The sequence below is a fragment of the Caldicoprobacter guelmensis genome (genome assembly GCF_016908415.1).
Lineage (GTDB): Bacteria > Bacillota > Clostridia > Caldicoprobacterales > Caldicoprobacteraceae > Caldicoprobacter > Caldicoprobacter guelmensis.
In genome coordinates, this window is the sequence record NZ_JAFBDW010000005.1 from 57,672 (window position 1) to 284,721 (window position 227,050).

Consider the following 227,050-nt stretch of genomic DNA (forward strand, 5'->3'; position numbering starts at 1 on the left):
TGTTCACAACCCGGAACAGACAAAATATGTGTGGTATGCTGAAGTAGACGCTGAGAAGACAACAATTTATGCAAATTTTCATGGTGCTAATCCCAATGAGGAATTTGTTGAAATCAATGTACGCAGGTCTTGTTTCTATCCCACCGAAACAGGTATAGATTATATAACTGTTAAGGGTTTCGAGATGGCACATGCAGCCACGCCATGGGCACCCCCCACAGCTGACCAACCGGGTCTAATTGGCCCAAATTGGAGTAAGGGTTGGATAATTGAAGACAATATTATCCATGATGCCAAATGCAGCGCTATCAGCATCGGCAAAGAAGGCACAACGGGGCACCTCTACCGTTCCATCCGAAAGGACAAACCCGGGTATCAATACCAGTTGGAAGCTGTTTTCAGCGCTGAACGCAGTGGCTGGTCCAAAGAAAAGATAGGGTCACATATTATCCGAAATAATGTGATTTACGACTGCGGTCAAAATGCAATTGTGGGCCACTTAGGATGTGTGTTCAGCAAGATCTATAATAATCATATTTATAACATCGGTATAAAACGTGAATTTTATGGTCATGAAATTGCAGGCATAAAGCTGCACGCTGCTATTGATGTGCAGATTTACCATAACCGCATTCATAATTGCTCTTTAGGGTTATGGTTGGATTGGGAAGCCCAGGGGACAAGGGTGAGCAAAAACCTGTTTTATCACAACAACAGGGATTTGTTTGTAGAGGTAAGCCATGGGCCTTACGTGGTGGATAATAATATATTGGCTTCTGAATATGCTATTGATAATATGTCCCAGGGCGGTGCTTATATAAACAATTTAATCGCCGGAAAGATGGTTCATCGTAAAGTGTTAAATCGTTCTACACAGTATCATCTTCCGCATAGCACAAAGGTTGCAGGTTTTGCATTTGTCTACGGTGGGGACGATCGTTTTTATAACAATATATTCATTGGGAAAGAAGGGTTAGAAAATGTAGGCACTTCCCATTATAACGGTTATACCACTTCTTTAGAAGAGTATATAGAAAAGGTCCACGAAAGACACGGCGATGTTGAAGTATTTCAAATGGTTGAACAGCCGGTTTATATCAACAAAAATGCATACTTCAATGGGGCTGAGCCTTTTGAAAGGGAAAAAGAGAAGTTAGTTGATAGAGACTTTGATCCAAAGCTCAGCATCATCGATAAAGGAGAAGAGGTCTATCTTTCCTGCCAGCTGCCTGACAGCTTTGAGGACATTGCAGGGGAGATTCACTCAACAAAGACGTTGGAGAGAGTACGTATTGTTGATGCTGAGTTTGAAAATCCCGATGGAAGTGAATTAATTCTAGATACCGATTTTCTAGATAACAGGAGATGTGAAAATAGTCCAATAGGTCCTATTACACTTTTGAAAAAAGGCAATAATTATATCAGAGTCTGGTAAATTCCTTAAGCAGAGAAGCCTTATACCCTGGTTTACGGGTATAAGGCTTTTTTGACAAATGGGATAGATTCACCCAAGCCAGATGGTTAAATCTTGTCAGACTAGTCCTTTATCTCCAGTTAATATTTAAATCTTGGAAGAGTTAAATATATTTTGAGTAACCTGTTTATTTGTGTTTCAAGATGGTATAATATAATAAACAAAAAAGTATTAAAATACGGTCTGTCAACTCATTTGCAGCCGTATGAAGGGGGAGCCAATAATGAAATATAAGGTCATTGCAGATAGTGGCTGCGACACAAAACAGGCCTATGGTGAGAAACTCAACATCAATATTGTACCGCTTACAATATCTCTTGGTGATAAGGTATATACAGATGATGACTCTCTGGATTTGGATAGCATGTTAAATGTCATGAACGAAAGTCAAACTGCTCCTAAGACTTCCTGTCCTTCCCCCGGAGACTTCATGCAAGCTTTTGAAGGAGAGGAAGAGCACGTGTTTGTTGTAACCCTATCTTCAAAGCTCAGCGGCGCTTTTGCCAGCGCTGTTATGGCTAAGGAGATGTTCTTAGAACAAAAGAAAAAATTTATACACGTATTTGATTCCATGAGCGCTTCGGTGGGTGAAACCCTTGTGAGCATCAAGATTCACAAGCTGGTAGAACAAGGATTGGGCGAATTAGAGATTGTCAAAGCTGTCAACAAGTATATAAAAGAGATGAAGACCTTTTTTTTGATCGACTCGCTGGATAACCTAATCAAAGCCGGAAGGATAAACAAGCTGGTGGGCAGAGTTGCTTCGACGCTTAACATAAAACCCATAATGGGTGGACATCAAGGCGAAATCACGTTGATTGAGAATAACAGAGGCTACCGCAAAGCGTTTAACCGGTTAATTGAAATTATAGGGGAAATAGGACAAAATATTGAGGAGAAGACGTTGGGAATAGCCCACTGTAATTGCCTAAAGAGAGCTCAAGAATTCCGAGATGAGGTCCTGAAAAGGTATAACTTCAAAGACGTAATAATCGTCAGAATGAATGGTTTAAGCTCGGTGTATGCTAACGAAGGGGGCATTGTGATTGCTTTTTAATGTTAACGTCTTTTATTCTTTTATATTTATAGCATTTATAGCATAGAAATAAGGTACTGCAGATGTAAAATCTGCAGTACCTAGTATTATCTATAAGATCAAGTTAAACTTTTATTACTCGTGATGCTGTGCATCTTCTTTTGTTTTGTGGACGGTACCGCGTGGATGTTCAGGAGGTGCATATATAGAGTACAATTTTAGCGGTATGTGTCCAGTATTTATTACGTTATGCCATTTACCAGCAGGAATTAACACTGCATAGCCAGCGCATACCCTTCGCCTATAATTAAGGTTATTTCTGTCATCTCCCATCAAGACCAGACCTTGCCCCTGTTCGATGCGTATAAATTGGTCAACATCGGGATGCATTTCCAGGCCTATATCTTCTCCTGGATTGATTTTCATCAGAGTAAGTTGCAGATATTTCCCCGTCCATAAAGCCAGACGGAAGTTGTCATTTTGCAATGTGGCGTGTTGAATATTAACTACAAACGGTTCGCTGCCATAGTCTTTTAAGGGGATGTATTCTTCCCCAAAGTCTGGTGTATATGCTGACCGGTCCATCCAAAAATAATAATCGTAGTTAGGATATATGGGCCTGTCATTATAGCAAGGTGGATAAGGATAATAGCGATGGGAACACATGGCGCTCTCTCTCCTTTCGATGATTTGAATATCATGTTTTGTTTGTTGGTGATGGGCAAAAATTCACGGTTAAATTCCTTAAAGCTTTGACATTTCTTTATATATATAATATGTTATATATCTTCTAAAGGTGTTTAATTCAATAATGTGTAAAATTTTGGGTATTATGCAGTTTTCAAAAATACGTTTTTGAACCAAATTATGATATAATTTGATCAAGTGCAAATGCTAACTATAAATTTGGCAAAAAGGGGGATTTTTCATGAATACATATGAACATCGCAAAGGAAAAGCTGTTGTAAAGATTGTAGCACCTGACGGTGCGCCTTTAAGGATGAAAGAGGTGGTGATAAGGCAGACAAAACACAAATTCCTGTTTGGCTGTGCCGAATTTGCTGTTGTCCCATTGGCAAATGACCAGCTAGAAGGCGAACAAAAAGAAAAGGCTTTGTGGGTTTTTGAAAAGTTTTTGGACCTTTTTAATTTTGCCACACTGCCATTTTACTGGGGAAGATTTGAACCTGTTAGGGGGAACCCAGATACTGTTCGTTTGAAAAAAGCGGCACAGTGGCTTAAGGAGCGAGGGTGTGTTTCAAAAGGACATCCTCTTTGCTGGCACACCGTTACTGCCCCATGGCTGCTTGAAATGACCAATACCGAAATTTTAAGTGCCCAACTTGCCAGGATCCGAAGAGAAGTAAATGATTTTGCCGGGCTTATAGATATGTGGGATGTAATCAATGAAGTAGTAATAATGCCGGTATTTGACAAGTATGACAACGGCATAACCAGGATATGCAAAGAAATGGGCAGAATACCCCTGGTCAGAGAAGTCTTCAAAGCTGCCAGAGAGGCCAATCCCCGGGGAATCTTTTTAATAAATGATTTCAACGTCTCTGAGGCTTATGCCATATTGATAGAAGGGCTACTGGAAGCAGGGGTTACTATAGATGCAATAGGGATACAGTCCCATATGCACCAGGGGTATTGGGGAGTTGAAAAGACGCTGGAAGTGCTGGAAAGGTTTTCCCAATTCAATTTGCCCATACATTTTACTGAAACTACTTTGGTTTCAGGGCATCTCATGCCATCTCACATAGAGGATTTAAATAACTATAAAGTGCAAGAATGGCCCAGCACGCCTGAAGGAGAGGAACGGCAAGCAAGGGAAGCGGTGCTACACTATAAAACTCTATTTGCTTGGCCCAATGTTGAGGCTATTACCTGGTGGAATTTCCTGGATGGAGGGTGGCTGAATGCTCCTGCCGGATTTATAACCAAAGATGGGAGAATAAAGCCCATATATCATGAACTATATAAACTCATCAAGGGTGAATGGTGGACGGGGGAGCAGCGATTGGTTACTGATGAGGATGGAACAGTTATTGTTGATGGATATTTAGGTGAATATGAAATGAGCTGTGCGGGGCAAACAGCATCATTCGCTCTAGATAAAAGTAGCGAGATAGAGATTCAGCTGTCTTAATATGTAAAAAATACAGAACAAGCAAAAGGGAGGGGTATCCAAAGCCCTCTCTTTTTTATTTTATGCATCCTCTCGAAAAGCCCCAAAGCTTCATTTTGGTTTGATTGCAGATTGGATCTTGGAACATCAACCCCTAATTATTCTGCAGAGTTACACTTAAAAATCAATCGTTGTGCCCTTGTCACTCAGCTACTTTTCGAAAATGTTCTTTATTACGGCAGCAGAAGCGTCATGGTTCCTGCTACAATCAGTATCAGCCCGACAAAAGATTTTGTGTTTAGTTTTTCTTTTAAGAAAAAGTAGGAAAATGCCACGGTAATTATGATGCTCAGCTTATCTATGGGTACCACGATGCTGGCCTGTCCATCTTGGAGTGCCTTAAAGTAACACAGCCATGAAAGTCCGGTGGTTATGCCTGAAAGGCATAAGAATATCCAGCTTTTTTTATTGATGGTTTTAATTTCCCTATACCTGCCGGTCATGAACACGATCAACCATGCCATTATCAACACCACTGCCGTACGGATGGCCGTTCCCAGATTGGACTCAACGCCCACGATGCCAATCTTGGCAAGTATGGCTGTAAGGCTGGCAAATAAGGCCGACAACAGAGCGTATACCAGCCATGTGTTGCTGTAAGAGGTGGTTTGCTCACGGAGTGTGTCCTTTTTATACACCATTAAATATGTACCCAAGGCTATTGCTACCATTCCAATGGATTTGGATAGGGTAACGGGTTCTCTCAATATTATGATGGCCAGTATCATGGTGAGCACCGTACTGAATTTGTCTATAGGGGTGACCTTATTGACATCTCCTAGCTGCAAGGCTTTAAAATAGCACAGCCAGGATGCCCCGGTTGCCAGTCCGGATAGGATGAGGAAAAGCAGGGATTTTTGATCGATTGCATATGTAGTTTCCCATGACCCCACAATGAACACCATCAGCCATGAAAACAGCAGTATTATGATGGTTCTTATAGCGGTGGCCAGCATGGAATCAACTTTTTTGACGCCTATTTTGGCTAAAATGGCCGTTACGCCGGCAAATAAAGCCGAACCGAATGCCAATATTATCCACATGATTTTTCAACCTTTCTTAGCTGTTGAGTGTGTACAGCCTTTATATGAAACATTATATCATATTCTAGGTAACACATCATTATTATTGAATAAAACAGTTTAAGATAAGCTTGAAATGAGTAAATAGCGTGTTTTTCCAAAAAATTACTCTGTTAAGAAGAAATCTATAATTAAATCAAGAAAAGAAATACAATTGGAAAATTCAGCTGTAATTATCGCTTTTGCACCTCATATCAGCTTTTAATTCAAGTAAAGCGCTATGTTTTATACCACTTAATTATTGTTTAATTTTTTGAAATGGTGGTAACTATCTAAAGTAAGCATATTTAAATGAAGGAAGGGGTTATCGGTGAAAGGTAGAAAGATAGCTATAGTTGGAGGAGTGGCAGGTGGGGCAAGCGCAGCGGCGCGCCTTCGCAGACTTGACGAGGATGCCCACATAATAATATTTGAAAGGGGCGAATACATCTCGTATGCCAACTGTGGTCTGCCGTATTATGTGGGCGGGGTTATAAAGAATAAGGATGCATTATTGGTGCAGACCCCCGATAGGATGGCAAAGAGGTTTAACATAGATGTTCGCACAAACAGCGAGGTAGAGGATATAGACCTTGATAGGAAAGAACTTACTGTGCTAAACAGGGTTAGCGGTGAGCGCTATCGTGAGAGCTTTGATAAGCTCATACTGGCTCCGGGTGCCGAGCCGACAAAACCACCCATCCCGGGTATCGATAAAGCCAACGTGTTTACAGTAAGGGATATACCTAGAATCTATGCATTGAAGGATTATATTGATAAAGAAAAACCCGAGAGTGCTGTGGTGATCGGTGGAGGGTTTATAGGCCTTGAGATGGCCGAGAACTTAAAACGAAACGGCTTGAAGGTTTGGCTGGTTGAGCTGCTCAATCAGGTCATGCCGCCGCTTGACTACGATATGGCTGTCTATTTGCACAGGCATCTTAGAGAGCACTCTGTGGAATTGTGCCTGGGCGATGGAGTGGCTTCGTTTGACAGGGATCAAAGGCGCACAATCGTGAATCTAAGGAGCGGCAGGCAGCTTAAAGCAGATATGGTGGTACTGGCTGTGGGCATAAAGCCTGAGGTTGACCTTGCCAGGAAAGCCGGCCTCGAGATCGGTGAGACGGGGGGCATAAAGGTGAACCGGCATTTGCAGACATCGCATCCTGATGTCTATGCTATAGGGGATGCCGTTGAAGTTGTGGACCTTGTAACCCAAAGGCCTGCGCTCATCCCCCTGGCTGGTCCGGCCAATAAACAGGGGCGCATCGTTGCCAACCACATATGCGGCATACATGATACCTATAAGGCCACCCAGGGCACTGCTGTAATAAAGGTGTTTGATATGGTGGCGGCATGCACCGGCGCCAATGAAAAGACTCTTCAAAAGTGCGGCATTCCTTACTTAAGGTCATATACCCATTCTGGTTCTCACGCCAGCTATTATCCGGGCGCCACCACCATGGCCATAAAGCTTTTGTTTAGCCCTGGTGATGGGAGGATATTGGGAGCTCAGATTGTGGGCTATGAAGGTGTGGACAAACGCATAGATGTGCTGGCCACTGCTATCCGTGCCGGCATGACGGTGTACGACCTGCAGGAACTGGAATTGGCTTATGCTCCCCCCTTCTCATCGGCTAAAGACCCGGTCAACATGGCAGGCTATGTGGCGTCCAACATACTTCAGGGGCTGCATCCCGTAATCCATTGGGATGACCTCGATAAACTGGATCCGCAGCATACCGTCCTGCTTGATGTTCGTACCCCTGCTGAATGTAAAAGCATTGGGACCATACCCGGAGCCATCAACATACCGGTGGACTCGTTGAGGGAGCGCATAGATGAAATCCCCAGGGACAAAACCATTGTGATATACTGCCAGATCGGTTTAAGAGGGTATATAGCAGCCAGGATACTCATGCAACGAGGATTTACCAGGGTATTTAACTTAAGCGGTGGTTATACCACATACAGCATGGCAAAGCAGGGTTAGAGGTGCTCAAATGTAAGCATGTGTATAAGCAAAATTCAGTTATGCAAGCTGTTCTCCTGTTGTGTAATTGGTATCTGATTATTGTAAATAAAGATAAATATGCAAGGTGGATTGATGTCAAAAATAGAGCCCTTCTTTTCCGGAAGAAGGGCTCTATTTTTCCATAAACTGACACTTCTTAAAAACCCCATATCAATTGACAAATTAGGCTCATTGCACTATAATTGAGCTGATAATTGTTAAAAAAATAACAAATGGGGTTGTGGGTATGGAGTATATAAACTTCAAAAAGGCCAACTGCAAGAACTGCTACAAATGCGTGAGGGTATGTCCTATAAAGGCTATTCGTGTGAGGGACGAGCAGGCGGGCATAATGGAGAACTCCTGCATACTTTGCGGCAAATGTTTGAAAGCCTGCCCGCAAAATGCAAAGAGCATAAGGAACGACATTGACAGGGTTAAGTCCATCATAAAGGGTTCAAAGAGAGTGGTTGTAAGCCTTGCCCCTTCGTTTATAGGGGCATTTGACTTTGATATCCCCGGCCAAATCGTTGGGGCTTTAAAGGCCCTGGGCTTTAGTGAAGTGCAGGAGACAGCCATAGGTGCTGTGTATGTATCCCGGGTATATGGGGAACTCATGCGGGAAGGGCGCATGGATAACATCATAAGCAGCGCGTGCCCTACGGTAAATGAGCTTATTGAAAAGTATTACCCCGAGGCCATACCTTACCTTGCGCCGGTGGTGTCGCCTATGATTGCCCACGGCAGGCTGATTAAGGAAACCCTGGGCTGGGACACAAAAGTGGTGTTTATTGGGCCGTGCATTTCAAAGAAGATGGAGGCCGAAGACTTCAGGCATGAAGGGGTAATAGATGCGGTGCTCACCTTTGATGAGCTGAAAAGATGGCTTGAACGGGAGAACATATGCTTGAGGGAGCAGGAGGCCCTTGGATTTGACGGCGGCAGCCCCGGCATTGCCAGGTATTATCCCGTGCCTACCGGTATTATAAAAAGCGTAAAGCAGGCCGAAGAGGGTTTGTCATACCATACGGCAAATGTCGATGGGATAGATGAGTGCATTGAGGTGCTGGAAGCGTTAAAGGCAGGGCAGCTAAAAGGCTATTTTATCGAGATGAATGCCTGTGAAGGGGGTTGCCTGAGAGGGCCGGCTATGCCTGAGCCTGTAAACCTTTATTTGAAACAGATGCAAAAGGTTAAGGAGTACGCGGATAGATATCGTGGGGTAGAGGAGGACATACAAAAACATAAGGTGAGCTTGTCGCTTAAGAAGGTATTTGTAGACCGCCGAGTAGACAGTCCGCTTCCGGATGAAAAGACTATAAGGGAGATATTGAGCAGCATTGGCAAGCCTACTCCTGAGTATGACCTCAATTGCGGGGCGTGCGGTTATCCATCCTGCCGTGACAAGGCCATTGCGGTGTATCAGGGCAAGGCAGAGCTTTATATGTGCCTGCCTTACATGCGGGAGAGGGCTGAATCGCTGGCCAACGTCATACTGGAGGCAACGCCCAACATAATAATCGCAGTGAACAGCGATATGGAGATACAGGAGTTTAACCGTGCCGCTGAGAGGGTGTTTCAGATGCCGAGGGAAGTGGCCATAGGCAAGAAATTGTATGATATTATCGATACTTCCGATTTTGAAAGGGTGTGGGAGACCCGCGAAAGCATTCTTAACAAGAAGGTGGAGTACAGGGAATACGGCGTAGTAACCGAACAGGACATAATATTTTTAAAGGACCAGCAGCTTGTCATGGCCATAATGCGGGATATTACAAATGAAGAGAGACAGGCCAGGCAGATGTACAAGCTCAAGGTCGAGACGGTGGAGATGGCTCAAAAGGTCATAGATAAACAGATGATGGTGGTACAGCAAATCGCCAGCCTCCTTGGAGAGACAACAGCCGAGACCAAGGTTACGCTTACCAAGCTGAAGGACATGATTCTCTACGACAGGGAGGATAAGCGATGAGCTTTTTCATAGATGTGGCATACGAGAGCCTAAACAAATACGGCGAAGAGCTATGCGGTGACAAGGTGGAAGTGGTAAGGGGAGACGATTGCGTAGTCGTGGTCATGGCCGATGGGCTGGGCAGCGGCGTTAAGGCCAATATCCTTGCAACCCTTACAACGAAGATAATCGGTACCATGCTGGAGAGGGGGGCTGACATTGACCAGGCTGTGGAGACCATAGCCCATACCCTTCCGGTGTGCAGCGTGAGGAATCTGGCATATTCCACCTTCAGCATACTGCAGGTGTTTAGAAACGGGGAGGCGCGTTTGTTTGAATTCGATAACCCACCAGTATTTTTTTTGAGGGAAGGGAATATTATCAGCGTGCCTTATGCTTGTCGCACAATAAACGGCAGGACCATAAAGGAGAGCTGTTTTAAAGTGCAGCTGGGGGACACCTTTGTGATGGTCAGCGATGGGGTAATCCATGCGGGCGTTGGAGCTACCTTAAATTTCGGCTGGAAGTGGGATAACGTGGCTGAGTACCTGGAACGGAATGTAAAAAAGGAGTCAACGGCCAAAGCCATCGCTACCTTGCTTATAACGGTTTGTGACAGCCTATACATGGGGAAGCCGGGGGATGACACCACCGTCGTGGCTGTGAGTATTCAGCCCGTCAAGGAAGTCAGCCTTTTTGCCGGTCCTCCCATATCTAGGTCGGACGATGAAAAGGCGGTGGAAGAGTTCATGAAGGGTGGTGGTGTTAAGGTGGTGTGCGGCGGTACAACAGCACAGATAATCAGCCGTGTGCTGGGAAGGGAAATAAAAACTTCGTTGGAGTACCACGATCCGTCGGTGCCACCAACGGCAAAGATGGAAGGCATAGACCTGGTGACCGAAGGGGTGTTGACGCTGTCCAAGGCTATTGAACTGATACGGCGTTATTCCTCTGACAATGTGAGGTACAAGGACCTCAAATTTTTGAAAGGGCAGGATGGTGCAGCCAGGCTGGCCCATATATATAGAAGAATGTACGCATTTGAGGTTGTTTATTGGGAGGGCCATGAATCCTGCCCATCAAAACCCCAATTTTCCAGTTAACCTCAGCATAAAATTCAAGCTGCTAGAGGAGCTGGCAGAGCTCATGAGCAGCCTTGGCAAAACGGTGGAAAGGTATTATTACTAAACATTGAATACTCTCGAAAAGTAGCTAAGCGACATAGGCACAACGATTGATTTTGCAGGGCAACCTTGCTGAATAATTGGGGGGTGAAGTCCCAAAATCGAACTTACAAACAAGCTAAAATAAAGCTCTCAGACTTTTCGAGAGCGTACACCATTGGAAAGAAGGGGGAACGTCTATGTCTAAATCCGATACTCCTGAAAGGGCTGGGTTAGAGTCCTATCAGTTGATAGATAAATGCTTTGAGATATGCACCAGGATGCTGCCTTTTTTGAGAAGCGAACTTAAAGATGAGGATGACTGCAAAAGGATAGTGTCTATATTGTATGTGCTGACGGGCTTTAACGCAGTGGAGCTCAAATGCCAAAACGGTATTGAAGCGTTTGCCGGCGAGGAAGAGGTAGCGGTTAAATATGATACCGGGAAAGATGAGGCTGAAAATTGTATAGAGGTGCCAGTTAAGAAAGGCAATACGCTGCTTGCGTGCTTGAAGTTTTATAGAAAAAAAGGCGATGTCATAACTGATGAGGATGAGGCAATTGCCAGGGGGGTGGGGTCGGTGATCTCGGCCCAGCTGGAGCAAAACAGCAAGGACTATAATGCCAGGTTGCGGGCCAAGGCTGAGCTTAAGGCCCTTCAGGCTCAGATCAATCCCCATTTTCTGTTCAACGCCCTAAACACCATTGCGGCCATGTGCAGGACCGAGCCGCTGGAAGCAAGGAGGCTGCTCATTCATCTTTCCAGGCATTTCAGGGCTATTATACAGACCTCGCCCGACCTTATAGAGATTCACAAGGAGCTGGAGAACGTCAAAAGCTATCTTGAAATCGAAAAGGCCAGGCACGGAGATCGTATAAGGGTTGAATGGGATATACAGCCCAATGTATCCTTTTTGATACCCCCGTTTACCATACAGCCCATTGTAGAAAACGCCATAAAGCACGGTCTGGCCGGGAAAAAGGACGGAGTAATAGTTATCTCCGTTAAAAGTGCTGACAGCTGCTACCAGATATGCATAAAGGATAACGGGTGTGGCATGGAACCCGAGGTGGTAAAAAACCTTATCACCAATACGGACGATGATAAACGCATAGGGATATCCAACGTCAACAGGCGTCTTAAGGAGATTTACGGCGAAGACCACGGGATGGTCATTCATTCCGAGCCGGGTAAGGGCACTGAAGTGATTATCATAGTGCCTATTAGGGAAAGGAGACAGGCCGATGTCATTAAGGGTCGTTATAGTAGATGACGAGAAATACGCTCTTCAGGAATTGAAATACCTGCTTAATCAGTACAGCGATTTTGAGATATGCGGTGAAGCTGACTCAGGAGAGGAATGTTTGAAGCTGGTGGATGAGCAGATTCCCGATGTGGTATTTTTAGACATTCATTTAAATGATAAAAACGGGGTTGACATTGCCCGAGAGATAAGGAAGAAGCACAAGGATATCCATATAGTCTTTGCGACAGCTTACGATAATTATGCTGTCAATGCCTTTAACCTGGATGCGGTGGATTATATATTGAAGCCTTTTGAGGATGAGAGGATTGCCGAAACGGTAAAGCGGCTTAAAAGCAGGGTAAAGCCGCGCCTTGCACCCGGTGTAATTACCGTGTGGAAGAATGACAGGATGGTGGTGCTGGACCACAGGGACATAGTGTATTGCTGCACGTCGGGGAACAGGACCGAAGTTAAGTCCTTAAAAGGGGAATTCACAAGCAATTTGACCCTGGCCAGCCTTGAGCAGAAGCTGCAGCAGTATTCTTTTTTAAGGACCCACAAGAGTTATCTGGTGAATCTAGAACACGTCAAGGAGATCGTGCCGTGGTTTAATTACACCTATGTGTTGGTGATGAGGGGTTACGAGAAGGACGAAGTGCCGGTGAGCAGGTCATATATGAAAAAGTTCAAAAGCGTTATGGGGATAGAGTGAATAATATAAGAGAAGGGCCACCACATGCAAGGTGGCCCTTCATATATGTTAAAAAGTAACAGGGGAGCCATAGAATGCGCATTCCAGTATCTTCTTCAAATCCTCGGGCGTTGCCTGCCTTGGATTGGATGACGTACATGGGTCCTGCGCTGCGTTTTTGGCTATGAACTCTACTTTGGAAGTGAACAGCTCTTCGGTTACGCCATGGTCCTTCAAGGTGGGTGCTATCCCTATCTTAGAATTGAGGTCATTTATGCTGGATATAAGTGAGTCTACCAGCTGCTTGTCGGTTTGGCCGGGTAGCCCCAGTCTTCTGGCAATCTCCGCATATTCCTTCATGCAGACTTTGGAGTTGTATTTTATGACGTAAGGTAGAAGTATGGCGTTGCAGCATCCATGGGGTATCTCAAACTGCGCACCTATCTTATGCGCCAGGCTGTGAGTTATGCCAAGCAGGGCGTTGCTGAATGCCATTCCGGCGATGCACTGGGCAACGTGCATGCGTTCCCTGGCTTCTCTATCGCCGCTGTAAGAGTCAACCAGGCTTTCAAATATGGTGACTATGGCCTCCATGGCCAGCGGGTCGGAAAACATTGACCTGTTGGATGCCACGTAGGCCTCTATGGCATGAGTCAATGCATCCATACCTGTGTGGGCTACCAGCGTCTTGGGCATGGTCATGGGTATATCAAAATCCAGTATGGCAATATCAGGAGTGATCTCAAAGTCTGCCAGCGGGTATTTGATTTTAGTTGAATAATCGGTGATGACCGAGAAAGCCGTCACCTCTGTGGCCGTTCCGCTGGTTGAAGGAATGGCTACAAATATGGCCTTTTTCCTGAGCTTTGGCATGGAAAAGGGCTTCTTTATGTCTTCAAAGGTCAATTCGGGATATTCATAAAATACCCACATGGCCTTAGCGGCATCAATGGGCGAACCACCGCCAATAGCCACTATGACATCAGGTTGAAATTCCTGCATGGCTTTAGCCCCTGCCATGACCGTTTCCACAGAAGGGTCTGGTTCTACCCCCTCAAATACCCTGGTCTCCAGCCCGGCTTCCTCCAGTATGTTTTGCAGCTTGTTTAGGAAACCGTATTTTTGCATGGATGAACCACCTGTAACGATCATTGCTCTGTGGTATCCCTTAAGGTTTTTAAGCTCCTCCATTGCACCTCTGCCAAAGTATATATCTCTGGGCAGCGTAAATCGTGCCATAGGTTTCCAGCTCCTTTCCAAATCAAATAATGTTTTCGTACCCATTATAATATTGATAAATAGTTAACAAAAGAGAAGGACGGCGAATCGATGTATTTGGGGGTTAAGTTGCATTGAAAGACTGCTGAGATGCAATTTTAGCATTCAATAGGTTTTTAGCATTCAATAGGTTTTATGATGGCAAAATGAGATAACTCATGGTGTCATTTGTGCAGGTCAAGGCCCATTATGTGTAACATAAAGCTTTTTTATTGCACACTCTATTTAAAATTAGTACCATTTTGCCGAGATTGATAATAAATTAACAATATTTAGGCATATTGTGCTGCAAATGTCTGTTTGAAGGGAGGATTGCAATGAACGCTGCAATTGATTATGAAAAGGTTGATGGGATTTTGGAGAGATGCGGCAACAAGAAATCTTCACTTATTGCTGTGCTGCAGGAAATACAAAGAGAATATCATTATCTACCTGAGGAAGTGCTGGGTTATGTTGCCGATAAGATGGGAGTAAGCCGTGCCCGAATATTCGGAGTAGCCACATTTTACGAGAATTTTTCTCTGGAGCCAAAGGGAAAGTTTGTGATTAAGATATGTGACGGTACGGCCTGTCATGTCAAAAAGTCCATACCCATATTGAATGCGCTTAGGAAAGAGCTTGGTTTGAGCGAGAATAAGCGTACTACCGATGACATGATGTTTACCGTTGAGACGGTTTCGTGTTTGGGAGCATGTGGACTAGCCCCGGTCATTACCATCAACGATAAGGTGTTTCCAAAGATGACACCAGAAGAAGCTGTGAGGATTTTGAAGGATATAAAGGAGGCGAACCGACTTGAAGATTAAGGATGTACAACATCTAAAGGAATGCGCACGCCTTTTTTCGGAACGTTTAAGCAGGCAAAAAATAAGGGTGCTGGTATGTGCCGGAACAGGCTGTGTTGCGGGAGGATCGATTGAGGTATATGAGAGATTGAGGAAAATGGTTGAGGACATAGGCTTGTATGTTGATGTAAGGCTAGAGGAGGAAAAGGAAGGGATAGGCGTTAAGAAAAGCGGATGTCATGGGTTTTGCGAAATGGGACCGCTTGTGAGAATAGAACCATATAATTTCCTGTATGTAAAGGTAAAGCTTGAAGACTGCCAGGAGATTTTGGAGACCACTCTCCTAAAAGGGCAACCTATAGAGAGGCTTATGTACAAACAGGATGGCAGGGTTTATCCAACGCAGGAAGAAATCCCTTTCTACAGGAAACAGATGCGTATTGTGCTTGAAAACTGCGGCCACATAGATGCCGAGTCCATAGAAGAATATATTGCAAAAGGTGGATACCATGCTTTGGCCTATGTGATGGAACACATGAGCCCTCAAGATGTGTGCAAGGAGATAAGTGAATCCAATTTGAGGGGGCGAGGAGGCGGCGGGTTTCCAACCGGTAAGAAGTGGTTACAGGTGCTGGCACAAGACAGCCCCGTGAAATACGTGGTGTGCAATGGGGATGAAGGGGATCCCGGCGCATTTATGGACAGGAGCATTATGGAAGGAGACCCCCACCGCGTGATTGAGGGAATGATTATAGCAGGTTATGCTACCGGTGCCTGCGAAGGGTATATCTACGTCAGGGCGGAATACCCCCTGGCAGTGAAGCGCCTCAAGAAGGCCATAGAACAGGCTCGTGAATACGGGCTGCTGGGCTGCAACATACTCGGATCCGGGTTTAATTTTGACATTCACATAAATCAAGGTGCGGGTGCATTCGTGTGCGGAGAAGGGAGTGCTTTGATTGCCTCGATACACGGCGATAGGGGTATGCCTAGGGTAAAGCCGCCCCGCACCACCGAGGTGGGGCTGTGGGGTAAGCCCACTGTACTCAACAACGTAGAAACTTTTGCCAATGTGCCTTTGATAATACTAAAAGGGAGTGAGTGGTTTAGGTCCATTGGGCCAGAGAGCAGCCCAGGGACGAAGGCCTTTGCTTTGACGGGCAATGTAAACAATACCGGCCTTATCGAAGTACCCATGGGAACCACGCTCAGAGAAGTCATTTTTGATATCGGTGGAGGAATAAAGGGAGATAAAGCCTTTAAGGCGGTACAGATTGGGGGACCATCAGGCGGCTGCCTTACCGAGCAGCACCTTGACCTTCCGCTGGACTTTGATTCTTTAAAGAAAGTGGGAGCCATGATAGGCTCTGGCGGGCTTGTGGTGATGGACCAGGATACGTGTATGGTAGAGGTGGCCAGGTTTTTTATGAATTTTACTCAAAATGAATCCTGTGGCAAGTGTGTTCCGTGCAGAGAAGGGACGAAGAGGATGCTTGAGATACTGGAAAGGATAGTGGCGGGAAAAGGGACGGTTTATGACCTTGAGCTTTTGGAAGAACTGGCTGATATGATAAGCAATACTTCTCTGTGCGGCCTTGGTAAGACGGCGGCCTATCCGGTTATGAGCACCTTGAAATATTTCAGGGACGAATACCTAAAACACGTTGTCGATAAGAAGTGTCCCACAGGCACATGTGCCGCTTTGAGGGTATTTACCATAAAAGAAGAGCTGTGCAAGGGTTGCAGCAAATGTGCAAGAACGTGCCCCGTGGGAGCTATTGAGGGCAAGGTAAAGCAGCCTTTTAGGATAGACAAGGAAAAGTGCATAAAATGTGGTGCTTGTAAAGAGATCTGCCCGTTTAATGCGATAGAGGAGGTGTGATAGAACATGGCAGGGACAATGGTTATAGATGGACAAAGGGTCCAATTTGACAAAGAAAAGAATATCCTGGACGTTATAAGAAAAGCCGGGATTGACCTGCCTACTTTCTGCTACTATTCAGAGCTCAGTATTTATGGAGCGTGCAGGATGTGCATGGTAGAGGATGAGCGGGGAAGGCCCATGGCTGCGTGTTCAACTCCCCCCAAAGACGGCATGGTCATAAAGACCAATACCCCCAAGCTTCAAAAATACAGAAGGATGGTGCTGGAACTCATACTATCAAGCCATGACAGGGACTGTACGCTTTGTGAGAAGAACGGGAAGTGCAAGCTTCAGGAGCTGGCTGCCAGGTTTAACATTAGGAATATGCGGTTTGAGCCTTCGTGCAAACAGCTGCCAGTTGATGAAAGCAGCACATCCATTGTGAGAAACCCGAACAAGTGCATAATGTGTGGAGACTGCGTTAGGATGTGCGAAGAGGTCCAGGGCATCGGCGTGCTGGGGTTTGCCTACAGGGGTTCCAAAATCAAAGTGACCACTGCCTTTGAAAAACCCATCGCCGATGTAGAGTGCGTGAGCTGTGGACAGTGTGCTGCTGTATGTCCCACCGGAGCCATTGTAGTAAAAAATGAGACGTATAAGGTGTGGAGCGTGCTGAACGATAAAACCAAAAGGGTGGTGGCACAGATTGCACCTGCGGTGAGGGTTGCGCTGGGAGAGGAATTTGGGCTGGCACCGGGTGCAATAGTGACCGGCAAGATAGTTGCTGCCTTAAGGAAGCTGGGGTTTGATGAGGTGTATGATACGGGTCTGGCGGCTGACTTGACAGTAATGGAAGAAAGCAGGGAATTTATTGATAGGCTGGGCAAAAAAGAAGACCTGCCGCTTTTCACGTCATGCTGCCCTGCCTGGGTGAAATTTGCTGAAAACAGATATCCCCAGCTTTTGAAAAATATATCTACCTGTAAGTCGCCACAGCAGATTTTTGGCTCCCTTATCAAGGAACATTACAGCAAAATTGACCGGGCTGAAGGCAAAGAGACCGTAGTGGTATCCATCATGCCGTGTACTGCCAAAAAGTATGAGGCGACAAGGCCTGAATATACAAACAATGGAGTGCCCGACGTGGATGTGGTGATTACCACGCAGGAGCTGGCTCTTATGATAAGGCAGGCGGGGATTGTATTTGGTGAGCTTGAGCCTGAGTCGCTTGACATGCCCTTTGGTCTTTCCAGCGGTTCCGGGGTCATCTTTGGAGTGACTGGGGGCGTAGCTGAGGCGGTAATAAGGCGCTGTCTAAAACAGAAAAGCCCCGGCGTGCTGAAAGACATATCTTTCTCCGGCATCAGAGGGATGGATGGCATCAAAGAAGCAGCAGTGGACATTGATGGGCAAAAGGTAAATGTGGCCGTAGTGAATGGGTTAAGGAATGTTGATAAACTTGTAAAATCAATTTTGTCGGGCGAGAAGAAATATGATTTTGTTGAGGTCATGGCTTGCCCTGGTGGCTGTATAGGCGGAGCCGGCCGACCCATACCCCAAAGCGCCAAGGTAAAGACACATAGAGCCAAAGGCTTATACGATGTGGACAGAGCTGCTCAAATAAAGCGTTCAGAAGAAAATCCCATTGTAATGGCGCTATATAGCGGCCTTTTGAGCGATAAAAGGCATCTGATGCACAGATGCTTGGATAAATAAACATAGCCAATTAACAGGGGGGATTAATATGAAGACAATTTATGTATGTGTAGGCAGCGCATGCCACTTGAAGGGGTCCTACAACATAATAGACGGGTTACAAAAGCTCATAAATGATAACAGGCTTACCGACCGCGTGCTCATAAAGGCTGCTTTCTGTCTGGGGGAGTGTACCAAAGGCGTGTGTGTCAGAATAGATGATGGGCCCGTGCTGTCGGTAAACCAAGAAAATTTGACCGAGTTCTTCAACGAACATGTTATAGGGAAATAAATGCTGTTGTCAACTTGCATTACTAATTCTGATGAAGGTCTAATTTACGCTGCTTAAAGGTTAAAGTTGCCGACGGGAAACGAAAAAGATAATCTTTAAACTAATCTAAGCAAACATCCTTAAGGAATGCGATGGTGTAATCCCCACTTAATTTATTGAGGGGAGGATGTCGCATAAATTGAATATGCAGCAAAATTTTATCTAATAAGGATAAGAATGCCAGGGGCTTTTTCTCTGGCGTTTCTTTTTCTAAAGATTCAAGTATCAAAAATAACTTCATTTATTGTAATTAAAATGGTAAAATGAATATGGCCAAGGAATGCGAATAAATTATGCCAGATGGACTTATTTCAATGTTTGTTTATGTAAGATTGAATATTCTCGAAGAATAGCGCTCGGATTTTTCGAGAGCGTGCAGGATAAGAAAAGGGGGATGTGACTTGTTTTTGATGCACAAGATAGAGGCCAGTGATAAGCAGGATTTTTATAAGCAGCTTAATGCTTATCTTGAAGGGATGCTAAAAGAAGAGGGATACTGGCTTTCGGCACTGTCCAATGCTGCTGCACTTTTGTATAACCTGCTTCCCGATATCAACTGGGCAGGATTTTATCTATACAGGGGTGGGGAGCTGGTGCTGGGCCCCTTCCAGGGGAAGCCGGCTTGCACAAGGATTGCTTTGGGGAAAGGCGTCTGCGGTACGGCCGCTGCTACCAGGCAGATTCAGCTGGTGGAGGATGTGAACCTCTACCCCGGGCATATCGTATGCGATCCGGCATCGCAATCGGAGATAGTGGTGCCCATCATAAAGGATGATCACCTTATTGGGGTCTTGGATATAGACAGCCCGTATAAGGCTAGGTTTGATGAGCAAGACGCAGAGGGCTTACAGTCATTTGTTACAGCTTTAAACCAATATGTTGATTGGCCATGTGAATTTTAAATGATAATTTAAAAGGGTTTGGGAGGAGATTACAGTGAGAGTAAAATATCTTGGAACAGCTGCTGCAGAGGGATGGCCAGGGCTATTCTGTGCCTGCCAGTCATGCAAAGAGGCCAGAAAAAGGGGAGGCAAAAATATTCGCACGCGTTCCAGCGCTCTTATCAACGACGGCTTGATGGTGGATTTTCCACCTGATACATACTATCATATTATCAATTTTGGGCTTGACCTTAGCCAGTTGAAGCATTTGGTCATAACCCATTCCCATCAGGACCACTTTTATACCGACGATTTGGAGCTTAGAAGATCGGTTTTTGCTCACCTTGAGGAAGGAAATATCATGAATATATATGGAAACAGGGCTGTGGTTTCTATTATGAACGAGATACTCCAAACCATACCTGCATTAAATGAATATTTGAGTATCCATTATGTGCCGCCGTTTGAGACATTTGAAGCAGGGGATATAAAAGTGACGCCTCTTTTGGCGCTGCATGCCCGAAGTGAGGATTGTTATATTTATATATTTGAAGACGGGGACGGGAAGCGTATGCTGTACGGCAATGACACCGGAATATTCCCGGAGGAAACATGGGAATATATAAAAGGACTTTATTTTAACTTGGTGAGCCTGGACTGTACTGTGGGACCAGGTAAGGATGGGAACAATCATATGGGTTTGCCTGACAATATAGAAGTTAAAAAAAGATTGTTTGAGTTGGGGTGCGCTGATGAAGCGACTAAGTTTGTGATAACACATTTTTCGCATAACGGTGGCTTGCTGCATGATGAATTAGTGGAGCTTGCTAAGCCTTATGGATTTGAGGTGGCTTATGATGGCTTTGAGGTGGTTGTTTAGGAATTATATTATCTATGCGCGAGAGGTGGGTGTGTGTGAATATACTGGTAACTTTGAATGCTGCTTATGTTCCGCCGCTTAAGGTTATGTTGAGGTCGCTGTTTGACAACTGCTCGGAAAAGGTAGAAGTTTATTTGATGCACTCCGATATTGAAAAACCGGAACTTATGCAGCTTTCTGCATTTGTGGAAATGCATGGGCACAAGCTGTATTCCATGACAGTCGACAAAAATATATTTGCAGATGCACCTGTCAATTTTTACTATCCACCTGAGATGTACTATCGCCTTATCGCGCATACCGTGCTACCTGAGCATGTTGACAGGATATTGTACCTGGACCCTGATATACTCGTGCTAAATCCTATTGAATCGCTTTATTATACCGATCTAGATGGCTATTACTTTGCCGCTGCGGCGCATTCCAAACCGGTAATAGATTATATAAATAGGCTTCGCTTAAGAACTGAATCAAATAAATATTACAATTCGGGCGTTCTGCTTATTAATGTGGAGTTGATGAGGAAGGAAGTAGATGCTCAGCAAATATTGGATTATATACAGAAACATGCGTATGAGCTTATATTACCTGACCAGGACGTGTTAAACGGCCTTTTTTGGAATAAAATCAAACCGCTTGATGAATATCTGTATAACTATGATGCAAGGCGTTACCGCACATATTTAATCGCTACAAAAGGGCGTGTTAATCTGGACTTTGTCATACACAATACGGTGATACTGCATTTCTGTGGTAGACAAAAGCCATGGCATCCAAATTACAGGCATCACTTTGGTATTCTTTATAAACATTATCAAAAATTGGTGCAAAGAATGGAAAATCTTAAAGAGTATGAGGTGGTGGCTGAAGCCATCAAGTAAGGGGAGCAAAAACACGCTTCCCTTTTTATTTCAAATTCACTTGCCGTTTGTCAATTGAAATTATTGAATAGATTTAAAAATTGGTTTTAAAACAAAATTTTCAGGGTATATATTTATCATCAAATGTAAATTTCGAGGATGAAAAGGAGGAGGGGTATGAGGAACCAGGTGGCTTTTTACCGTTGTGAAATTTGTGGAAATATGGTTGAGCTTATTAAAAGAGGCGGTGGAGAACTGGTATGCTGTGGGCAGCCTATGACAGAGCTTAAGGCCAACACAGTCGATGCTTCTATTGAAAAGCACGTGCCATCGGTGACGCGCAAGGACGGCAAGCTGCATATTCAGGTGGGGTCGGTTCTCCATCCTATGGTACCAGAACACTATATTGAGTGGATAGCTGTGGTCAGCGATGCGAGCATGCAGAGAATTGTGCTCCAACCTGGGCAGGAACCCAAAGCGGAAGTGGTTGATTCAGGTGGAGAAATAGACGTTTATGGATATTGCAATCTTCACGGTCTCTGGAAAACAGAGGTAAGATGAAGTTGCAAATACCTAATGAAATGAATTTTTTAGTTGTTTTACAATTGAAATTTAAGGAGGAGGATGTGCAAATGAAATCGCTTAAGGGTACTAAAACTGCTGAGAATTTATTGAAGGCGTTTGCGGGTGAGTCACAGGCAAGAAACAGGTATACGTACTATGCTTCTGTAGCTAAGAAAGAAGGGTATATCCAGATAGCCAATGTATTCTTAGAGACGGCAGATCATGAGAAGGAGCACGCAAAGAGGTTCTTTAAATTCTTGAATGAAAGCTTCAATGGTGAGGTGGTAGAAATAACCTCCGCTTCATATCCTGTTGCGCTAGGTGATACCAAAGCTAATTTACTAGCTGCTGCTAATGGCGAACATGAGGAGTGGGCAGACCTGTATCCCGAGTTTGCCAGGGTTGCCGAGGAGGAAGGTTTTCCCGAGATTGCGGAGGTGTTCAGGAGGGTCAGCGTAAGCGAACAAAATCACGAAAAAAGATACAGAAAATTGCTTGAAAATATAGAAAGTGATAAAGTTTTTAAGAAGGATAGGGTTATTTTGTGGAAGTGCAGCAATTGTGGATACATACATGAAGGCACAAGTGCTCCGGCACAATGCCCTGCCTGTGCCCATCCCCAAGGGTTCTTTGAGGTATTTGTGGAACCCTATTGATAACAACGAGCATGCAAGAAAGCGAAAGGACGAGAGAATTATCTCTCGTCCTTTTTATTTTGAGTGCAAGATTGCTTTTTATGTAGGGTATAAAGGTGATAATTATGAGAAAACATGGCAATAATATAAAAGCAATGTTATAAAAGCCAATTTTTATGGAGGGAGATATATGAGGCTAAGGAGGTTAAGTCTTTGGGATACACGTCATAACGATGGAGAGTATTTTGACATATTACAGGCAGTTAACCAGGCACATGCTGAATGGATAAATGCGCAAAATTATTTCAATAGCGTTAGTGAGCCCGAACTAGTAGATTATGCCATATACAATATGGAAGCCGCTAGAAAAAAATATATATATATGCTTAAGCAAGCCAAATTAAAAGGTGTGGAGGGTGTGCAGAGTTTGCAGTATTTCAATGATTAGAGGAATTGTGCCTCGGCTAATTTATTATAACGGAATTTCAGCGGAGAGTTGGTGGTTACGCGGCTATACAAGGCCTGAGCTATATGGATTTGTTGGAATATAGGGGCGAGTTATAGAGGAGGCGGGTGGGACTGTATACAGGTCGGCTCAACTGTAGGGAAAAGTAGCGACCGATTTGTCATATGAATTGAGGTAGCATCATATTATAAAGTGTCGGTAATTTGAGTTAACTCTTGCTTGTGTATTAAATTTATCAGGATGTGATTGGTATGCCGGGGACGATCCCATGGAGTGTAATACTGGCTTATGCTGCTGGCCTGTTGCTTTTGTATATCGTGGGGTGGTTCTTACTGGTGCCCCTAAAAATTATACTCAGATTGATATACAATGCCATCATTGGCGGCATTATATTGTGGCTTTTAAATCTGGTAGGGGGGTTAATTGGCCTTACGATAGCCATAAATCCTGTTACTGCTTTAATCGTTGGCTTTTTAGGCATTCCGGGTATTATCTTGATTTTGGTTTTGCAATTCATCTTACTTTAATTTGCAGCAATTTTCCCTCTTTCATAGACACTTAGGTGTTTAAAAGAGCGACATTTCGTGGTACAATTATATTGAGCCATAGTGAGACCTCCCTGTATGTTTGGTGATTTTGGATATCTATATCATACAGGATTTCTCACTATGGTTCTACTATTTTTTAGGTGTTGCATTTAATTTTACAACGAACCTCTCTTGTTTTATTTCCATCATTTATTGACAGTAAAAAGCCCATCTGTTATAATTAATCTGATAAGTGTTATACGCGCACGAAGCATTTAGGATAGCGGATTTTTCAAAACTGTTATAGTTGCATCTTAGCATCTGTTATAATACAATTTTATTTTTACCGCTTGTATTAGTACAGATGCTGTAAATTTAAGGAATTTATTTATGCACTGCAAAATGAAAGGAGGAAGTTTTTACATGGGTAGGATGATAGAGATCCGCTGGCACGGCAGGGGTGGACAAGGTGCCAAGACAGCATCTCTCTTGCTGGCTGAAGCTGCTTTTGACACGGGCAAGTACGTCCAAGGTTTTCCAGAGTATGGTCCGGAGCGAATGGGAGCGCCCATTACCGCCTATAACCGCATCAGCGATGAACCGATTACTATACACTCCAACATTTATGAGCCTGATTATGTTATAGTGGTGGACGAGACTTTGGTTGCCACGGTGGATGTGACGGCTGGCCTTAAGAAAGATGGCGCCATTGTGATAAACTCCGCTAAAGATCCCGAGGAGTTCAGGCCATTACTTAAGGGCTTTGAAGGCAAGATTTACACCATCGATGCGAGAAAGATATCGGTGGAAGAGCTGGGGCGTTATTTCCCCAATGTTCCCATGCTAGGTGCCATTGCAAAAATTACCAGGTTTATGGATGAGGATGCCTTTATTGAAGCTATGGAAAGGTCCTTCCATCACAAGTTTGCTACCAAACCACATGTTATAGAAGGAAACATGAGGGCTCTCAAGCGTGCTATGCAGGAGGTGAAAGGGCTATGACAAAGGAACGCAAGATGAATATAAGAGAAGACATGTCATGGAGAGACATGCCGCAGGGTGGACATATCATAGATGCTGGTAATGCAGAGGACTTCAAAACCGGAGACTGGCGTTCTATGAGGCCGGTGTGGCTGCAGGACAAGTGCAAGCAGTGCTTGCTGTGCTGGCCGGTATGCCCCGATATGGCTATCCCGGTAGAAGAAGGTAAGAGAAAGGACTTTGACTTTGACCACTGCAAAGGCTGTGGAATTTGTGTAGAGGTATGTCCTTTTAAAGCCATAGATTTTGTGGAAGAAGAGTAAGGGAGGGGAATGTGGAATGGCAATCAAGGATAAGTTGAGCGGTAATGAAGCTATAGCTGTGGCTATGCGACAGATTGATCCCGATGTGGTAGCGGCATTTCCTATCACGCCATCGACCGAAGTACCGCAATATTTTTCACAATTTGTTGCCAATGGACAGGTACACACAGAGTTTGTAGCTGTTGAGTCTGAGCACAGTGCCATGAGCGCATGTATAGGTGCTGAAGCAGCTGGTGCTAGGACCATGACGGCCACGTCTTCCCAGGGTTTAGCATTGATGTGGGAGATGCTTTATATTGCTGCTTCAATGCGTTTGCCCATCGTTATGGCGGTCATTAATCGAGCTCTGTCTGGCCCCATCAATATCCACAATGACCACAGCGATAGCATGGGTGCTAGAGATTCGGGCTGGATTCAGCTGTATTGTGAGAACAATCAGGAGGCTTACGATAACCTGATACAGGCTATTCGCATTGCCGAGCATAAGGATGTTCAGCTGCCTGTGATGGTGTGTTATGACGGTTTCATTACCAGCCATGCTGTGGAGAATATAGAACTTCTTGAGGACGAAAAGGTAAAAGAGTTTGTCGGGGAGTATAAACCGCAATACTCTTTGCTTGATAAAGACCATCCTATTTCTATGGGGCCCCTTGATATGCCTGCATACTACTTTGAACACAAGCGCGCACAGGCAGAAGCTATGAAGAATGCAAAGAGGGTGATCCTGGAGGTTGCACAAGAATTTGAGAAGCTGACTGGGAGGAAGTATGGATATTTTGAAGAATACAAGATGGAAGATGCTGAAGTAGGTATTGTCATAATGAACTCTACAGCCGGTACTGCCAAGTTTGTGGTGAATGAGCTGCGCAAACAGGGCATTAAGGCCGGTTTGATCAAGTTAAGAGTGTTCCGTCCATTTCCCTTTGAAGAGCTGGGTAAAGCTCTGTCGCATTTGAAAGCTGTGGCCATTATGGACAAGGCTGATAGCTTCTCAACAGCAGGTGGCCCGTTGTTTACAGAGGTAAGAAGTGCCATGTTTGATTACGCAAGGGATACCAAGGCTGTAAGCTATATATACGGTCTGGGAGGCCGCGATGTACGTCCCGATGAGATCATGAAGGTATACCAAGACTTGTTGGAGATCGCAAGGACCGGACAGGTAAAATCGACTTTCAACTACCTGGGCGTAAGAGAATAGGAGGTGTGCAAGGTGGCATACAATCTGAAGACTTTGACGGAAAAAGAGGAACGCTTTACCGGGGGCCACAGGATGTGTGCAGGTTGTGGTGCTCCTATCGTGGTGAGGACTGTACTCCGGGCCTTGAAGCCCGAGGACCATGCGGTTATTGGAGTGGCTACAGGTTGCCTTGAAGTTTCAACCTGCTTGTATCCTTATACCGCCTGGAAGGATTCGTTTATCCACAGCGCGTTTGAGAACGCTGCTGCCACTGTTTCAGGAGCTGAGGCGGCATATCGTGCGCTATCTAAAGTTGGCAAGGTCAAGGGTACTACCAAGTTCATTGCGTTTGGTGGAGATGGTGGCACTTATGATATAGGTTTCCAGGCTCTTTCTGGAGCCATGGAAAGAGGCCATGATATGGTGTATGTCTGCTATGACAACGAGGCTTACATGAATACTGGAATACAGAGGTCTTCGTCCACACCCAAGTATGCTGATACTACCACTTCACCTGCTGGAAGCGAGTTGCCCGGTAAGGTTCAATTTAAGAAGGATTTGACCATGATCATGGCTGCCCACAACATTCCCTATGTGGCGCAAACTGCTCCTTTTAGAAACCTGAAGGACCTTTATGAGAAGGCTGAGAAAGCCATATATACTCCGGGGCCGGCATTTTTAAATGTATTGGCGCCCTGCCCGCGTGGATGGAGATATGATACTCCAAAGCTTATGGAGATTGTGAGGTTGGCTATAGAGACCTGTGTATGGCCTCTTTATGAGGTGATTGAAGGCAAATTTATACTCAACTATAAGCCCAAGAATAAGCTGCCTGTAGTAGAATATCTGAAGCCGCAGGGCAGGTTCCGTCACCTGTTCACCAAGGAAAACGAAGGATTGATCGATGAGATCCAGAAAGAGGTAGACAGGAGATGGAACAGATTGCTTGAGCTGTGTGGAGAAGCATAAAGGGTTAAAAATAAAAAAGCACGTATGGGGTTTGCTCTCATGCGTGCTTTTTTTATTTTGATTTTGCTGTAAAAGCTCTATTTAATTCAGTAAAGTTTTCAGCAGCTGATTTTTGAGCTCGTTTTTACATCAAATTCCGTCTTAAGAGGTAAAATGGGATTTTTACATTGGAGTCATTTTTTTATTTCTAAAATTTAAGGGTTAGCATTTAAGCTAATTCATAGTAGCGGCCCAGGCTTTGGCCTATTGAGTCCTTTATTATCTCATATGCTGTGCAGGCTTCTATTTGTCTGTGATATTGCTTAATCAGTCCATATAGCAATGATTCTTCTTTAGAAGCTATTATTTCATATATCGCATCCAAATGAATAGGTCTATTTACCAGTGGCTGGAGGTTGGGGCAGTCGGATGAAATTTTTATTTCTACAGTATTCATATCTTGCTGCTGGGCCTCAACTTCTACTGTTCTATTACACAATGCGCATTTGGAGGCGTATTTACACATTTGAAAAACCCCCTTTCTCAGAAATGCCGGACTTTTGAACTTGATTTTCCGTATATTCTGTACTATTATTATACCATGAATACAAGGAGAGAAAAACACATTTTTTATTTAATAATTGTAAATTTTTTGACAGATGCAATTAATAATGATATAAATTTCACATTAAATTGTTATATTTTTAGCGTAAGCGTAAAAGCTTGGAGTATGGGATTGACGCATTTATCTGTTTGTGAGTTGATATCTATTATGAATGTTTGATGGTTTATAAAGTTGAAGTTGTATATAAGGTTATATTATAATGGGAAAAGGATAAATGATTCACAAAAAACATAGAATTTTTCTGTAAAATTGACATAATCAAAACAAAGGGGCTTTTGATTTATGGATGCTGTTGATGCCGAGAAACTGTGGGCACAGCTGATACGGGCTGTAGAGACGTGCCAAAAATGTGACCTGTGTAAAACCCGGACGAATGTGGTGCCGGGAGAAGGAAACCGGAATGCCGATTTGATGTTCATCGGTGAAGGGCCAGGGCGTGACGAAGATTTGACCGGGAGGCCGTTTGTGGGCAAAGCGGGGCAGCTGCTCGATAAGATGATAGCAGCCATTGGACTCAAGAGGGAAGAGGTATATATAGCCAACATTGTAAAATGCCGTCCGCCGGGTAACCGGGTGCCGCGCGAAATCGAGGCTGAGAGCTGCCTGCCTTATCTCAGAAGGCAGGTTTACCTTGTGCGTCCGCGGATAATAGTGTGTCTAGGTGCTACAGCAATGCGTTATGTAATAGACAAGAACGCTTCTATAACATCGATACGGGGTCAGTGGTTTGAGAGGAAGGGCTATTGGTTGATGGCCACGTATCATCCGGCGGCGCTGCTCCGGGATCCTGCTAAAAAATATGATGCGTGGGAGGATTTTAAAAAAATAAGGGATAAATTGCACGAATTAGGGTTAAAGCCATAGCAAAAAATATTATTTAAACTACAATAATGCCTTCTATAAAAGGGAGATGTAAAAGTGCCGGTAAATAGAGAAGCTAGTCGTAAAGCTAAGCAGCTCCAGAAATTGAGACGGGAGAGCATTTCTTTTTTTAAGGAGATATACAGAGAAAATGAGAAGATTTTGGTATTTGGCGAGGGGAACCCCGACGCATCGCTGGTGTTGGTGGGTGAGGCACCCGGGCACCAGGAGGTAGTGCAGCAAAGGCCTTTTGTGGGGCAGGCTGGCCAAAACCTGAACGAATTTTTGGGGATATTGGGCATAAAGCGGGAGGACATCTACATCACCAATGCTGTCAAGTTTAGGCCAACCAGGGTCGACCCGACGACCGGTCGAGTATCCAATCGCCCTCCAAACAAGGAGGAAATAGAGCTTTGTAGAAGCCTGCTTTACAAGGAGCTCAGCATCATACACCCTGTTCTGGTGGTGAGCCTAGGTAACATTCCCCTTAAGGTGCTGGCCGATGACAATAAAATTGCCATAGGTCAGGTACACGGTACCCCTATCGATATAGCGGTAGGTGAAGAGGGATTAAAGATGACCCTGTTCCCACTGTATCATCCGGCCAGCATAATATACCGCCCGCAGTTGAAAGAGGTATACCTTGAAGATGTAGAAAGGTTGAAACGTTATTTGCAGGATATAGGAGTATTATAGTGGTAAAATGTTAGGATATACCTTGATTTGTATGATGCATAGAAATTGCTTTAACAAGGCGTTAAGTCATATTAAAATAAGTTTGTAAAAAGACAAGTGCATTATTAAACATAATTGATGGAGAGGATGAATAAGTGATGGAACAAAAGAAGAGGATTTTTAGCGGCGTACAGCCGTCGGGCAATCTCACCCTTGGCAATTATTTGGGAGCGATTAAGAATTGGGTGTCGCTTCAGGAAGAGTATGACTGTTTTTACTGCATAGTTGACCTCCATGCTTTGACGGTGCGGCAGGACCCTGAGGAGCTCCGGCGCAGGAGCTTGTCCCTGTTTGCGCTTTATATGGCCTGCGGGCTGGATGTGGAAAAAAACACCCTGTTCGTTCAGTCGCATGTGAGCGCACATGCGGAACTGGCGTGGATTTTGAACTGTTATACCTATATGGGTGAGCTGAGCCGAATGACCCAGTTTAAGGAGAAGTCCAGGAAACACAAGGACAACATCAATGCGGGATTGTTCACCTATCCGGTACTCATGGCGGCCGATATACTGCTGTATCAGACCCACCTTGTTCCGGTAGGTGAGGACCAAAAACAGCACTTGGAGCTGACCAGGGATATCGCTCAAAGGTTTAACAGCCTTTATGGTGACGTGTTTGTCGTGCCCGAAGTTTATATCCCCAAGGTAGCTGCTAGGGTGATGAGTCTCCAGGACCCCACCAAGAAGATGTCCAAATCCGATGAAAACCCCAATGCCTATATCTCCTTGCTGGATGAGCCAGATGTGGTCATGAAGAAGTTTAAGAGAGCCGTCACCGACTCGGGAAGGGAAATAAAATATGACGAGGAAAACAAGCCAGGGATAAGCAATCTGATGAACATATATGCCGCCATTACCGGTAAGACCTATGAGGAGATTGAACAGGAATTTGAAGGCAAGGGTTATGGGGACTTCAAAAAAGCCGTGGGTGAGTGCGTGGTTGAAGCATTGAAGCCAATTCAGCAGCGTTACTATGAGCTTATGAAGGATGAGGAGTATCTGGTAAAACTGATGAAGCAAGGCGCTCAAAGGGCAGCAAGCGTAGCTTCCCAGACCCTCAAAAAGGTGTATGAGCGGGTAGGCCTGATTGTATGATTTTTAGCACATGGAAGGATCTCTCGAAAAGGGGCAGCTGTTGTGGAAAACATGGATATTCTGAAGGCAGAGCTTATAGAGCGGGGAAGGCACCTGGGATTTCCTGTTATAGGCATTACCGATGTACGGCCGTTTGACCTGTGGTGCCAGGCGGTTGAAGTACGGAAAGCGAAGGACAGCGAAGTAGAAGGAATTGTAAGCAGGCTTACTCCTTCTCCCAAGGATTTAATGCCAGACGCCAAAGCCATTGTGGTGGCCGTTCATCCTTATCTACCCTACCCGGAGAAGTTTCCTGAAGGGGTGGCCAGGTATTCTGCACATTATGTGGAGTATCCAAGGGGCAGGAAAGCCGTTGAGGAGCTGGCCGGGGTCATTACTCAAAGGGGTTACAAGGTAATGGTTGAGCCGCCCTTGCCGGCCAAGGCGGCGGCTTATAGAGCGGGAGTGGGAACCTTCGGAAAAAATGGCCTGATATATGTAGGGGAATACGGCTCCTGGGTTACCCTTCATCTCATTTTGACCGATGCGCCTCTGCCCTGTGACAGTCAGCCTCAAGCTCTCTCATTGTGCGGAAAGTGCGAGAGGTGCATACATGCCTGTCCTACCTATGCCATTGCCGATGATGGCGCTGTTTTGCCGGGACGCTGTTTAAGGGCCTATATGTTAACTTCAGAATTTGTGCCGGTGGGCATAAGGGAGAAGCTGGGTACCAGGTTACTGGGATGCGATGTATGCCAGATGGTATGTCCCAGGAACAGCAATGTAACCCGCCAAGCTCGTTTTCCAAAAGGTGATCATTTACGGCCGTTTGACGTTTATGCATTGATAGAGGCATTGGTTGAAAACGATCGTAAAGCGATAGAGGCCGTGGCATCTTTGATAGGACGCAATTATGCCAGGCCTCAGCGATTGTTATCCAGCGCCATCATTGCGGCAGGCAATTTTGGCCAGCAGAAATTTATTCCGTTGCTGATTAGAACTTTGAAACATCCTCATCCGCCCATCCGTGCGTATAGTGCATGGGCGTTGGGCAAAATAGGCGGCAGAGAGAGCATGAACGCTTTAGCCGATGCGTTGGAAGATGAAACCGATAAACGCGTTGTACAGGAGATCAAAAGAGCACAGCAGATAGCTGGGTTGAGTGAGTGCAGAAGCGATGCTTGACGATTGAACTGGTGAGAAAAAACAGTATGAATGCATTCAAATGGGGGAAGAGTATATTAGAGATAGAGAAGAAAATGCTGGTGTGGTTCAAAATTGGTGCCTTATGTAGATATGGTGTTTGTGGGGTTATATGGTGGCATAAAAAGTGTGAAAGGAGGGTGTAAGGATGGCTTTTATCGACGAGCTGGCCAAAAGGCTGGGTGAGGTTGTCAAAAAAGTTGGCGAAAAGTCGGAAGAGCTGGTAGAGATGGGCAAGCTCAATTATGAGATCTTCAAAGAGGAGGATACCATAAAGAGGCTGTATAGGGAAATTGGGCAGGCGGTATACGAGGCTTACAAACAGGAGAATAACTCTTTGGATGCCATCTATCGCTTGTGCCAGGAGATTGACGAACACAGGGAGAAGATTGAGGGGTTAAGGAAACGGGTAGAGAATATCAAAAAAGAAAAGCAGAGAGAAGGAGTTCAAGCAGAAAAGCAGCCTGAGGCTCAACATGCCCCTCAAACCGGTCAATGGAGTAATGCTCAATCTGGCGATGTTCAAGGGACAAAGCAGGATGCCGGCGGAGAAACAAAGCAGAATGATGGCGGAGAAATGATACAGGGGAACAACGAGAAGAACCTGCAGGAGGGAATTTGAGCGTGCCAGATGTGTGTGAAATTTATAAATGAGGTTGAGAAAAGTATGGCCTTTGCAAAGTGAAATGAGCTTTGTTTGCTGATTTGTAATGGTCTTGTAAAGGGGGGAGAGCAGAGGTGTCTATCAACATTTTCAATGACCTGGAGGCCATTAAGTTGGCCATTGCCATTGAGGAGAGAGGTGAGGGGTTTTATCGCCAATCGGCCTCTAAAGTGAGCGATAGTGCAGCCAAGGTTTTGCTGGAAAGATTGGCAGAGGACGAGAAGGAACACAAAACAGTATTTGAAGGTTTGTACCAGGAGTTTTTGAAAAACAAGGATAAATTTGACGATAAATATCTGTACGACCAAGATGTGACTGCCTATTTTAATGCCCTTGCTCACAGCTTGATTTTCCCAAATGAAGAAGACCAGGCGAGGGTGATGGGTCAGCTGCAAAGCCTGGAAGATGTCATAAGGTGTGGTATTCAGGCTGAAAAGGACTCAATCCTTTTGTATACCCAGATGATCATCTCTTCGAAATTGCCTGAAGCCAAGGATGCTTTTCGCAAGCTGCTTAAGGAAGAAAAGAGGCATCTCGTTGACCTTCAAGCCTATATGAACCGTGCATGAAATGCCGTTGAATTTTAATTGCCTGGCATTTATTAGGCTTGGAATGCCGGGTTTTTGTTTTGGTGTGGCCTAATGTATGGTGAAGATGGTTTGCTGAAAATATATGGCAAATTATAAAAACTACTATAAATGGGTAAATTTTCTGGCAATTAATTACCATACTTGATTTATGGAGCGTGTCATCCCATCATTTTGTATTCTGCAAAGCTTTATATCTATCAGAAATACCGAATGGAAATTTACTGGAAGCATTTTTGCTTATTTATAATAAGATATAACCGGTAAAAAACATATCACCTGTTTAAGGATACTGATCCATTTTTTCCAAAATATGTATAGGCAAGAAAAGTGGCTGGTAAATTTGCTGTGAAATGAGTAGTCAGTGATGGGTGTGTGCCACCTCTTGTAAGAATTATAGGTGGTTGGTAGTTCACTTGATACCGATAGGAGGGCAATAGGATGTGTGTAAGGTTCTTGCTTGAAGCCGATATTGAACAGTTGGTGCGCAACTATAGAGCTGAAGAGGTTGATGAGAAGGCGAAAAGCTACAGCAAAGGAGACTTCTACCCAGCACAAAGTGCTCTGGTTGTGCTGGAACCAAAAAACAGGGTCATAACCCTGGCAAGATGGGGCTTTGATTATAGCTCGAAGAAAAAGGTTGTAGTCAATGCTCGGGCAGAGACTATTCTGGACAGGCCAATGTTTAAGGATGCCGCACGGTACGCCAGGTGTATAGTGCCCGCCAATTTGTTTTATGAGTGGAAGGATGAGGAGATAGGAAAAAAGGTGAGATATAAAATAGGGTTGCAGGATGGCAATATAATGTCTTTAGGTGGGCTTTACAAGCTGTCTTTTGACAAGGGCCTGGGACCGCAGCTTGACTTTGTCATCATAACTACCGATGCCGAAGAGGGTGTCAGGGAAGTGCATCCGCGAATGCCTTTAATCATTAAAGAAGAATGGGTGGACATGTGGCTGAGTAAAGATACCCCTGTAGAGCTTGTGGAGGAAATATTGAGAGCGAAAACAGGGGCTAAATTTGCGGTTGAAAGGTGTGAAGATGCGACAAATAACAAGATTAAAGGAAACGTGTATAGTGAGCAGATGAGCATGTTTTGAGGAAGGTATTTTTTAATTATACAAATTTTTATAGTCACATGACCAATCTCTGTAACGAAATCACTTCCTCCTCAGTGAGTTCCCTCCATTCCCCTGGTTTTAGATTCTCGTCAAGGATGAGGCTGCCCATAGCTACTCTTTTGAGATAGGCTACATGTTTGCCCAGTGCCTTAAACATCCTTTTTATCTGGTGATATTTTCCTTCAGTCAAGTAAATATACACTTCGGATACATCAGCGGCACGGATAATTTCAAGCCTTGCAGGAAGGGTTCTATATCCATCTTCAAGAGTGATGCCTTCTTCAAAAGCCCGGGCATCATCTTCGCTAACAAATCCTTCTATTTGTGCATAATATTTTTTTACAACCCCCTTTTTTGGCGATAAAAGTTTATGGGCAAGTTCCCCGTCGTTTGTTATGAGCAGAAGGCCTTCGGTGTCCTTATCCAGCCTCCCCACCGGGAAGGGATTCAGGGCTGTCACTTCTGACGGCAAAAGGTCAATGACCGTCCTTTCTAAGGGGTCATATGTGGAGGTTATAACTCCTCTTGGTTTGTTCATCATAATATAGATGGCCTCTTTGTAGTTTATCTTCTCATTGCCCATAAAAATTTCATCACAGGAGGTATCTACAATCATTCCAGTATCCCTTACTGATTTGCCGTTTACCGTAATGATTCCTTTCTTGATCAGCTTTTTTACCTGTTTCCGAGTACCGATCCCTGAGTGGGCCAAAAGCTTGTCCAACCTTATTTTAGCCATTGCTGTCGCCTCCTTGTTTTAGTGTGGGCACCGTATAATTATACCACAAAACTATATGCTACAGTTTAGTTATAATTTTGCGCAAAAAAATGGTTGCTCAATTCCCTTAAGGGGAGGGCTTGTAGGGAGTTGTTTCGTTGTCAACTATACACAAACAATGACATCGGAACGCCCATTGATGAGGTCACTTTGGAGAATAAAAGGTGAGTAATTCTCAAGGCTATGGGGGTCAATAGGCCGGACAATGAATGCGTTTCTGCCGTAGTTTTAACCGAGTTTTGTCAGGTTTTTAATAACGGTTTGCTCACAGCTGCGTTTTTGCAGGATGTAAAGGTGCTACTTTTTGGTGTATTTTTTATACTATATTAGTAAGTATTTGCTGTTTAATACAGTGCCTTACAGTGGCAATAAGAGGATTATTTAACATATTATGTAAGATGTCACTTTAAATTTTTAAGGCTTTTCTGTTTATTCCACAGAAGGGAAGGTGATTACCCATATCTATTAGAGACTATATGAAAAGTGCTGATTTAAAATTCAACGGACAACTTAAACCGAGGACTGTCACCAACGGCATTGTACTGCATCACGCCGCAGCTCAAAGAGCTACGCCACAGCAGATACACGAATGGCATCTTCAGAGAGGATGGCTGGGTGCAGGGTATAACGTTTACGTGCGTAAGGACGGCTCGGTGTGGGAGTTGCGGCCGCTGTGGGCTGTAGGGGCGCATGCTGAAGGGGTGAATTTTGAGAGCATAGGCGTGTGTGCCGAGGGTATGTATCATCCCTCGGACAGTCAGCTGTATGACAGGGAGATGCCCCAGAAGCAGTTTGACGCTTTGGTTAAGGTTGTGAAGGATCTGATGGAGGAATACCCTTCTATTAAGTGGATCAAGGGTCATAACCAGGTAGAGGGGGCTGCCACTGCCTGTCCCGGGAGCTTTTTCCCATTACAGGAAATCGTTATGTCTGCAACCAATAACTCTAATATTGAGGAGGTAGATGTCATGAAGAAAGGAGATAGAGGGCCGGCGGTTGAAAGGCTGCAGAGGCTTCTAATAGAGTTGGGCTATCAGTTACCCAAATATGGAGTAGACGGAGTTTTCGGTGCCGAGACCGAGGCTGCTGTGAATGCTTTCAAGAAGTCGGCCGGCTTGCCGCAGAATGGGATCGTGGATGTTACCACCGTGATAGCTATGGCAGAGAAGCTACTACAGAGTAAAAAATCCTTGGAACAGGAAAATGCTGATTTGCAAAGCAAGATACAATCCCTTGAGAAAGAGCTTAAAAAAACGCTTGAATCTACCAATGCCGCTTTGGAAAGATGTAGAAAAGAATGTGATGAAAGGAACAAAAAATTTGTTGAATTTTTCAGGCTGTTAAACCAGCTGATGAAAGAAGTAGGGGAATAGAGCGGAGCTTAGAAGTATTAACATTTGTTTATCATGTTGGCTCCTCAAAGGGAACGTTCTCTATAAAAAATGGGCACAAAGCAAAAAACTCCTTTACAAAAGCAGCTGAAATTATCTGAGAAGATGTGGTAAAATGTTGTTATAAGATAAAGGAGGGCCGCATGGTGGGGGTCAAACTTTTGCATTTAGCCGATGTCCATCTGGATACGCCTTTTCAGGTCAGGACAAAGGATATGCGTATGTTTTTGCGTCAGGCAATTCGTCAAGCTTTCCAAAAGGCCGTGGATTTAGCTATATCCAAAAACGTACACGCCGTCCTCATCGCAGGGGACCTGTTTGATAACCAGACTTTGAGTTTTTCTACAGAAAAGTTTATGGTAGAGCAGATGAAAAGGCTTTATGAAGCTCAAATACCGGTGTTTTATGCTCCGGGCAACCATGACCCGGCGGGTGTGATGTACCGAAGAAGCTTGATTGAATGGTCCGACAATGTGAAGGTGTTCAATACCAAGCAGCCTGAAACTTGCCCTGTCTATGACAGAGAAGGACGGCTTGTGGCCTGGGTCACGGGAGCAGGCCATGAAGGCCCCAGGGAAAAGGATAACATCATCAAGGATTTTCCGCGGGCTGGGGATGCTGATATACCCCATATAGGGCTTGCGCATGTCTGGGTTACCGGTGCAAGGGGTGAGGGGGAGCACGACAGGTACGCTCCCTGTACTCTTGAGGATATAATAGACAAGTGTTATACCTACTGGGCGCTGGGGCACATTCATACCAGAGTTCATCTGGCTGAGAAGCCGCTGGTGATATACCCCGGTAATCTAGTGGGGCGACACCATGGTGAAGAGGGTTTAAAGGGAGCCTATTTGGTGGAGATAGATGAACCAGGTCGAGTTAAGGCTGAATTTTATCCTGTGGCGCCGGTGCGCTGGGCCACGTTTAAAGTGAATAATCTCTCTCAAGCGAGAACCCTGGCCGAATTGCAGGAACATATATATAAAGCGGTGGTAAATCAGCTTGAAAATGAGAAGCAAAGTGGGGGGATGCATGATGTCATAGCCAGAGTGTTGCTGGAGGGACCGTGCCTGCTGTATAGCCAGCTCCGCCTTCAGGAGATTGGGTGTACCCATGAAGAAAATATCCAGGTGCTGGAAGAGTATTTATATAATGCCCTGGGGTTTAGATATGTGGAAGTGGTTCCTGATGGGCTTACTCGCCCTGTAGTGCCCGCATCTTACAGAGGGCAGCCCCATGTACTAGGCGTTGCCCTGGATATCCTACAGGAAGCCAAAACCGATCCGCAGGTTTTGCTTAAGTTAAAGCCTGACATACTAGCCGGCTGTCCTGCGATGGACACCGGTGACGTCATTGCTTATCTTCATGAGTTGCTTGAAGGGCTGGATTATGAGGTGACGGCTCGGCTGATGGAGGAGATGGTATGAGGTTTCAAAAGTTAAAGGCGCAGGCCTTTGGCTGCTTAAAAGATTGGGAAAGCCCGCCCCTCAAGCCGGGCCTTATACTGGTGTTTGGACGAAATGAATCGGGCAAAAGCACGCTTTTTAACCTTATAACCACGCTGTTTTACGGCTGGTATCCGGCAAACAGGGAGGCAAATCCCTATATTCCGTGGGGAGAGGCAGAGGCTGTCTGCGAAGGCGAGCTTCTCATAGAAGAAGGGGAAGTAGTTACCGTCAGCCGCAGGTTGAGGAATACTCCTATAGGAATGTTGATTCAGGCAGATAGGGTGATCGAGCTCAGAAACAGAACGCTGCCGTATGTAGAGGTCTTGCCGCGAGAGGTTTTTAGGGAAGTTTACGCTGTTGAACTAAACGATTTGAAATTTCCTCAGCAGAGGGCATGGGAGACTATGCAGCAGTTGCTGCTAGGTGGGCAGTTTGGCTCTTTCCTCAGACCGATAAGCCAAGTGGCCGAGGAGTTGGAAGAAGAGGCCAACCGCCTTTGGCGTCCTGACAGAAGGGGTAAGCCACGGGCTAGGGAAATAGGGGAACGGCTGAGGGAGCTCAGAACCTTACGTGAAGAGGCTAGAATAAGGGAAGAACGGCTGCGCCAGGCGCAGATGGAGCTGGCTGAGCGCCAGCGCATGCTGGAAGAGAACATAACCAAAAAATCTCGGCTGATAGCATATATAGATCGCTGCGAACGGCTAAATCCCGTGAGAAAGAAGCTCAAGAGGATACAGGAACTTAAGGAGATGTCGGCTTATGCGGCCAATTATGATGACCTGCCGGAGGACCCGGGCGGACGCTTAAAAAATATTGAAGCGCAGCTGGAGGAGTTGAGGTTTCAAAGGACCAGGCTGGAAGGGAAAAGGCTCCAGTTGGAAGGAGTGATACAGGCCTTTACTGAACGGGACCAGGTACTGCTGGGTCGTGCCGCGGAGATCAAGCTGCTTATCAAGTCGTATGACCGTATAAGGGCGGATCAGGAGGAGCTTAAGAATTTAGAGTTTGATATAAAGAGCAAGGGCGAACAGCTCAAACAGCATGCCTCTGAGGTGTTGGTAGGTGGTTGGAGGCCGGAGCTTGCAAAAGCGTTAGGCGCTGTTGATACGGCTGTATTGAAAGTAGCAATAGATTCATTCAGGCAGGCGCAGGAGCGTTATCAGGAACAGATAAACAGGGTTGAGGCTTTGAAGGTAAGCGCAAGGCAAAGACGAAGTGCCGGGTTTGTACCATGGTTTTCTGGAGCGTTTTCCATGTTGGGAATGCTGGGGTTCACACTGGCCAATGCGGTGGAAGCAAAATTTTTATCTGCACTTGTGATGGTGACAGGGGTAATTTTGCTGCTGACATGGTGGCTTTTTGGCAGAAGGTCTATTGAACACCCTGAGCTTAAACTTGAGGAAAAGCGCCTTCAGCAGCTATATGAGGAAGTAGAAGAGGCGCGTGCTCGTATTAAGATGCTGCTAAGCGGTGTACCGGTTGTACCCCAGAGGCTTGAATCCCCCGATAGCACCCTGCTGCTAGATATAAGCAGATTAAAGGAGCTGTTACAAGATATAAAGGAGAGCTTGGGTAGAAAGGATGTAATCGTTGAGCGGATAATCCAGACAGAGCGCAGGGCATTGAAATTGCTTGGGGAATGTGGGCTGGATGAAAACTGGGTTGGTAACAACTTTGAATCGTTTTATGATAACCGGAACAATGACGGTCATTCCGGCGCCGGCGTTTTATCGAACAACCACGACAAGGGTTCTAGTGCAGGAGCTTTTACGGGCGTGTATAACGACGCAATGCACGGAGGGTACCGTGAGGTTATTAACAGTGCAAGGCAGAGGGATGCGCTCGGAATGATAGACCTTCTTCAGGTCATGCTGCAGGAAGCCGAAAGGCGCTATCAGGATGCACAAAATGCAAAGGGACAGCTGGAGGACTTGAAACTGGAATTATCCAAGGTCGATGGGACGATAGCACAGCTTGAAAGAGAGAAGAGTTACATACTGTTACGCTTAAATGAACTGCCTGGCAAGGATATAGATGCCAAGATTGAAGGGCTTATGAAGGCCAGGATACTGGCACGCCAGGCTGATAGTATACTGGAGGACTTAAGAAGGGATTATCCTGACTTAGAGGACATAGAGAGGGAGGTCATGGAACTCACTCAAAAAGATGAAGAGCGGGCATTTGACGATGATACGTTGGCGCGGGCGAAGGCTGAGCGGGACCAGATAGAACAGGAGCTCAATGTTCTTAATAATGAGATAGGTACATTGAAAAAGGAGATTGAGATTGCGATGGGGCAGGGGAATATGGATGAGATAGAAGGCGAGATTGCCCTGCTCGAAGCGGAACTCAAAAGAATAGCCCGGCAGAGAGATAGGCTCCTTCTTATGAGGAACGTGATACTGGAGGCTGAAAAGCGATTTAGAGAGGAGCACCAGCCTGATGTTTTAAAGAAAGCTGGCAGGTATCTTTCGGCTATCACCGATGGAAGGTATACACATTTGTTTACAAAAGAGGGCCAGCAGGCTACCCTGCTTGTCAAATGCGTTGATATCGATGAGCTGATAGAGGTAAAAGAGGGATTTTTGAGCCGGGGCACTCTTGAGCAGGTATACCTTTCGCTACGCTTGGCTTTTATGGAACATTTAGATCCGGTAGGAAATTCCATGCCGGCCTTTCTCGACGAGGTATTTGTCAACTGGGATGGTTTCCGCCTGGACAATGGTTTCGCCTTGTTAAAAGAGCTGGCAGAGAAGCGCCAGGTTTTTATCTTTACCTGTCACGATTGGTTAGTGGAAAGGTTGACAGATAAGCTGGATGCTCAGGTAGTGGAACTGGGGATGTAAGGGAGCAAGTAAGTGGGTGCCGTAAAGCGGTTTTACCTTGGGCTGTTAAACTTATAGATGCTTTGGTTCATCGGTTTTTTGTTATAACTATAAATGAGCAAATTTTCTGGTAATTAATTACCATACTTGATTTATGGAGTGTGTCATCCCATCATTTTGTATTCTGGAAAGCTTTATATCTCTCAGAAATACCGAATGGAAATTTACTGGAAGCATTTTTGCTCATTTATAATTATAAAAAAATCTGTAAGAATTCAGCCTGTTACGGGAAACCGCTGTTTAAGGAGAAAGTTAGCGGGTATTATTTAAACAGTAATTGAAAAAAAGATGTTTTGGTAATCGAATAAGGGCGTCTTAAAAACGGATGTTTATGTAAGCAGTGTTTTAAAGAATGTCTAAGTGGTGTACGTGGTAGTATAATAAAAATTAAGTTTACATAAAATACAGGGGGTGTATCTTATGGATTTTTTGCAGCTTGCAAAAAGCAGGTATTCATGCCGCAGCTACAAAAACGTGCCGGTGGAAAAGGAGAAGCTGGAAAAGATACTTGAAGCAGGCAGGGTAGCCCCTTCAGCTTGTAACCTGCAGCCTTTCTACTTTGTCGTGGTCACAGACGAGGAGCTTAAGGAAAAGGTGGCCGCGACTTATGGGGGGAAATGGCTTAAGGAAGCGCCGGTAATTGTTGTGGCCTGTGGTGACCACAGCAGGTCATGGAAGAGGAGCGACGGCAAGGACCATTGCGATATCGACGTGGCCATCGCGGTGGACCACATGACGCTGGCGGCAGCCGAACTGGGGTTGGGCACATGCTGGATTTGTGCATTTAATGCTGCGAAGTGTCGCGAGGTTTTAAATCTTCCTGCCCACATTGAGCCGGTGGTTCTTTTGCCGATAGGCTATCCTGCCGATAAAGGGAATCCGGATAGGCATGGGTTGCAGCGCAAGAGCCTTGATGCCATAGTGTGCTGGAATGGTTTTAAGGGAGCCTGATGGGAATAGGCCCCCATGTTTTTTCCACCCCTTGAAAACGGTAACATCAGATACCGAATTTTGCATCCATATGTCATACAATGGATATGTAAAATGGAATGAGGGGTGGATAAGATGGCAAAGGCTGTGCAGGTCTTTTCTCAATGGGTGTTTGTGGTCTTATTTTTTATGCTCGTTGATTTGGGAAGGATTCATCTATGGATGGGCATATTTATTTTGAGTGTGATTTTGACGCCATTTTTAGGAAGGTTTTACTGCGGATGGCTGTGCCCAATAAACACTGTTATGAACATTGTGACGCGGATTAAGCAGAGGTTTCATATTAAGGATTTAGCTGTGCCTGAATCCCTGAGAAAGCCGGTTTACCGCTATTTGGTTCTTTTTACTTTTTTTCTCTTGTTTACATTTGTGATGGTAAGCGGAAAAAAGCTTCCTGTTTTGCCGGGATTGCTGACTGTGGGAGTGCTCCTCACCTTATTTTTCACTGAAAAATTGTGGCACAGATATTTATGTCCGTATGGCACCATTTTGAGCATGATGGGTAAGTTGTCAAGAAGAGGCTATCAGGTCATTGAGCAGGCTTGCATATCCTGTGGTATATGCAGCAGGGTATGTCCGGCCGATGCTGTTAGGGAAACATCACCTTTATCCTCGGGGGGTGGCGATGAAACCAAGAATTTTTCAATAGGGGACAAGAATTTACACAAAAAAACATACGGCATAAATAAAAAAGAATGTCTTTTGTGTGGTATATGCGCTGATAGGTGTCCTAAAAACGCTATCGTATATCGATAAACTGCTACGTCTGGGTAGGTAGCATATAATATTGGGTAAGTGACATATAAGGAAGGAAGTGATTTTATGATAGAGAAAAAATTTGTGTTTCAACAGGTGGATGATAAGGTTATAGAAAAGATAGTGGACGATGAGAATGTGAATATAAACCATATGATACTTAAAAAGGGTGATGCCCTGCCACAACACTATTCCAATTCAAATGTGTATATGATTGTGGTAAGGGGGAACATCACGGTGCAGCTGGATGCTCAAGAACCACATGTTTATCCTGCCGGAACCATATTGAATATTCCTTATAACACTAAGATGAATGTGTACAACCAGCATGATGAGGTATTGGAATTCTTTGTGGTGAAAGCGCCCAGTCCAAGGTTTTATGGCAAGTGATAGGAGAAATTTTGCTTGATGGGGGATTGGATTATCTTGACAAAAAGTTATCATTGTTGAGAAAAAACATTGTTCGACAATATTTTTAAACGGGCGAGAGGCGAGTTGGAACAAGAAAATATGTCAATAAATTATATTGAAGGGAGAGGAGTATATGAAAGCATTTGTGGATAAAGACGCATGCATAGGGTGCGGACTGTGTACAGACGTGTGCCCCGATGTCTTCAGCATGGGGAACGACGGATTTGCAGTGGCCATAGAGGGAGATATCCCCGATGATGCTGAAGGGTGCGCAAAGGATGCTCAGGAACAGTGCCCGACCGGAGCTATCAGATTGGAATAAAAAAGTACTTTTATCATTTTGACAAGAGTGTCAATTAATACCAATTTTTACAAGAGAAGTTAGCATGGTGTTTAATAATGGTCATAAGGCAGAGTAACGGCTGTAGCGTGAGAAATTTTAGTTGCTACAGCCTTTTTTATTGTGATTACCAACTTATAATTGGGATTTTTTGCATACAAAGAAGGATTTTAAAAAGGCATGGAGAAATAATTTAATAAACCTGATTCCTGTTGATATATTTTGTGTGCATCATGTAAAGTTTAAAAATTCAATTAATATATAGTTTGACAAAAGATATACCTTTCACACTACGATAATGACATATAGCTTTTGTGGACAAGATTAAGATATAAGCGAAGGGGCAGAGAGAAGTGAGGATAAAACTTACCTTTGATGCTGATCAAAAAGTAATTATACCCGTTCAGTACAACTACCTTGTACAGGCTATGATTTACGGTAATATTTCACGCGAGCTTTCGGATTTCCTCCATGACCAGGGTTTTATAATAGACGGCAGGCAGTTTAAGCTGTTTACTTTTTCGCGACTCATAGGTCGTTTTAAGATGAAAGGCAGCAAAATAGAGTTTACACCTCCCGTAAATCTTATCGTGGCTTCGCCGGTTGAGAGGTTCTTGCGCGAGCTGGCAGAGGGCATGCTGAGAAACGATAATCTCACTTTGTACGGGCAAAGGCTGATGCTGAGCAGCGTAGCGGTGTACAATGGTTATGAAGATGTGGACTTTGATGAAGAGGTAACTATAAAGATGCTGTCGCCGGTTGTGGCTTACAGCACCGTTAAAAAAGGCAGCGGCTCGCGAACCGTCTATTTTTCGCCATGGGATGAGTGGTTTTCTGAACTTATCAGGATAAACCTTGAGCGGAAGTATCAGCTTATATACGGCCAAAAGCTGGAGGACAGCGATATAAGGATAGAGCCTCTAGGTCCCAAAGATGACCGATACTGCAAGGTACTGCAGTACAAGGATACCGTGATAAAAGGGTGGAATGGCATATACAGGCTAAGGGGTGATAGAAGGCTCATCAAAGTGGCGTATGAGGCAGGATTGGGCAGCAAGAATTCCCAGGGTTTTGGGTGTTTTGATGTTATAAAGGGGTTGAGAAAATAAAAATTTTTGTGCAAATTTAACAAAGTTTATGCCAAAAATTTTATAGGACAAAAATAGTGTCTGATTAGGTGGTATAATAAGAGTAAGGGGTCAGGGAAGGGGGATTATTTAGCAGCTAAAATTTAAATTGTTGTTGTTTATAGGTAAAAACTATTTATAGGTGATTTGCCTATTTTGTCAAGAACGCTCTCGAAAAGTAATTGTGAAGCATACAGAGAGACCTGGAAATTTAGATGGAAATGTTATAGGACATTGAGAGGTGAAACTGAAAAGCTAAACTTTGAAACATACATAAGTAAAGCTCTTAGACTTTAAGGGCGTACAATCAAACAAAAAGGGGGGAGTAAGTTGTGCTGGTAGCTGTCAAGGAGATAGGGCAGCTTAGGATCAAGCAAGAAAAACTGGATCCTTTAGAAGTGCTGGTAGAAGACCCTGATTCAAATGGCAGTTATAAAAAAGTGATAGCCATTGTTTTGGAGCAAAAATCAGATGGAGCATGGGATTTCAAAGAAGTAGGGCCTGAAGAGTATGACAAATCAAAGGTTATGAGGTACCTATATAAAAGCGGTGCTGCCAATGGGGCAGATTTTACACCTACAGCGAGGGTAAGTGGTAAGCCTGGCGTGACGTTTGATAACAAGATAATAGGCTGGTTTGATATTCTTGAAGAAAGAGATTTACCCATATCAAAAGAGGAAAGGGAGTTTTTGAATCAAATCAAAGAAGCGTTGAGTAAAAACGCCGATTATCTAAAAAACGAAATCATTCGAATAAGGGAAGAGACCCCAAATAAAATAGGTATAGTGGTAACGCTTAAGTTTAGGCAAAAGTCCGAAGAAAAGTATGTAGGTGATTTCCCCGTTTTTAAGCAACTGCTTTTATATCAGGTTGATGAGAAGAATCAAAGGTGTGCAGCCAAAAACAAAGTTTGTTCTATATGCGGTGAGAAAAAGGATTTGGTGATAGGGAACCTTGATACATATGCATTTTACACTCTAGATAAAATCGGCTATATAACTAGCGGTTTTAAAGAAAAAGACGCGTGGAAGAATTTCCCTGTGTGCAGGGAGTGTAAGTTTGCGCTGGACGAAGGTAAAAAGTATATCGAAAATCATTTGACTTTTAAGTTTTGTGGAATAAAATACAATCTCATCCCTAAATTTATCATGGGGGCTGAAATGATTCCTGAAGAAGTTCTTGATATATTTGCTAATACCTCTAAATTGGTTTCGCTTAAGCAGGAAGCTATAGACAGGATTACAACCGACGAAGACGATATTTTATACTATTTGAAAGACATTAAAGATGTTATAGCTCTTAACTTCCTCTTTATTAATAAAACGAATGCTGCTGAAAGGATCCTTTTATTGATAGAAGACGTATTCCCATCTCGCATCCGAAGAATATTCGATGCAAAATACAAAACCGATGCAGTTTTTTCAAACACTTTTACATTTGGCTCCATAAGAAGTTTCTTTGCCAAATCCGATCCCAATAAGAGAGAGTATGACCTAGATGGATATTTCCTTGACATAGTGGACAGGGTGTTTAAGGGCAGGCCAGTTAGCTATCATTTCTTGCTGAAGTTCATCATGAAAAAAGTAAGGCATGAGTTTATAAATGACGGTTATTTTTATCAGGCCGTTAAAGATGGCTTGATGACAATATACTTCTTGCAGACGTTAGGATTAATAGAAATGGAGGAGGAGGTTATGGAAGAAAGGGTTTTTGACGGGCTATTTGCAAAATATGGACCGGCATTTGAGACACCTCTTAAAAGGGGCTTGTTTCTCATGGGAGCCCTTACTGAGCTGCTGCTGCGGAAGCAGTACAAAGAAAGAGGTGCAAAGCCGTTTATGAAAAACTTAAAGAGCTTGAAGATGAATGAGAGTGACTTTAAGGGACTCCTGCCTAAAATACAAAACAAGCTGGAAGAATACAATGCTTTTGATAAAGGAAAAAGGATTTTAGCAAGGGAAGCAGCTAATTATTTATTGTTAGCTCAAGACAAGTGGCAAATGCCGGTCGATGAGCTCAACTTCTATTTTGCAGCGGGTATGAACATGGTGGATGAAGTGGCTAGAATAATTTATCCTGATGAAAAGCCTGAAGAAATTCAAATTCAAGAATAAAACCATATGAATGAGGAGGTATGTAAGATGTCTACTATAAAACTCACATTTCGCATGTTAAAAAATGGAATTTATCTTTTTCGTGTAAATGTCAGGACTAAAACCCAACCATTCTAGCATCTTCAATATCTTTGGTGAAGTATCATTTGGCAAATATAGATCACCATTGAAATATATAACCAACACTGTCTCCAATACTTCAAGTATAGTCCTAACCGAGGGCCGAGTCGATTTTTGACCATTAGGCTGAATATAAAACTCTCCCCTCTCCCTCAATGCCTTCCTTACTCTGTACTCTAAATAACTCGCTATCAGCAAAACAAGTATAAAGACATACCCCAGCGCTTCTACTCGCTCAGGTTTCTTTAAATATACTGGCCCTAAATACACTGGACTTTTTAAAAACTTAAATGCCTGCTCTATTGAACTTTGCCCTTTATATTCCGCCAGTATCCTCCATCCAGGATATTTCTCTCTATCCATAACTGAAGTAATGAGAACAAATGTCGATTCCATAAATAAGTCTTTCTCACATGCCATGTCGTCCCTCTCACCTATAGTATGTTTTACATAATAACTCACCGTCTCCTCATACCTATCTTCCGTGCCAGGCCTCCCTTTTCTACTATATTTACGGCTAACCTTCTCTTCTATATAAGCCTCTACATTGTAATGCATTGACTTAACTTTCTCCATAAAAGCCACACTCTCCCGCATTGCATCTTCAATACATGCAAATGCCCTCTTCCCTATACTCTTAGCCTCCTTCTCAAGTTCCCTCTTCTCTTTCTCCCACCGCCTCTGCAATGTCTTTATCTTCTGCTCCCTCAACGAATTTGTATGTACTAATACAAATCGATATGGTTTCCCATCTATAGCCTCCACAAATTCATAAATCCTGTATTCTGCTGCATCTTTACGTGAAGACTCACTTAATACCCCTACTTCTTCCCAATTTACCCCCTGCCATGCCTTCTCTTTCCACTCCGAAACACACGAAAAATTCTCAGGTAAACGTGATATAAACTTTATTCCCTCCAGCTGCCTTAATGATTCATATGAAGATACAGTCGCTGAATCCCCTACAAATATAATATCTCTATATTGTTGCCCCTCAAAAAATACCTTCATCTCCTTTATTGCCTCTGGGTTCCATTCACGATCTGATTTGTTGCCAGATAAAAGCTGACCCATTACAGGAAGTCCACTCTGCTGTACTGCTGCCCCTATCTTGAATTGCTTAAGGTCAGGCCTATTATCTTTGCTGTAACCATAGCAGATTATAAAGTCGTTATTCTCATCCCCTTCATACAACCCTTCTACAGAAATAGATGTTGTATCCAAATGTAGGCTCTCTATAGTCAAATTATGGGCCTTTAACATGTTAAGACATATACGGCTGACAAGCTCTTTCATGTTTACTGTATGCAGTTTGTCTAAAGCACGAGCAAATGCATCATCGTTTAATTGTTCTACTGTAATACCGCTATCCTCTAACATGAATCCAAGCTTTTGTTTCCTCCAATACTCTTCAATTTTCCATAGAGGCTGTCTCCTATGCATTATAGTTACTACCAATACTTCTATTAAGAATCCTGGCGAAACCTTGGAATTATCGACTTTCCATTCTACCATATCATTGACAGTCTCTGCTATTTTTGCAATACGGCACATCTCAAACAATACTGGTATGCTAGAGGCATTGTATGCCACAATGTTCTTAACATCATTTATATCCATTCACAATCACCCCTGCATCTTTCTACAGGGGATATATATTCGACAAAAAATTCAAAAATCCTTTTGGTAATAAATGTAATTAAATTGTTAGTTTTTTACATGCGGAGACTCGGATAAAAAACAGGTCTGAAATACTTTTCCTTTATGATGTGACGGATGCCAATCCCAACGGTGATCCGGTGGATGAAAACAAGCCCAGGATCGATGAGGAGACAGGGGTCAATATAGTGACAGATGTGAGGCTAAAGAGGACTGTGAGGGATTACCTGCATGACTTTAAGGGTTTGGATGTATTCATACTTGAAATACGAGATTCGGACGGCAATTTAAAAACTAAAGAGGAAAGAATAGCTGATTTTAAAGATAATGCTGATATTGTGAAAAAATGCATTGATGTAAGGCTTTTCGGAGCTACCATTGCGGTTAGGGATAAGACCTTAACGTTGACAGGGCCTGTACAGTTCAAGTTCGGCAGGTCATTGCACAGAGTCAATATGATGTATGTAAAGGGTACTACTGTAATGCCTTCGCAGCAGGACAAAAAGCAGGGGACATTTACAGAGAAGTATATACTCCCTTATTCCTTGATAGCATTCTACGGCATTGTGAATGAAAATGCGGCAGCAACCCAGGGGATTGACCTGACAGAGCAGGATATCATGTATTTGTTAGAGGGGCTGTGGAATGGGACCAAGAACCTTATATCTACTTCAAAAGCTGGGCAGATGCCAAGATTGCTGCTACAAGTTGTATATAAGGAAAAGAATTTCCATTTAGGGGAATTGGATAAGAGGATAAAATTTGTGAGCGACAAAAACGATGAGGAGATCCGAGACATAAAAGATGGAAAGCTGGATATCACTGAGCTGGTAAATGCTCTAAAGGCTCACAAGGATGCCATTGAAAAGATCAATTATAAGGTGGATGAGCGTGTGATTTTGGTGTCAGATGAGGTAGAGGTATCAATAAAGGAGGCTTTGGCCGGTTTTAATTTAAGCGAACTTCCGTTTTAAGGGGTATGGGATATGAAAGTGTTGGTATTTGACGTATTTGGCGATTTTGGACATTTTAAGAAATTTTATACTACTTCATCGCCTCTTACCTTTTCTTTCCCTCCCCCACCTACCGTAAAGGGAATGTTAGGTGCAATAATAGGGGCGGATAAAAGCGAATATTTAAATGTATTTTCATCTAACAACTGTAAAATTGCTATAAGGATTCTCTTGCCGGTAAAAAAGATTAGAATGGGAATGAATCATATTAACACCAAGGGCAACTACTGGATTCCCGTTAAAAAGAAGAACCATGAAGCTCGCACTCAGATTAGGACCGAGTTTTTGAAAAACCCGGCTTATAGAATATACGTATATCACAATGATAGAAGCATTTTTGATAAATTATCAGAATATGTTATGATGCACAAGACGGTTTATACCCTTTCCATGGGTTTAAGCGAGCTTTTGGCCGATTTTAAATACGTGGGGGTATGGGAAGCAGAGGAACATCACATGGGAGAGTGTGAAATTGTCTCTGTAATACCAATGAATGTAGTGAGAGAGTATGGAATACGTTTTGAAGAAGGTAAGAGGTATTTTAAAGAAAAAATGGCTGTTGATATGAAGCAGGACCGCATAGTAGAGCGTTATGAAGACGTATTGTTTGAAGCCCAGGGCAAATCGATTTGTGCACAGACAAAGGTATACTGGGAGGTTGAAAATGGAGAACGCATTGTATTCTTCTGAGCTTTATTCTCATGAGGACAAGGTTTTGGAAGAGCACCTGATAAATGTAGCAGATATAGCTGTACAAAATTTATATAGTGCACCCGACCATATTTTTAAACATTATAGCAAAGACATATTATTGAGGTTAGTTAAAGTTTGTGCCCTATGCCACGATATTGGCAAAGCAACTTTGTATTTCCAGGAGTATTTATTTGCTTCAGGGAGTATTAAAAATAAGCTTAAGGGGAAAGAAGAAACCCATCATGGATTGTTATCTGCGATAGCAGCATATTTTGCTGCTAAAGCAGAGTTTCAAGGTGATACATTTAAAAGCGATGAAGGCATCTTTTTGCCCTTCATCGCTTTTTTGGCTGTTCGTCGCCACCATGGTAACTTTATGGATGTGATGAATGAGGCAATATTGAGCGAAAGAGAAAAAAGCGTTTTGTTAAGACAGGTGGAGAGCATAGATGATTTGAAATTGGCCGTTGTCAATAAAAGTCTCCGTCAAGCGGGATTAAAGGTGGATATAACTGTTGTAAGATTGAAAGAATGGGTTATCTCTTTTCCGGATGAACTGCGGCGTTTGAGGATGGGACTGCGTAAGCTAGAAAAGGCTCGGGATATTGAACCGTATATACTGACTAATTTTGTGTTTTCCCTGTTGATAGATGCTGATAAAAGTGAGGTTACTATAGGAAAAAATGTTGAGCGGCCAAATGTTGATTTGGGAGAATATGTTGTGGATGAGTACAAAACCACTATGGAGATAAAGGATAGTTGGTTAAATAGCTTAAGACAACAAGCATATCATGAGGTCTTGTCTGCTCCGGTGGATTTAAATGCCAAAATCATGTCAATAAATCTTCCCACAGGTCTGGGTAAGACTTTGACATCTCTGGCTTTTGCTTTTAAGCTAAGGAGACAAATTCAGTCAACAAAAGGGTATACCCCACGCATTATATATTCGCTTCCGTTTCTTAGCATCATTGAGCAAAATGCAGAGATAATTGAAAGGGTATTAGCTGTCAATGGGTTTGATGTTGATAATAGCTTATTGTTAAAACATCATCATTTAGCAGAGGTACGCTATAGAAAAGAACAGCAAGAATTCGAAATTGATGACGCTGAGATATTGATAGAGGGATGGAATTCTGAGATAGTGGTCACCACTTTTGTTCAGCTTTTTCACACTTTGCTGTCAAATAAAAATCATGACCTGCGTAAATTTCACCGTTTAAGCGGCAGTATAATCATACTAGATGAAGTGCAGTCTATCCCTACGCGTTATTGGTTGCTTATCGGAGAACTTTTTAAAAAGTTAATCCAGGAACTTGATACTTATGTAATATTTGTAACTGCTACTGAACCTTTAATTTTTTCCAGGAATGATATAAGCTGTTTGGTAAACAGGGAGTTTTATTTTAACAGCATGGATAGGGTGACTATCGTACCAAGGTTAGAGGAGAGTTTAACGCTGGAGGAATTTGTGGAAAGAATTGAATTGCAAAATGATAAAAGCTATTTGTTTATTTTAAATACAATCAACTCGGCAAAAACCTTATACGAGCTTTTAAAAGAAAAAACAGGGGAAGAAATAGCGTATTTGTCGACTCACGTGGTGCCTTATGAAAGGCTTGAACGCATAAAACTCATGAAGGCTGGGAAGGTAAGGCTTGCAGTTACTACGCAGGTGGTGGAGGCAGGTGTGGATATCGATTTTGACGTAGTATATAGAGATTTAGCCCCTCTCGATTCAATAAACCAGGCAGCGGGCCGCTGTAACCGGAATGGCATGAGAAAAGGAGAAGTTATAGTGGTTTCGCTTAAAGATGAAAGAAGGTCATACGCTTCTTATGTTTACGATTCTGTGCTTTTAGATATAACTAGAAAGATACTGCAGGGGAGAGATTTTGTGGCTGAAAGGGACTTTTTAAACATAATTGAAGAATATTACGTTCAAGTACAAGCCAAAAAATCTAATGACCTGTCGAGAGAACTTTTAGAAGCTGTTTACAAGATGAAGTATGAAAGTGTGGATGGTACTAGATGTATAGCGGATTTTAAGCTGATTGAAGAGGATTACCCCAAGGTTGACGTATTTGTTGAATTGAATGAAGAAGCAAAGCAAATTTGGCAGAGATATATACAGATAAAGGAAATAAAAGACTTGTTTGAAAGGAGATTGCACTTTAGCCGCATTAAAGCAGATTTTTATAAGTATACCGTATCGGTACCGCAAAAAATGCAAAACATTCCACCGGCAGTTAAAGATTTTTTGTATGTTTCTAACAATACATTGAATGAATATTACGACAAAAATACCGGTTTTATAACTAAAGGAGTGACTGCAATATGGTAGCCATAACAGGTACTTTGGTACAGAGTTACAATATATGTAAAAGGCAGACATGGCTTATGGCTCATCAAATAGTGCCGGATCAGGACCATCCGTATATAGAGATAGGGCGATTGCTTGACGAAGAAACGTATAGCCGGGACAAGAAGAAAATCAGCTTTGAGAATGTCGTAATTGATATAATAAGGTCAGATGAAGGGGACATAGTGGTGGGAGAGGTAAAAAAGAGCTCTAAAGCACAGGAAAGTGCAAGATTACAGCTTGCCTTTTATCTGTATAAGCTAAAACAGAATGGCATTGATGCCAAGGGGCTATTGTTGTTTCCCGAGGAGAGAAGAAGGATGCCTGTAGAACTTGATTCTGATTTAGAACAGGAATTAGAACACATATTCAAAGGGATAAATCTTGTAGTGTCAATGAGTGTACCACCGCCTCCACAGAAAATAGGTTATTGTAAAAATTGCGGGTATAGAGAATTTTGCTGGGCGTAAAGAGGGTGATTAACATTGAAGAAAGCGATTTATATATTTTCAAGTGGAGAGTTAAAAAGAAAGGACAATACCATATACTTTGAAAATGAAGAAGGGCAGAAATTTATACCTGTTGAGAACACAAGTGAAATCTATATATTTGGTGAGGTGGATGTAAACAAGAGGTTTCTTGAGTTTTTAGCGCAGGCTGAAATAATAATGCACTTTTTCAATCATTATGGGTATTATGTAGGGACATTTTATCCCAGGGAACATTTGAATTCAGGATATATGATATTGAAGCAGGTGGAACACTATCTTGATTTTGAGAAGAGGTTTAATATAGCCTCGGAGTTTGTAAGCGGTGCATCCAAAAATATGAGGCAAGTACTGAAATACTATATAAACAGGGGCAAAGATTTAGGAGCGGTAGAGGAAAATATAAAGGCTCTAGAAGAAAGAGTCGGGAACTGCAAGGATATTGATGAACTTATGGCCATTGAAGGCAATATAAGAGAACATTATTATAAAGCGTTTGATTTAATTCTGGGTAAAGCTGACTTTGCTTTTGAACAGCGTACAAAAAGACCCCCTAAAAATTATTTGAATACTTTAATCAGCTTTGGTAATTCGTTATTGTATACTATTGTATTAAGCGAGATTTATAAAACTCACCTCGATCCCCGCATTGGTTTTTTGCATACTACTAATTTTAGAAGATTTACCCTCAATTTAGATATAGCTGAAATATTTAAGCCGATAATTGTAGATAGAGTGATTTTTACGGTTGTAGGTAAAAATATGATTACCAAAGATGATTTTGAGAAAGGTATGGAAGGATTGATTTTAAAGGAGAAAGCACAAAAGGTATTTGTAGAAGAGATGGAAAATAAATTAAAGACCACTTTTAATCACAGACATCTTGGACGGAATGTATCCTACAGGCGCCTGATAAGGTTGGAATTGTATAAACTGGAAAAACATTTAATAGGAGAGGAAGAGTACAAGGCTTTTGTCATGTATTGGTAAGTGGATAACCATTTGAAGATTAATCTTTAAGCGACTTTTTAACCGTAAAAGTGGGTCCTGCTGTAATTGAGGTAAGACAGGGTTTTAATGAGAAACTGCTGTTTCATGTAGTAAAGGTGTTGAGCAAACTTTTAGAAGAATTGAAGGTTTTTAGCAGCTAGTGTCGAATATAGTAAGTGTTGTGAAGAATACATCAACTGTTGTGATTACAATTGAAGAACACAATAGAGAAAGGAAGTCCCTACCTTAAATAAGGTGGGGATTGTTTTTACGTGCACCCGGCATGGGCGATAACTAGGCGGTGAAAGTCCGCTGTGGGCTTGGTAGTGGGAACCACTAGTCGAACCGCAAGGGTGTCCATCGTGAGGTGGAATCTGAAGTAAGCGGAAGGCAAAATCTCGGTCTGAGGGATACGAACCAGATAAGAGGCTGAATTGGGGCGGACGAGTTTGCATAACAAAACGAAGTCCAACATTACTGAACCCCATACAGTAAATCTGGCAGATATACGAGATGAAAGTTATCGTTCTTACCCGGGGAGGTCTCAAGGATATGTCGTGGGAAATGACAACCCATGCAGTGATGTATGGCTGAGCCTTGAGAAGTCAGCAGGGGCCATAGTACTTATCCGAGATAGGAGATAAGGAGGGGCTGAACGTTAGGAGGTTTTGGAAGTCTAATGTACTCGGACGATATGCGAAGACTGCAGACAACCTCGAAAGGGGGCTATCCACTGGAGGAGGAGATGGAATCTCAGGGGACAGTGGAAGCGCATAGTGTATCGACGGCGTCAGGAGATGGAAGAAACGATGTGTAGTAGTACATCAATTCTAACGAACCGCCGTATACCGGACGGTACGTACGGTGGTGTGAGAGGACGGTAGGTGAAATAATCACCTACCTCCTACTCGATTGTGACATTCTGATAATTGCCAGTTTACAGTTGCTAACTTTGTCAGTTAAAATATTAAAAAAGTCTGAAATTAAGTGATTTTTCTTTGCTTGATTGTACAGTTTGTACCCACAAAATTATGTTTTTGTCAATGGGGGAATTATTTTACGCTTACGGGATATCCTTGAGTAAAGTAGCTGAATGGAGGCCAGGATGTTTTTAATACTGGTTTATGACGTAGGGGAAAAAAGAGTAAGCAAGGTACTTAAGATTTGTAGGAAATATTTGAATTGGGTACAAAATTCAGTATTAGAAGGAGAGATATCAGAAGCAAATTTCAAAAAGTTGAAGCTGGAGCTTAAAAAAGTAATAAATGAAGAGGAAGACTCGGTCATTTTCTATATATTGAGGACAACAAAATACTCAGAACGTGAAAGCATGGGCGTAAAAAAAGGCGGCGATGATATTTTTATATAATTTATGCGTAAAAATTGTCGTCGACCTTCAATAGTGCAAAAACCCTTGGAGATCGACGACAATTTTTTATTCCTTTTTTACCCGGAAACCTTTATTTTTTTAGCAAAGAGTGCTATAATCATTTCAAACGAAATATAATAGGTTTGTGTTTACAAAAAATAACAAATGCTATTGCAGAAGCAACCTAACGGGTTTTTAGCCTACCTATAAGGGATTGAAACCTTTTGCGTCCAATGCTGCAACACCGCCACTATTTTGTTTTTAGCCTACCTATAAGGGATTGAAACCGGTTAGCTTTTATATCTTCTTCTTTCAACATTCCTGTTTTTAGCCTACCTATAAGGGATTGAAACTCGTATTTGGGATACCGCTTATCCTTGCCACTTAAGCGTTTTTAGCCTACCTATAAGGGATTGAAACCAACAAAGTCCTTGCCACCGTTGACCGGTATTGCAAGTTTTTAGCCTACCTATAAGGGATTGAAACAAAAATGTGCAAAAAAGAGGGAGCTTGGAAAGAAGTGTTTTTAGCCTACCTATAAGGGATTGAAACATTTGCCTACTCCGCCAGCAGCCTTTTGGCTGTCTTTGCGTTTTTAGCCTACCTATAAGGGATTGAAACAAGTCGTCGCCGGGATTGACGGTTTCCTCAAGCGTCAGTTTTTAGCCTACCTATAAGGGATTGAAACTAAAGTAGTATTTCTCAAAGCCGTTCAAAAGCTTGAAGTTTTTAGCCTACCTATAAGGGATTGAAACAAATTCAGAAATATGTTGTATATTGGTATAATAAAGAGTTTTTAGCCTACCTATAAGGGATTGAAACCTGTACGAAAAAGTCTCTACGGGCCCTGATAACAGGTTTTTAGCCTACCTATAAGGGATTGAAACTACCATTTTGTTTAAGCCAGTTAACCAGCTTGTCATCGGTTTTTAGCCTACCTATAAGGGATTGAAACTCTGTTACTTTAAACCGCTCCCTCTTTTCCTCAGGCAGTTTTTAGCCTACCTATAAGGGATTGAAACTTATACCACCTAATGGAATGGCTGATTTAAAAGAAAAAGTTTTTAGCCTACCTATAAGGGATTGAAACGGTGGATAGGCAAAAGAGCAATATGGCCTGCATTGAAGTTTTTAGCCTACCTATAAGGGATTGAAACAGCCACTCCAGCAATGCTTTCTTGGGTACCCTTATTGGTTTTTAGCCTACCTATAAGGGATTGAAACTCGTACAAAGGGCCTATCTCCAGTTCCAACAATTGAGTTTTTAGCCTACCTATAAGGGATTGAAACGAGCAACCCCTTAGGGCATGTGCACCTTGCCACATGTTTTTAGCCTACCTATAAGGGATTGAAACATTAAAGGTGGTTGGCGACAGCAAGCGTGGCGAATATCGTTTTTAGCCTACCTATAAGGGATTGAAACTTGAATTGTGGGCTAAAGCCCAGACAATAAAAACTGGTTTTTAGCCTACCTATAAGGGATTGAAACATATTACATTGGCACAGACTACAGGAAACGGCAACTGTTTTTAGCCTACCTATAAGGGATTGAAACGCAGATTAGGCAGAAGCATTTTAAACGGCATAAAGAGTTTTTAGCCTACCTATAAGGGATTGAAACAATGTAAGACAAACAACGGTAGCAGATAAGTATGAAGTTTTTAGCCTACCTATAAGGGATTGAAACCCTTGTCCCGCATCTCTTTGTACGCCTGTTTTTCTTTGTTTTTAGCCTACCTATAAGGGATTGAAACCATCCAGAGCGCCGCAATAGAGCTTATCACTAATACGTTTTTAGCCTACCTATAAGGGATTGAAACCTTCTGGTTTTTCTCTTGAACGAGCAGGCGGCGTTGTAGGTTTTTAGCCTACCTATAAGGGATTGAAACAAGCCAATTCAAATTGCTTATAATATTCGTCATAAAGTTTTTAGCCTACCTATAAGGGATTGAAACTGCATAAAGTGCCTTCACTCCTTTGCCGCCTTTTCTGGTTTTTAGCCTACCTATAAGGGATTGAAACTAATGCTAACACGAATCCTAAACGGCACGATTACTGAGTTTTTAGCCTACCTATAAGGGATTGAAACAATGCTGCTTATAGTACCACGTTGTTTTTGCTTTTTGTTTTTAGCCTACCTATAAGGGATTGAAACCTTGACCTGTATCTTATACACTCCAGCCCTCACTCTAGTTTTTAGCCTACCTATAAGGGATTGAAACAAACAACTTGGACAAACAGCATTAAAATACCTATAGGTTTTTAGCCTACCTATAAGGGATTGAAACATTTCGATTTTATCGAATACCATGCCGAGACTAACCAGTTTTTAGCCTACCTATAAGGGATTGAAACACTGCGATTTTGGTAAGCTCCTGGCGCAGTGTTTCAGGTTTTTAGCCTACCTATAAGGGATTGAAACCCAAATTCGGAGAGAAGTGGAGCAAGAGAAGCAGGAGTTTTTAGCCTACCTATAAGGGATTGAAACCCAGAGACGAAATAGAGTTTTTAGGGCACAAAATTTGTTTTTAGCCTACCTATAAGGGATTGAAACAATACTGCAGCACTTGTCTCCGACAATGTGTATAACTGTTTTTAGCCTACCTATAAGGGATTGAAACCCACGTTGGTTTTACGCTCAATCTCGGTTACGTAGAGTTTTTAGCCTACCTATAAGGGATTGAAACGTGCGAATGAAGTATTACCCACCTTAAAAGCTGTAGGGTTTTTAGCCTACCTATAAGGGATTGAAACCTTTTAAAGGCTTATCCTGTCCTTGCTGTTGTGCTTTCGTTTTTAGCCTACCTATAAGGGATTGAAACCGGTGATAACTTATTCCACAGCTCCACAAGCCAATTCGTTTTTAGCCTACCTATAAGGGATTGAAACTAATAAGCTGATTCCTGTACATAGCTACTGCTCTTGGTTTTTAGCCTACCTATAAGGGATTGAAACTATATCTTGTATTGTCCATCCGAATTCTTTCGCCAGGTTTTTAGCCTACCTATAAGGGATTGAAACTTTAACGTATAGTATTACGCTTCCTTCTACATCTTCAGTTTTTAGCCTACCTATAAGGGATTGAAACATTGGATTGTGGTTGCCTTTCACGCAACATTGTTGCGTTTTTAGCCTACCTATAAGGGATTGAAACTTGCTTTCTACGTTGGCAAAAACTGTCGGAGTATTTAGTTTTTAGCCTACCTATAAGGGATTGAAACTTGGCTCAAATCCGGAATTCCCATATCAGAAACGGACGGTTTTTAGCCTACCTATAAGGGATTGAAACAGTTGATTCTGGAAGGAGATGAAATTTTTGCTCTTAGTTTTTAGCCTACCTATAAGGGATTGAAACCCTACAGCTTTTAAGGTGGGTAATACTTCATTCGCACGTTTTTAGCCTACCTATAAGGGATTGAAACCGGAAATGACGTAGATGATGCTGTAAGAGAAAGAGGAAGTTTTTAGCCTACCTATAAGGGATTGAAACTCGAACAGTATTTGGGTGAAGATGCGTTCACATACAGTTTTTAGCCTACCTATAAGGGATTGAAACTTGTATACTGCTTTTGGCAAGATTGGGCTTATTTTGCGTTTTTAGCCTACCTATAAGGGATTGAAACAACTCTGGGAACGTCCTGCCATCCAGCCAGTCGGCAAGTTTTTAGCCTACCTATAAGGGATTGAAACTATAGTTCATACATTTGCACCGCCTTTGCGCTCATTGTTTTTAGCCTACCTATAAGGGATTGAAACAATCTTGTACTTGAATAATAACCTTGAGCAGGTTGGGTTTTTAGCCTACCTATAAGGGATTGAAACCTAAATGGCAAGAAGAAGAGGAAACCAGGGACGGTCGGTTTTTAGCCTACCTATAAGGGATTGAAACTGCTGTCCCGAATGGTTAATGCTCTGCCGGAAAATCGTTTTTAGCCTACCTATAAGGGATTGAAACGCCTGCGTTGAGTTTTGTGCTTCCACAACTATCTCGTTTTTAGCCTACCTATAAGGGATTGAAACCAAAGAAGATGGAGCGATATGTAGCCGAGCAAGCACGTTTTTAGCCTACCTATAAGGGATTGAAACAATACTAGCATTTTTTGTCATCCTCCATACCAATAATGTTTTTAGCCTACCTATAAGGGATTGAAACCAAAACTTTGCCCCCCATTTGCGTCTGAAATTGTGTTCGTTTTTAGCCTACCTATAAGGGATTGAAACATAGTAGGGCGAACTGACCACTTGTCCGGCTTTTTGTTTTTAGCCTACCTATAAGGGATTGAAACCCATCGAACATAAGTCCCTCAGCGTTCTCTAGCTGTGTTTTTAGCCTACCTATAAGGGATTGAAACCGGTCCTGAAGTGGGTTGGTGAGGATGCTAGTTATGAGTTTTTAGCCTACCTATAAGGGATTGAAACCGGCAGGAACGTTGCAAGGCGTAAACGTCATAGGCGGTTTTTAGCCTACCTATAAGGGATTGAAACCTGCCAAGTATGGTACCGCCCTTGCAGACACAACGGCGTTTTTAGCCTACCTATAAGGGATTGAAACTTTACATTCGGTAAACGTATCTTCTGGTAGGTCAGGTTTTTAGCCTACCTATAAGGGATTGAAACCTTTTGTAAAAGCTGCTACATATTGCACAATGGCCTGTTTTTAGCCTACCTATAAGGGATTGAAACCCATATACGGCGCCTGCAACTAGTGTCGTAAAATCCTTGTTTTTAGCCTACCTATAAGGGATTGAAACTGAGTTCGACTATGCCAGCCACAATGGGCGTAAGTAGTTTTTAGCCTACCTATAAGGGATTGAAACATGTTCATCAATCACTTCCTCCTCCCTTCTTTTGCAGTTTTTAGCCTACCTATAAGGGATTGAAACTTACAACCGCTTTGATAGCGCAAGGCGCTGTTGGAACCGTTTTTAGCCTACCTATAAGGGATTGAAACACCATATAGATGAGCTTGTTGAACTTGACCCATTCCAGTTTTTAGCCTACCTATAAGGGATTGAAACAAATATCGAATAATCGGTTGCAAGTATTTGATAACCAGTTTTTAGCCTACCTATAAGGGATTGAAACTGGTAAATGTGATGTTTGTGGCTATATAGACGAATATGTTTTTAGCCTACCTATAAGGGATTGAAACACATTCTGAGCTGTGTGAATACTGAATCCCTGCGCTGTTTTTAGCCTACCTATAAGGGATTGAAACACAATTCGTCCTTTGATAGTCCTACCGCCCTCTTTTAGTTTTTAGCCTACCTATAAGGGATTGAAACTCGCAAAAGAATTTGCTGGGCAACCATGGGAAACGAGTTTTTAGCCTACCTATAAGGGATTGAAACTTGGCTTCGGCGGCCAGGACGGCATCCGGCGATACAGTTTTTAGCCTACCTATAAGGGATTGAAACCCAGATTGTATGATAAAAACGGTGTCGAATTAAGCGGTTTTTAGCCTACCTATAAGGGATTGAAACACGATAATCCCGCCGATCTTACGTATTGCTCATTGGGTTTTTAGCCTACCTATAAGGGATTGAAACCTTGGGCTGATACCCCACAACCTGCAAGCCTTTCGTTGTTTTTAGCCTACCTATAAGGGATTGAAACATCTTTGCTGCCGTTATCGCCGCATCTGCTATTTTAGTTTTTAGCCTACCTATAAGGGATTGAAACAACCTCAAAGGATGGATGGGAGGAAGCTTCATAAGTTGTTTTTAGCCTACCTATAAGGGATTGAAACATTTTACTCTTCGTTATCTGATAATCGAACGGTGGGTTTTTAGCCTACCTATAAGGGATTGAAACTATACCGCAAAGTAAATATTTGTCTGACCAGGCTATCCGGTTTTTAGCCTACCTATAAGGGATTGAAACATGTGGTAGTTTCGTATAGCCTGGCTCCAGTACAAGGTTTTTAGCCTACCTATAAGGGATTGAAACGCTCTTTAGCTTTTTGTATGCGTATCTCTGCTGTTCGTTTTTAGCCTACCTATAAGGGATTGAAACTTGAAGCGGTGGGCATAGTGAGAACGTACGGGATGGTTTTTAGCCTACCTATAAGGGATTGAAACATTATGAAAGCACATGGCGCATACTGGACGATCTGCGTTTTTAGCCTACCTATAAGGGATTGAAACAAACGAGGGATAATAAGGTAAGGAGGGATGATAGGAGTTTTTAGCCTACCTATAAGGGATTGAAACTACGAATAATGCAATATGTAGCTGACCGGAAAACCGGGTTTTTAGCCTACCTATAAGGGATTGAAACCTTCTAAATCATAAGCGGTTGAAGTTATTCCTCCTGGTTTTTAGCCTACCTATAAGGGATTGAAACTATAGGCTCTCACCACAATGGAGCGAATCATGCCAAGTTTTTAGCCTACCTATAAGGGATTGAAACCGTTTAATATTGGAGCATTGGTTACGCTCGTTTGATAGTTTTTAGCCTACCTATAAGGGATTGAAACGGATAAGGAGAACCACTTGATGTTGCATGTGCAAAGAGTTTTTAGCCTACCTATAAGGGATTGAAACATACTAATACCCAAACTAACTATGTCATTTGCCAGAAAGTTTTTAGCCTACCTATAAGGGATTGAAACCACCATCACCAGTGTAGGTAGTAGCTCCGTCTTTTAGTTTTTAGCCTACCTATAAGGGATTGAAACATGGGGTAGCAGTTGCTACCCCTCAAACTTTTAAAGGTTTTTAGCCTACCTATAAGGGATTGAAACCCGATAGATACTCTTTCAACAGGCGTCGGCTGGTTAGTTTTTAGCCTACCTATAAGGGATTGAAACAATAATGCATATTGTTGCTAATATCTTCGACCATCTTAGTTTTTAGCCTACCTATAAGGGATTGAAACCCCGCAACAGCATCGCATACAAGCAGGACGGCACGCAGTTTTTAGCCTACCTATAAGGGATTGAAACCGACAACAGGATGTATCGTGCGCATATGGTCTAACTGTTTTTAGCCTACCTATAAGGGATTGAAACTTTTACAATTCGTGGTAATGGCAGTACAATGGCTTTAGTTTTTAGCCTACCTATAAGGGATTGAAACACTTTTTTGTAGGCTTGTGGGATGGGATAACTTCAGGTTTTTAGCCTACCTATAAGGGATTGAAACATAGCACCGTTAGCGATTTTAGCGTTTGTGATAGCGGTTTTTAGCCTACCTATAAGGGATTGAAACTGCTTGCGTTTAAACTCACAATTTTTGCATCTGTGAGTTTTTAGCCTACCTATAAGGGATTGAAACATGCGTATTATTTGCAAAGCGATTCCCTCCTTTACTCAGTTTTTAGCCTACCTATAAGGGATTGAAACATTCGGGGACAAAAAATACAATAGAAGGTTTTACCGAGTTTTTAGCCTACCTATAAGGGATTGAAACCCCCGCATCTCAAGAATACGGTTTCCTCACGAAAAAGTTTTTAGCCTACCTATAAGGGATTGAAACACTAGTATGCCCTTCGCTACGTCTCCAGGGCTTACAGTTTTTAGCCTACCTATAAGGGATTGAAACTTGCTGCCTTTATGGGCGGTTTTGCACGGTTCAACAGGTTTTTAGCCTACCTATAAGGGATTGAAACTCTTATCGCCCGTAATTGCACCAGCCACAATGTGTTGTTTTTAGCCTACCTATAAGGGATTGAAACCTGTGATGTTAGCCGCTTTAAGGTTTATAACCTCAAGTTTTTAGCCTACCTATAAGGGATTGAAACTACCTACGGCTGGGGTGCTGAATAAAGGCAGCTGGTCGTTTTTAGCCTACCTATAAGGGATTGAAACCTTTAAAAGTTTGAGGGGTAGCAACTGCTACCCCATGTTTTTAGCCTACCTATAAGGGATTGAAACATAACTTTTAGTTGCTCCTCTGCTGTCTTTTTAATTGTTTTTAGCCTACCTATAAGGGATTGAAACAAGGTTGCGATATATTCCATCAGCCCATCACCTCTCTGTTTTTAGCCTACCTATAAGGGATTGAAACAAGGTGTACTTAACTGGATCATTGGCGGAATGAACAAAGTTTTTAGCCTACCTATAAGGGATTGAAACTTGACGGCACACGTGCAGCCGAAACCCTGACCATACGTTTTTAGCCTACCTATAAGGGATTGAAACAGTTTTGCGCTAGACACATGTTGCTGAATCCCTGCATCGTTTTTAGCCTACCTATAAGGGATTGAAACGGAACACCTGGAATGGCATAGTAAGCACGATTTCTTCGTTTTTAGCCTACCTATAAGGGATTGAAACTAAAAGCACAGCGTCAAGCTGGCAAGACGCTTATACGTTTTTAGCCTACCTATAAGGGATTGAAACCTTTTACGTATAAGCTCATTGCTACTGGTGAAGATGGTTTTTAGCCTACCTATAAGGGATTGAAACCTGCTAAATCCTGTATCCTTGCAGTATCTACAACAAGTTTTTAGCCTACCTATAAGGGATTGAAACTTTGCACGCTGTTGATTTTCGGCAGTTACACCAAACCGTTTTTAGCCTACCTATAAGGGATTGAAACATTGTGTCCTCGGGCCTGCCTCGATAAATGCTTCCGGTTTTTAGCCTACCTATAAGGGATTGAAACTACTTACGCCCATTGTGGCTGGCATAGTCGAACTCAGTTTTTAGCCTACCTATAAGGGATTGAAACATATGCCAAACATGGACGGTCGTAACTGATGCTTCACTGTTTTTAGCCTACCTATAAGGGATTGAAACTCGATGCAGGCAAGAAAGTTGTTATATTTGTAAGATTGTTTTTAGCCTACCTATAAGGGATTGAAACAATGTATGCGATAAGCGTTGGGCTTGTTGGTGCTAGTTTTTAGCCTACCTATAAGGGATTGAAACTCTTTGCGTTGGTTATTGCACCGTCTTGGATTTTTGGTTTTTAGCCTACCTATAAGGGATTGAAACTCTTCTTTGTGAGTGTTCCAGTCGTTCTAAACTCCTGCGCGTTTTTAGCCTACCTATAAGGGATTGAAACAAAGTGGATTCTGGTGGCAAAACATATCTGGAGGTTGTTTTTAGCCTACCTATAAGGGATTGAAACACAATTCGTCCTTTGATAGTCCTACCGCCCTCTTTTAGTTTTTAGCCTACCTATAAGGGATTGAAACTCGCAAAAGAATTTGCTGGGCAACCATGGGAAACGAGTTTTTAGCCTACCTATAAGGGATTGAAACTTGGCTTCGGCGGCCAGGACGGCATCCGGCGATACAGTTTTTAGCCTACCTATAAGGGATTGAAACCATCCAGAGCGCCCCATATGTCTACCCCATTGGGGGCGTTAATCCAGTTTTTAGCCTACCTATAAGGGATTGAAACTTGGTCGGTCTTTTTCTTTCTGCCGTATTTTTTCTTGTGTTTTTAGCCTACCTATAAGGGATTGAAACACACTTTCATCCCTCTCACCTCCTTACGCAGTCTCGGGTTTTTAGCCTACCTATAAGGGATTGAAACTGGTCAAGAATGATTCCGTCTTTGCCAGCTAAACGATGTTTTTAGCCTACCTATAAGGGATTGAAACACATTGTTGGCAAAATAACGGCAAGCCAATTGCAGGGTTTTTAGCCTACCTATAAGGGATTGAAACTGTAATACCCCTTTGTTTGGGGTGAGTATTCTTTATGTTTTTAGCCTACCTATAAGGGATTGAAACCGTTAATAGTGCTTAAACTGTTTGGCGAATTCTAAAGTTTTTAGCCTACCTATAAGGGATTGAAACATGCCACGTTGATAAAGCTAAACGCCTCCCTATAATGGTTTTTAGCCTACCTATAAGGGATTGAAACCATAGGGAGGTTGATTAGGTATGGACGATATCAAACTGTTTTTAGCCTACCTATAAGGGATTGAAACCACTTGATGTGGAAGGTTTCTTCTCTTATTGCTTAAGTTTTTAGCCTACCTATAAGGGATTGAAACCTATCATCATCTACTGGGATACCGTAAAAATACACGCCGTTTTTAGCCTACCTATAAGGGATTGAAACCGCAAATCATTTTGCGATTGTAAGTAATTTATCAATGTTTTTAGCCTACCTATAAGGGATTGAAACGTAGATGAATATTCCGATATAACAACTGTATTGCAAGGTTTTTAGCCTACCTATAAGGGATTGAAACTGTCTGTTTGTGCCACTTCGGTGAGTTCAACGCCGTTTGTTTTTAGCCTACCTATAAGGGATTGAAACGTTGCCTGTTCCCGGCGGATACTGTACCTGCAATAAGTTTTTAGCCTACCTATAAGGGATTGAAACCAGCTGCGAATGTTGCAGCTGTGGCAGGACTGTGCTGGTTTTTAGCCTACCTATAAGGGATTGAAACGGCTCGCCGCAGAAGATACAGACTTGTTTTTCCTGAGGTTTTTAGCCTACCTATAAGGGATTGAAACTCGCTTGCAGCACCCAGTACCTTGACAACGGATACATCGTTTTTAGCCTACCTATAAGGGATTGAAACTGGATAACACGCTCGTCCTCGATGCGCTCGGCGCAGTTTTTAGCCTACCTATAAGGGATTGAAACTTTTCTCAAGGAACGTCTGCCCGTTACCACTTTCCCCGGTTTTTAGCCTACCTATAAGGGATTGAAACCGAAGTTTGTTATCTAGTGCTTGGGGCAGCATAACCGTTTTTAGCCTACCTATAAGGGATTGAAACGCATATATGAGAAAACAACAATTGGTATGCGCAAAGGTTTTTAGCCTACCTATAAGGGATTGAAACCCGTCTTGAGGAAGGAGGTGAAAAAAGTAAAGGAAGGTTTTTAGCCTACCTATAAGGGATTGAAACTCGATGCGGAACTCGTCGCCGCATTCGGCACATGCGGGTTTTTAGCCTACCTATAAGGGATTGAAACTTAGAAAAGTGTGCGAGGGCCTGGTGGAAGGCCGCGTTTTTAGCCTACCTATAAGGGATTGAAACACTTTCTTCGCCATGGCCTCAGCATTAGTTTTATTGGTTTTTAGCCTACCTATAAGGGATTGAAACCCTGCTTTAAGAATACCAAATCCTCAATCGGTTCAGTTTTTAGCCTACCTATAAGGGATTGAAACCTCGTTTTTTCACTATTAGTTGGATTGATAAAATTAGTTTTTAGCCTACCTATAAGGGATTGAAACAAACAGTCGAAGTAGAGAAGTGGATTGAGAGTAAAAGTTTTTAGCCTACCTATAAGGGATTGAAACCCGGATATGGCCCACACATCGGAAGCTCCGCAAGAGTTTTTAGCCTACCTATAAGGGATTGAAACATCTTTCCCATGTTTCATTCTCCTTTCTTTTTTTGCGTTTTTAGCCTACCTATAAGGGATTGAAACCAGAAAGCGGGATCCGGATGGCAGTGTGAGGTTTGTAAGTTTTTAGCCTACCTATAAGGGATTGAAACCAAATTTCTCAATTGGGATAAATGGCAAACAGTACAAGTTTTTAGCCTACCTATAAGGGATTGAAACGAATAATACATACACATCTCTCCTTTCTTTTTTGAAAAGTTTTTAGCCTACCTATAAGGGATTGAAACCGACACAATGCCGAAACATCGCCACGCCAGACCAAACAGTTTTTAGCCTACCTATAAGGGATTGAAACTACCGCTTAAAGGAAGGATTTTCTAGCATGCAATTTGTTTTTAGCCTACCTATAAGGGATTGAAACTTCTAAACTCCTGCGCTTGCTCAGTCTTGCCTACAGGTTTTTAGCCTACCTATAAGGGATTGAAACGTCCTACTTTGTCTCTTAAGTCGACCTCTACTTCTAAGTTTTTAGCCTACCTATAAGGGATTGAAACAAAGAAGGAGACGGCGATGAGACTTCAACAACACCTTGTTTTTAGCCTACCTATAAGGGATTGAAACTCTCCCAGTTGTATCCTTTCGAATTTTTCTCTAGCTGTTTTTAGCCTACCTATAAGGGATTGAAACTCCGTTTCCCGCAAGAGGGGAAACGGATTAACAAAAAAGTTTTTAGCCTACCTATAAGGGATTGAAACAGACGTGGCGAATGTCTTGGCCTGCGATGGTCGGATAGTTTTTAGCCTACCTATAAGGGATTGAAACAATATGCGACGGGTCGGGCAACTTGCCATCAATTTCGGTTTTTAGCCTACCTATAAGGGATTGAAACACTGAAGGGAAACAGCAGGAAAAAAGCAAAAAAGAGGGTTTTTAGCCTACCTATAAGGGATTGAAACTCTGCCCTCTCACCTCCTTCTTCTCCGTTCTCTCCCCGTTTTTAGCCTACCTATAAGGGATTGAAACACAACCTTCTCGGGTCGAGGATAACGCAACAGAGTATGTTTTTAGCCTACCTATAAGGGATTGAAACACCTGTTGTAATTCTTTATCTCGCCTTCATATACTTCGTTTTTAGCCTACCTATAAGGGATTGAAACAGGTCTAAACAGCTTGAAAGCGAATTGCAACAGGCTAAGTTTTTAGCCTACCTATAAGGAATTGAAACTATAGACAACAAAAAATAAAAAAAGGTGGTGGACATAGTTTTTAGCCTACCTATAAGGGATTGAAACATACATAATAGGAGGTTGATTGTATGCTTCAAAAAGAGTTTTTAGCCTACCTATAAGGGATTGAAACTATAAGATAGTTTTTGATGGTGTGACGTATAATGCTCAGTTTTTAGCCTACCTATAAGGGATTGAAACTTCGGTTTTCTTCTATATGTGTAAAAGCGCTTATATCGTTTTTAGCCTACCTATAAGGGATTGAAACTCGTTAAGCATATACACTAATTTGTTGGTTTCGGGGGTTTTTAGCCTACCTATAAGGGATTGAAACTATAATCAAACAAAATAAAATGGAGGGGATAGAAATGGTTTTTAGCCTACCTATAAGGGATTGAAACTGGCAATAAAAAAATCCTGCGCTGGTAATGCAGAAAAGTTTTTAGCCTACCTATAAGGGATTGAAACAGTTCTTCTATTTCCACTACTCTAGGCTTAGCAACACGTTTTTAGCCTACCTATAAGGGATTGAAACTATCTAATTGGGAACGTGGCGAGAATCGTCCAGACGGTTTTTAGCCTACCTATAAGGGATTGAAACAACGAAAGAAAAACAAATAAGGAGAGGATAGGATGGTTTTTAGCCTACCTATAAGGGATTGAAACATATGCTGATGAGGGGTTTGTATTCCGACATATCTAGTTTTTAGCCTACCTATAAGGGATTGAAACGCACATTGCGGAAACACCGTGCACTGATTTATCTTAAGTTTTTAGCCTACCTATAAGGGATTGAAACTATATGCACTCTCTGACTGTCCCCGCTGTAGTAATCAGTTTTTAGCCTACCTATAAGGGATTGAAACCTAAAGACAACATGAGTGCAGGAACAGGAGAAGCAAGTTTTTAGCCTACCTATAAGGGATTGAAACTACAACACCCTGGACAGGATCGCTGGCTGTGTCTTGTTTTTAGCCTACCTATAAGGGATTGAAACTACCACTCATCATCACGTCTCGGATCAGCACGCCATGTTTTTAGCCTACCTATAAGGGATTGAAACCAAAGATAGCAGGACCAAACAACGGGCGTGTACTTGTGTTTTTAGCCTACCTATAAGGGATTGAAACACATACTCTTCAATAATATACATATTACCAAGTTTAGTTTTTAGCCTACCTATAAGGGATTGAAACTTCGCAAAATGTATATTTTGTGAAGTGTGGTATAATGTTTTTAGCCTACCTATAAGGGATTGAAACTTTTGAAAAAGGGGCTTGCATTTTATGCAAGCCTAAGTTTTTAGCCTACCTATAAGGGATTGAAACCCGGAGTCGAGCTTCAGCCCGAACACCGTCCCTTTTGGTTTTTAGCCTACCTATAAGGGATTGAAACCCACAACAAAGAGCATAGCGCAAAGGCACCGGTTGTGTTTTTAGCCTACCTATAAGAGATTGAAACTAATATTTATCTTTGCTTATTGACCCACCTACATGGCCGTTTTTAGCTTACCTAATAAGGGATTGCAGGTGTGGATACAAATTGTCCATTTTAAGGAAACACAAATCGCTTGATTTTGAGGGAGTACGACCTTAGTTACCAGAGTAAAGTTATATTGTCTTCAATATGTTATGCTCACAAAGAAAAACTAATTGCGACAAGTCGCAGGCTTAGGTCTGCAAATTTTCATAGTACATTATGTCCAAAGGGGAGAAGCTTATCATGATACGGATGAAAACGTTTTTCATAATTATGGTTTATATTGTCATGCTGGCGTTTTTAAGTGGTTGCTTTGGTGCGCCGTTGGTTGAAGAGAAGGGTGGGAAAAAACCTCCGGCAGAAGAAAAGGTGGAAGAAGCTCAGAAAGAACTTAACAATATCGATTTGCAACAATTGTCTCCCATTCAAGAGGAAGTACACCAACTTCATCTTATAATGAATAATCTCACTGGTTGGGGACAGCTTGGAAAGTATAAAGATAAAAGCGGGTCAGGGTGGAATGCCATAGCTTCTTATTTGGCAGGTGAAAATAGCCTTGTTGATCGCGTTTATGATATTACAGCTAAAATTGATTCTCAGACTTTAAAACAAGACCTGGAAGCGTTTGCATTGGCTTTTGAAAAGGCATACGAAAGAAAGGACATTGACCTATTGCTGCTGGCACATCGCATTGTTCACGACCTTGATTATTGGGTTTTCAACTATAAAACAGTAAGTGGCGGTTCGAGAAATTACTGGGGGGTTACCATAACCCTTGAAGGGGACAAGGCTTCTGCTAGAGAAGTTTTCAATTTAAAATAAATTTTGTGCAAACAAGAAGGATTTTATCGTTTGATGTAGAAATATACCATTAAAAATGTAAAATATAGTATTTTGTGTATCTTAAGGTGGATGATGTGTGTGAGTACACAAGAAAATGTTGTTTTAATTTCTTTAATCGGAAAGGGAAAAGTTGAAGAGAACGGTTATAGAAAAGCAGGCTACTATTTTAAAGAAACCGAAGAGGTTGTATATACGTCGTTTTTTGGTGCAGCACTATATAAAGTATTAAAAAAGCTTGGTTACAGAATAAATCAATGGCTGGTCTTTGGTACGAGACACTCTAACTGGTCTGAGCTTGTAAGTGCTTTAGATGATAATGACGACAATAGAGAAGATCTTGACGGTTTAATCGAATGGTATTTAAAGGTATACCAAGAAGAGCAGAAGGGGATTTCAAATGAAATGCTTAGCAAATGGGAGGCTTTGCTTTCCGGTAAAATTCCGGGGGTAAGGCTTTTGGCGGTTGATCCCCTTGATTATGAGGTATACATAAATACTATGCTAAAGGAATTTAGGGATGAGAAATGTAAAGTTGTTCTAGATATCACCCATGCTTACAGGCATATGCCAGTTATAATAGCCTTTTCTATGATGGTACTAAAGTACATAAAAAACATTTGTGGTGTAACCGTGTATTATGGAGCATTGGATATGGGGAAATTTGTGGATGATTTACCTGCTGAGTCGGTACCCGTCCTGAGGATCGATTTGATTAATGAATTGGTTTCAATAGCTGAAAGCCTTGCTACTTTTAATAATTCAGGGTATTTTGTGGATTTGTTAAGCCTTATAGGTATAGAGAATACTGAAAGAACATATTTCTGGCTTGAAATGAACAGGCAGCCACGTAGCCAGCTTATACACATAACTGAAACGCTACAAACTATTTCGAAAGGAAATGACTATAAAGCTTCTATTGCTAATTATTTGAATGAACAATTAAAGCCTTTGTTGAGTCCTACATTGGATAGAAGAATGGTGGAGAGGGCTAAGCTATTCTTTAGTAAGAAACAGTATTTGAAAGCGCTTATATTGCTGTATGAGGGCATTATAATCGGTATAGGTAGGAAATATGGTTTTGATGACTATTTAAATTGTAATTCTCGAGAGAACATTAGAGAATATATTAAGAAGAATGCCAATTCTTTATTTACAGATCCCCAAAAGGAAATTTATTATAAACTGGAATATACTCGAAATGCGGCTGTGCATGGTTCCCAACCTAGAGGTACTCAAGACACTGTAGAGCAATTTAGCACTTTTGAACAGCTCTTTGAGGAAGCGGTTAAGTTGTATGAGGATATAATTTGCGGATATTAAAAATTAAAAGTATAATCTAGGACCTCAGTAATTTATTACTAATACTAAGGGGGTAGGTTATGCTTAAATTTATCTCTTTTTTGGGGACAAATGCATATCACCCCTGCAATTATATATTGGACGATGAAAAAGTTGAGAATTGCTGTTATATACAAGAAGCCCTTATTAGATTATTGACCAATAAAGGATTAAAATTCGACTCGGTGCTGGTTTTTACAACCGAAGCCGCATATAAAAACAACTGGATTAGCAATGCATATAGCAAAAGCTATAACGAACAAAGGCCAGGCCTTGAGAAAGCGTTAGAAGATATTTTCCGGGATGACCCCCGATGTATTAGGCGTATACCCATTCCTAGTGGTAATAATGAAAGAGAATTGTGGAAACTGTTCGAGATACTTATGGCCAACATTGAAGAAGGTGATGAAATAGTATTAGACATAACCCATTCATTTCGTTTCTTACCCATGCTAACCTTTATCGTTTTGTGCTTTGCTCGGATTGTCAAGAGATGCGAAATAAAAGGCATATATTATGGTGCATTTGATGCTCTGGGAGGTATAGAGAAAATAAAGAATATACCTGTATCTGAACGCAATGCTCCCGTATTTGATCTAACGCCGTTTGTGGTTTTATTTGATTGGGTAATAGGTGTTGATCGCTATCTTGAGACAGGCGATGCCTCAATCATCGAGCGGTTAACCCGTGAAGAGAGTGCCAGGCTTTCAAGACGCATAAGTGAGAATATATCTCAATGTGAGCTGCCTATAGATGCTGCTTATCTCTTTAAAGAACCCCGCCTTTTACGAAAGCTGGCAGAGGCAATGGTGCAGTTTAGCAGTGCGGTTTTTACATGTAGGGGCCAGGATTTATCGATTAAGGCTTTGGAACTAAAGAAAGTTATAAACGAAGTGGTGGAAAGCAAAGCTTATAAGCATATAAAACCGTTGGCGCAAATAATGGACCTGCTGAAAAATCGTTTTAACAGGTTCGGACAGGACGAGCATGTGAATATGCTAGAAACTGTAAGATGGTGTCTTGAAAATAGGATGTACCAGCAGGGATTAACCATATTGGAAGAGGGGCTTATAAGTTTTGCATGTGATATGTACGGATTGAATAAAAGGGACAAGGAGTGTAGACAACGATATAGCGGATATTATAGAGAAATCCAGGAAGGGACTGCATTTGTAAAATTGCTAAATGGATTCGATCTAAACACTACGATAGAGTTTTACAAATTGCTTTACAATTTATCCAATTTACGCAATGATATAAACCATGCAGGTTGGACGCCACATCCCAATAAGCCGGTTACTTTTAAGGAAAAGCTGATGAATTTTTTGAGTGAGGTCGAAAAAATCATCAAATCCGATGCACCTGGAAGAAGAATGCTGCTTGTGTTTTCACATCAGCTTACTGAGGCTCAACAGAGACAGGCGCAGCAGAAGTTTCATATAACCCAATTCATTCCATTAAGTCCCGTGCTGCTTGAGAAATGGAGCAATATCCCACCTGACCTTGACAAACTTGATGACTACTTAGCAGATATTCTGAATTGGATCGATGATAATGCCCGGGGAGGCGATTATGTCCTGGTTCAAGGTGACTATGGTGCTACCATGATGGTGGTAGCACACTGCATAAAGCGCAATCTAAAGCCGGTATATGCCACCACCCATAGGTTGGTCAAGGAGGAAATGCAGGGAGACAAGGTGGTGACTGTAAGAGAATTTGAACATGTAGATTTTAGGGAGTACAGGTTATTTTAATCAAAAAATCAAATGACAAGGAGAGGTAGTGCCAATGTCTCAAGGTTTGATAAATATTTTGAGCCCTAAACCTATCTCTTTTTCGGAATTTAAAAAATTGAAGGAAGAGTTCAAAGGCAAGATAAAGGATGCGGACAGTGGCATTAAAGCTTTGCTGGAAGACTACTGGGATGTCCCTTATTATTTTAGTGATGACCAAGATGGGGGATGTTGGTCGTCTGTCAGGGATGCAGCTCACCTTTATGTGTTGCTCAATTACCTGTTGTATGGTAGGCCTGGTATGCCTTTTGATACCACCAAGTTTTACAGGCAATTTTTTGAAGACAGCCATGACAATATAAAGGAGTTTATAGTCAATATTGCTGCACAAAAGCCGGCAAAACTTGAAAGAGACGTACAAGTGGACCTGGTATTAGGATCGATTTACAAAATAAAGAAGTATTTTTTAGAGAATAACCGGATAAAGGATATTCGCGGTGCCAGCACTATAATCAAATATATGAACGAAGAATTGACGAGGCAATTTTTATCCCAACGTTATATAGAGGAATGCGCCTTATATTGCGGTGGTGGCAACGTTTTGATGCTTTTACCCGGAGGACAAGGCAGTGAGGCATGTAGGCAGCTTGAGGAATGTTTTGCCAAGGTTTCTTTAACTGCAAAGGTTGCATTTGAGTTCATATCCTGTACTATCAATGAACTTTTTAATGATTACAGTCAAAAGATGAGGGCCTTGCATGAACGCATTGAGGAAAGGAAGAAAACCAAGGTATATCCCATCAATCCTGACAGCGATTTGGAAGAAATCGTCATAGATGGTAAGAAAATAGATTTTACTTGTGTTGAGCGTATAAATTCTCGGGGTGAAGTGTGCAGACTTTGTAGCGTGAGGGATGCCAAGTACATTGTTATAACGCCGGAAGGCAGGATGGCAGCTTGTCCCTCGTGCATGAGAAAGAATATGGTTGGTAAAGACAAAGCCATATTTTATGAAGAATATCAAAGAGTTATTGGTCGTTCACCTAAATGGGATGTAGCCAGCATATCTGACTTGAAGGATAGTCATGGCCATGTAGCTGTGATTTATGCTGATGGCAACAACATGGGAAATGTGGTGATGAACATAAGAAATCCCCTTCAAAATATGTATTTTAGCCGGAAAGTGGATTATACCACCAAACGCTGCGTATATAGCGCTATACACAAAGTAATGAGGGATCATGCAAGGTTCGAGGCAATCGCTTTGGGTGGCGATGACGTGTTTATCATAGTGCCAGGCGATGTCAGCTTAGAAATTGTTAATGAGATAATAGAGGGGTTTGACCGAAGCTTTAACTATGAGCTCACTATGTCAGCAGGGATTTGCATAGCCAAACACAATACACCCTTACAAAGTATGTTTCAGGTAGCCCAAGCCAAATTAAAGAGTGCCAAAGCTTTGGCCAGGGAATCAGGGGTAAAATATGGGACAGTGGATGTAGAAGTGATAGAGAGTAATATAAGTGTGGACCTATCTACATCGCGGTGGGCCCTGTTCCCCACTGACAGCTTAAAGTTAAGCAAATTTATAAATGTGATTAAACGTATGAAGGATACCAAAGGAATAAATCGCTCGCAGCTGTATAAATTCCGGCATGCCGCCAGAGAGCTAAAGCCTTATGAGTTCCAGCTTTTCTATGCATATCAGACGGCAAGGCTATCACAGGATTATAGCACATTTGTTGCAGAGATTTTTGGCGTAGACCCCCGGCGGTTTAGCGGCCTTATTGAAAACCCAAATGCCCATAAAGGCAAACCATTTGTGTCACCCTGGGAAGATATAGTAATGCTTTGGGATTGCGTTGGAGGGGGTGAAGACAGTGTTTCTTAAAAAATACAACGTAAGTATAGAGGTCCAAACGCCCTTTAATATAGCATCGGGGGAGGCTGATGGCTATATACATAAAAGAACAGTGCGGTTTAGGGGAAAGCCTTACATCCCTGGGAGCACCATAAAGGGCAAAGTGCGCAGCAATTTTTACAAGTTAACTCTACCTAACCATGTTGATGGCATATGTGACTGTTCTGCATGCAATATATTCGGTGGACAAGGATACAAGCCTTCTCGTGTTTATGTTGATGATTTTGTGCTTAATGATATGCCAAATGATAAAGGCAAATCTCAAGAGAAGAAGGAATTCGTTTTTATAAGGGTAGGTAATGCTATTGATAGATATAAAAGGACGGCCAAACATGAAGCGTTGTTTATTACAGAAGCGGTAAGGCCTGCTGTTTTTACCGGCACTATAACGGTATACTTTGATGAGGATACTTTGAAGTATAAGCAAGATTTAGAGTTGGCTATAAAAATGATAGACAGCGTGGGCAATGGTAGAAGCAGGGGCTACGGTAGGGTTAAGGTTTATCTGGAGGAGGTGACTTGATGAAGGTTAGGCTAAATTTTATCTCACCTTTTGTAGTGGGTGGTATAAAACTGGTATCAAATTACATTGAAAGCATAGATTACATACCAGGAAATGTAATAAGGGCAGCCCTTGCAAGATACATACTTAACAATTGTCATTACTATGACCCTGATGAAGTGGTCACGATAGATGGTATACAAAAGAAAAACTGGGTGTATTTTAAAGACAAACCTCGGTGTAGCGATTGCAAGTTGCAAACTCTTTGCCAAAAGCTGGGCGATATAAGAATTTCATTTTTCTATCCTAAAGACACAATGGTCATTCCGTCTACTTTGATGATGTGCAAGATGGATCCGCACCATGGTTTTGTAGACAGGCTTATACAACAGCCTAGATGTGCCAAATGTGAAGGAGGTAGAGGCAGAGTAGAGTTTGTATCGGGTTTATTAAAAGATGGTAAAAAATACAACGTGGTCAAAAGCTTTGTTACCAGAACGGCTATAAACAGGTATACCGGTACTGCAAAGGATGGCTCACTTTATTCGCTGCTAGCCGTTTCAGCCACTTTGCAAGACCAAAACACGGGATATGAGGAGAACGTCTTTGAAGGTCAAATTTTGGGATTGACGCCGCAGGAGTTGAGCATCATAGATGAACTGAGGATTGGGAAATACACATCGGTAGGCTTGGGCAGATGCAATGTTACGGTAATGGATGAAAAAATGGATACCCCTGATGTAAGTAAGGTTATTCAGTCATTAAAGGAGTTTGATGCCCAATATAAAAGAAACAACGGTATAAATGATGATGGTTGCAGGTATTTTGCTATCAAGTTTATATCGGATGCTAAATTGGATTTTGGGTTTGCCGATGTAAATGAATATATGTCTACCGACCAATACAAAGCGGTGTGGTTAAAAGCACTTGGCATCAATTTGGATGTACAAGTAGAAAAAGTGTATGCAGAAGTCTTTAACTTCAGAGGGTATGATACATCAAAAGTAGGAGAGGACAAGCGTGAACAGCCCGTTCACATGGTCGAGAAGGGTAGCGTGATAGTTTTTAAGACACATCTTGCATTTGATAAAGTTATAGACTATTTCGGTTCTCTAGAGGGATTTGGACAAGATACCGATAATGGATTTGGGAAGTTTGACTACCACTTTGGGGGTGTATGTTAAATGATTGAGATGTTACTGAGTTTTGTAGAGGAGCTGGGGAAGAATGCGAGTTTTTGGCAAAGGAATGGCGAAATAGGTAGTAATAATATAAGAAAATTGGCCACTATGGCTGCTAATGCCAGTTGTTACAAGGAGTTTAAGCTGTTTATGGAATACAAAAAAGGTAAGGGTAATGGCTGGGACAAGCCATTTTCCAATAATAAAGCGCTTGCGGATGTGGTAATAGAATATATGGATAGAATATATGAAAAATGCAATAAGGATGACAAGGAAGCTTTGAAAGAAATCAGCAGGTTTTTCGGCTATCTATATTGGAAGCTGAGGGCACTTAAAAGATGAAGGGGGATGAAGCCTGTGATGCTTCTTGATAGGTTTTATAATAAATACATCGTAAAAGGCATTTTGCTGGCTGAGACGCCTATACATATAGGTTCCAGCGGTGAGAGTTTAGACCCAGTGCAGGTAGACAATTCGGTTATAAAGGATAGCAATGGGAAGCCATATATTCCAGGCAGTTCTCTCAAAGGCGTGCTGAGGAGTTACCTTGAGACGTTGCTATCAAGTGGAATAGATGAAAGGTTTAAAGCTTGTTTGATAGTCAATGACCCATGCCTAGGTAACAAAGAGCAGCTTGATGAGATAAAAAATATACAGGAGTCGGTTAAAGCCAATCATGATGCCGATCGCATAATTGCAGAAGAGATATACAAGCGGCTGTGTACTGTGTGCAGGATTTTTGGTAATCCATACTTTGCTTCCAAGCTGACAGTGAACGATTGCCACCTTAAAGGGGATGCCCACCTTAGCATACGAGATGGCGTGGGGATAGACAGGGATACAGGGACGGCTGCTGATAAGAAGAAATATGACTTTGAGCAGGTGGATGCTGGAGCTCGGTTTGAGTTTTACATGTCAGTGGATAATTTGGAGCCAGAACACGAGGATATTTTAAAGCTTATATTGAAGGTGCTGGAGAGCGGACAATTAAGGGTGGGAGGTAAAACCTCTGTAGGTTTGGGTTGCATAAGGTTAACCGAAACTAAGGTATACAAAATAGAACAGCATAACCTCAGAAGCTATCTCATGCAAGGCTTGAAGGAAGAAATGAGGTGGCAGTATGTTTAGAAAGTTATACAATGAAGCTATCATATCATTTGAGCTAAAAACTGTAAGCCCCCTGTTTATCAGGTCAGGACGCGAGGACCAGCTTGACCCTGCAGCGGCCGACAATACATTTATTACCATGTACAAGGACGGGAAGCTGGTACCGGTTATGCCGGGTTCGTCTTTAAAAGGGGTTTTCAGAAGCTGTGCCGAACAACTGTTGCCAGGCAGCTGTGATATATTTAGAGCCCCCTGTGCTCAAAGAATCAGGCAAGAAGAACGCAGCGCAAGTCAACGACTGCAAGATGCGGAGTTCTCTATAGGGAAGGAACGGTATAAACTCAGCTGCCCGGCATGTAAGCTGTTTGGCTCAACCGTATTGAAGAGCCGTATATATTTTAACGATGCTTACCCCGTGGGGAATTACCGGATAGGCTCTCGTGCATCGGTAGCAATAGACCGCATAACAGGAGCAGCGAGAGGAGGGGCGCTCTACGAATTTGAATATGTAGAGGATGCTGTATTTAAATGCAGTATATCCCTTAAAAACTTCTTCAGATGGCATATCAAGCTGCTGTGTGAAATATTTGACAGAATTGACCAGGGGTTGGTGGTTTTTGGGGGGCTTACTTCCAAAGGTTTTGGACAGATGAAGGTTCAGAATTTGGCCATGATGGCGCGATACTATAGCAAGGCTGTTGAAGCAAAAGATTATGTTGATAAGGGGTTTTATAAAGAAAAGTGGATAGAAGGCCGCGAAACGGTATTGGCTTTGCTAAAAGATGTGTCCATTAATGACCATAACGTGTTACAAGGATGTGATCTTGAATATGATAAAATCTTATGATTTTGTACCTTTTTTGAAGTGTAAAGTTTACCATGGAAACGGTAATCTGGAGGGGCGCATTTTAATTAGAGTAAAGGTTTTGACGCCCGTCCATATATTTTCCGGCCATTTCAGGGTCCAGGATAATGGAAAAATCTATAGAGAATTTATAAAAACAAACGGTAGACCTATAATTCCGGGGACAAGCTTTAAGGGGTGTATTAGAACCATCGCAGAGAGCGTGTCTTATAGCTGCTTGCAAACCTCTTTACCGCATGAAAAACTACCAACCGACAAACGGCATGACGGACAGCATAAATGTATAATATGCGATATGTTTGGGGGCATGGGTAATAAGAGCAAGATACGATTCAGTGACCTTGTGGCTGTGAACTACAAAACCGAGGTTAGGGGTATACCTAGGAGTTTTCGGCCTCACCCGGAGAGTAATTATTATATGGAGAATGGCAAGTATAAGGGATATAAGTTTTACAAACATGGAATAAATGGGATTCAACCATCGGGTCCCATCTTGTGTGAGTTTGTAAATGCAGGGTCAGAGTTTGAAGGAGAGGTTATATATAGAGGCTTAACCGATGAACAGGTAAGGCTTTTGTGCTTTGCCTTGGGTTTAAGCGGTGACATTCAGCCTAAGATTGGCTATGGGAAGCCCTATTTTTACGGCAGCATTGAAATAAATTCACAGCCTGAGTGGGCTGATAAGGCACGGGAATACGTTAGTGAATGCGACGATGAAGTGAGGAAAAACATAAGCGCTCTTATAAGAATATTGAACTACAGCAATGCATTGAAGTCATATGAGGGATAAATGGCAATTATATGCTGGAACATTGATCTTGATGGGTTAACGGAGGGAAGCTTCATGATGTGCTCAGCGCTATACAAGAGGCCGATATACGAGGGGTGATCAAAATGTCAAAGGGTAAAGAAGAGTTATTAATTTGTGCCGAACACGCCGCTGATTATATAATAAAGTCAGGGAGTACGGGTTTTGTGAGCTTTATACTTGATATGATAAATTTGGTACGAGAGGGAGATAAGCCTGAGGGCGAAAAGTTACAGCATTTTTATAAGATGTTGTATGATGTGCGGAATTCTAACTTGGAGATGCTAGGAGGGGGACGAAGCCTTAAAGAAGCCTATAGCAGTTTTATCGATGGATTCTTGAAAATATCGAAGAAGTCTTCATCTAAATATGAGATGAATAATGGAGAGTTTGGGGAATTAAACTTAAACGAGCTGTATTACGTTTTTGGCTGGGTTAGGCGTTTGGTGAAAGCTCAAGAACCTAAAGTACGCAACAATCGTGAACATGATGTTGGGCCCTCAATGGGCCACAAGGGAAGCGTTGGCGGTGCCAGACAGCAAAGGGAGTCTGAGGGGAGCTCTGCCGATGTTCTACGGCCGTCTGGGAGGCATGGGAGAGGGTCTAGGGATGCTCGGACTACACAGCCTAATACCCAACATGGCAGAGATACACAGGGGGATAGCGGTATGTTTAATACTCAGATGCAGGAGCAGTTGAAAAAACTCAAGCGAGAAATGAAATAATTGCTTTTAAAATTCAAGGATCGTGTAAGAAAAGCAAAAAAGGAGGCAAAGAAGATGCGATATAAAAAACTTGGGAAGAGTGACCTTGTAGTTTCGGTGGTAGGTTTAGGGACCTGGGCGATTGGGGGAGATTTCTGGGGCAGTGTGGATGATAAGCTCTCCATTGAAACCATACAGAGAGCGATAGATTGCGGTATAAATCTCATAGACACAGCTCCGGCGTATGGCAATGGCCACGCTGAACGCATTGTGGGGGAAGCCATAAAAGGAAGGCGAGATAAGGTGATTATTGCAACCAAGTGTGGAATTGTCCGTGAGGGACCACGTTTTATACGCAATTTAAAGCCCGAATCCGTAAGGAAAGAAATTGACGAGTCCCTGAGACGCTTGGGCGTTGATGTGATAGACCTGTACCAGATCCATTGGCCCGACAGAAATACACCTCTGGAAGATACAGTGAACGAGCTGGTTAAACTGAGACAGGCTGGCAAGTTTAGGTATCTCGGTGTTTCCAACTTTGACAGAAAACTTATGGAAGAGATTACGTCTTTAACAGAGGTTGTCAGCCTGCAGCCGCATTATTCCTTGTTGGAAAGAAGTATAGAAAGAGATGTGTTGCCTTTCTGTCGAGAAAAAGGGATTGGCGTATTGACGTACGGTTCACTGGGAGGAGGCATCCTAACCGGTAAATTTAAAGAAAAGCCTGAGTTCGAAAAAGGTGACAACAGGGATAAATTTTATCCGTTTTTCCACGAACCCTTATGGAGTAAAGCTATGCAGTTGGTGGATGTGCTGAGGGGAATTGCAGAAGAGGTGAGCAAGCCTGTGTCACATGTGGCCATCAACTGGGTAAATCAGCAGGAGGGTGTGACCACGGCTTTGGTGGGAGCTAAAACCCCTGAACAAGCCGAGCAAAATGCAGGAGCGGGTGAGTGGGAACTGTCTGAAGAGCAGATGAAACGGATTGAGGAGGCTTACAGAAAGATATTTGGTCCTGATAATGCTAATTAAATGGGTATTATAAAGGAAGGGAAAGTAACGTTATTATAAAAGGGATAAAGGAGTCCGTTGGCTTGGACAATTTAAGATTAGAGGAGAGCACTCACTGCTTATCGTGAGTGCTCTCCTCTTTTATCGAAAAAGTATACAAAAAGACTCCAATTCTTGAAACTACCTTTTTCTAAGGTGATTGGTAACTCACAATATATTATACAAGTGCAAGGTTTATTATCTTTTTTACTTTCTCTTCCAAAAAGCCCAAATCATCTGCTAGGCGAAGGATGGTATAGTGGGGGCGGATTTCTTTGGCATAAAGCAGGGCTTCTTCCATCAAATTTTGTTCTATGCCCAGAGCCTGAGGGGTAAAATTGGCACCTGCCCTCTGCAGCCATTCCTTCACTGTATCGAGTCGGGGTACCGATGAAAGTAATGGCTTGAGGTGAGTTTCCCATTTTTCTTTGATGTTGTGTAGTCTCCGCTCATAAACAACCGAATCCCAGTTTTGCCTGTCGTTTAAGCCTATTACCTCTTGTGCAATAGGGCCGAATACTTCCTTTATCTTTTGGCACCATTCTTCATAGGGAATTTTCGTTTTCACTAATTGCTGAATGTCTATGTTTTTGGGATCCAGGGATGCCAGCTCGTTATACAGTGCCACCGTATAAAGTACGGCCAGTCCAACCTTTGTGCCGTGGAGAAGTGGCTGGCGTCCTTCCATAAAGTATTTCATCTCAATATAGTGGGATATGTGATGCTCGCTGCCCGAAGCCGGCCGGGAGTTGCCCACCATCATCATGGCTACGCCCGACAGGATGAGAGCTTCCATGAGGGCTTGTATGCCTTCAGACTTTCTTTGGGCTATTTGAGATGCTTTTGAAACGACTTCCTCCAGAGCGCTTTGTACCATGTTTTTAGCTACAGGACACAGCCTTTCTTCCGCCAGGATGACGCCCAGTTGCCAGTCGGCCAGTGAGGTGACCTTGCCCAGTATGTCGCCAAACCCAGCCAGTATCATATCATCCGGTGCCGAGCACAGCATATCGATGTCTGCTATTATTGCGAGTGGGTGGACGGTGATGTAGGTACGCTTGAATCCGTTTATGAGCAAGGGAGACACGGTGGAAGCATAACCGTCCATTGAAGGGGCAGTGGCAAATACGATATAGGGCTTACCTGTCCTGTGGCTGATAAAGCGCGTTAAGTCGTTTATAGTGCCTGAACCCACTGCTATCAAGAAGTCCATTGACGGTTCAAATTCCAGCAGTATTTGTGTTATGGCGCTCTCATCTGGTATTACCATGGGTTTTTGATTAAGCAGGCATACCTTTATATCGTATCCATTGTTCGAGAGCACCTCTGATATGCGCTTGCCTGCAAATTTCCAAGTATTGTCGTCGCATACCATGAGGCCACGTTTTCCTAGCTTTTCGCTGTCCAATATTGAAGGGACCCCTTCTTCCGCGTTTTGTTTTATTACCACGTGTTTTAGGGGTACTGCATGTTGTACGCCGCATTTGCAGTGAAATGAAGAGCCAAACATATCTTTATATGATGATAGTATGGACATTTTTGGGTTCTCTCCTTCTTAAGATTTTATGTTTAAATCCATTTTACATCACAGTGCTGTATGTTACAACTCGGTGAAGCATTTTTTTATAAATCATCTTCACTTAAATATAATGTGCTGGTAATTTATGGGATAGAGCTAATTATTGATACTAAAGCCATCAATAATATTTAACAATTTTTAGCACAGAACAAACCGCCTTTTGCTTGAAAAAAACCATATGCACTGCTATAATAAACAAACAACACACATATACAAAAGGGGTCATGTCAATATGAATAGGGATGATAAGTGGAAGAAGATGCAAAAGCTATTTTTTGTTTTTTTCCGCATAGGGGCATTCACGTTTGGCGGTGGACTGGCCATGATTCCCTTCATAAAAAGGGAAATTGTGGACAGCAATCACTGGATTGAAGAAGAGGAAATCGTTGATATATTTGCCATGGTGCAGTCTGTCCCTGGGGTAATTGCGGTGAATTCGGCCATATTTGTCGGTTATCGTATAGCCGGGATATGGGGAGCGTTGGCCTCTGCTATAGGGGTTGTGCTGCCATCATTTATAGTTATCTCCGTCATTGCGCTTTTCTTTTCTAGCTTCAAAAGCATACCAGTAGTTGCAAACGCCTTTGAAGGAGTGAGCGCCGGCGTGGTGGCCCTTATTATAACGGCACTGGTTCAGCTTATCAAGCCCAGTATAAAGGACGAGTATGGGTGGACAATTGCTGTCTTCGTGTTTGCCATAATGAGTTTGACCAACATAAGCGCCATATATGTGCTTTTAGCGTCGGCTGTAGTAGGGATAGTCATAAGCTATATAAAAAAGAGAAGGGAAGCATGAAGCATGTCCAAGCTGTATTTGGAATTGCTTTGGACTTTTTTCAAAATAGGGTTGTTCACCATAGGTGGGGGATATGCCATGATCCCTCTCATTCAACAGGAAATAGTAAATCACGGATGGCTTACCTTCAAAGAGACGATTGACATGATAGCTGTTTCAGAGATGACACCAGGGCCATTTGCAATTAACGCCGCTACCTTTGTAGGTGTCAAAACTGGTGGTATACCGGGTGCTACCTTTGCTACTGTGGGGGTTGTGCTGCCGTCGTTCATAATAGTTACGCTGGTGGCCAAGTATTCTGCGCGCTTTAAGGATCAGCCGCTTCTCCAGTATGCGCTGTACGGGTTGCGTCCTGCTGTCATTGGCCTTATAGCATCGGCTGCCTTTTTGATTGCTCGTACTACGTTTTTTATGGCGTCCAACGGCAGCGTCCGTATATTTGTGGACATTCGCAATATTTTGAATGCAATTAATTGGCGGGCTGTATTGATATTTGTTGTTGCCATAATAGCCAGCTTAAAATATAAAATGCATCCCATTTTCCTTATTGTGTTGTCAGGTGTGTTAGGAATTATACTGTATTCGCTGTGAAAATGAAATATTTTGGTATTCTGCCAGCCAGTTTAATTGAAAATTGCAATATTAAATGCAACACTTTTTTAAGGAAAAGTATGATATAGATATCCAAATTTTTACTGTTCAAAATGTAAAGCCTTATGTTGTCAAGGGAAGGGTTAGCGTGAAAATACTACCCGACCTTGACAACATCCCTAATGATATAATCATGTCCTGGCCTTTGGGCATACCTGGCCTAAAGGCCTTAATTGTACGTAATCATTGCGTTTGTCCCTTGTTGTCTGCGGTATTATACAGTTAACCACATTGGCTTGCACAGTTGTGGCAGCCTATAACCAATTCTTCTACCACTTTTATGTCAGTGCTTATACGCAACAGTTCTTCATAAAAGCACTCTAGTATTTTCCTCGGATACTCATTCATCCACCTTTCTATCTTCTTCACCTTTGATAAGGTTATCCCCCGTATCGGTTTAGCCTTTGGGATAAAACGCCTTATTATCCCATTATGTCTTTCGTTGCTTGCCCTCTCCCATGATGTGTATAGATGAGCAAAATATGCACCACTCCTGTACCTTTATAGAATGCTAGATAATTCACTGAACTCCGAACCATTGTCAGCTGTTATACTACGAAATACCTTGGGAAATAACTCACCGTACCTAACTTTAAGTTCCATAAACACACTATTTACTGCTCTACTGTCATTCGAATCCAGTAAGAATATCAGCTCATATCTGGTTTTTCTCTCGGTCAGTGTCAATAGTACTGCATCATTAGAGCGTTTGCCTATTAACGTATCTATCTTCCAGTGCCCAAATTCTTCTCTGTTTTTTGCTTCCTTAGGTCTTAAATCTATGCTTTTCCCCATAACTCGTTTATGCTCTCTCGGTTTTACTTTGTTTCTGGGTTTTAACCTTGGTTTAAGCAATAGGTCGATATTGCGTACCTTAAGATATCCCCTGTCTATGTAATTGTATAATGTTTTTGTACAGACTATCGGTTTGTCTCTCCAGCTGGGGTCCCTTTTACAATAACCTACTATACTGTCTGGAGACCACTTTTTCTCACCCAACATTTTCTCTTCAGCAAACTTAATAAACTCATTAACATATGGGAGCTTAAGATTAGCACGACAATCTTTACGCCGCTTTTCATATATAGCCTGGCCTGTTTCAGGGAGATACGCTTGGTAAGTAGACAAATCAGATTTTAACTGAGTAACAGTACCCCGTTTAATTTCTTTGCTGGTAGTACTTGGAGATCGGCCAAGTTTCCTTGCAATATATCTCATACTTCTGCCCTCTTTAAGCAAAGCTGCGATTTCTCCTCTCTCGTAAAGATTTAGGTGTTTAAAAGAGCGACATTTCGTGGTACAATTATGTTGAGCCATAGTGAGACCTCCCTGTATGTTTGGTGATTTTGGATATCTATATCATACAGGATTTCTCACTATGGTTCTACTATTTTTTAGGTGTTGCATTTAATTTTACAACGAACCTTAATTTTACAACGAACCCCCCTACAAAATTTTTTATTGCATTTAGGCGTATAGGATGATATAATCCATAAATGATGAAAAAGCAGTATATACGCTGCATCCTTGCTCTGCTTAAGAAGCAGGGCCAAAGTCCAGAAGGAGGTGAAGCGAGATGAGGATAAGGAAGTACGAGACTGTGTACGTCCTGCGCCCTGATTTGGAAGAAGAGGCCATTAAACAGGCTGTTCAAAAATTTTCAAATCTCATCGTTGAACAGGGCGGGCAGGTGGACAAGGTGGATGAGTGGGGCAAGAGGAAGCTGGCCTATCCCATCAGGCATTTCAAAGAGGGTTATTATGTGCTCATGAATTTCACTGCAGGTCCTTCTGTCCCACATGAGTTGGAGCGAGTCTACAAGATTACAGACGATGTCATTCGCTATTTGATTGTCCGGGAGGACGAATAACAGAAAGTGGGTGTAAAAATTGTTAAATAAGGTTATATTGATTGGTCGCTTGACCAAGGACCCAGAGATTCGGTACCTCCCTAGCGGCGTTGCGGTAACGACTTTTTTCCTGGCGGTAAATAGGAATTTTACCAACCAGCAAGGGGAGCGAGAAGCTGATTTTATCCCTATTGTGGTATGGCGGGGTTTGGCTGAAACCTGTGCCAAGTATCTCAGCAAGGGCAGATTGGTGGCCGTTTCGGGAAGGATTCAGACTCGCAATTACGAGGGACGTGATGGACAGCGGCGATATGTAACTGAAGTGGTAGCAGATGAGGTGGTATTTTTAGATCGCGACAGTTCGGGGATGGAGAGAAGTACGGTGCCCCTTCATGATGTGCCGTTTTCGCAGCCGGAATACGGGGCACAGCAAGAGTACGAAGATGTCCCTGCTGGTTTCCAATACATTGAAGGGGAAGAGGATGAGCTTCCATTTTAGTGTAAAAGGAGGTAAAGGTTGATGGTTGAGAATGCGGTAAAGCCTGCTAGAGGAAGGCGCAATAAAAAGAGAGTGTGCAGTTTCTGTTTGGATAAAGTTGAGAAGATAGACTACAAGGATATACAAAAGCTTAAAAAATATATGACAGAGAGAGGCAAAATCCTTCCGCGGAGGATCTCCGGAAACTGTGCCAAGCATCAACGACAGCTTACCGTGGCCATTAAGAGGGCCCGCAATTTAGCGTTGTTGCCTTTTACTGTTGAGTAAAGGTAGAAAAGATCGTCCTCATCTGTTGGAGGGATGGGGTACGGTCTTTTTTGTTTTTTTAAATGAAGGAGTTTTTTAGAGAGTTGAACACTCTAGAAAAAGTAGGTGAACAATATAGGCACAACGATTGATTTTGTGGGGCAACCTTGCAGAATAATTAGGGGCCAAAGTCCTAAAATCTAACTTGCAAACAAGCTAAAATAAAGCTCTCAGACTTTTCGAAAGCGTACAGAGTTTTACAAAGAGGGGAGCTTTCAATGAATGATTATATGAAAAATTTCATGAAAGCCATGAAATTTCAACATCCAGATAGGATACCTGTAAGGGTATCGTTGCTCCCAGCTACGTGGATGAAATATAGAGAGGAACTGGAGGATATCGTATTAAGGCATCCCTTGCTATTTGGGAAATATAAAAAGGGCAGTTACGATTATAATAGAAAGCCGAAGACATATAACCAAGGACAGCATGTTGATGCTTGGGGATGTGTATGGACTAATATTCATGATGGTATGGAAGCAATCGTTACATATCATCCCGTGCCTACTCGGGAAGCAGTTCGTAGCTTAAAAGCACCAGACATCGATATGGGTATGCCCCATGGGTTTATGTATTTGAGGTTGGTTGACTTACGGGGTTTTGAAGAGCTAATGCTTGATTTTGCCGAAGAACCCCCTGAATTACAAATGCTTATCGATATTGTTCTTGAGTATAACATGAGGCAATTGGAGATATTGCTGAAAAATAATGATGACCAGGTGCTGTATTTTGGAGATGACCTGGGAATGCAAAACAGTTTGCCTATCAGCCCTGAGAAGTGGAGAAAATATCTAAAGCCGTGTTATTACAGGATATATCAACGTTGTCATGAGGCTGGTAGGTATGTATATATGCACAGTGACGGATGCATTTACCCTATTATACCTGATTTGATAGAGTGTGGAGTAAATGTTATAAACCCTCAGGTTAGAGCAAATGGTATTGATAACCTGGTAAAGGTATGCAAGGGTAAAGTATGTGTAGATGCTGATCTGGATCGCCAGATGTTTCCGTTTTGCACTCCTGGTGATATTGATGAACACGTGAGAGAGGTGGTGGAGAAACTTGGATCTCCTGAAGGGGGATTGATGTTGGTGGCTGAGTGCGGTCCTGACGTACCTCTTGAGAACATAGAGGCCATTTGTACTTCTTTGGAAAAGTACAGTTTGTATTTCTCTTAACTTAAGGTTTTAAATTGCAAATTTTATGATGTCGGTTACTTGAATTGCCGGTAAATTAGTGCATGTTTAAAAGTGGTATTTATTGAAAAATGGGGGAATTTGAGTATGGGAGGAAGGCCTACCGACCATAGAAACGTCAATTTGGCTCAGCTGCATAGGGATGTTATCCGGGGACAATCCAAGGGAAAAATTATTTGGCAGCCCAGGATCCTTGCATGGTATGAAGATAAGATTTTTGCTAAGCAAGAACTCCCAGCGCCGTTTACAGGCATGACGTTGCCTGAAATCTATAGGGAACTTGGATGTTCCAACCGTATTTACGATTATAACGGCTGTTTTAAGAGGGTGGATCATCCCAGCGTTAGAAGATATTCAAGAAAATTATCTTCCCTTGAAACGGAATATGTTATCGAAACCCCTGTAGGCAAGCTTAATGCAATATATGCCGCCAATACATCTAATCCGGGCACATTTCCCAAGAAGTGGTGGATTACGTGTGAGGATGAAATGAAAGTAGCTATATGGATTGAAGAAAGATGTGAATGGCAATGGGATGAGGAACATTATCAAAAAGTTTACAGAGAATGGGGAGATTTGGGACTTCCTACTATATTTATGCCACGTGTCAATATCCAGCACTTGTATATTGATGATATGGGTGTAGAGGCAGCTATTTACGCGCTGATGGATTATCCAAAGACGGTAGAGAAATATTTTCAGGTTTTGAATGAAAGCCATGAGCGCCTTATTGAAGTGATCAATAAATCGCCCATAGAGGTTGTAAATTTTGGGGACAACATACATGCTGGTACTCTTCCACCTAATTTGTTCAAAAAATACGTTCTTCCTGCTTATCAGAGGAGGAACGAGCTGCTGCACAAAGCGGGTAAGTTTACTCATGCGCATTGGGATGGAGATGTCAAACCTCTTCTGCCTTTTGCAAAGGATACAGGCCTTGACGGGATAGAAGCGATTACTCCTAAGCCGCAAGGTGACGTAACTTTAGAAGAGGTTAAAAAGGCATTGGGGGATAATATGTTTTTGTTGGACGGCATTGCTGCCATTTTGTTTGATGACATCTATCCTGAAGAGCAGTTAATTGAACAGGCCAAGAAAGTTATTGAATTGTTTGCACCCAGGCTTATTCTTGGAATATCTGATGAACTTCCTTCTACGGGGAATATTGAACGTGTGAGATTGGTAGGTCAAATTGTGGACGATTATAATGCATCGGTATCTTAAAAATAACGCTAAACATACTTTTTGAAATCAAGGGAGGCGGTGTTTTATTATGGATGCAAAAGGGAGGATTTTAAACGATTGGGAAAACCCAAAGGTGCTTCAGCGCAACCGCATGCCCAGCAGGTCCTACTTTATCCCGTATCATGACGAGATGTCAGCTTTAACAGGTCAGCGAGGGGCTTCTTTGCGTTTTAAGCTGCTCAACGGGGTGTGGAAGTTCTATTATGCCGAATCGCCAATGGAGGCGCCTGAGGGCTTTTATCGTGAAGATTATGATGTGACGTCATGGGATGACATTGAGGTGCCTCTAAACTGGCAGATGGCGGGATACGGGCGGCCGCATTACACCAATGTTATATATCCTTTTCCGGTGGATCCCCCGCGAGTGCCCAGTGAGAATCCCACTGGTTGCTATAGGCGCAATTTTTACATACCCGAAAGCTGGCAGGGGTACCAGATAGCCTTAAGATTTGAAGGAGTGGACAGCGCATTCCATGTGTGGGTGAACGGCAACGAGGTGGGATACAGCCAGGGCAGCCGTTTGCCGGCCGAGTTTGACATAACCCCTTGGGTCCGTGTGGGTATGAATACCTTGGCAGTCAGGGTATATCAGTGGAGTGATGGGAGCTATCTAGAGGACCAGGACATGTGGTGGCTGAGCGGCATATTCAGGGATGTGTACCTTCTTGCCAGGCCAAAGGTGTACCTGTTTGATTATTTTGTGCGTACTCAGCTGGATGAACAATACAGAGACGCGATCCTCCATATCAAGGTTGTTTTGAATAATGCATCTCAGATAGAAGTAAGCGGTGAATTAGAAGTTAAGCTGTTGGATGCGCATGATTGTCCGGTTATGGAAAACCCGCTTAAAGAGAGATTTTCTATAGTTGCTGCCGGCCAGACCACATTGGGTATAGAGATCCCTGTATCCAACCCTGAGAAGTGGTCAGCCGAATCGCCTTATCTATATAAATTACTGCTTACTGTGAAGGACGCTGATGGACGCATTTTGGAAGTCATCCCATCCAGGGTTGGGTTCAGGTCCATAGAGTTAAAGGATGGGAATTTCCTGGTCAACGGCGTTGCTATAAAGCTCAAGGGCGTAAATCGCCATGAACACCACCCTGACCTTGGCAGGGCGGTTCCACTTGATGCGATGGTACAAGATGTTATCCTCATGAAACAACACAATATAAATGCAGTGCGGACTTCCCATTATCCCGATGACCCCAGGTTTTATGACCTGTGTGACGAATACGGGCTTTATGTTATAGATGAGGCAGACCTTGAGTGTCATGGCTTTGCGGTGTTGAATGATTGGGAAAGGTTAAGCAATGAACCCGAATGGGAAGATGCCTATGTGGATCGCATGGAGAGGATGGTGCAGCGCGACAAAAACCATCCCTGCATCATCATGTGGTCGTTGGGCAACGAATCGGGGTTTGGGCGAAATCATGAGGCCATGGCAAGGAAAGCTCGAGAGATAGACCCTACTCGCCTCATCCATTATGAGGGGGAAACCCGGCTTATATTCGACAAAGAAGAGGTTGAACCTAAAGTAGCGGACGTATACAGCACGATGTATACTTCTGTAGAAAAGATGATAGAGCTGGGGCAAAAGGTGAACATGAAGCGGCCCCACATACTTTGCGAGTATGCCCATGCCATGGGCAATGGTCCGGGCAATCTGAAAGAGTACTGGGATGTTTTCTATGCATACAAGAGGCTTCAGGGAGGTTGTGTGTGGGAGTGGCTGGACCATGGCATCAGGCAAAAGACGGCCGATGGAAAAGAGTACTTTGCCTACGGTGGTGACTTTGGAGATCAGCCCAATGATGGGAATTTCGTTATAGATGGCTTGGTGTTTCCGGATAGGACTCCTTCCCCCGGGTTGATAGAATACAAGAAGGCGCTTGAGCCGGTAAAGGTAGAAGAAGTTGATTTAAAGGCTGGTAAGGTGCGGATTATCAACCGATATGACTTCATTTCGCTGGACCACCTGGCCTTATCATGGGATGTAGTTGCCGACGGCCAGGTGTTGCAAGGTGGTCAAATTAATATGCCTCATATTAAGGCTGGCGAAAGCCAGATTGTGGCTATACCTTTGAGAATGCCTCAAACGGTTAAGCCCGGTACCGACTACTGGCTGAACCTGCATTTTACCTTGGCTTGTGATACTCTATGGGCCGAGAGAGGATATGAGGTTGCCTGGGCGCAGTTTAAACTTCCGGTTGAGGCAGCCGCACCTAAAGTGCATGTGGCATCCATGCCTCCGGTGTCTTGTGAGCAACAGGGGAATAAGTTATTAGTGATGGGAGCTGATTTTAAGCTGGCATTTGACAGAATAAGGGGCGTTATAGAGTCCTGGGTTTATCAGGGAATGGATATGTTGGTTAAGGGGCCCAAGATGAATTTCTGGAGGGCGCCCACTGATAACGATGTGCATGAGGCTGTCATGTGGCGCAAGGCTGGCCTTGACAGGATGCAGCACCGCATAGATAGCGTTGAATTCAAGGCTTGCGATAAAAATGTTGTGCAAGTAAAGGTCGCCTCGCGCATAGCCCCACCAGTGTACGATTGGGGTATACTGTGCGAGTATATCTATAACATTTACGGCAGTGGAGACATGATTATAGAAGTTCATGGTGTACCACAGGGCAAGTTGCCGGATACTCTGCCGAGGATAGGGCTGCAGATGGCGCTGCCGGCTTGTATGGATACGGTATCGTGGTATGGACGCGGCCCTGGCGAGAGCTATTGTGACAGCAAGGAGGCCAACCGCTTTGGCGTATACAGCCGCAAGGTGGATGACCTGTACACGCCCTATGTGCGCCCGCAGGAGAATGGGAACCGCACCGATGTGCGATGGGTATCCTTCACAAATATCCGCGGTATGGGCCTGCTGGCTGTGGGAATGCCGCAACTTGAATTCAGTGCGCACTGGTTTACTACACAGGATCTAGATGCGGCTTCGCATACTTATGAACTGCCAAGGCGTGACTTCATCACCGTGAATCTGGATTACAAACAGCATGGGCTGGGCAGTGCGAGCTGTGGACCTGGTCAGTTGCCACAGTACAGGCTGCTGCCACATGAGTTCAACTTCAGACTGAGGCTCAGGCCATTTTCAAGGGATGCCATATCGCCGGTGGAGCTGGCCAAACAGGTAATTGAAGGCTAAACGGCTAACAATAAAAAACCTCCTACAAGGTACCATGCAATCTGCCCTGTAGGAGGTTTTTTCTATAATGCCTAAATTTGGTTTAAGTGCACCGAACACGGTTATAAGTTCGATGCGGACGCGGCGTATGTTACCATCCGATGCTAGGATGAGTCTTAATTATTGAGGGCAGGATGATGTCACAGCATCACTTCTCTACCCAGCTTTGCCGATTCATAAATCCCGTTGAGCATTTTTTGAACTTCAAGGCCATCCTCGGCTGGTGCTATGGGTTGTTTGCCTTCACGTATGCATTCTATGAAGTGTTCTATTTGATTGGCAAAGCTGTCTTCCTGCCTGATGACGGGAGAGGAGTCCATCAAGTAGTTTTCTTCTTCGCCGTAAATCATCAAGGGATTAAAACTTGCGCCGGCTTTTGTACCGAAGATATAGCTGTATACTCCTGTATCTTTTCCGTTAATAGCCCAGCTTACGTCGAATGTCATGGAAGCACCGTTTTCAAACCTGATAAAGCCCGAAGCAGAATCTTCGGTTTCAAATACGATATTGTCAGCATCCAAAGCCACCCAACGGCCTACACCTTTGGTTTGATAATTGCCTATTTTGCTGTATGTAGCGGCACTCACGCTTATTGGCTTTGGCTTGCCCATGAAGTACCATGTTAAATCGATTACATGAACTCCGATATCTATGACGGGGCCGCCACCAGATTTGGATAGGTCAGTAAACCATCCAAGTGGTGTACCGCGCCTTCTCATCCACCCTGTTTTTGCGTAGTATATCTCTCCAAATTTGCCTGCGTCAGCCAGTGCTTTTATGAGCTTGCTTTCAGCGCGGAATCTGTTTACAAATCCCATCATGAATACGATATTGTTGTCCTTGGCAGCCTTGCACATCTCTTCTGCTTCTTTTACGTTCATAGCCATGGGCTTTTCGCACAGTATATGTTTTTTGGCATTGGCTGCCGCAATGGCAATCTCAGCATGGGAGTTATTGGGGGTACAGATGCTTATTGCGTCGATCTCTTCAATATTGATGATATCCTGATAACTGTTGAAGGCATATTTTATGTCGAACTTATTGGCAACTTCTTTAGCTCTTTCCAGGTTGAAATCGCATACCCCTATTATCTCAACGTCCTTTTGTTTTTTGTAATTTGGTATATGAGCGCTTTGAGCGATATTTCCGGCTCCGATTATACCTATACACAACTTACCGTCTTTCATAATTGTTTACCCCTTTCCTTATAAGATGTTCCTCAAATAATTAAGGCTTTGTTTTATGCTTTCAAGCTGTGGCTTTTCAAATTCTTCCTGTTCCACGATGTACCATTTAATCCCCAGTTCCTTACCCACACGTACAATCTCAACGAAGTCCACTATACCGCTCCCTATTTCCGTGCTCACCTTTTCATCCATGCTTTTAAGGTCCTTTATGTGGATAAGAGAAGAACACTGCTGTGGATATTTTCTCATGAAATCTACTGCTTTTAGGCCGCAGTATTCCACCCAAAAAGTGTCCAGTTCCAGGTGAACGAGGTCTGGGGCAGTATGGGACATTAAAATATCCAGCCCGTATTGGTCATCGAATTTTTCAAATTCAAAATCATGGTTATGATATGCAAATTGAATTCCATTTTCCTTGCAGCGTTGACCAATCTTATTGAACAGTTCTCCTAGCCTTTTATAAGCATCGGCGCTGTCGCGCATATGATGAGGAATGCCAGGACATATTACGTACCGGTTTCCTATTTCGAGGTTATATTCTATCACTTCGTCAAGATTGTTTTGAAGTAAGTCAATGCCGGTGTGGCTGCCACAGGGAATGAGGTTCAGGTCGTCCAACGCTTTTTTAAGCTCCTTGGCGGGAGTGTTGAAAAAACCTGCAAATTCTACTCCATCATAACCTATATTGGCTACTTCTTTTAGAGTGCCAATGAAATCCTTTTGGGTAAGCTCTTTTATTGAATAGAGCTGTAAGCCTAAATTTTCCATGGCTTTTGTAACCCCCCTTTTTGTTTTGCTTTTAATAATTAGTCTACCACGATTGTATGACTTTGTATATACGGTAATGATAAAAATTTCACAGGGGAATGAAAAACAAAGGGGTATATATAAGATTAAGATACACAGAATAGAGCAAAAAACATGAAAAGTAGTTTAAAGTTTTAATTTTTTGAGTTAAATTTATATAATCTTGAAATAAGGTAAAAAATAGGAATAATTAGTTGATTATTAAGCGTTATTTTTTTATAGGGATTGGTTATAATTAAAAATGAAGGTCAAAGAAAGTCAATAACTAAAGAGGTGATGTAGATGGCACGATTGAGCGACATGATCGAAGAGTTCATAAAAACTTTATTAGAGGAAAGTAACGGACAATTGGAGCTTCAAAGGAACGAACTTGCGGATTATTTTGAGTGTGCTCCTTCACAGATCAATTACGTGCTGACTACGCGATTTTCGCTTGATCGTGGGTACTATATAGAGAGCCGCAGGGGCGGTGGAGGATACATCCGAATTATCCGCCTGGATATGGACAATAATGATTATATAATGTATTTGCTCAAGGAAAGGATAGGCAATCGTATATCCCAACAGGCTGCCGAAGACATAATTGACCACATGCTCGACAAAGGTATTATAACCCAGCGGGAGTCACTCATAATGAAGGCGGCTGTACAGGATAAGGGGATAGGTATTCCGTCAAACCTGAAAGACAATGTTCGAGCCAGCATAATGAAAGCCATGCTTACGGCTATTTTGAAGCTACGTACCTGAATTACAAGGGAAAACGGGCGATAATTCCGTCCCTCATTTTAATTTTAAAAGGGGTGAATTCAAATGTTGTGCCAACAATGCCAAAAGCGTCCTGCTACGGTTCACTTTACTAAAATAGTTAATAACCATAAGACTGAATTTTACCTGTGTGAGGAGTGTGCAAGGCAAAAAGAAGATTTCAAGGCGTTTATCCCCTTTTCCATAAACGATCTTTTAACCGGATTTCTGGATATGGATAAGGCCGATGTTTCAGTTAGGAGCCCGGGATTGCTTAAATGCAAGACTTGTGGTATGGATTTTGTGCAGTTTAAGAAAGTGGGGAGGCTGGGTTGCCAGGATTGTTATAAATATTTTGCTGAGGAGCTTGCCCCTGTGATTAGGAGAGTTCAAGGGGGCACAAAACACACCGGAAAAGTGCCCAGAAGAGCAGGGGTAGGGCTGCGCATTGAACGCCAGATTAAGCAACTGAAGGCTCAGCTCCAAAAAGCGGTTGAGGCCGAAGCCTTTGAAGAAGCAGCCCGGTTAAGGGATCAGATACGGGAGCTTGAAAGGCAATTGGGCCAACTATAAGGAGGGATTTTTAAATGAGCTGGATAAGCGAAAACGGACCTTACAGCGGCATAGTCATGAGCAGTCGAATAAGGATTGCTAGAAATATAGCGGGGTTGCCTTTTCCATCCATAGCAAGCATAGAAACTTCTCAAAAAGTCGTGGATATGGTGAGGAAAAGCATCCTGGAAAGCAACTCTATATTGAGCCGGGATTTTGATTTTGTCTCCTTGAGAAATTTGAATGAGGTGGAAAGGTATATACTTGTAGAAAAGCATCTGATAAGTCCTGATTTGGTGGAACGTGCGGAGATAGCAGCTGTTCTGATGGACCGTAACGAACAGGTGAGCATAATGATAAATGAAGAAGACCATATACGGATGCAGTGTATCTTCCCCGGATTTCAGCTTGATAAGGCCTGGGAGCTCTTAAACAGAGTGGATGATATAGTGGAAGAAAGCATAGAGTATTCCTTTGATGAACATTTAGGATATCTTACCAGCTGTCCTACTAATGTGGGTACTGGTATGCGAGCCTCTGTGATGATGCACCTGCCTGGACTGGTGGCTACCAATTATATAAACAGCGTTTTGCATACCATTTCTAAAGTGGGTTTAACTGCTAGGGGGCTTTATGGTGAGGGCAGTGAAGCCCTAGGAGATATCTATCAGATATCCAACCAGATTACTCTAGGTCCAACGGAGGAAGAGATAATAAGCAGCCTCAACATTGCTGTGCGCCAGATAATAGAGAACGAAAGGATGGCACGTCAAGCATTAGCCCAGTCAGGCAAGTTAGAGTTTGAGGATCGAATATGGCGGGCTCTGGGTGTCCTGAAACATGCCAGGAGATTGAGCCTGCAGGAATTTATGACTTTACTCTCTCAGGTGCGTTTGGGAGTAGATATGGGTATCATAAAAGGGATAGATGCTGTAATGTTAAATGAGTTGATGGTCAAATGTCAGCCGGCACACCTTCAAGCTTATGTGGGCAGAGAGATGAGTGCAGAAGAATTGGATATAGTGAGGGCTAATAGGGTTAGGGATGAATTGAGTAAAATTTCCTAAATAGTTGTTTTTATCCATAATAATGAGGGTATAAATTTAAAGTAAGAGCTTTAAAAGGAGAAAAAATTTTCTACCTAAGCAATAAGGAACACCATGAAGGACTAAAAATTGGACTTTGTTTTATACTAAACTAAAGATTGAAGTCTGTTGCAGAAAATTAGATATTCAAATATAGAGAAGCCGCAAATAATGTAAATAAAAACAAAAGAAAGGGAGGGAAGGGAAATGGCGTTTTTCGGCAGATTTACTGAAAGGGCTCAGCGAGCTTTGATGTATGCGCAGGAAGAGGCGCGAGCTTTAGGGCATAACTATGTAGGTACCGAGCACCTGTTGTTGGGACTTATTCGAGAGGAAGAAGGGGTTGCTTCGCAGGTTCTCAGACAACTGGGGGCCGATGCCGACAAGGTAAGAAAACAGATAGAGGCCTTGATTGGTAGGGGTACTTTCAATTTCAATGAAGGTTTCGGATATACCCCGCGAACCAAGCGGGTTATGGAACTCAGCTTCTACGAAGCTCGAAATCTGGGCCACAACTACGTAGGGACAGAACACCTTTTACTTGCACTCCTCAGGGAGGGTGAAGGGGTGGCGGCTCGAATTCTTAAAGACCTAGGTATAGACTTCCAGACAGTCAGGGATCAACTCCTTAAGGTTTTAAAGGAGGAAGGTGGAGAGCCTGGACGAAATGCCAGGAGGCGCAAGAGCAATACTCCCACCCTGGACCAGTTTGGGAGAGACCTTACTGAAATGGCTCGTGAAGGGAACCTTGATCCGGTAGTAGGAAGGGAAAAGGAAATAGAGCGAGTGGTGCAGATTTTGACCAGGAGGACCAAGAATAACCCTGTCTTGATAGGGGAACCGGGAGTGGGTAAGACTGCTATTGTCGAAGGGTTGGCTCAGAGGATTGTAGACGGTAATATCCCAGAGCTACTACGAGATAAGAGGGTTGTTACCCTGGATCTATCGGCCATGGTGGCGGGGACGAAATACCGCGGGGAATTTGAGGAGCGCCTCAAGACGGTGATGGAAGAGGTGAAGAAAGCCGGCAACGTTATTCTATTTATAGATGAGATGCACACCATTATAGGCGCCGGTGCTGCGGAAGGAGCCATTGATGCTTCTAACATACTCAAACCAGCTTTGGCCCGCGGTGAGATCCAGGTAATTGGCGCTACTACGCTAGATGAATACAGAAAGCACGTGGAGAAGGATCCGGCTCTGGAGCGAAGATTTCAGCCGGTGATGGTGGAGGAACCTACCAAAGAAGAAGCTATTCAAATACTGATGGGGCTGCGAGATAAGTATGAAGCGCATCATAAGGTCAGAATTACCGATGAGGCTATAAAGGCGGCTGTTGAGCTGTCGGCGCGGTATATAACCGACAGGTATCTCCCTGATAAGGCCATTGACCTGATCGATGAAGCGGCATCCAGGGTAAGGCTGCAGGCCTTTACGCCACCTTCCAAGATAAAAGAGCTGGAAGAGAGGCTTGAGAATTTGAAAAAAGAAAAAGAAGAGGCCGTCATGAACCAAAACTTTGAAAAGGCCGCCCAGATTCGAGATGAGGAGCAGAAGATCCGTGAACAGATCGAGAAAGAAAAGGAGAGATGGGCCACCCAGAACACCACTAATACTGAGATGGTAACTGAAGAGCACATAGCCCAAATTGTATCCAGCTGGACGGGGATACCCGTTCAAAGGCTAGAACAGGCCGAGGCCGAACGGCTGCTTAAGATGGAGGAAATACTTCACAAGCGCGTCATAGGTCAGGATGAAGCTGTACGGGCGGTGGCCAATGCCATAAGAAGAGCACGGGCAGGGCTTAAAGATCCTAAACGCCCCATCGGATCATTTATGTTCCTTGGTCCCACGGGTGTGGGAAAAACTGAGCTGTGCAAGGCTTTAGCAGAAGCACTATTCGGCGATGAAAATGCTATGATCCGCATTGACATGTCGGAGTATTCGGAGAGGCATACTGTGTCCAGGCTGATCGGCGCACCTCCTGGATATGTGGGGTATGAGGAGGGCGGTCAACTCACGGAGAGGGTGAGAAGAAGGCCATATTCAGTAGTGTTGCTTGATGAGATAGAAAAAGCGCATCCCGACGTGTTCAACATATTGCTCCAAATCCTGGAAGATGGGCGCCTTACCGACGGCAAGGGCAGAACGGTGGATTTCAAAAACACTGTAATAGTCATGACTTCAAATGTTGGGGCACATACCATAAGGAAGCAGAAAAGCCTTGGCTTTGCTGCAGGAGGCGATATAGCTGCTACTGAATATGAGAGGATGAAGGAGACCATAATGGAGGAGCTCAAAAAGACCTTCAGACCGGAGTTCCTCAATCGCCTAGACGAAATCATAGTTTTCCATCCGTTGGAGGATGTACATTTGAGGCAAATCGCATCTTTGATGATACAGAATGTAGCAAAGCGCCTGGCAGAAAAGAATATATTCCTGGAGGTCAGCGAGGCAGCCAAAGATTACATGATCAAGCAAGGTTTTGATCCGATATATGGGGCCAGGCCTTTGCGTAGGGTTATACAAAAGACCTTAGAGGATAGGCTGTCTGAGGAGATTCTTGCTGGACGGGTTAAACCAGGGGATAAGGTGCTCTTAGACGTTGAGGACGACAAACTGGTATTCAAAAACCAGGTGCCGGTGTAAGGATGTATAAAAGGCTAGGCTGTTATTGCCTAGCCTTTTATATTGTCAGGGATCGTTTTGACTTAATATTGGATTTATTATTGTTTGGTGATATAATTATTCTTGATTTTGTAAATATTATAGACCTTTTAAAACTGGGGGTTTATATGAAGAATTTATCGATAAAAATTCGCGGTATACACCCAAAGCAGTTACAATATTCCCTTTTGGAATTTGTATTCTGGGCGACTTTTGCTGCGTATTATCCATTTGTAGTGGTTTTTTTGAGAAGTAAGGGTTTTAGCAATACAATTATAGGGACAATAATAGCTATAAATTCATTGATTGTCGTTTTTGCTCAACCGTTTTGGGGAGCAGTAAGTGATTGGATGCAATCTATAAAAAAGGTCTTTCTCATTTGTTTAGCTGCGGCGATACTATTACTCCAACCTGTTCCCTTTATTTCATCAGCTGTATTTGTAGGTATAATTTTGGCATTGGTTACAGCATTTGAGTCGCCTCTTGTGCCTTTACTAGATAGCTGGGTTGTCCAGAGTATTAAAACGGAAAAAAGCCTTTACTATGGCAGCATCAGGTTGTGGGGTTCAATTGGTTTTGCTGTTATGGTGTACATATATGGAAAAATAATAGATATTTTTTCGGTTAACGCATTGTTTCTAATTTTGTTGTTGATGGGGTGTTTGACTTTTATTGTATGTGTAAGGATTAAGAGCGATAGGCCAGTAACATCTAATAGTGCTAATAATTTGAATTTCAATAAATTGCTAAAAAACTATTCGTATATGTCTTTTTTGATTTTTGCCATGATTTTGATTATCCCTCATAGAAGTGCATTTATTTTTCTTCCGAATCTTATGGAACTAGTGGGAGGGTCTGAAGGAGAGCTTGGAATGGTTTTTGCCATAATGGCTATAAGTGAAATTCCCGTTTTTTTGTATTCGAAAGCTCTCATTAGCAGATTTAAGCCGGTGAGTTTATTACTGGTTTCTGCTATATTTTTTATTCTCCGTCAGGCATTGTATCTTGTAGTAAGAACTCCCTTTCATGTGCTTCTCGTACAACTTCTGCAGGGACCTTCATTTGCGTTGTTCACAAATGGCGTAGTGTATTATATTGATGAGTTAGCTCCGCCTGAGTTAAAAGCCACTGCTCAAACTTTTGCTAATTCCGTATTTTTTGGGATAGGTGGGATAATAGCAAGCTATGTAGGAGGATGGATGGTTGATAGTTATGGGCTTAAGAGTATATATTTGGTAGGGTTCCTTGTCAGTATTGCTGTCGTGCTATTGTTCTTTTGTTCGTTGGGTATAAATAAAGTACTACGGCAGCATTCCGTAGATGTTTGAGAGCATTGCGGAATTGTTAGCATAAAAGGGAGAGTGGGGTATGTTTTTTAAGGAGATGACAGAATTGTTCAAAGGTTTTTTTGTTAGAAAAAGGAATACGGGTTTAATATTGTTGAGGCTATTTAGGGAAATAAATAGACGGCTGTTACGCTGGATGTCAAACTTTATTGGGGATAAAAAGGGTGTGCGCCTGGTAATTATTTCATGTGTGTGTATAACACTTGTGGCGGTGGGGATATTGTTGCTCAAGATGGTTTTCAATCAAAATTCCTTTAATGAAGAGAGTGGAAATTTATCAAATGAGTGGATTTCAAGTCAGTCGGCAGAACCGATGACTGAAGAGAGCAATAATAATGATGGTTCTGCTCGGTTTTCCATAATAGATATTTCCGTTACTTCAGTTGATTTGGAGACCGAGATGCTGCAGATAAATGAACCCACTCCTTATGGAAAGGAGCTGCTCTATTCGGCAGGCAGTGCCTCAAACATCGATGGCCCTGTGCTTACCAAACTTTTTCTGTATAACATCGACACAAAAGAGGAAAACCAAGTTGCTGAAGCTAAAGTTAAATTTGGTGAGATTTATGAGGGCAGATTTAATGCTGATTGGATTGTATGGCTTGATACCAACCAAAGTGGCACTAATTACATATATGCCCTCAATAGAAAGACGGGCGAGGTGTTTCAGGTTAAGCGATGTGACCTTAACAAGCCACAGTTGATGTTGTACGGCGATAACTTAGTATGGGTAGAGCAAAAAGATGAACAGCATGACAGGTTGTATTTATATAACCTTAAGTCAGGGGAGCCAGTAGTGCTAGACAGCTTTGATAATCCCACATATGGGACATGTCCACCCGCATTATACAATGATGTAGTGGTTTGGGTATATCCCTCTTCGGACGACTCTAACAGGAGCATTATCAAAAAGCTTGACCTTAAGAAAGCATTGACAGTGAGCCAGGCTATGGGGCAAAATGTGGCGGTGAAATCCAGTAAAGGCCAATCTGAAAAGGAGACAGAGAGGACTGTTGACGAGCCTTCAAGGGATGTGTTGCAACAGGATGAGAAGGTGGCTAGTGAAGCCGATAACGCATTGACAAAAGTAGAAAGTACGGTTGTACAAGGTGGAGATGAAGATGGTTTTGATGGAGAAGATGGAATAGAACCTAAGATAATAGATCCAAAGGGATTTGCCATTTATCCTCAGACCAATGGAGAAGTGATTGCCTGGTTGGACAATATTGATCCTTCTAGGGCCAGGCTTCTTATGACCAGAGATGACGGTGAGACCATTCAGATGGTTGCGCAGGGAGTTGGAAGGGTGTTTGGAGTAGGGGACAAGTTTATTGTTTATACCCAGAATGATTCAATAATGCTGTATTTTTGGGAAATAGATCGTTATGCAAGGCTTACCGCTCCCGGGGAGAAAGGGATGCTGTCCAAAGCCTGTGTGTGGGGTAATGTGGTAGTGTGGTATGATATAAGCGATCCATCACAGAGAAAGGATAGAGTAAAAATTAGTATTATTGAGCAGCCTAGTATATAGAAGATGTGTGGAGGAGTTATGGCGAAACCTAAAAAAGTATTTGTGTGCCAGGAATGTGGATATGGATCTCCAAAATGGATGGGTAAATGCCCTTCCTGCGGACAGTGGAATACCTTTGTGGAAGAAATACAAACCGTCAGCCGCAATACTGATGATATACATATGGTAATTTATTCTAAGCCTGAAGCGCTGGAGCAGATAGTTCTGCAGGACGAGGAAAGATATAATACTGGAATTGAAGAGCTGGACCACGTGTTGGGTGGGGGGATAGTAAAAGGGTCCCTGATATTGATAGGAGGGGACCCTGGGATTGGCAAATCAACTTTACTCCTTCAGGTGTGTAGCTCGCTAGCCAACAAGCATGGAAGGGTACTTTATGTCTCGGGTGAGGAATCTGTCAGACAGGTCAAGATGAGAGCCAGCCGCCTCAATATATACGCTAGAAATTTGTATCTGGTTTCAGAAACCAACATGGACGTGATACTATCTCATATTCAAAGTTTAAACCCAGAATTTTTGGTAATAGATTCCATTCAAACGGTGTTTTTGCCTCAGCTGTCATCTGCGCCGGGGAGTGTAGCTCAAGTTCGTGAGGCCACAGGAGTATTCATGAAGCTGGCTAAAAGCCAAGGGATTACCGTATTTATAGTAGGGCATGTGACGAAAGAAGGTGCGATTGCAGGGCCTAGGGTGTTGGAACACATGGTAGATACTGTTTTGTATTTTGAAGGAGACAGGCATCACAGTTATAGGATACTGCGCGGGGTAAAAAACAGGTTTGGTTCTACTAATGAGATTGGCGTATTTGAGATGAGGGATAGTGGTCTTGTACAGGTTTTAAACCCGTCTGAGATTTTACTTTCTAAGCGAACACATGGAGTGCCTGGTTCGGTGGTGTTGTGTAGTATGGAGGGAACTAGGCCGGTGCTGGTGGAAGTGCAGGCTTTAGTGAGCACTACTGTATTTGGTATAGCACGGCGCATGTCTACTGGCATAGACTATAACCGGGTTGTTTTGCTTATGGCGGTACTGGAGAAAAGAGTGGGAATGCAATTATATAACCAAGATGCTTACGTGAATGTCGCGGGAGGGCTCAAAATAGAGGAGCCAGCTGCTGATCTAGCCGTTGTCACTGCCATCGCTTCCAGCTTTAGAAACGTCCCGGTAAGCCCAGAAATGGTGGTGATGGGTGAGGTGGGACTAACAGGTGAAGTAAGGGGGATAAGCCATATTGACAAAAGGATTAACGAAAGCTTAAGATTAGGTTTTAAGCAATGCGTAGTACCCCATGACAATTTGAAAGGGCTTATTGTCCCCAAAGGTATGGACGTGATAGGCGTTGAGACTATTTCAGAAGCTCTTGATGTAATTTTGGGTATTTAAGAGGTTTAATGCAACAAGAGGAACGATAAATGGAGGTATGTTCCCTGTTTTGGGAGAGATGATATTTTTATAGATAATAGTGCCATTTTATTTTTTATCGGTATTGACAAGGCCAATTTCTGTGTGATAAAATACTAAATTTATTGACTACATTGCTAATCTATGATATAATGAAAAAAATATTGTAGAAAAAGGGAGGCTTTTTTCATGATTTTTAGGGTGGGGGATAAAGTGGTTTATCCAATGCACGGTGCTGGCATTGTGGAAGGTATAGAGGAAAAGGAGATACTTGGTGAAAAGCACGAGTACTATGTACTGTATTTCCCTGTGATGAAAATAAAGGTGATGATCCCCACCAAAAATGTGGAACAGATAGGTTTGAGGCAGGTTATATCCAGGGAGGAAGTCGATAAAGTGATAGGCGTTTTAAATGATGGTCAGAGCAGCATGCCCACCAATTGGAATAAACGTTACAGATTGAATATGGATAAGATAAAAAGTGGAGATATTTATGAGATTGCCGATGTAGTGAGGAATCTTACTTTAAGGGATAGGGAGAAAGGGTTGTCTGCCGCTGAACGAAAGATGCTCAATAGTGCCAGGCAGTTTCTAATTAGCGAGCTGATGTTATCGATAGACGTGAGTGAAGAGGAGGTTTCTGCGCTGGTGGATAGCATAATCTTAGAAAAAGCTACAAAGTAAATTTTTTACTTAGATAAAAGTGTCGTTTTGACTTATAAAATTTGGCAAAATGTCAATAATAATAACAGCATATTTTGGTTTTTGAATTTTACGTAAGGGAGAGGAGTTTTAATTTAATAAGGGGAGGGATTTTTAAGGGGAATGGGTGTGATAAACGGATAGGAGGTGAAGATGTGCTGGTAAAAATTATTAAAGCAATATTGACGGGGTGTGGAGCAGCTATAGGCACAGGAATGGCCTGGTGGATAACGAGCTTGCTCAATAACTGGAACATAACGCTTATACCGGCATATCAGGACGTCGTCGTATACCTTTTGTGTTGTTTTGTGGTTGCAATTATTTTCTTTGTTTCATCTGATAGGCTTATATCTTCGATAGTGCTATTCACAAAAAGAATAGAAAAAAAGCTGCAGGAGATGCCTTTAACCGATGTTGTGTTGGGCGTAGCCGGGTTAGTTGTGGGGCTGTTTATTGCTTATCTAGTCAGCTTTCCTATAAATCAAATTGCGTTACCAGGTGTCTCAATTCCACTTACAACGATTATTTACATACTCCTTGGATATTTAGGAATAAGCGTTGCGATGAAGAGAAGGGATGAGCTTAACTGGTTGGTTCCACAAAGAAAAACAAAGGATAAAGTCGTGTTTGACGGCTATCGCAGCCAACCTAAGATTTTGGACACCAGTGTTATAATTGACGGTAGGATATTTGACATATGTAAAACCGGGTTTATAGAGGGACCTTTGGTTATCCCCAGCTTTGTGCTGGAAGAGTTGAGGCATATAGCCGATTCTTCAGATGTTCTAAAGCGAAATCGTGGACGGCGTGGTCTTGACATACTTAACCGCATTCAGAAAGAGCTGGACATTCCGGTGGAAATTTATGAAAAGGATTTTGATGACGTTGCGGAAGTGGATACCAAGCTGCTTAAACTGGCTCGTATTTTAAACGGCAAGATCATTACCAACGACTATAATTTGAATAAGGTGGCCGAGTTTCAAGGTGTGGCAGTGCTCAACATCAATGAACTGGCAAACGCCATGAAGCCTATAGTCCTACCCGGAGAAGAGATGGTGGTGCAAGTTGTCAAGGATGGAAAGGAAGTAGGGCAGGGAGTTGCTTATCTGGATGATGGTACCATGATTGTAGTTGATGGAGGCAAAAAACATGTGGGCGAGACTATAGGGGTACTTGTAACTAGCGTGCTTCAGACGGCTGCAGGTAGGATGATCTTTGCCAAGCCCAAATCCATGGATAAGGTAAGCTAAATAGTTATGAAAATAAAAATTGGCTTTCAGGCAGCGGATTGTATTCCGTTGCTTTTTTTTGTATACTTTAGATGCTGATGAATTGGAGGAGCTAGAAGAGTACGTAAATAGAGCAGTCAAGAACAAACACCTAAAGAAGAGGCAATTAAAGGAGATAGAAAAGGCAATGAGACTATTACAAAGCCTTGGGAGTGAGCCGGGGGAGGTACCGAGGCCACTGGATGGAACAAGTCTTGGTGCCTGTAACGAGAGCTACACACTCTGGCGAGTTCTCAAGGTAGTGGTGGTAACGCCACTCTCTCCTGAGAAGGTATTGAGGGATGTCTCTGTCCTGAGGAGGGTGATGTACTCAGGGCAAGTGGGGAGACCCGGAGAAGGACGCGAGTTCCTGTTTCTTGGGGCAGGGACTATGGTTGTCCCAAATACCGCCTGCTGGGGGTGGGACAACCTGAAAGGCGGTAAGAAATACCCCAGCCATCTAAACTTGTGCAGTTTTGTACAGTTTAGATGACCAGGAATGGACCTTATACAATGGACAAAAAAAATTATGCCATTGTTGTAGCGGCTGGGCAGGGCAAACGAATGGGTACCGATGTCAGCAAGCAGTATTTGATGCTGGGGGATAAACCAGTGGTTGTGCATGTTATTGAAGCCTTTGATGAGCATCCGAGCATTGAGGCTGTAGTATTGGTAGTGGCCGCTCAAGATATTGAATATGTGGAAAGGGGAATAGTGCGAAAATATGGGTTTAAGAAACATATACTGGTGGTAGGAGGTGGCCAGGAACGCCAGCAGTCAGTATACAATGGCCTTAAAGCCCTTATGAAATTTGAGGATGTTGATATTGTAGTAATTCATGATGGTGTGAGGCCTTTTGTTACTGGTCAGATGATACAAGACAGCATTCATGCGGCTGGTAAATACGGAGCTGCTGTGATGGGCGTTCCCGTCAAGGATACGATAAAGAAGGTGGATGGTGAGCAATTTGTGGTGTGTACCCCTAAGCGAGATGAATTATGGCTAGTGCAGACTCCTCAGGCGTTTAAATACCACCTAATATGGGAGGCTCATGAAAAAGCTCTGCAGGATGGGTTTTATGGTACAGATGATGCTATGCTGGTAGAAAGGCTGGGCCATCCTGTTAAAATGGTGATGGGCAATTACGGTAATATAAAGATTACAACGCGAGAAGATTTGATTTTGGCACGTGAGTTCTTGCGGGGAGGGTTGATATGAGGATAGGAATGGGATATGACGTACATCCTCTAGTGGAGGGCAGGGATTTGATTTTAGGCGGAGTTTTTATTCCCTTTGAAAAAGGGCTTAAAGGGCATTCCGATGCTGATGTGTTGGTCCATGCTATAATGGATGCTTTACTTGGCGCTGCGGCAATGGGCGATATAGGCAAGCTGTTTCCAGATACAGATGAAAGATACAAGGGAGCGTCCAGCCTTATATTGCTACGCAAAGTGGGAGAGCTGATAATACAACGGTCATACCGTATAGAGAATATCGATTCAATAGTGGTGGCTCAAAGGCCCAAGATAGCGCCTTATGTAGAAGAGATGAGGGTAAATATAGCGCAGCAGCTTGAGATTTATCCTGACAGGGTCAGCATTAAAGCCACTACGACGGAGGGCTTAGGATTTATAGGTGCCGGGGAAGGAATTGCTGCCTACGCAGTGGCTTTGCTTGTATAGGTCCGATTCAATATTTCCTTGAATTGTTTGGCCTTTTGGTTCGTATAATATGCATAAAGCAGAATATTGGAGATGTTTTAATAGGTGTTGCTGGAGCTAGTGAATGTACTTGTGTTGCGCTTGATATGCCTCTCGATAATAATTACAGGAGGAGGTTTCTATATGAGAAACTGGATGATAGCGTGTTTTTGCGCTGTGGCTTTGATGATGGGCCAGTTTAACTTTGTGCAGGCTAAAGGTGAGGAAGTGGTCAGCCTGGGTGCAGACTTAAACGAGAAACAGCAACAGCAGATGCTGAACCTGTTTGGCGTAAAGGCCAACGAGGTAAAGATAATAAAGGTGACAAACCAGGAAGAACGTGATTATCTAAAGGGGCTTGTGTCTGAGGATAAGATAGGTACCAGAGCTATATCCTGTGCCTATGTTAAACCATTGCCAAAAGGTGAAGGCTTGATGGTTGAGACCTACAACATAGGCTGGGTTACAAAGGAGATGTATGCAAATGCTATGGCAACAGCTGGGGTACAAGACGCTCGCGTAGTGGCTGCCGCTCCGTTTATGGTGTCGGGTACGGCGGCGCTTACAGGCATAATTAAGGCTTTTGAGGAGGTATCGGGCAAACAGCTCAACGAACAGGCAAAGAAGGTGGCAAATGAGGAATTGGTAACCACAGGTGAGTTGGGTCAGGATGTAGGTAAGGATAAGGCTGCGGCGCTGATCAAGGAAGTAAAAGAGAGGGTAATTCGTGAGAAGGTGAAAAACCCTGAGGATATTAAAAAAATAGTGCTGCAGATAGCTAAAGAGCTCAACATAGAGCTTACAGAGGAACAAATTGACAGGATCATTGCGCTTATGGAAAAGATAAGCAAGTTAGATATTGATATAAACCGCATAACATCTCAGCTTGAGAACATAACGCAGCGTTTGGATAACATACGCAAAACGGTAGAGGAGAATAAAGGGTTGCTTCAACGGGTATGGGAGGCTATAACCCGCTTTATAAGTTGGCTCCAAAGTGTCATTGAAAGGTTTAGGTCGTAGTTTTGATTTTGCATTTTACTCCCATTGACTTGTTTACGGCGGATATAATATAATGAATTACCACGAATAAAAATAGTTTTAAGCAAGTAAACTGTGGTATAAAATAAAAAGGAACAATGGCTGTGAACGGGAAGAGTAGGCATGTCAAATCCACAGAGAGGGGCAATGGCTGCGCTGAGAGTTGCCCTGGATACAGGACGTGCTGAAAGTGCGCCCGGGAGCTGTATCCTTGAAAGCGTTGTGGGCGAGTAGAGGGTACCGGTTGTGCCACGTTATGGCGAGAGAGGTGGGGTATTGCTTGATTCAAGCATACCCAATCAGAGTGGAACCGCGGAAGCCTTCGTCTCTGAATCCAGGGATGAAGGCTTTTATTTTACAGAAGGGGGGAGACATATGTTTGACCGCATTCGCAAGGATATACAGGCTGTACTTGAAAGGGACCCTGCTGCCAGGAATGCTCTGGAGGTCATATTGTGTTATCCAGGGTTTCATGCTATCCTATTGCATCGAATAGCGCACTGGTTTTATGGTAAAGGTTTTAAGCTTATAGCACGGCTCATCTCGCAGTTTAACAGGTTTATCACTGGTATAGAGATACACCCCGCTGCAAAAATTGGCGAGGGATTATTTATAGATCACGGGATGGGCGTAGTAATTGGTGAAACCGCTGAAATAGGGAACAATGTGACCATATACCAGGGAGCTACCTTAGGTGGGACCGGTAAGGAAACTGGGAAGCGCCATCCCACCATAGGCAACAATGTGGTGATAAGCGCTGGAGCAAAAGTTTTGGGACCTTTCAAGGTAGGCGACAATTCAAAGATAGGGGCCAATGCCGTGGTTTTAAGCGAGGTGCCGCCAAATTGCACGGTGGTAGGCGTGCCAGGGAAGATAGTTAAAAAAGATAACAAGCGGGTCGCGTCCGCCAGGGACGAGATTGACCTGGATCAAGTGCGCCTGCCTGACCCGGTGGCTGAACAGATTAAAGAGATATTGGACAGAATCAGTATGCTGGAAAAGAAAGTACAGGAATTGGAGGGTAGGTATAAAAATGAAGTTGTATAACACTCTTACTAAGAGGAAAGAGGAATTTGTTCCCCTACATGAAGGGGAGGTACGCATGTATTCCTGCGGGCCGACGGTATACGATTATTTTCACATAGGAAATGCCCGCCCTTTCATCATATTTGACACCTTAAGGAGGTATTTGGAGTATAAGGGTTACAAAGTAGTGTTCGTGCAAAATTTCACCGACATAGACGATAAGATGATCAAGCGCGCCAACGAAGAGGGTATTACGGTAAAGGAGTTGGGAGACAGGTTTATCGATGAATACTTTAAAGATGCTGATGCTCTGGGTATAAAGAGGGCAACCTTTCATCCTAGGGCTACCCAGCATATCGACGACATGATAGATTTGATTAAGAAGTTGATTGAAAAGGGAGTGGCCTATGAAATAAACGGCAATGTGTATTTTGATACCTCGGCTTTTCCTGAATACGGTAAGCTTTCAGGCCAAAAATTGGAGGAATTGGAGGCAGGGGCGCGTGTGGAGGTAGAAGAGGGTAAGAAAAATCCCATGGATTTTGCCCTGTGGAAGGCTCAAAAGCCGGGTGAGCCTGGCTGGGATAGCCCATGGGGCAAGGGAAGGCCTGGGTGGCATATAGAGTGTTCGGTAATGGCCATGAAGTATCTGGGGGAGACCATCGATATACACGCCGGAGGCCAGGACCTTATCTTTCCACATCATGAGAACGAAATCGCTCAAAGCGAGGCGGCTACCGGTAAGCCCTTTGCAAGGTATTGGCTGCACAACGGATACATCAACGTCAACAACGAGAAGATGTCAAAATCGCTGGGCAATTTTTTTACTGTGCGTGAGATAATGAAGCGGTTTGATCCAGAAGTGGTGCGCCTATTCATGCTTTCAGCTCATTATCGCAATCCTATAAATTTTAGCGAAGATATGCTAAAACAAGCCCAGAGTGCCCTGGAGCGCCTGTACAACTGTAAAGCTAATCTACTGCATTTGATAGAAAATGCTCCTTGTAAGGAGCCATCGGAAGAAGAGAAAGCCTTTATTCAAAGGCTTGTTGGGTATAAACTCAGGTTTGAAGAGGCGATGGATGATGATATAAATACCGCGGATGCACTGGCTGTTATTTTTGATATGGTGAGGGATATAAATTCTCAGCTGAGTGCCGGCAGTTCAAAGCAGGCTGTGGAAAAGGCCTATGCGCTTTTGGATGAGTTGACAGGCGTACTGGGGCTTTTGAGGAAGGACCCCAGGCAAGAGCTTGACCCTGAGATTAAAGCTTTGATTGAGAAAAGGCAACAGGCGCGAAAAGAAAAGAACTGGGCACTGGCTGATCAAATACGTGATGAGCTTAAAGCCCGTGGTATTATACTTGAGGATACGCCTCAAGGAGTAAGGGTGATTTTTAAGAATAAAGGATGAAAGGAAAGAGTTTAATAATGGGTTAAATAAAAAGTTTGTCGAATATCGTAGAAACGGTAGATATGGCGTATAGTCCAAGTTAGATAATTAATACTAGGTATAGCAGCAAATGAAGCAGGAATATAGTCCCAAAAATATAGGAAATTATTCCTTTTGCAATGTAGTGCTATGGCATGTATACTATAATTAAGGTTTATGAAAATGTCGAAATATGGTAGTGAGTTGGCAATTGAATATGAGACGTTGTTCAAGAACGAAACCTCTTTCGCATATGGCGATAAGAGGTTTATTCTTTATGGTTGTGCATATATATACAATTTTATAAGTGGGGGATATATATATATCATGTTGACATGCCGCCTAAGAGAAATGTCAATTAATAAGGTAGAGGATGAAATGAGTGTACTAGAGTCGTATAATTATGCACATGGCGTAATGAGAACATATGTTCGCAGGGGGGGGGGGGGGTATTTAATGTATTAAATGTAAATTTATGGTTAAATTTGTTTATAATTTACATATGGAATTGTGTCTATAAAGGCCCGCTTTCGCTGGAGCTTCAAAAAGGGGTGTGGGCTGCGTTGGGTGATTGGTGAAAGGGGCCTTTTTATTATTAATTGTCAAAGTGCCAAGGGTAAATGGGAGGGTGAAAACCATGTAAGCTTTATTAAATGTAAGGTGATATTTTAAAAATTCACTTTAAAAATATACGTCAGGAAGGGAATCATGAGGTGGACAGAAGGGAAAGTGTTGATCTCTTGTTTAAGGCTACTATGCTGGGTGTAGATGAAGGGATTGTTATTATTGAAAAAAAAGGTGGGATAGTGGATTTAAATCCATCAGCCCAGCAAATTATAGGGTTTAAAGAAGAGATAAAAGGCAGACCTTTTTGTCAGGTATTTAAAGTAATAGACGAAAAGACAGGGGAAGAGGTGATAGAAAATCCTGTAGAGAAGGTTTTAAGGAAAGGAATACCTATCGAAAGGGTCGGGCGCACTATAGTTCATACGAAGCAAGGGCCTAAGGCCGTGATGATCAGTCGAGTGATGCCAATAAAAAATGACAGAGGAGAACTTTTTGGCGCTATAGCGGTGTTTCACAATGTTGTTGATGAAGGGATTTGGTTTAGGGATCAGTGGTTGGGGCCCTATGATTTGTTGACGGGTGTTTACAACCGTAAAGCGATGGAAAAGTACATTAAGAGGTTAAAAGGGGAGGATGTATTTCCTATAGGGATAATTGTGGTTGATGTCAATGGTTTGAGATTTGTTAACCATGTTTTCGGATGTGAAGAAGGCGATAAACTCCTAAAAAAGACTGCTGAGATTTTAAAAAAGAGTACGCGTAAAAATGATTTAGTTGCTCGCTGGGGAGGAGATGAGTTTCTTGTTATTTTGCCACACGCTGATTTGGATGTAGTGAGGGAGGTGATTGTCAGAATACAAGATAACTGTTTTGCGGCAGGCGACACAAAGGTCCAATTGAGTGTGGTCATGGGGTATGCAATAAAGAAGTGCCAGAAGGAAGATTTAGAAGAGGCTGTAAAAGAGGCAGAAGAATTCATGTATCGTAGGAAGTTGATGGTCAATGAGAGCTACCATAACACAGTCATCAACACTCTTGTTACCACTTTGCATATTAAAAGCATCGAAACACAGGAACACGCTGAGCGCCTCAAAACGTATTCAATTGCGATTGGCAAAGAAATGAGTTTGCCTCATAAAGATTTGGATGAACTAGCGCTTTTGGCGGTACTACACGATGTTGGCAAAATAGGGATAAAGGAAAGCATTTTAAAGAAGCCAGGTCCTTTGACTCCTCAAGAATGGGAAGAGATGAAGCAGCATTGTGAAATTGGCTATCGTATAGTTCAAAATATTCCTGAATTATCGGCTGTAGCGGAGTATATATTGTTCCATCACGAGCGCTGGGATGGTAAAGGTTATCCCAGGGGGCTGAAGGGAGAAGAGATACCGCTTTTATGTCGCATCCTGGCGGTAGTGGATGCATACGATGCTATGACTCATGATAGGGTATATCGCAAGGCCTTGAGTGAGAATGAGGCTATTGCTGAGATAAAAAAGAACAGTGGCACCCAGTTTGACCCCAAGATTGTGGATGTCTTCTACAACTTGGTGGTAAGTGATAAAATAAACAGTTGCTTAGAAGGAGGTGAAAAGAAATGGAGGACCTTTTGACCAGCCAATATGTTGTTTGCGAGCTGGCAAATGAGAAATATGCGTTAAAAATTGGTGATGTATATGAAATTATCAAGATGCAGCCTATTACACCCGTTCATAACAGCAAACCTTTTTTGGAGGGCATCATAAATCTCCGGGGGAAAATCATACCGGTAGTTAACCTTCATAAGAGATTTGGCCTGCCCAACTATACCACTACTAAAAAGACTCGTATAGTCGTGGTAAAGAGCAGAGATGAAATGGTGGGCATTGTTTTCGATAAGGTGAATCAAGTACTCAGATTTTCTAACATACAACCTCCCCCTGAGATGGTGGCGGGAATTGATGGTGCCTATTTCGAAGGCATAGGAATAACCGATGAAGGCGTGATAAGCATTTTAAAGATTGATAAGGTGCTTCATGAGTGAGAAAGGAGGTGTAATATGAGCGATATATTTGAAAATCTTGAAATCATAAATTTATTTATTGGTGAAATGGAAGAACAGATTCTTCTTTTCGAAAATGGGATAGTGGAACTAGAAAAGGATATTAATAACCCTGAGATAGTGCAGAAGTTGTTTCGGGCGGCTCATACCCTCAAGGGTTCTTCTGCAGCTGTGGGATTTGAGCAGATGAAAGTCCTTACCCATGAAATGGAAAATGTCTTGGACAGGATTAGGAACCATATGCTTAAGGTTTCTAGACCTGTGGTTGATGTTCTATTGGAATGCCTGGACTGTTTAAAGGCTTTGAAGGATGAATTCGTTGTGGATAGATATTGTATTAACACTGATATACGCCCAATTATGGCAAAATTGCAAGGGATTTTAGCGGGAAGCAGTGATGTGTACGCTGCCGAAGAAGCGGAAAGGGCTGATGTCCGGCAGAAATTGTTTGCGCTCGATGCTAAACAGGAGGAGCAGGTAAAGCAGGCAGTGGAGATAGGACAGAATGTATGGGTGTGTCAAGTGGAAATTGCTAAAGATTGTCAGATGAAGTTGGCCAGGGCCTATACAGTCAAGAATTTTCTTAATGAACGTGGTACTGTTATAGGCATGGTTCCTGATGCGATTGATGTGAGGGATGAAGAGATTGACAAAGTCTGTTTTTTGGTCATCACACAGATGGGCGCCGATGAGCTGGAGTATGAGGTAAGGAATGGATTGGTGGATGTGGAAGAGGTTAATGTATTTCCTTATTCCTTTAATTCTCCTGAAATAATGAAGCTGTCAGAAAATGAGGGTAAAAGTTTATGCTCTGATCTTAACGGCTCAATGAATGCCAAGGGTGCTGATGAGACGAAGAGGATGTCGGGGCGTACGGTAAGGATAGAAGTGGAACGCTTGGAGAGGATGATGGATTTAGTGGGAGAACTGGTTATTGAGCAGATACGAATTGCTCAAGCAGGAAATGACTTACATAACAAATATCCTACCGATGAAACAGTAGATGATCTGATAAGCATTTCAAACCATGTATCGGTGCTCATAGATGAACTGCAAGAAGCTATTATGAAGACCCGCATGATCCCGGTGCAGCAGCTTTTCAATAGGTTTCCTAGGATTGTGAGGGACTTGACACGTTCATTGAACAAAGAAGTTGAGCTTATACTTGAGGGGGGTGAGACTGAGATAGACAGGACGATAGTTGAGGACATTACAGATCCGCTGATCCACCTCATCCGAAATGCTGTAGACCATGGGATTGAGAGCCCAGAAGTCCGCAAGAGGTTGGGTAAACCTGAAAAGGGTATGCTGCGCATATCGGCATTGCCCAAAGATAGCAATGTAATCATAACAGTAGAGGATGATGGTGCGGGCATAGATTTAGAGGAGATAAAACGTATGGCTATTGAAAGGAGGATTATATCTAAAGAAGAGGCAAATACCATGACACATGAGCAGCTTGTTAACCTAATATTCCAGCCTGGATTTTCGACCTCTAATGAGGTGAATGATATTTCAGGGCGTGGGGTCGGAATGGATATTGTGAAGAATTGCGTTGAAAAATTGAAGGGGGTGATCGATGTTGAAACCTATGCCGGAGCTGGTACAAAATTTGTGATAAAACTGCCCATAAAGCTCCCTATGACGTTGGCGATACTTAAAGGTCTTCTGGTGAAGATTGGCAATGAGACCTACGCTATACCGATGAACAATGTGATTGAAATTGTCAGGCAACCACGAAAGGCAATTGAGTTTGTTAACGGTCAGGCTGTGACGGTTATAAGAAACAAGGCCATTCCCCTAGTATGGTTGCATGACTACTTCGGAATTCCAAGGGTGAAAGAAAGAAAAAATATCTTGATCGTTTTGCTTGGAATGGCTGAAAAGCGCCTAGGCCTGGTGGTTGATGAGCTTATAGGCAATCAAGAAGTGGTGGTTACAAATCTGGGAGCTTATATAGGAAAAGTTGAAGGGATATCTGGAGCGACGATACTGGGCGATAGAAGTGTGGCTTGTATATTGGATGTTGCAGGCATTATGAAGATGGTAAGCGAAAGGAAAATTAAAAAAGACAGCAATCATGAGCTGATTGCTGTGAACGAATAGAAAAACCTTATATTAAAACCACCAATATAATTATACCACATTCAGTAGGTATATACCAAATTAAGTAAGGATTATTAAAAAATTTACAAAAGGTTTACAAAGGAGGTAATATCAATGACAAGTATTTCTAGAAATCTCGCGTTGAAGTTTATGAAAAACTCCGGAATTTTTCAAAAATTAAACACTGCTGTTAATGAAGCTAATGTATTGGACAAAAAACTCAGAGAGGTATCAAGTACTGTTGCGCATTTTGTAAAGAATGTGAGTGAACAGTCTGCTACAATGGAGTCTACTTCTAAAATGCTATCGAAACTTTTAGAGTCAATTCACGAGTTAAATAAGAGCGCTCAACAGCTAAATAAGTTTTTGGAACAAACTACTGCTTTGCTCAAAGGCATGACTGATGCCATCAACCAGGTAGCGGGGAATGCAGAGAGCACGGCCAGCTCTGTGGAGGAGATATCGGCATCGATAGAGGAGATGAGCAAGTCGATAAAGGGTGTAGCAGGGAATGCGGAGAGCTTGAAGGGTTCAGCGGAGGAGATGGCGGCGGCCATTCAGGAGATGGTGGCGTCCATCAACCAGGTAGCGGGGAATGCAGAGAGCACGGCCAGCTCTGTGGAGGAGATATCGGCATCGATAGAGGAGATGAGCAAGTCGATAAAGGGTGTAGCAGGGAATGCGGAGAGCTTGAAGGGTTCAGCGGAGGAGATGGCGGCGGCTATTCAGGAGATGGTGGCGTCCATCAACCAGGTAGCGGGGAATGCAGATAATGTTAGCAAGCTAAGCAGTAATTTGAGAGAAGAAGCTGAAACAGGACAGAAAGCTGTACAGGAGACTTTATCTGCACTCAAAGAAATTGCGGAGGCTATTGTCCACGCTGGCAGTGTAATGAATAGCCTAGGAGAAAGTTCAGAAAAGATAGGCAGCATAACGGAAGTAATCGATGATATAGCTGAACAGACCAATTTGCTGGCATTAAATGCCGCCATTGAGGCTGCAAGGGCGGGAGAGCACGGAAAAGGTTTTGCTGTTGTTGCTGACGAGGTCAGAAAGCTTGCTGAAAGGACAGCCACTGCTACAAAAGAAATTGCAGCTTTGATTAAAGGCGTTCAGAAAGAGACGGAGCAGGCGATAAAAACGATTGAATTGGGTAAAGAAAAAGCAGAACAGGGAACCAAACTGGGGAATGAGATGGGGAGAGTGATAGAAAAGATTATTGGCGGGATTGGAAATATAGATGTAGAAATAAATCAGATCACGGTAGCGGTGAAGGAGCAGGCCAAGCAAGGGCAGAACATAGTGCAGGCGGTGGACAATGTAGCGAACCAGGCGGCGCAGGTGACGCAGGCGACGATAGAGCAGGCCAGGGGAGTAGAGGAGATAGTGAAGGGGGTAAGCAACGCACGCGAGCAGGTAAGGCAGATCACGGTAGCGGTGAAGGAGCAGGCCAAGCAAGGGCAGAACATAGTGAAAGAAGTGGAAAATGTCACGATACAGGCTGATCAAATTGCTGCTGCGGTTAAAGATCAGGCGAAAGGTGTGAATGAGATTGTACAGGGAGTAAGCAATTCTCGAGAACAGGTAAAACAGATTGCTGAGATTGTTAAGAATCAGAACGCAAATGTTGAGAGCGTGCTTATTAATATGAAGGGCCTTGTTGAACAAGTTGAGTATATTATGAAAGTAGCAAAATCTCAGATTAATGAAGCTGAGCAGGTTATGCAGACTGTGTCTGAAATAAGTGATGTTGTGGGTGTTAGCAATACCGAGATGGAGAAAATAGCCTCCGCGGCTGGGGAAATTATTAAGTATGTAGAGGAAATAAAAGATGTGCTGGGCAACGTAAACAAGCAAATGATAGTTAAATAATGATAATTGGCGGGGGAATTTTTCTTCCTCCGCTAATTATCTATGTCCATAAATTTTGACAAATTTTTGCTGGGAAGGGGTTTAGGTAGTCTTGAAAACAGAAGAAGTTGGCTTAACGAAATTGGCAGAAATGATATATAATTATTGTGGAATTGACTACAGGAAGGATATTTCAGCCTTGGAATCGAAAATTAAAGATAGATTAAATGCGCTTGGGTTGTCTGCATGGGAATACTGCGGATATCTTAAAATAGAGCCCAATGAATGGGATGCACTTGTGGAGTTGATAACCGTCAATGAGACCTATTTTTTTAGGGAAGAAAATGCACTTGAAGAATTTCAAAAAGAAGTTCTTCCTCAGTACGTAAAGCGTACTCCTGAAAATCCACTGTTGATATGGTCGGCGGCTTGTTCAACAGGCGAAGAACCATATACTCTTGGGATGTTGGTAGAGCAAAGTGGGCTGTTAAGTAAAGGGGCTGTGAAGATAATAGCTACAGATATTAATAAGAAAGCGTTACACAAAGCAAAGAGTGGGCTATATAAGAAAAAGTCAATGTCCTTTCGAAGGATGCCCCCAGAATTTTATAATAGGTTTTTTATCGAGTTTGGAGACTATTACAAAGTCAAGGAATCAATAATGGAAATGGTTGAGTTTAGATACATTAATCTTTTAGATGATAAAATGAGGGAAAAGATGGGTAAAGTTGATATAATTTTTTGCAGGAACGTTTTGATATACTTTGATGATGCCGCGATAAAGAAGATAATCGATGCTTTTTATGACATATTGAATCCCGGTGGCTATTTGTTCTTGGGCCATGCTGAATCTATAACTCATCTAAAAACGGGTTTTAAAGCTATCTATACCCCTTCCACTTTTTACTACAAGAAAGGAGAAAAAATATAAAATGGAGCGATACGGCGTTTTAGTAGTGGACGACTCAGCGGTCATGAGAAGGTATATAGGTTTATTGATTGAGAAAGATCCGCAGCTTTTTGTTGCAGGAATTGCCAGAAACGGCGTTGAGGCCATAGAGAAGGTTAAGATGCTAAAACCGGATATTGTGACCATGGATATCGAAATGCCAGAGATGGATGGAATGACTGCCCTGCAAGAAATCGTGAAAATTTACCCTGTTCCGGTGATAATGCTGAGCAATCAGACCGATAAGGACCCCGCATTGGCTTTTAAGGCCATAGAATTGGGTGCTGTGGATTTTTATTTGAAAGGTCAACTTTTAAGCAACGATGCTGGGTCAGAAGTGGTAAAGAACTTTTTAGAAAGATTAAAGGCCGTAGCTGCAAATGCCAAGAAGAAAAGCGAGAGCAGCCAGCTAAAAAAGGAGGATTCCAAAAGTCTCTCTAAAATGATGGATGGCATTTTAAAATCGCCGGTAACGGAAAAAGAACTTACTACCAAAAACGCTGTAGATTTGTTGATAATTGGCTGCTCTACGGGGGGACCGGCTGCCCTGCAGTCTATACTTCCATATTTTCCGAAGGATACACCCGTGCCAATTCTTGTGATTCAACACATGCCTCCAGGTTTTACCAGGTCTTTGGCCGAGAGGTTTGATGCTTTTTGCAATTTACGAGTAAAAGAAGCAGAAAATGGCGATATTCTGGAACCAGGGAAAATCTATATTGCCCCTGCAGGCTTTCAAACGACGTTGTACAAAAGGCAAGATGGGAAGGTGGGCTTAAAGGTACAAGAAAGTTCTGATGAAAAGATATTGTACAGGCCGTCTGTAGATATCACCCTCAATTCGGCAGCACCAATTTATAAGGAGCGATTACTGGCGGTCATTCTTACGGGTATGGGTAACGATGGGCTTGAAGGTTGCAGGGCTGTTAAAAGATATAACGGCCATGTTATTGTGGAGGCTGAAGAATCTTGCGTGGTTTATGGAATGCCTAGAGCTGTGTATGAAGCGGGGCTGGCGGACATTCAAGTACCTTTGCCGCATGTTTTTAATAGTATAATGCTTTATATATAAGCTGTAAAAATTCAATGGCAAGGAGATGAGTATCAAAGATGGCGCCTTTGCATGACGAAGTGACCAGTTTGATCATATCCAGGGATGAGGTTGAAAGGTTGGATTACAGTGCTGTAGATTCGTTTATAAAGCAAGCGGAGGAAAAAGAGGATGTTTTAAAGAGCAAATTAATTCTGAATTTTGAAGGGTATCCAGAAAGCCTTGAAGAGATATACAAGGTGCCTTCTATAAGGAAATGGGTTAAAGGGTTAATAGATAGACATCCTTATATCTTTTATTTTCTCGCCTCGGATGGCGGTTTGAATACTCTGTTGGTGGTAGCTTGTATAGGGGATTTCCAGGAGATAGATAGTTTGACCTCAGAGGAGGTAACAGAAGGGCTTTTGCACTACGAAACAGTAAATTACAATAATAAGTGGTTTAAGGTGAGTTTGCCAAAAGATGTAAGCAACAAGATTATAGAGGGTTTGATTGAATATGGGTTAAAGATGAATTTGGAGTCGGATGATGTCTTGTTCACGATCCTGAGTATCCCTGGTCTGAATGCTGGCTGATGGATAACGATTTTTTTGCTTGTATTTATTGTAATGTTTGAGTAAAATGGATAAATAAAATGATGCTGAGGGGATATAATGACCAAAAGGAGCATTGAATGATGACAATAAAGGAATACATGGAGAACAATATTCTATTGGCAGATGGCGCCATGGGTACGTATTATTCCCAGATAACCGGCAAGGACGTCGCTTTTTCAGAATTGGCCAATGAGGACGAACCGGGGGTCATACGGGCTATCCATGAGGAATATATCCAGGCAGGGGCAAGGCTTATACGAACCAATACTTTCTCTGCCAATACCTTGACGTTGGATGTTTCAAGAGAAAGGTTAAAACGCATCATAACTAGGGGATACGAGATTGCGCTGCAAGCTACCCGGGGTAGAGAGGTGTTTATTGCCGCAGATATAGGGCCTCTACCCGAGATGACCTTCGACAAAAAAGAAGTAGTCCCCGAGCTTGTATTGGATGAATATTGCTTCATAGTAGATACCTTTATTGAAGCAGGAGCCGATATATTTGTATTGGAAACATTGAGTAGCACCGATTATTTGCGTGAGGTTACCCAGTATATAAAGAGCAAAAACAATCAGGCCTTTGTTTTGGTTCAGTTTGCTACAACGGTTGATGGCTATACTAGGAAAGGCATAAGCATTTCCAGGGTCATTAAAGAGGTAAAGACCATACCGTACATAGATGCCTATGGTTTTAACTGTGGTGTCGGGCCTGCACATCTTTATCACAATATAAAGGCTTTTGATTTTTCTGGGGACGTAGTGTCAGCCATGCCCAATGCCGGCTATCCCGAGATTGTTCACCAAAGAACAGTGTATACCCGCAATCCCGAATACTTTTCAAACGTTATGATGGATGTAGCCAGACTGGGCGTAAAAATATTGGGTGGCTGCTGCGGTACGATTCCATTACATATAAGCAAACTGCGGGACAAGCTGGCTGAGTTTACTGGCAAAGAGCGCAGGGAACCTACATTTGTACGTAAAGTTTGGCATATTGCTGTGCACAAAAATGATTTTTATCCTAAGGTTGTTGAGGGGAAATTTCCGGTTGTGGTGGAGCTTGACCCACCTTTTGATGTCAACGTAGAAAAGGTCATGGAGGGTGCGATGATTTTAAAGCAGAACGGCGTCGCTGCCGTTACCGTGGCCGATTCGCCGCTGGCTAGGCCTCGCCTGAATTCTATGATGCTAGCTGCCAAGATAAAGCGGGAAATAGGCATAGAAGTAATACCCCATCTGTGCTGCAGGGACCATAATCTAATTGGCCTGAAATCGTTGCTGCTTGGAGGATATGCGGAAGGTATACGCAATTTGTTGGTTGTGACCGGCGATCCCATACCGGAGGCCGAAAAGAGTTCTGTAAAAAGCGTGTTTGATTTGAATTCGTTTAAACTTATGGCCCTCATACAAGAGATGAACAGCGAGCTTTTCGGTCAAGACCCTTATATAGTAGGGGGAGCGTTGAATCTCAATGTTCAAAACAAAGATGCCGAGATAGCTAGGATGTGGCGCAAGGTGGAAAATGGAGCAAGATTTTTTCTGACACAGCCTATCTTTGATTCTGAAGTCATAGAATATCTCTCTAGGCTCAAAGCCACCGAAAAGGTGAAAATTTTGGGAGGCATTATGCCCATTGTAAGTTATAAAAATGCTCTCTTTTTAAACAACGAAATACCAGGGATATCCATACCTTCCCGTTATATTGAGCGCTTCAGGCCGGATATGAGCAGGCAGGAAGCTGAAGAGGTGGGCATTGAAATAGCGGTTGAGCTGATAAATAATGTGAAGCAACACGTGGATGGGTTGTACCTGATAACGCCTTTTAACAGGGTGAATATGGTGGTCAGGATCCTAAAGGAGAGCTTACTTTAAGAAGCCTGTAGATAATAGGAAGTGCTAGTTTGTATATCAGACGGAGATAAAAGTTATAAGTATAGCAAAAATGGTTGTGTTGTGATAGGCTGCCGTTATGAAAAAAAGTCGATGTAGAGCTTGCTGACCAATCAGTAGTGGCGGAGGTTAAAGCTTAGCCGAATAGGATCAAAATTTGGATTGAAAGGGTTGGATGCGAGTGAAGTGGGCGACTTTAAAGCAGCTGATGGATAAAAGTATAGTAGTGTTGGACGGGGCTATGGGTACCGAGCTTCAGAAAAAGGGGATGCCGCCTGGGGTATGTCCAGAACTGTGGGCGTTGGAGCACCCTGATGTCTTGTTGGATATACAGCAAGGTTACGTAAAAGCCGGTGCCCGTGTCATATATACGGCTACGTTTGGGGCCAACCGCATAAAGCTGGAATACTTCGGTGTAGGAGATAGGGTGTTTAAAATAAACTGTCAACTAGCAAAACTTGCTAAACAGGCTGCCGGTCAGCACGCCCTTGTGGCTGGAGATATATCCAGCACGGGGAGGTACATTTATCCTCTGGGCGACCTTTCGTTTGAGGAAGCGGTAGAGATTTACAATGAACAGGTAAGGGGATTGCTTGAAGGTGGAGTTGACCTGTTTGTTATAGAGACTATGACTGATATCCAGGAGGCAAGGGCGGCTTTATTGGCAGTGAAGGAAAGCTGCGACCTTCCAGTGTGGGTCACCATGACGTTTGAGGAAGGGGAGAGGACGCTGACCGGTACTGACCCGGTGACGGCGCTCATCACCCTCCAAAGCTTGGGGGCGGATGTGGTGGGGTGTAACTGTTCCACCGGCCCCGATAAGATGGTGAGCATTATAGAGCAAATGAGGCCCTATGCTAAAGTGCCGTTGCTGGCAAAGCCCAATGCGGGGCTGCCAAAGCTGGTGAATGGCATGACGGTGTTTGACATGGGGCCTGAGGAGTTTGGACGATATGCCAGACTGTTGGCACAGTCAGGGGCCAACTTGATAGGCGGATGCTGCGGTACTTCGGCTGAGTATGTGGCAGAGATTGTAAAAAATGTAAAGGATATAAAGCCACTGCTTCCGTCAAAACCTCAGGGTTCGGCAGTTACATCAGCCAGAAAGACGGTATTCATTGGAGCGGGCAACCCATTTGTCGTGGTGGGCGAGAGGATTAATCCCACAGGCAAGCCGCTGCTTCAGGAGGCTTTGAAGCAGAAAAGCTATGGGTATGTCCGCCAGCTTGCAGTAGAACAGGTTGAAAAAGGGGCCGATATGCTGGACATAAATGTAGGTATGCCGGGCATTGACGAGCCAAGTGCAATAGTGGATGTCATAAATACCCTGGTATCAGCTGTGGACGTTCCGCTGTGCTTGGATTCTTCCAATATTGAAGCGCTTGAGCGAGGACTTAGAATCTATCCGGGGAGGGCCCTTGTCAACTCCATATCCCTTGAGAAGGAGAAGATAGAGAAGCTATTGCCCATTGCGGCCAAATACGGTGCCATGTTCATACTTCTGCCGCTTACCGATGAAGGTGTACCACTGACAGCTCATGAGAGGCAAAAGGTGGTACAGGAGGTATTTGAGCGTGCTGCAATGATGGGGTATCAAAAGGAGGACATAGTAGTCGACGGGCTGGTGATGGCGGTTTCATCTAATCAGAAGCAGGCAGTTGAGACGTTAAATTTAATAGACTGGTGTAGTAACAGCTTTGGGTATAACACCATAATTGGCCTGTCCAACGTCTCATTTGGGTTGCCCGAGCGAGCTTGGCTCAATGCGGCTTTTTTGGCCATGGCTATGAGCAAAGGGCTTACCATGGCCATAGTCAATCCCTTGAGCCAGACGGTGATGAACATTAAAATGGCCTCTGAAGTGCTATTGGGTAGGGACTTGTACAGCCAGAGGTATATAAAGTATTTTACACAAGCTGGCAAGCAACAAGGTGATAGCCGGATAAAGGCGAAAGATGCCGACTCAGGAATGGGGAAATCGGTAGAGCAGAAAGCAGAGAAGAGCATGACGCACTATCATGACGATGCTGCTATAGACGGTGCTGCCGTAAGCGGTGATAAAGGTATCAGAGTAGATAAAAAGGCTATTAAACAGGGAGCTGATGATAGCGCTGTCTATACCGCTGAAGATGCAGCGAGAGATACATCATTGGGGAAGGTAGAAGGTATGGATAGCAAAAAAGATGATGTTGACGGTGTGGACGACGTTTCAACCAAAGAAAAAACTGCACAGCGGGTTTTTGATGCCGTAGTCAATGGTGACCATCACGGCATTGTATCCGTAGTTGAGAGCGCTTTAGCGCAAGGCATAGCTCCGCGGACTTTGATGGATGAATATCTTATACCCGCCATAACTCATGTGGGGGAACTTTTTGAGAGGAAAGAGTACTTCCTTCCACAGCTGCTTATGAGCGCCGAGGCCATGAAAAAGGCCTTTGAGCACCTTGAACCCATGCTTGAAGAAGAGGCTGCTGATGCAAAGGAGAAAAAGGTAAAGGTGATACTAGCCACTGTCAAGGGAGATATACATGACATAGGGAAGAACATAGTGGCGCTCATGCTGAGGAATCACGGATTTGAAGTCATTGACCTTGGCAAAGATGTAAGCGCTGAAGTCATAATCGAGAAGGCAAAGGAGACCGGCGCTCAGATCGTTGGATTGTCAGCACTTATGACCACCACCATGGTTCAGATGAAAGAGGTGATAGCGCTGGCCAAAAAGGAAGGGCTGAGGTGTAAGTTTATGGTGGGTGGAGCGGCCGTCACACAACAGTTTGCCGATGAAATAGGGGCCGATGGTTATGCTGAAGATGCCAACGGTGCCGTCAAGCTGGCAAAGAAGTTGGCGGAGGAGTTGGTAAGGTAATTTTAAATCTTGTTTTCTTTTTCATGTGTACCTTTATAAACCACCATGCTGATGTGCTCAATTCCGGCTTCATCATAGGGTTCACCGTAAGGGATGAACCCTAATTTTTTATAAAAGTTTACCGCAGAGGTCTGAGCGTGGATGTGTACTTCTTGTGCACCCCATTCAAAGGCTTTTTGAAGCAGTAGCCTGACTATGAGGGAACCTATGTGCTGCTTTCTGTATTCCTTCAAAACAGCGATTCGCCCTAGGTAGTATCGCCCGTCCTGCTCAAATACTCTGCCAGTCCCTACGGGAATGCCATCCTGATATACTACGATGTGATGAGCGATGCCATCGACGTCGTCTATTTCAAGGTCAGAAGGAACGTTTTGCTCTTCTACGAATACCTTAAAGCGTATATTGTATGCATCTGTAAGGTCGTCTGTACCTTTTAACCACTTAACCTGCAATTTTTCCACCTTCCCTGTGAGTTAACGGTTATGTTTTGTCTTCGTTGGTTGCTTGAAATATTTATTTGGGCGATTGATGTATACAAACCTTAAGATACACCATTGTAAGGGCCTGTGTCAATGATGGATGTTAAAATAGCCGTTTTAATTTTTGTCTTCATGGTATATAATCTTTAGCATAGTAGAAGAAGTCAATATTTTAAATTTTTTGCAGTGCACAGAGTTGTGTGGTAACGCTGTTTAAAATAAACGTGATACAACTAATTGTTATGATGAGCATTAAATAAACTGATATGCAGAGGTGATGATTTTGGAGGCTAAACCTGTCTCATATTCAAAAACTGTTATGTCCCAAATTGTGTTGCCGGAGCAGGCAAACCCGGCTGGCAATATCCATGGCGGTGAGATAATGAAGATGATGGATAACACAGCGTATGTGGTGGCAAGAAAGCACTGCAGGCGAAATGTGGTAACAGCACGGGTGGATGAGCTGGAATTTTATCAGCCCATACTTGTGGGGCAGCTGGTTACCTGTAAAGGTCAGCTGGTATTTGTGGGGAGAAGTTCCATGGAGGTGGCTGTACGCGTGGAGGTAGAGGATTTAAGCAGTGATCAGCCACCCATAACTGCACTTACAGCCTTTTTTACCATGGTTGCATTGGATGAACACGGGCGGCCTGTGGAGGTGCCGAGACTGATCCTTGAAACTGAAGAGGAGAGAAAGGCTTTTGAAGAAGGAAAGAGAAGGTATGAAATGTATAAGCGTAAAAGGCAAAAGAAAGCGCATCCGGAATAAGGATATAGGAGATGGGTGGACTTAATGAAAATGTGGGGGTACAGGGATGAAAATTGTTAAAATGCAGGGACCATTATCGTGGAAGTCTCCGGCCTCCAAGGGGGCAAACGCCCAAGGTGAAGCGTCACAGAAATCTGATGCCATTGAGCAACGCGATTTAAATCAAGCCAATTTGAATATAATGGTAAGGAGTAGGTTTTTGAAGGAAATTCAACCGATAAATGTGCTTGATTTGGCTTTAAACGATGCAATAGAAAACAGCAAAAATAATTCTAATAATGACTGGCGAAAGTTATGGTCGTATGATGCCGAGGCCAGCATATATCAGAATATACGCCACCTTATATTGCAGCGCAGGATTGAAGAGGCTGAATCAGTGCTGTCTGCTTTGCCGCTGAAGACGGCGCAGTGGTATTATTTAAATGGTATGGTGTTATGGGAGAAGGGGCTGTATGCCGATGCTTACGATAGCATTCAGCAGGCCGTCAACATGGCACCTGAGAACAGAGAGTACAGGGAAGTATTGTACCATATACTGCGAGCATATCACCCTTTTCTCGCATTGCGCTTTTGTAAACGCGTTTTTAAGAAAGCTTTGCCTTTGATATACATAATTTTAATTTTTTTGTGTATCACGTGGCTTGTGTCTCGTTTTGTTTAGATATGTGAATGGCAGAAAGATGTAAGGGTAAGTAGGTTTGTGTGCTACAATAAAGCTAAAAAGCCCTAAGCCGGCCAATTTTTTGTGTTTTAAGGAGGTATGTTAAAGTTGAAAAAGACGCCGCTTTATGAAAAACATATATCTCTAGGAGCCAAGATGACTGAATTTGGTGGCTGGATAATGCCCCTTCAGTATACAGGAATTTTGCAGGAGCACGAAGCGGTGCGTCGTCGGGCGGGCTTATTTGATGTATCCCATATGGGGGAGGTCATGATAAGGGGTAGAGGTGCCACAGAATTCATTCAAAAGCTTATAACTAATGACATATCAGGTATGCGCGAGTTTCAAGTTATCTATTCGCCCATGTGTTATCCCGATGGTGGGACGGTGGATGACCTGCTGGTCTACAAATGCGATGCTGAGCAGTATTTGCTTGTTGTGAATGCTGCCAACATTGAAAAGGACGTTGAGTGGATAACAACTCATAAATTACATGATGTGGAGGTCGAAGACGTATCTGAACAGTATGCGCAATTGGCTCTTCAAGGGCCAAAATCTCAGGATATTTTGCAAAAGTTGGTGGATTTCCCGCTTGATAAGATTAAATTTTTTAGATTTGTGGACGGTATGAATATCGCTGGCGTATCTGCATTGATTTCACGTACAGGATATACCGGTGAAGACGGCTTTGAGATATACATACCAGCGAATAGTGCCTGCAAGGTGTGGGATGCCATTATGGATGCCGGGGAGGAATTTGGTGTAATGCCTGCAGGGCTGGGGGCCAGAGATACGCTGCGCCTGGAAGCCGCACTACCGCTTTATGGGCATGAGCTTTCCCCCGATATCTCGCCACTAGAGGCTGGATTGGACAGGTTTGTCAAACTTGACAAACCAGACTTCATAGGGCGTGAGGCGCTAGTTAAACAGAAGGAAAGAGGCATCTCACGAAACCTTGTGGGGTTGGAGATGGTAGACAAAGGGATCCCACGCCAGGGCTATGGGGTTCAAGTGGAGGGACGAAGTGTGGGATATATTACCTCGGGTAGCTTTTCGCCAACCTTGAAAAAGAACATAGCTTTGGCTCTCTTGGATATTCAATATGCAGAGGAGGGATTTCAGGTGGATGTAATGGTGAGGAATAAAGCGTTAAAGGCTAAAGTGGTTAAAATTCCTTTTTATGCAAAACAATATAAAAAATAAAAGTTGCTCAACGTTTATATAAGTGGTAAAGTTATAGATGGGTATCCTTCAAAATGGCTGATTTATGATAGCTAGAAGGTCAATAGAAAAACTAAACGTAGCTATTTCAAAAAATTAGGAGGTTTGATAAAGGTGAAAGTTATAAACGGTTTGAAGTATTCCAAGGACCACGAATGGGTAAAGGTGGAGGGAAATAAGGCCATAATCGGAATTACTGACTATGCTCAGGATTCACTGGGTGATATAGTGTTTATCGACCTGCCGGAAGTGGGTCGCAATGTCAAGGCGGGAGATGCCGTGGCAGTAGTGGAATCTGTAAAAGCTGCGTCTGATGTATATTCCCCGGTTTCGGGTATAGTGGTAGAAGTAAATACTGCCCTTGAGGCTTCTCCCGAGCTCATAAACCAAGATCCATATGAGAATTGGATTTTGGTGCTGGAAATGTCGGACCCAGGCGAGCTGGATGCTTTGATGGATGCCGAGGGTTATGAGCGGTTTTGCGAAGAGGAGGCTTAAAATATGGGAAGGTACATTCCCTGCACTGGTCAAGACCGACAGGAAATGCTTGAAAGGTTGGGGCTACATAGCATTGAACAACTTTATGAGGATATCCCGTGTGAGGTGCGATTGGAACGTCATCTCGATTTGCCTACGCCATTATCCGAAATGGAACTGGTGCGCCACATGAGGGATATTGCAACTAAAAATAAGACAGTTGATGAGTATGTGTGTTTTCTTGGTGCAGGGGCCTATGACCGCTATATCCCCAGCGTGGTAAAGCATGTGCTGGCCCGCCAGGAGTTTTATACTGCCTATACCCCCTATCAGCCCGAGATAAGTCAGGGAACGCTCCAGGCCATTTTTGAGTACCAAACCATGGTGTGCGAGCTGACGGGTATGGATGTGGCAAATGCCTCGATGTATGATGGTGCCTCGGCATTGGCAGAGGCGGTGTGCATGGCTTGCCAGGCCACGGGCAGGGAAAAGGTGCTGGTTGCTAGATCTGTTCATCCGCAAAGCAGAGAAGTCGTTGGCACCTACAGCAGGTTTAGGGGTATAAAGGTGCAAGAGGTAGGCTATGACGATGGCAGGGTGAACATTGAGGAGTTTAAACAGTTGATGACTCATGATATAGCGGCGGTTGTGGTGCAAAATCCCAACTTTTTTGGGGTCATAGAGCTTCTCGATGAAATTGCTGAAGTGACTCATCATTTTGGTGGCTTGCTGGTTGTAAGCGTAAATCCCATTTCATTGGCTGTGCTTAAACCGCCGGGACACTGCGGGGCTGATATTGTGGTGGGGGAGGGACAGCCCCTTGGCAATCCTCTCAATTTTGGTGGCCCTTATCTTGGCTTTATGGCCACAACCCAGAAGTTGATGCGCAGGATGCCGGGTAGGATTGTGGGGCAAACGGTGGATTTACTGGGTAACAGGGCTTTTGTGCTCACCCTTCAGACCAGGGAGCAGCACATCAGGAGGGAAAAGGCAACATCCAATATATGTTCCAATCAAGCTCTGAATGCTCTGGCGGCTACCGTCTATCTGTCTGTGCTGGGAAGAGAGGGCTTAAAGGAAGTAGCTTTGCTCTCTGTGAGAAAGGCGCATTACGCTTTTGAAAAGCTGACCTCGGATGCGGGTTGCAGCCCGGTATTTTCAGCGCCGTTTTTTGACGAATTTCTGGTAAAAATCCCTGTTGGGGTGGAAGAGTTGAATAGGGAGCTACTGGAGCGCGGCATCATTGGCGGTTATGCGGTGGAGAAAGATTATCCGGAGCTTAAAGGTGGTTGGCTATTGGCTGTGACCGAGAAGAGGACCAGGGAAGAAATCGATGCGCTTGTCAGGGAGGTGAGCAGGTTGTGAAAAGAAGGCCCCTACTATTTGAGATAAGCAAGCCAGGGCGAAAAGCCTATTCTTTGCCCGATTGCGATGTACCGCAGTTGGCGCTGGAAGAAATGGTACCTAAGGAGTGCTTGAGGGAAGAAGATGCTATGCTGCCGGAAGTGAGCGAGGTTGACGTTGTCCGGCATTTTACCCGCCTTTCACAGCTCAATTACGGAGTGGATTCGGGCTTTTATCCCTTAGGGTCCTGTACCATGAAATATAATCCCAAGGTTGACGAGGATGTGGCTTCTCTGGTAGGTTTTACTCAGGTGCATCCTCTTCAGCCGGATGAGACAGTTCAGGGATGCCTGGAAATACTGTACAGGATGGATAGGCTTTTGTCGGAGATTACCGGCATGGACAGGTTTTCGCTTCAACCTGCCGCAGGGGCACATGGCGAAATGACAGGCCTCATGGTCATAAAGGCGTATCACCAACATCGCGGTGATGCTAAACGGAATAAGATTATCGTACCTGATTCGGCTCACGGCACCAACCCCGCTTCGGCTGCCATGGTGGGATTCGATGTAGTGGAGGTAAAATCCAACGATAAGGGAGAGGTGGATTTAGAGGAGCTCAAGGCTGTGGTAGACGATACCACGGCAGGGCTTATGCTCACCAATCCCAATACTTTGGGCTTATTTGAAAAAAATATACTTGAAATAGCCGATATTGTCCATAAAGCCGGGGGTTTACTCTACTATGACGGCGCTAACATGAATGCCATCTTGGGGGTAGCCAGGCCGGGTGATATGGGGTTTGACGTGGTGCATCTCAACCTGCACAAGACCTTCAGTACACCCCACGGTGGTGGTGGCCCGGGTGCAGGGCCTGTGGGCGTCAAGAAGGAGCTTGAGCCTTTCCTGCCGGTGCCGGTGGTGGAGTTTAAAGATGGCATGTATTATTTAGATTATGACAGGCCGCTTTCCATAGGCCGAGTGAAGTCGTTTTACGGCAATTTTGGTGTAATAGTTAAGGCTTATGCCTACATCATGTCCATAGGGGCAGAAGGGCTTAGGAAAGTAGCCGAGTCTGCAGTGCTGAATGCCAATTACCTCATGGAACGGTTAAAAGAATACTACCACATACCTTACAACCGGAGATGTATGCATGAGTTTGTCATATCGGCTCAGAGGCAAAAGGAAAAGGGCGTATCGGCTCTGGACATTGCTAAACGGCTCATGGATTTTGGCTTTCATCCGCCTACCATGTACTTCCCGCTTATAGTAAAGGAGGCGTTGATGATCGAACCTACCGAAACTGAGAGCAAGGAAACCCTGGATGCCTTTGCCGATGCTTTAATTGAGGTTGCTAGGGAAGTAGAGGAGCAACCTGAAAAGGTAAAAGACGCTCCTCATAGTACACCTGTTAGACGGCTTGATGAAGCCAGGGCTGCGAGAAATCCTGTACTCAGGTGGAACCCATAGAAGCGATAAAAACAGCTAAACCGAGAGAGGAGAGTTGCTGCACTTACATCGTACAAATTGGTTAAATTAATTATAGATGGTTGAGTGGAACTGTGGGACATATTTGGCGACAAAATGCAGGAGAGAATGGTACATGGATACGTTTGAAGTTATTGCAACGGCTGCGTTTGGGATAGAGGCTGTTGTAGCTCAGGAGGTAAGAGCACTGGGCTATGAAAATGTCAGGGTGAATAACGGTAAGGTTACCTTCACGGCTGATGCATTGGGCATTAGCCGTGCAAACCTGTGGTTGAGGTCGGCTGATAGGGTGTTCATAAAGATGGGAGAGTTTCCTGCCCTGACGTTTGAAGAGCTGTTTGAACAGACCAAAGCTCTGCCCTGGGAAGATGTGTTGCCCGAAAATGCGTGTTTCCCCGTCATAGGCAAGTCGGTGAAATCCAAGCTGTTTAGCGTACCTGACTGCCAGGCTATAGTGAAAAAGGCTATTGTAGAGCGGCTTAAGATGAAGTATCGGAAGAGCTGGTTTGAGGAGGATGGGCCTAGGTTTGTCATAGAGGTGGCGCTTTTAAAAGATGTGGCTACGTTGGCTATAGATACCAGCGGTTCGGGCCTGCACAAACGCGGTTATCGGCAGCTGGCAAGTAAGGCACCTCTGAGGGAAACCTTGGCGGCGGCGCTGGTACAGTTAAGTTTTTGGAATCCCCACAGGCTGCTGGTGGATCCGTTTTGTGGTTCGGGCACTATTTTGATTGAAGCTGCCATGATAGGCCTCAATATGGCGCCAGGGCTTAATAGGACTTTTGATTCCGAGAATTGGCCATGGATTCCTGCTGATGTATGGAAACAGGCCAGGGAAGAAGCCCAGGATGCTATACGCCGCGATGTGCGGTTTAGACTGCTGGGCTATGACATCGATGGTAAAGTTTTAAAAATTGCGCGGCACAACGCAAAATTAGCAGGCGTTGGTGATTATATAGATTTTCATACTCAGCCTTTTGAGAGATTTAGCACTAAGAGAAAATACGGTTGTATCATTACAAATCCTCCTTATGGAGAGAGGCTGGGAGACAGACAAGAGGCAGAGAAATTGTACAGGCAAATGGGTCAGGTCTTCAAACCCCTTGATACCTGGTCGCTGTATATATTGTCGCCGTATGAAGGCTTTGAACGCCTTTTTGGACGCAAGGCTGATCGTAAGAGAAAACTATATAATGGCAGGATAAAGGTATATTATTATCAGTTTTTTGGCCCCAAGCCTCCTGAACCTAATTTTGAGTCTGAAACAAAAGGCGAGCAGTTGATGTTTGATGCTGGCGAGCTGTGACAATAAACATAGTTACGAAAGCTCTTTGTTATCAGAGCATGGCTTAAGTAGAGTTTATTTGCTCAACTTAAGAAGAACGAAAAAGGACGGCCGTTAGGGCCGTCCTTTTTTAAACATTATACTCGCGCAACCGCTTTTCAAGCGCATCCAGCTGATGTGCCAGCTCTTTGGGCAACTTATTGCCGAAGGAGGCGTAATATTCGCGAATGGATGCCACTTCTTGCAGCCACTCGTCACGATCAACCTTCAGAAGCTCCTGCATAGCGCTGTTGCTTATGTCAAGCCCGGTTGTATCGATGGCATCAAGCGTTGGCATGTAGCCGATGGGTGTTTCAACCGCTTTGCCTTCGCCAGATACCCTCTCAAAAATCCACTTGATTACTCGGCTGTTCTCGCCAAATCCGGGCCATAGCCAGTTGCCGTCTTTGTCCTTGCGGAACCAGTTCACCATAAATATCTTTGGTAACTTTTCGGGGTCGGCCATTTTGCCGATATTGAGCCAATGCTGGAAGTAATCGCATATATGGTATCCGCAGAAGGGACGCATTGCAAATGGATCGCGACGCACTTTACCGATTTGGTCTGATATAATGGCTGCGGTGATTTCAGAACCCATCACTGATCCCAGGAATACCCCGTGGTTCCAGTCAAAGCTTTCGTATACCAGTGGTACCGTGGTGGATCTGCGCCCGCCAAACAGTATAGCCGATATGGGTACTCCGTTGGGGTCTTCCCATTCGGGGGCAATTGACGGACACTGGCTGGCAGGTGCCGTGAAACGGGCATTTGGATGTGCGGCTGGCGTGTCAGAACCCGGATACCAATCATTGCCTCTCCAGTCGATGAGATGCCCTGGAGCATCATATCCAATGCCTTCCCACCACACGTCGCCGTCATCGGTCAATGCTGTATTGGTGAATATGGTATTTTTAGCGATGGTCAACATAGCATTGGGGTTGGAGTGCATTGAAGTACCAGGAGCTACGCCAAAAAACCCTGCCTCGGGATTTATAGCATACAGCCTGCCGTCCTTGCCAAACTTCATCCAGGCAATGTCGTCGCCTATAGTTTCCACCTTCCACCCAGGGAGGGTGGGAACCATCATGGCCAGGTTGGTTTTACCACAGGCGCTTGGGAAAGCAGCAGCAATGTATTTGCGTTCACCTTTGGGGTTGGTGATGGCCAGTATAAGCATGTGTTCGGCTAACCAACCTTCATCGCGTGCCATTACCGAAGCTATGCGAAGGGCAAAGCACTTCTTGCCCAGCAAGGCATTTCCGCCATAACCTGAACCATACGACCAGATCGTTCTCTCCTCGGGGAAATGACTGATGTATTTCTTTTCCATGGGAGCGCAAGGCCATGTGGTATCTTTTTGGCCTTCGGCAAGCGGTGCACCTACCGAGTGCAGACATGGCACGAACTCGCCATCTTCTCCCAATGCTTCAAGCACCTTTTTGCCTATGCGGGTCATTATACGCATGTTAACTACGACGTAAGGGCTGTCGGTCAGCTCTACGCCTATCTTGGAAATAGGAGACCCAATGGGCCCCATGGAGAAAGGAATGACATACATGGTCCTTCCTCTCATGCAGCCGTCATAAAGTTCGGTCATGGTCTTCTTAAGCTCTTCAGGGTCAATCCAATTGTTGGTAGGGCCAGCATCTTCCTTGCTTCTGGAAGCGATAAAGGTTCTGTCCTCAACGCGGGCCACATCCGATGGATGGCTTCTGAAAAGATAGCATCCAGGTTTCTTTTGGGGATTTAGAGGAGTTGCCATCCCGGAAGCTACCATTTCGTTGAGGAGGCGCTGATATTCCTCTTCTGATCCATCACACCAGTAAATTCGGTCAGGCTTGCATAGCTTGGCCATTTGATCTACCCATTCCTGCAATTTCTTGTGTTTTGTCATTTTCTTATAACCCCTTTCTATTTATTTATTACTTAGCTCGGTTGGTAAAACGCCAACCACCTATGAAAGTGGTGGCATTGTGAGAAATTTGGCAATCTAAACTATCCTTATTTTGGCAGGATGATTTACATATCCTATTATGGGTTATCTGCTGAAAAGCAGACCTTTCAGTTTTTTGCTGGCTGTTTAATAAATTTAAGAGGGAATGTTGCCCTCTTTGTTTTCCTCTAGTTTTCAATAGGCCCTACAGTGACTAAAACTATCCAAAATTTTTTCCCAGTATAATAGTAATACAAAATCAAAAAAATTGCAAGCTTTTCAATGGAATTTGCAAGAATTTTATATAAAAGTTTCAGAGCTAAACCCCTCTTTTGCTGGATATGCTGGTACGTGTTTTATGCAATAAAATATGCAAATGGGGAGTTTTGACGGTCAAATATTTTGCACACCTGCTGAGCTTTTGTTGTAATTTGAAAGGTGTTTACAATTAACTTTCAAGAGATTGTGCAATGTTTCAAAGAAAAGGCGAAACATTATTTAATATATGTTAATAATATAACAATTGGCCGAGCGTCGCAAATTCATATCCCTCTTTTTTTAGCGCTGAGATTATTAAAGGGAGGGCTTCCACGGTTGCATGCCTGTTGTTGGGGCCACCCGCGCAGTGCATCAGTATAATGGCTCCGGGATGGGCGTTTTTGACCACGCATTGCACGATTTCCTGGGGGTCACTGGTATACCAGTCCATTGAGTCTATTGACCAGATAACGGCTTTATAGCCCAACGCTTTGAGCATCTCCATTTGCTGGGGTGTAACCAATCCATATGGTGGCCTGAATACTCTGGTGTTTATTCCCGTTTCCTGAAGTTTGGTGCAGGTTTTCTCTATCTCATTTATGAGTTCTTCGGTGGATATGAAAGTAGGCCTTATATGGCTCCAGCTGTGATTGGCAATTTCATGTCCGCTTTTGATGATACGATAAATCACTTCTCGATGTTTGTCCACATTTTGGCCGATTACAAAAAATGTAGCTTTGATATTGTGGTATTGCAGTATATCCAGGACTTTTGTGGTAGTCTGAGAGTCGGGGCCGTCGTCAAAGGTCAGCGCTATCTTTTTTTCCCGGATGGGAAGGCTGCTTATAAAAGTTTCGGGGTACAGTTGGCACAACTTTGCTGCTTCGTCTCTAAAATTTTTAAGGCGTGTACGGGTGTTTTCATCCATATTGATAGGGGGTAAAGTTATGGGAGCAGAGATAGGGTATGTCCAATTGGATTTTTCGCTGGGTTTTATGTCTTTCAGCTCCACAGGATTTGGGCCGGCTATGATGGCTCCCATATTTTGCACCAACATGAAGTAAATAAAAATATAGATTAGCGTGGATATTTTACGTGTAAGCCTCAATTGCGATCGCCCCCATGGTCTGTATCAAGATATTATTGTGTTTTAAACTTTACTGCTTTATTCTTTAGATAGAGGGATGTTAAACGAAATTAGTGCTTTATAAATGGGTGGAAATGGTCTTAAAGATGGCAAAGATAGCGAGAGATATACGGTATAAATTTCCATTGGTTTCAAAAAAATGCTATAGAGCAAGTTGTGTAAAAACAAAAGGACGAAAGAGGAATTTTTCACAAAAACCGGGTTAAAGATGGTATAATTATTTACGTGAGGGAAAGGCTTGCTTACAGATAGGGGGTAAAAGGTTATGACAGCAGATGAAAGGCGGCAGGAAATTTTAAGAATAATAAAGGAGAGCAATCATCCTGTGACGGGTGCTTATCTGGCTGGACGGTTAGGGGTGAGCAGGCAGGTCATTGTCCAGGATATAGCTATTTTAAGAGCGACGGGCGAAGAGGTCATAGCTACACCTCAAGGATATATGATTCCTAAAGGCTTTTATCCTCGGCGTTATCGGCGTGTTATAGCTTGTAAACACTCTGATGAGGGTATTGAGGATGAGTTGATGACCATAGTAGACCTGGGAGGAGCTGTCCTTGATGTTAGCGTGGAGCACGCTGTATATGGCGAGTTTAAGGCAAGGCTGATGATAAAGTCACCCAGCGATGTGCGTGCTTTTATGGAAGCCATGAGGAAGGAGAAGGCAGAGCCTTTGTGTTCGCTGACAGAAGGGGTGCATCTGCATACCATTGAGGCTGATGACCCTGCTGTGCTGGATAGGATTGAAGCGGCTCTAAAGGAGAAGGGATACCTTCTGAGTCGAGAATGACCTTTAAAGCAGATTTTAAACGTTTTACAAGGTTGCATGGTGTTAAAAATGTAGTATAATTCTTGTAGGAGGTGTTAGTGTGCTGGACCCCAAATTTATAAGGAGCAATCCTGACTTGGTACGGCAAAAGCTGGCTACTAAAAAGGAAGACGTGGACCTGGACAGGTTCCTGGAGCTGGACGAAAAACGGAGGGTTTACATAGCCGAGGTTGAGAGGCTGAAGAACAGGAGAAATGTGGTAAGCGAAGAGATTGCCAGGTTAAAGAGGGAAAAAAAGGACGTTACCGAAATCATAAATGAAATGAGGCAGGTTTCGGATACCATAAAGGAATACGACGCTAAAATCAGGGAAATAGAGGAACAGCTTGAAGAAGTGTTGCTTACTATCCCAAACCTTCCCCATGATTCGGTACCCGTGGGCGACTCTGAGGAACAAAATGTAGAGGTGAGGCGTTGGGGAGAGCCGAGGAAATTTGATTTTCAACCCAAAGCTCACTGGGACATCGGAGAGGAGCTTGGCATACTTGACTTTAAAACTGCGGCAAAGGTAACGGGGTCCCGCTTTGCTTTTTACCGAGGCATGGGTGCTCGCCTTGAGAGGGCTTTAATAAATTTTATGTTGGATATCCATACGATGCAGCACGGATACGTGGAAGTATTTCCGCCTTTTATGGTTCACAGGAAAAGCATGATAGGGACCGGCCAACTACCAAAGTTTGAAGAGGATGCTTTTAAAGTGGTGGATACCGATTATTTCCTTATTCCCACAGCAGAAGTACCGGTTACCAACATGCACCGAGATGAGATTTTGGATGGCAACATGCTGCCCCTTAAATATGTAGCTTACAGCGCATGCTTTAGAGCTGAAGCCGGGGCGGCGGGTAGGGACACCCGGGGCTTGATACGCCAACATCAGTTTAATAAAGTAGAGCTGGTCAAGTTTGTAAGGCCTGAGAATTCGTATGAGGAACTTGAAAAGCTGGTGGCAGATGCAGAGAGGATACTACAGCTTTTGGGGTTGCCTTACCGTGTAGTGCTCATGTGTACTGCCGATTTAGGCTTTACAGCGGCCAAGAAGTACGACCTTGAGGTATGGATGCCCAGCTATGGTAGATATGTGGAGGTCTCATCTTGCAGCAATTTTGAAGACTACCAGGCTAGAAGGGCAAATATAAAATACCGAATGAACCCACAGGATAAAGCTGAGTATGTGCATACCTTAAACGGTTCGGGTTTGGCCATAGGGCGTACCTTAGCAGCCATTTTGGAGAATTATCAGCAGGAAGATGGATCGGTCATAGTGCCAGAAAAGCTAATTCCCTATATGGGAGGAGTTGAAAGGATTAGCAAATAATTTCTTTAAACGATTTTTTAGAAATGACGATATGGGCTCTAAGGCTGGAAAAGGAAGGTGTCGCGACGGCGCCAAGGTGATAATTGTAGAAGAAGCTGATTAAAAGCAAAAGCGGGACAAGCGGGAAAACGTGGTTGACACAGAACAGCTATTTTGTTATACTATCTAGCGGAGAGATGTCCGAGCGGTTTAAGGAGCTGGTCTTGAAAACCAGTGACGCCGAAAGGCGCCGTGGGTTCGAATCCCACTCTCTCCGCCATATCTCGATGAGGAGAAGTACCCAAGTAGGCCGAAGGGGCGCCCCTGCTAAGGGCGTAGGTCGGGTAAAACCGGCGCGAGGGTTCAAATCCCTCCTTCTCCGCCATAGAAAAAGGGTGTAGCGGTAAAGCTGCACCCTTTTGTTTTTGAACGTATTAACTTTTTGCCAGGCGAATATTTTGAGCTTAATTTGAGAAAATATATAAAAAATTGGTAAGCAAGGAGGTAAAATCATATGCCTGGCAAGGTAAAGTGTGTGGTGTGTGGTTATCCAACTGATGAAGATTTGGTGGCACAGTGCCCTGGTTGCAATAACTATGTATGCGATGAGTGTGCGGATATTTATGACGGTTATTGCCAAAATTGTTTTAACAAGGCAAAAGAAGAATATTAAGTTGTTAGGAGGGACCTCCTTGCTGTAACGGGAGGTCCTTTTGCTCTTTATTTTTGAAGTTTTTAAAACTTTCCTTGGTTGTTATGGGTGTTTTCAAACGATGAGCGCCTTTTCATCGCACAGAATACGCATGCAAAGATTAACACAGTTATAAAGGCTAGAATGGAATTATAGAGGAACATGTCTTTTATTCCATAGGTATCGCTTAAAAATCCCCCAACTAAACTCCCGGTAATTCTTGCAATCCCCATTCCTATTAGGTTGTTTATGGTTTGCCCTGATGTCTTGAGCTCTTTAGGTACCTCTTGGTTAATATATATTGCCATTGAGTAATATAGGACGATGAAAATTAGACCGTGCAATAGTTGCAGAGGTAAGAACATGTAAGCGTTTGTAATAATGAAAATTAAAAACCATCTAACCGATGCTATAAAGGTGGAAAACAGCAGTGCTTTTATGGTTCCTACTTTTTGAAGTATTTTATCGGCATACAGCAAAAACGGTATTTCGCTTATAGCGGATATAAAATATGCCCATCCAAGTAGGGAACTGCTTCCACCTAGTTGTTTAAAGTAGATAGGGAAATAGGTGTAATAAAAGCCAAGTGTTGCCTGTACAAGAAAATTTAGGACCATTAACGTCACCAAGTTTTTGTCAGAAAACAGCTTTATGATAGAGACATGTTGTTTGCCAAATTGATGTCCTTGGATAATGGGAAGTTTTAAAGCAGTTAAAAAAGCTAAGCCCATAATCAGGACATTCAGAATAAATATGCTTTTTATATATCTCTGGGCAAAGAAGCCGGCTATAATCGACATTATGGCAAATCCTATTGTTCCCGCCATCCTGATTGGACCAAATTTTTGACGGGTAGCGCTCAAATATTCAAGAGTAATGGTATCGCTGATAGGGGCTATTGAGGTCTGAAAAAACGTAAAAATTGCGATTACAAACAGTAGATAATAAAAATTGGAGGATAAAGGATACAGGATCATACTTAGGATGCTTGCCATGAACAAAAGTTTTAAAACTTGATTTTTGGATTTTGATCTGTCGCTGACAATTCCCCAAAAAGGTTGTGCTATTATAGCGATAAAAGGTCCTAATGACATGAGTACTCCTATTGAAGACTTGCTGTATCCAATATAATCTAGATAAACGGGTAAAAAAGTGCCATATATTGCGTTGCTCATAAATAAAATTGCGTAAAAGATTATGAAAAAACAGTAGATTTTTTTTGATTCTTCCATACAATTTCCCTGCCTCTCTTAATGTATTCTATGGCACGTAAATTTGTTTGATATGAATTAAAAAGCCCCAAAAGTTAAACCCTGCAACCGTTGATGTTGCAGGGTTTTGGCGTGCCCGGAGGGACTCGAACCCCCGACCTTCTGATTCGTAGTCAGACACTCTATCCACCTGAGCTACGGGCACATCTTAGTGTAAATTCATTTTAAACCTTTTGTCTTGAGATGTCAACCCATAAATTTTTAATAAATTTAAGGAGGACTTTCAAGTCCTCCTCGATTAATCATACGCTTGTTCAGCTCATCATAAATTGAGAGCGTATCTCTTGCATGTCAGCAGGGTTGGCCTGTTTTGCCGGCTGATAATATCCCTTTTGTTTAGCTAAGTTGAAAAGGTCGTACTGGAAGGCTTCGCAATTGTTTCTAAGTTGTTGAACCATTTGTCTGAACTGAGGATTTTCGGCTTCCGCAATTACGTTGGCATAGGTGGTTATGCTGCTTTTCAGCATGGAAAGCACGTCATTGACCATATCTTTTTCTCTCATTGATTAAACCTCCTTCAGCTTAATAATGACATTAACTGTTGCTTGGCTTTTTGGGCATCCTGAGCCGATTTTTGGAACATCTGTCTGATTTGCGGGTCATCGGCCTGCTGAGCGTACATCTGCAATTTCTGGTATGCCGTTTCATGGGCACCTATTAGATGCCTCAAGTTTTGAAGTTCAAGTTGATTAAGCTGTGCCACACACAACACTCCTTTCATGAATTTGCTAGTCATAGTATTTTCAATTCAACTTCCTATTATTCGCTCTTTAAGAAAGGGAAAAGGATGCAACTTTTTAAGCTATATTTCGTCTATTACAGTGAACATAAAACTGGTAAGGAGGGAGATTGATGAAAGGTTTTGCCAAATTTTTTATGGGCATATTATTGATTACTGTGATGCTCATAATGACTTCCTGCAGCTCAATTGGAAGGTACTTTGGCGATTCGGGGTTATTTGAAGGCGCTTCTATTGGAATTTCTAAGCTGCCGCCTCCTGCCAAAGAGGTGGATAACCGGGTGGTACAGGCAAATACCAGATTTGCGTTTAAACTGTTCAACCAGCTCATTGAGCAACAACCTGGTGAAAACGTGTTTATTTCTCCTGCAAGCATTGGTATGGCACTGGCAATGACTTATAACGGAGCGGATGGGGAGACAAAGGATGCCATGGCTAAGGTTTTAGAAGTACAGGGAATTGACATTGAGGATTTTAATAAGGCTTATGCGGCTCTAAAAACTATTCTTCAAAATCCGGACCCTGGTGTTCAAGTGGTTATAGCCAATTCGCTGTGGGCACGCAAGGGGATGTCTTTTTATGACGATTTTTTAAACATCAATAAAAAGTTTTACGGTGCCGAGGTACAGGAACTGGACTTTAATTCACCCAATGCTTCAAAGATTATCAATGGTTGGGTGAAAAAACAAAGTAAGGGTAAGATTGATAAGATTATCGGGGATACCATATCTCCCGATACCATAATGTTTCTTATAAATGTGTTGTATTTCAAAGGCGGCTGGACGAATAAGTTTGACCCCGCTCTTACGCGAGAGGAGCCGTTTTCCCTGGACAATGGTACTCAAAAAGTTCATCCTATAATGTTCCAGACAGGAAAGAAATATCCATATTACAAAGGGGAGAACTTCCAGGCTGTAAGCCTGCCATACGGCAATGGACGTGTTAGCATGGTGGTGTTCCTGCCCGATGAGGGTGTTGACCTAAGTGAGTTTTGCAGAGGCATAACTCTTGAAAAGTGGGAAGAGTGGATGAACTCGTTCTCGAATACTCAGGGTGAAGTTGGGCTACCCAAATTTAAACTGGAGTATGAGGTAGAACTCAACGAAGCATTGAAAGCTTTGGGTATGGAGGTGGCATTTGACCCTGAAAGGGCCAATTTTGCCAAGATGCATCCAATTGCTCCAGGAGCTAATGTATATATAAGCGGCGTGAAGCACAAGACTTTTGTAGAGACTAATGAGCAAGGTACCGAAGCATCAGGAGCAACTTCAGTAGAGGTGGGGATAACGTCTGTGCCCGTTGATAACTTTAGCATGATAGTGAATCGTCCGTTCTTCTTTGTAATACGCGACAACGAGACGGGAAGCTTGCTGTTCATGGGCGCAATCGTGGATCCGTTGTATGAGAAATAAAAGCTGCATCTAAGACTTTTGTCTGTAAGATTAGCAGTGAGCTTATTGGTTGTTATGGAAAACGATGTGGTATTTAGAAATTTTATGAGCGCTCTGCTTTAGACAACCGGTTTAAAGTGGTTGTACAAAGCGGGCGCTTTTTATTGTTTTACCAAATAATAAAATGCACAATTTCTAAAAAGAAACAAAATTAAGCAGAATAAATCTTAAAAATGTGGTAGAATATTTTTGAGCTTTAAAATAAGCTTTTTCTCATTAATCTGTGATCTGAAAACATTGTAACCAAATTTGTATTCTTGTAATGAGGAGGGTTTGAAAATGAGTGAGAATATAAAACAAAACGAAGATAGCGGTATTCCAATCTACCTTGACCCGGACCAGCCTTTAGAAAAAAGGGTGGACGACCTGATTTCGCGTCTCACGCTTGAGGAAAAGGTTTCGCAGATGATATATGCTTCATCTGCAATACCGCGTTTGGGCATCCCGGAATACAACTGGTGGAATGAATGCCTCCATGGCGTGGCCAGAGCAGGGATTGCCACTGTGTTTCCACAGGCTATAGGAATGGCAGCTTCGTTTAACGATAAGCTCCTGTACAGGGTTGCGTGTGCCATATCTGATGAGGCTCGAGCCAAGCACCATGAGTTTGTGCGCCAGGGTGATAGGGGAATTTACAAGGGTTTGACGTTTTGGTCGCCTAATATAAACATATTTCGCGATCCAAGGTGGGGAAGGGGTCAGGAAACTTATGGTGAAGACCCTTATCTGACTGGCCGGATGGGGGTGGCATTTGTAAAAGGATTACAGGGAGACCATCCTAAATATTTAAAGGCGATAGCTACACCCAAGCATTATGCGGTACATAGCGGTCCTGAGCCTCTGCGCCATTCGTTTGATGCCAGAGTCAGTCATAAAGATTTGAGGGAGACATATTTGCCGGCGTTTAAGGAATGCGTAAAGGAAGGCAAAGCAGAATCGATAATGGGGGCATATAACCGTACCAATGGAGAGCCATGTTGTGCCAGTCAGACGTTGTTGCAGAAGATTTTAAGGGAAGAGTGGGGGTTCGACGGCTATGTTGTGTCAGATTGCGGAGCTATTCATGATATTCACGCTCATCATAAGGTAACCAATACTCCAGAGGAATCGGCAGCGCTGGCTGTTAATGCTGGTTGTGATCTCTGTTGTGGCAAGGAATTTGAAAGCCTGGTTAATGCAGTTAAACAAGGACTTATATCCGAAGAGATAATCGATAAGGCTGTCAAGCGACTCTTTAAAGCTAGATTTAAGTTGGGAATGTTTGATCCACCAGAGAGGGTTCCATATGCTAAAATACCTTACGAAGTAAATGATTGTGAGGAACACCGCAGATTAGCGCTCGAGATGGCAAGGGAGTCGATGGTATTGCTTAAGAATGAAGGTGGACTACTGCCGCTTAGGAAAGATTTAAAAGCGATAGCGGTAATTGGTCCCAATGCTGACAACAAGAAGGTATTGTTAGGCAACTACAATGGTATGCCTTCTAAATATGTTACAGCGCTGGAAGGTATAAGAGCCAAAGTTTCGCCGCAGACCAAAGTGTATTACGCTGAAGGATGTGACCTCACTGCTGCAGAGTCGGATTACTGGGGAGAAGAAGCTACACGGGGGTTTGCGGAGGCATTGGCTGCTGCCCAAAGGGCGGATGTGGTCATCATGTGTTTGGGGCTGTCACCTGAATTAGAAGGTGAAGAGGGAGATGCGGCAAGGTCCACTGCGGGAGGGGATAAAACCAGCTTGGACCTTCCTGGTATACAGGAAGAACTGTTGAAGGCTGTATGTGCTACCGGTAAGCCAGTTGTGCTAGTGCTTTTCAGCGGCAGCCCAGTGTCTATAAACTGGGCGCAGGATAATGTGCCGGCTATATTGCAGGCGTGGTATCCGGGAGAAGAGGGCGGAACGGCAATTGCGGATGTGCTCTTTGGCGATTATAATCCTGGAGGAAGGCTGCCTGTTACCTTTGTCAAATCTGTGGAACAATTGCCGCCATTTACTGATTACAGCATGAAGGGCAGAACCTATAGATATATGGAAGATGAGCCACTATATCCTTTTGGGTATGGCTTGAGCTACACAACTTTTGAATACAGCAACTTGAAGTTGAGTGCAGAAGTCGTAGAGGCTGGTCAGTCCATCACCATTTCGGTGGATGTAAAGAATACCGGCAACATGGCTGGAGATGAAGTGGTGCAGCTGTATTTAAAAGACTTGGAGGCATCGGTGGATGTGCCCATTCATGAGCTTAAAGGTTTTTCGCGGATTAAGCTTCAGCCGGGTGAAAGCACAACAGTTACATTTACATTGACTCCCAGGCAGATGGCGCTTATAGACGACGACGGCAGATGTATTCTAGAGCCGGGCAGGTTTAGGGTGATGGTGGGAGGTAGACAACCCGACAAAAGAAGCGAGGCACTCGCAAAGACCCCGATTCTTGTAGGCGAATTTGAGGTTAGGGGAGAAGCAATGGAGCTGGAGTATTAAACCGTTCAAATGATTGGATTTTAAATGTTTTAAACTGGTTTATGCTTATGCTCTATGGAGTGAACCTTGTGGTATCGTTTTACGGTGGGAGCTCGTGTAAAATGTACACAAGCTCCTGTTTTTGTTTTGTGTTTTAGAAAAAAGGGATTTTTGGATCCCCCATAAAAAAATATAAATTTTGTGTTAAAAAGTATGGTACAAAAGTTAAAGATATTGTACAATAATATGTAATATTCATCAGGTTAATTTTTATCCAATACGAGTGTACTCAAAAAATATATGTGTTGTAAAATGTAAGGGGAGGGAGAAGGGATGGCTAAGACTTTTGACGAGATTAACGAAAAAATCAAAGACGGTAAGGTGGTTGTGCTGACTGCTGAAGAGTTCAAAGACCTGGTCGAAGAAAAGGGAGTTGCTCAGGCGGCAAAAGAAGTGGATGTGGTTACTACAGGGACGTTCAGCCCTATGTGTTCCAGCGGAGCTTTCATCAACTTTGGCCATTCAGACCCCCCTATTCGCATGAATAGGATATGGCTCAACGATGTGCCAGCCTATGGGGGATTGGCTGCGGTAGACACATATATAGGCGCTACCGAGCTGTCTGAGACGCAAGGTTTTGAATATGGTGGAGCGCACGTGATACAGGATTTAATAGATGGAAAGAAGATCAAACTACGTGCAGAGTCATATGGAACGGACTGTTATCCAAGGAAAGAAATAACCACGTACATTACCTTGGATGACTTGAACCAGGCATATTTATTCAATCCCAGGAATGCGTATCAAAATTACAATGCTGCTACCAACTCATCGGATAGAATACTTTACACCTATATGGGTACCCTTTTGCCTCAATACGGGAATGTGACTTATTGTACATCGGGGGAGCTGAGCCCATTGCTTAATGACCCTGAACTCAGGACCATAGGTATTGGTACCAGGATATTCATAGGCGGCGCTCAGGGTTATGTCGCGTGGGAAGGTACGCAGTTTGTGAGAAATAAAGAAGTAATTAGGGATGGAGTTATTCAGTATTCAGGAGCCACCCTCGCGGTTATAGGGGATATGAAGCAGATGAGCAGTCGGTTTATAAGGGCAGCCAGCTATGAAAAATACGGTACTACCCTGTTTGTAGGGGTCGGCATTCCCATTCCGGTTTTAGATGAGGATATGGCAAAATTTTTAGCGGTACGCAATCGTGACATTTATACGCAGGTTGTAGACTACAGCGTACCCAGCCGTTCTAGACCCGTGTTGCGCAAAGTTAGCTATGAAGAGCTACGAAGTGGTATGATTGAGCTCAATGGCAAGAAAGTACCCACAGCGCCGCTGTCCAGCCTGAGAAAGGCGAGAGAGATTGCGCAGGTACTCAAGGAAATGATATTAAAAGGCGAGTTTTTACTGCAGGAACCTATACAGAAATTGCCTGAAGATCGGCGCTTTAATCCTTTGAAAGAAAGGGAGGTGAAGTAAGTGCAGTTGCAGAAGATAAAGCTGTTTATGTATTTTCCTCCTGAGAAGACCGACAAGCCCATAACCTATCGCCTGGTCAAGGATTATGACCTCATGTTCAATATCCTGCAGGCTCAGATACAGCCCAACAAAAAAGGAAGGCTGATGGCTGAGCTTGAAGGCACTGCGGAAAACATAGAAAAGGGATTGCAGTATTTAAAGGACCAGGGGGTACAGTATAGAATATTTAATAAGAATATAATTTGGCATGAGGAAAAGTGTGTCCACTGTGGTGCCTGCACCGCTGTCTGCCCGTCTAGGGCTTTGAGCATGGATAGAAATGAGTGGAAGCTGACCTTTGACCACAGCAAATGTCTCATCTGCGAGTTGTGCGTCAAAGCTTGTCCTCTAAATGCCATGGATGTAAATATTTTTCTGTAAAATTTTGTTTTGTATGGTTTTTAAATAGAAGTGGTTGTTATGGCGGAAAAAAGGTTTTATAGAGAGTTATACAGAGCAAGAGATCTGGTGTATTTCAATGTAAAGATAGAACAGACCGATCTCGATATTGGTGCACATTCAATGCTACGTCAGGAGGCCCTACAGCTGGTCAAAAAATATAGGAAGGATATTGAAGATTACATCAGAAAGGATAGCAAATTTTTAATTTCGCTGGTGCCGATTAAATGTTTGCCGGATGCACCGGCGATAGTGCGGCGGATGTGTGATGCTGCGCAAAAGGCCGGCGTAGGGCCCATGGCAGCGGTTGCAGGTGCCATAAGTGAATTTGTTGGGATGGAGCTGTTGCAATACTCGCCTGAGGTAATTGTGGAAAACGGAGGGGATATCTTTCTCAAAAGCTGCCGCGAAAGGGTCATAGCCATATTTGCAGGCGCTTCTCCTTTGAGCCAAAAGATCGGCTTAAAAATTTCTGCCAAAGACACACCAATAGGCGTTTGTACCTCGTCGGGCAAGATAGGGCACTCTTTGAGCTTCGGTAAGGCCGATGCAGTTGTCATATTGTCCCATGATACTGCGCTGGCTGATGCAGCCGCCACAGCTGTAGGGAATATTGTGAAGGCTCCGCATGATATTGAAAAGGGAATTCATCTTGCCAGGCGGATTGAGGGGGTTTTGGGTACGGTCATAATCGTGGATGACAAGATGGGTGCATGGGGAAATGTGCATCTGGTAAAACTTTGAAGAAAGTGCCGAGATTTCTACAATAGCTATAAAGTGAAGTCATTGGGTAGCATAAAATCTGAATTTCTGTTTATAAAAATTATTGTTTGACTTTTTAAGCTGTTTATTTTATAATTATAAATGTTCTAGGAAAAGAGAGATGCGCACCCGTAGCTCAGGAGGATAGAGCACCGGTTTCCTAAACCGGGTGTCGGGGGTTCAAATCCCTCCGGGTGTACCAAAAAAGGCCGGAAAATCAGGCTTTCCGGCCTTTGATTTTTTATGCTGACTTTAAAACTATTTTTCGCGTTGTCATGCAAAAATTTTTTTGTGAATGGTTATTTTGAGGTATAAAAATAATTGCTATAAGAGAAGAAATTTGTTATTCTTTTTACTAGAAGAGGGTTTTCTTACGCTATCAAAAAGTATGATTTTTATTTAATCCCTCGCATATAATCTAGAGGGGGGTGGAGAAATTGAATATTATAATACTTTTTATAATCGGCTGCATTTCAGGTTTTGTTCTGTTTACAAAAGTGTGTCTTACAAACGATGATGTATTTTTCATAAAAAAACACAAAGTTTCGGTTATAATCCCGGCACGTAACGAAGAAAAAAATTTGCCTTTTTTGCTTGAATCACTAAAAAAACAAACTTATAAACCGGATGAAATCGTTGTGGTTGACGATTTTTCGTCGGATAAAACGGGAGAAATCGCCAGGCGGTATGGTGTCAAGGTTATACAAAATCCTCCACTTCCAGCTGGTTGGACGGGTAAGAATTGGGCTGTGTGGAATGGTTTTTTAAATTCAACTGGGGATATTCTGGTGTTCCTTGATGCCGATATGCGATTAGCTCCAAGGGCTTTAGAAGTCCTTATTAAGACTAGAGAGAAGTGTGCTGGGGCTATTTCCGTTGTTCCCTATCATAGACCAGAAAGATTTTATGAGAAACTCTCGCTTATACCTTATCTATTAGGCGTGCTCGCTTTTACCTCTCCTTTTGAAAGGAAAAATCCAGTAAAAAGTTTATATGGGTCTTGTATTGTGGTGTCTAGAGAGGATTATGAAAAGATCAACGGCCATTATAGCGTTAGAGATGAAGTAATGGATGATATGACTCTAGGTAAGAGGTTTTCACAAGCCGGCATTAACGTTGAAAATTTCATAGGATATGACCTAGTGTATTTTAGAATGTATCCTAACGGCATAAGAAGCGAAATAGAGGGGTTTAGCAAGAGTGCCGTACTAGGGATGATTAATCTCAGCCGTTCCACGGTAGCATTAATTGCGCTGTGGTTTATAGGAGTTTTCTTAGCTGAGTTTGTAACACCCCTCTTGATATTGACGAGGCATCCATTGATATGGCCTTTTTTAGTAGGGTATATTATGTACACCCTTCAAATCGTGTATTTTTTGAAATATGTAGGAGATTATGGTAAGATTATACCTATACTACATTTTTTATCAACAGTGTTTTTCGTTGCCATAATGATTTATTCTACGTATCAGGTTTCTTTCAAAGGGTGTGTCTATTGGAAAGGAAGGCAGATTCAGGTTAGAAGTAGGAGGGGTTTATGACTGTATTTTACTTCATTATGGAATTTTTATGTGGGTCGCTCATGTTTTCTTACTGGCTTGGCCTTGCTGCTAAAAAGGATTTGAGAAAGGTGGGAGATGGTAATCCAGGGGCATTTAACCTATGGTTGGCTGCAGGGTTTAAACTGGGCTTGCTGGGGGTATTGTTGGATTTCTTAAAAGGTTATTTCCCTCTGGTGGTACTGGTACAACGCCAACTGATTGCCGATCTGTCCATAGCCGCTGTGGCTTTTGCGCCGATTTTGGGGCATGCCTTCTCGCCTTTTCTTAAGGGCAGGGGTGGCAAAGCCATAGCCGTAAGTTTCGGTGTATGGAGTGCTGTTACTCAATTTAGAGTTTCTCTAGTTTATGCAGTAATACTTGCTATTCTTTACGTCATAGCGAGAATGGTGTACAGGGGTGAGAGTACACCTACTGAAACCGATGGTTTTATGGTGGTATTCGGTATGTGGATGTTGGGCTTTTACCTCTTTGTTAGGGCTTTTCCTTATTATCTGCTACTGTTGTGGCTTGAGAATTCCCTTCTTATGACGTATAGAAATAAAGCCAAGCTGCAGGTCTTTTTTAGGGATATATATAATAAGTATTGGAACCGCGACACTACTAACACCACCATTGGCATGTAAAAATTTAAACAGGTCCTGTATTGCGCGATTTTTTTAAAAATTGTTATTTAGAATGAGATAATTTAATATAATTGGCATAAATGATTCAAAATTGGTGTTGGCGGTTTTTGACAATAAAAGTGAAAAAATTTACACTCTACTCTAGGTTTATTAGCACTCACAATTGTCGAGTGCTAATAAAATTAAAATTGTTCTAAAAATTAAGCCGGTAACCAGCCATTTTAAAGTTTTTTCAGTTTCTGTACAGGCATGTGTTAAAGCACTTTTACAGGCATTCATAGGTGATCAAATCCATCCACGAAAATATACTGATGATATTAAAAATTTTATCGAGAAATTCTAAAGTCGTATTGCTTTCTTCAAATTGTTTGATTTTGTATCAACAATTTTGAAGGGGGGATGCGACTTTATGAAGGCATTATTTCTTGTGGGAGGAATGGGGACAAGGTTGAGACCTTTGACCAATAAGATACCGAAACCTATGGTACCTATTATGGGCAAACCATTACTTGAAAGGAGTATACTTAACCTTAAAAATATTGGGATAAATGAGGTTGTATTGAGCACTTGCTATAGAGCCCAGCATATTCAAAAACACTTCGGTGATGGGCAAAGGTTTGGTATGAGAATTTATCATGTTAGAGAAGATATACCGCTTGGGACTGGTGGAGCAATAAAAAATACTGAAAAGTACTTTGATGATACATTTTTAATATTCAATTCGGATATTTTAAGCGATATAAACTTAAAAGAGCTTGTAGAATATCACAAGAAAAAAGCGGCTGATGTTACCATTGCCGTGACACAAGTCGATAATCCGTCAATGTATGGGGTTATAGAATATGATGAGAATGATTATGCTGTATCCTTTAGGGAAAAGCCACAGCCTGAAGAGGTTACTTCTAATTTTGTAAATGCGGGAGTGTATGTATTTGAGCCCAAAGTTTTAAAGGAGATACCTGGAGGACGGGTGGTATCGGTTGAAAGGGAAGTATTTCCTAAACTTCTTGAAAAAGGTTATAAGATTGCTGTATATAAAGGATGCTCTTATTGGATAGATATAGGCACTCCTGAGAAGTATCTGCAGGCCCATATGGACATAATGGCGGGCAAATGTAGGATAAGCGGATTGGATTTTTCGGATAAAGGAGTATATAGAGGACCTGGTTCTAGCATACACGGTTCTGTCAAAATACAGGGGCCTGTATATATAGGTGCTAATGTAAAGATTGAGGAGAATGCGATTATAGGGCCTAATGCTATTATAGGAAACAATGTGCATGTAGGTCAGGGAGCAAAGATTATAGGAAGCGTCATATGGGATGATGTGGTGGTGGAAAGCGGAGCCAAGCTGGTCAATACTATTGTGGCCTCCAATTGCAGGATAAAACAAGGATGTGAACATTACAGGACTGTATATGCGGAGGAAGATAGTCGACTCATGGCAATATAAATATTTTTCATGAGCGGTCAGTTTGTGGGATAAAGCTTGGATTTCGGTTTATAAAATCTAGTAGGGAAGGGGAGTGGTGAAGGATGATGCTCAATAGAGCCAGGAATGTCGTATTTGTAAGTACTTATCCACCTAGGGAGTGTGGTTTGGCTACTTTCACTCAGGATTTGGTAAACGAGTTGGAGGATATAAAACTTGTAAATAAGCCAAAGGTTATTGCCATAAGCAATGGGTATTATCAATATGATGACAGGGTCATAATGGAGATTTACCAATATGAGAGGGACAGCTATATAAAGGCTGCCAAGCAGCTTAATGAAACTGATACGGAGCTTGTGGTCATTGAACATGAATATGGGATATTTGGTGGCGATTGGGGAGATTACATCTTTGATTTTACGGATAATCTTAATATACCGTTTATAACCACTTTGCATACTGTCCTCCTTGAACCTTCTAATAAGCAAAAGGAGATTATAAAAATTTTGGCGGAAAAGAGTCAAAAAGTTGTGACCATGGCAAACAACACCGTTAAGATTTTAACAGAGGTGTATGGAATAGACCGTGGCAAAATCGAGGTTATACCTCATGGCGTACCCTATAAAATTGTGGAACCAAGAGAGAAGCTCAAAGAGAGGTACGGCTTTAAAGGGAGGCAGATAATTAGCACCTTCGGGCTTATAAGTCCGGGTAAGGGTTTGGAGTATGGTATAGAAGCTATAGCAAAGGTGGCAAAAAAGCACCCAGATGTACTGTATCTCATATTGGGGCAGACACATCCGTGTGTAAAAAAGGAATATGGTGAAAGCTATAGGGAGAAATTGGAGGAATTAGTAAGGCGGTTGGGTGTGGAGACAAATGTATGCTTTGTAAATAAATACCTTACAAAGGATGAGGTCATACAATATTTACAGCTTTCGGATATATACATGACGCCGTATCTTAGTAGGGAGCAGGCAGTGAGTGGTACACTGGCCTATGCAGTGGGGTATGGAAAGGTAATAGTATCTACGCCATATCCATATGCTAAAGAGATGTTGGCAGATGGGAGAGGTATGCTGGCTGAGTTTGCAGATTCTGAATCGTTGGCAAAGTGCATCAATTATATACTGGACCATCCGGAGGTGCAGAGTGAAATGGAGAAAAAGACTCTGGCTCTTGGTAGGACCATGACATGGAAGAATGTCGCAAATCAGTATGCCCGGCTGTTTATGAAAGCCATTGAGGAAGCCCAATTGAAAGGAGATATGTTGGTAGGATGATGCTGTACGATTTGATAAAGATGAAAAATGAGCAGCATATCTTCCGTATGACTGATGATACAGGAATGCTGCAGCATGCCAAGTATGGGGTACCTGATCCTACCAAGGGCTATACCACCGATGACAATGCAAGGGCACTGATCATGGCGGTACTTCTTTATGAGCAAAGGCCAGTAAAAAGGTACGAAAATCTTATCTACCGGTATACCAGCTTTTTGCTTAATGCGCAGAATGAGGATGGATGGTTCAAAAACTTCATGGGTTATGACAGGAGGTTTGCGGAAGAAAGGGGTTCTGAAGATTGTTTTGGGAGATGTTTATGGGCGCTGGGATTTACTATATCCAATCAACATGTGCCTGTAAACATACGGCGTGTTGCTAAGTACATTTTGGGTAAATCTCTTCCCAATTGTGACAAGCTGCTCTCTATTAGAGGTAAGGCCTATTCAATTATAGGGCTGAGTTTTTTGGATGATGACCATGCCAGAGGAATAATAAGTAATCTTGCTGCTTCTTTGGCAGAGGAGTATTATAAACACTGCCGAGAAAATTGGAAGTGGTTTGAAGACGTGCTTACTTATAGCAATGCTGTGTTACCGTGGGCTATGCTGGCGGCTTTTCAGACAACGCAGGAAGAGAGTTTCAAAGATATAGGTTTAGAAAGTTTGGGATTTTTGGAAAAACAAACTTTTAAAAAGGGTTATTTCAAACCCATTGGATGCAATGGTTGGTTTAAAAAGGGAAGTAATCCGGCTGAGTTTGACGAACAACCCGTTGAGGCTTGTGAAATGTTGCTTGCTTATCTTAAAGCATATGAAATAACAGAAAAAGATGAGTATCTTGAAAAGGCGAAAAAGTGCTGCAGGTGGTATACGGGGTATAACTCCAAGGGAGTTAGCCTTATTGATCCAGAAACAGGTGGATGTTATGACGGCATTACAAGGGAAGGTGTAAACCTGAATCAGGGAGCGGAAAGTCTTATATCTTACTATATTGCCGTACTTAGTATGGAAAGGTTTTGCAGCAGTTCGGCTGAAAAGTATTATTATCTTTCAAAATGGGCATAATTGTTGTAAAAACACCTGGCACCCATGCCAGGTGAAAAATTTATTGAACAAAGGCATTTGCGGTTGACCACGATGGGAGTGGTGTCGGTGGGCAAATGTCTTTTGAGTATCGATTGGGATTACTTTATATGTTCCAAGGCGAGTGAATATTCCTATATAGAAAATTCAAAAAGTATACTGGATGCGTGGTATAAGCGCTATTTTATATTTAGAAAGCAAGGAAAAGACCTTCAACGTTTATACAGTCTGTCTCCTGAGATAAGGGATTTTTGGATGAAAGTTAAACAAAAATTTGCCATTGAGCCCAAAGTAAAAGTTTATATATCTGACTCTCATGTTATTTCATATAAAGTTGCTAAAGAGAGTAGGTGCTCTGAAGTCTACTTGTTTGATGCCCACGCTGACCTAGGGTATGGGGGATTGGCTTCGCTAAATTTTGAGTTAAACTGTGCCAATTGGCTGGGAAAACTTTTGAAAGAGAAAATCATCCAGAGAGCAAATATTATATATAGCCCTTATGCGTTTGAAAAGCCTCATGATTTTAGGGAAATCAATGCAATATATGATGTAAAATATCTCCGGTGGGAAAATATTCCTACGGGCATTGAGGTAGTTGCAGTTCATATATGCAGATCGGGAGCTTGGACTCCTCCATGGTATGATGCCAACTTCTTAAACTTTATCCAGGATTCCGGGTTGTCCAACATAGAGTTTATAGACTTTAAGGTAAGAAATTGGAATACCAGAGATATAAATCTGTCGCAGCAGATCAAATATATGTTGGCGTGAAATATTTAGATTAACCACAAGTAAACAGAAAAATAAATTTTAAGCGGCATTTGCTATTGCATTAGATTGGAAAAGTGTTTTACAATTAAAATAAAGAAACGGCTTTTGTAGATTATTTTAAACATATTGCTAACGCTAAAAGGGTTATCTGAGGGGTGGTTGTCAATACATGAAAATTAGGAGGGGGATGGAAAATGAGAGAATTATTCCCAAGAACAAATGTGGGGGGCGTATCGCTTTCCAGAATGATCATTGGTACAAATTGGATTCTGGGGTACAGCCACACCAGTTTGGCAGCCGATAATTTAATCAGGCATAGAAATAGTTCGCCGCACGTTATAGCTGACATGCTTGAAGTGTTCCTTGAAGCAGGCGTAGATACCATTATGGGGCCGTTTGTCGATAATCCCCATCTTGTAGAAGCTGTAAAGCTTGCTGAAGACCGTACTGGTAAAGGGATGATAATAATTGATACACCTATAATTAATGTGGATGATAATGCAGAGGCGCGTAAGGAAGCTGAAAGAGTAATTGCAAATAGTAAAAAATTGGGTGCCACATTATGCCTTCCGCATCATACTTCGGTGGAGCAGCTGGTCAACAAAAATAGAAAAACTATTGAAAGGCTGCCGGATTACCTTAAGATGATACGCGATCACGATATGATACCTGGGCTTTCCTGTCACATGCCTGAACTCGTTATTTACTCTGACCTTAATGAATATGACGTGGAGACTTATATACAGATTTACAACTGCATGGGCTTTTTAATGCAGGTAGAGATTGAATACATACATAAGGTGATATGGAATGCTAAAAAACCGGTTATAACAATAAAGCCCATGGCGGCTGGGCGTGTAAGTCCTTTTGTAGGGTTGACTTTTGTGTGGCATACAATTCGTCCCTGTGACATGGTGACGGTTGGTTGTTTGACGCCGGATGAGGCTGCTGAGGATATAGAGATATCGCTGGCGGCGCTACAAGGTCGTCCGCCCGAATTGAAAGGCCGCAGCAGTCCTAAAAAGACGGAAATAATGAGGGATTAATCATGTTGCAAAAAGAATTTTGAGCTTAGGTTTTTTCATAAGCTTTTTTCTTTTTATTTTACTTTTAAGACTTGTGCATACAAGTAATGTGGTAGTATAATGATACTGGAAGTCAATAATTGTTCAAAGGGGAGGGTGACTTTATTATGGTGAACATTCCGAAGGTAAGATTGGGCATTGTAGCAGTAAGCAGAGACTGCTTTCCGGTGCAGCTCAGCCAGTCAAGGAGAAAAGCAGTGGTTGAAGCATGTGGTCGAAAAGGCGTCACCATCACGGAGATTCAAACGGTAGTAGAGAATGAGAAAGATGTGCTTAAGGCTTTGGATGAGCTTAAAGCTGCTAATGTGAATGCGCTGGTGGTATACTTGGGCAACTTTGGCCCAGAAGGCCCTGAGACCATGCTGGCTCAGAAGTTTGGTGGCCCTTCTATGTTTGTAGCTGCGGCCGAGGAGACCGAGAACAATTTGATTGACGGGCGTGGGGATGCCTATTGTGGAATGCTCAATGCCTCATACAATCTGGGGTTGCGTAAGCTTAATCCTTATATTCCTGAATACCCCGTTGGTACGCCCGATGAAGTTGCGGATATGATTTCGGAATTTGTGGATATTGCCAGAGTGATATTGGGTCTGTCAAAGCTTAAAATTTTTACTTTTGGGCCAAGGCCACAGGATTTCTTGGCTTGCAATGCTCCCATAAAGCCGCTGTATGACCTGGGCATTGAAATCATGGAGAACTCTGAGCTTGACTTGTTTGAGTCCTTTAACCTGCACGCAAATGACCCTCGGATACCGTCGGTCATCAGGGATATGGAGCAAGAGCTGGGTGAAGGCAACAAGTTCCCTGGCATTCTTCCTAAGCTGGCGCAGTATGAGCTGACCTTGCTGGACTGGATGGAAAAGCATATTGGCGCCTCGGAGTATGCTATATTTGCCAACAAGTGCTGGCCGGCATTCCAGACACAGTTTGGCTTTGTTCCGTGCTATGTCAACTCTAGGTTGGCCTCTCGTGGTATTCCGGTATCATGTGAAGTAGATGTATATGGGGCACTGAGTGAATACATCATTACATGTGTTACAGGCATGCCGGCGACCCTTCTTGATATAAACAATACCGTTCCCAGAGACATGTATGAGAACAACAGGGATAAATTTGGCGATTACAAGCTAAGCGATCTGTTTATGGGGTTCCATTGCGGCAATACGCCCAAGTGTCATTTGAAAGATGGAGCCATGAAATATCAGCTTATCATGCACAGGCTTCTGGAACCGGATAGAGAACCAGATATAACCAGAGGTACTCTGGAGGGGACCATAAAGCCAGGGGATATCACGTTGTTTAGGCTGCAAGGTACGGCTGATTGCAAGCTAAGGAGCTATGTAGCAGAAGGCGAGGTTATAGACGTTGATCCCAAATCATTTGGTGGCATAGGGGTATTTGCTGTAAAGGAGATGGCGAGATTCTACAGGTATGTCTTGATCGCCAAGAGGTATCCGCATCACACTGGCGTTGCTTTCAAGCATGTAGGCAAGGCACTGTTTGCGGCCATGAAGATGCTGGGTATCGAGGAAGTGGACTTCAACCAACCGGCTAATATGCTGTACAAGGATGAGAATCCGTTTAAATAAATTAAAATGTGGAGCAGGTGTAGAACTTTGTTTGAAGGCAACGAAAAGCCCAAGTATCAGCGCTTAAAAAAGTATATAATAGAGACGATACAACACAAGCAGCTAAAATTTGGTGACAGGATTTTCTCTGAAAATGAGCTGGCCAAAAAGTTTAACATCAGCAGGCACACTGTAAGGCAGGCCATTGGAGAGCTGGTAAATGAAGGATGGGTTTATAGGGTACACGGTAAAGGCACGTTTGTAGGTAATGGCCCCTGTGGAAGGGAGGAGAAGACGCATACCATAGGGGTCATTACCACCTATCTCAATGATTATATATTTCCTTCCATTGTTCGTGGCATTGACAGCGTATTGTTAGCTCAAGGATATAACATGTTGCTAAGCTGCACATACAATCAGCATCAAATGGAGCGTTTATGCCTTGAAAACTTGAGAAATCATCCTATTGCGGGATTGATAGTAGAGCCTACCAAAAGCGCCCTGCCTAACCCTAATCTGGATTTATACCAGGAGTTAAGACAAAAGAATATTCCCATATTGTTTATTCATGGTTGCTACAATGATTTTGATTGTTCTTACGTTGTAGAAGATGATATCTGGGCTGGCTATATAGCTACCAAGCATCTGATTGAGCTGGGGCATACCAAAATTGGCGGGATATTTAAGAAAGACGATATTCAGGGTCATTACAGGTTTGCTGGGTTTAAAAAGGCTCTTGAAGAAACCGGACTTGAGGTTGTATCTTCAAGGGTGTTGTGGTTTGACACGGAAGACGCGATAGATTTTGAAAGCTGTATGCTACAGCCCTTGATGCATCTGCTACAGGGATGTTCCGGTATTGTGTGTTATAATGACCAGGTGGCTATTAAGGTAATTGATGTATTGAGGGGAATGAATTTGAGCGTTCCTGAAGATATTTCCCTCGTTAGCTTTGACGATTCGCAGCTTGCCGTGGCTTCCGAAGTGAAGCTCACTACTGTGGCGCATCCTCAGGAAGAATTGGGGCAGCAGGCCGCGACAGCCTTGCTTGATATGATACAAGGTAAACAAAAGCGGATCAACATTAAAATGCGGCCTGAACTGGTTATAAGGGGAAGCGCTAAAAAAATAAGCGAAAGGGAGGAGATTTAATGTGGGCAAGAAGTATACGATAGGAGTGGATTTTGGGACACAGTCTGGGCGAGCAGTACTTGTTGAAGTTGATACAGGAAGGGAGGTAGCCACTGCAGTCAAGGAATATCCTCATGGTGTTATGGATGAGTACTTACCCGATGGGAAGACCAAGCTGGAGCCCGATTGGGCGCTTCAGCATCCGCAGGATTACCTTGACGTGCTGGCTGAAACCATACCGGCTGTATTGAAAGAAGCAGGTGTATCCAGCGAAGACGTAATTGGGGTAGGAATTGATTTTACGGCATGTACCATGCTACCTATTGATAAGGATGGGACTCCGCTGTGCTTTTATGATGAGTACAAGTCGCATCCCCATGCCTATGTTAAGCTGTGGAAGCATCATGCTGCGCAGGATGAAGCCAATCGTTTGAACCAGATTGCCGCCGAACGAGGAGAAGAATTTTTACAGAGGTACGGCGGGAAAATCTCCTCCGAATGGTTATTTCCCAAGATATGGCAGATACTTAATGAGGCACCAGAGATATACGAGAGGGCTGCTAAGTTTATTGAAGCGGCTGACTGGATAGTACTTCAGCTGACCGGCCAGGAGAAGCGCAACAGCTGTACCGCAGGCTATAAGGCTATATGGCATAAGAGAAAAGGATATCCATCTAAAGAATTTTTCAGAGCCCTGGATCCTAGACTTGAGAATGTGGTGGATGAGAAGCTCAGTAGGGATATATATCCAATAGGCACGAAAGCCGGGGAGATAACCGAAAAGGCGGCGCACCTTACCGGTCTAAAACCGGGTACGGCTGTTGCTGTGGGCAATGTGGATGCTCATGTTGCAGTGCCCGCTGTTGGCATTACCGAGGAAGGAAAAATGCTGATGATCATGGGCACTTCCACATGTCATATGCTGCTCAGCAAGGAAGAAAAGATGGTACCCGGTATCTGTGGCGTTGTGGAGGATGGAATCATTCCTGGCTATATGGGCTATGAAGCCGGACAGTCGTGCGTAGGGGACCACTTTGAATGGTTTGTCAAGAACTGTGTTCCGCCGGCATATGTCCAGGAAGCCAAAGAAAGGGGCATAAGCGTTTATAAATTGCTGGCAGAAAAGGCGCAAAAGCTAGCGGTAGGCGAAAGCGGACTTGTGGCCCTTGACTGGTGGAACGGTAACCGCTCTGTGCTGGTGGATGTGGACCTTACGGGAGTGATCGTGGGATGCACCCTTCTTACAAAGCCCGAGGAAATCTACAGGGCGCTTATAGAGGCCACTGCCTATGGGACCAGGATGATTATAGAAACGTTTGAAGAGCACGGCATCCCCATTTATGAGCTTTATGCCGCTGGTGGGATTGCCGAAAAAGATCCATTTATGATGCAGATATATGCCGATGTAACCAATAGGGAGATAAGGATATCGGGTTCACCGCAGGCTCCTGCTCTTGGTTCTGCTATGTTTGGCGCGGTGGCGGCAGGGAAAGAGCGGGGTGGCTATGACTCTATAGTAGAGGCAGCAAAGGTGATGGCAAAGGTGAGGGATACGGTGTACAGACCCATACCCGAGAACGTTAGGATGTACGATAGACTCTATGCTGAGTACAAGATATTGCATGATTATTTTGGTAGGGGAGCCAATGATGTTATGAAACGGCTCAAAGAGATAAGAAGGCAGGCTACTGTTGCTAAGTAAGTTCTGATGCTCAATTTGTGCACTGGAGGGCTAAGGCGGTGAATAAAAGCTTAAACAGTCTAAACAGTGTGGCAATAGTATCTGATTTCGATGGAACTATTACTGACGTTGATACAAATGATTTGATTTATTTTACATTTGGAGGGCGGCCTAGTTATGAGGTTGAGGAGTTGATTGCCCAGGGCAAGCTGGGCGTCAAAGAAGGTGCCCTCCAACATTTTAAGAGAATTCATCTTACTGAGCAGGAATTTTTAAGCTTCATATTTAAAAATGCCCGCTTGGATGAAGGTTTTAAAGACTTTTGTAAACTGTTAAATAAAAAAGGCATTCCGCTTATCATAGTAAGTGGGGGCTATATCAACACAATTTCGAGTTTTTTAGAAAAGGAAGGCATCGACAGGACTAATATAAGGATTTATGCCAACCGTTTGAAGTTTAACGGATGCCATATAGAAGTCGTTTTTTTTGATGACAAGGACGAATGCGAGAGTGGATTGGGTCCTTGCGGTAACTGTAAGTTGAAGCGTTTGAGGGAGCTTAAGAAGCGGTATTACCATATAATTTTTATCGGCGACGGAACGACTGACAGGTGTGCGGCCCGTGAGGCGGACCTAGTGTTTGCAAAAGGCCGCCTAAAGGATTATTGTGCGGAACAGGGGATTCAGTATGTGCCGTTCGACAGTTTTTATGATATTATACAAGCAATGTTTAAAAACCACTTTAAGAGGGATTAGGTATGTTTAATTTACGGTATGGCTTGGCGGATGAAAGTTATAAGCAATGCTATGGAGTTGACAACATAGGCTGGAACCCAGAGATTTTTAGAGATATCGGATATTATGTATTGTTAAAAGGAGAGTAAAGTGATTTGGAGGAGGTGTTGTGAATGACGCCTAAGGAAAGGGCAGTGGCTGCCCTAACTTTGAAAGTGCCTGATATGGTGCCGACTTTTGAGCTGGAGTTCCAACTAGAGGAGGAGATGTTTGGTCGAAAGTTCATCACAGAGGACCTTACTAAAGAGGGGTTGGCCAAGCTATCGTGGAAGGAAAAGGAAAAGAGGATATATGAGCTTGCCGAATATATGGTAGAAGTATACAGTACTCTTGAATACTCCAGTATACCAGGTTTTGTGCTGGGAGATGCCACAGAGTTTTGGAATGAAGGAGGACCTTTGCCTGAGGAGACAAAATTGCTCATCAAATATCTTCGGGAACTAGTGGACGATGATTATATGATCCATTACCATGGTGATGGTACATTTGCGATACCCGATGGAAATGAGATGTACGAGTTTGCATATGCTATTGCAGATAATCGAGAGGCTGTTAAGGAAAGGGCTGCCCAAATGGCTGAAAGGGCTATTAAAAGAAACAAACGGTTAGCCGAAGCGGGAGTAGACTGTTTGATATTGTGTTCTGATTATTGTTATAATAGCGGGCCATTCCTTTCGCCAGCTATGTTTGAAGAATTTATCCAGCCTTATCTTTATAAGATCATCGATGAAGCACGTAAACTTGGGCTTTACACCATTAAACATACAGATGGGAATATCATGCCTATACTTGATCAATTGGTCGAGTGCAGGCCACATGCACTTCATTCATTAGATCCCCAGGCGGGGGTGGATATTAAAGTAGTTAAAGAGCTTGTAGGAGATAAGGTTTGTTTATGCGGCAACGTAAATTGTGCCTTGATGCAAACCGGCACTGATGAGGAAGTTATACAGAGTGCGGAATATGCTATTATGCACGGTAAACCGGGCGGCGGATATATTTTCTGTACCAGCAATGTGCCTTTTAAGGGATTGCCGCCTGAGAGATATAGGTTGATTTTAGATGTATGGAAGAGGTTGAGAGAGTATTGAGATAGATTATCATCAGCTTTAGATTTTTTTGTTTTAAATCAAGGATAGAAGTTTATATATAATGGTTGTTGCTAGTTCATACGAATAACCTCTTTTATTTTAATAGACACTAATGTTTGTTAAAATAAAAGGAGGGGATAGTATGAGAGTAGCAACGCTTACAGCTTTACCAAGGAATGAGAAGGGAAAGAAAGCAAGGCGGGAGGGTTTTATCCCTGGCGTTGTTTATGGTAGGGAGATCAAGAGCCTATCAGTCAAGTTTATAAAGCGCGATTTTTTGAAGGTTTTAAAGGAATATGGAGAGAGGCCGAGGGTTAAGCTTTTATTAGATAATCAAGAGAGGATGGCACTGGTTAAAGATATAGATAAAGAACCAATTACCGGGGAGATACTTCATGTGGACTTACAGCTTGTGGCTGCAGGGCAAAAGATTACCTGTGATATACCCATTAAGTTTATCGGACGCGAAAAATTGAAGTCAAAAGGGTTGATACTTCAGGTTAACATAGACAGCATAAATGTTACCGGTGAAGCTTCTATCATTCCCGAACATTTTGTAGTGGACGTGGGCGATAAAAATGAGGGTGACGCTGTGACAATCCAGGACCTCAATATCCACCCTGAGATACAAATTACCGATCCGCCCGAAGATGCCATAGCAGTTGTAACTGCTGCTGAAGAGGAAGCTTCTGAGGAAGGTAAAGAATCTGAAGACGGTTCTAGATAAGAGAGCAGCGCTCAGATTGAGCGTTGCTCTTTTTCTTGTTAGGTTTATCATATACACTCAATATCTCGCATATAATACCAGCGAACAATATTCGGTTTGAGGTGGAGGGAGTATTTGTGAAATCAAGACCAAATACTAGATGTATGTTTGCTGGTGGGAATACGCCCGAAGGTTTTGTAAATTACTTTGGAGAGATATTGGAGTACAATACAAACAGAGTATTTATAATAAAAGGCGGGCCAGGAGTGGGTAAATCTACTTTCATGAAGAAGATCGGTCAGGATCTGCTAGAGAAAGGGTACGACCTTGAATATTTTTACTGTTCTTCGGATCCCTATTCCCTTGATGCAGTGGCGGTACCGCAGTTAAAAGTGGCCATAATGGATGGAACGGCTCCTCATGTCATAGACCCTAGCTATCCGGGAGCTGTTGAGGAAATTATTTATTTTGGTGAGTACTGGGATAATGAGGCGTTGATTGCAAACAAGGGGCACATAATGGAGTACACAAATCAAATAAAAGGTCTCTTTAATACTGCATACAGTCAGCTTAAAGAGGCTAAAGTGGCTTATGATGAGTGGAAGAGCTATGTGCAAAGTTGTTTGAATAGGGCTGAATATCAACGGCAGGCTGATCTGTTTATTGGGAGAGTGTTTAAAAGATTCGATGCTTTAGGCAAGAAAAGTAGAGCAAGGCATTATTTTGCTTGCGCAATTACTCCTTCTGGTATAAAGGATTATGCTGATACACTGCTCAAACCTGGCATGGATGTATATCCCATTTATGGCGGTCCAGGTTCGGGAGCCAAAGAATTGTTGATGAGGATTGCACATATAGCTGAATGGCAGGGATTTTTTACTGAAAGGTCGCACTGCCCAATAGAACCTGATCATTTGGACATGGTGATCATACCTGAACTTAATGCTGCTCTCCTAAATATATGGGAGCCTTTTCGGAATACTGTCCCTAAAGGAGAGGGCATAAATCTGAAGGAGGGTATAGACCTCTCGCTTTGTATTGATGAGGCAAAACTGGGCGAAGAAGGCAGAAAGGCATTATTGGATAGTCGTAGAAGGTTTTTGGATCTCCTAAATAAAGCTATAAATAATATCGCACAAGCGAAAGTCATCCACGACCAACTGGAAAGCTATTACATTTCTGCTATGGATTTTGAAAAGATCGAACGGATCCGCCAACAAATCGTTCAACGCATGTTAAAATATGAAAATAGCTAGTAAAGCTCTTAATTTTTCACAATTTTTAAGTTTATTTTTTATAATGCTTTTCTATGGTATCCCCGCTGGCAATGTGGTATAATATAACCAAACCCTAACAAAAATTACGGGAGGCGGTCAACATGATACATTTTATCATTGGCCCGAAGGGGAGTGGCAAGACCAAGAAGGTGATAGAAATGGCGAATCGGGCCGTAGAAGAGACCAAGGGCAATGTGGTGTTCATCGACGGAGACTATCGGAAGATAACGGGACTGAAGTATCGGATCCGGTTCATTAATGTGAAGGAATTTGGGTTGAAGGACTTAAACATGCTGTACGGTTTTTTGTGCGGTGTCATAGCGGGGGATTACGATATCGAGCATGTTTATGTCGACGGGGTAATCGAGGATTTAGGGGGAGATGTGGAGAGCATTCAGGAGTTTGTGAGGGATGTAAAGAAGCTTTCGGACAAATTCAATATACAGTTTGTAGTCACCATGAGCGGCACTCCCGAAAGCGTACCTGCTTTCCTGAAAGAATATATGCTGGAAGAAGAATGCATAGCATGATAAGGGCTTAAAGAGGAAAACAAGGTATTTTAGCCGAGGGAAAGCCCTTGGCTTTCTTTTTGAGGATGCCTCCCGTATTGATGAGGATAAAAGATTTTTGCCGGCATTACAAATGAGATTGATAAACATATATTGAGCTTTTCCCACAAGGAAGGATAAGGGAAAAGTTTTTTTATTTGACGAGGAGTTTGTAAGGGGGTATAATGAATCAAAAATCCTTATATTACACTGAATGGTAGGAGATGAATATGCTGTACAAAAGCACTCGTGGAGGAAGTAGGAGTTTCTCTTCTATGGAGGTTATCAAACAGGGAATTGCTAGCGATGGAGGATTGTTTATACCAGATGAAATCCCGAGTTTATCCATGGATGATTTCAGAATATTGGTACAACGGGATTACCGTGAAAGGGCTGTGAAGATTCTTTCGTTGTTTTTGGACGATTATTCTCAAGAGGATTTGTCAAGGTGTGTGTATTCGGCTTATAACCTGGAGAAGTTCGATGTGGCTGATATTACTCCGGTTAAAAGGCTTAACGATCAGCTTTATATTTTGGAGCTGTGGCATGGGCCAACTTGTGCATTTAAAGATATGGCTCTTCAGCTTCTTCCCCATTTAATGGTTACGGCCGCAAGGCGGACCGGTGAGAAGGACGATATTGTGATTCTTGTAGCCACATCGGGTGATACCGGGAAGGCAGCGCTGGAAGGATTTAAAGATGTTGCTGGCACACATGTTGTGGTGTTTTACCCCAAGGAAGGCGTAAGCTCCATGCAGCAGCTCCAGATGATAACCCAGGAAGGTAGTAACGTCCATGTAGTGGCTGTAGAGGGAAATTTTGACAGCGCACAGTCTGGCGTTAAGGCCATATTTGCCGATAAACAGTTGGAACAGAGGATGAGGCAAAGAGGGTATCGCTTCTCGTCTGCCAACTCAATAAACTGGGGAAGATTGGTTCCACAGATTGTTTATTATGTGTCTGCATGGCTTGAATTGTTCAAGGATGGAGAGGTATCAGAAGGTCAGCTCATTGATGTGGTTGTGCCCACCGGCAACTTTGGCAATATTCTGGCAGCCTATTACGCCAAAAGGATGGGGGTCCCTATACACCGCCTGATTTGCGCTTCCAATAGAAATAAGGTCCTTACTGATTTTATTAATACAGGCATATACGATCGCAGGAGAGAGTTTTATAAAACCATATCCCCTTCTATGGATATTTTGATATCCAGCAACTTAGAAAGGCTGCTGTTTGAGCTTTCCGGGGGCGATCATCAAAGAGTAAAAACGTGGATGGTCAGTTTGCAGAATGAGGGCCAATACAGGATCGATGATGAAAGTTTGCACAGGCTCCAGGAAATTTTCTGGGGAGGATATGCCGATGATGCTCAGACCCTTGAGGCCATACGCCAGGCGTATCAGGAGTATGGCTATGTTTTGGACCCCCATACAGCGGTAGGTAAATGGGTTTATGATGAATACAAGAAGCAGACGGGCGATAATCACAAGGCAATATTGGCATCGACGGCTAGCCCCTTTAAGTTTCCGCGTGATGTCTTAAAGGCTATAGTGGGGCGGGGTGTGAAAGACCATAGTGACGAATTTGGGTTGCTGGACCTTTTAAGCCGTATATCAAAAATTAATGTTCCTCCAGCCTTATCTAGGTTGAGGGAGAAGGATATTAAACATACAATATCATGCAGCCCGGACCAAATGAAAGATATAGTGGTTAAACTTTTCGGGCTTGACGAGAGGTGTAGAGCATGAGGATAGCTTTAGTTCAACTTAATTCTGTTGTGGGCGATTTAAAGGGAAATGCTTTGAAGGCCATAGAATTCATACAAAAGGCTAGGGATTTAAGGTGTGATTTGGTGGTGTTTCTCGCAGCAACAGGTCTGAGGCATCGGTAGGCTATGCCACGATATATGGGGACATGTGTGGTGGTCTTGCACCCATTGCAGATATTCCTAAAACTGTAGTCTATGAGATATGCCAATATGTGAATCGTGACAGGGAAATCATTTCCCATAATACTTTGATTAAGCCGCCGCCGGCCGAACTGCGCCCCAATCAAAAGGACCAGGATTCTTTACCCCCATATGACATACTTGATGCGGTGCTTAGCATGTATATAGATGAAGGATTGTCGATTGATGAAATGGTGGATAGAGGGTATGATGTAGTATTTTGAATATGATAGAGCGTAGCGAATATAAACGCCGACAAGCGCCAATGGTCATCCGTGTCTTCAGTCCCATAGAAAAATCTAGCAGAAATCCAATAGTTCACAGATATCGCTGGGAATGACGTGGTGAGCATGTTATGGAGATATATGATATGCGCTCCCCTGAATTATTTACTGAGGACCTTGTGCCATGCATCATGGGATATTATTATCGCAGTTTTAACAATCAGTATACTATGGCTCCGCATAGGCATAAACAGGTCGAAATAATGTATGTCGAGCAGGGTGAATGCAATGTTGAAGTGGAAGAACAGCGCCTGTTTATGCAAAAGGGAGAGTTTGTGTTTATAAACGGCGATGTACCCCATCGCCTTTTGGTTGAGGATGGTCATCCCTGCAAAATCCTCAACATCGAGTTTGTGTTTGTGCCAAACAAGGGGGAATTTTTTTCGTTTGGTGCCTTTTGTCGAAAAATATCCGATCCACCCATCTGTCTTTTTGAAGATACCTCTTATTATATTTTAAAAGATACTGAGGAAATTTATTGGTTGCTTAAAAGAATGATAGTCGAACTGGATGGGAATCGTGGTGCAGCGCAGATTTCTACGAATCTGCTTTTTTGGCAGCTTATGTTGCAGATTATAAGGATAGTAGAAGAACAGCGGCTAGGCAGCGCAGATCCGCAGATGGCTTATGTGAGGAGTGCTATTAAATTTATCCATAGGTCATATCACAAGGATATAAAGGTAGAGGACATCGCGAAGCATATAGGGCTCAACAGGAGCTATTTTCACAGGATATTTAGAGAATATACAGGGGTAACGCCGATTGAATACCTTACGCGGTTAAGGATTAAGCGTGCAAAGGATTTGCTTATAAAGACAAACCTATCCATGAATGAAGTGGCACAAAATATAGGGATAAGCAGTCAGCAATACTTTACATATCTTTTCAAAAGAGAAACCGGTATGTCTCCAGCAAAGTTCAGGAAGCTTTTTGAGGTGGATTATTTTCAACGGAAAAAAGATAAGCTTGAAGAAACTGGATGCGAATAAGAATATTTGTCATGATTATAATCAAGGGGGTAGGAGTATAAAAGTCTATCGAGCTTTGATAAAAGTTTAAAGGAGGGATAGTAGTTGAACTCTAATCAGATTATGGTCATATATGGTAATGAACCACAAAAGATGATTCCACCATTATTGGATGCGGCAGGATTGCTGGATGACCTAAAGAAGGATTTTGTGATAGGTATAAAACCCAACCTTGTGGTGGCTAAGGAATCCTCATCAGGTGCTACCACTGATCCTGAGCTGGTTGGGGCAGTGGTGGAGTATCTGAAGGTGCATGGCTTTAACAATCTGCTAATAATGGAAAGCTCCTGGGTAGGAGACAGTACAAAGCGGGCTTTTAAAGTATGTGGTTACGAAGAAATTTCTCGTAAGTTTGATGTTCCGCTTATAGACCTCAAGGATGACGCTTACAGCGAAGTCAGGGTGGATGATTTAACATTGAGGATATGCAGCAAACCGCTTAAAGTGGATTATTTGATTAATATACCAGTGCTCAAAGCTCACTGTCAAACCAAGTTGACGTGTGCATTGAAAAATTTGAAAGGATGCATACCAGATAGCGAAAAGAGGCGCTTTCATTCACTGGGGTTACACAAACCCATTGCCTACTTGAGTACTGTCCTGAAAACGCACTTGACCATTGTGGATGCCATAATAGGGGATTTGACTTTTGAAGAAGGGGGTACGCCGGTTCAAATGAACCGGATTATAGCAGGTAAAGACCCTGTGTTGGTGGATGCATATGCCGCCCAGCTTATAGGATATGAAAAGGATGATATACCTTATATTTCCTTAGCTGAAAGGCTGGGTGTGGGCTGCGCTGATGTGACAAAAGCTGAAGTTATAGAGCTGAATCAGGGAACCAACAGCGGCAAGAAGTTTGAGGCATCAAGGCAAGTTATGGCATTGGCTAAATATGTGGTGGAGAAGGACGCCTGTTCCGCTTGTTATGGAAGCCTTATCCACGCACTGGAAAGATTGAGGGAAAGAGGAAAGTTGAATGCTTTGAAGGCTAAGGTGTATATTGGCCAAGGGTTTAAAGGGCAGAAGATAGAGGGGATTGGCATAGGGTTGTGCGCTCGAGGATGTAGTATCAGTTTGCCAGGCTGTCCCCCAAAAGCCAGGGATATTGTGGAATTTCTTGAAAGGTTACTCAAATAAGAAATTTTACGGAATTTTTCAGGGGGCATATCGAAAATTTAAGTGGGATTGTATTGGATGTCCCTTTATAATGAGTTAAAATAACATATAAAACAACATAAAACCACATAAAACCACATTATTGAATGTGGTTTTAGATGTTTAATTTATAATACCACAAAATAATGCAAAATAACACAAGAATGTAATGTAAATTACTGATTTATGACCAAAATCGGTCATATTGTGCTTTTGTTATACTTGAATTTTGCTACAAAATCCAATAATATAAAAACAGAACCACATAAATCCCACATATACATACCTCAAAACATGTGGGATAATAAAAATTTTAGGGAGGGATTAAAGTATTATGTTCAAAAATAAGGCTATAGGACTATTAATGGTATTGTTGTTATGTTTGGGTTTGATACTGACTTCATGCACAGGTTCAAAGACGCAGCAGCCAACACAGCAACAGGAGAAGGAACAAAGCACGGGAGAACAAGCTAAAGAAGAACAACCTAAGACGGAGACTCCAAAGGAAAAAGTCACAATTGAATTTTGGTCTTTCTGGGGTTCGGTGACTCGTCGTCCTATCATTGAAAAGATTATAAGTGATTTTAATGGATCGCAAGACAGGATTCAAGTGAAGTACACGTTTGTTCCATGGGGAGATATTTGGACCAAGAATTTAGCTGCCATTGCAGCAGGTAACCCGCCAGATGTAATAATAAATGATATTAATACTGTTGCACATAGGGCAAATCAAAAGCAAAATACAAATTTAGCTCCGTACCTAGCGAAAGAAAAAGAAAATATTAAGGATCGTTTCTTCCCGCAGTTGTGGGAGGCAACGTTGTTCAATGGTGAGCCTTATGCACTTCCGTTTAATACCGATACCAGGCTGCTTTTCTGGAATAAAGATCATTTTGCACAGGTAGGTCTTGACCCAGAGAAACCCCCAAAAACATGGGCAGAATTAGAGGAATATGCTAAGAAGCTGGATGTGATTGAAAATGGTAAATATAAAAGAATTGGATTCTATCCATTGTGGGGAGCGGGGGTAGACCTTTGGTTGCTGAACAGCGATGGTAAAAATTTCGTAGACAAAGAAGGTAATGTCTATATTAATACTCCCGAAAAGGTGAAGGCTTTAGAGTGGTTAGTCAGTTGGAAGAATCGCCTGGGCGAGAAAAATGTTAATGAATTCCAGGCACAGTTTGGTAGCCAGCAAGCTGATCCGTTTATATCAGGAAAGGTATCCATGATAATCCAGAATATGAATTTCTATACTCAGCTTAGAGATTATGGTAAAAATGTGAAGTATGGAGTGACTGAGCTGCCTGCAATGCAAGAAGGATCTGGGCACTGGAGCTGGGGTGGCGGCTTTGTGGTTGAGATACCATACGGTGCAAAACATCCTGATGAGGCATACGAGTTTATGAAATACCTGACAGATGTGGATGCACAGAGTTACTGGGCTAAGTGGTGCCTTGACATGGTTGCGAACAAGGAAGCTGCAAATACTCCTGAGTTACAAGAAATACCTGTTTACAAAGTTGCAGTTGAAAACATGAAACAAACGCTGATTACACCTGTACCACTGTTTGCACCGGATTATATGGGCAACCTAGTACAACCGCAATTTGATGCGGCTATGTTGGGTAAGGTAAGTCCTCAAGACGCTCTCGCAAAAGCACAAAAAGACGTTGAAGACTTGATAAAGAGCAACAAGAAATAATTGGTTCAAAAGTGGAGCAGCTTTGTGCTGCTCCACTTTTTGAGAAAAAGAGGGGGAGGGGAGGCTTTGAAAGGTAGGCACTTGAGTATAAGGCAAAAAGAAGAAATAATGGGGTATGTTTTTATTTTGCCTTGGATCATAGGTTTTATTTCATTTGTATTGGGTCCTTTATTGTTTTCTTTATATGGTAGTTTTACGAATTATAATATTACTTCACGCATGGAATTTGTAGGTTTTGATAATTATATTAGGATGTTTACGCGGGACCCATTGTTTTGGAAGTCGCTTTATAATACAGCATATTATGTTGTATTTATGGTACCTCTTACTACAGTTGGAGCTATAGTACTTTCCGTTTTGCTTAATCAAAAGGTACCGTGTACTAGAGTTTATAGAACCATTTACTATATGCCATCGGTGCTGTCAGGTGTAGCCGTGTATATGCTCTGGATGCAGCTTTTAAATCCTCAAAGTGGGTTAGTAAATACGGCTTTACGGTTGATAGGGATAGAAGGTCCTGCATGGTTGTTTGATCCTGCGTGGACAAAGCCGGCAATTATATTTATGAAGATGTGGAGCGTAGGAGGCGGAATGTTGCTTTATCTTGCCAATCTGCAGAGCATCCCAACGCAACTGTATGAGTCTGCAGAGCTTGACGGTGCCAATGCATGGCACAGATTCCGTTTTATTACTTTGCCTATGATTACGCCTGTAATTTTCTTTGATGTGGTAACCAGCCTTATAGGTGGTTTCCAAATCTTTCAGGAAGGATACGTTATGTCGCAAAACGGTGACGGTGGACCAATGCATTCATTGCTATTTTACAACCTTCACATGTGGAACAAGGCCTTTGAGGTATTTGATATGGGATATGCTATGGGAATGGCGTGGATACTGTTTATTATCGTTATGATTCTTACAGCATTGAACATGAAGTTTTCCAAGCACTGGGTCTATTATGAAGGAGGCGATGGCAGATGAGCAAAAGGTATTATGCCAGTCGCCGTGCTCAACAGCTTAGAGCCAAGGTGATAGTCAGCATAATACTGTTTTCAGGCAGCATAATCTTAATTATGCCTCTATGGTGGATGATCTCCACTTCTCTTAAATCCATGGAGGAGATCATGCAATATCCCCCCACTTTTTATCCTCATAAGGTTTACTGGAGAAACTACGTGGAGGCGTGGAATGCAGCGCCCTTTACTAGATATACTTTTAATACGCTGATCATTTGCTTTTTTAGTGTAGTGGGAAGCGTGCTTTCTAATTCGTTTGTTGGTTATGGCTTTGCTAAAATACGCTTTAGGGGCAGAGAAACCCTTATGAATGTTGTTCTTTCTACCATGATAATACCCGGATTTGTCACATTGATACCGACTTATGTTCTGTTTTCAAAGTTAGGTTGGGTAAATACTTATCTGCCTCTTACTGTGCCGAGCTTTTTTGGTAGCACGTTCTTTATATTTATGTTTCGCCAGTTTTATATGACTATACCTAATGAGCTGGTAGAAGCAGCCATGATAGACGGTGCCAATCACTTTTATATATGGTTTAAACTGATGTTGCCTTTAGTAAAACCAGTATTGGCGACTGTAGCCATATTCTCCTTCAACGGTGCATGGAATGACCTGTTAGGACCATTGCTTTATATAAATGATGAAATGAAGTACACTTTACAGATAGGCCTTCAAAATTTCCGAGGATTGGTACAGACACAATGGCATTATCTTATGGCTGCATCCACCTTGGTATTGTTGCCTGTGTTGATACTGTTTTTCGCATTCCAGCGTTATTTCATAGAGGGCATGAATTTGACTGCTGGTACGAAAGGTTAAGCTTGAAGATATAGAGTGAAAAACGTGGTTGCCCGGATTCTCAGTCAATGTATATTAGGTAGGATAAGGTGGCAGCCACGTCGTTTATGTTTTTTATGTGATAACCGTGGAAGTATACTTAAAATGCGAAATGAGGTGAAAAGAAGTTGAATCCAGCAACGATATGTGGCAATGTCCTGACACTGTCGGAAATACTGCGCTACACACGAGAAAAAGGTTATGCTGTTGGTGCGTTTTCACCCAGATATACGGCCATGATTCGTCCTATATTAAGGGCAGGCCAGAAATTAGCTTCTCCTTTGATAGTACAGATATCTCAGAAGGAATTGAAGAAATATAATGTAGACATATATAAATTTGCACAAGAATTTTATACTGTGATATTAGAAGAAAATGTTAGGGTACCAGTTACTCTTCATCTTGACCACACCAAAGACTTTGATGTTATAAAGCAGGCTATAGAAGCTAATTTTACTTCTGTGATGATAGACGCTTCAGACAAGTCCTTAGCCGATAACATAGCTATAACCAAGAAGGTAGTAGAATATGCTCATGAAAGAGGGGTCTCGGTAGAAGCTGAGCTTGGGAGAATCGGGACGACAGATTTTGTTGAGACCAACTTTGACGAACAGTTATACACAGACCCGCAGGAAGCAGCTATATTTGTCGAAGAAACCGGAGTGGATGCCCTTGCTGTTGCTGTAGGTACAGCTCATGGTCCGTATGTCGATAGAAAGCCCAAAATTGACTATCAGAGACTCTTTGAGATTAAGGTTGCAGTATCTGTGCCATTGGTGTTACATGGTGCATCAGGGATACCTTCTGAAATGATCAGAAAGGCCATATCCCAAGGTGGTGTATCTAAGATCAACTTTGCTACTGACCTAGAAGCGGCATTGCTTGCTGCATTGGGATATACAGCTCCTCTTACTGATGAAAAGATAAGGGAATTAGAGGTTAATGAGTTACAAAAGGGCGCTGAAGCTGTGGAAAGGGTAGTAGAATGCAAGATTGCGGAGTTTTTAGGCAGCCAAAATCATGCTTTTGATTTTGTAATAATATAAGGGTGGCGGTTACTATGATAGGAGTAGTGGCTGATGACATTACTGGTTCCAATGATATAGGAATTATGTTTGCTAAAAACGGCTATTTGGTACATGTATATTCTTATGATGTATTTGATGTAAGTTATTACGACAGCAATCAGTTACCCGATGTGCTCATACTCAATACTGAATCAAGATTTGACAGCTCTGATGTTGCTTATAAAAAAGTCTATGGAGCGACTGAAATATTAAAAGCATTGGGTTGTTCCCATTATTACAAAAAGACGTGCTCGGTTTTTCGTGGCAACATAGGAGCAGAGTTTGATGCTATGCTGGATGCATTGGGCCATGAGTTTGGTGTAGTAGTAGCAGGATTTCCTAAAAATGGTAGAATCACCAAGGATGGTTTACATTACGTTCACGGTAAACTATTGGAAGAGTCCGAGTTTAAGAATGATCCAGTGCACCCCATGTTAAAGTCAAACCTTGTGGAAATATTGCAACGACAGACAAGGCGTGCTGTTGGTTTGGTTGATTTTAGACAGGTAAAAAAAGGTGTTGATTGTTTAAAAGAGGTTGTGGTTGGATTAAAGAAGAATTATAATTATCTCGTATTCGATGTTTTAGATCAAAATGATTTGAAAACCATAGCTGAAGCAACAGTTGGGGAAAAGGTGTTTTGTGGAAGCTCTGCGTTAGCTGAAGAATTGCCGAATTTTATGGGCTTGGCGAAACAGAAAGCACTAAATATTGAGATTCCTTTGAAAGAAGGGGTTGGCATATTGTGTGCTGCGGGCAGCCTTATGCCACAAACAGCTAGACAGGTTGAGCGTTTTTGTCAAAGAGGTGCAGCTTTGTTTGAGCTTAATACTTTGAAATTATTTGATCCACATGAAAGAGATAGCGAGATTGAGTTTTTGATATCGGCTGTATCTGAAAAGATTATGAAGCGACAAGACGCAGTGGTATATTCAGCTAGTTCTCCTGATAAAGTAGCAGCTACAAAGATAAAAGGCATTGAATACGGATTATCTACAGTAGAGATTGCACGAAAAGTGTCCGAAGCCATTGCGGAAGTGGTAGAAGGAGTAGTACAAATTACGGGACAGAATAGACTTCTAATAGCGGGGGGAGATACTTCTGCAGCAGTTTGTAATCGGTTAGGTATTAAGGGAATGATGGTGGCAGATGAAATACAGCCTGGATTACCGTCGTGCGTATCGTTATCGGCTAATCCAATGTTGCTTGTACTGAAATCGGGTAGCTTTGGCAATGATGACTTTTTTTTAGAGGCGGTTGAATACCTTAAAACGAGGTGATGGCAAACGTGTTGGTTGATGAGAGAAGAAATAAAATAAAAGAAATCGTACTTAAAGAGAAAAGCGTCAGGGTGGCCGACCTAGTACGATGGTTTAACGTATCGGAAGAGACCATTCGACGTGATTTAAGTAAGCTTGAAAAAGAAGGGTTAGTGAAAAAAACTTATGGGGGAGCTATATTGGCCGAAGAACTCCAAAGTGCCATGTTGTTTATACCCCCAGTACAACAACGTAAAGTTCAGTTTTATCAAGAAAAGGATATTATCGGGCGACGAGCTGCAGAGATGATATTTGATGGTAGTACAGTGATCCTGGATGCTGGTTCCACCACATGGTCAATTAGCAAGTATATTAGCAGCTGTGAGGGGATTACAGTAGTAACTAATAGTATAGACATAGCACAGGAACTCAGCAAAGATGATAAAGTAGAAGTTATAGTGGTAGGTGGCAAGCTTATAAAGAAATCTATGAGCTTGGTAGGTCCTCAGGCCGAAAAGGCATTTCGTAGCTATAACGCCGATATAGTTTTTTTGGGAGTGTCAGGGATATCATTAAATAAGGGATTTACCAGTTCCGATATATATGAAGCAGAAATTAAGCGAACCATGATGTTTGCTGCACAAAAGAGGGTGATAGTAGCAGATCACAGCAAATTTGAAAGACAGGGTTTGATTACGTTTGCAGATTTTAAGGAAATAGATGCTGTTGTCACCAGCAGTCTTGTGGATAGGGAGTTGTTAAAGGCTATAAAGGACTTGGGTATTGAAGTGATAGTTTGCGAAGTGACAGAGGATGCTTCGGAGGCTTGTTTATAAGCATAAAATTAACAGGATTATGTAAAATGGAGTGAAAGGTCAGGATGGGGGAAAAAGTAATTTTAAATGGTGATAGATGGAAACTTACTGGCTTTTGGAAGAATCATTGGCGGCTTATACGATCTATGGAGACCGGCATAAAAGTAAAAGGCGTCATACCTACTATACAGGCAGAGGTGCCGGGTGCAGTACAGCTGGATTTGATTAAGGCAGGTATTCTTAAGGATCCAAATTACGGATTAAACAGCAATCTTGGTGAATGGGTAAACAACAGGGAATGGTTCCTAGACACTGAGTTTGTACTGCCTGAAGATAAGCGTGGAGAAAAATACATTTTGTGTTTTGAAGGATTGGATTACCATGGCGAAGTGTATCTTAATGGGAAATTGCTGGGTAAATTCTGTAGAATGTTTATACCACATGAATTCGATATAACTGGCATTTTAAAAACGGAGGGCACAAATTTTTTAAGGGTTGTGTTTTGCAGCACTCCCGAAGTGGATGGTCAGGTAGGGTATTCTAATCAAATAAAGATATTAAAGTCTAGGTTCAATTATCAATGGGATTGGTGCCCGCGTATAGTTCCTGTGGGAATTTGGGATGATGTTTATATAAAGATATATAACTATGTTAGAATAGTCGATTTCTTCCCGAGGACCAGCGTTGATGAGACGTACAGATCAGGAAAAATAGATATGCATGTAGAACTTGATGCTGATATCTCAGGTGAATATATATTTGTGTATAGAGTACTATTGGATGGGAAAGAAATATGTCGAGGAGAATTTAATGAGAATCTAATAGCTGCAAAGGGTCAGAGAATAACTCACGAGGTATTTGTGGATAACATAAAACTTTGGTGGCCTAACAGTTTTGGGGAACAGCCCTTATACAATGTTGAAGTGGCAATTTACAATAAAGAAAATGTGAAATGTGATAATGCAGCAAAACGGGTAGGTTTTAGGAGGGTTGAATTTCTGAAAAATGTAAACTCAAGCGATGACTCTCTACCTTATACGCTGGTGTTGAATGGCAAGCGTATATTTTTGCGAGGCGTAAACTGGGTACCTATTTCTCCTTTTTATGGTGGTGTTCGAAAGCAGGACTATGTAAACTATATAAAACGATTTAAAGATATGAATTGCAATGTATTAAGGGTATGGGGTGGAGCGATCCTTGAAAAGGAAGACTTTTACGACGTTTGTGATGAAATGGGAATAATGATATGGCAGGAATTTCCGCAATCATCCAGCGGGCTTAACAATACGCCACCTGATAACCCTGAGTTTTTAGAAGAGTTAAAGAAGGTAGCGACGGTCTTCATAAAGCGCAGAAGGCATCATGCCAGCCATATAATATGGTGTGGTGGTAATGAGCTGATGTGGGAGAATGCCAAGCCAGTGGATTTTAACCATATTAATATAAAGATGCTGAAAGAATTGGTAGAACAACTAGATCCAGGAAAATATTTCTTACCTTCCAGTGCGTCAGGACCTAAGTTTATGGCTGATGAGGAGAACTTCGGTAAAGGAGTACACCACGATGTGCACGGACCATGGAATTATTTGGGGGAGCCGCGTCATTACCGGTTCTTCAATGGAGATGATTCGCTTTTCAGGTCTGAAACAGGCTGTGCTGGTATTTCAAGATTGGATACCTTGGATAAATACAGAGGAGAATATCAATTGTGGCCTCCCGACGAGACGAATCTGCTATGGATGCATCGAGGGGCGTGGTGGCTACAACTTAAAGAGCTTACTGAACTCTTTGGAGAATGGTCAAAAGAGGAGCTGCCTCTTTATGTTGAGGCCAGTCGTTTTGTTCAGGCAGAGGCATTGAGGTATGCTGTTGAGGCTACCAGGAGAAGGGAACCACAAAGCTCAGGCTTTATTGTATGGATGGGGAATGAGTCCTTTCCCAATTTTGCTAATACCTCTTTACTTGAATACGATGGTACCCCAAAACCTGCATATTACTGGGTAAGAAGTGCTTATTCTAAGGTTCATGTATCGCTTCGGTATGATAATGTGTGCTATGTAAGCGGTGAGGGTTTCGAGGGGGATGTGTATGTAACGTATGACTATGAGGAGCCTAATGTGTATGAGATATGTGCTCAAGTATTGGATGTATATGGTCATATAAGGTGTCAAAGCAAGTGGGAAAAAGGGATATATGGGCCAGTTACATTTGTAGGGAGGCTTAGTTGGTATATTGAAAATTGTCCTCAAAATGTCTTTTTTGTCAGGGTGATATTGAAAGGCCAAGAGGGTAGTCTGATTGATGAAAATACATATATATTCACAGTAGACAGCCAAAATCCGTTTGGACCGCTGAGGAGTTTGCCTCCGGCAGATGTAGTCATTAAGGAAGTAGATATTCATGGAGGTCTATGGACTGTTAAGAATGTGTCTTGTGTGGTGGCTGTGGGCGTGTTCTTATACGGACAGAAACCTAATGAATTTATGAGCTTCTCTTCAAATTATTTTATATTGATGCCCGGTGAAGAGAAGAGGATAACAATTCAAACAAGAAATGGCTATACAATCGACAAAAATTTCAATGTTAGCGGCTTTAATGTAAGGCTTATTGGGTGAGGAGTAGAATGACGAAAGGAGCTTTACCATGCAGCAAATAATAGAGCTAAAATTAGTAAATGGGTATCTAAATTTACTATGGGATAATGAGCTGGTGATAAGCGGCATGGAGCCTATTGTCAGCACGGATGAGGGGGAGTATAGGTTATTTACGCCAATACAGAAAAGCACTAGTGAAGGTTATGTGATTGAGTATTTGCATGATGATGTATCGTTATCATTAAAATTTCAAGTATGCGATGGACTAGTAGTTTGTTATGTCAATGTCCTATGTAAAAAGGGATTGCTAACTCCGGTGGCGGGTGTCAAGCTGCGAATAGCTGATATACGTAACATAAAGGGGTTGATGGCAAATTATCTACATAAAAATTGGTGGACTAGACCGTGGTTTAATACTGATATAGGTTCTTTGCCTCCCCGTACCCAATCGCTGTTTTGGAGCGACGCTAAGAGGTTTTACCATCTATTGCCGGTATGTGATGATGTTTTCAAGGCTGAGCTTATGGGTGTAGGGCAAGGGATGGATATAGTGATTTCAGCCTACGATGTTGGATATATTAGTTGTAATACTTTAGTTTTTGTTTTTGGGGGCGATAGCCAGCCTTATAGGCTGGTTAAAAAAGTAATAGATTTGGCTATAAAATCCAGAAAGATGCCTGGTAGAAATATAGAGGAACGCCATTATCCCGAAATATTTGAATACCTTGGTTGGTGTAGCTGGGATGCCTTTTATCATGACGTAAACGAGAAAGGAATAATTGATAAGGCAGATGAATTTAAGGAAAAGGGCATACCCGTAAAATGGATGATTGTAGATGATGGTTGGTCTGAGACCAGGGAACGCAAGCTATGGTCATTTCAAGCAGATAGAGGGAAATTCCCAAATGGGCTGGGTAATCTCGTAAAAAACCTTAAAGGGCAATATGGCATATCCTGGGTGGGTGTATGGCATACCTTTACTGGCTATTGGGATGGCATCCATCCCGATAGCGACATAGCAAAGGAATACAAAGATAATATTATGAAGACTAAGGGTGGAAGATTGCTGCCATATCCCGATGCTGAGAGAGGTTTCCCATTCTGGAATGCTTGGCATACCTACCTTAAAAAACAGGGTGTGGACTTTGTAAAGGTAGATAATCAAAGCGCCTTGGTGCTGTTTGTTAAAAATAATATGGCTATAGGTACTGCTGCTTGTGGCATGCATGGCGCGCTTGAGGCTTCTGTGGCGTTAAATTTTAATGGTTGGGCCATTAACTGTATGGGTATGGCTGCCGAAAACATGTGGAATCGCCGGATAACGGCTGTCTCGAGAAGCAGTGATGACTTTCTTCCTCAAGATGTAAGCAGCTTTAAAGAGCACGCTATGCAAAATGCATATAATTGTTTTATATATGGTAATTTAATATGGGGCGACTGGGATATGTGGTGGACTTACAATAAAGTAGCGGTAAACAGTGCCGTCCTGCGTGCCATCAGCGGTGGACCGGTTTATATAAGTGATCAAGTAGGGAAAACCGACCCTGCTATTATTAAGCCACTGATCCTTTCGAATGGCCGCGTGTTGCGTTGTAATAGGCCGGGGATGCCCACCATGGATTGCCTTGTGGTGGATCCACAGTCCAGTGAAACAGTGCTCAAGATATGGAACCGTGTTGGCGATGCAGGTGTAATTGCTGCATTTAATGTTCATGCTGATGGACGAAAGTTGCGAGGAACTATTAAGCCTTCCGATGTGCCAGACCTTACCGGACAACAATTTGCGGTGTATGATCATTTTACTAGAACTGCTTATATAAAGGATGCAGATGAAGTGATGGGCTTTGAGCTACAGGACAATGGATGTGCTTTATACCTCATAGTTCCCTTCAAAGGTGACTTTGCATTACTTGGGCTTTTAGACAAATATATTTCCCCGGCTACAATAAAGGTACAACACAATACTGAAAGAGAAGTACATGCTGTGTTATATGAAGGAGGCTTATTCGGCTTTGTAGCCAAAAGGCAACCCGATGCTGTGATGGTAAATGGGGAAAAAAGGGAATGGGTATGCAACGAATCCCTTTGTATAGTTGATTGTTCTGATATACATGGCGAGGTATTTATAATGATAAGGTAAAAAATTGGTTCATTTTCTATACTATAGTCAATGAGTAAACCTTCGTGAGAGTTCCTAAGATTTTGGAAGGAGTTAAGTCATTTTCGTAGTAAGTGGGAATTATTTTACGCTTACGATAGGTGTGGGTACAATTTGTGCATTTTAAAAAGAAAAATGGCTTGATTTCAAAGTTTTTGCAACTTTAACTGACAAAGTCAGGTGCCCTATACGATGGGCATCTTTTTTATTTTTTAATTTAAATTTGATATCACTTTTAAAAAATTAATTTCAATATTCAAAACCAAATATACAACATCAAATTAAAGTATAGTAAGCGAGAATTAAAGGGTTGGAATGTTGTTTCGAGCAAATATTTGGAAATTAAGTTTTTGAAATTGAAACATATTTTTCCAGAAAAATGATTTAAGATTTTTAGTTTAAGCAAAGTAACATTGCATGAAACCGGGAATATAATGGCAAATAAAGAAGGATATATAGATAAATATACAAATAGGAGGGGTACTGTATATGGATTATCGATATCCGGAGCATTATCTGCCACGAGCACCCTATATGTATGGCTATCCGATGTGGAAAAGGGTGGAGTTGGCGGAGGCGTATATACCCTATCAACGCTATATCACCAGCTTATCGCCTATGGAAGCACTGCACGCGGGGACCATGTTCCCGGAACTTATAAGGCCATATGATAAAAACGATTGCGAAGGGGGTCGTGGCCTATGAACTATGGCTATCACGACAATGAGAGGCAAAAGCTTTTAGAACAAATAAAGGCTATAGAATTTATGACAGTGGATTTAAACTTGTATCTTGACACTCACCCCAATGATCGCAGAGCTTTAAATGAGTACAATTATTATACCCGTCAGCTGCAGGCACTAAAAAATGAGTATGAAACGCGCTATGGGCCTTTGACCAACTTTGGTTATTCTATTAGCCCATATCCCTGGGCATGGATCAACGAGCCATGGCCATGGGAAGAAGAGTACTATATGGAGGGATGATAAGATATGTGGATATATGAGAAGAAATTGGAGTATCCTGTGAGGATAAAGAATCCTAACCCTAGAATGGCAAAATATATAATTACTCAGTATGGAGGGCCTGACGGTGAACTAGCAGCTTCTTTAAGGTATCTTTCTCAGAGGTATCACATGCCCATACCCGAAGCCAAAGGCGTGCTGAACGATATAGGTACATCGTTAACAAAATTGCTCATCTTATAAAGTGCATTCAGCCGTCAGCACGAGAATAATTGAGGTTGCACTTGAGCGGCAGTTGCTTTACGTCGCCGGGATGGGACTTGCTACATAAATACTCCTGAAGCGCTCGTATTTGCTTTTAGAGCGATTTTTGTTGCTTTGGCATATATAATATATATTATGTCTAACTCTCATTAGTTATTATGTAAAGGTATTTTTATTCATAATTATTAGCCTCTTTTGGGATTTTATTATATACCAGATATATTTTAACATCCTTCATTTATAATCACCCTTGCAGCTTTGTGTAGGGGATATATTCAATAAAAAATTTAAAAGTTCTTTTGGTAATAATATGTAATTTGATTACCTATTTTTTACATGCAAAGACTCGATAATAAGAAAAGAGGTAATAACAAAAGAAATAATGAAAAAACGTAAAAAAGATTAAAATATTGCATTTTATTTTTTCTTAAATAATTATTTTAAGCAGTATTTTGGGTTTGTTTTATTATAAAATAAATGATAAATTATAATTAAACTGTTAAATGGTTAAACAAATAAACAAGTATACTAAAAAATTCTTGATATGGTGAGGAATTGTGTTATGGAATTTAAAACTTTACAAGTTGAAAAATTATCGGATAAAGTTGTTAAAGAAATTATACATATGCTCGAGACTGGTGCATTAAAACCAGGTGATAAACTCCCACCAGAAGTAGAATTTGCTGAGCAGTTAGGAGTAAGTAGGGGAATATTGAGGGAAGCGTTAACCATATTACAATCTCAAGGTTATATTAGTAGAAAACCAAAGGATGGTACCTATATACGTAAGTTACCTAATAAGTATTCGAGGGATGAATCTGTTCTTTCCATGTTTAAAAAAGCTACTTATAGGGATTTATTAGAGATGAGAGAATCTTTGGAACAAAAAGTAGTGGAATTGGTTATAGAAAGAGCTACAGATGATGATATTATGGCTTTAGAAAAAATGCTAATGGAAACCGAATTGACTGAAGAAAAAAGTATAGTAGTAGATCACGATTTTCATTTAAAGTTGGCTGAGTTATCTCAAAATATATTGATTATAAATTTTATTGATATTTATTATAATCTTATTCATGAGTTAGCAGAGATCAGCTTAAAAAACAATAAGCAACGAAGAATAGAAATAATAAAAGAACATATGGAAATTGTGAAAGCTATTAAAGAAAGAAATATAGAAAAAGCAAAAAAGGCTGTAATATACCATCTTAACGCAGTTAAAGAAACTATAAATACAGTTAAAGAGACGACTGATAATATTGAATCTGATTAATGTAAAAAATGCAGGGAAAAAATGATAATAGAGGATACACTATAATAGCAATAGGGGATGATATCTTGAAAGAAACAGTTAAAATATTAGCGCCATGTGGAATGCTTGGGTATGGTTATCCAATGGAGTCATTTTTAAATGGAATTGCGGAAGGACCAGATGCTATTGTAGTAGATGCTGGTTCTACTGACGCCGGCCCTCATAAACTTGGTGCAGGGGTAAGCATAGTAAGTAGAAGGGCTACAAAAAAAGACCTTATACCCATTATTACATATGGGCTTAAGCTTAAGATCCCTGTAATTATAGGATCTGCAGGTGGTGCAGGAGCTAGTGTCCACGTAAAATGGACTAAAGAAATTATTGAGGAAATATTAGAAGAACAAAATCTTAAGGCAAAAATTGCTATTATTTGGGCTGATATACCTAAAGATTTGGTTATAAAAGCTTTGTCTGAAAATAAAATTATTCCAGTAAGTAAAAGTGTCAAACCTTTAAAAGAAGATATCGTCAAAGATACAAACAATATTGTAGCTCAAATGGGGCATGAACCAATCTTAAAGGCGTTGGAAGAAAAGGCGGACATCATTATTTGTGGTAGAGCATATGATCCTTCACCTTTTGCTGCAGTAGGTTTGTTTTACGGTTTTGAACCTGGTTTGTGTTACCATTTAGGCAAAATATTAGAATGCGGAGCTTTATGTGCTGAACCTGGTACTACAAAAGATTGTATATTGGGAATCTTAAAGAAAGATTCCTTTATAGTAAAGCCTTTGAATAACGTAAGAAAGTGTTATCCTACTAGTGTAGCTGCACATACTTTTTATGAAAAAGAACATCCTTTTATACTTAAAGGACCGGGTTTTATACTTGATTTGGAGAAATGTGAATTTACTCAAATTGAGGAGGGGGTAGTAGAAGTTAGAAATAGTAGATTTATAAAAACAGAGCCTTATTATATTAAATTGGAAGGTGCAAGAAAAATAGCTTATAGAACTTTTGTTATAGCTGGTGTGCGAGATCCTTTACTAGTAGAAAAAATTGAAGAAGTTGAATCTGCGGTGGAGAAACAAGTGAGAGAATACTACGCAGAAATTCCAAGTGATGATTATAAAATTAATTTTTACAATTATGGGAAGAATGGTGTTATGGGTTCAAGGGAAATAGAGAATTTTAATGGTTATGAGATAGGAGTTTTATTTGAAGTAATTGCTAATACGCAGGAATTAGCAAATGCTATTTGTGCCTCTTTGCGTTCTACTTTTCTACATTACGGGTATGAAGGTAGAAAATCTACTGCTGGGAATTTAGCTTTTCCTTTTGCTCCCAGTGATATTGAATATGGGCCTGTGTATGAATTTAGTATATATCACCTTATGGAAGTAGAAGATTGGTCAAAGTTGTTTAAAATAGAGTATCTGTGGAGGTAGGTTTATTATGGCCAATTTATACGAAATGGCCAAAGTATTAAGAAGCAAAAATGCTGGACCTTTTGATATTACGTTGGATGTATTATTTGATAATCAGGAATACTACTGGAAAGTTAAACAATCAGGGCAAATTACTAAGAGAAAGATAGCAGAATTGTATAAAATACCGGAATCACATATTTCACATTTAGTATTTTACGATCAAGCATTGGGATTTAAAATTACTTTTACTAGAGATGTATCATCAGGAAGTATAGGGGATAGAGATGTATATGGTGCACAGCAACATGTGCCGTTGATGAAAATTCAGATACCGTAGGGGGTACTAAAAATGCTGAAAGTAGGTGTTGTTGGAAGTATAAATACTGACTTAATTGTAAAGGCACGAAGAATGCCCCAAAAGGGTGAAACTATAATAGGTGATAAGTTTTTAATGTTTCCAGGCGGTAAGGGTGCTAATCAAGCTGTTGCGGTTTCGCGGCTTGGAGTTGAAACTTTTATGTTTGGTTCAGTAGGGGATGACAATAATGGTAGTTATATGCTTGATGTTCTGAGGAGTGAAAAAGTAAATACTTCTTTTATTCAAAAAGTAGAAGGAGAAAAAACGGGTGTAGCAATCATATATATTTCGGAATTGGAAAATGATAATAGAATAGTTGTGATTCCTGGTGCCAATCAAAAAACTACTGTTGAATATGTGAAACAAATAGAAGATTACTTGATTCAAGCAGATATATTTTTGATTCAAATGGAAATACCCTTAGAAACAATAGAGTATGTGGTAGATTTTTTATATCGAAATAAGAAAATTATTATCTTAAATCCTGCTCCTGCAATGAAACTTAGCGAGGAAATTGTAGAAAAAGTCAATTTTATTACACCTAATGAGCACGAATGTTCAATTGTTTTTGATTATACCAAAAAACGTGAAGAACTTATGAGGAGATTTCCTAACAAACTTATTGTAACGGAAGGGGAAAAAGGAGTAAGATTTTTTGATGGTAATAGGATAATTCATATACCTGCTTTAAATGTTGATGTCGTTGATACCACAGGTGCAGGAGATGCTTTTAATGGCGCATTTGCTGCAGCTTTGGCTGAAGGTAAATCTTTGTATCATGCAGTAAAATTTGCTAATGTTGCGGCAGGATTATCTGTTACAAAAATTGGAGCACAAGCAGGAATGGTTGATAGAGAGCAGATTGAAAAATATATAAGACAATGGGGGATATAAAATTGGTTAGGGTAGAAAAATGGCAACTCATGATTCAAAGTTTTAAACGGTTGAGTAAAGATAAGATTCTTTATTTAATGTTGATGCCAGCGTTTGTGTATTTTATAGTGTATCATTTCTGGCCTATGTTAGGTATGACACTAGCTTTTCAGGATTACAGAGTTATCGGAAATAATGTATGGGTAGGGTTGAAATACTTTAAGATTTTATTTGGTTCACCTGTTTTTGGGAATGTTTTAATGAACACTGTTATTATAAGTAGTATGAAGTTAATATTTTGTTTCCCAGTACCTATAATACTTGCTTTATTAGTTAGTGAGGTAAGAAATTCTCTATTTAGAAAGTGTGTACAATCAGTGATATATTTACCGCATTTTCTATCATGGGTAGTTATTGCTGGAATATGGATAAATATGTTATCTCCCAATGGCGGTATTGTTAATCACATAAGAAATTTATTTGGATTGCCATCCATAGATTTTATGACAAGTAAACAGCATATAAGGTGGGTTCTGGTATTTTCAGAAATATGGCGAAGTGCTGGATGGGATTCTATTATATACTTAGCTGCTATAATGAGAATAAGTTTTTCGTTATATGAAGCAGCTTATATTGATGGTGCTTCCAAATTTCAACAGATGTTTTATATAACATTACCTGAATTAAAAAGTACTATTATTACAGTATTTATTTTGAATCTTGGGTATTTTATGAATGCTGGTTTTGATCAGGTTTATAATTTTATGAACGATTCTGTAATAAGTGTAATTGATATATTGGATACTTATGTATATAGGGTAGGAATGGTTAATGTACAATATTCATACGCAACAGCTGCAAGCTTTTTTAAAGGAATAGTAGGTTGTGTATTAATTTTTATTACCCATATCCTGTCAAAAAAGTTGACAGGCAAGGGTTTATGGTAAGGTGGTGTCATTGTAATGAATAAAGATAAGTTGTTTCATATCGTAATATATATATTGCTTTTTTTGATTGCAATGACAATGATTATTCCTTTGTTGAATATAGTAGCATTATCATTAACGAAACCGGAAGGTGCTTTGGAATTCAAGGGATGGGAAATAATTCCCAAAGGATTTTCTTTAATTAACTATAAAGTTATTCTTTCAAATGTTATGGTATTGAAAAGTATATTTAATTCTTTATTTATTACAGGTATGGGTACGTTAATAAACATATTAATGACAACCATGGCAGCATATGCTCTTACCCGACCTTCCTTAATTGGTAAACGGTTTTTTATGACTTTATTAATTATTGTAATGGTTTTTGAACCTGGATTAATACCTGAATATTTAGTAATAAAGAAGATAGGTCTTATTGACAATTATTGGTCTGTGATTTTATATAAAGCCGTAAATGTTTATTATCTTATCATTATTATGAGGTTCTTTGATGAAATACCAAAATCATTAATTGAGGCTGCTGAAATTGATGGAGCAGGACATATGAGAATACTTTTTAAAGTGGTTTTACCTGTGGCTAAGGCAGCTATAGCTACTATTGGTTTGTTTTATGCTGTTTATCATTGGAATGAATATTTTCGAGCATCAATTTATCTTAATAGCCAAAGTAAATGGCCACTGCAGGTAGTGTTAAGGCAGTTTGTGGTTTTAGATGATACTACAAGTATGATAGGAGTAAACAATCTATTATCATACAGTGATATAGCACGATTAAATTATAAAGCTCTACAGGCCACAACAATTATTATTGCAGTTATACCAATTTTACTTCTTTATCCTTTAATTCTAAAGTATTATACTAAGGGTACCCTGGAAGGAGGAGTTAAAGATTAAAGATAAGAATAGAAGATTTGAAAAGACATTTATCAAGGGGGGAGGGGTACAATTAGAAATGTAAAATTAACATTGTGTTATTGATTATTAACATTATGTAGATGAAATTTTTTAATTTAAATTTCGAATGAAAGGAGAGAATGTGTATGATGAAAAAGTTTTTAGTATCATTGTTAATCTTAGTGTTAATATTTTCTGTTGTGGGATGTAAGGGGAGTAACAATACTGCTAAAAGCACTACAGATAGTGTTAAAGATACTGGAAATACCAATAGCAATAATAACAATACAGAAAATGGTAATGCAGGTTCAAAAGAACCAGTAAAGTTAAGAATTGTAATGAAAGATGCAGATCCTTCTGATCCTGTGGCGGTAAAATTTTTTGAAAATCTCGAAAAAGCTCTTGCGGAAGAAGGATTTAATTATAAGTTTGAATTAGTACAGATGCCTGCAGGTAATTATGCAGAAAAGTTAAATTTGATGCTTCTTAGTGGAAATGTACCTGATATTATATATTTTCAAGGAGGAGATAAACAAATTGCAGATCAAGGTTTACTAGAAAATTTACTACCTTATGTGGAAAACTCTAAATATATAAAGAGAATACTTTATCCGCATAATATAAAGCGCTTGCAAAATTATCCTTATTTACTATGGATAAAACCTGTCAGTTCAAAAGTACCAGTAGTAAGAAGTGATTGGTTTGAAAAAATGGAATCTTCGAAACAACTGATGGATAATCCTACTATAGACAATTATTATACTTTTTTACGTGAACTTAAAGAAAAAGATTTTGATGGGAAAGGTAATCCAGTTTATGGTGTGACAGTAGCTGGAAACATAATTGAATTGGATGAAGTGTTTGACCAAGCTTTTGGGAATACAGCCACATGGATAAAGGATAACTCAGGGAAGTATATTTATAAACGTGTATCACAGAATGAAAAGGAAAAACTGGCTTTTTATAGGAAGTTATACGAGGAAAAAATATTGGATCCTGAATATTTAACTAAACAGTGGGATACAAAAGAGCAAGCTTTTTATAGTAATACAGTGGGTATGATTATAGGTACTGCAGGGAAAGTTATAGATATTTATGAGGGCAAGATGAAAAAAGCTAATGGTGATAATGTGAGTCTTGTAGTTCTACCGCCAGCAAAAGGTAAGGCACAAGGATATTTACCTATTGATGTGAATAAAGAAACCAGAGGATTTGCTATATCAGCTTTATCAAAGTATAAAAATGAAGCATTTCAAGTGTTTGAATTTTTAGCTACCCCTAAAGGTCAGTTGCTTGATAGATTGGGATTTGAAAATGAACATTACATTATAAAAGATAATAAGATTTATTTAACTGAAAAGTCACAGGAGTGGTTTTCAAGATTTTGGGAACCGTTGGAGTTAAACGTAGGTATGGAAGTGGCTACTCCTCTATTAAGTAAGCCTGCTGAAGAATCGCTAAATTTGGCAAACAAGTATTATACGGAAGATGTAAATTTCTTAATTCCGGCAGATTTTACTGCTAAGTGGGACGCTATGGAAAACTTGTATAAAGAATTTTCTGCAGATATAATTACGGGTAAACGTTCGATAGATGACTTCGATGCGTTTGTTCAGGAATGGTATAAAGCTGGCGGGAATGAAGTTACTCAGTATGCCAATGAGGTATTGAAGTAATATATATGGAGGTTTGTCAATGATAAAATTTAAGGATCGTGTAAGAGGTGTAGTTTTAGGTATAGCTTATGGGGATGCTCTAGGTGCACCGGTAGAAAAATTATCTTATGAAGAAATTAAAAAGAAATACGGTAGAGTAAATACATTGAATACTAAATGGTATAAAGCGGATTTACCTGCAAACGAAAGGCTTTATCGCATGAAAGGTAATGGAATTGTTACTGATGATACATTGATGACGTTATCTTTAATTAACGTATACTGTATTAAAAAAAGGCATTTAGATGCATATGATCTTGCAGATGAATTTATTAAAGAAATAGCTTTTAGGCCTAAGTATATTCCCGAATTTGGTAGAGAGGCGTTCCTTATAGAACGCCTCTTCTACCCTGAAAAATATCTATTTCTTAGGCATGCCTTGGCTAATTGTAATCCCAGAGAAGGCGGTATTGGCAATATGGTAAATTGTGGTGCTGCTATGTATATTGCACCTGTAGGAGTTGTTAATGCTTGTGATCCTATGGCGGCGTATAATGAAGCTATAAGTTTTGCCATGGGTCATCAATCAAGTTATGGTTTGGAAGCTGCGGGTGTATTAGCTGCATGTGTAGCAAAAGCATTTGAGCCTGATGTTGATATTAGCGATATTATTCAAACAGCGTTAAATTGTGCAAAAGATGGAACTAAGAAAGCTATAGAAGAGATTTGTAATGCAGCATTAAAGTTAAGAAAGTATAAAGATGATAAAGATCTTGTAGTAAAAGAGTTTCATAAAATAATGTCATATTTTTCTCCGATGGGGGATGATGTTAACAAAACAATAGAAAAAGTAGGTATTCCTTCTAACTATTATACCCCAAATAGGTTGTTTAGTATTGAAGAACTTCCCATAGCGTTAGGATATATTACACTTCACGATGGTGATTTCCAGAATTCTGTGATTGATGGAATTAACTCTGGAAGGGATACAGATTCGATCGGAGTAATGATAGGAGCTATACTTGGTGCTAAACATGGATATAAAGTGATTTCAAAAGAAGATATAGAGACTCTCGAAAAAGTTAATAAATTAAATTTAATAGAAGCTGCTGATAGATTTGCTGAAGTAGCCCAGTATATAATCCAAAAGGATTTAGAATTATGGGAGAAAAAGAAAGATTTTTATAATAAGTTAGGATTAGGGGAAGATAGTAAAGAAGGGAGATTGAACCAATAATGATACCAAAAGATTATATAGAAAAAGTATATGCAGGATTGTTAGGTAAGGTTATCGGTGTAAGATTAGGTGCTCCTGTGGAACCTTCGGTGTGGACCTATGAAAAAATCAAAATGGTATACGGTAATATAACTTCGTATATTAAAAATTACAAAAATTTTGCTGCAGATGATGATTTAAATGGACCTATATTTTTTCTGCGAGCTTTATATGATGATGCAAAAGATCGGGAACTCGAACCACAAGATGTTGGAAGAGCGTGGTTAAATTATACTAGAGATGGTATTGGTATGTTTTGGTGGGGAGGTTACGGTAGAAGTACTGAACATACAGCTTATATGAATCTGAAAAATGGTATTTCTGCTCCGGTTTCTGGTTCAATTAAACAAAACGGTCATATCTTAGCAGAACAAATAGGAGGACAAATTTTTATTGATACGTGGGGATTGGTTTGGCCAAACAATATAGAGAAAGCAGCTGAATATGCTGGGAAAGCAGCTAGTGTTTCTCATGATCGAAATGGGATTTTTGGTGCCAGATTTATAGCTGCATGTATTTCCAAGGCTTTTTCTACCCAAAATGTTTTTGAAATAATTAAGGCAGGTTTATCGGTAATACCAGATGATTGTACTTATGCTAAGCTTGTAAAATCGGTGTTAGATTTTTATAACAAACATCCTGAAGATTTTAGGGAATGTCGTGATTATTTAGAACAAAATTGGGGGTATGATAAATTTCCAGGAGTATGTCATATTATTCCAAACGCAGGAGTTTGTGTTTTATCTTTACTTTATGGGAAAGGAGATTTTGCTCGTACTATTGAAATTGCGACTATGTGTGGTTGGGATACTGATTGTAATGCTGGTAATGTTGGTACTATTATAGGTGTGGCACAAGGGTTAAGTGGGATTAAAGAACATTATCGAGTTCCAGTTAATGATTTAATAATAGCTTCAAGCATATCAGGATATTTAAATATTATAGACATACCTACACTTGCTAAAGAAGTGGCTATTCTGGGCTATAAATTGGCTAAACAAGATCCTCCATCTGAATTGATAGAGTCTTTTGTAGAAGGAGAAATATATTTTGATTTTGAATTGCCAGGATCCACTCATGGTTTTAGGCTTTCGGATTCGGTAAATTATAGATTAAGACATACTAATGAAATAGCTTATAAAGGAAAAGGAGCCTTAGAAGTGTTACTTGATAGAGTAGTGAGTGGCCAAATTACGAAAGTCTACTACAAACCTTTTTATAGAAGATTTGATTTTGATGATGAAAGATATAGTCCCACCTTTGCGCCGAAAGCTTATCCTGGCCAAAAAGTTAGTATGAAATTGTATTTAGATCAATGGAGTGGAAGAGAAGTAGCTGTCATTCCTTATGTTAGGAATACTTATACTAAAGAGGATATTAAACTGGGGTACTATGTTCTAAATAATAATAAGTGGCAAGATGTAGAGTTTGTTATACCTGATGTTGAAGGTGCAATGGTAGATGAAGTAGGTATCATTGTTGATAATAATTCTACGATTAAAGATCGGTTACTGGGGCGATTGTTTATTGATGAATTTAGAATTAAAGGTAAAGCCAAGTATACTATAGATTTTTCAAAACAATTTGAAGAATTCTCGTGCGTTACACCTTTTTCTCATAACAGAGGAGCTTGGTTCATTGAGGGGAATAGAATGCATTGCCTTTGTATAGACCATTGTGAGGCTTATACAGGTAATTATTTTACTCGAGATATACGAATTAGAGCATTAGTGAATCCTCAGAATGGATTTAGTCATAACATCGCTTTCAGAGTTCAAGGTGCTATGAGAGGTTATCATGTGGGATTTAGTGGTAAAAATCAGGTTTCACTAATACTAAATGATTTTGGATTTAAACCTCTGCTAACAGTTCCATACAAGTGGCGTCATAACAAAAATTATTGGTTTGAAGTAGTAGTAAAGGGAAGTTGTATAGTATTTTATATTGATGGTAAGAAAATTTTAGAGTATGAGGACGAACGTTATAAGTATGGAATGTTTGGAATTAGTAGCTTAGATATTGGTAGAGCTTATTGGAGTCAAATTGAAGTCGAGGAATTATAAGGTAGTGAAAATAAACAACTTAAAATTTTGAATTTATACGCAAATTATAATATGTTCAGCCCAATGAGAGGGAAAGTTGGTGTTATGTGTAAGTCTAAAATTGGAAATTTATACAGTGTCATATATATAATAATAGGCAGTTTTATATATTCTGTTGCTGTTAATATTTTTCTAATTCCGCATAAATTATTTAACGGTGGCTTAACCGGGATTGCGTTGATATTTGAGTATTTATTTTTTGTACCAACTGAGGTTACTACGATTATTCTTAATATTCCTCTTTTTATTGGTGGTTATAGATTCTTAGGTAAACGTTTTGTATATTTAAGTTTTGTGGCCATGATAAGTATGTCTGTTTTTTTGTCTCTTACTAGAAATTGGCAGATAGAGGTAAAAGATATTATGCTGGCATCTATTTTTGGTGGATTAATTTCCGGGATTGGTGTTGGTATAATTATCAAAAATGGAGGTTCATTAGGTGGAGTTAATATTATCTCACTACTTGTAAATAAATTTTTTTCTTTCGATATAGGAAAAACAGCAATAATATTTAATTTTTTGTTGTTATGTGTAGCAATATTATTCTTAGATATTGAAATTGTAATGTTTTCAATGATAGGCATTTTTATAAGTAATAGAGTTGTTGATATTATACAAATGGGTTTTAATCGTAAAAAAATCATAATAATAGTATCAGATTTAGCGGATGAAATGGCTCGAGAATTTTTTCAGCATATACAAAGGGGAATTACATTTTTAAACGGTATAGGAGCGTATACGGGACAAACAAAAAAGGTTATCTATATGGTTGTATGTACCAGGGAACTGCCAAAAGTTAGAGAAATAGCACATAGAATTGATCCTAATGCCTTTATATCTATTATTGATACTAGAGAGGTAGAAGGTAAAGGATTTAAAACTCCTAACTTTGTAAGTTAAAGTTTTAAATACTTTCAAATAAAGTCTTTTTTAAAACTATCCAAAATTTTGTGTGTAGACAAATAGTAAAGCTCCTTTCTGGATAAAATTAACGACATGAAACCAGAAAGGAGCGTTTTATTTTGTGTACGCTCCAATTGATGTTTACTGAAAAGTCAATTTTGCCATTCAAAATAAAATCTGCAATTGTAAAACAAAAAACGATGCGGGAACGTTGTTTTTATAGGGTAACCCTTTAGTAAGTGAAGTTTTCTTAGCATACAAAGTTGATAAGACCCTCGGTTTGAGTAGAGTAACACTTCGGGAAATCCAGAATATAATGACAAATAAAGAAGGATATATGGATAAATATACAAATAGGAGGGGGTACTGTATATGGATTATCGATATCCGGAGCATTATCCGCCAAGAGCGCCCTATATGTACAATTATCCGATGTGGAAAAGGGTGGACCTGGCGGAGGCATATATACCTTATCAACGCTATACTACCAGCTTTTCACCCATGGAAGCGCTGCATGCGGGTACTATGTTTCCGGAGCTTGTAAGGCCATATGAAAAAAACGATTGTGAAGGGGGTCGTGGTCTATGAACCATGCTTACAACCACGACGAGAGGCAGGAGCTTTTAGAGCAGATAAAGGCAATAGAATTTATGACGGTGGATTTAAACCTGTATCTTGATACTCATCCCAATGATCGCAGGGCTTTAAATGAGTACAACTATTATACCCGTCAGCTGCAGGCACTAAAAAATGAATACGAGATGCGCTACGGGCCTTTGACTAATTTTGGTTATGCGATGAGCCAATACCCCTGGGCCTGGATCAACGAGCCGTGGCCGTGGGAAGAAGAATACTATATGGAGGGATGATAGGATATGTGGATATATGAGAAGAAATTGGAGTATCCTGTAAGGATAAAGAATTCCAACCCTAGGATGGCGAAATATATCATTACTCAATACGGGGGACCTGATGGAGAACTGGCGGCTTCCTTAAGATACCTCTCACAGAGGTATCACATGCCCATACCCGAAGCTAAGGCCATATTGAATGATATAGGTACAGAAGAATTGGTACCATAAGGTTATCAGTTTATTTTTTTGGTAGTTTAGGATAAATGACAAGCTCAAAATCATCCTGTTTATCTGGACACCACCTGCTACCTCTTACAGTCTTTGTATATACTGCTTTTTCAATAACTTCCTTGAGCAGTTTATTCCTCTCGGCTGGATCTTCTATGTTGTAATAAGATTCCAAGATACCTTCTATTTTAGGGACTATAAGCCTTTTGCTTTCTTCCCTGGAAGAGATATCTTCTAGTATTTTTTGCAATTCCTCTTTTTCCTTTCTGGCATTTTCTATCCTTTCGCTTAAAATCCTGGAACGTTCAATAAACTTGTCCACGGAATAGACACCTTGTTCAAGCAGGTCATGTAAACGGTTATATTGCATATTCAATGTCTCAAGCTCTTTTTCAATCCTGTTTAGGGATGTTTTTATGAGATCCACATCTTCAGAATTGTTTGAATATTCTTCCTTTTCGCTCAATTCAAGTTTATAGTCTTTAAGCCATATCTCTAATGCTTGAAGTAACCTTTTCTCCACCAGATCCAAGAGGGTACTTACATTCTTACAAGAAGTATACTGACACATGAGAAGGTCCGGCCTTCCATCGTTGAAGGGCCTTCTTATCATTTTCCGGCCACATATGCCACATACGATTAAACCAGCCAGCGGATTTTTGATGATATACTTCCTGGGGACCGGGACACTAGGATTCTTCGCTAAACGTTCCTGGGCCATCCTAAAAGTTTCCTCATCGATTATAGGCTCATGTAATCCGTCCACTACCAGCCATTCTTTACTTCTAGGTCGTTGTACTACCGTTTGACCGTTTATTATTTTCTTAATCTGTGGTCTAAAATTCCAGCGAATTTTCCCAATATAAACGGGATTACGAAGTATTTCCTGAACAGATGCATTTACCCAATCGCCACCGTTTGCGGCAGGTATCTTCATGTCGTTTAATTTCCTAACAATCTGGGAAACACCTATCCCATTGACGTACCACTCAAATATCTGCTTTACCACCCTGGATTCTTCAGGGTGAGGTACCAGAGTATAGCCCTTATCTTTTTCTAGTTTCTTCCGTATATAACCATACGGAGGCTTATTGCCAACATATTTGCCTTCTTTAACCGATTCAAGCCTACCACGTTGTAAACGTCTGTTTATGACCTTATATTCCCTTCTAGACATAAACAAACCAAATTCAAAATATTCCTCATCAAACTCATTTTGAGGATCATAAACCTTGATAGGGGTAATGATCTTTGTATTTGAATACTTAAAAGTTTGGGCCACTATCCCTTGATCTATAGTATCACCACGGGCCAGGCGTTCAACTTCTACAACCAATACACCTTCCCACATTCCTTCTTCGACATCATGTAGTAATTGTTGCATTACTGGTCGGGAAGATATAGTTTCACCGGACCCAATCTCTTTATAAATTTTAGTTACATTTAGGCCCATCTTCCTGGCCAGCTCCAGCAGTATTTTTTCATGTCTCGCTAAAGTTTCTCCTTCTCCTCTTTCCTCTGCTTCTATATCAGCTCTGCTTTTCCGTAGGTATATGCAATATGCCATTTTAAAAACAACTCCTATTTGATCCTACGCAGAATAAATTCATCATGCTTTTTAACTTCTTCCTCAATACGGGTAAGCTGTTCGGCATTTTGCTTGTATCCATCAAATAGAGCTTTCAGCTTTTCGCCATGATCATGCTCTATTTTCAGGACAGTATTTTTGACTTCTTTAAGCTCGTTTTCTACTTTACCAATTCTTTCGTTTACCTGTTTAAACCCTTCCTGCATTTCAGCATATACGTGCCTAAACCCTTCTTGCATTTCAGCATATACATTCCTAAACCCTTCTTGCATTTCGCCACGGATATTATTAAACCTTTTATCCATTTCAGCATATACATTTTTGAATCCTTTTTGCATTTCAGCATACATTTGAGTCATCAGCTCAAACATTTTTTCTTCATTGTTCATAATGCTCCACCCTTTCTGATTGTATTTTGACTTTTAATATTTTTTGCTTGTTTGCTTTTTTCCATAATCATTTTACTCTTTTCAACGAGCTTAATCAAATCTGGCCTTTCACATAGTATTACGTTGTTTTTCTTAGCCAATTCCTTAGCCGCTTCAGTAAAGTAGTTGTTTGTTATTACAATAGCATTTTGTGCGTTATAATAAGATTTTGCGGCGACTATTTCCTGCACAGCTTTAATTCCGACTTTAGATTTATAGCGTTTAGCCTGCACTATATAGGTTTTTCCGTCTTTTTCCATATATAAATCTGCTCCAAAATCACCAGAATCCGGTGTTTTTTTGACCCTGTAACCTAGAGATTTAAATAATTCTTTCAAGAAAATTTCAAACTGGTGTCCTGTCATTCTGTCAATATTAAGTATTGGATTTCTTCTCTGACTTTTGGGCTGTTTACTGCTCAATATTCCAAAAAGGGCCTTTTCAAAAAACTTCAAGTCTCTTTTATTTGATAAACGTTCAAGCCACTTTTCTTTTAAATTGCTTAAATAAGCTGCTATTACTGCAACAAATAAAGTAGCACAGAATAACCAGATGAAAAAGAAGACAATAAATAAATTTTGTGCCATGCAGTTTCCTCCATTTACCCTTACCCTTTTAATTGCTTTATTGTGCGTTTGAATCCAAAGCTGATGACATTTCGTCTTTGGTCTTATCCATTTTATCTTTTAATTTTAACAGTTCAACAAATTTCTCCAATTCCTTTTTGCTTTCCGGACTTAATTCGTTAATACCTAATTTGTCATAAGTTTTCTCATAGGGGTTACGAATGTCAGAATAACCAAGGAGATAGTCTGTAGAAACGTTAAATAGACGAGCTATCTTTTTCAGAGTTTCATAATCTGGTTGTCTTTCGTTTGTCTCATACTTTGATAGAGCGTAATAAGTAATACCAATTTTTTGAGCTAATTCAGCTCGTCCCATATTTGTTTCTTCCCTTAATTGTTTAATTCTATCTCCAATTTTCATATTTCTCCTCCTCTGAATATCATTATACCAAACGTCCAAATAATTGATAGATATTTATACAAAATGGGTAAAATTGTGTTGACATTCTACAAAATGTCTATTATAATATAAAGCGTAGAGTTACTAAGTAAGGGGGAACCGATATGAGGGAAGTTTTACGACAATACAGATTAAAGAGCGGTATGACAGTTGAGCAAATAGCAGAGATTGTAAAAGTTGCCCCATCAACCTACTATAAATGGGAAGATGGCAGTAGAAGTCCTAATATAAAAAAGGCTTTACTCTTAGCAAAGATTTTAGGCAGTACAGTTGAAGAACTTTTTTTTGATGAATATTTAGACAAAACGTCTAAACAAAACAAAAAAGAAAGCATACAGTAGCATAGTACAAACTATAGAATTCATATTTTATTTAAAGCATTTTAGATTTGGGGGTTTTTTAATGAGCAATATAGTAGAAACCTATAAAATTAACAATACCACTATCAAAATCTGTGATGATGCATACAAAAACAAAACCTCAGAGGATATACAAGCAATTCTTAAAAGAATTACCCATATCCGCTTACAAACAATATATCGAAAATCTACTTACCAGGAATGTAGAAAACCACATCTATTGGGGATACGATAACAAACAAAGGGGAGGAGAAATATCATGAATTCTCAAATAAACTTTACGTCTAATCCAAAATTTGTACAAGCTCTATCGGAAGGCTATAAGACAGATAAGATGACTTTGGACGAGGTTTTATTGCGCCATTATCACATCAAAAAGGTCCTGCAATCTATACTGAGCGAGGATGAACTTAATCTTTTAGACAGAATTCTTGTTGAACAAAAGGTAAGAAGAGAACTATTAGGAGAAGCTAACTCAGAACAAGGAGTCTTTGAAAGTTTATATGAAAAGCTCCATGGGCCGATATGGGAAAAATACGAAGATTAAATGAGGGGAAAAATCATGGCAAAACAACATAAAACGAAATGTCCATTTTTTCTATCACTTACGAGCTGAAAGACTAGAATTTTGTGAAAAATCGGTTAGAATGGCACATTACCAAAACAAATGCTCATCTGATTTTGAAACTTGTACTATGTACAGGGCTTTAAATAAGTAGTTAACTAAAAACCTTTAAGAAGAGGGTGTTAAGAAGATGATGAATAATTATTTAGAGCAGTTAGAGAGAATAAGGGATTTAAAATATAGGATTTATGAATTTCTTTATCCTCCAGATGAAAGAGTGATTACAGTTGAGAAGGTAGCGGATTGGTGCTTAGAGTTATGTGAGATACTTGAAGAGCTTGTTAAAGATGAGTGATATTGTCCCATCTATAAAAAAGCTATCGAAAATCTAATCAAAGGATGATAGACATGAATTACATAAAGCAGATCAACGCTTTTTACGACTGGCTCGAAACAAATTCTCTGTCTCTATCCGCTATTGCATTATGGCATGCTCTTATGCACATATGCAATAAAACAGGATGGGCAACGGAATTTGCTGTAGCCACGTCGGTACTTAGTATTAAAACAGGTTTGTCAGATAGAGCGATTCGTAATGCCAGGAATGAACTTAAACAAAAAGGCAGGATTGATTGGAGACCCCGCAAAGGTAATCAATCAGCTATATATACCATTATTCCTTTCCCGGAAGATTTGACGGAAATATATTCCGACAACCGTTCCGGCAATCATACCGGCAATCGTTCCGACAAATATTTGTCGGAAATAAATTCCGACAATCATTCCGGAAACTGTTCCGGAAACCATTCCGGGAACTGTTCCGGCAATCATTCCGCATTATATAAACTAAACGAAACTAAACGAAATATAAATAATAATGACGACGACGTCTATATTATTAGTAACAGCCAGCCCAAAACTGTAAACGACAATGACCCTCTGGTGTTTTATCAGCAGAACGTAGGTCCTTTAACGCCATTTGTGGTTGATCTCGTCAACGAATACAGAAAAGAACTCCCTGACGATCTGATCGTTGAGGCACTTAAACTGGCAATAAAGAACAATGCAAGAAACCTGAGATATGTGGAAAAAATTTTACTCTCATGGCTTGACAGAGGCATTCGCTCACTAGATGACTATAAGCGTCATGAGGCAGAATGGGAAAACAGAAAGGCAGGCCAGGAGACGAGCAATGGGCAGGAAAGAAAATACAGCACAGAAGAGATAGAAGGTGCAATAAGGTACATCAAGAAAAAAATCAAGGGATACGAGGGCAATAACGTAATTGAATACATCCACACCTTAGGTTACCCGGACGAGGTGGTCGAAAATGCAATAAAAATCATGATTGAGAGGGGTGAACTGGCAGTATGAAATTCAGAGTTATTCCTCTTTCGTTACGGGAAGCAAACGAATTTGTTGAAAAATATCATCGACATCACAAGAAAGTCCAAGGTCATAAGTTTTCGATAGGCGCAGTAAATGAAAACGGGGAATTATGTGGTGTAGCTATAGTGGGTCGCCCAGTCGCAAGGTTGCTGGACGATGGTTTCACTCTAGAAGTCACTAGATTGTGTACTAACGGTACTAAAAATGTTTGTTCATTTTTGTATGCCGCATGTAGAAGGATAGCACGTGAAATGGGATATAAGAGATTAATAACCTATGTATTAGAGTCAGAATCTGGAACATCGTTGAAAGCCGCAGGTTGGAAATGTGTTGGACTAGCAGGTGGGGGAACGTGGAACAGACCCAATATAGGTCGTTACAGAGAAGATAAACATCCTATTTGCAGAAAAATTAGGTGGGAGGTGAATTTAGCATGAGCATGTCAGCTATTGGAGAATGCATGGATCTTGAATCTTTAAAATCAACGTTTCAAAGTTTAGAGGGAAGAAATTATGATGAACGTAAATGTATTATATGTGGCTCAATTGTGAAATTTTATGATGATGAGTATAAAAAACCATGTAAGAGATGTGGAACAATGGTTTTCTTAAAGATTGAAAAACCTAAAATTAAAAGGCAAATAAAATGTTGGGTGTGCATGGATAAAGGCATAGTGCAATTCCCTATTCAGGCTGATAATAAGATATATTATTACGTTGCCCGGTGTAATTGCCCGGCTGGCATGAAGTATCCTTCCACAATTCCTTTGTTAGCCCAATGTGAAATGGCCCCAAGGGAGGAATTTATAGAGCTCGAAAACAGAAAAACTTGTGCCCCGGACACCGTCCTGGTGTAGGAAGGCCAGATAAGGGAGTGAAAGCATGAACAAAATATATTTTGCTTATGTTGATGAGGATATGGGAGGAACATATATATCTGCTCCAAATTTGAGAGAGGCGAAGAAACTTGCGCTTACCGTGGAATGTATTTACGAATATATGGACAGTTATATTGATTTAAAGTGTCATTGCGTGAGGGATGATGATGGGAAGATAAAAAAGACAAGCTTGCCGACTAAAGTTTTAACGGTAGAAGAAATATTGCAAGAGAGATGCCATTGGTGGGATTGTGACAAATGTGGGCAATCAGAATATTTTGAATATGCTGGTACTGGGGAAGATGGTTTTACTGATTATTGTAAGTGTCCTGAATGCGGAGAAGTATTTTATATCCCATATGCTGGATTATAACGGAGCTTGTTAAGCAAAGAAGTTAGTAAAACAGATATAAATAAAATTTGGGGGTTAAACTAATGTACAGAAAAATTTGTCCATACTGTAACAATGCATCTTATAGCTCTTATAGAGAGGGTTTGTGGATCTGCCCTCATTGCCACATGGATATTACTGAAATAGTTGGCGCAGATGAAAATGTCTGTGACGAGCATAAAGGGGAAAGGGGTGAATTAGATGCCTTCATTGACAGAAAAGGCAGATGTTTTTAACGCTATAGAGTACGTGGAAGATATCTTAAAAAATTGGGATATATACAAGTTGATAATTGAGGATGTGGGTAATTATCCAGGAATAGAAAAGTACAAAAAAGTAGCCTATATCATGAAATGTATTGAAAATATGCAGGAATTTCTTACAAAAAAGGAATGTACTTACATTGAATTGAGGTATTTTAAAAAGAAAAGCTATCAAGAGATAGCTAAAAAATTAAACGTTACGCCCCGAACTGTAGCGAACTGGCGAATACGAATACTATATAAGATTGCCAAGCGTGGCGCACTAATATAAACATATACTGTTTACATTAAACTGATGCAACGTTTTTTACAACATTGCATTTTTATTTCATTTTGCCTTCATTTTTGTTTCATTTTTAAGCATTTAAAAAGGTTTTTATGTTACCTTAAAAACGGTGATCGAGTATGGAGATCGTTACTCCCAGCGGGATTTTTAAGATACTGCAAAATGCCAGTTTCGGCGAACTTTTAATTGCCATAATACTTGTAGTTTTCCTTGTAGTATTTGTTATGTACTTTATTTGGCGTGTAGCCTGTCGGGAAGGGTGGCTGTGATGATTGTACCGCAATGGCCGGTTTTTGATTTTATGACACTTGCAAAGCTATATATGGCCATCATCTTTATACCAGCTTTAATAATGATTGTACTAGGTAGATTGCCACTCTTCAAATTCTTCAGGAGGTAACAAATGCAGTGCAGTTATTTATTGAATTCTTAAAATGGTTTTTCTCTTTTCCGTTGTTGATAAAGCTGGTTTTTGGGGTGGCAATATCAATAAGTTTACCCGTTGCTTTATTAACCGTTACGGGGAGGCTAAAATAGATGAGCTTTACAGTGAATATGGATGAAGTGTTACAGCAGTTTGCAAATGTGTTTGGCTCTTTATCGCCCCTGGTGTGGCCCTTCGTGGGAGCAACGTTGGCGCTCTTTGTGTTTGGTGGCTTACTGACGTTGTTCCGTAGGTGGAGCAGGTGATATGAGTGCCACATTTGGAACTTAACTATAACATAGCCGATTTTTATCAGGTAATTGAAGATTTATTAAATGCATTTGGCCCAATACTGTATTTTGTGATTGGAGTGGGTTTAGCTGTATTAGTTATCAGCGGGATAGCGCACATAATCGCCCGAATACGGGGTGATGAGTAATACAAAAAATTTATTGAAAGGAGTGTTTAAATCTTATGGAGACCACCGGATTGGCACTTAATATCAATGTTGCAGATGTGTTTAATTACATTAGCCAGCTATTTACTGCTTATTGGCCCTTGCTGGCATTTGGTTTAGGCGTGCTGGCGTTCCCAATGATTGTAGGAGCCGCTAAGTCGATAATCTCCAGCAGGAGACGATAATCTAAAGAAGCCCCTGCAGAGCAGGGGTTTTTCTCTAACCGGAGGTTGCAACAAATTATGAAATATAAGGTATTCGGTCTTGTATTGTTATTATTTTTTAGTATTCCTCTGTCAGTTTCACAAGCTGTAGAGGCTGACATTATAAAGACAGCAGGATACATCGGAGCGGAGGCCCAGGACGGGACACCGGGATACTCTGAAATAGTTAACCTTTGGAACTATTTCGAGAATATTCAGAATGTAGGAGTAAATTACATAAAAATTGGCGGTGTAGAGGGCCGGGGAGCTTTGGTCCTTAGGCTTGATGCGTGGAATGAGCCAATGGGATACATGAACTTACCCGCAAATCCTGGCGATCCTGATCTAGGGGAACTTGAAATTTGGGACACCTTTATGGGGTGCAGGGCTTTCCAGCTTAGGGTAGACAAAGGTAGATTGTTTTTTATGGAAATGAGTGGCCAGGTGGTTATGAATGATGGGACTACAAAGACGTTTAAGATACTATTTGAGGGGGAACCATCCATTCCTAATGAACCAACCGAACCACCAGGACCTATTCAGAACGTTAGGGCCGAGGTCCAGGGAGACAATATAATTGTGAAATGGGATCCTGATCCTAATGCTGAAGGTTATAGGGTGATAATTAACGATAATCAAACAATAGACGTTGGTAATAATACAAGCTATACCTTTACACCTGTTCCAGGCCAGCCATATGAGATTGAAGTGGTGGGATATAACAAGCTGGGAGAATCGCCAAGGACCCAGCCCATAACAGTGATCCGACCGGAGGACCCATCGGTTATAATAGTGCAACCACCGGATGTAAATATCCCTGTACCATTGCCGGTATATTTCCCAGACGTGCCGCCACCACCTTCACCACCACCGGTAAATCCTTATCCATCACCAAGTAACTATATACCAAGCAATGCGAATAATTATAAACCTAGTTTTGATCCGTCCCAGTATATACCCAGAGAATATAACCCGTCCCTGGACGGGGATATTGAGAGATATAATCCTCCACCGTTAAGTATTCCGGAACCAGTACCTTCACCGGAACCATTGCCGACTATTCCGGATCCTGTGATTATGCCACATGATGACCCTATACCGATCCAGGAACCCAGGGAGATCCAAGCTCCGATAATGCCGCAGGAACCGAAACAACAGGAGGTGCCTATGACGGTAGAACAGCCCAGACAGATTGATCCTGTAATTATAGAACCACCCAGATCCCAGACAGGATATCAGGTCCAGCCCCCTAGACAACAAACAGGATACCAGGTACAACCGCCGAGGCAACAAACGGGATACCAGATGCAACCACCCAGACAAATAGATCTGGTAACAATGGATCCACCCAGAGAACTTACGGGGTATGAGATGCAACCACCAAGGGAGGTGGATCCGCCAAGAGAGATGGATCCGCCATTAACACCATAAAAAGGGTGAGAGTATGAGGAAGATAATAGTTTTACTGCTTATTTTGCTTGTAATACCCTATTCCACATATGCAGAAGGGGAGCCAACGGGAACTATTACAACAGATACCGTACCCATGAGACCGTTAAATTTGCGTTATGTAAATGTAACGCCAACAAGTGTAACCTTAACCTGGGATGACAATATGGGGTATGATGCAGTAACTAATTACAATATTTATGTTAACGGTATGAAAGTAGGATCTACTGAAGTTTCTAGCTATACAGTATCCAACCTTCAACCAGGGAAGATGTACACCTTTGAAGTAACCGCAGTAAATTACTATGGTGAATCTTTCGCCAGCGATCCGGTACGTGTTATCACCCCTAAAGAACCAGTAGAGGCCCCTAAAGAGTTAAGGGCCATAAACATAACGGATAAAACAGCATTGATTACCTGGCAGGGTGAAGGATTTTATGAGATATACCTTAACGATCAGCTATTAGGAACTACAAACAGAAACGAATATCTTCTAGAGGGATTGGAGCCAGGCAAGAGTTATAGGGTTAAAGTTTGTTCCGCAGAAGATAGCAATTTATACACAATTCTTGATTTTACAACCGGCCAGGCCATAGATGAATTCAGTCTAGAAACGATCGTAAATAAGGGTTTTGAGTATATTCAGGGAATGGGACCTTATCTGGCTGTAGTTTTAGGTATTGCATTGGGTTTTGTGCTTATAGATAAGGTTTGGGACGCTTTTTATAGATTGGTGGAGTGATGAAGATTGTTTGATTATTTGGGAGGGCTTTTTTATTCGATTATAAGCTGGTTTGGCAGTAAATTGGATGCTTTGGGCAACTTTATAGGTGGTCTAATTGGTAGGTTAGGAGACTTCCTGGGGAATGTACTTAAAAATGCCTTTGATGTGCTTATTAGGGTTTTAGGTTTCTTTCTGTCTCCAGTGCTGGCAATAATATTAGGCATAGTGTTTTTTATACAGCAGGTAATGAATATTGCGATACTTATAATACGTATAATAGCAAGGCTTTTTCAAATTGCCGGCCAGCTTATAGGGGAAGTGTTTGGAGCTTTGTATGGGTTGAATTACACTGGATCTACTTCTCACTATGTTTTACCTAATGCTTACCAGTCAGGATTTATGGCCATTATAAACTTTATGGATCAGACAGGATTATCAAAAATTGCCTTGATTTTGGCCTTTTTTATATGGATCATGACAGCTTATGCTGTAGTGAAAATCATATCCAACCGGGAATGATGTGGAGATGATTTAAGGATGTTAGATAATGTTTTACCGACAGTACAAAAGTTTATACTTCAGATATTTTATCCCGTTACTAGCTATTTAAATTCAGCTCTGCAGTACCTGGATCAGGTCCAACTCCAGCCGGCCAGGGCATTAAGGTTGGACTACTTCCTAGGTCCCGTATCCATGCTGGGACCCGAATGGCGTGCCCTGGTAGGCGCAGTAATAGGTTGTCTCTTAATCCTATTTACTGCTTTTGTAGTCAGGGGGATATACAATTTGTACCTGTTATTTAAAAGTGGCGTGAAATGGTGGTAAATATGTCTTTCATATTTGCCTTATAACGGGATTTTTAGAGGTGGGTAATAGTTTTATATTACCTACCCTGAAAAAATCGCTCTAAAGCCAAATATGAAAACCGATAAAAGGGAGGTTTCATGATGGTATTCTCATACTTTTTCCAAGCGGCGATGGGTGTAGGCTTTGCCTTTGCTTTAATCTCTATTCCGTACATTATGATTTACAGGAGGTTGAAGAAATGAGGAAATACACTCCAGACAAGGTACTTGTAATCTCAGATAACAAGGTTGAGATCCTGCCAGTTGCCAAAATTGACGAGGAAAAGATAGAAACGGATATGCACATATTCCCTGTAGCAGATACAAAGGCACTTATCAACCCAGCAGAAGGCAATATCTATTACGTGGTGAACTGCTCTTTGCCGTATCTCCAGGAATGCCAGCATTTGAAGGAATTGTCCGAGAATATCGCTATCAAGAATATGTTTAACTTTGGAGAACAGGAAAAGAAATTTGATATTAAGTTTTACGTTATGCTTGCAGTTTTGGTAATTGTAATTTTCTTGTTAAGGGGGTGAGATGGAATGGAACAAGAAAAAACACTCCAAGACATTATGGCCGGGGACCTTTTTGCTTCTTCTAAAGGGGAAATGGTCGAAACACTAAAATTTATGGAGGGCCATGCAGTACCGCTTACCAGGTATCAAGTGGCCGGTATGGCCTATTGTGAGTACCTGGACAGACGGAATAAATCCAACATAATGCAGATCTTTTCAAGAGCTATTAAACAACATACAAAAGATATGGCCAAGCCAGATGTATTTATAGACGTTATTGAGGCCCTTACTCTTGCAGATCGTATCAAAGGGAATGTTCGCTTAAATAACATATTTAGGGGAAACAACGATAAATAGGAGGCAATATAGCTATGTATGTGTGGGTATTTCAGGGCAACCTAGGGGAAGGTAAAACTTCGGCTATGTCTATCCTGGCCCATTATTATGCGTCCAGGGCCAGAAGATTAGGTATAGATGTTCAGTTATTTGCTAATTACGGGCTAAAGGGAGCCAGAAGACTTACTCATTACACCGATTTTTTCAAGGTAGCAGAAGCTGAAAGCTCGATTTGTTTATTAGATGAAGCCCATACAAGTTTGGATAGCCGATTATTTCAAAAGGGCAGTAATATTTACTTGACCCAATTCTTTTTTTATCTCAGGAAGCTGAGGTCCAGCTTGTTTATGACAACACCCAGCATACGGAATCTAGATAGTCGTATAAGGGCCCTATGCAATATACTAGTTGATTGTTATAAAACGCCGGCCGGATTTATTTATTACATTTACGATTATCAGGGTGGAAGGCTTCTTAGTCGGAAGTTTTTGCCCATGTACAAAGCCCAGGAAATATGGGCTGTGGGTTTGTATGACACAAATCAAATCATAACCAGCATTGAATTCCCGGCCACCGAAAGACAATTCAAGCAGTTTTTAGATCAGATTATAGAGATTAACGATGCTTACAGAGGGAGGAAAATAGAAGATGCAGTATGAAAGGCCCGTAAACCCGTATCAGGTGTTATATTTTAATCCCTCTATTCACTCGGTTAAATTCGCAAAAATGGCGGAAAAATACCATAATTTCAGGGAATTAAGCATATTGAAGAAGGTGGCTAGGTTAACAGGATATGATTTAATTGAATCATCCCGGCTTAACTGGAGGCAAAGGGATAAATGGAAGGATAACAAGTTTAAGATAGGGTATTTTGTGTATTATCTTATACCACCGGGAGGAGTGAAGAAATGAGGATAATGATGAAGGTTATTAATGTTGCGATTATGATTGTTATATTTTGTAATATATTTGCTATGGTTTCGTTTGCGGCAATAGATTTTAGTGGTGGATTATTGGATGGTAAACCATTGGGAAGTAGTTATGCGGTAACTGACAATAATATTTCTACAGGATATACTTGGACTCTAAGGCCTACACCTGCTTTTATTTTTGAAAAACCTGCAAATATAATTGGATATAGATTTGCAGCTGATACAACAAACAGTATCTATATAAATTTTTATGTAGGAGAAGACAAAAAAAGAGTTTCAATTGCCCCAGCTAATTCAACAGGTGAATTTGTCAGTTATACAATAAACGATGTTAGAGAGATAACAATTAGCAATAATTCGGTTTATTCTAGAACAATTTGGGAATTTAATGTTTATGGAACTATGGTTACGCCAAAACCTTCCAAAGTCCAAAATGTTTCCGTAAAGGATATAACATATAATGGTGCATCTATAACCTGGGTTCCAGTTGCGGAAATATCAAAGTACAAAGTATACCTTAATGGTCAGTTCTATGGAGAAACAACTAATACAATATACAGAATTGACAATCTTCAACCTGCTACCCAGTATGAAGTAACAATATCAGCAGTGAATGAAGCTGGAGAAGGTCCAACATCCGACCCAGTTACCTTTACTACTCTAGACTTGCCTGTTCCGTCTAAAGTTATGAATGTAACCGTAAAAGATATAACCTCTACAAGTGCTTTAATAAGCTGGGATCCCAATCCAGAATCTGAAGGAGTATTGAAGTACATCGTGTATCTCAATGGACAACAGTATGGAGAAACGACAAATACTGAATATCTAATAGACAACCTTCAACCGGTTACACCCTATGAAGTAACAATTGTAGCAGTTAATAGTTATGGAGAAGGGCCAGCATCTGATCCGCTTACTTTTACTACACTAGAACCGCCGCCGGAACCGGCGACACAAGTAAAAAACGTTGTTATTAAGGGTTTGACTTCTGCAAGTGCAACAATTTCCTGGACGCCAAACCCGGAGGCTGAAAAGATTACAAAATACGTTATTTATCTCAACGGCGAGAAATACGGGGAAACAGAAAATACAGAATACACTATAGAGGGATTAGAGGAAGGACTAGAATATACTGTAAGTGTTGCGGCAGTTAATGCCCTGGGAGAAGGCCCAGTTTCAGATCCTATTAGGTTTACTCCCTCTAAACTTGCCGATATATCGAGTACGATTAATATCCCAGATATTTTATCTGCAATAGGGATTTTATTTACAAATTTATGGCCATTGTTAGCTTTCGCCTTGGCTTTAATTGCTGTAGTACCTATTACAGGGACGCTAAAGCAGATATTCAGGAGGTGATCCAATGCTCAATAGAGGGGACCTAATACGCTTTAAAAAGTACGTGGAAGAGGATTTGATTGAAAAACAGAAATTACTTCCTATGCTCCAGCAGAAGAATATCAACATGGCCAGACTTGTTCAGTATCAAATTCAGGACATGATGGCTTTGCTTTTTAGAATAGAAAAAGAACTGGGAAGAATTTAATATGCCCTATTAGGGCATTCTTTTTTAGAATATTATTCCGTAAAGGTACACCTTTACAAATTGTTTAATCATAAGATAAATCTTATTTTTAAAGGTGTAATACAAGAATTTATAAATGTTTTTATATTGTAGTTAGCCTTTTTAAACAAAACGGCTTTCATATTTGGCTTACAATGATTTTGTTCGATATGGGTAATAGTTTTATATTATCCACTCTAAAAGATTACTCTAAAGCCAAATATGAAAGAAATAAAAGGGGTTATATAGGAGGGGTTATATGGTATTCGGTTATGTAAGAGTTAGCACTAAGGACCAATGCGAAGATAGGCAGGTGGAGGCAATAAAGGAATATTGTAAAGCAAATAACCTGGAATTGGAAGAAAGAAATATCGTCATCGACAAGCAGAGTGGAAAAGACTTTAACCGTGAAGGTTACCAATTACTCAAAAATTATCTTTTAAGGTCCGGAGACACTTTGATTATCAAGGAACTGGACCGGTTAGGCCGAAATATGGAGCAGATCAAGCAGGAATGGCAGGACCTTATAAATAAAGGGATCAATATCATCGTAATTGATACACCTATTTTAAACACTACAGCTAGAACAGATTTAGAGAAAAAACTAATAAGCAATATTGTTTTTGAATTACTGAGCTATATGGCCCAGAAAGAGCGTGAACGAATAAAACAGAGACAACGGGAAGGTATAGAAGCGGCCAGGAAAGCAGGTAAACACCTGGGAAGGCCCAGGATTGATTTTGACGGATTGAGTAAAGAACAAAAAGAAATCATAAAGCAGTATTATCCTCGATGGAAGAACGGAATAATTACAGCGACAGATTTTATGCAGAAAGTAGGACTTAAACGGAATACTTTTTATAAAATCATGAAGCAGTATGAGGAAAACCTTTCTTTTGCTTATAACTCTACTTGACAAAAAACAAGTCAAGTAGAGTTTATTTTTTTATTTTTGTTGTCAAGTACAATGGTAAACTCCAGGAGCTCTTCCGGAAGTTTACAGTTAATTAACTGATAACCTTATGGTACAGAAGAACTCGCCCACTTTGAGATGGTGGGAACTATGGTGTATCAACTTATGAGGGGGGCTTCGCCTGAAGAAATCAAGATGGCTGATATGGGCACATATTATGCTGACCATGACAGTGCTGTTTATCCCAGTACTGGTACTGGTGTACCTTTCAATGCTGCCTATATTCAGTCCAAGGGCGACCCAATAGCTGACCTTCATGAGGATTTAGCAGCTGAACAAAAAGCAAGGGCCACATATGAGAAGCTTATAAAGCTTGCTGATGATCCGGATGTAATTGATCCGTTACGTTTTTTGAGGGAAAGGGAGATCGTTCACTTTCAGCGTTTTGGAGAGGTTTTACAGAAAGTGCGCGAGTATATGGAGTCTAAAAAATATTTTTAATCACCGTTTTATGTACTCACTCATATATTGTTAGTAAAGATATGGCAATTTAAATATCTTTGAAGGAGGTATGGTTATATGGGATTCTTTGGTGGTAGAAGACTGGGAGATGACGAGAGCTTGCTGTTTTTCTTCCTGCTCCTTGTCATAATATTCTGCAATTGCGGAATATTCAAAGATTCTGATGAACTGTTGTTCTTCTTCTTGATCCTGGTGGTATTGTTCAACGGCGACTGTTTCTTCAGAGGATTTGGAGCGTCCACTAAGGAGAGCTAATGTCCATTAGCTTAACCATAAAGGGGGAGCATTGCTCATATGCATGCTCCCCCTTATAGTTTGCTTATTATATGTAAAATAATATTTCAAGATTCACGGTTTTCTATATTTTAACATATATTGATAGTGACAATGTAAAATATAAAAGGAGGTATATATGTATGGGATTCTTAGGTAGAAGATTTGGAGAGAAGGATGACAGTCTATTGTTTTTCTTCCTTTTATTGGTGATCATATTTTGTAATTGTGAGCTATTTAAAGATTCGGATGAGCTATTGTTCTTCTTCTTGATCCTTGTGGTGTTGTTTAGCGGCGATTTTATGTTTGGCGGATGCTGTTCTTCCACTCAAGGAGCATAAGTAGTTAGAATATAGAAGGGATGTGCAGATATGTACATCCCTTTTACTTTTTAATCATGATTCAACAAAACGAGAAATAAATGAAAGTGTTTACAGAGATAATAAAAAGGTTAAATTATAACTATGCCTAAATTAGTACTAGAAAGGGGAGTTTTATGAAATTCAAAGGCAAAACCGTTATTGTTACCGGCGGAGCACAAGGAATAGGCATGGCTATTTCCCTTGCTTTTGCGGAAGAGGGGGCTAATGTGGTAATAGCCGATATCGATGAAGAAGCGGGCGAAGAACATGTAGCTACCATTCGTGAAAGGGGGCTACAGGCAATATTCGTTCCTACTGATGTATCTAAAGAAGAAGATGTAAAGAACTTAGTTGAACAAACAATGAAAACGTATGGTGGAATACATATCCTAATCAACAATGCAGGAATTGGGAGTAAAGGAACCCTTCTTACCCGTCCTATGGAGGAGTGGGATAAGGTGATAGGAGTGAATTTAAGGGGGCCCTATATGATGGCCAAGTATTGTGCTACTGAGCTGATGAAGGCTAATCCTGGTGTGATAATCAACATAGCTTCTACCAGGGCTTTGATGTCGGAGCCGCATACTGAACCATACTCTGCGTCGAAAGGAGGGCTTTTGGCCCTTACTCATTCTCTGGCCATTAGTCTAGGGCCCAAAGTCAGAGTCAATGCCATAAGTCCTGGATGGATCGAGGTGTCCCAATGGAAAAAAAAATCGCAACGCAGGGAACCTAACCTCAGACCGCAGGATCTGGCTCAACATCCGGTGGGGCGGGTTGGTAAGCCTGAAGACATTGCTAAGGCTTGCCTATTTTTAGCATCACCTGATGCAGGCTTCATAACCGGGACTAACTTGATTGTGGATGGTGGTATGACTGTCAAGATGATTTATGAAGAGTAAATAACATAAACCCTTATACCTTTTTCATAGAATTGAAATAAAGGGGGTATAAGGGATGACATATTCAAGCAGATATTTGAGAATAGCTGATCCCTTGATGGAGGGAGTTGATGTTCAGAACATTCAACAGCGTCTTAAAGAATTGGGCTTTTATGAAGGTGATGTGACTGGTGTATATGACAGGGAAACCGCCGAAGCTGTGCGTAGATTTCAGCAACAAAATGGATTGACTGCTGATGGTATAGTGGGGCCCGATACATGGAATGCCATAGGTATAAGCTTGGAACTGCTAGAGTTTTTTAATTCGGAGTACAACATTACCGTGGACTTGGAACGTAAGGAATTGACATTAAAACAGGGAGAAAGGTTTGTTAAAGTATATCCAGTTGCGGTTGGCAAGCCTTCCACGCCAACCCCTACGGGCAACTGGAAGATAATTCAAAAAACCGTTAATCCCGGAGGACCGTTTGGGGCCCGATGGATGAGGCTTAGCATACCCTGGGGAGGTTATGGGATACATGGGACTGATCAGCCCGAGACCATAGGTACTGCCGCAAGCCATGGATGCATCAGGATGTACAACGAAGACGTGATTGAGCTGTACGATATTGTGCCTCTTGGAACAATAGTTAATATCGTTGGTGTGACATTTACTGGCCGAATGTTGTATTTGGGAGTAGAGCCGGGAGAGGATATAAGAAGGATACAAGAGATACTACAAGTACTGGGCTATTACATGGGACCTTTGGATGGTATTTATGATGAAGATGTGAGGGATGCAATACTTGCTCTTCAAAAAGATTACGGTTTAACTCCCGATGGGGTGGTAGGACCGACCACCTATGGGGTATTGGAAAAGTTAAACGATATACTGCTTAACGATCAGCAACCTTAAGTTTATCTATTTTATGCACTTATAATGATGTTGAGAGGGATATTTTTTATCCCTTTTTGTGTTTTTTAGAGGACACTCTTGAAAAGTAGCTGAGAAATATAGGCGCAACGAATTAAAATTTAAAAAAATTTATTTACCCTATATAAAATTGTGTTAAAATATTTTTAGCCGTTTATGTTATACTTTGTTTTCCATACAAAGGCCTTATATGACAGTAAGTAAATTGTATGGAAGTACTATAATTGCTTTATTTAATGAAGAAGGGATAATAATATGCGAGAAAACGTAAATGAAGTACTAAAAGATAAAAAGCATTTTGTATTGGATATGGATGGTACTTTTTATCTTGGGAATAGGTTGCTAGAGGGTTCTTTAGAATTTCTAAGGCATGTGGAACAGAAATCCAAAAATTACATTTTTTTTACCAATAATTCTTCTCAAAATGCAGTGGTATATCAAAGTAAACTGGCTAAAATGGGGTGCAATGTGGAGGAGTGGAGGATTGTCACTTCGGGCATGGTGACAGTGGAGTATTTAAAAAATAGCTACGGAGATTGTAAGGTGTTTTTGGTAGGGACGCCCATACTACACGAAGATTTCAAAAAAAGGGGAATAAAGTTAGTAGATGACAACCCCGATGTAGTGGTGGTGGGGTTTGATACCACACTTACATATGATAAACTTTGCCGTGCCTGTAAATTTATTCGTGAAGGTACGCCGTTTATCGCCACGCATTTGGATTTAAACTGCCCCACAGAAGATGGTTTTATCCCCGATTGTGGTGCTATTTGTTCTTTTATAACTGCTTCTACAGGAGTTCAACCTAAGTATTTGGGCAAGCCTTCTGGAGAGACGTTGAGGTACTTGCTTGAATACCTAAGCTGTTCAAAAGAGGATTTGGTATTCATAGGTGATCGGCTGTACACCGATATAGCTATAGGATTTTATCATGGGGTCACCACTGTGCTTGTTTTAACGGGTGAGACAAAACGGGACGACTTGGAAAAATCAGATGTAAAACCTGATTTGGTAGTGGAGCGCTTGGCAGACTTGATACCTTTTATATAAAAAAACGGACCGCTCGATTGCGGTCCTTATGTAAGGGGTTTGGGGGTTTGGGTAACTTTACATTTATTATCTTAACCAGCTTTTCAAAAATTAAACCCTCGCTTTTGCAAAATTTTTAAAAATTCAGGGGAGGGATTAAAATGCCTGTGAAGCTTCTTTTGGATACCGATATAGGTAGTGATATTGACGATGCAGTATGTTTGGCTTACATTTTAGCGAATCCCGAATGTCAGTTGTTGGGCATAACTACGGTAAGTGGAGAAGCCGAAAAACGTGCAATGATGGCAAGCGTTTTATGCAATGTAGCGGGGAAGGATATACCTATCTATCCAGGAGCTGAAGAGCCTTTGATAGGTTCCCAACGGCAGCCTGTGGCGCAACAGGCCAGGGTACTGGGGAACTGGCATCACAAAACGAAGTTTCCTAAGGGAGAGGCCGTGGAGTTCTTGAGGAGAACCATACGTCAAAACCCTGGTGAAGTGGTGTTATTGACCATTGGTCCTCTTACCAATATAGCGCTATTGTTCAAGGTTGATCAGGAAATACCAAGACTTCTTAAAGGGCTTGTTATGATGTGCGGTGTGTTTACTAATCGATTACCGGGAGTAGGACCTTTGGAGTGGAATGCTATATGCGATCCTTATGCCGCTGCTATCGTATATGATGCTCCAGTGGCAGTACACCGGTCGGTGGGGTTGGATGTTACTTGTCAAGTTACAATGAAGGCTGATGAGGTGAAAAAAAGGTTTACTTCTCCATTGCTTCAGCCGGTCTTAGATTTTGCCTCTGTATGGTTTGAAAAGACGGATCAAATTACTTTCCATGACCCTCTTGCTGCGGTTACAATATTTGATGATAAAGTGTGCGTATTTCAGAGGGGACAAGTAGAAGTGGAGCTTGTCAGCGATAGGATGAAAGGTATGACGTATTGGAATTCAAGCGTTGACTATGGTAGGCATGAAATTGCAGTTGATGTAGATCGCACTAGGTTTTTTGAGCATTATTTTTCTGTATTCGTTTAATCCTAAATTGGAATGCTGAATTTAAAGGGTTTTGCTGTGATAATTAAGAAATTCAAAAAAGGAGGAAACGGCATGAAAGATGTAATAAAAGTTGGCATAGTGGGATATGGAAACCTTGGAAGAGGTGTTAGAATGGCAGTCAAACAAAACCCCGATTTTCAACTGGTGGCGGTGTTTACGCGCAGGGCGCCTGAACAGGTAAATGTTGATGGTGTTAAGGTAGAACATATTTCCCGAATAAAGGATTATAAAGGGACAATCGATGTTATGATCTTATGTGGCGGATCGGCGACCGACCTGCCTATTCAGGGGCCGGAAATAGCTGCCATGTTCAATACTGTGGACAGCTTTGATACTCATGCAAGAATTCCCGAGTATTTTAGCAAGGTAGATGAAGCGGCCAGGAAAGGTGGTAACCTCAGCTTGATTTCCACGGGCTGGGATCCAGGATTGTTCTCGTTGATAAGAGTGCTTGGGGAAGCTGTACTTCCTGAGGGATATACATACACCTTTTGGGGTAAAGGCGTTAGCCAAGGACATTCAGATGCTGTGAGAAGGGTGCCGGGAGTGAAAAACGCTATTCAGTACACCATTCCAGTAGAAGACGCTATCCGCAGGGTGCGAAACGGTGAAAATCCTGAGCTTACCACTCGTGAGAAGCACGTGAGAGTATGTTATGTCGTTCCTGAAGAGGGTGCTGATTTGAAACGTATAGAGCAGGAGATAAAGAATATGCCACATTATTTTGCTGATTACGATACGACTGTATATTTTATCTCAGAGGAGGAGTTTAAAACCAATCATTCTGGAATGCCTCATGGGGGGATCGTGATTCGGACTGGTAAAACTGGTGAGTCTACTAAACAGAGGTTAGAATTCAGCTTAGAGCTGGAGAGCAATCCTGAGTTTACTGCCAGCGTATTGGTTGCCTATGCCCGAGCGGTCTATCACCTTGCTAAAGAGGGACAGGTGGGTGCACGTACAGTGTTCGACATACCTATTGCTTATCTTTCCTCAAAAAGCAGTGATGAACTCAGGAGAGAATATCTGTAACCTGTAGGTAAAAGGGTGACACTAAAAAGTGCAAATGATTTTCGATTTTGCTTGACAGGTCCAAAAACTTGTGATAATAAAAGTATCAAAGCTAAGGTTGACTTTATTTTATGGGTGAAGGAGAGCAAGTGGCTGTATAAATATTATAAAGAGCGAGGTTAGGAGGTGTATTAATGGATAGAGTTGAGCAGTTATGTATAAATACCATTCGCATTTTGTCGGCTGAAGCAGTTGAAAAGGCCAAGTCGGGGCATCCGGGTATGCCCTTGGGAGCAGCGCCTATGGCTTATACATTGTGGGCACGACATATGAAGCACAATCCTTGCAATCCAAAATGGGCAAACAGGGACAGGTTTGTGTTGTCGGCTGGACATGCTTCAATGCTTATTTATTCGCTGCTACACCTCTTTGGATATGGACTTACCATTGAAGATATAAAGAACTTCAGGCAGTTTGGCAGCAAGACGCCCGGACATCCGGAATACGGGCATACGCCAGGAGTGGAGACCACTACCGGTCCACTGGGTCAAGGGTTTGCCAACGCTGTTGGCATGGCTTTGGCTGAGGCTTACCTCGCTGCCAAGTTTAATCGGCCGGGGTATAATATTGTAGACCACTATACATATGTGATAGCAGGCGATGGCTGTATGATGGAAGGTATAAGCTATGAGGCCGCTTCGCTGGCAGGTACCCTGGGATTGGGCAAGTTGATTGTGCTTTACGATTCAAACTCTATATCCATTGAAGGGCCAACCGATATCGCTTTTAGGGAAGATGTGGGCAAGCGCTTTGAAGCTCAAGGCTGGCAGGTTTTGAAAGTTGAGGATGGAAATGATATAGAGGCCATCGATAAGGCAATTGCTGAGGCAAAAGCTGAGATTACGAAGCCATCACTTATAATAGTGAAGACCGAGATTGCATATGGTTGCCCTGCAAAGCAGGGCAGGGCATCGGCTCATGGGGAACCGCTGGGGGAAGAAAACATCAAACAGATGAAGGAGTATTTAGGTTGGCCTAGCCAAGAGCCCTTCTATGTGCCTCCGGAAGTGAAAGAGCACATGAGTACTTTGGTGGAAAAAGGCAAAAAGGCTGAAGAAGAATGGAATTTGTTGTGGGAGGCTTATTCCAAAGAGTATCCCGAGTTGGCAGAGGAATGGAAAGTATGGCACAGCGATGCCTTGCCTGTGGATTTGTTGAACGATGAGGACTTCTGGAAGTTTGAGGGCAAGACAGCGACCCGTAACGCCTCCGGTGAGGTTATAAACCGCCTAGCGAAGGTCATACCCAACCTCATTGGAGGTTCGGCGGATTTAGCTCCATCCAACAAGACTACAATGAAGGAGCGCGGGGATTTCTCGGCCGAGAACCGTACCGGTTCAAACCTCCATTTTGGTGTCCGTGAACACGCCATGGCCGCCATTGCCAACGGAATGGCGTTGCATGGTGGGCTCAGGGTGTATGTGGCAACCTTCTTTGTGTTCAGCGATTATATGAAGGCTGCCATGAGGTTGTCTGCTCTGATGGGATTGCCAGTGATCTACGTTCTCACCCATGACAGCATTGGTGTGGGTGAAGATGGTCCTACACATCAACCGGTAGAACATCTGGCTGCATTGAGGAGTATTCCTAATTTTATCGTTTTCCGTCCGGCTGACTCTAAGGAGACGGCTGCTGGTTGGTATGTAGCGCTTACAAGAAGAACAGGACCAACGGCTCTTGTGCTTACACGCCAAAATGTGCCTCTGTATCAGGAAACCGGTAAAGAAGCATTAAAGGGTGCGTATATCCTTGTGGACTCCGAGAAGGAGAAGCCCGATATTATACTGATTGCATCAGGTTCCGAGGTCCAACTTGTGTATGAAGCCCACAAGGTGCTTAAGGAAAAAGGTATTGATGCCCGAGTGGTAAGCATGCCGTCTTGGGAGTTGTTTGAAGAGCAGCCAGAGGAGTACAAACAGAAAGTGTTGCCGGACGATGTAAAGGCCAGGTTAGCTGTTGAAGCCGGGTCTTCTCTAGGATGGCATCGTTATGTCGGATTCGAAGGAGATATAATAGCTCTGGATAGGTTTGGAGCATCCGGCCCGGCGGATGTGCTGTTTAGGGAGTTTGGCTTTACAGTGGACACAGTGGTTGAGCGAGCTTTGAAGTTGATAGGAAAAGTTTAAGGAGGTTTAAAAAAGGAGCCGATGCAGTCGGCTCCTTTTTTAATTGCTTTTAGGTAAGTTATGATGGGCACAATATGATGCTAAAATGTGAATAAAAAAAACTGACATAGATGATGCTGTTTTTTATGTCTATAAATTTGCCCTAATGTCCCTGACTTTGCTGTGTAGGTGGATGGAGGATTACTCTGTCGTGTAACAGGCTACGATCTTGCCAAAATAGAAGGTATGATAGTCAGAAGAAGGGTAGCATTTTTGTGTCAGCTGTGCATCCAGGTTTTCAGGTACCATGTCTTGCTTGTATATAACTTTGCATTCATAATGCAGCGTGCACTCTCCTATGATGGGGGCATCCACCTTTATACCAGGAATTGGGGTGAGATTGCATTCCTTGAACTTATCAAAATCACGGCCTGATCTGCTGCCACAAAAAGCCAGTGCTTTTTTTAGATCGCGATTTAGCGGAACGCTCACGGTAAATTCACCAGACTGTTCAATAAGACCGTGAGTATACCTGGATTTTCTAACAGGTACTAGAAATATGGGTTCTCCCCAAAAAATTGTAATTCCTCCCCACCCAATGACCATGGTATTTGCCTTTTCGCCTTTTGAAGACAAAAAGAGTCCCCCTGACTTTAGTTGATTTTCTACCTCTAAAATATATTTGTCGTAAGGCACTTCTATTACATTTCTCATTTGTCATTTCCCCCTTTCGGCTTGCCAAAATTTAGTATTTTAATGATATTAAAGATTGGTTATACTAATCTCAATATACCACATTTTTACACTTTGTTTCAACCTCCATTTCAATAATTAGGTTTTTCTATGAAAACTTGTTTTGAATTTATAGTCGTATCCAAAATTTTATGGTATAATTAGGCTAAAATAAGAAAATGTGGGGGGGATAGCAAGATGGCAGCCTTTCAAATTGGGGTTATGGTAGATTCGTTTCGCGTAGAATTAGAGGAGGGCATAAAAAAGGCTAAAGAAGTAGGAGCTACAGGAATACAGATTTACGCTACATACGGGCGTATGGCTCCGGAAAATTTGAGCGTTGCTCAGCGTAAGGAGATACTTGACATGATAAAGTCCAATGGCTTAGTGGTGTCAGCTATATGCGGTGATTTGGGAGGACATGGCTTTGCTAAGCCTGAGGATAATTTATGGAAAATAGAGAAATCCAAAAGGATCATGGACCTGGCTAAGGATTTGGAAGCGAATGTCGTTACTACTCATATTGGGGTTATACCGGAGGACGAAAACCATCCCAGATGGAGAATACTTCAAGATGCATGCGGTGAGCTGGCTGAATATGGCGACAGCGTAGGAGCGTATTTTGCTATCGAAACCGGTCCAGAAAAAGCTGTGACCCTTAAGAAGTTTTTGGATAGCTTAAAGTCAAACGGTGTAGGTGTTAACTTTGACCCTGCTAACTTGGTCATGGTTACAGGGGATGACCCGGTACAGGCGGTTTACACTTTGAAGGATTACATAGTTCACACCCATGCTAAAGATGGTATTATGAAGAAACAGACAGATCCAGAAATTATATACAACTTTTTTGCAGAAGGTGGTATAGAGGATCTGCGCCTGGAAGATTACTTTAAGGAGACTCCTTTAGGTGAGGGACAAGTGGACTTTGATCGATATCTTAAGGCTTTATATGAGATAGGTTATCGTGGTTTTCTTACAATAGAGAGGGAAGTTGGAGATAATCCCGAAGAAGATATACGACAGGCTGTAATCTTCTTGAAAGAAAAGATAAAGGTATTTGAATGAAATTAGAATACTTATAGGATTTTAAAGGGGGATGGGAATAATGAGCCAGGATAGAGTAAGGATTGGAATAATTGGTGTGGGTTCAATTAGTCATGCCCACATCCAGGCGTATAAGCAATTGCCCAATGTGGAGCTAGTCGCGGCTTGTGATATCAATGCCGAAAGGGCTGAAGAAGTGGCAAAACAATATGGTATCTCCCATGTTTATACTGATTATGACGAGATGTTTAAGGAAATTGAGCTAGATGGGGTTAGCGTATGTACTTGGAATAATGGTCATGCGCCTGCTACTATTGCAGCCTTAAAAGCGGGGGTCAATGTGTTGTGTGAGAAGCCTCTTGCGCTGAATGCGCAGGAAGCCCAGGCTATGGTTGACACCGCAGAGAGTACGGGAAGGCTTTTGATGGTAGGTTTTGTAAGGAGATTTGCAGAAAACGCTCAATTTTTAAAGTCAATCATTGAACAGGGTGAACTAGGTAGAATATATTACGCTAAAACTGGGTGTATAAGGCGGTGTGGCAACCCTGGAGGTTGGTTTTCCGATAAGAAGCGTTCAGGAGGGGGACCGCTTATTGATCTGGGTGTCCATATTATAGACCTGGTATGGTTCCTGATGGGCAAACCCAAGGCCTTATCGGCTGTCGGGTCTACGTTTAACTATGTCGGTTCCCGTTCCCATGTGAAAGGCATCAGCTGGTATAAATCGGCTGATTATAGCGATTATAACGATGTGGAGGACAGCGCTGTAGCAATGGTGAAGTTTGATAATGGTGCGACGGTGTTTGTTGAGACCAGCTGGACGCAAAATATAAAGCAGGACCATCTCTATTTAGAATTGTATGGTTCAAAAGCAGGGGCGATTTTGGAACCTGAACTGCGGATAATGGGGGAGAAGGATGGATATCTGGTAGATTGGGTGCCCAAAATGGATGTATCAAAAAATAGCTTTCAAGAGATGTTTAATAGGGAGATCGCACATTTTGTGGATTGTATTTCAACTGGCGCTCCGTGTTTGAGTCCCGGAGCGGATGGTTTGGAGATAATGAAGATACTGGATGCCATTTACAAATCGGCTGAAATTGGGAAAGAAGTTGCTATAACCTAGGGTGGAAGTGTATTTTAACAGTTGGCAGTGATGGTGAATAGAAAGGAAGAAAGGCGATGACCGATATTATAACTATTATACTTGCTGTGGTGACTATTTACTTAATAGCAAAAATTACCTTTAAAGTTTTGAAATTTATCTTGATGCTGGCTGTTATAGGGCTGGTAATATACATTTTAGCAAATTACGGCTTCTTAGGTGGAATTTTATAATAGCACGTTGCAGGGGATGACCCTGGAAATGAGCGGCTAAGTTTTTGGGAAAAATAAGCGTAAAGGGCAGCGGTTTTAAAGGATAAGGCAGCTGGTTACTCCAGCTGCCTTCCTGATTCTACCCACAGTCTATCCGCTACTTTGCCCCACTCCTGAGCTATGTTTTCACATTTTGCGGCTAGTTCGTCAACCGATTCTTTGTCTATGGGTTGCGTTGAATAGGCATTGGACCTATGCACCATTTCTCTCAGCTTTTCAGGATTATCGAGCAATGGACAGGGACGCAGGTGGTTTTTGTTAAATGGATGATTGTTTTTATATTCCATGAAAAGAGGTGATTTTAGAGCTTCCAGTAGGCTTACGTTTTTGATGTTTACGTTGGCATAATGAATGAATGCACAGGGTTCTACGTCGCCATTGGCGTTGATGTGGATGTAATGTCTACCTCCTGCAATGCATCCATCTATGTATTCTCCGTCATTCCAGAAATCGATGAGGAATATGGGTTTTTTATCGCGGAATTTTCTGATTTGGTGGTACATGTACTCCCTTTGCTCAGGTGTCGCCAGAAGATTGAGGTCAGCATCTTTGCCCAGTGGCATATAGGTGAAATACCAGCCAAATAAACAGCCTTTCTCTATCATGAAATCGATGTATTCTTCTGAACCTACTTCTTCTGTATTGTAGTGATGGTAACAGGCGGAAAAGCCAAATCCTATCCCGTGTTGTTTTAATATGTCCATGCCTCTCATTACCTTCTCAAAGGTGCCCTTGCCCCGTCGCATGTCGGTGGTTTCACCTATGCCTTCCACGCTTATGGCAAACATCATGTTACCCAGCCGTTGCACTTCTTTTGCAAACTCTTCGTCTATGAGCGTGCCGTTGGTGAATGCCAGGAATAAACAATCATTATGCTTATCTGCAAGGTATAGTATATCTTTTTTGCGTACTAAGGGTTCACCTCCAGATAGGACGTACATGTAGATTCCGAGCTCCTTGCCCTCTCTAATTATTCGATCCATGGTGTCGTTATCCAACGAGGCTGCTTTGTCATATTCTCCAGCCCAGCATCCGGTGCATCTTAAGTTGCATGCCGCGGTAGGATCCATCAGTATTGCCCATGGGATGTTACATTTGTGCTTTTCTTTCATGGCATCTATTACAGGATTTCCTGCCATTCCGGCATTTACAAAGTAGTTGATAAGGAACTTTTTTTGAACGTTTGGGTGCGTTTCGGTGAGTACTCTGTGTATCAATTTATTCCAGTTGTTGTTGGGGTCACTTATGATCTTTCGGAAGGTATTGATGGCATTTTTGTGATTTTCTTTTACAGCTATTTTTTCGGCCCAATTTAATATTTTAGGTAAATTGTTTATAGGGTCTTTTTCCAAGTAACTGATACCTTCTTTCAATAAAAATGAACTGATTAGTTGGTTGGCCCATTTCATCTAGGACTCCCCCTTTTTTGTTATATACTAACATATGCGTCTAAATAGACACATATGTCATTAAAAACTTAAAAAAATTATGCTTTCAAGCTGTTGAGGAGTGCATAGATGTTATTTAAATGTTCCTGATATGATATATTGCTTGTAAAGGCTGCTTGTAGAGCGAAAGTTTCAACTAAAGTGAAAATGGTAAACGCCATAGCTTTCGGGTTAATTTCCTTAAATTCTTTGGTCTTTATTCCTTCGTCGAGGAGCTGTTCAAATATTTTCCTGAGTACACTGACACGTTTTTCAAATTTTGCTTTGAGGATGGTATTCTCTCTCTTCGAAAGAAGCCACATTTCTATCATCATGAGCATTTTATTTTTTTCAAGCTGATATTGCAAAGCGAGCAGTGAAATGATCATCTTCAACTTATCTGCAGCTGATAACTTTTTGTTTTCTAAGATATTTTTGCAATCTGTTTCCAATCTTTGGGATAATTGTTCAGCCACATAGTTGAAGATTTCATCCTTGTCTTTGAAGTATTGGTACAGAGTAGTACGTCCCATATTGCATTCTTTAGCTATATCTGACAGATTTGTTTTATGGTATCCTTTTTCAATGAAAACTTTCATAGCTTTTTCAATGATTTCCTGCTTTCTTTGCTCGAGGTCGACAATTTTTGGCAAAAAACATCTTCCTTTCTATACTTGTTTTTGTCTAGAACTTTGTATCCATAATTATATTCTATTATAGACATGTGTGTCAATAAAAATATGTTTTTTTAAATTGATTTTCCATGTAATAAGCGTTAAAATATTATGGAACGAAAATAATGTGTAAAGACTACAAAAGCATGATTTGAAGTTTAAAGAGAGGGGTGTATTTTTAATGGGTAAAATAAGGGTAACGGTGTGGAATGAAAACCGGCATGAGAAAATCGATAAAAAGGTAGCCGAGATATATCCTAAAGGGATCCATGGGGCCATTGCCGATTTTCTATCCCAAGAACCCGACATTGAAGTGAGAACAGCAACACTGGATGAGCCAGAGCATGGACTTACAAGAGAGGTGCTGGATTCCACTGATGTGCTAATCTGGTGGGGGCATATAGCACATAATGAGGTGCGAGACGATGTTGTGGACAGGATATACAATAGGGTTTTAAACGGGATGGGCCTTATTGTTTTGCATTCTGGTCATTTTTCCAAGATATTTAAAAAGCTGATGGGTACCAGCTGTGATTTAAAATGGCGAGAGGCGGGCGAAAAAGAGCGTATTTGGGTAGTAGAACCCGGTCATCCCATTGCAGAGGGATTAGGTGAATACTTTGAAATTCCTCAAACTGAAATGTATGGAGAAAGGTTTGATGTACCAGCGCCTGATACCTTGGTGTTTATTAGCTGGTTTGCTGGAGGGGAAGTGTTCCGGAGTGGTTGCTGTTACAACCGAGGACGGGGGAAGGTATTTTATTTCAGGCCAGGGCATGAAACATTTCCTATTTATTACCAGCCGGAGGTGCAACGTGTAATAAAGAATGCAGTGAGATGGGCTGCACCGGTGAGTGGTCCTGCACCTCGCTTTGGTAATGTAAAGCCGCTGGAGAACATATAGGTTTTTTGAAAATAAAGGGGGCTGAGCTTTAACTTCAGCCCCTTTTGTGATGCAACTTTTTGATGTATAATAATTAAAAAGGTTTTTTGACAGTGGAGCTGAAATAAATGAAAGAGTTGTTAGAGCGTTTAGAAAAAAGGTTGAAAAGAAAATTTGATGAGTTGGATGTGAGAATGATACATCCTCTTGTTTTAGCGTATATGGGTGACGCCATTTATAACCTTTTTGTACGGACATACTTGATCATGGCCTATAATGTACCGGTATATCAATTGCATGTAAAAACTGTTGAATTTGTTAAGGCAAAGGGACAAGCTGACACCCTTCGTCATATAAAGAAATTTTTAACACAAGAGGAGCTGGATATCGTAAGAAAGGGTAGAAATGCCAAATCTGGGACTATGCCCAAGAATGCTACTGTATCTGATTATAGGCTGGCTACAGGGTTTGAGTCGCTGTTGGGGTATTTGTACTTAACTCGCAAAGATGAAAGGCTGTTTGAGATATTGGATTACGTACTTGATGATGCTAAAGAGGGGGAAAAAGGTGAGTGAGGTTAAATTACATGTAGAATTATTGAGCTATACGCCCAATCCGGAAGAGGTTGTGGCTATGGCTGCCAAACTGTGCTATTCGGCGGCTGATATAGATACGCTAAAGGAAGGTATTGCAAGCAGGGATCAGTCAAGCTTTATATCCAAACTTATAAAGATGGGGCATCTATCGCCAATTGAGCATGCTAGTTTTACTTTTGGCGTGGAAGGCGTGTCGAGAAGTTTGCTGGCTCAGATCACACGCCACCGAATTGCTAGCTTCAGCGTTAAATCACAGAGGTATGTCTCTGAAATGTCGGAGGGAGAAAGAACCTTCAATTACATAATTCCTGAGAGCATAAAGGCTTTGGGCCAGCCCTATGTTGACAAATTCAGGCAACAGATGACCATCATTCAAAGTTGGTATGATGAATGGGTGCAATTACTGGGTAATAAGGGCGAAACCTCCTATCAGGATGCTAGGTTTGTCTTACCTAATGCAGCAGAGACAAAGTTCATGGTCACCATGAATGCGCGGGAATTGTTGCACTTTTTTGGTTTGAGGTGTTGCAACAGGGCTCAATGGGAGATAAGAAACTTGGCTAAAGAGATGCTCAAGCTGGTGTTGCGTGTGGCACCAAACATCTTTATAAATGCTGGGCCAGGGTGTGTTAGGGGTGAATGCCCTGAGGGGGTAATGACCTGTGGTAAGGCCAGCGAAGTAAGAAAGGAATTTGAAGATATCTATAGGGAATATGGAGGTTTAAAGTAAGTGGAGGGTATGCGTGAGACAGAGGATTTCCAGTGGCAATTGGAAGGTAGAAATCCAGTTATGGAGGCTTTGCGGGCTGGTAAGACCATCGAAAAGATTTTGGTTGCAAAAGGAAGTCGAGAGGGTGCTATCAGGGATATATTGAAAATGGCCAGAGAGAGGGGCATTGTGATTCAGGAGGTTGACAAAAAACGCCTGGATAATATGTCTCTAACAGGTGCTCATCAAGGTTTGATTGCTTTGGTTGTGCCGTATACATATGTCTCCGTAGATGATATATTATATCGAGCTCGGCGAGCAGATGAGCCACCTTTTGTAGTGGTGCTTGACTGTATAGAGGACCCGCGTAATTTGGGGGCTATAATAAGGACGGCGGAGTGTTGCGGCGTTCACGGCATTATAATTCCTAAAAGAAGGGCAGTAGGGATAACTCCTACCGTTGTCAAGGCTTCTGCCGGAGCGGTGGAATACGTGTCGGTTGCAAGAGTTACAAATATCGTTTCGACATTGGAATATTTGAAAGAGCAAGGTTTGTGGGTGGTGGGCGCAGAGGCAGGGGGTACACCATATAATATACAGGATATGAGGGGGCCGATAGCTCTGGTGATTGGGAGTGAAGGTAAGGGGCTAAGAAAGCTTGTAAAAGAAAATTGTGATTATTTAGTAGGTATTCCCATGAAGGGGAAAATAAATTCCTTAAACTCTTCTGTTGCGGCCGCGATATTGATGTATGAAGTAGTAAGGCAGAGGGATCAAAGTCCGTTGGCGTGATAAAATGCTTATAGAAAGAGTGGGTAATATAAAGCCCTGCAATGCAGGTGATGGCTTGACTTTCCTGTAGTGCATAATATATAATTTGAAATTGATGGGTATTATGGAAGTTTATTTAAAGGGTGCGGTTTGGGGGAGATAGGGGTGAAAGCTGAAGCTGTAGCAAACGAATACAGCCGCTTCCAGTTGATGTTGGATGAAGAAATAGTAGAGGATGCAAAAAAGGGCGATGTAGAGGCACTGGAGTATTTAATATGCAAATACAAAAACTTTGTAAAGGCGAAAGCCAGGGCCTATTTTTTAATAGGCGCTGATCAGGAAGATATCGTGCAGGAGGGAATGATTGGACTTTATAAAGCTATTAGGGATTACAAGCAGGACAAGCTGTCGTCGTTTCGTGCTTTTGCTGAACTGTGTGTAACCAGGCAGATCATTACCGCTATTAAAACCGCCACCAGGCAGAAACACATTCCGTTGAATTCTTATATATCCCTCAATAAACCCATTTACGATGAAGAATCTGATCGCACATTGATGGATGTCATCTCTGGAGCAAAGGTTTCAGACCCTGAAGAATTGATAATAAGCCGTGAAGAGTTTATGAACATCGAAAATAAGATTAACGAGCTTTTGAGCGATTTGGAACAGGAAGTTCTCCTATCCTACCTTCAAGGTAAGTCATATCAAGAAATAGCGGTGGATTTAGATAAACATGTTAAGTCTATAGATAATGCTTTGCAACGGGTTAAGAGGAAACTGGAACGCTATCTCGAAGAACGCCATCAAGAGGAGGAAGATAAAATTTAAAAAAAGTGTTGACAAAAGATTTGCCTCAAGTTACAATATATGATGCTGTAGGTTATTTTGAAGATGCGGGTGTAGTTCAATGGTAGAACTCCAGCTTCCCAAGCTGGCAGCGTGGGTTCGATTCCCATCACCCGCTCCAATCGAATTATATTTTTTATTTTTATGCCCATGTAGCTCAGTCGGCAGAGCACCGCCATGGTAAGGCGAAGGTCACCGGTTCAAGTCCGGTCATGGGCTCCATTTATTAGTGGTAGGATGTGATGCATAAGCTGACCGTCACACCCAAAAAGGTGGTATAATTTTTTATTTGGGCACATTAAAGCTTTTGCTCAAAAGTTGGACAAAAAGTCTGATTGTAACTGTAGTTAAATAAGGAGGAGGAAAGTTAAAGATGGCGAAGGCGAAGTTTGAGAGGACGAAACCGCATGTGAATGTAGGTACGATAGGGCACGTAGACCATGGTAAGACAACGCTGACGGCGGCGATAACGATGGTGCTGGCCAAGTATGGCAAGGCGCAGGCCATGAGGTATGAGGATATTGACAAGGCGCCGGAGGAGAAGGAGAGGGGAATAACGATTAACACGGCGCACGTGGAGTATGAGACCGACAAGAGGCACTATGCGCA

210 protein-coding genes, 6 tRNA genes, 5 pseudogenes, 1 CRISPR repeat array and 1 other annotated feature (1 of these 223 running past the window's edge) are annotated in these 227,050 nt (G+C 41.9%); of the genes and pseudogenes, 197 read left to right on the forward strand and 24 right to left on the reverse strand.

Features of this window, described 5'->3' with window-relative positions; all coding sequences use genetic code 11:
• Positions 1–1,435, forward strand: the 3' portion of a protein-coding gene (locus JOD02_RS08100) for a right-handed parallel beta-helix repeat-containing protein (protein WP_204488600.1). It extends 482 nt beyond the left edge of the window; 1,435 of the gene's 1,917 nt are visible here — the last part of the coding sequence; the start codon falls outside the window, past its left edge; it ends in the stop codon at positions 1,433–1,435.
• A gap of 262 nt (positions 1,436–1,697) precedes the next feature.
• Positions 1,698–2,531 carry a DegV family protein gene (locus JOD02_RS08105; protein WP_204488601.1) on the forward strand — a complete coding sequence of 278 codons (834 nt, stop codon included), beginning with the start codon at positions 1,698–1,700 and terminating at the stop codon, positions 2,529–2,531.
• Positions 2,532–2,645: 114 nt separating this feature from the next.
• On the opposite strand, the gene JOD02_RS08110 is transcribed toward JOD02_RS08105, so the two are convergent.
• On the reverse strand, positions 2,646–3,176 hold the full coding sequence (locus JOD02_RS08110) for a cupin domain-containing protein (protein ID WP_204488603.1): 531 nt from the start codon (positions 3,174–3,176) through the stop codon (positions 2,646–2,648).
• Positions 3,177–3,438: 262 nt separating this feature from the next.
• Here JOD02_RS08110 and JOD02_RS08115 point away from each other — a divergent pair, with 262 nt between their 5' ends.
• On the forward strand, positions 3,439–4,662 hold the full coding sequence (locus JOD02_RS08115; protein WP_204488605.1) for an endo-1,4-beta-xylanase: 1,224 nt from the start codon (positions 3,439–3,441) through the stop codon (positions 4,660–4,662).
• Between the two features lie 212 nt (positions 4,663–4,874).
• Here JOD02_RS08115 and JOD02_RS08120 read toward each other — a convergent pair whose 3' ends face one another.
• Positions 4,875–5,744 carry an EamA family transporter gene (locus JOD02_RS08120; RefSeq protein ID WP_204488606.1) on the reverse strand — a complete coding sequence of 290 codons (870 nt, stop codon included), beginning with the start codon at positions 5,742–5,744 and terminating at the stop codon, positions 4,875–4,877.
• A 349-nt stretch (positions 5,745–6,093) separates the two neighbouring features.
• On the opposite strand from JOD02_RS08120, the gene JOD02_RS08125 reads away from it, so the two are divergent.
• From JOD02_RS08125 to JOD02_RS08145, 5 genes and pseudogenes are all read left to right on the forward strand, one after another.
• On the forward strand, positions 6,094–7,755 hold the full coding sequence (locus tag JOD02_RS08125; RefSeq protein ID WP_204488608.1) for an FAD-dependent oxidoreductase: 1,662 nt from the start codon (positions 6,094–6,096) through the stop codon (positions 7,753–7,755).
• A gap of 268 nt (positions 7,756–8,023) precedes the next feature.
• Positions 8,024–9,748, forward strand: coding sequence for a [Fe-Fe] hydrogenase large subunit C-terminal domain-containing protein (locus tag JOD02_RS08130; RefSeq protein WP_204488610.1), 1,725 nt, complete (start codon positions 8,024–8,026; stop codon positions 9,746–9,748).
• Positions 9,745–10,915: pseudogene (locus JOD02_RS08135) on the forward strand (SpoIIE family protein phosphatase). Before JOD02_RS08130 ends, JOD02_RS08135 begins: the two are co-directional and overlap by 4 nt.
• Before the next feature lie 175 nt (positions 10,916–11,090).
• The gene (locus tag JOD02_RS08140; RefSeq protein WP_204488612.1) at positions 11,091–12,164 is read left to right on the forward strand and encodes a sensor histidine kinase; all 1,074 of its coding nucleotides are present in this window, start codon (positions 11,091–11,093) and stop codon (positions 12,162–12,164) included.
• Positions 12,136–12,849: a LytR/AlgR family response regulator transcription factor gene (locus JOD02_RS08145; protein ID WP_204488614.1), complete on the forward strand. Its 714-nt coding sequence runs from the start codon at positions 12,136–12,138 to the stop codon at positions 12,847–12,849. Before JOD02_RS08140 ends, JOD02_RS08145 begins: the two co-directional genes overlap by 29 nt.
• Before the next feature lie 48 nt (positions 12,850–12,897).
• On the opposite strand, the gene JOD02_RS08150 is transcribed toward JOD02_RS08145, so the two are convergent.
• Positions 12,898–14,067: an iron-containing alcohol dehydrogenase gene (locus tag JOD02_RS08150; protein WP_204488615.1), complete on the reverse strand. Its 1,170-nt coding sequence runs from the start codon at positions 14,065–14,067 to the stop codon at positions 12,898–12,900.
• Between the two features lie 356 nt (positions 14,068–14,423).
• Between JOD02_RS08150 and JOD02_RS08155 the strand changes: the two genes are divergently transcribed.
• The 15 genes from JOD02_RS08155 (at position 14,424) to JOD02_RS08225 (ending at position 27,044) form a co-directional block, all read left to right on the forward strand.
• Complete coding sequence (locus JOD02_RS08155) at positions 14,424–14,912, forward strand: NADH-quinone oxidoreductase subunit NuoE family protein (protein WP_204488617.1); 489 nt, start codon at positions 14,424–14,426, stop codon at positions 14,910–14,912.
• Entirely contained in the window at positions 14,908–16,773 is a 1,866-nt protein-coding gene (locus JOD02_RS08160) for an NADH-ubiquinone oxidoreductase-F iron-sulfur binding region domain-containing protein (RefSeq protein ID WP_394355755.1), read from the forward strand. Before JOD02_RS08155 ends, JOD02_RS08160 begins: the two co-directional genes overlap by 5 nt.
• A 6-nt stretch (positions 16,774–16,779) precedes the next feature.
• On the forward strand, positions 16,780–18,471 hold the full coding sequence (locus JOD02_RS08165; protein ID WP_204488621.1) for a [FeFe] hydrogenase, group A: 1,692 nt from the start codon (positions 16,780–16,782) through the stop codon (positions 18,469–18,471).
• 28 nt (positions 18,472–18,499) lie between these two features.
• Positions 18,500–18,742, forward strand: a complete 243-nt coding sequence (locus JOD02_RS08170) for a (2Fe-2S) ferredoxin domain-containing protein (protein WP_204488623.1) — start codon at positions 18,500–18,502, stop codon at positions 18,740–18,742.
• 449 nt (positions 18,743–19,191) lie between these two features.
• Positions 19,192–19,683, forward strand: a complete 492-nt coding sequence (locus JOD02_RS08175) for a GAF domain-containing protein (protein WP_204488941.1) — start codon at positions 19,192–19,194, stop codon at positions 19,681–19,683.
• A 34-nt stretch (positions 19,684–19,717) separates the two neighbouring features.
• The gene (locus tag JOD02_RS08180) at positions 19,718–20,542 is read left to right on the forward strand and encodes an MBL fold metallo-hydrolase (protein WP_204488625.1); all 825 of its coding nucleotides are present in this window, start codon (positions 19,718–19,720) and stop codon (positions 20,540–20,542) included.
• A 35-nt stretch (positions 20,543–20,577) separates the two neighbouring features.
• The gene (locus JOD02_RS08185) at positions 20,578–21,423 is read left to right on the forward strand and encodes a glycosyltransferase family 8 protein (RefSeq protein ID WP_341534567.1); all 846 of its coding nucleotides are present in this window, start codon (positions 20,578–20,580) and stop codon (positions 21,421–21,423) included.
• 156 nt (positions 21,424–21,579) lie between these two features.
• On the forward strand, positions 21,580–21,963 hold the full coding sequence (locus tag JOD02_RS08190) for a desulfoferrodoxin (protein ID WP_204488629.1): 384 nt from the start codon (positions 21,580–21,582) through the stop codon (positions 21,961–21,963).
• 71 nt (positions 21,964–22,034) lie between these two features.
• A complete protein-coding gene (gene rbr, locus JOD02_RS08195) occupies positions 22,035–22,622 on the forward strand; it encodes a rubrerythrin (protein ID WP_204488631.1) in 588 nt (195 codons plus the stop codon).
• A 169-nt stretch (positions 22,623–22,791) separates the two neighbouring features.
• Complete coding sequence (locus JOD02_RS08200) at positions 22,792–23,049, forward strand: DUF2508 family protein (protein ID WP_204488633.1); 258 nt, start codon at positions 22,792–22,794, stop codon at positions 23,047–23,049.
• 269 nt (positions 23,050–23,318) lie between these two features.
• Complete coding sequence (locus JOD02_RS08205) at positions 23,319–23,594, forward strand: pro-sigmaK processing inhibitor BofA family protein (protein ID WP_204488634.1); 276 nt, start codon at positions 23,319–23,321, stop codon at positions 23,592–23,594.
• 423 nt (positions 23,595–24,017) lie between these two features.
• Positions 24,018–24,596 (forward strand): 2-oxoacid:acceptor oxidoreductase family protein, encoded by a 579-nt coding sequence (locus tag JOD02_RS08210; RefSeq protein ID WP_204488636.1) that lies wholly within the window; start codon positions 24,018–24,020, stop codon positions 24,594–24,596.
• On the forward strand, positions 24,593–24,898 hold the full coding sequence (locus JOD02_RS08215; protein WP_204488638.1) for a 4Fe-4S binding protein: 306 nt from the start codon (positions 24,593–24,595) through the stop codon (positions 24,896–24,898). Before JOD02_RS08210 ends, JOD02_RS08215 begins: the two co-directional genes overlap by 4 nt.
• A 16-nt stretch (positions 24,899–24,914) precedes the next feature.
• Positions 24,915–26,096: a pyruvate ferredoxin oxidoreductase gene (gene porA, locus JOD02_RS08220; RefSeq protein ID WP_204488640.1), complete on the forward strand. Its 1,182-nt coding sequence runs from the start codon at positions 24,915–24,917 to the stop codon at positions 26,094–26,096.
• 12 nt (positions 26,097–26,108) lie between these two features.
• Positions 26,109–27,044: a thiamine pyrophosphate-dependent enzyme gene (locus tag JOD02_RS08225; RefSeq protein WP_204488642.1), complete on the forward strand. Its 936-nt coding sequence runs from the start codon at positions 26,109–26,111 to the stop codon at positions 27,042–27,044.
• Between the two features lie 208 nt (positions 27,045–27,252).
• Here the strand turns inward: JOD02_RS08225 and JOD02_RS08230 are convergent, their stop codons facing one another.
• On the reverse strand, positions 27,253–27,549 hold the full coding sequence (locus JOD02_RS08230; RefSeq protein ID WP_204488643.1) for a DUF6951 family protein: 297 nt from the start codon (positions 27,547–27,549) through the stop codon (positions 27,253–27,255).
• A gap of 381 nt (positions 27,550–27,930) precedes the next feature.
• Between JOD02_RS08230 and JOD02_RS08235 the strand changes: the two genes are divergently transcribed.
• The 7 genes from JOD02_RS08235 to JOD02_RS08265 all read left to right on the forward strand — a co-directional run bounded on the left by JOD02_RS08235 (position 27,931) and on the right by JOD02_RS08265 (position 33,872).
• A complete protein-coding gene (locus JOD02_RS08235; protein WP_204488645.1) occupies positions 27,931–28,512 on the forward strand; it encodes a uracil-DNA glycosylase in 582 nt (193 codons plus the stop codon).
• Positions 28,513–28,566: 54 nt separating this feature from the next.
• Positions 28,567–29,205: a uracil-DNA glycosylase gene (locus JOD02_RS08240; protein ID WP_204488647.1), complete on the forward strand. Its 639-nt coding sequence runs from the start codon at positions 28,567–28,569 to the stop codon at positions 29,203–29,205.
• A gap of 137 nt (positions 29,206–29,342) precedes the next feature.
• Positions 29,343–30,338, forward strand: coding sequence for a tryptophan--tRNA ligase (gene trpS, locus JOD02_RS08245; protein ID WP_204488648.1), 996 nt, complete (start codon positions 29,343–29,345; stop codon positions 30,336–30,338).
• Between the two features lie 51 nt (positions 30,339–30,389).
• Positions 30,390–31,502, forward strand: coding sequence for an epoxyqueuosine reductase (locus JOD02_RS08250; protein WP_243426440.1), 1,113 nt, complete (start codon positions 30,390–30,392; stop codon positions 31,500–31,502).
• 166 nt (positions 31,503–31,668) lie between these two features.
• Positions 31,669–32,142, forward strand: a complete 474-nt coding sequence (locus JOD02_RS08255) for a hypothetical protein (protein ID WP_204488650.1) — start codon at positions 31,669–31,671, stop codon at positions 32,140–32,142.
• 116 nt (positions 32,143–32,258) lie between these two features.
• A complete protein-coding gene (locus JOD02_RS08260) occupies positions 32,259–32,753 on the forward strand; it encodes a ferritin family protein (protein WP_204488651.1) in 495 nt (164 codons plus the stop codon).
• Between the two features lie 459 nt (positions 32,754–33,212).
• Complete coding sequence (locus JOD02_RS08265) at positions 33,213–33,872, forward strand: SOS response-associated peptidase (protein WP_204488652.1); 660 nt, start codon at positions 33,213–33,215, stop codon at positions 33,870–33,872.
• A 34-nt stretch (positions 33,873–33,906) separates the two neighbouring features.
• Here the strand turns inward: JOD02_RS08265 and JOD02_RS08270 are convergent, their stop codons facing one another.
• Positions 33,907–34,632 (reverse strand): pseudouridine synthase, encoded by a 726-nt coding sequence (locus tag JOD02_RS08270; protein ID WP_204488653.1) that lies wholly within the window; start codon positions 34,630–34,632, stop codon positions 33,907–33,909.
• A 515-nt stretch (positions 34,633–35,147) separates the two neighbouring features.
• Here JOD02_RS08270 and JOD02_RS08275 point away from each other — a divergent pair.
• The 9 genes from JOD02_RS08275 (at position 35,148) to JOD02_RS08315 (ending at position 46,133) form a co-directional block, all read left to right on the forward strand.
• On the forward strand, positions 35,148–36,044 hold the full coding sequence (locus tag JOD02_RS08275; RefSeq protein ID WP_204488655.1) for a peptidoglycan recognition protein family protein: 897 nt from the start codon (positions 35,148–35,150) through the stop codon (positions 36,042–36,044).
• Between the two features lie 161 nt (positions 36,045–36,205).
• A complete protein-coding gene (locus JOD02_RS08280) occupies positions 36,206–37,489 on the forward strand; it encodes a metallophosphoesterase family protein (RefSeq protein ID WP_204488656.1) in 1,284 nt (427 codons plus the stop codon).
• Positions 37,486–40,356, forward strand: coding sequence for an AAA family ATPase (locus JOD02_RS08285; RefSeq protein WP_204488658.1), 2,871 nt, complete (start codon positions 37,486–37,488; stop codon positions 40,354–40,356). Before JOD02_RS08280 ends, JOD02_RS08285 begins: the two co-directional genes overlap by 4 nt.
• A 459-nt stretch (positions 40,357–40,815) precedes the next feature.
• Positions 40,816–41,346, forward strand: coding sequence for a nitroreductase family protein (locus tag JOD02_RS08290; RefSeq protein WP_204488660.1), 531 nt, complete (start codon positions 40,816–40,818; stop codon positions 41,344–41,346).
• 114 nt (positions 41,347–41,460) lie between these two features.
• Positions 41,461–42,141 carry a 4Fe-4S binding protein gene (locus JOD02_RS08295; protein ID WP_204488662.1) on the forward strand — a complete coding sequence of 227 codons (681 nt, stop codon included), beginning with the start codon at positions 41,461–41,463 and terminating at the stop codon, positions 42,139–42,141.
• 66 nt (positions 42,142–42,207) lie between these two features.
• Entirely contained in the window at positions 42,208–42,531 is a 324-nt protein-coding gene (locus JOD02_RS08300) for a cupin domain-containing protein (protein ID WP_204488663.1), read from the forward strand.
• A gap of 154 nt (positions 42,532–42,685) precedes the next feature.
• Positions 42,686–42,874: a ferredoxin gene (locus JOD02_RS08305; protein WP_204488665.1), complete on the forward strand. Its 189-nt coding sequence runs from the start codon at positions 42,686–42,688 to the stop codon at positions 42,872–42,874.
• Between the two features lie 371 nt (positions 42,875–43,245).
• On the forward strand, positions 43,246–44,001 hold the full coding sequence (gene cas6 / locus JOD02_RS08310; protein WP_204488667.1) for a CRISPR-associated endoribonuclease Cas6: 756 nt from the start codon (positions 43,246–43,248) through the stop codon (positions 43,999–44,001).
• Positions 44,002–44,351: 350 nt separating this feature from the next.
• Complete coding sequence (locus JOD02_RS08315; RefSeq protein ID WP_204488669.1) at positions 44,352–46,133, forward strand: TIGR02556 family CRISPR-associated protein; 1,782 nt, start codon at positions 44,352–44,354, stop codon at positions 46,131–46,133.
• Positions 46,134–46,190: 57 nt separating this feature from the next.
• Here the strand turns inward: JOD02_RS08315 and JOD02_RS08320 are convergent, their stop codons facing one another.
• Positions 46,191–47,873: an IS1634 family transposase gene (locus JOD02_RS08320; RefSeq protein WP_204488671.1), complete on the reverse strand. Its 1,683-nt coding sequence runs from the start codon at positions 47,871–47,873 to the stop codon at positions 46,191–46,193.
• A 113-nt stretch (positions 47,874–47,986) separates the two neighbouring features.
• Between JOD02_RS08320 and cas7b the strand changes: the two genes are divergently transcribed.
• The 20 genes from cas7b (at position 47,987) to JOD02_RS08420 (ending at position 80,825) form a co-directional block, all read left to right on the forward strand.
• Positions 47,987–48,886, forward strand: coding sequence for a type I-B CRISPR-associated protein Cas7/Csh2 (gene cas7b, locus JOD02_RS08325; protein ID WP_204488943.1), 900 nt, complete (start codon positions 47,987–47,989; stop codon positions 48,884–48,886).
• A gap of 12 nt (positions 48,887–48,898) precedes the next feature.
• A complete protein-coding gene (cas5b, locus tag JOD02_RS08330) occupies positions 48,899–49,615 on the forward strand; it encodes a type I-B CRISPR-associated protein Cas5b (protein ID WP_204488673.1) in 717 nt (238 codons plus the stop codon).
• Positions 49,590–51,959, forward strand: coding sequence for a CRISPR-associated helicase Cas3' (gene cas3, locus JOD02_RS08335; RefSeq protein ID WP_204488675.1), 2,370 nt, complete (start codon positions 49,590–49,592; stop codon positions 51,957–51,959). The genes cas5b and cas3 overlap by 26 nt, the downstream gene beginning before the upstream one ends.
• Entirely contained in the window at positions 51,953–52,447 is a 495-nt protein-coding gene (gene cas4, locus JOD02_RS08340) for a CRISPR-associated protein Cas4 (protein WP_204488677.1), read from the forward strand. Before cas3 ends, cas4 begins: the two co-directional genes overlap by 7 nt.
• Positions 52,448–52,462: 15 nt before the next feature.
• The gene (gene cas1b, locus JOD02_RS08345) at positions 52,463–53,455 is read left to right on the forward strand and encodes a type I-B CRISPR-associated endonuclease Cas1b (RefSeq protein ID WP_204488679.1); all 993 of its coding nucleotides are present in this window, start codon (positions 52,463–52,465) and stop codon (positions 53,453–53,455) included.
• A gap of 449 nt (positions 53,456–53,904) precedes the next feature.
• Complete coding sequence (locus JOD02_RS08350) at positions 53,905–54,099, forward strand: hypothetical protein (protein ID WP_204488680.1); 195 nt, start codon at positions 53,905–53,907, stop codon at positions 54,097–54,099.
• A 35-nt stretch (positions 54,100–54,134) separates the two neighbouring features.
• The gene (locus tag JOD02_RS08355; RefSeq protein ID WP_204488682.1) at positions 54,135–54,272 is read left to right on the forward strand and encodes a hypothetical protein; all 138 of its coding nucleotides are present in this window, start codon (positions 54,135–54,137) and stop codon (positions 54,270–54,272) included.
• 288 nt (positions 54,273–54,560) lie between these two features.
• Positions 54,561–54,824: a CRISPR-associated endonuclease Cas2 gene (cas2, locus tag JOD02_RS08360; protein ID WP_204488684.1), complete on the forward strand. Its 264-nt coding sequence runs from the start codon at positions 54,561–54,563 to the stop codon at positions 54,822–54,824.
• A 191-nt stretch (positions 54,825–55,015) separates the two neighbouring features.
• Positions 55,016–68,773: a CRISPR direct-repeat array (repeat unit 30 nt; unit sequence GTTTTTAGCCTACCTATAAGGGATTGAAAC).
• Positions 68,774–69,034: 261 nt separating this feature from the next.
• Positions 69,035–69,613, forward strand: a complete 579-nt coding sequence (locus JOD02_RS08365; protein WP_204488685.1) for a hypothetical protein — start codon at positions 69,035–69,037, stop codon at positions 69,611–69,613.
• A 99-nt stretch (positions 69,614–69,712) separates the two neighbouring features.
• Positions 69,713–70,954 carry a TIGR02221 family CRISPR-associated protein gene (gene csx2, locus JOD02_RS08370; RefSeq protein ID WP_204488687.1) on the forward strand — a complete coding sequence of 414 codons (1,242 nt, stop codon included), beginning with the start codon at positions 69,713–69,715 and terminating at the stop codon, positions 70,952–70,954.
• A gap of 59 nt (positions 70,955–71,013) precedes the next feature.
• Positions 71,014–72,726 (forward strand): CRISPR-associated protein Csx20, encoded by a 1,713-nt coding sequence (gene csx20, locus JOD02_RS08375; RefSeq protein WP_204488689.1) that lies wholly within the window; start codon positions 71,014–71,016, stop codon positions 72,724–72,726.
• Between the two features lie 34 nt (positions 72,727–72,760).
• Positions 72,761–74,596: a Cas10/Cmr2 second palm domain-containing protein gene (locus tag JOD02_RS08380; protein WP_204488691.1), complete on the forward strand. Its 1,836-nt coding sequence runs from the start codon at positions 72,761–72,763 to the stop codon at positions 74,594–74,596.
• Entirely contained in the window at positions 74,586–75,149 is a 564-nt protein-coding gene (locus tag JOD02_RS08385; RefSeq protein WP_204488692.1) for an RAMP superfamily CRISPR-associated protein, read from the forward strand. The genes JOD02_RS08380 and JOD02_RS08385 overlap by 11 nt, the downstream gene beginning before the upstream one ends.
• The gene (locus JOD02_RS08390; RefSeq protein ID WP_204488694.1) at positions 75,149–76,312 is read left to right on the forward strand and encodes an RAMP superfamily CRISPR-associated protein; all 1,164 of its coding nucleotides are present in this window, start codon (positions 75,149–75,151) and stop codon (positions 76,310–76,312) included. The genes JOD02_RS08385 and JOD02_RS08390 overlap by 1 nt, the downstream gene beginning before the upstream one ends.
• On the forward strand, positions 76,313–76,651 hold the full coding sequence (locus JOD02_RS08395; protein ID WP_204488696.1) for a hypothetical protein: 339 nt from the start codon (positions 76,313–76,315) through the stop codon (positions 76,649–76,651).
• Between the two features lie 6 nt (positions 76,652–76,657).
• Positions 76,658–77,437, forward strand: a complete 780-nt coding sequence (gene csx7 / locus JOD02_RS08400; RefSeq protein WP_243426419.1) for a type III CRISPR-associated RAMP protein Csx7 — start codon at positions 76,658–76,660, stop codon at positions 77,435–77,437.
• On the forward strand, positions 77,430–78,263 hold the full coding sequence (csx7, locus tag JOD02_RS08405; RefSeq protein WP_204488698.1) for a type III CRISPR-associated RAMP protein Csx7: 834 nt from the start codon (positions 77,430–77,432) through the stop codon (positions 78,261–78,263). Before csx7 (JOD02_RS08400) ends, csx7 (JOD02_RS08405) begins: the two co-directional genes overlap by 8 nt.
• On the forward strand, positions 78,247–79,071 hold the full coding sequence (locus JOD02_RS08410) for an RAMP superfamily CRISPR-associated protein (protein ID WP_204488700.1): 825 nt from the start codon (positions 78,247–78,249) through the stop codon (positions 79,069–79,071). Before csx7 (JOD02_RS08405) ends, JOD02_RS08410 begins: the two co-directional genes overlap by 17 nt.
• 104 nt (positions 79,072–79,175) lie before the next feature.
• Positions 79,176–79,814, forward strand: a complete 639-nt coding sequence (locus tag JOD02_RS08415; RefSeq protein ID WP_204488702.1) for a hypothetical protein — start codon at positions 79,176–79,178, stop codon at positions 79,812–79,814.
• A gap of 54 nt (positions 79,815–79,868) precedes the next feature.
• Positions 79,869–80,825: an aldo/keto reductase gene (locus JOD02_RS08420; RefSeq protein ID WP_204488704.1), complete on the forward strand. Its 957-nt coding sequence runs from the start codon at positions 79,869–79,871 to the stop codon at positions 80,823–80,825.
• A 196-nt stretch (positions 80,826–81,021) separates the two neighbouring features.
• Here JOD02_RS08420 and JOD02_RS08425 read toward each other — a convergent pair whose 3' ends face one another.
• The gene (locus JOD02_RS08425) at positions 81,022–82,380 is read right to left on the reverse strand and encodes a sn-glycerol-1-phosphate dehydrogenase (protein WP_204488706.1); all 1,359 of its coding nucleotides are present in this window, start codon (positions 82,378–82,380) and stop codon (positions 81,022–81,024) included.
• 274 nt (positions 82,381–82,654) lie between these two features.
• Here JOD02_RS08425 and JOD02_RS08430 point away from each other — a divergent pair, with 274 nt between their 5' ends.
• Positions 82,655–83,218 (forward strand): chromate transporter, encoded by a 564-nt coding sequence (locus JOD02_RS08430; RefSeq protein WP_204488708.1) that lies wholly within the window; start codon positions 82,655–82,657, stop codon positions 83,216–83,218.
• 3 nt (positions 83,219–83,221) lie between these two features.
• Entirely contained in the window at positions 83,222–83,809 is a 588-nt protein-coding gene (locus tag JOD02_RS08435; protein WP_204488710.1) for a chromate transporter, read from the forward strand.
• Positions 83,810–84,091: 282 nt separating this feature from the next.
• Here JOD02_RS08435 and JOD02_RS08440 read toward each other — a convergent pair.
• Positions 84,092–85,186: pseudogene (locus tag JOD02_RS08440) on the reverse strand (IS30 family transposase).
• Positions 85,187–85,451: 265 nt separating this feature from the next.
• Between JOD02_RS08440 and rpsF the strand changes: the two are divergent.
• The 6 genes from rpsF (at position 85,452) to ebgA (ending at position 92,127) form a co-directional block, all read left to right on the forward strand.
• The gene (rpsF, locus tag JOD02_RS08445) at positions 85,452–85,739 is read left to right on the forward strand and encodes a 30S ribosomal protein S6 (RefSeq protein WP_204488946.1); all 288 of its coding nucleotides are present in this window, start codon (positions 85,452–85,454) and stop codon (positions 85,737–85,739) included.
• A 19-nt stretch (positions 85,740–85,758) separates the two neighbouring features.
• Positions 85,759–86,217, forward strand: a complete 459-nt coding sequence (locus JOD02_RS08450) for a single-stranded DNA-binding protein (RefSeq protein ID WP_204488712.1) — start codon at positions 85,759–85,761, stop codon at positions 86,215–86,217.
• Positions 86,218–86,238: 21 nt separating this feature from the next.
• Positions 86,239–86,484 (forward strand): 30S ribosomal protein S18, encoded by a 246-nt coding sequence (rpsR, locus tag JOD02_RS08455; protein WP_204488713.1) that lies wholly within the window; start codon positions 86,239–86,241, stop codon positions 86,482–86,484.
• A gap of 257 nt (positions 86,485–86,741) precedes the next feature.
• Positions 86,742–87,704, forward strand: coding sequence for a uroporphyrinogen decarboxylase family protein (locus tag JOD02_RS08460; RefSeq protein WP_204488715.1), 963 nt, complete (start codon positions 86,742–86,744; stop codon positions 87,702–87,704).
• A 105-nt stretch (positions 87,705–87,809) separates the two neighbouring features.
• Positions 87,810–88,946 (forward strand): uroporphyrinogen decarboxylase family protein, encoded by a 1,137-nt coding sequence (locus JOD02_RS08465; protein ID WP_204488716.1) that lies wholly within the window; start codon positions 87,810–87,812, stop codon positions 88,944–88,946.
• A 49-nt stretch (positions 88,947–88,995) separates the two neighbouring features.
• Positions 88,996–92,127, forward strand: coding sequence for a beta-galactosidase subunit alpha (gene ebgA / locus JOD02_RS08470; protein ID WP_204488717.1), 3,132 nt, complete (start codon positions 88,996–88,998; stop codon positions 92,125–92,127).
• Positions 92,128–92,306: 179 nt separating this feature from the next.
• Here ebgA and JOD02_RS08475 read toward each other — a convergent pair whose 3' ends face one another.
• Entirely contained in the window at positions 92,307–93,353 is a 1,047-nt protein-coding gene (locus JOD02_RS08475; protein ID WP_204488718.1) for a Gfo/Idh/MocA family protein, read from the reverse strand.
• A gap of 18 nt (positions 93,354–93,371) precedes the next feature.
• Positions 93,372–94,121, reverse strand: coding sequence for a sugar phosphate isomerase/epimerase family protein (locus tag JOD02_RS08480; protein ID WP_204488719.1), 750 nt, complete (start codon positions 94,119–94,121; stop codon positions 93,372–93,374).
• A 321-nt stretch (positions 94,122–94,442) separates the two neighbouring features.
• On the opposite strand from JOD02_RS08480, the gene JOD02_RS08485 reads away from it, so the two are divergent.
• From JOD02_RS08485 to JOD02_RS08600, 24 genes are all read left to right on the forward strand, one after another.
• Positions 94,443–94,907 (forward strand): CtsR family transcriptional regulator, encoded by a 465-nt coding sequence (locus tag JOD02_RS08485; protein ID WP_204488720.1) that lies wholly within the window; start codon positions 94,443–94,445, stop codon positions 94,905–94,907.
• Between the two features lie 63 nt (positions 94,908–94,970).
• Complete coding sequence (locus JOD02_RS08490) at positions 94,971–95,477, forward strand: UvrB/UvrC motif-containing protein (protein WP_204488721.1); 507 nt, start codon at positions 94,971–94,973, stop codon at positions 95,475–95,477.
• A gap of 14 nt (positions 95,478–95,491) precedes the next feature.
• Positions 95,492–96,523: a protein arginine kinase gene (locus JOD02_RS08495; protein ID WP_204488722.1), complete on the forward strand. Its 1,032-nt coding sequence runs from the start codon at positions 95,492–95,494 to the stop codon at positions 96,521–96,523.
• Positions 96,524–96,748: 225 nt separating this feature from the next.
• Positions 96,749–99,190 carry an ATP-dependent Clp protease ATP-binding subunit gene (locus JOD02_RS08500; protein WP_204488724.1) on the forward strand — a complete coding sequence of 814 codons (2,442 nt, stop codon included), beginning with the start codon at positions 96,749–96,751 and terminating at the stop codon, positions 99,188–99,190.
• A gap of 2 nt (positions 99,191–99,192) precedes the next feature.
• Complete coding sequence (locus JOD02_RS08505; protein ID WP_204488726.1) at positions 99,193–100,536, forward strand: MFS transporter; 1,344 nt, start codon at positions 99,193–99,195, stop codon at positions 100,534–100,536.
• Between the two features lie 40 nt (positions 100,537–100,576).
• Positions 100,577–102,085, forward strand: coding sequence for a TolB family protein (locus JOD02_RS08510; RefSeq protein ID WP_204488728.1), 1,509 nt, complete (start codon positions 100,577–100,579; stop codon positions 102,083–102,085).
• A gap of 18 nt (positions 102,086–102,103) precedes the next feature.
• Complete coding sequence (gene radA / locus JOD02_RS08515; protein ID WP_204488730.1) at positions 102,104–103,468, forward strand: DNA repair protein RadA; 1,365 nt, start codon at positions 102,104–102,106, stop codon at positions 103,466–103,468.
• Between the two features lie 210 nt (positions 103,469–103,678).
• Positions 103,679–104,170 carry a CarD family transcriptional regulator gene (locus JOD02_RS08520; RefSeq protein ID WP_204488948.1) on the forward strand — a complete coding sequence of 164 codons (492 nt, stop codon included), beginning with the start codon at positions 103,679–103,681 and terminating at the stop codon, positions 104,168–104,170.
• Positions 104,171–104,343: 173 nt separating this feature from the next.
• The gene (locus JOD02_RS08525) at positions 104,344–105,438 is read left to right on the forward strand and encodes a PIN/TRAM domain-containing protein (protein ID WP_341534568.1); all 1,095 of its coding nucleotides are present in this window, start codon (positions 104,344–104,346) and stop codon (positions 105,436–105,438) included.
• Positions 105,439–105,457: 19 nt separating this feature from the next.
• Complete coding sequence (locus tag JOD02_RS08530) at positions 105,458–105,949, forward strand: hypothetical protein (RefSeq protein WP_204488732.1); 492 nt, start codon at positions 105,458–105,460, stop codon at positions 105,947–105,949.
• 20 nt (positions 105,950–105,969) lie between these two features.
• Positions 105,970–106,674 carry a 2-C-methyl-D-erythritol 4-phosphate cytidylyltransferase gene (gene ispD / locus JOD02_RS08535; protein WP_204488735.1) on the forward strand — a complete coding sequence of 235 codons (705 nt, stop codon included), beginning with the start codon at positions 105,970–105,972 and terminating at the stop codon, positions 106,672–106,674.
• The gene (gene ispF, locus JOD02_RS08540; RefSeq protein ID WP_204488737.1) at positions 106,671–107,138 is read left to right on the forward strand and encodes a 2-C-methyl-D-erythritol 2,4-cyclodiphosphate synthase; all 468 of its coding nucleotides are present in this window, start codon (positions 106,671–106,673) and stop codon (positions 107,136–107,138) included. Before ispD ends, ispF begins: the two co-directional genes overlap by 4 nt.
• 162 nt (positions 107,139–107,300) lie before the next feature.
• Complete coding sequence (locus JOD02_RS08545; protein WP_243426420.1) at positions 107,301–108,179, forward strand: DUF1002 domain-containing protein; 879 nt, start codon at positions 107,301–107,303, stop codon at positions 108,177–108,179.
• 113 nt (positions 108,180–108,292) lie between these two features.
• Positions 108,293–108,530, forward strand: a binding site (T-box leader).
• Positions 108,531–108,572: 42 nt separating this feature from the next.
• Positions 108,573–109,244, forward strand: coding sequence for a serine O-acetyltransferase (gene cysE, locus JOD02_RS08550; RefSeq protein WP_204488738.1), 672 nt, complete (start codon positions 108,573–108,575; stop codon positions 109,242–109,244).
• Positions 109,231–110,637 (forward strand): cysteine--tRNA ligase, encoded by a 1,407-nt coding sequence (gene cysS, locus JOD02_RS08555; protein ID WP_204488740.1) that lies wholly within the window; start codon positions 109,231–109,233, stop codon positions 110,635–110,637. The genes cysE and cysS overlap by 14 nt, the downstream gene beginning before the upstream one ends.
• Positions 110,638–111,368: 731 nt before the next feature.
• Positions 111,369–112,835: an HD domain-containing phosphohydrolase gene (locus tag JOD02_RS08560; RefSeq protein WP_204488747.1), complete on the forward strand. Its 1,467-nt coding sequence runs from the start codon at positions 111,369–111,371 to the stop codon at positions 112,833–112,835.
• Positions 112,820–113,245: a chemotaxis protein CheW gene (locus JOD02_RS08565; protein ID WP_204488749.1), complete on the forward strand. Its 426-nt coding sequence runs from the start codon at positions 112,820–112,822 to the stop codon at positions 113,243–113,245. Before JOD02_RS08560 ends, JOD02_RS08565 begins: the two co-directional genes overlap by 16 nt.
• A gap of 15 nt (positions 113,246–113,260) precedes the next feature.
• Positions 113,261–115,369, forward strand: coding sequence for a chemotaxis protein CheA (locus tag JOD02_RS08570; protein WP_204488751.1), 2,109 nt, complete (start codon positions 113,261–113,263; stop codon positions 115,367–115,369).
• A gap of 114 nt (positions 115,370–115,483) precedes the next feature.
• A complete protein-coding gene (locus tag JOD02_RS08575) occupies positions 115,484–117,241 on the forward strand; it encodes a methyl-accepting chemotaxis protein (RefSeq protein ID WP_204488753.1) in 1,758 nt (585 codons plus the stop codon).
• A gap of 130 nt (positions 117,242–117,371) precedes the next feature.
• Positions 117,372–118,151, forward strand: a complete 780-nt coding sequence (locus JOD02_RS08580) for a CheR family methyltransferase (protein ID WP_204488954.1) — start codon at positions 117,372–117,374, stop codon at positions 118,149–118,151.
• A gap of 1 nt (position 118,152) precedes the next feature.
• Positions 118,153–119,241, forward strand: a complete 1,089-nt coding sequence (locus JOD02_RS08585; protein ID WP_204488755.1) for a protein-glutamate methylesterase/protein-glutamine glutaminase — start codon at positions 118,153–118,155, stop codon at positions 119,239–119,241.
• 38 nt (positions 119,242–119,279) lie between these two features.
• The gene (locus JOD02_RS08590) at positions 119,280–119,795 is read left to right on the forward strand and encodes a hypothetical protein (RefSeq protein WP_204488757.1); all 516 of its coding nucleotides are present in this window, start codon (positions 119,280–119,282) and stop codon (positions 119,793–119,795) included.
• A 98-nt stretch (positions 119,796–119,893) separates the two neighbouring features.
• Positions 119,894–121,687: a bifunctional homocysteine S-methyltransferase/methylenetetrahydrofolate reductase gene (locus JOD02_RS08595; protein ID WP_204488759.1), complete on the forward strand. Its 1,794-nt coding sequence runs from the start codon at positions 119,894–119,896 to the stop codon at positions 121,685–121,687.
• Positions 121,688–121,913: 226 nt separating this feature from the next.
• Positions 121,914–124,571 carry a homocysteine S-methyltransferase family protein gene (locus JOD02_RS08600; protein ID WP_243426446.1) on the forward strand — a complete coding sequence of 886 codons (2,658 nt, stop codon included), beginning with the start codon at positions 121,914–121,916 and terminating at the stop codon, positions 124,569–124,571.
• A 2-nt stretch (positions 124,572–124,573) separates the two neighbouring features.
• Here the strand turns inward: JOD02_RS08600 and JOD02_RS08605 are convergent, their stop codons facing one another.
• Positions 124,574–125,023: a GNAT family N-acetyltransferase gene (locus JOD02_RS08605; RefSeq protein ID WP_204488761.1), complete on the reverse strand. Its 450-nt coding sequence runs from the start codon at positions 125,021–125,023 to the stop codon at positions 124,574–124,576.
• A 304-nt stretch (positions 125,024–125,327) separates the two neighbouring features.
• Between JOD02_RS08605 and JOD02_RS08610 the strand changes: the two genes are divergently transcribed.
• The 7 genes from JOD02_RS08610 to JOD02_RS08640 all read left to right on the forward strand — a co-directional run bounded on the left by JOD02_RS08610 (position 125,328) and on the right by JOD02_RS08640 (position 132,315).
• Positions 125,328–125,819, forward strand: coding sequence for an acyl-CoA thioesterase (locus tag JOD02_RS08610; RefSeq protein WP_204488956.1), 492 nt, complete (start codon positions 125,328–125,330; stop codon positions 125,817–125,819).
• A gap of 46 nt (positions 125,820–125,865) precedes the next feature.
• Positions 125,866–126,480 carry a hypothetical protein gene (locus tag JOD02_RS08615; protein WP_204488763.1) on the forward strand — a complete coding sequence of 205 codons (615 nt, stop codon included), beginning with the start codon at positions 125,866–125,868 and terminating at the stop codon, positions 126,478–126,480.
• Positions 126,481–126,579: 99 nt separating this feature from the next.
• Positions 126,580–127,683 (forward strand): glycine cleavage system aminomethyltransferase GcvT, encoded by a 1,104-nt coding sequence (gcvT, locus tag JOD02_RS08620; RefSeq protein ID WP_204488765.1) that lies wholly within the window; start codon positions 126,580–126,582, stop codon positions 127,681–127,683.
• 132 nt (positions 127,684–127,815) lie between these two features.
• Positions 127,816–128,199: a glycine cleavage system protein GcvH gene (gene gcvH, locus JOD02_RS08625; RefSeq protein ID WP_204488767.1), complete on the forward strand. Its 384-nt coding sequence runs from the start codon at positions 127,816–127,818 to the stop codon at positions 128,197–128,199.
• A gap of 3 nt (positions 128,200–128,202) precedes the next feature.
• Positions 128,203–129,543, forward strand: coding sequence for an aminomethyl-transferring glycine dehydrogenase subunit GcvPA (gcvPA, locus tag JOD02_RS08630; RefSeq protein ID WP_204488769.1), 1,341 nt, complete (start codon positions 128,203–128,205; stop codon positions 129,541–129,543).
• A complete protein-coding gene (gcvPB, locus tag JOD02_RS08635) occupies positions 129,540–130,991 on the forward strand; it encodes an aminomethyl-transferring glycine dehydrogenase subunit GcvPB (protein ID WP_204488771.1) in 1,452 nt (483 codons plus the stop codon). Before gcvPA ends, gcvPB begins: the two co-directional genes overlap by 4 nt.
• 133 nt (positions 130,992–131,124) lie before the next feature.
• Entirely contained in the window at positions 131,125–132,315 is a 1,191-nt protein-coding gene (locus JOD02_RS08640) for a THUMP domain-containing class I SAM-dependent RNA methyltransferase (protein ID WP_204488773.1), read from the forward strand.
• 109 nt (positions 132,316–132,424) lie between these two features.
• On the opposite strand, the gene JOD02_RS08645 is transcribed toward JOD02_RS08640, so the two are convergent.
• Complete coding sequence (locus JOD02_RS08645) at positions 132,425–134,227, reverse strand: phosphoenolpyruvate carboxykinase (GTP) (RefSeq protein ID WP_204488775.1); 1,803 nt, start codon at positions 134,225–134,227, stop codon at positions 132,425–132,427.
• 547 nt (positions 134,228–134,774) lie between these two features.
• On the reverse strand, positions 134,775–135,632 hold the full coding sequence (locus JOD02_RS08650) for a polysaccharide deacetylase family protein (protein ID WP_204488776.1): 858 nt from the start codon (positions 135,630–135,632) through the stop codon (positions 134,775–134,777).
• A gap of 304 nt (positions 135,633–135,936) precedes the next feature.
• Here JOD02_RS08650 and JOD02_RS08655 point away from each other — a divergent pair, with 304 nt between their 5' ends.
• From JOD02_RS08655 to JOD02_RS08675, 5 genes are all read left to right on the forward strand, one after another.
• On the forward strand, positions 135,937–136,458 hold the full coding sequence (locus JOD02_RS08655; RefSeq protein ID WP_204488778.1) for a transcription repressor NadR: 522 nt from the start codon (positions 135,937–135,939) through the stop codon (positions 136,456–136,458).
• Between the two features lie 79 nt (positions 136,459–136,537).
• Positions 136,538–137,812: a serine--tRNA ligase gene (gene serS / locus JOD02_RS08660; protein ID WP_204488780.1), complete on the forward strand. Its 1,275-nt coding sequence runs from the start codon at positions 136,538–136,540 to the stop codon at positions 137,810–137,812.
• A 170-nt stretch (positions 137,813–137,982) separates the two neighbouring features.
• A tRNA-Ser gene (locus tag JOD02_RS08665) sits at positions 137,983–138,071 on the forward strand.
• 11 nt (positions 138,072–138,082) lie between these two features.
• A tRNA-Ser gene (locus JOD02_RS08670) sits at positions 138,083–138,176 on the forward strand.
• 129 nt (positions 138,177–138,305) lie between these two features.
• The gene (locus tag JOD02_RS08675; RefSeq protein ID WP_204488781.1) at positions 138,306–138,464 is read left to right on the forward strand and encodes a hypothetical protein; all 159 of its coding nucleotides are present in this window, start codon (positions 138,306–138,308) and stop codon (positions 138,462–138,464) included.
• Positions 138,465–138,526: 62 nt separating this feature from the next.
• Here JOD02_RS08675 and JOD02_RS08680 read toward each other — a convergent pair whose 3' ends face one another.
• The 4 genes from JOD02_RS08680 to JOD02_RS08695 form a co-directional block, all read right to left on the reverse strand.
• The gene (locus JOD02_RS08680) at positions 138,527–139,714 is read right to left on the reverse strand and encodes an MFS transporter (protein ID WP_204488783.1); all 1,188 of its coding nucleotides are present in this window, start codon (positions 139,712–139,714) and stop codon (positions 138,527–138,529) included.
• A gap of 107 nt (positions 139,715–139,821) precedes the next feature.
• Positions 139,822–139,898 (reverse strand) — tRNA-Arg (locus JOD02_RS08685).
• Positions 139,899–140,007: 109 nt separating this feature from the next.
• Positions 140,008–140,256 carry a spore coat protein gene (locus JOD02_RS08690; RefSeq protein ID WP_204488785.1) on the reverse strand — a complete coding sequence of 83 codons (249 nt, stop codon included), beginning with the start codon at positions 140,254–140,256 and terminating at the stop codon, positions 140,008–140,010.
• 14 nt (positions 140,257–140,270) lie between these two features.
• The gene (locus tag JOD02_RS08695; protein ID WP_092282172.1) at positions 140,271–140,456 is read right to left on the reverse strand and encodes a hypothetical protein; all 186 of its coding nucleotides are present in this window, start codon (positions 140,454–140,456) and stop codon (positions 140,271–140,273) included.
• Between the two features lie 149 nt (positions 140,457–140,605).
• Between JOD02_RS08695 and JOD02_RS08700 the strand changes: the two genes are divergently transcribed.
• From JOD02_RS08700 to JOD02_RS08945, 51 genes and pseudogenes are all read left to right on the forward strand, one after another.
• Positions 140,606–141,904: a serpin family protein gene (locus JOD02_RS08700; protein ID WP_243426423.1), complete on the forward strand. Its 1,299-nt coding sequence runs from the start codon at positions 140,606–140,608 to the stop codon at positions 141,902–141,904.
• A 318-nt stretch (positions 141,905–142,222) separates the two neighbouring features.
• Positions 142,223–144,424: a glycoside hydrolase family 3 C-terminal domain-containing protein gene (locus tag JOD02_RS08705; RefSeq protein WP_204488787.1), complete on the forward strand. Its 2,202-nt coding sequence runs from the start codon at positions 142,223–142,225 to the stop codon at positions 144,422–144,424.
• A 312-nt stretch (positions 144,425–144,736) separates the two neighbouring features.
• Entirely contained in the window at positions 144,737–145,897 is a 1,161-nt protein-coding gene (locus JOD02_RS08710) for a homocysteine biosynthesis protein (protein WP_204488789.1), read from the forward strand.
• Positions 145,898–146,317, forward strand: coding sequence for an NIL domain-containing protein (locus JOD02_RS08715; RefSeq protein WP_341534569.1), 420 nt, complete (start codon positions 145,898–145,900; stop codon positions 146,315–146,317).
• A 39-nt stretch (positions 146,318–146,356) separates the two neighbouring features.
• Positions 146,357–147,079, forward strand: coding sequence for a UPF0280 family protein (locus JOD02_RS08720; RefSeq protein WP_204488791.1), 723 nt, complete (start codon positions 146,357–146,359; stop codon positions 147,077–147,079).
• Between the two features lie 143 nt (positions 147,080–147,222).
• Positions 147,223–147,299 (forward strand) — tRNA-Arg (locus JOD02_RS08725).
• A 235-nt stretch (positions 147,300–147,534) separates the two neighbouring features.
• On the forward strand, positions 147,535–148,638 hold the full coding sequence (locus JOD02_RS08730; protein WP_204488792.1) for a glycosyltransferase: 1,104 nt from the start codon (positions 147,535–147,537) through the stop codon (positions 148,636–148,638).
• A complete protein-coding gene (locus tag JOD02_RS08735) occupies positions 148,635–149,282 on the forward strand; it encodes a glycerol-3-phosphate acyltransferase (RefSeq protein WP_204488794.1) in 648 nt (215 codons plus the stop codon). Before JOD02_RS08730 ends, JOD02_RS08735 begins: the two co-directional genes overlap by 4 nt.
• A gap of 409 nt (positions 149,283–149,691) precedes the next feature.
• Positions 149,692–150,735 (forward strand): sugar phosphate nucleotidyltransferase, encoded by a 1,044-nt coding sequence (locus tag JOD02_RS08740; RefSeq protein ID WP_204488795.1) that lies wholly within the window; start codon positions 149,692–149,694, stop codon positions 150,733–150,735.
• An 83-nt stretch (positions 150,736–150,818) separates the two neighbouring features.
• Positions 150,819–151,997 carry a glycosyltransferase family 4 protein gene (locus JOD02_RS08745; protein WP_204488796.1) on the forward strand — a complete coding sequence of 393 codons (1,179 nt, stop codon included), beginning with the start codon at positions 150,819–150,821 and terminating at the stop codon, positions 151,995–151,997.
• Positions 151,994–153,064 carry a glycosyltransferase gene (locus JOD02_RS08750; RefSeq protein ID WP_204488797.1) on the forward strand — a complete coding sequence of 357 codons (1,071 nt, stop codon included), beginning with the start codon at positions 151,994–151,996 and terminating at the stop codon, positions 153,062–153,064. Before JOD02_RS08745 ends, JOD02_RS08750 begins: the two co-directional genes overlap by 4 nt.
• 87 nt (positions 153,065–153,151) lie before the next feature.
• The gene (locus tag JOD02_RS08755; protein WP_204488798.1) at positions 153,152–153,853 is read left to right on the forward strand and encodes an arginase; all 702 of its coding nucleotides are present in this window, start codon (positions 153,152–153,154) and stop codon (positions 153,851–153,853) included.
• 194 nt (positions 153,854–154,047) lie between these two features.
• The gene (locus JOD02_RS08760) at positions 154,048–154,899 is read left to right on the forward strand and encodes a hypothetical protein (RefSeq protein WP_204488799.1); all 852 of its coding nucleotides are present in this window, start codon (positions 154,048–154,050) and stop codon (positions 154,897–154,899) included.
• A gap of 146 nt (positions 154,900–155,045) precedes the next feature.
• A complete protein-coding gene (locus tag JOD02_RS08765) occupies positions 155,046–156,527 on the forward strand; it encodes an L-fucose/L-arabinose isomerase family protein (RefSeq protein ID WP_204488800.1) in 1,482 nt (493 codons plus the stop codon).
• Between the two features lie 27 nt (positions 156,528–156,554).
• On the forward strand, positions 156,555–157,658 hold the full coding sequence (locus JOD02_RS08770; RefSeq protein WP_243426424.1) for a GntR family transcriptional regulator: 1,104 nt from the start codon (positions 156,555–156,557) through the stop codon (positions 157,656–157,658).
• Between the two features lies 1 nt (position 157,659).
• A complete protein-coding gene (gene araB / locus JOD02_RS08775; RefSeq protein ID WP_204488803.1) occupies positions 157,660–159,339 on the forward strand; it encodes a ribulokinase in 1,680 nt (559 codons plus the stop codon).
• A gap of 38 nt (positions 159,340–159,377) precedes the next feature.
• On the forward strand, positions 159,378–160,073 hold the full coding sequence (locus tag JOD02_RS08780; RefSeq protein WP_204488805.1) for an MtnX-like HAD-IB family phosphatase: 696 nt from the start codon (positions 159,378–159,380) through the stop codon (positions 160,071–160,073).
• Positions 160,074–160,075: 2 nt separating this feature from the next.
• Entirely contained in the window at positions 160,076–160,201 is a 126-nt protein-coding gene (locus JOD02_RS11690; protein WP_279380682.1) for a hypothetical protein, read from the forward strand.
• A gap of 24 nt (positions 160,202–160,225) precedes the next feature.
• Positions 160,226–161,203 carry a uroporphyrinogen decarboxylase family protein gene (locus JOD02_RS08785; protein WP_204488807.1) on the forward strand — a complete coding sequence of 326 codons (978 nt, stop codon included), beginning with the start codon at positions 160,226–160,228 and terminating at the stop codon, positions 161,201–161,203.
• Positions 161,204–161,345: 142 nt separating this feature from the next.
• The gene (locus tag JOD02_RS08790) at positions 161,346–161,930 is read left to right on the forward strand and encodes a 50S ribosomal protein L25 (protein ID WP_204488808.1); all 585 of its coding nucleotides are present in this window, start codon (positions 161,346–161,348) and stop codon (positions 161,928–161,930) included.
• Positions 161,931–162,046: 116 nt separating this feature from the next.
• Positions 162,047–163,165, forward strand: coding sequence for a PRK06851 family protein (locus tag JOD02_RS08795; protein WP_204488810.1), 1,119 nt, complete (start codon positions 162,047–162,049; stop codon positions 163,163–163,165).
• A 122-nt stretch (positions 163,166–163,287) separates the two neighbouring features.
• On the forward strand, positions 163,288–163,716 hold the full coding sequence (locus JOD02_RS08800; RefSeq protein WP_204488812.1) for a hypothetical protein: 429 nt from the start codon (positions 163,288–163,290) through the stop codon (positions 163,714–163,716).
• 248 nt (positions 163,717–163,964) lie between these two features.
• Positions 163,965–165,482, forward strand: coding sequence for a threonine synthase (gene thrC / locus JOD02_RS08805; RefSeq protein WP_204488814.1), 1,518 nt, complete (start codon positions 163,965–163,967; stop codon positions 165,480–165,482).
• The gene (locus JOD02_RS08810; RefSeq protein WP_204488815.1) at positions 165,479–165,625 is read left to right on the forward strand and encodes a nitrilase-related carbon-nitrogen hydrolase; all 147 of its coding nucleotides are present in this window, start codon (positions 165,479–165,481) and stop codon (positions 165,623–165,625) included. Before thrC ends, JOD02_RS08810 begins: the two co-directional genes overlap by 4 nt.
• A 23-nt stretch (positions 165,626–165,648) precedes the next feature.
• Positions 165,649–165,906 carry a hypothetical protein gene (locus JOD02_RS08815; RefSeq protein ID WP_243426426.1) on the forward strand — a complete coding sequence of 86 codons (258 nt, stop codon included), beginning with the start codon at positions 165,649–165,651 and terminating at the stop codon, positions 165,904–165,906.
• Between the two features lie 131 nt (positions 165,907–166,037).
• Positions 166,038–166,955 (forward strand): AraC family transcriptional regulator, encoded by a 918-nt coding sequence (locus JOD02_RS08820; protein WP_204488817.1) that lies wholly within the window; start codon positions 166,038–166,040, stop codon positions 166,953–166,955.
• Between the two features lie 84 nt (positions 166,956–167,039).
• Complete coding sequence (locus JOD02_RS08825) at positions 167,040–168,134, forward strand: DUF362 domain-containing protein (RefSeq protein WP_204488819.1); 1,095 nt, start codon at positions 167,040–167,042, stop codon at positions 168,132–168,134.
• A gap of 352 nt (positions 168,135–168,486) precedes the next feature.
• Complete coding sequence (locus tag JOD02_RS08830) at positions 168,487–169,857, forward strand: ABC transporter substrate-binding protein (protein WP_204488821.1); 1,371 nt, start codon at positions 168,487–168,489, stop codon at positions 169,855–169,857.
• Between the two features lie 108 nt (positions 169,858–169,965).
• Positions 169,966–170,838: a carbohydrate ABC transporter permease gene (locus JOD02_RS08835; protein WP_204488965.1), complete on the forward strand. Its 873-nt coding sequence runs from the start codon at positions 169,966–169,968 to the stop codon at positions 170,836–170,838.
• Positions 170,835–171,692: a carbohydrate ABC transporter permease gene (locus JOD02_RS08840; RefSeq protein WP_204488823.1), complete on the forward strand. Its 858-nt coding sequence runs from the start codon at positions 170,835–170,837 to the stop codon at positions 171,690–171,692. Before JOD02_RS08835 ends, JOD02_RS08840 begins: the two co-directional genes overlap by 4 nt.
• Before the next feature lie 146 nt (positions 171,693–171,838).
• Positions 171,839–172,756 (forward strand): class II fructose-bisphosphate aldolase, encoded by a 918-nt coding sequence (locus tag JOD02_RS08845; RefSeq protein WP_207754270.1) that lies wholly within the window; start codon positions 171,839–171,841, stop codon positions 172,754–172,756.
• A 14-nt stretch (positions 172,757–172,770) separates the two neighbouring features.
• Positions 172,771–174,057, forward strand: coding sequence for a four-carbon acid sugar kinase family protein (locus JOD02_RS08850; protein WP_204488824.1), 1,287 nt, complete (start codon positions 172,771–172,773; stop codon positions 174,055–174,057).
• 8 nt (positions 174,058–174,065) lie between these two features.
• On the forward strand, positions 174,066–174,872 hold the full coding sequence (locus JOD02_RS08855) for a DeoR family transcriptional regulator (RefSeq protein ID WP_204488826.1): 807 nt from the start codon (positions 174,066–174,068) through the stop codon (positions 174,870–174,872).
• 44 nt (positions 174,873–174,916) lie between these two features.
• The gene (locus JOD02_RS08860) at positions 174,917–177,466 is read left to right on the forward strand and encodes a glycoside hydrolase family 2 protein (protein WP_204488827.1); all 2,550 of its coding nucleotides are present in this window, start codon (positions 174,917–174,919) and stop codon (positions 177,464–177,466) included.
• Between the two features lie 28 nt (positions 177,467–177,494).
• On the forward strand, positions 177,495–179,585 hold the full coding sequence (locus tag JOD02_RS08865) for a Sip1-related alpha-galactosidase (RefSeq protein WP_204488829.1): 2,091 nt from the start codon (positions 177,495–177,497) through the stop codon (positions 179,583–179,585).
• A gap of 507 nt (positions 179,586–180,092) precedes the next feature.
• Positions 180,093–180,308, forward strand: a complete 216-nt coding sequence (locus JOD02_RS08870) for a spore coat associated protein CotJA (RefSeq protein ID WP_204488831.1) — start codon at positions 180,093–180,095, stop codon at positions 180,306–180,308.
• Positions 180,305–180,589, forward strand: coding sequence for a spore coat protein CotJB (locus tag JOD02_RS08875; RefSeq protein ID WP_204488832.1), 285 nt, complete (start codon positions 180,305–180,307; stop codon positions 180,587–180,589). The genes JOD02_RS08870 and JOD02_RS08875 overlap by 4 nt, the downstream gene beginning before the upstream one ends.
• A gap of 6 nt (positions 180,590–180,595) precedes the next feature.
• Positions 180,596–180,784: pseudogene (locus JOD02_RS08880) on the forward strand (manganese catalase family protein); the annotation flags it as partial.
• A gap of 610 nt (positions 180,785–181,394) precedes the next feature.
• Positions 181,395–182,105, forward strand: a complete 711-nt coding sequence (locus JOD02_RS08885) for a FadR/GntR family transcriptional regulator (protein ID WP_204488836.1) — start codon at positions 181,395–181,397, stop codon at positions 182,103–182,105.
• Positions 182,106–182,170: 65 nt separating this feature from the next.
• The gene (locus JOD02_RS08890; protein ID WP_204488837.1) at positions 182,171–183,532 is read left to right on the forward strand and encodes an acyclic terpene utilization AtuA family protein; all 1,362 of its coding nucleotides are present in this window, start codon (positions 182,171–182,173) and stop codon (positions 183,530–183,532) included.
• A 7-nt stretch (positions 183,533–183,539) separates the two neighbouring features.
• A complete protein-coding gene (locus JOD02_RS08895) occupies positions 183,540–183,851 on the forward strand; it encodes a DUF4387 domain-containing protein (RefSeq protein ID WP_207754271.1) in 312 nt (103 codons plus the stop codon).
• A gap of 12 nt (positions 183,852–183,863) precedes the next feature.
• Positions 183,864–184,766: a ribokinase gene (gene rbsK, locus JOD02_RS08900; RefSeq protein ID WP_204488839.1), complete on the forward strand. Its 903-nt coding sequence runs from the start codon at positions 183,864–183,866 to the stop codon at positions 184,764–184,766.
• Between the two features lie 29 nt (positions 184,767–184,795).
• Positions 184,796–185,692 carry an ABC transporter permease gene (locus tag JOD02_RS08905; protein ID WP_394355756.1) on the forward strand — a complete coding sequence of 299 codons (897 nt, stop codon included), beginning with the start codon at positions 184,796–184,798 and terminating at the stop codon, positions 185,690–185,692.
• Between the two features lie 15 nt (positions 185,693–185,707).
• Positions 185,708–186,586 carry a carbohydrate ABC transporter permease gene (locus JOD02_RS08910; RefSeq protein WP_204488843.1) on the forward strand — a complete coding sequence of 293 codons (879 nt, stop codon included), beginning with the start codon at positions 185,708–185,710 and terminating at the stop codon, positions 186,584–186,586.
• A 146-nt stretch (positions 186,587–186,732) separates the two neighbouring features.
• The gene (locus tag JOD02_RS08915) at positions 186,733–188,262 is read left to right on the forward strand and encodes an extracellular solute-binding protein (protein WP_204488845.1); all 1,530 of its coding nucleotides are present in this window, start codon (positions 186,733–186,735) and stop codon (positions 188,260–188,262) included.
• A 19-nt stretch (positions 188,263–188,281) separates the two neighbouring features.
• Positions 188,282–189,478 carry an ADP-ribosylglycohydrolase family protein gene (locus JOD02_RS08920; protein WP_204488847.1) on the forward strand — a complete coding sequence of 399 codons (1,197 nt, stop codon included), beginning with the start codon at positions 188,282–188,284 and terminating at the stop codon, positions 189,476–189,478.
• Positions 189,478–191,580, forward strand: a complete 2,103-nt coding sequence (locus tag JOD02_RS08925; protein ID WP_207754272.1) for an ADP-ribosylglycohydrolase family protein — start codon at positions 189,478–189,480, stop codon at positions 191,578–191,580. Before JOD02_RS08920 ends, JOD02_RS08925 begins: the two co-directional genes overlap by 1 nt.
• Positions 191,581–191,664: 84 nt before the next feature.
• Positions 191,665–192,519: a YitT family protein gene (locus JOD02_RS08930; RefSeq protein WP_204488848.1), complete on the forward strand. Its 855-nt coding sequence runs from the start codon at positions 191,665–191,667 to the stop codon at positions 192,517–192,519.
• Between the two features lie 375 nt (positions 192,520–192,894).
• Positions 192,895–193,110, forward strand: coding sequence for a spore coat associated protein CotJA (locus tag JOD02_RS08935; protein WP_204488850.1), 216 nt, complete (start codon positions 192,895–192,897; stop codon positions 193,108–193,110).
• On the forward strand, positions 193,107–193,391 hold the full coding sequence (locus tag JOD02_RS08940; protein WP_204488852.1) for a spore coat protein CotJB: 285 nt from the start codon (positions 193,107–193,109) through the stop codon (positions 193,389–193,391). Before JOD02_RS08935 ends, JOD02_RS08940 begins: the two co-directional genes overlap by 4 nt.
• A 6-nt stretch (positions 193,392–193,397) precedes the next feature.
• Positions 193,398–193,595, forward strand: a pseudogene (locus tag JOD02_RS08945) (manganese catalase family protein); the annotation flags it as partial.
• 19 nt (positions 193,596–193,614) lie between these two features.
• Here JOD02_RS08945 and JOD02_RS08950 read toward each other — a convergent pair.
• Genes JOD02_RS08950 through JOD02_RS08965 form a run of 4 tightly spaced genes read right to left on the reverse strand, consistent with a single transcriptional unit; the run spans position 193,615 to position 196,607 of the window.
• On the reverse strand, positions 193,615–195,171 hold the full coding sequence (locus JOD02_RS08950; RefSeq protein WP_204488856.1) for a recombinase family protein: 1,557 nt from the start codon (positions 195,169–195,171) through the stop codon (positions 193,615–193,617).
• A gap of 14 nt (positions 195,172–195,185) precedes the next feature.
• Positions 195,186–195,581 carry a hypothetical protein gene (locus tag JOD02_RS08955; RefSeq protein ID WP_204488858.1) on the reverse strand — a complete coding sequence of 132 codons (396 nt, stop codon included), beginning with the start codon at positions 195,579–195,581 and terminating at the stop codon, positions 195,186–195,188.
• A complete protein-coding gene (locus JOD02_RS08960) occupies positions 195,578–196,207 on the reverse strand; it encodes a restriction endonuclease (RefSeq protein ID WP_204488859.1) in 630 nt (209 codons plus the stop codon). Before JOD02_RS08960 ends, JOD02_RS08955 begins: the two co-directional genes overlap by 4 nt.
• Before the next feature lie 37 nt (positions 196,208–196,244).
• Complete coding sequence (locus JOD02_RS08965; RefSeq protein ID WP_204488861.1) at positions 196,245–196,607, reverse strand: helix-turn-helix domain-containing protein; 363 nt, start codon at positions 196,605–196,607, stop codon at positions 196,245–196,247.
• Positions 196,608–196,750: 143 nt separating this feature from the next.
• On the opposite strand from JOD02_RS08965, the gene JOD02_RS08970 reads away from it, so the two are divergent.
• The 32 genes and pseudogenes from JOD02_RS08970 (at position 196,751) to tkt (ending at position 217,403) form a co-directional block, all read left to right on the forward strand.
• Positions 196,751–196,987, forward strand: coding sequence for a helix-turn-helix transcriptional regulator (locus JOD02_RS08970; RefSeq protein WP_204488863.1), 237 nt, complete (start codon positions 196,751–196,753; stop codon positions 196,985–196,987).
• 277 nt (positions 196,988–197,264) lie between these two features.
• On the forward strand, positions 197,265–197,552 hold the full coding sequence (locus JOD02_RS08975) for a hypothetical protein (protein WP_204488865.1): 288 nt from the start codon (positions 197,265–197,267) through the stop codon (positions 197,550–197,552).
• 208 nt (positions 197,553–197,760) lie between these two features.
• Positions 197,761–197,925: a hypothetical protein gene (locus JOD02_RS08980; protein WP_204488867.1), complete on the forward strand. Its 165-nt coding sequence runs from the start codon at positions 197,761–197,763 to the stop codon at positions 197,923–197,925.
• Positions 197,926–197,978: 53 nt separating this feature from the next.
• The gene (locus tag JOD02_RS08985; RefSeq protein ID WP_204488868.1) at positions 197,979–198,944 is read left to right on the forward strand and encodes a DnaD domain protein; all 966 of its coding nucleotides are present in this window, start codon (positions 197,979–197,981) and stop codon (positions 198,942–198,944) included.
• Positions 198,941–199,396 carry an XF1762 family protein gene (locus JOD02_RS08990; RefSeq protein WP_204488870.1) on the forward strand — a complete coding sequence of 152 codons (456 nt, stop codon included), beginning with the start codon at positions 198,941–198,943 and terminating at the stop codon, positions 199,394–199,396. The genes JOD02_RS08985 and JOD02_RS08990 overlap by 4 nt, the downstream gene beginning before the upstream one ends.
• On the forward strand, positions 199,393–199,815 hold the full coding sequence (locus JOD02_RS08995) for a hypothetical protein (RefSeq protein WP_204488872.1): 423 nt from the start codon (positions 199,393–199,395) through the stop codon (positions 199,813–199,815). The genes JOD02_RS08990 and JOD02_RS08995 overlap by 4 nt, the downstream gene beginning before the upstream one ends.
• A 25-nt stretch (positions 199,816–199,840) precedes the next feature.
• The gene (locus JOD02_RS09000; RefSeq protein WP_204488873.1) at positions 199,841–200,209 is read left to right on the forward strand and encodes a hypothetical protein; all 369 of its coding nucleotides are present in this window, start codon (positions 199,841–199,843) and stop codon (positions 200,207–200,209) included.
• A 62-nt stretch (positions 200,210–200,271) separates the two neighbouring features.
• Positions 200,272–200,463: a TFIIB-type zinc finger domain-containing protein gene (locus tag JOD02_RS09005; protein WP_204488875.1), complete on the forward strand. Its 192-nt coding sequence runs from the start codon at positions 200,272–200,274 to the stop codon at positions 200,461–200,463.
• A complete protein-coding gene (locus tag JOD02_RS09010; RefSeq protein ID WP_204488877.1) occupies positions 200,429–200,761 on the forward strand; it encodes a sigma factor-like helix-turn-helix DNA-binding protein in 333 nt (110 codons plus the stop codon). The genes JOD02_RS09005 and JOD02_RS09010 overlap by 35 nt, the downstream gene beginning before the upstream one ends.
• Before the next feature lie 552 nt (positions 200,762–201,313).
• Positions 201,314–201,466 carry a hypothetical protein gene (locus JOD02_RS09015; RefSeq protein WP_204488879.1) on the forward strand — a complete coding sequence of 51 codons (153 nt, stop codon included), beginning with the start codon at positions 201,314–201,316 and terminating at the stop codon, positions 201,464–201,466.
• A 5-nt stretch (positions 201,467–201,471) separates the two neighbouring features.
• Entirely contained in the window at positions 201,472–201,639 is a 168-nt protein-coding gene (locus JOD02_RS09020) for a hypothetical protein (RefSeq protein WP_204488881.1), read from the forward strand.
• 35 nt (positions 201,640–201,674) lie between these two features.
• On the forward strand, positions 201,675–201,842 hold the full coding sequence (locus tag JOD02_RS09025) for a hypothetical protein (RefSeq protein ID WP_204488973.1): 168 nt from the start codon (positions 201,675–201,677) through the stop codon (positions 201,840–201,842).
• A gap of 45 nt (positions 201,843–201,887) precedes the next feature.
• Positions 201,888–203,291 (forward strand): fibronectin type III domain-containing protein, encoded by a 1,404-nt coding sequence (locus JOD02_RS09030; RefSeq protein ID WP_204488883.1) that lies wholly within the window; start codon positions 201,888–201,890, stop codon positions 203,289–203,291.
• 13 nt (positions 203,292–203,304) lie between these two features.
• The gene (locus JOD02_RS09035) at positions 203,305–204,051 is read left to right on the forward strand and encodes a fibronectin type III domain-containing protein (protein ID WP_204488885.1); all 747 of its coding nucleotides are present in this window, start codon (positions 203,305–203,307) and stop codon (positions 204,049–204,051) included.
• Between the two features lie 6 nt (positions 204,052–204,057).
• Positions 204,058–204,552, forward strand: coding sequence for a hypothetical protein (locus JOD02_RS09040; RefSeq protein WP_204488887.1), 495 nt, complete (start codon positions 204,058–204,060; stop codon positions 204,550–204,552).
• Positions 204,553–204,570: 18 nt separating this feature from the next.
• The gene (locus JOD02_RS09045) at positions 204,571–204,858 is read left to right on the forward strand and encodes a hypothetical protein (protein ID WP_204488889.1); all 288 of its coding nucleotides are present in this window, start codon (positions 204,571–204,573) and stop codon (positions 204,856–204,858) included.
• A gap of 220 nt (positions 204,859–205,078) precedes the next feature.
• On the forward strand, positions 205,079–205,417 hold the full coding sequence (locus JOD02_RS09050) for a hypothetical protein (RefSeq protein ID WP_204488891.1): 339 nt from the start codon (positions 205,079–205,081) through the stop codon (positions 205,415–205,417).
• 6 nt (positions 205,418–205,423) lie between these two features.
• The gene (locus JOD02_RS09055; RefSeq protein WP_204488892.1) at positions 205,424–205,753 is read left to right on the forward strand and encodes a hypothetical protein; all 330 of its coding nucleotides are present in this window, start codon (positions 205,424–205,426) and stop codon (positions 205,751–205,753) included.
• Positions 205,754–205,767: 14 nt separating this feature from the next.
• Positions 205,768–206,391, forward strand: coding sequence for a zonular occludens toxin domain-containing protein (locus JOD02_RS09060; RefSeq protein WP_204488894.1), 624 nt, complete (start codon positions 205,768–205,770; stop codon positions 206,389–206,391).
• Positions 206,381–206,644, forward strand: a complete 264-nt coding sequence (locus tag JOD02_RS09065; protein WP_204488895.1) for a hypothetical protein — start codon at positions 206,381–206,383, stop codon at positions 206,642–206,644. Before JOD02_RS09060 ends, JOD02_RS09065 begins: the two co-directional genes overlap by 11 nt.
• Positions 206,641–208,023, forward strand: coding sequence for a fibronectin type III domain-containing protein (locus JOD02_RS09070; RefSeq protein WP_204488897.1), 1,383 nt, complete (start codon positions 206,641–206,643; stop codon positions 208,021–208,023). Before JOD02_RS09065 ends, JOD02_RS09070 begins: the two co-directional genes overlap by 4 nt.
• A 4-nt stretch (positions 208,024–208,027) precedes the next feature.
• Positions 208,028–208,210 carry a hypothetical protein gene (locus tag JOD02_RS09075; protein ID WP_204488899.1) on the forward strand — a complete coding sequence of 61 codons (183 nt, stop codon included), beginning with the start codon at positions 208,028–208,030 and terminating at the stop codon, positions 208,208–208,210.
• 277 nt (positions 208,211–208,487) lie between these two features.
• Positions 208,488–209,144 carry a recombinase family protein gene (locus JOD02_RS09080; RefSeq protein ID WP_204488901.1) on the forward strand — a complete coding sequence of 219 codons (657 nt, stop codon included), beginning with the start codon at positions 208,488–208,490 and terminating at the stop codon, positions 209,142–209,144.
• Between the two features lie 108 nt (positions 209,145–209,252).
• Positions 209,253–209,642: pseudogene (locus JOD02_RS09085) on the forward strand (manganese catalase family protein); the annotation flags it as partial.
• A gap of 78 nt (positions 209,643–209,720) precedes the next feature.
• Positions 209,721–209,918: a hypothetical protein gene (locus JOD02_RS09090; RefSeq protein ID WP_204488904.1), complete on the forward strand. Its 198-nt coding sequence runs from the start codon at positions 209,721–209,723 to the stop codon at positions 209,916–209,918.
• A 161-nt stretch (positions 209,919–210,079) separates the two neighbouring features.
• Positions 210,080–210,277, forward strand: coding sequence for a hypothetical protein (locus JOD02_RS09095; RefSeq protein WP_204488905.1), 198 nt, complete (start codon positions 210,080–210,082; stop codon positions 210,275–210,277).
• A 155-nt stretch (positions 210,278–210,432) separates the two neighbouring features.
• Positions 210,433–211,200: an SDR family oxidoreductase gene (locus JOD02_RS09100; protein WP_204488907.1), complete on the forward strand. Its 768-nt coding sequence runs from the start codon at positions 210,433–210,435 to the stop codon at positions 211,198–211,200.
• Between the two features lie 55 nt (positions 211,201–211,255).
• A complete protein-coding gene (locus JOD02_RS09105; RefSeq protein ID WP_204488909.1) occupies positions 211,256–212,095 on the forward strand; it encodes a L,D-transpeptidase family protein in 840 nt (279 codons plus the stop codon).
• 273 nt (positions 212,096–212,368) lie between these two features.
• Complete coding sequence (locus JOD02_RS09110; RefSeq protein WP_204488911.1) at positions 212,369–213,163, forward strand: HAD-IIA family hydrolase; 795 nt, start codon at positions 212,369–212,371, stop codon at positions 213,161–213,163.
• A gap of 140 nt (positions 213,164–213,303) precedes the next feature.
• Entirely contained in the window at positions 213,304–214,185 is an 882-nt protein-coding gene (locus JOD02_RS09115) for a nucleoside hydrolase (protein WP_204488913.1), read from the forward strand.
• A gap of 72 nt (positions 214,186–214,257) precedes the next feature.
• Entirely contained in the window at positions 214,258–215,238 is a 981-nt protein-coding gene (locus JOD02_RS09120) for a diaminopimelate dehydrogenase (RefSeq protein WP_204488914.1), read from the forward strand.
• 173 nt (positions 215,239–215,411) lie between these two features.
• Positions 215,412–217,403, forward strand: coding sequence for a transketolase (tkt, locus tag JOD02_RS09125; protein WP_204488916.1), 1,992 nt, complete (start codon positions 215,412–215,414; stop codon positions 217,401–217,403).
• Positions 217,404–217,583: 180 nt separating this feature from the next.
• Here tkt and JOD02_RS09130 read toward each other — a convergent pair whose 3' ends face one another.
• Entirely contained in the window at positions 217,584–218,096 is a 513-nt protein-coding gene (locus tag JOD02_RS09130) for a flavin reductase family protein (RefSeq protein ID WP_204488917.1), read from the reverse strand.
• 216 nt (positions 218,097–218,312) lie between these two features.
• Between JOD02_RS09130 and JOD02_RS09135 the strand changes: the two genes are divergently transcribed.
• Genes JOD02_RS09135 through JOD02_RS09145 form a run of 3 tightly spaced genes read left to right on the forward strand, consistent with a single transcriptional unit; the run spans position 218,313 to position 220,496 of the window.
• Positions 218,313–219,179, forward strand: a complete 867-nt coding sequence (locus JOD02_RS09135; protein WP_204488919.1) for a sugar phosphate isomerase/epimerase family protein — start codon at positions 218,313–218,315, stop codon at positions 219,177–219,179.
• A gap of 40 nt (positions 219,180–219,219) precedes the next feature.
• Positions 219,220–220,284: a Gfo/Idh/MocA family protein gene (locus tag JOD02_RS09140; RefSeq protein ID WP_204488921.1), complete on the forward strand. Its 1,065-nt coding sequence runs from the start codon at positions 219,220–219,222 to the stop codon at positions 220,282–220,284.
• Between the two features lie 56 nt (positions 220,285–220,340).
• Positions 220,341–220,496, forward strand: a complete 156-nt coding sequence (locus JOD02_RS09145; RefSeq protein ID WP_204488922.1) for a hypothetical protein — start codon at positions 220,341–220,343, stop codon at positions 220,494–220,496.
• A 95-nt stretch (positions 220,497–220,591) separates the two neighbouring features.
• Here the strand turns inward: JOD02_RS09145 and JOD02_RS09150 are convergent, their stop codons facing one another.
• Positions 220,592–221,944 (reverse strand): radical SAM protein, encoded by a 1,353-nt coding sequence (locus JOD02_RS09150; RefSeq protein ID WP_204488924.1) that lies wholly within the window; start codon positions 221,942–221,944, stop codon positions 220,592–220,594.
• A 77-nt stretch (positions 221,945–222,021) separates the two neighbouring features.
• Positions 222,022–222,615 carry a TetR/AcrR family transcriptional regulator gene (locus JOD02_RS09155; RefSeq protein ID WP_204488926.1) on the reverse strand — a complete coding sequence of 198 codons (594 nt, stop codon included), beginning with the start codon at positions 222,613–222,615 and terminating at the stop codon, positions 222,022–222,024.
• 202 nt (positions 222,616–222,817) lie between these two features.
• Here JOD02_RS09155 and JOD02_RS09160 point away from each other — a divergent pair, with 202 nt between their 5' ends.
• From JOD02_RS09160 to JOD02_RS09195, 8 genes are all read left to right on the forward strand, one after another.
• Positions 222,818–223,540, forward strand: coding sequence for a ThuA domain-containing protein (locus JOD02_RS09160; RefSeq protein WP_204488928.1), 723 nt, complete (start codon positions 222,818–222,820; stop codon positions 223,538–223,540).
• Between the two features lie 107 nt (positions 223,541–223,647).
• The gene (locus tag JOD02_RS09165) at positions 223,648–224,094 is read left to right on the forward strand and encodes a Mini-ribonuclease 3 (RefSeq protein WP_204488930.1); all 447 of its coding nucleotides are present in this window, start codon (positions 223,648–223,650) and stop codon (positions 224,092–224,094) included.
• Complete coding sequence (gene thyX / locus JOD02_RS09170; RefSeq protein ID WP_341534570.1) at positions 224,087–224,845, forward strand: FAD-dependent thymidylate synthase; 759 nt, start codon at positions 224,087–224,089, stop codon at positions 224,843–224,845. Before JOD02_RS09165 ends, thyX begins: the two co-directional genes overlap by 8 nt.
• A 9-nt stretch (positions 224,846–224,854) precedes the next feature.
• Complete coding sequence (rlmB, locus tag JOD02_RS09175; protein ID WP_204488970.1) at positions 224,855–225,616, forward strand: 23S rRNA (guanosine(2251)-2'-O)-methyltransferase RlmB; 762 nt, start codon at positions 224,855–224,857, stop codon at positions 225,614–225,616.
• Positions 225,617–225,760: 144 nt separating this feature from the next.
• Positions 225,761–226,423: an RNA polymerase sporulation sigma factor SigH gene (gene sigH / locus JOD02_RS09180; protein WP_394355754.1), complete on the forward strand. Its 663-nt coding sequence runs from the start codon at positions 225,761–225,763 to the stop codon at positions 226,421–226,423.
• A 65-nt stretch (positions 226,424–226,488) separates the two neighbouring features.
• Positions 226,489–226,562, forward strand: a tRNA-Gly gene (locus JOD02_RS09185).
• Positions 226,563–226,587: 25 nt separating this feature from the next.
• Positions 226,588–226,663, forward strand: a tRNA-Thr gene (locus tag JOD02_RS09190).
• 151 nt (positions 226,664–226,814) lie between these two features.
• Positions 226,815–227,050: GTP-binding protein (locus JOD02_RS09195; protein ID WP_243426429.1), on the forward strand; the 236-nt coding region annotated here is incomplete at its 3' end.

Coding starts and splice junctions, on each gene's coding strand:
- JOD02_RS08865 (WP_204488829.1), top strand. CDS start 177,495: ATGCAGCAAATAATAGAGCTAAAATTAGTAAATGGGTATCTAAATTTA.
- JOD02_RS08480 (WP_204488719.1), bottom strand. CDS start 94,121: ATGGAAAATTTAGGCTTACAGCTCTATTCAATAAAAGAGCTTACCCAA.
- cas5b (WP_204488673.1), top strand. CDS start 48,899: ATGAAAGTGTTGGTATTTGACGTATTTGGCGATTTTGGACATTTTAAG.
- JOD02_RS08210 (WP_204488636.1), top strand. CDS start 24,018: ATGGGTAGGATGATAGAGATCCGCTGGCACGGCAGGGGTGGACAAGGT.
- JOD02_RS08645 (WP_204488775.1), bottom strand. CDS start 134,227: ATGACAAAACACAAGAAATTGCAGGAATGGGTAGATCAAATGGCCAAG.
- JOD02_RS08950 (WP_204488856.1), bottom strand. CDS start 195,171: ATGGCATATTGCATATACCTACGGAAAAGCAGAGCTGATATAGAAGCA.
- JOD02_RS09140 (WP_204488921.1), top strand. CDS start 219,220: ATGAGCCAGGATAGAGTAAGGATTGGAATAATTGGTGTGGGTTCAATT.
- JOD02_RS08320 (WP_204488671.1), bottom strand. CDS start 47,873: ATGGATATAAATGATGTTAAGAACATTGTGGCATACAATGCCTCTAGC.
- porA (WP_204488640.1), top strand. CDS start 24,915: ATGGCAATCAAGGATAAGTTGAGCGGTAATGAAGCTATAGCTGTGGCT.
- rlmB (WP_204488970.1), top strand. CDS start 224,855: ATGCGTGAGACAGAGGATTTCCAGTGGCAATTGGAAGGTAGAAATCCA.
- JOD02_RS08800 (WP_204488812.1), top strand. CDS start 163,288: ATGATACATTTTATCATTGGCCCGAAGGGGAGTGGCAAGACCAAGAAG.
- JOD02_RS08495 (WP_204488722.1), top strand. CDS start 95,492: ATGAGCTGGATAAGCGAAAACGGACCTTACAGCGGCATAGTCATGAGC.
- JOD02_RS08430 (WP_204488708.1), top strand. CDS start 82,655: ATGAATAGGGATGATAAGTGGAAGAAGATGCAAAAGCTATTTTTTGTT.
- JOD02_RS08580 (WP_204488954.1), top strand. CDS start 117,372: ATGATATATAATTATTGTGGAATTGACTACAGGAAGGATATTTCAGCC.
- rbr (WP_204488631.1), top strand. CDS start 22,035: ATGAAATCGCTTAAGGGTACTAAAACTGCTGAGAATTTATTGAAGGCG.
- JOD02_RS08205 (WP_204488634.1), top strand. CDS start 23,319: ATGCCGGGGACGATCCCATGGAGTGTAATACTGGCTTATGCTGCTGGC.
- JOD02_RS08485 (WP_204488720.1), top strand. CDS start 94,443: ATGGCACGATTGAGCGACATGATCGAAGAGTTCATAAAAACTTTATTA.
- JOD02_RS08995 (WP_204488872.1), top strand. CDS start 199,393: ATGAGCATGTCAGCTATTGGAGAATGCATGGATCTTGAATCTTTAAAA.
- JOD02_RS08915 (WP_204488845.1), top strand. CDS start 186,733: ATGATGAAAAAGTTTTTAGTATCATTGTTAATCTTAGTGTTAATATTT.
- JOD02_RS08425 (WP_204488706.1), bottom strand. CDS start 82,380: ATGTCCATACTATCATCATATAAAGATATGTTTGGCTCTTCATTTCAC.
- JOD02_RS08655 (WP_204488778.1), top strand. CDS start 135,937: ATGACAGCAGATGAAAGGCGGCAGGAAATTTTAAGAATAATAAAGGAG.
- JOD02_RS09080 (WP_204488901.1), top strand. CDS start 208,488: ATGGTATTCGGTTATGTAAGAGTTAGCACTAAGGACCAATGCGAAGAT.
- gcvT (WP_204488765.1), top strand. CDS start 126,580: ATGTTAAAGTTGAAAAAGACGCCGCTTTATGAAAAACATATATCTCTA.
- JOD02_RS08700 (WP_243426423.1), top strand. CDS start 140,606: ATGAAAGGTTTTGCCAAATTTTTTATGGGCATATTATTGATTACTGTG.
- JOD02_RS08280 (WP_204488656.1), top strand. CDS start 36,206: ATGGTGGGGGTCAAACTTTTGCATTTAGCCGATGTCCATCTGGATACG.
- JOD02_RS08690 (WP_204488785.1), bottom strand. CDS start 140,256: ATGAGAGAAAAAGATATGGTCAATGACGTGCTTTCCATGCTGAAAAGC.
- JOD02_RS08760 (WP_204488799.1), top strand. CDS start 154,048: ATGAGAGAATTATTCCCAAGAACAAATGTGGGGGGCGTATCGCTTTCC.
- JOD02_RS09005 (WP_204488875.1), top strand. CDS start 200,272: ATGTACAGAAAAATTTGTCCATACTGTAACAATGCATCTTATAGCTCT.
- JOD02_RS08505 (WP_204488726.1), top strand. CDS start 99,193: ATGTATAAAAGGCTAGGCTGTTATTGCCTAGCCTTTTATATTGTCAGG.
- JOD02_RS08680 (WP_204488783.1), bottom strand. CDS start 139,714: ATGGAAGAATCAAAAAAAATCTACTGTTTTTTCATAATCTTTTACGCA.
- csx7 (WP_243426419.1), top strand. CDS start 76,658: ATGAAGCCTGTGATGCTTCTTGATAGGTTTTATAATAAATACATCGTA.
- JOD02_RS08235 (WP_204488645.1), top strand. CDS start 27,931: ATGGATGCTGTTGATGCCGAGAAACTGTGGGCACAGCTGATACGGGCT.
- JOD02_RS08140 (WP_204488612.1), top strand. CDS start 11,091: ATGTCTAAATCCGATACTCCTGAAAGGGCTGGGTTAGAGTCCTATCAG.
- JOD02_RS08265 (WP_204488652.1), top strand. CDS start 33,213: ATGTGTGTAAGGTTCTTGCTTGAAGCCGATATTGAACAGTTGGTGCGC.
- JOD02_RS09090 (WP_204488904.1), top strand. CDS start 209,721: ATGGGATTCTTTGGTGGTAGAAGACTGGGAGATGACGAGAGCTTGCTG.
- JOD02_RS08615 (WP_204488763.1), top strand. CDS start 125,866: ATGAAAATTGTTAAAATGCAGGGACCATTATCGTGGAAGTCTCCGGCC.
- JOD02_RS09095 (WP_204488905.1), top strand. CDS start 210,080: ATGGGATTCTTAGGTAGAAGATTTGGAGAGAAGGATGACAGTCTATTG.
- JOD02_RS09025 (WP_204488973.1), top strand. CDS start 201,675: ATGGAGACCACCGGATTGGCACTTAATATCAATGTTGCAGATGTGTTT.
- cysS (WP_204488740.1), top strand. CDS start 109,231: ATGAAGTTGTATAACACTCTTACTAAGAGGAAAGAGGAATTTGTTCCC.
- JOD02_RS08740 (WP_204488795.1), top strand. CDS start 149,692: ATGAAGGCATTATTTCTTGTGGGAGGAATGGGGACAAGGTTGAGACCT.
- JOD02_RS08870 (WP_204488831.1), top strand. CDS start 180,093: ATGGATTATCGATATCCGGAGCATTATCTGCCACGAGCACCCTATATG.
- JOD02_RS08255 (WP_204488650.1), top strand. CDS start 31,669: ATGGCTTTTATCGACGAGCTGGCCAAAAGGCTGGGTGAGGTTGTCAAA.
- cas3 (WP_204488675.1), top strand. CDS start 49,590: ATGGAGAACGCATTGTATTCTTCTGAGCTTTATTCTCATGAGGACAAG.
- JOD02_RS09000 (WP_204488873.1), top strand. CDS start 199,841: ATGAACAAAATATATTTTGCTTATGTTGATGAGGATATGGGAGGAACA.
- JOD02_RS08270 (WP_204488653.1), bottom strand. CDS start 34,632: ATGGCTAAAATAAGGTTGGACAAGCTTTTGGCCCACTCAGGGATCGGT.
- cas2 (WP_204488684.1), top strand. CDS start 54,561: ATGTTTTTAATACTGGTTTATGACGTAGGGGAAAAAAGAGTAAGCAAG.
- JOD02_RS08920 (WP_204488847.1), top strand. CDS start 188,282: ATGATAAAATTTAAGGATCGTGTAAGAGGTGTAGTTTTAGGTATAGCT.
- JOD02_RS08750 (WP_204488797.1), top strand. CDS start 151,994: ATGATGCTGTACGATTTGATAAAGATGAAAAATGAGCAGCATATCTTC.
- JOD02_RS08475 (WP_204488718.1), bottom strand. CDS start 93,353: ATGAAAGACGGTAAGTTGTGTATAGGTATAATCGGAGCCGGAAATATC.
- JOD02_RS09115 (WP_204488913.1), top strand. CDS start 213,304: ATGCCTGTGAAGCTTCTTTTGGATACCGATATAGGTAGTGATATTGAC.
- JOD02_RS08170 (WP_204488623.1), top strand. CDS start 18,500: ATGAAGACAATTTATGTATGTGTAGGCAGCGCATGCCACTTGAAGGGG.
- JOD02_RS08585 (WP_204488755.1), top strand. CDS start 118,153: ATGGAGCGATACGGCGTTTTAGTAGTGGACGACTCAGCGGTCATGAGA.
- JOD02_RS08930 (WP_204488848.1), top strand. CDS start 191,665: ATGTGTAAGTCTAAAATTGGAAATTTATACAGTGTCATATATATAATA.
- JOD02_RS08175 (WP_204488941.1), top strand. CDS start 19,192: ATGCACAAGATAGAGGCCAGTGATAAGCAGGATTTTTATAAGCAGCTT.
- JOD02_RS08835 (WP_204488965.1), top strand. CDS start 169,966: ATGGGGTATGTTTTTATTTTGCCTTGGATCATAGGTTTTATTTCATTT.
- ispD (WP_204488735.1), top strand. CDS start 105,970: ATGGACAAAAAAAATTATGCCATTGTTGTAGCGGCTGGGCAGGGCAAA.
- JOD02_RS09150 (WP_204488924.1), bottom strand. CDS start 221,944: ATGAAATGGGCCAACCAACTAATCAGTTCATTTTTATTGAAAGAAGGT.
- JOD02_RS08155 (WP_204488617.1), top strand. CDS start 14,424: ATGAACGCTGCAATTGATTATGAAAAGGTTGATGGGATTTTGGAGAGA.
- tkt (WP_204488916.1), top strand. CDS start 215,412: ATGGATAGAGTTGAGCAGTTATGTATAAATACCATTCGCATTTTGTCG.
- radA (WP_204488730.1), top strand. CDS start 102,104: ATGGCGAAACCTAAAAAAGTATTTGTGTGCCAGGAATGTGGATATGGA.
- JOD02_RS08980 (WP_204488867.1), top strand. CDS start 197,761: ATGATGAATAATTATTTAGAGCAGTTAGAGAGAATAAGGGATTTAAAA.
- JOD02_RS08215 (WP_204488638.1), top strand. CDS start 24,593: ATGACAAAGGAACGCAAGATGAATATAAGAGAAGACATGTCATGGAGA.
- JOD02_RS08115 (WP_204488605.1), top strand. CDS start 3,439: ATGAATACATATGAACATCGCAAAGGAAAAGCTGTTGTAAAGATTGTA.
- JOD02_RS08745 (WP_204488796.1), top strand. CDS start 150,819: ATGATGCTCAATAGAGCCAGGAATGTCGTATTTGTAAGTACTTATCCA.
- JOD02_RS09135 (WP_204488919.1), top strand. CDS start 218,313: ATGGCAGCCTTTCAAATTGGGGTTATGGTAGATTCGTTTCGCGTAGAA.
- JOD02_RS08145 (WP_204488614.1), top strand. CDS start 12,136: ATGTCATTAAGGGTCGTTATAGTAGATGACGAGAAATACGCTCTTCAG.
- JOD02_RS08465 (WP_204488716.1), top strand. CDS start 87,810: ATGGGAGGAAGGCCTACCGACCATAGAAACGTCAATTTGGCTCAGCTG.
- JOD02_RS08925 (WP_207754272.1), top strand. CDS start 189,478: ATGATACCAAAAGATTATATAGAAAAAGTATATGCAGGATTGTTAGGT.
- JOD02_RS08365 (WP_204488685.1), top strand. CDS start 69,035: ATGATACGGATGAAAACGTTTTTCATAATTATGGTTTATATTGTCATG.
- JOD02_RS08105 (WP_204488601.1), top strand. CDS start 1,698: ATGAAATATAAGGTCATTGCAGATAGTGGCTGCGACACAAAACAGGCC.
- JOD02_RS08300 (WP_204488663.1), top strand. CDS start 42,208: ATGATAGAGAAAAAATTTGTGTTTCAACAGGTGGATGATAAGGTTATA.
- JOD02_RS09045 (WP_204488889.1), top strand. CDS start 204,571: ATGTTAGATAATGTTTTACCGACAGTACAAAAGTTTATACTTCAGATA.
- JOD02_RS11690 (WP_279380682.1), top strand. CDS start 160,076: ATGTTTAATTTACGGTATGGCTTGGCGGATGAAAGTTATAAGCAATGC.
- JOD02_RS09055 (WP_204488892.1), top strand. CDS start 205,424: ATGGAACAAGAAAAAACACTCCAAGACATTATGGCCGGGGACCTTTTT.
- JOD02_RS08710 (WP_204488789.1), top strand. CDS start 144,737: ATGGCTAAGACTTTTGACGAGATTAACGAAAAAATCAAAGACGGTAAG.
- JOD02_RS08960 (WP_204488859.1), bottom strand. CDS start 196,207: ATGGCACAAAATTTATTTATTGTCTTCTTTTTCATCTGGTTATTCTGT.
- JOD02_RS09015 (WP_204488879.1), top strand. CDS start 201,314: ATGAGCTTTACAGTGAATATGGATGAAGTGTTACAGCAGTTTGCAAAT.
- ispF (WP_204488737.1), top strand. CDS start 106,671: ATGAGGATAGGAATGGGATATGACGTACATCCTCTAGTGGAGGGCAGG.
- JOD02_RS08435 (WP_204488710.1), top strand. CDS start 83,222: ATGTCCAAGCTGTATTTGGAATTGCTTTGGACTTTTTTCAAAATAGGG.
- JOD02_RS08380 (WP_204488691.1), top strand. CDS start 72,761: ATGTCTCAAGGTTTGATAAATATTTTGAGCCCTAAACCTATCTCTTTT.
- JOD02_RS08305 (WP_204488665.1), top strand. CDS start 42,686: ATGAAAGCATTTGTGGATAAAGACGCATGCATAGGGTGCGGACTGTGT.
- thrC (WP_204488814.1), top strand. CDS start 163,965: ATGCTGTACAAAAGCACTCGTGGAGGAAGTAGGAGTTTCTCTTCTATG.
- JOD02_RS08165 (WP_204488621.1), top strand. CDS start 16,780: ATGGCAGGGACAATGGTTATAGATGGACAAAGGGTCCAATTTGACAAA.
- cysE (WP_204488738.1), top strand. CDS start 108,573: ATGTTTGACCGCATTCGCAAGGATATACAGGCTGTACTTGAAAGGGAC.
- JOD02_RS08415 (WP_204488702.1), top strand. CDS start 79,176: ATGTCAAAGGGTAAAGAAGAGTTATTAATTTGTGCCGAACACGCCGCT.
- JOD02_RS09070 (WP_204488897.1), top strand. CDS start 206,641: ATGAGGATAATGATGAAGGTTATTAATGTTGCGATTATGATTGTTATA.
- JOD02_RS08985 (WP_204488868.1), top strand. CDS start 197,979: ATGAATTACATAAAGCAGATCAACGCTTTTTACGACTGGCTCGAAACA.
- JOD02_RS08785 (WP_204488807.1), top strand. CDS start 160,226: ATGACGCCTAAGGAAAGGGCAGTGGCTGCCCTAACTTTGAAAGTGCCT.
- JOD02_RS08790 (WP_204488808.1), top strand. CDS start 161,346: ATGAGAGTAGCAACGCTTACAGCTTTACCAAGGAATGAGAAGGGAAAG.
- JOD02_RS08905 (WP_394355756.1), top strand. CDS start 184,796: ATGATTCAAAGTTTTAAACGGTTGAGTAAAGATAAGATTCTTTATTTA.
- JOD02_RS09050 (WP_204488891.1), top strand. CDS start 205,079: ATGAGGAAATACACTCCAGACAAGGTACTTGTAATCTCAGATAACAAG.
- JOD02_RS08570 (WP_204488751.1), top strand. CDS start 113,261: ATGAGCGATATATTTGAAAATCTTGAAATCATAAATTTATTTATTGGT.
- JOD02_RS08820 (WP_204488817.1), top strand. CDS start 166,038: ATGGAGATATATGATATGCGCTCCCCTGAATTATTTACTGAGGACCTT.
- JOD02_RS09110 (WP_204488911.1), top strand. CDS start 212,369: ATGCGAGAAAACGTAAATGAAGTACTAAAAGATAAAAAGCATTTTGTA.
- JOD02_RS08230 (WP_204488643.1), bottom strand. CDS start 27,549: ATGTGTAAATACGCCTCCAAATGCGCATTGTGTAATAGAACAGTAGAA.
- rbsK (WP_204488839.1), top strand. CDS start 183,864: ATGCTGAAAGTAGGTGTTGTTGGAAGTATAAATACTGACTTAATTGTA.
- JOD02_RS09165 (WP_204488930.1), top strand. CDS start 223,648: ATGAAAGAGTTGTTAGAGCGTTTAGAAAAAAGGTTGAAAAGAAAATTT.
- JOD02_RS08410 (WP_204488700.1), top strand. CDS start 78,247: ATGATAAAATCTTATGATTTTGTACCTTTTTTGAAGTGTAAAGTTTAC.
- JOD02_RS09100 (WP_204488907.1), top strand. CDS start 210,433: ATGAAATTCAAAGGCAAAACCGTTATTGTTACCGGCGGAGCACAAGGA.
- JOD02_RS08250 (WP_243426440.1), top strand. CDS start 30,390: ATGGATATTCTGAAGGCAGAGCTTATAGAGCGGGGAAGGCACCTGGGA.
- JOD02_RS08735 (WP_204488794.1), top strand. CDS start 148,635: ATGACTGTATTTTACTTCATTATGGAATTTTTATGTGGGTCGCTCATG.
- JOD02_RS08590 (WP_204488757.1), top strand. CDS start 119,280: ATGGCGCCTTTGCATGACGAAGTGACCAGTTTGATCATATCCAGGGAT.
- rpsR (WP_204488713.1), top strand. CDS start 86,239: ATGGTTGAGAATGCGGTAAAGCCTGCTAGAGGAAGGCGCAATAAAAAG.
- JOD02_RS08935 (WP_204488850.1), top strand. CDS start 192,895: ATGGATTATCGATATCCGGAGCATTATCCGCCAAGAGCGCCCTATATG.
- JOD02_RS08290 (WP_204488660.1), top strand. CDS start 40,816: ATGGATTTTTTGCAGCTTGCAAAAAGCAGGTATTCATGCCGCAGCTAC.
- JOD02_RS08875 (WP_204488832.1), top strand. CDS start 180,305: ATGAACTATGGCTATCACGACAATGAGAGGCAAAAGCTTTTAGAACAA.
- JOD02_RS08595 (WP_204488759.1), top strand. CDS start 119,894: ATGATGACAATAAAGGAATACATGGAGAACAATATTCTATTGGCAGAT.
- JOD02_RS09145 (WP_204488922.1), top strand. CDS start 220,341: ATGACCGATATTATAACTATTATACTTGCTGTGGTGACTATTTACTTA.
- JOD02_RS08830 (WP_204488821.1), top strand. CDS start 168,487: ATGTTCAAAAATAAGGCTATAGGACTATTAATGGTATTGTTGTTATGT.
- JOD02_RS08190 (WP_204488629.1), top strand. CDS start 21,580: ATGAGGAACCAGGTGGCTTTTTACCGTTGTGAAATTTGTGGAAATATG.
- JOD02_RS08910 (WP_204488843.1), top strand. CDS start 185,708: ATGAATAAAGATAAGTTGTTTCATATCGTAATATATATATTGCTTTTT.
- JOD02_RS09060 (WP_204488894.1), top strand. CDS start 205,768: ATGTATGTGTGGGTATTTCAGGGCAACCTAGGGGAAGGTAAAACTTCG.
- JOD02_RS08940 (WP_204488852.1), top strand. CDS start 193,107: ATGAACCATGCTTACAACCACGACGAGAGGCAGGAGCTTTTAGAGCAG.
- JOD02_RS08675 (WP_204488781.1), top strand. CDS start 138,306: ATGCCTGGCAAGGTAAAGTGTGTGGTGTGTGGTTATCCAACTGATGAA.
- JOD02_RS08895 (WP_207754271.1), top strand. CDS start 183,540: ATGGCCAATTTATACGAAATGGCCAAAGTATTAAGAAGCAAAAATGCT.
- JOD02_RS09035 (WP_204488885.1), top strand. CDS start 203,305: ATGAGGAAGATAATAGTTTTACTGCTTATTTTGCTTGTAATACCCTAT.
- trpS (WP_204488648.1), top strand. CDS start 29,343: ATGGAACAAAAGAAGAGGATTTTTAGCGGCGTACAGCCGTCGGGCAAT.
- JOD02_RS08990 (WP_204488870.1), top strand. CDS start 198,941: ATGAAATTCAGAGTTATTCCTCTTTCGTTACGGGAAGCAAACGAATTT.
- JOD02_RS08955 (WP_204488858.1), bottom strand. CDS start 195,581: ATGAACAATGAAGAAAAAATGTTTGAGCTGATGACTCAAATGTATGCT.
- JOD02_RS08850 (WP_204488824.1), top strand. CDS start 172,771: ATGATAGGAGTAGTGGCTGATGACATTACTGGTTCCAATGATATAGGA.
- JOD02_RS08640 (WP_204488773.1), top strand. CDS start 131,125: ATGGATACGTTTGAAGTTATTGCAACGGCTGCGTTTGGGATAGAGGCT.
- JOD02_RS08575 (WP_204488753.1), top strand. CDS start 115,484: ATGACAAGTATTTCTAGAAATCTCGCGTTGAAGTTTATGAAAAACTCC.
- csx20 (WP_204488689.1), top strand. CDS start 71,014: ATGCTTAAATTTATCTCTTTTTTGGGGACAAATGCATATCACCCCTGC.
- csx7 (WP_204488698.1), top strand. CDS start 77,430: ATGTTTAGAAAGTTATACAATGAAGCTATCATATCATTTGAGCTAAAA.
- JOD02_RS08355 (WP_204488682.1), top strand. CDS start 54,135: ATGTACTCGGACGATATGCGAAGACTGCAGACAACCTCGAAAGGGGGC.
- JOD02_RS08810 (WP_204488815.1), top strand. CDS start 165,479: ATGAGGATAGCTTTAGTTCAACTTAATTCTGTTGTGGGCGATTTAAAG.
- cas4 (WP_204488677.1), top strand. CDS start 51,953: ATGGTAGCCATAACAGGTACTTTGGTACAGAGTTACAATATATGTAAA.
- JOD02_RS08965 (WP_204488861.1), bottom strand. CDS start 196,607: ATGAAAATTGGAGATAGAATTAAACAATTAAGGGAAGAAACAAATATG.
- JOD02_RS08490 (WP_204488721.1), top strand. CDS start 94,971: ATGTTGTGCCAACAATGCCAAAAGCGTCCTGCTACGGTTCACTTTACT.
- JOD02_RS08600 (WP_243426446.1), top strand. CDS start 121,914: ATGGATAAAAGTATAGTAGTGTTGGACGGGGCTATGGGTACCGAGCTT.
- JOD02_RS08765 (WP_204488800.1), top strand. CDS start 155,046: ATGGTGAACATTCCGAAGGTAAGATTGGGCATTGTAGCAGTAAGCAGA.
- JOD02_RS09075 (WP_204488899.1), top strand. CDS start 208,028: ATGCTCAATAGAGGGGACCTAATACGCTTTAAAAAGTACGTGGAAGAG.
- JOD02_RS09130 (WP_204488917.1), bottom strand. CDS start 218,096: ATGAGAAATGTAATAGAAGTGCCTTACGACAAATATATTTTAGAGGTA.
- JOD02_RS08510 (WP_204488728.1), top strand. CDS start 100,577: ATGTTTTTTAAGGAGATGACAGAATTGTTCAAAGGTTTTTTTGTTAGA.
- JOD02_RS09160 (WP_204488928.1), top strand. CDS start 222,818: ATGGGTAAAATAAGGGTAACGGTGTGGAATGAAAACCGGCATGAGAAA.
- JOD02_RS08610 (WP_204488956.1), top strand. CDS start 125,328: ATGATTTTGGAGGCTAAACCTGTCTCATATTCAAAAACTGTTATGTCC.
- ebgA (WP_204488717.1), top strand. CDS start 88,996: ATGGATGCAAAAGGGAGGATTTTAAACGATTGGGAAAACCCAAAGGTG.
- JOD02_RS08885 (WP_204488836.1), top strand. CDS start 181,395: ATGGAATTTAAAACTTTACAAGTTGAAAAATTATCGGATAAAGTTGTT.
- JOD02_RS08395 (WP_204488696.1), top strand. CDS start 76,313: ATGATTGAGATGTTACTGAGTTTTGTAGAGGAGCTGGGGAAGAATGCG.
- gcvPA (WP_204488769.1), top strand. CDS start 128,203: ATGGGAAGGTACATTCCCTGCACTGGTCAAGACCGACAGGAAATGCTT.
- JOD02_RS08545 (WP_243426420.1), top strand. CDS start 107,301: ATGAGAAACTGGATGATAGCGTGTTTTTGCGCTGTGGCTTTGATGATG.
- JOD02_RS08120 (WP_204488606.1), bottom strand. CDS start 5,744: ATGTGGATAATATTGGCATTCGGTTCGGCTTTATTTGCCGGCGTAACG.
- JOD02_RS09065 (WP_204488895.1), top strand. CDS start 206,381: ATGCAGTATGAAAGGCCCGTAAACCCGTATCAGGTGTTATATTTTAAT.
- JOD02_RS08150 (WP_204488615.1), bottom strand. CDS start 14,067: ATGGCACGATTTACGCTGCCCAGAGATATATACTTTGGCAGAGGTGCA.
- JOD02_RS08705 (WP_204488787.1), top strand. CDS start 142,223: ATGAGTGAGAATATAAAACAAAACGAAGATAGCGGTATTCCAATCTAC.
- JOD02_RS08390 (WP_204488694.1), top strand. CDS start 75,149: ATGAAGGTTAGGCTAAATTTTATCTCACCTTTTGTAGTGGGTGGTATA.
- JOD02_RS08500 (WP_204488724.1), top strand. CDS start 96,749: ATGGCGTTTTTCGGCAGATTTACTGAAAGGGCTCAGCGAGCTTTGATG.
- JOD02_RS08460 (WP_204488715.1), top strand. CDS start 86,742: ATGAATGATTATATGAAAAATTTCATGAAAGCCATGAAATTTCAACAT.
- JOD02_RS09105 (WP_204488909.1), top strand. CDS start 211,256: ATGACATATTCAAGCAGATATTTGAGAATAGCTGATCCCTTGATGGAG.
- JOD02_RS08565 (WP_204488749.1), top strand. CDS start 112,820: ATGGAGGACCTTTTGACCAGCCAATATGTTGTTTGCGAGCTGGCAAAT.
- JOD02_RS08200 (WP_204488633.1), top strand. CDS start 22,792: ATGAGGCTAAGGAGGTTAAGTCTTTGGGATACACGTCATAACGATGGA.
- JOD02_RS08975 (WP_204488865.1), top strand. CDS start 197,265: ATGAATTCTCAAATAAACTTTACGTCTAATCCAAAATTTGTACAAGCT.
- JOD02_RS09120 (WP_204488914.1), top strand. CDS start 214,258: ATGAAAGATGTAATAAAAGTTGGCATAGTGGGATATGGAAACCTTGGA.
- JOD02_RS08110 (WP_204488603.1), bottom strand. CDS start 3,176: ATGTGTTCCCATCGCTATTATCCTTATCCACCTTGCTATAATGACAGG.
- JOD02_RS08860 (WP_204488827.1), top strand. CDS start 174,917: ATGGGGGAAAAAGTAATTTTAAATGGTGATAGATGGAAACTTACTGGC.
- JOD02_RS09010 (WP_204488877.1), top strand. CDS start 200,429: ATGCCTTCATTGACAGAAAAGGCAGATGTTTTTAACGCTATAGAGTAC.
- JOD02_RS08130 (WP_204488610.1), top strand. CDS start 8,024: ATGGAGTATATAAACTTCAAAAAGGCCAACTGCAAGAACTGCTACAAA.
- JOD02_RS08285 (WP_204488658.1), top strand. CDS start 37,486: ATGAGGTTTCAAAAGTTAAAGGCGCAGGCCTTTGGCTGCTTAAAAGAT.
- JOD02_RS08420 (WP_204488704.1), top strand. CDS start 79,869: ATGCGATATAAAAAACTTGGGAAGAGTGACCTTGTAGTTTCGGTGGTA.
- JOD02_RS08275 (WP_204488655.1), top strand. CDS start 35,148: ATGAAAAGTGCTGATTTAAAATTCAACGGACAACTTAAACCGAGGACT.
- JOD02_RS08295 (WP_204488662.1), top strand. CDS start 41,461: ATGGCAAAGGCTGTGCAGGTCTTTTCTCAATGGGTGTTTGTGGTCTTA.
- JOD02_RS08720 (WP_204488791.1), top strand. CDS start 146,357: ATGGCGGAAAAAAGGTTTTATAGAGAGTTATACAGAGCAAGAGATCTG.
- JOD02_RS08970 (WP_204488863.1), top strand. CDS start 196,751: ATGAGGGAAGTTTTACGACAATACAGATTAAAGAGCGGTATGACAGTT.
- JOD02_RS08815 (WP_243426426.1), top strand. CDS start 165,649: ATGTGTGGTGGTCTTGCACCCATTGCAGATATTCCTAAAACTGTAGTC.
- JOD02_RS08840 (WP_204488823.1), top strand. CDS start 170,835: ATGAGCAAAAGGTATTATGCCAGTCGCCGTGCTCAACAGCTTAGAGCC.